General features: G+C 55.5%; 184 protein-coding genes and 4 tRNA genes (2 of these 188 cut by a window edge). 114 read left to right on the top strand and 74 right to left on the bottom strand.

Annotated elements, in window-relative coordinates:
- Window positions 1-1,141: the 3' portion of an FAD-binding domain-containing protein gene (locus ACZA91_RS04585; protein ID WP_463184936.1), read on the top strand. 278 nt of this gene lie to the left of the window's left edge; only the last 1,141 of its 1,419 coding nucleotides appear in the window; its start codon lies off the left edge, out of view; its stop codon occupies window positions 1,139-1,141.
- 49 nt (window positions 1,142-1,190) lie between these two features.
- On the opposite strand, the gene ACZA91_RS04580 is transcribed toward ACZA91_RS04585, so the two are convergent.
- The 9 genes from ACZA91_RS04580 to ACZA91_RS04540 all read right to left on the bottom strand — a co-directional run bounded on the left by ACZA91_RS04580 (window position 1,191) and on the right by ACZA91_RS04540 (window position 12,685).
- Entirely contained in the window at window positions 1,191-1,598 is a 408-nt protein-coding gene (locus tag ACZA91_RS04580; RefSeq protein WP_463184935.1) for a PIN domain-containing protein, read from the bottom strand.
- Entirely contained in the window at window positions 1,598-2,008 is a 411-nt protein-coding gene (locus ACZA91_RS04575) for a hypothetical protein (protein ID WP_463184933.1), read from the bottom strand. The genes ACZA91_RS04580 and ACZA91_RS04575 overlap by 1 nt, the downstream gene beginning before the upstream one ends.
- A gap of 27 nt (window positions 2,009-2,035) precedes the next feature.
- On the bottom strand, window positions 2,036-2,437 hold the full coding sequence (locus tag ACZA91_RS04570; RefSeq protein ID WP_463186386.1) for a PIN domain-containing protein: 402 nt from the start codon (window positions 2,435-2,437) through the stop codon (window positions 2,036-2,038).
- Between the two features lie 5 nt (window positions 2,438-2,442).
- Complete coding sequence (locus ACZA91_RS04565; protein ID WP_463184931.1) at window positions 2,443-2,853, bottom strand: hypothetical protein; 411 nt, start codon at window positions 2,851-2,853, stop codon at window positions 2,443-2,445.
- Window positions 2,854-3,011: 158 nt separating this feature from the next.
- Window positions 3,012-4,253 (bottom strand): McrC family protein, encoded by a 1,242-nt coding sequence (locus ACZA91_RS04560; RefSeq protein WP_463184930.1) that lies wholly within the window; start codon window positions 4,251-4,253, stop codon window positions 3,012-3,014.
- A gap of 9 nt (window positions 4,254-4,262) precedes the next feature.
- Window positions 4,263-7,187, bottom strand: coding sequence for an AAA family ATPase (locus tag ACZA91_RS04555; protein ID WP_463184928.1), 2,925 nt, complete (start codon window positions 7,185-7,187; stop codon window positions 4,263-4,265).
- A gap of 62 nt (window positions 7,188-7,249) precedes the next feature.
- Window positions 7,250-7,624 (bottom strand): hypothetical protein, encoded by a 375-nt coding sequence (locus ACZA91_RS04550; RefSeq protein WP_463184926.1) that lies wholly within the window; start codon window positions 7,622-7,624, stop codon window positions 7,250-7,252.
- A gap of 8 nt (window positions 7,625-7,632) precedes the next feature.
- Window positions 7,633-7,836, bottom strand: a complete 204-nt coding sequence (locus tag ACZA91_RS04545; RefSeq protein WP_190532686.1) for a hypothetical protein — start codon at window positions 7,834-7,836, stop codon at window positions 7,633-7,635.
- A gap of 133 nt (window positions 7,837-7,969) precedes the next feature.
- A complete protein-coding gene (locus tag ACZA91_RS04540) occupies window positions 7,970-12,685 on the bottom strand; it encodes a glutamate synthase-related protein (protein ID WP_463184925.1) in 4,716 nt (1,571 codons plus the stop codon).
- Between the two features lie 891 nt (window positions 12,686-13,576).
- Here ACZA91_RS04540 and ACZA91_RS04535 point away from each other — a divergent pair.
- Both ACZA91_RS04535 and ACZA91_RS04530 read left to right on the top strand, forming a co-directional pair.
- A complete protein-coding gene (locus tag ACZA91_RS04535; protein ID WP_099531705.1) occupies window positions 13,577-13,888 on the top strand; it encodes a carbon dioxide-concentrating mechanism protein CcmK in 312 nt (103 codons plus the stop codon).
- A 131-nt stretch (window positions 13,889-14,019) separates the two neighbouring features.
- Window positions 14,020-14,625: a Uma2 family endonuclease gene (locus ACZA91_RS04530; RefSeq protein WP_099531706.1), complete on the top strand. Its 606-nt coding sequence runs from the start codon at window positions 14,020-14,022 to the stop codon at window positions 14,623-14,625.
- A gap of 129 nt (window positions 14,626-14,754) precedes the next feature.
- Here the strand turns inward: ACZA91_RS04530 and ACZA91_RS04525 are convergent, their stop codons facing one another.
- From ACZA91_RS04525 to ACZA91_RS04515, 3 genes are read right to left on the bottom strand one after another with little or no spacing between them, the layout of a single operon-like run.
- Window positions 14,755-15,048, bottom strand: a complete 294-nt coding sequence (locus ACZA91_RS04525) for a putative quinol monooxygenase (protein WP_463184923.1) — start codon at window positions 15,046-15,048, stop codon at window positions 14,755-14,757.
- 60 nt (window positions 15,049-15,108) lie between these two features.
- Window positions 15,109-15,798, bottom strand: a complete 690-nt coding sequence (locus ACZA91_RS04520) for a response regulator (RefSeq protein WP_463184921.1) — start codon at window positions 15,796-15,798, stop codon at window positions 15,109-15,111.
- On the bottom strand, window positions 15,779-16,903 hold the full coding sequence (locus ACZA91_RS04515; protein WP_463184919.1) for a sensor histidine kinase: 1,125 nt from the start codon (window positions 16,901-16,903) through the stop codon (window positions 15,779-15,781). Before ACZA91_RS04515 ends, ACZA91_RS04520 begins: the two co-directional genes overlap by 20 nt.
- A 319-nt stretch (window positions 16,904-17,222) precedes the next feature.
- Here ACZA91_RS04515 and kdpA point away from each other — a divergent pair, with 319 nt between their 5' ends.
- From kdpA to ACZA91_RS04485, 6 genes are all read left to right on the top strand, one after another.
- Window positions 17,223-18,863 (top strand): potassium-transporting ATPase subunit KdpA, encoded by a 1,641-nt coding sequence (gene kdpA, locus ACZA91_RS04510; protein ID WP_463186385.1) that lies wholly within the window; start codon window positions 17,223-17,225, stop codon window positions 18,861-18,863.
- A 218-nt stretch (window positions 18,864-19,081) separates the two neighbouring features.
- Window positions 19,082-19,807 carry an FkbM family methyltransferase gene (locus ACZA91_RS04505; RefSeq protein WP_190532548.1) on the top strand — a complete coding sequence of 242 codons (726 nt, stop codon included), beginning with the start codon at window positions 19,082-19,084 and terminating at the stop codon, window positions 19,805-19,807.
- A 351-nt stretch (window positions 19,808-20,158) separates the two neighbouring features.
- Window positions 20,159-22,249: a potassium-transporting ATPase subunit KdpB gene (kdpB, locus tag ACZA91_RS04500; RefSeq protein ID WP_463184916.1), complete on the top strand. Its 2,091-nt coding sequence runs from the start codon at window positions 20,159-20,161 to the stop codon at window positions 22,247-22,249.
- 171 nt (window positions 22,250-22,420) lie between these two features.
- Window positions 22,421-22,672: a K(+)-transporting ATPase subunit F gene (gene kdpF, locus ACZA91_RS04495; protein WP_463184914.1), complete on the top strand. Its 252-nt coding sequence runs from the start codon at window positions 22,421-22,423 to the stop codon at window positions 22,670-22,672.
- A 3-nt stretch (window positions 22,673-22,675) separates the two neighbouring features.
- Window positions 22,676-23,257, top strand: coding sequence for a K(+)-transporting ATPase subunit C (gene kdpC, locus ACZA91_RS04490; RefSeq protein WP_463184913.1), 582 nt, complete (start codon window positions 22,676-22,678; stop codon window positions 23,255-23,257).
- Between the two features lie 155 nt (window positions 23,258-23,412).
- Window positions 23,413-26,262, top strand: coding sequence for a cyclic nucleotide-binding domain-containing protein (locus tag ACZA91_RS04485; RefSeq protein WP_463184911.1), 2,850 nt, complete (start codon window positions 23,413-23,415; stop codon window positions 26,260-26,262).
- Window positions 26,263-26,448: 186 nt separating this feature from the next.
- Here ACZA91_RS04485 and ACZA91_RS04480 read toward each other — a convergent pair whose 3' ends face one another.
- Window positions 26,449-27,822 (bottom strand): TldD/PmbA family protein, encoded by a 1,374-nt coding sequence (locus ACZA91_RS04480; protein ID WP_463184910.1) that lies wholly within the window; start codon window positions 27,820-27,822, stop codon window positions 26,449-26,451.
- A 415-nt stretch (window positions 27,823-28,237) separates the two neighbouring features.
- Here ACZA91_RS04480 and ACZA91_RS04475 point away from each other — a divergent pair, with 415 nt between their 5' ends.
- The 5 genes from ACZA91_RS04475 to ACZA91_RS04455 all read left to right on the top strand — a co-directional run bounded on the left by ACZA91_RS04475 (window position 28,238) and on the right by ACZA91_RS04455 (window position 34,005).
- Window positions 28,238-29,401: a GuaB3 family IMP dehydrogenase-related protein gene (locus ACZA91_RS04475; RefSeq protein WP_099531714.1), complete on the top strand. Its 1,164-nt coding sequence runs from the start codon at window positions 28,238-28,240 to the stop codon at window positions 29,399-29,401.
- Between the two features lie 300 nt (window positions 29,402-29,701).
- Window positions 29,702-30,289 (top strand): Panacea domain-containing protein, encoded by a 588-nt coding sequence (locus tag ACZA91_RS04470; protein WP_463184907.1) that lies wholly within the window; start codon window positions 29,702-29,704, stop codon window positions 30,287-30,289.
- A gap of 82 nt (window positions 30,290-30,371) precedes the next feature.
- Window positions 30,372-31,565 carry an ABC-three component system protein gene (locus tag ACZA91_RS04465; protein ID WP_463184905.1) on the top strand — a complete coding sequence of 398 codons (1,194 nt, stop codon included), beginning with the start codon at window positions 30,372-30,374 and terminating at the stop codon, window positions 31,563-31,565.
- Window positions 31,562-32,062 (top strand): three component ABC system middle component, encoded by a 501-nt coding sequence (locus ACZA91_RS04460; RefSeq protein ID WP_463184903.1) that lies wholly within the window; start codon window positions 31,562-31,564, stop codon window positions 32,060-32,062. Before ACZA91_RS04465 ends, ACZA91_RS04460 begins: the two co-directional genes overlap by 4 nt.
- On the top strand, window positions 32,059-34,005 hold the full coding sequence (locus ACZA91_RS04455; RefSeq protein WP_463184902.1) for a DUF3732 domain-containing protein: 1,947 nt from the start codon (window positions 32,059-32,061) through the stop codon (window positions 34,003-34,005). Before ACZA91_RS04460 ends, ACZA91_RS04455 begins: the two co-directional genes overlap by 4 nt.
- Window positions 34,006-34,139: 134 nt before the next feature.
- Here the strand turns inward: ACZA91_RS04455 and ACZA91_RS04450 are convergent, their stop codons facing one another.
- From ACZA91_RS04450 to ACZA91_RS04435, 4 genes are all read right to left on the bottom strand, one after another.
- Complete coding sequence (locus ACZA91_RS04450; RefSeq protein ID WP_099531717.1) at window positions 34,140-34,979, bottom strand: nitrate ABC transporter ATP-binding protein; 840 nt, start codon at window positions 34,977-34,979, stop codon at window positions 34,140-34,142.
- Between the two features lie 92 nt (window positions 34,980-35,071).
- Window positions 35,072-37,069, bottom strand: coding sequence for an ABC transporter ATP-binding/substrate-binding protein (locus ACZA91_RS04445; RefSeq protein ID WP_190529083.1), 1,998 nt, complete (start codon window positions 37,067-37,069; stop codon window positions 35,072-35,074).
- Window positions 37,070-37,149: 80 nt separating this feature from the next.
- On the bottom strand, window positions 37,150-37,986 hold the full coding sequence (gene ntrB, locus ACZA91_RS04440; RefSeq protein ID WP_463184899.1) for a nitrate ABC transporter permease: 837 nt from the start codon (window positions 37,984-37,986) through the stop codon (window positions 37,150-37,152).
- A 105-nt stretch (window positions 37,987-38,091) separates the two neighbouring features.
- Window positions 38,092-39,465: a CmpA/NrtA family ABC transporter substrate-binding protein gene (locus ACZA91_RS04435; RefSeq protein WP_463184897.1), complete on the bottom strand. Its 1,374-nt coding sequence runs from the start codon at window positions 39,463-39,465 to the stop codon at window positions 38,092-38,094.
- Between the two features lie 631 nt (window positions 39,466-40,096).
- On the opposite strand from ACZA91_RS04435, the gene ACZA91_RS04430 reads away from it, so the two are divergent.
- From ACZA91_RS04430 to murD, 4 genes are all read left to right on the top strand, one after another.
- Entirely contained in the window at window positions 40,097-40,351 is a 255-nt protein-coding gene (locus tag ACZA91_RS04430; RefSeq protein ID WP_099531721.1) for a hypothetical protein, read from the top strand.
- Window positions 40,352-40,653: 302 nt separating this feature from the next.
- A complete protein-coding gene (gene mltA / locus ACZA91_RS04425) occupies window positions 40,654-42,027 on the top strand; it encodes a murein transglycosylase A (RefSeq protein WP_463184895.1) in 1,374 nt (457 codons plus the stop codon).
- 29 nt (window positions 42,028-42,056) lie between these two features.
- Window positions 42,057-42,623, top strand: a complete 567-nt coding sequence (locus tag ACZA91_RS04420; RefSeq protein WP_463184893.1) for a hypothetical protein — start codon at window positions 42,057-42,059, stop codon at window positions 42,621-42,623.
- Window positions 42,624-42,689: 66 nt separating this feature from the next.
- On the top strand, window positions 42,690-44,060 hold the full coding sequence (gene murD / locus ACZA91_RS04415) for a UDP-N-acetylmuramoyl-L-alanine--D-glutamate ligase (protein WP_463184891.1): 1,371 nt from the start codon (window positions 42,690-42,692) through the stop codon (window positions 44,058-44,060).
- A gap of 21 nt (window positions 44,061-44,081) precedes the next feature.
- On the opposite strand, the gene ACZA91_RS04410 is transcribed toward murD, so the two are convergent.
- The gene (locus tag ACZA91_RS04410) at window positions 44,082-46,823 is read right to left on the bottom strand and encodes a DNA methyltransferase (RefSeq protein ID WP_463184890.1); all 2,742 of its coding nucleotides are present in this window, start codon (window positions 46,821-46,823) and stop codon (window positions 44,082-44,084) included.
- Between the two features lie 96 nt (window positions 46,824-46,919).
- The gene (locus ACZA91_RS04405) at window positions 46,920-47,714 is read right to left on the bottom strand and encodes a TIGR01548 family HAD-type hydrolase (protein ID WP_463184887.1); all 795 of its coding nucleotides are present in this window, start codon (window positions 47,712-47,714) and stop codon (window positions 46,920-46,922) included.
- 80 nt (window positions 47,715-47,794) lie between these two features.
- Here ACZA91_RS04405 and ACZA91_RS04400 point away from each other — a divergent pair, with 80 nt between their 5' ends.
- From ACZA91_RS04400 to aguB, 5 genes are all read left to right on the top strand, one after another.
- Complete coding sequence (locus tag ACZA91_RS04400) at window positions 47,795-47,923, top strand: hypothetical protein (RefSeq protein ID WP_463184885.1); 129 nt, start codon at window positions 47,795-47,797, stop codon at window positions 47,921-47,923.
- Window positions 47,924-48,016: 93 nt separating this feature from the next.
- On the top strand, window positions 48,017-48,316 hold the full coding sequence (locus ACZA91_RS04395; RefSeq protein ID WP_099531728.1) for a 30S ribosomal protein PSRP-3: 300 nt from the start codon (window positions 48,017-48,019) through the stop codon (window positions 48,314-48,316).
- 353 nt (window positions 48,317-48,669) lie between these two features.
- Entirely contained in the window at window positions 48,670-49,710 is a 1,041-nt protein-coding gene (locus tag ACZA91_RS04390) for an agmatine deiminase family protein (protein ID WP_463184882.1), read from the top strand.
- A gap of 23 nt (window positions 49,711-49,733) precedes the next feature.
- Entirely contained in the window at window positions 49,734-50,069 is a 336-nt protein-coding gene (locus ACZA91_RS04385) for a nucleotidyltransferase family protein (protein WP_190532508.1), read from the top strand.
- 53 nt (window positions 50,070-50,122) lie between these two features.
- Entirely contained in the window at window positions 50,123-50,983 is an 861-nt protein-coding gene (gene aguB / locus ACZA91_RS04380; RefSeq protein ID WP_099531733.1) for an N-carbamoylputrescine amidase, read from the top strand.
- 280 nt (window positions 50,984-51,263) lie between these two features.
- Here aguB and pirA read toward each other — a convergent pair whose 3' ends face one another.
- Window positions 51,264-51,425, bottom strand: coding sequence for an arginine synthesis PII-interacting regulator PirA (gene pirA, locus ACZA91_RS04375; protein WP_190354042.1), 162 nt, complete (start codon window positions 51,423-51,425; stop codon window positions 51,264-51,266).
- A 282-nt stretch (window positions 51,426-51,707) separates the two neighbouring features.
- On the opposite strand from pirA, the gene ACZA91_RS04370 reads away from it, so the two are divergent.
- Window positions 51,708-52,553: an SAM hydrolase/SAM-dependent halogenase family protein gene (locus ACZA91_RS04370; protein ID WP_463184879.1), complete on the top strand. Its 846-nt coding sequence runs from the start codon at window positions 51,708-51,710 to the stop codon at window positions 52,551-52,553.
- Here ACZA91_RS04370 and ACZA91_RS04365 read toward each other — a convergent pair.
- Entirely contained in the window at window positions 52,545-54,755 is a 2,211-nt protein-coding gene (locus tag ACZA91_RS04365) for a caspase family protein (RefSeq protein WP_463184877.1), read from the bottom strand. The two genes, ACZA91_RS04370 and ACZA91_RS04365, sit on opposite strands and share 9 nt — an antisense overlap.
- 117 nt (window positions 54,756-54,872) lie before the next feature.
- Here ACZA91_RS04365 and ACZA91_RS04360 point away from each other — a divergent pair, with 117 nt between their 5' ends.
- The gene (locus ACZA91_RS04360) at window positions 54,873-55,526 is read left to right on the top strand and encodes a class I SAM-dependent methyltransferase (protein WP_099531736.1); all 654 of its coding nucleotides are present in this window, start codon (window positions 54,873-54,875) and stop codon (window positions 55,524-55,526) included.
- Window positions 55,527-55,629: 103 nt separating this feature from the next.
- On the opposite strand, the gene ACZA91_RS04355 is transcribed toward ACZA91_RS04360, so the two are convergent.
- The 3 genes from ACZA91_RS04355 to ACZA91_RS04345 all read right to left on the bottom strand — a co-directional run bounded on the left by ACZA91_RS04355 (window position 55,630) and on the right by ACZA91_RS04345 (window position 58,588).
- Window positions 55,630-56,313: a hypothetical protein gene (locus ACZA91_RS04355; RefSeq protein ID WP_463184876.1), complete on the bottom strand. Its 684-nt coding sequence runs from the start codon at window positions 56,311-56,313 to the stop codon at window positions 55,630-55,632.
- Window positions 56,310-56,918: a DUF3318 domain-containing protein gene (locus ACZA91_RS04350; protein ID WP_347343134.1), complete on the bottom strand. Its 609-nt coding sequence runs from the start codon at window positions 56,916-56,918 to the stop codon at window positions 56,310-56,312. The genes ACZA91_RS04355 and ACZA91_RS04350 overlap by 4 nt, the downstream gene beginning before the upstream one ends.
- A 161-nt stretch (window positions 56,919-57,079) precedes the next feature.
- The gene (locus tag ACZA91_RS04345; RefSeq protein ID WP_463184875.1) at window positions 57,080-58,588 is read right to left on the bottom strand and encodes a NupC/NupG family nucleoside CNT transporter; all 1,509 of its coding nucleotides are present in this window, start codon (window positions 58,586-58,588) and stop codon (window positions 57,080-57,082) included.
- Window positions 58,589-58,784: 196 nt separating this feature from the next.
- Here ACZA91_RS04345 and ACZA91_RS04340 point away from each other — a divergent pair, with 196 nt between their 5' ends.
- The 4 genes from ACZA91_RS04340 (at window position 58,785) to ACZA91_RS04325 (ending at window position 60,926) form a co-directional block, all read left to right on the top strand.
- Window positions 58,785-59,069: a hypothetical protein gene (locus ACZA91_RS04340; protein WP_099531740.1), complete on the top strand. Its 285-nt coding sequence runs from the start codon at window positions 58,785-58,787 to the stop codon at window positions 59,067-59,069.
- On the top strand, window positions 59,066-59,410 hold the full coding sequence (locus ACZA91_RS04335) for a cupin domain-containing protein (protein WP_463184873.1): 345 nt from the start codon (window positions 59,066-59,068) through the stop codon (window positions 59,408-59,410). Before ACZA91_RS04340 ends, ACZA91_RS04335 begins: the two co-directional genes overlap by 4 nt.
- A 149-nt stretch (window positions 59,411-59,559) precedes the next feature.
- On the top strand, window positions 59,560-60,729 hold the full coding sequence (locus ACZA91_RS04330) for a CobW family GTP-binding protein (protein ID WP_463184871.1): 1,170 nt from the start codon (window positions 59,560-59,562) through the stop codon (window positions 60,727-60,729).
- 126 nt (window positions 60,730-60,855) lie between these two features.
- A tRNA-Cys gene (locus tag ACZA91_RS04325) sits at window positions 60,856-60,926 on the top strand.
- 206 nt (window positions 60,927-61,132) lie between these two features.
- On the opposite strand, the gene ACZA91_RS04320 is transcribed toward ACZA91_RS04325, so the two are convergent.
- Window positions 61,133-61,867, bottom strand: coding sequence for a TetR/AcrR family transcriptional regulator (locus ACZA91_RS04320; RefSeq protein WP_463184870.1), 735 nt, complete (start codon window positions 61,865-61,867; stop codon window positions 61,133-61,135).
- Window positions 61,868-62,087: 220 nt separating this feature from the next.
- Between ACZA91_RS04320 and ACZA91_RS04315 the strand changes: the two genes are divergently transcribed.
- Both ACZA91_RS04315 and ACZA91_RS04310 read left to right on the top strand, forming a co-directional pair.
- Entirely contained in the window at window positions 62,088-62,360 is a 273-nt protein-coding gene (locus ACZA91_RS04315; RefSeq protein ID WP_463184868.1) for a hypothetical protein, read from the top strand.
- Window positions 62,361-62,402: 42 nt separating this feature from the next.
- On the top strand, window positions 62,403-63,632 hold the full coding sequence (locus ACZA91_RS04310; RefSeq protein ID WP_463184866.1) for an MFS transporter: 1,230 nt from the start codon (window positions 62,403-62,405) through the stop codon (window positions 63,630-63,632).
- 170 nt (window positions 63,633-63,802) lie between these two features.
- Here the strand turns inward: ACZA91_RS04310 and apcB are convergent, their stop codons facing one another.
- Entirely contained in the window at window positions 63,803-64,309 is a 507-nt protein-coding gene (gene apcB, locus ACZA91_RS04305) for an allophycocyanin subunit beta (protein WP_099531842.1), read from the bottom strand.
- A 402-nt stretch (window positions 64,310-64,711) separates the two neighbouring features.
- Between apcB and glnA the strand changes: the two genes are divergently transcribed.
- The 4 genes from glnA (at window position 64,712) to ACZA91_RS04285 (ending at window position 69,065) form a co-directional block, all read left to right on the top strand.
- Window positions 64,712-66,133, top strand: a complete 1,422-nt coding sequence (gene glnA / locus ACZA91_RS04300; RefSeq protein ID WP_099531744.1) for a type I glutamate--ammonia ligase — start codon at window positions 64,712-64,714, stop codon at window positions 66,131-66,133.
- A 520-nt stretch (window positions 66,134-66,653) separates the two neighbouring features.
- A complete protein-coding gene (locus ACZA91_RS04295) occupies window positions 66,654-67,391 on the top strand; it encodes a Coq4 family protein (protein ID WP_463184864.1) in 738 nt (245 codons plus the stop codon).
- An 87-nt stretch (window positions 67,392-67,478) separates the two neighbouring features.
- On the top strand, window positions 67,479-68,807 hold the full coding sequence (locus ACZA91_RS04290) for a type IIL restriction-modification enzyme MmeI (protein ID WP_463184863.1): 1,329 nt from the start codon (window positions 67,479-67,481) through the stop codon (window positions 68,805-68,807).
- Between the two features lie 15 nt (window positions 68,808-68,822).
- A complete protein-coding gene (locus ACZA91_RS04285; RefSeq protein WP_463184861.1) occupies window positions 68,823-69,065 on the top strand; it encodes a hypothetical protein in 243 nt (80 codons plus the stop codon).
- A 189-nt stretch (window positions 69,066-69,254) separates the two neighbouring features.
- Here the strand turns inward: ACZA91_RS04285 and ACZA91_RS04280 are convergent, their stop codons facing one another.
- Window positions 69,255-71,042 (bottom strand): glycosyltransferase family 61 protein, encoded by a 1,788-nt coding sequence (locus ACZA91_RS04280; protein WP_463184859.1) that lies wholly within the window; start codon window positions 71,040-71,042, stop codon window positions 69,255-69,257.
- A 335-nt stretch (window positions 71,043-71,377) separates the two neighbouring features.
- Between ACZA91_RS04280 and ACZA91_RS04275 the strand changes: the two genes are divergently transcribed.
- The 11 genes from ACZA91_RS04275 to ACZA91_RS04225 all read left to right on the top strand — a co-directional run bounded on the left by ACZA91_RS04275 (window position 71,378) and on the right by ACZA91_RS04225 (window position 80,398).
- The gene (locus ACZA91_RS04275; RefSeq protein ID WP_463184857.1) at window positions 71,378-71,791 is read left to right on the top strand and encodes a XisH family protein; all 414 of its coding nucleotides are present in this window, start codon (window positions 71,378-71,380) and stop codon (window positions 71,789-71,791) included.
- Window positions 71,779-72,147: an element excision factor XisI family protein gene (locus ACZA91_RS04270; RefSeq protein WP_463184855.1), complete on the top strand. Its 369-nt coding sequence runs from the start codon at window positions 71,779-71,781 to the stop codon at window positions 72,145-72,147. Before ACZA91_RS04275 ends, ACZA91_RS04270 begins: the two co-directional genes overlap by 13 nt.
- Before the next feature lie 220 nt (window positions 72,148-72,367).
- Complete coding sequence (locus tag ACZA91_RS04265) at window positions 72,368-73,495, top strand: class I SAM-dependent methyltransferase (RefSeq protein ID WP_190532475.1); 1,128 nt, start codon at window positions 72,368-72,370, stop codon at window positions 73,493-73,495.
- A gap of 220 nt (window positions 73,496-73,715) precedes the next feature.
- Window positions 73,716-74,165 (top strand): YbjN domain-containing protein, encoded by a 450-nt coding sequence (locus tag ACZA91_RS04260; RefSeq protein WP_190354091.1) that lies wholly within the window; start codon window positions 73,716-73,718, stop codon window positions 74,163-74,165.
- A 74-nt stretch (window positions 74,166-74,239) separates the two neighbouring features.
- Window positions 74,240-74,995 (top strand): lipoate--protein ligase family protein, encoded by a 756-nt coding sequence (locus ACZA91_RS04255; protein WP_463184853.1) that lies wholly within the window; start codon window positions 74,240-74,242, stop codon window positions 74,993-74,995.
- Between the two features lie 157 nt (window positions 74,996-75,152).
- The gene (locus ACZA91_RS04250) at window positions 75,153-75,734 is read left to right on the top strand and encodes a hypothetical protein (RefSeq protein WP_190532467.1); all 582 of its coding nucleotides are present in this window, start codon (window positions 75,153-75,155) and stop codon (window positions 75,732-75,734) included.
- 115 nt (window positions 75,735-75,849) lie between these two features.
- The gene (locus tag ACZA91_RS04245; protein ID WP_463184852.1) at window positions 75,850-77,604 is read left to right on the top strand and encodes a glycoside hydrolase family 3 N-terminal domain-containing protein; all 1,755 of its coding nucleotides are present in this window, start codon (window positions 75,850-75,852) and stop codon (window positions 77,602-77,604) included.
- 76 nt (window positions 77,605-77,680) lie between these two features.
- Window positions 77,681-78,991, top strand: coding sequence for a carboxyl-terminal processing protease CtpC (ctpC, locus tag ACZA91_RS04240; RefSeq protein WP_190354094.1), 1,311 nt, complete (start codon window positions 77,681-77,683; stop codon window positions 78,989-78,991).
- A gap of 164 nt (window positions 78,992-79,155) precedes the next feature.
- Entirely contained in the window at window positions 79,156-79,344 is a 189-nt protein-coding gene (locus ACZA91_RS04235) for a DDE transposase family protein (RefSeq protein ID WP_099531843.1), read from the top strand.
- 108 nt (window positions 79,345-79,452) lie between these two features.
- Window positions 79,453-80,301, top strand: coding sequence for a uroporphyrinogen-III C-methyltransferase (gene cobA / locus ACZA91_RS04230; protein WP_190354095.1), 849 nt, complete (start codon window positions 79,453-79,455; stop codon window positions 80,299-80,301).
- 12 nt (window positions 80,302-80,313) lie between these two features.
- Window positions 80,314-80,398 (top strand) — tRNA-Ser (locus tag ACZA91_RS04225).
- 125 nt (window positions 80,399-80,523) lie between these two features.
- Here ACZA91_RS04225 and ACZA91_RS04220 read toward each other — a convergent pair.
- From ACZA91_RS04220 to ACZA91_RS04210, 3 genes are all read right to left on the bottom strand, one after another.
- Entirely contained in the window at window positions 80,524-80,826 is a 303-nt protein-coding gene (locus tag ACZA91_RS04220; RefSeq protein ID WP_463184849.1) for a TIGR02450 family Trp-rich protein, read from the bottom strand.
- Window positions 80,827-80,904: 78 nt separating this feature from the next.
- Window positions 80,905-81,405 (bottom strand): hypothetical protein, encoded by a 501-nt coding sequence (locus ACZA91_RS04215; protein ID WP_463184847.1) that lies wholly within the window; start codon window positions 81,403-81,405, stop codon window positions 80,905-80,907.
- A gap of 5 nt (window positions 81,406-81,410) precedes the next feature.
- Window positions 81,411-82,703 (bottom strand): S1 RNA-binding domain-containing protein, encoded by a 1,293-nt coding sequence (locus ACZA91_RS04210; protein WP_463184845.1) that lies wholly within the window; start codon window positions 82,701-82,703, stop codon window positions 81,411-81,413.
- 260 nt (window positions 82,704-82,963) lie between these two features.
- Here ACZA91_RS04210 and ACZA91_RS04205 point away from each other — a divergent pair, with 260 nt between their 5' ends.
- Complete coding sequence (locus ACZA91_RS04205; RefSeq protein WP_099531761.1) at window positions 82,964-83,932, top strand: DnaJ C-terminal domain-containing protein; 969 nt, start codon at window positions 82,964-82,966, stop codon at window positions 83,930-83,932.
- 136 nt (window positions 83,933-84,068) lie between these two features.
- Here ACZA91_RS04205 and ACZA91_RS04200 read toward each other — a convergent pair whose 3' ends face one another.
- Both ACZA91_RS04200 and ACZA91_RS04195 read right to left on the bottom strand, forming a co-directional pair.
- Window positions 84,069-86,855, bottom strand: a complete 2,787-nt coding sequence (locus ACZA91_RS04200) for a DUF3769 domain-containing protein (RefSeq protein WP_463184843.1) — start codon at window positions 86,853-86,855, stop codon at window positions 84,069-84,071.
- Window positions 86,856-87,187: 332 nt separating this feature from the next.
- On the bottom strand, window positions 87,188-87,304 hold the full coding sequence (locus ACZA91_RS04195) for a photosystem II reaction center protein I (protein ID WP_099531763.1): 117 nt from the start codon (window positions 87,302-87,304) through the stop codon (window positions 87,188-87,190).
- A 255-nt stretch (window positions 87,305-87,559) separates the two neighbouring features.
- Between ACZA91_RS04195 and dprA the strand changes: the two genes are divergently transcribed.
- Window positions 87,560-88,795 carry a DNA-processing protein DprA gene (gene dprA, locus ACZA91_RS04190; RefSeq protein ID WP_463184841.1) on the top strand — a complete coding sequence of 412 codons (1,236 nt, stop codon included), beginning with the start codon at window positions 87,560-87,562 and terminating at the stop codon, window positions 88,793-88,795.
- 71 nt (window positions 88,796-88,866) lie between these two features.
- On the opposite strand, the gene ACZA91_RS04185 is transcribed toward dprA, so the two are convergent.
- From ACZA91_RS04185 to ACZA91_RS04175, 3 genes are all read right to left on the bottom strand, one after another.
- Window positions 88,867-89,394, bottom strand: coding sequence for a hypothetical protein (locus ACZA91_RS04185; protein ID WP_463184839.1), 528 nt, complete (start codon window positions 89,392-89,394; stop codon window positions 88,867-88,869).
- 100 nt (window positions 89,395-89,494) lie between these two features.
- Window positions 89,495-90,298, bottom strand: a complete 804-nt coding sequence (locus ACZA91_RS04180) for a glutathione S-transferase family protein (RefSeq protein WP_463184838.1) — start codon at window positions 90,296-90,298, stop codon at window positions 89,495-89,497.
- 198 nt (window positions 90,299-90,496) lie between these two features.
- Window positions 90,497-91,420 (bottom strand): Rpn family recombination-promoting nuclease/putative transposase, encoded by a 924-nt coding sequence (locus tag ACZA91_RS04175; RefSeq protein ID WP_463184836.1) that lies wholly within the window; start codon window positions 91,418-91,420, stop codon window positions 90,497-90,499.
- Between the two features lie 300 nt (window positions 91,421-91,720).
- Here ACZA91_RS04175 and ACZA91_RS04170 point away from each other — a divergent pair, with 300 nt between their 5' ends.
- Window positions 91,721-93,451 carry a hypothetical protein gene (locus tag ACZA91_RS04170; RefSeq protein ID WP_463184835.1) on the top strand — a complete coding sequence of 577 codons (1,731 nt, stop codon included), beginning with the start codon at window positions 91,721-91,723 and terminating at the stop codon, window positions 93,449-93,451.
- A 262-nt stretch (window positions 93,452-93,713) separates the two neighbouring features.
- Here the strand turns inward: ACZA91_RS04170 and folE are convergent, their stop codons facing one another.
- The gene (folE, locus tag ACZA91_RS04165) at window positions 93,714-94,430 is read right to left on the bottom strand and encodes a GTP cyclohydrolase I FolE (RefSeq protein ID WP_190532440.1); all 717 of its coding nucleotides are present in this window, start codon (window positions 94,428-94,430) and stop codon (window positions 93,714-93,716) included.
- A 271-nt stretch (window positions 94,431-94,701) separates the two neighbouring features.
- On the bottom strand, window positions 94,702-95,307 hold the full coding sequence (locus tag ACZA91_RS04160; protein WP_199309201.1) for a TetR/AcrR family transcriptional regulator: 606 nt from the start codon (window positions 95,305-95,307) through the stop codon (window positions 94,702-94,704).
- Between the two features lie 500 nt (window positions 95,308-95,807).
- On the opposite strand from ACZA91_RS04160, the gene ACZA91_RS04155 reads away from it, so the two are divergent.
- From ACZA91_RS04155 to ACZA91_RS04140, 4 genes are all read left to right on the top strand, one after another.
- Complete coding sequence (locus ACZA91_RS04155; protein WP_463184833.1) at window positions 95,808-97,118, top strand: HlyD family efflux transporter periplasmic adaptor subunit; 1,311 nt, start codon at window positions 95,808-95,810, stop codon at window positions 97,116-97,118.
- Between the two features lie 137 nt (window positions 97,119-97,255).
- Window positions 97,256-98,542 (top strand): ABC transporter permease DevC, encoded by a 1,287-nt coding sequence (gene devC / locus ACZA91_RS04150; protein ID WP_463184831.1) that lies wholly within the window; start codon window positions 97,256-97,258, stop codon window positions 98,540-98,542.
- Window positions 98,543-98,611: 69 nt separating this feature from the next.
- Entirely contained in the window at window positions 98,612-99,391 is a 780-nt protein-coding gene (locus ACZA91_RS04145; RefSeq protein ID WP_463184830.1) for a DevA family ABC transporter ATP-binding protein, read from the top strand.
- A 758-nt stretch (window positions 99,392-100,149) separates the two neighbouring features.
- Window positions 100,150-101,304 (top strand): response regulator, encoded by a 1,155-nt coding sequence (locus ACZA91_RS04140; protein ID WP_158234318.1) that lies wholly within the window; start codon window positions 100,150-100,152, stop codon window positions 101,302-101,304.
- 129 nt (window positions 101,305-101,433) lie between these two features.
- On the opposite strand, the gene ACZA91_RS04135 is transcribed toward ACZA91_RS04140, so the two are convergent.
- Window positions 101,434-101,961 (bottom strand): hypothetical protein, encoded by a 528-nt coding sequence (locus tag ACZA91_RS04135; RefSeq protein ID WP_463184828.1) that lies wholly within the window; start codon window positions 101,959-101,961, stop codon window positions 101,434-101,436.
- A gap of 306 nt (window positions 101,962-102,267) precedes the next feature.
- Between ACZA91_RS04135 and ACZA91_RS04130 the strand changes: the two genes are divergently transcribed.
- Window positions 102,268-103,503 carry an NAD(P)/FAD-dependent oxidoreductase gene (locus tag ACZA91_RS04130; RefSeq protein WP_463184826.1) on the top strand — a complete coding sequence of 412 codons (1,236 nt, stop codon included), beginning with the start codon at window positions 102,268-102,270 and terminating at the stop codon, window positions 103,501-103,503.
- Between the two features lie 69 nt (window positions 103,504-103,572).
- Here the strand turns inward: ACZA91_RS04130 and ACZA91_RS04125 are convergent, their stop codons facing one another.
- Window positions 103,573-104,619, bottom strand: coding sequence for a hypothetical protein (locus ACZA91_RS04125; RefSeq protein ID WP_463184824.1), 1,047 nt, complete (start codon window positions 104,617-104,619; stop codon window positions 103,573-103,575).
- A gap of 524 nt (window positions 104,620-105,143) precedes the next feature.
- Between ACZA91_RS04125 and ACZA91_RS04120 the strand changes: the two genes are divergently transcribed.
- The 9 genes from ACZA91_RS04120 to ACZA91_RS04080 all read left to right on the top strand — a co-directional run bounded on the left by ACZA91_RS04120 (window position 105,144) and on the right by ACZA91_RS04080 (window position 113,360).
- Window positions 105,144-106,088, top strand: a complete 945-nt coding sequence (locus ACZA91_RS04120) for an alpha/beta fold hydrolase (RefSeq protein WP_190534875.1) — start codon at window positions 105,144-105,146, stop codon at window positions 106,086-106,088.
- A 735-nt stretch (window positions 106,089-106,823) separates the two neighbouring features.
- Window positions 106,824-107,480, top strand: a complete 657-nt coding sequence (locus ACZA91_RS04115; RefSeq protein ID WP_099531775.1) for a HEAT repeat domain-containing protein — start codon at window positions 106,824-106,826, stop codon at window positions 107,478-107,480.
- Between the two features lie 140 nt (window positions 107,481-107,620).
- Window positions 107,621-108,661, top strand: coding sequence for a permease (locus ACZA91_RS04110; RefSeq protein WP_099531776.1), 1,041 nt, complete (start codon window positions 107,621-107,623; stop codon window positions 108,659-108,661).
- A gap of 4 nt (window positions 108,662-108,665) precedes the next feature.
- Window positions 108,666-109,535, top strand: coding sequence for a DUF6816 family protein (locus tag ACZA91_RS04105; RefSeq protein WP_463184822.1), 870 nt, complete (start codon window positions 108,666-108,668; stop codon window positions 109,533-109,535).
- Between the two features lie 64 nt (window positions 109,536-109,599).
- A tRNA-Arg gene (locus ACZA91_RS04100) sits at window positions 109,600-109,673 on the top strand.
- 49 nt (window positions 109,674-109,722) lie between these two features.
- Window positions 109,723-110,535, top strand: a complete 813-nt coding sequence (locus ACZA91_RS04095; RefSeq protein WP_242026098.1) for an ABC transporter ATP-binding protein — start codon at window positions 109,723-109,725, stop codon at window positions 110,533-110,535.
- A complete protein-coding gene (locus ACZA91_RS04090; protein ID WP_463184820.1) occupies window positions 110,532-111,152 on the top strand; it encodes a hypothetical protein in 621 nt (206 codons plus the stop codon). Before ACZA91_RS04095 ends, ACZA91_RS04090 begins: the two co-directional genes overlap by 4 nt.
- A 366-nt stretch (window positions 111,153-111,518) precedes the next feature.
- Window positions 111,519-111,866, top strand: a complete 348-nt coding sequence (locus tag ACZA91_RS04085) for an antibiotic biosynthesis monooxygenase (RefSeq protein WP_190354108.1) — start codon at window positions 111,519-111,521, stop codon at window positions 111,864-111,866.
- A 45-nt stretch (window positions 111,867-111,911) separates the two neighbouring features.
- Window positions 111,912-113,360 carry a RecQ family ATP-dependent DNA helicase gene (locus ACZA91_RS04080; protein ID WP_463184819.1) on the top strand — a complete coding sequence of 483 codons (1,449 nt, stop codon included), beginning with the start codon at window positions 111,912-111,914 and terminating at the stop codon, window positions 113,358-113,360.
- A 196-nt stretch (window positions 113,361-113,556) separates the two neighbouring features.
- On the opposite strand, the gene ACZA91_RS04075 is transcribed toward ACZA91_RS04080, so the two are convergent.
- Complete coding sequence (locus tag ACZA91_RS04075) at window positions 113,557-116,046, bottom strand: ATP-dependent Clp protease ATP-binding subunit (RefSeq protein ID WP_199291434.1); 2,490 nt, start codon at window positions 116,044-116,046, stop codon at window positions 113,557-113,559.
- Window positions 116,047-116,501: 455 nt separating this feature from the next.
- Window positions 116,502-117,089 carry a ribosomal protein S18-alanine N-acetyltransferase gene (gene rimI / locus ACZA91_RS04070; RefSeq protein ID WP_463184816.1) on the bottom strand — a complete coding sequence of 196 codons (588 nt, stop codon included), beginning with the start codon at window positions 117,087-117,089 and terminating at the stop codon, window positions 116,502-116,504.
- Between the two features lie 57 nt (window positions 117,090-117,146).
- On the opposite strand from rimI, the gene ACZA91_RS04065 reads away from it, so the two are divergent.
- The gene (locus ACZA91_RS04065; RefSeq protein ID WP_463184815.1) at window positions 117,147-118,130 is read left to right on the top strand and encodes an endonuclease NucS domain-containing protein; all 984 of its coding nucleotides are present in this window, start codon (window positions 117,147-117,149) and stop codon (window positions 118,128-118,130) included.
- 54 nt (window positions 118,131-118,184) lie between these two features.
- A complete protein-coding gene (locus ACZA91_RS04060; protein WP_463184813.1) occupies window positions 118,185-118,781 on the top strand; it encodes a Uma2 family endonuclease in 597 nt (198 codons plus the stop codon).
- Here the strand turns inward: ACZA91_RS04060 and ACZA91_RS04055 are convergent.
- On the bottom strand, window positions 118,771-124,194 hold the full coding sequence (locus ACZA91_RS04055) for a trifunctional serine/threonine-protein kinase/ATP-binding protein/sensor histidine kinase (protein WP_463184811.1): 5,424 nt from the start codon (window positions 124,192-124,194) through the stop codon (window positions 118,771-118,773). The two genes, ACZA91_RS04060 and ACZA91_RS04055, sit on opposite strands and share 11 nt — an antisense overlap.
- Before the next feature lie 301 nt (window positions 124,195-124,495).
- Between ACZA91_RS04055 and ACZA91_RS04050 the strand changes: the two genes are divergently transcribed.
- The 5 genes from ACZA91_RS04050 (at window position 124,496) to lnt (ending at window position 131,086) form a co-directional block, all read left to right on the top strand.
- Window positions 124,496-126,421: a GTPase family protein gene (locus ACZA91_RS04050; protein ID WP_463184809.1), complete on the top strand. Its 1,926-nt coding sequence runs from the start codon at window positions 124,496-124,498 to the stop codon at window positions 126,419-126,421.
- A gap of 608 nt (window positions 126,422-127,029) precedes the next feature.
- Window positions 127,030-128,343, top strand: a complete 1,314-nt coding sequence (locus tag ACZA91_RS04045; protein ID WP_463184808.1) for a PAS domain-containing sensor histidine kinase — start codon at window positions 127,030-127,032, stop codon at window positions 128,341-128,343.
- A gap of 44 nt (window positions 128,344-128,387) precedes the next feature.
- The gene (locus ACZA91_RS04040; protein WP_463184806.1) at window positions 128,388-129,158 is read left to right on the top strand and encodes a PP2C family serine/threonine-protein phosphatase; all 771 of its coding nucleotides are present in this window, start codon (window positions 128,388-128,390) and stop codon (window positions 129,156-129,158) included.
- A gap of 86 nt (window positions 129,159-129,244) precedes the next feature.
- Window positions 129,245-129,430: a hypothetical protein gene (locus ACZA91_RS04035; RefSeq protein ID WP_099531787.1), complete on the top strand. Its 186-nt coding sequence runs from the start codon at window positions 129,245-129,247 to the stop codon at window positions 129,428-129,430.
- Between the two features lie 3 nt (window positions 129,431-129,433).
- Complete coding sequence (gene lnt / locus ACZA91_RS04030; RefSeq protein WP_463184804.1) at window positions 129,434-131,086, top strand: apolipoprotein N-acyltransferase; 1,653 nt, start codon at window positions 129,434-129,436, stop codon at window positions 131,084-131,086.
- Window positions 131,087-131,324: 238 nt separating this feature from the next.
- Here the strand turns inward: lnt and accC are convergent, their stop codons facing one another.
- Window positions 131,325-132,683, bottom strand: a complete 1,359-nt coding sequence (gene accC / locus ACZA91_RS04025) for an acetyl-CoA carboxylase biotin carboxylase subunit (protein ID WP_463184802.1) — start codon at window positions 132,681-132,683, stop codon at window positions 131,325-131,327.
- A 97-nt stretch (window positions 132,684-132,780) separates the two neighbouring features.
- Between accC and ACZA91_RS04020 the strand changes: the two genes are divergently transcribed.
- The 3 genes from ACZA91_RS04020 (at window position 132,781) to ACZA91_RS04010 (ending at window position 134,237) form a co-directional block, all read left to right on the top strand.
- A complete protein-coding gene (locus tag ACZA91_RS04020) occupies window positions 132,781-133,164 on the top strand; it encodes a hypothetical protein (RefSeq protein WP_463184801.1) in 384 nt (127 codons plus the stop codon).
- A gap of 7 nt (window positions 133,165-133,171) precedes the next feature.
- Window positions 133,172-133,252: transfer RNA gene (locus tag ACZA91_RS04015), tRNA-Leu, on the top strand.
- A gap of 397 nt (window positions 133,253-133,649) precedes the next feature.
- The gene (locus ACZA91_RS04010) at window positions 133,650-134,237 is read left to right on the top strand and encodes a chorismate lyase (RefSeq protein WP_099531852.1); all 588 of its coding nucleotides are present in this window, start codon (window positions 133,650-133,652) and stop codon (window positions 134,235-134,237) included.
- A 26-nt stretch (window positions 134,238-134,263) separates the two neighbouring features.
- Here the strand turns inward: ACZA91_RS04010 and ygfZ are convergent, their stop codons facing one another.
- On the bottom strand, window positions 134,264-135,343 hold the full coding sequence (ygfZ, locus tag ACZA91_RS04005) for a CAF17-like 4Fe-4S cluster assembly/insertion protein YgfZ (RefSeq protein ID WP_463184799.1): 1,080 nt from the start codon (window positions 135,341-135,343) through the stop codon (window positions 134,264-134,266).
- A gap of 145 nt (window positions 135,344-135,488) precedes the next feature.
- On the opposite strand from ygfZ, the gene ACZA91_RS04000 reads away from it, so the two are divergent.
- Complete coding sequence (locus ACZA91_RS04000; protein ID WP_463184797.1) at window positions 135,489-136,811, top strand: HEAT repeat domain-containing protein; 1,323 nt, start codon at window positions 135,489-135,491, stop codon at window positions 136,809-136,811.
- Window positions 136,812-136,905: 94 nt separating this feature from the next.
- Here the strand turns inward: ACZA91_RS04000 and hmpF are convergent, their stop codons facing one another.
- Window positions 136,906-138,636, bottom strand: a complete 1,731-nt coding sequence (gene hmpF / locus ACZA91_RS03995; RefSeq protein WP_190534838.1) for a pilus motility taxis protein HmpF — start codon at window positions 138,634-138,636, stop codon at window positions 136,906-136,908.
- A gap of 838 nt (window positions 138,637-139,474) precedes the next feature.
- Between hmpF and ACZA91_RS03990 the strand changes: the two genes are divergently transcribed.
- The 5 genes from ACZA91_RS03990 (at window position 139,475) to ACZA91_RS03970 (ending at window position 152,906) form a co-directional block, all read left to right on the top strand.
- Entirely contained in the window at window positions 139,475-140,701 is a 1,227-nt protein-coding gene (locus ACZA91_RS03990) for a response regulator (protein ID WP_099531793.1), read from the top strand.
- Between the two features lie 803 nt (window positions 140,702-141,504).
- A complete protein-coding gene (locus ACZA91_RS03985; protein ID WP_099531794.1) occupies window positions 141,505-141,870 on the top strand; it encodes a response regulator transcription factor in 366 nt (121 codons plus the stop codon).
- 340 nt (window positions 141,871-142,210) lie between these two features.
- The gene (locus tag ACZA91_RS03980) at window positions 142,211-142,747 is read left to right on the top strand and encodes a chemotaxis protein CheW (RefSeq protein WP_099531795.1); all 537 of its coding nucleotides are present in this window, start codon (window positions 142,211-142,213) and stop codon (window positions 142,745-142,747) included.
- 140 nt (window positions 142,748-142,887) lie between these two features.
- A complete protein-coding gene (locus tag ACZA91_RS03975) occupies window positions 142,888-146,925 on the top strand; it encodes a methyl-accepting chemotaxis protein (RefSeq protein ID WP_463184794.1) in 4,038 nt (1,345 codons plus the stop codon).
- 503 nt (window positions 146,926-147,428) lie between these two features.
- Entirely contained in the window at window positions 147,429-152,906 is a 5,478-nt protein-coding gene (locus ACZA91_RS03970) for a hybrid sensor histidine kinase/response regulator (protein ID WP_463184792.1), read from the top strand.
- A gap of 111 nt (window positions 152,907-153,017) precedes the next feature.
- On the opposite strand, the gene ACZA91_RS03965 is transcribed toward ACZA91_RS03970, so the two are convergent.
- Window positions 153,018-153,824 (bottom strand): aminotransferase class IV, encoded by an 807-nt coding sequence (locus ACZA91_RS03965; RefSeq protein ID WP_463184790.1) that lies wholly within the window; start codon window positions 153,822-153,824, stop codon window positions 153,018-153,020.
- Between the two features lie 338 nt (window positions 153,825-154,162).
- Between ACZA91_RS03965 and ACZA91_RS03960 the strand changes: the two genes are divergently transcribed.
- The gene (locus tag ACZA91_RS03960; protein ID WP_463184789.1) at window positions 154,163-155,452 is read left to right on the top strand and encodes an urease accessory protein UreH domain-containing protein; all 1,290 of its coding nucleotides are present in this window, start codon (window positions 154,163-154,165) and stop codon (window positions 155,450-155,452) included.
- Here ACZA91_RS03960 and ACZA91_RS03955 read toward each other — a convergent pair.
- Window positions 155,374-155,916, bottom strand: a complete 543-nt coding sequence (locus ACZA91_RS03955; RefSeq protein WP_463184788.1) for a GNAT family N-acetyltransferase — start codon at window positions 155,914-155,916, stop codon at window positions 155,374-155,376. The genes ACZA91_RS03960 and ACZA91_RS03955 overlap by 79 nt on opposite strands.
- A gap of 69 nt (window positions 155,917-155,985) precedes the next feature.
- Window positions 155,986-156,228, bottom strand: coding sequence for a hypothetical protein (locus ACZA91_RS03950; protein WP_099531800.1), 243 nt, complete (start codon window positions 156,226-156,228; stop codon window positions 155,986-155,988).
- A gap of 191 nt (window positions 156,229-156,419) precedes the next feature.
- On the opposite strand from ACZA91_RS03950, the gene ACZA91_RS03945 reads away from it, so the two are divergent.
- Window positions 156,420-157,193 (top strand): ATP-binding cassette domain-containing protein, encoded by a 774-nt coding sequence (locus ACZA91_RS03945; RefSeq protein WP_463184786.1) that lies wholly within the window; start codon window positions 156,420-156,422, stop codon window positions 157,191-157,193.
- Window positions 157,194-157,258: 65 nt separating this feature from the next.
- On the opposite strand, the gene truB is transcribed toward ACZA91_RS03945, so the two are convergent.
- A complete protein-coding gene (gene truB / locus ACZA91_RS03940) occupies window positions 157,259-158,197 on the bottom strand; it encodes a tRNA pseudouridine(55) synthase TruB (RefSeq protein WP_463184784.1) in 939 nt (312 codons plus the stop codon).
- A 295-nt stretch (window positions 158,198-158,492) separates the two neighbouring features.
- Window positions 158,493-158,981 carry an allophycocyanin subunit alpha-B gene (locus ACZA91_RS03935; RefSeq protein WP_099531803.1) on the bottom strand — a complete coding sequence of 163 codons (489 nt, stop codon included), beginning with the start codon at window positions 158,979-158,981 and terminating at the stop codon, window positions 158,493-158,495.
- A 441-nt stretch (window positions 158,982-159,422) separates the two neighbouring features.
- On the opposite strand from ACZA91_RS03935, the gene ACZA91_RS03930 reads away from it, so the two are divergent.
- Complete coding sequence (locus ACZA91_RS03930; protein ID WP_190534811.1) at window positions 159,423-160,262, top strand: PHP domain-containing protein; 840 nt, start codon at window positions 159,423-159,425, stop codon at window positions 160,260-160,262.
- On the opposite strand, the gene ACZA91_RS03925 is transcribed toward ACZA91_RS03930, so the two are convergent.
- Window positions 160,256-161,170 carry an undecaprenyl-diphosphate phosphatase gene (locus ACZA91_RS03925; RefSeq protein ID WP_190534883.1) on the bottom strand — a complete coding sequence of 305 codons (915 nt, stop codon included), beginning with the start codon at window positions 161,168-161,170 and terminating at the stop codon, window positions 160,256-160,258. The two genes, ACZA91_RS03930 and ACZA91_RS03925, sit on opposite strands and share 7 nt — an antisense overlap.
- Window positions 161,171-161,562: 392 nt before the next feature.
- On the opposite strand from ACZA91_RS03925, the gene ACZA91_RS03920 reads away from it, so the two are divergent.
- The 5 genes from ACZA91_RS03920 (at window position 161,563) to nadB (ending at window position 168,281) form a co-directional block, all read left to right on the top strand.
- Window positions 161,563-162,381 (top strand): DUF3120 domain-containing protein, encoded by an 819-nt coding sequence (locus tag ACZA91_RS03920; RefSeq protein WP_463184783.1) that lies wholly within the window; start codon window positions 161,563-161,565, stop codon window positions 162,379-162,381.
- A gap of 140 nt (window positions 162,382-162,521) precedes the next feature.
- On the top strand, window positions 162,522-163,520 hold the full coding sequence (locus tag ACZA91_RS03915) for an adenylate/guanylate cyclase domain-containing protein (RefSeq protein ID WP_099531807.1): 999 nt from the start codon (window positions 162,522-162,524) through the stop codon (window positions 163,518-163,520).
- Window positions 163,521-163,894: 374 nt separating this feature from the next.
- The gene (locus ACZA91_RS03910) at window positions 163,895-165,481 is read left to right on the top strand and encodes a B12-binding domain-containing radical SAM protein (RefSeq protein ID WP_463184781.1); all 1,587 of its coding nucleotides are present in this window, start codon (window positions 163,895-163,897) and stop codon (window positions 165,479-165,481) included.
- 317 nt (window positions 165,482-165,798) lie between these two features.
- Window positions 165,799-166,188 (top strand): photosystem II complex extrinsic protein PsbU, encoded by a 390-nt coding sequence (gene psbU, locus ACZA91_RS03905; protein WP_099531810.1) that lies wholly within the window; start codon window positions 165,799-165,801, stop codon window positions 166,186-166,188.
- Between the two features lie 395 nt (window positions 166,189-166,583).
- On the top strand, window positions 166,584-168,281 hold the full coding sequence (nadB, locus tag ACZA91_RS03900) for an L-aspartate oxidase (RefSeq protein WP_463186384.1): 1,698 nt from the start codon (window positions 166,584-166,586) through the stop codon (window positions 168,279-168,281).
- Between the two features lie 23 nt (window positions 168,282-168,304).
- Here the strand turns inward: nadB and trxB are convergent, their stop codons facing one another.
- A complete protein-coding gene (trxB, locus tag ACZA91_RS03895) occupies window positions 168,305-169,714 on the bottom strand; it encodes a thioredoxin-disulfide reductase (RefSeq protein WP_099531811.1) in 1,410 nt (469 codons plus the stop codon).
- 148 nt (window positions 169,715-169,862) lie between these two features.
- Here trxB and ACZA91_RS03890 point away from each other — a divergent pair, with 148 nt between their 5' ends.
- A complete protein-coding gene (locus ACZA91_RS03890; RefSeq protein WP_190525747.1) occupies window positions 169,863-171,035 on the top strand; it encodes a DegT/DnrJ/EryC1/StrS family aminotransferase in 1,173 nt (390 codons plus the stop codon).
- A 176-nt stretch (window positions 171,036-171,211) separates the two neighbouring features.
- Here ACZA91_RS03890 and ACZA91_RS03885 read toward each other — a convergent pair whose 3' ends face one another.
- Complete coding sequence (locus ACZA91_RS03885) at window positions 171,212-172,141, bottom strand: DUF4349 domain-containing protein (protein WP_463184778.1); 930 nt, start codon at window positions 172,139-172,141, stop codon at window positions 171,212-171,214.
- A 108-nt stretch (window positions 172,142-172,249) separates the two neighbouring features.
- Here ACZA91_RS03885 and ACZA91_RS03880 point away from each other — a divergent pair, with 108 nt between their 5' ends.
- The 3 genes from ACZA91_RS03880 to ACZA91_RS03870 all read left to right on the top strand — a co-directional run bounded on the left by ACZA91_RS03880 (window position 172,250) and on the right by ACZA91_RS03870 (window position 178,299).
- Window positions 172,250-173,125 carry a Tab2 family RNA-binding protein gene (locus ACZA91_RS03880; RefSeq protein ID WP_463184777.1) on the top strand — a complete coding sequence of 292 codons (876 nt, stop codon included), beginning with the start codon at window positions 172,250-172,252 and terminating at the stop codon, window positions 173,123-173,125.
- 459 nt (window positions 173,126-173,584) lie between these two features.
- Window positions 173,585-174,664: a photosystem II q(b) protein gene (gene psbA, locus ACZA91_RS03875; RefSeq protein WP_099531814.1), complete on the top strand. Its 1,080-nt coding sequence runs from the start codon at window positions 173,585-173,587 to the stop codon at window positions 174,662-174,664.
- Window positions 174,665-175,320: 656 nt separating this feature from the next.
- Entirely contained in the window at window positions 175,321-178,299 is a 2,979-nt protein-coding gene (locus ACZA91_RS03870) for a CHASE domain-containing protein (protein ID WP_463184775.1), read from the top strand.
- 158 nt (window positions 178,300-178,457) lie between these two features.
- Here the strand turns inward: ACZA91_RS03870 and ACZA91_RS03865 are convergent, their stop codons facing one another.
- Window positions 178,458-179,201 (bottom strand): J domain-containing protein, encoded by a 744-nt coding sequence (locus ACZA91_RS03865; protein WP_463184773.1) that lies wholly within the window; start codon window positions 179,199-179,201, stop codon window positions 178,458-178,460.
- Between the two features lie 140 nt (window positions 179,202-179,341).
- Here ACZA91_RS03865 and ACZA91_RS03860 point away from each other — a divergent pair, with 140 nt between their 5' ends.
- On the top strand, window positions 179,342-179,914 hold the full coding sequence (locus tag ACZA91_RS03860) for an NYN domain-containing protein (RefSeq protein WP_234406503.1): 573 nt from the start codon (window positions 179,342-179,344) through the stop codon (window positions 179,912-179,914).
- 28 nt (window positions 179,915-179,942) lie between these two features.
- On the opposite strand, the gene ACZA91_RS03855 is transcribed toward ACZA91_RS03860, so the two are convergent.
- Window positions 179,943-180,947, bottom strand: coding sequence for a hypothetical protein (locus ACZA91_RS03855; protein WP_463184772.1), 1,005 nt, complete (start codon window positions 180,945-180,947; stop codon window positions 179,943-179,945).
- Entirely contained in the window at window positions 180,947-181,810 is an 864-nt protein-coding gene (locus ACZA91_RS03850) for a hypothetical protein (RefSeq protein WP_099531819.1), read from the bottom strand. The genes ACZA91_RS03855 and ACZA91_RS03850 overlap by 1 nt, the downstream gene beginning before the upstream one ends.
- 425 nt (window positions 181,811-182,235) lie before the next feature.
- Here ACZA91_RS03850 and ACZA91_RS03845 point away from each other — a divergent pair, with 425 nt between their 5' ends.
- The gene (locus ACZA91_RS03845) at window positions 182,236-182,775 is read left to right on the top strand and encodes a glycine-rich domain-containing protein (RefSeq protein WP_463184770.1); all 540 of its coding nucleotides are present in this window, start codon (window positions 182,236-182,238) and stop codon (window positions 182,773-182,775) included.
- Window positions 182,776-182,988: 213 nt separating this feature from the next.
- On the opposite strand, the gene ACZA91_RS03840 is transcribed toward ACZA91_RS03845, so the two are convergent.
- Entirely contained in the window at window positions 182,989-183,216 is a 228-nt protein-coding gene (locus tag ACZA91_RS03840; protein WP_099531821.1) for an indolepyruvate ferredoxin oxidoreductase subunit alpha, read from the bottom strand.
- 206 nt (window positions 183,217-183,422) lie between these two features.
- Here ACZA91_RS03840 and ACZA91_RS03835 point away from each other — a divergent pair, with 206 nt between their 5' ends.
- Window positions 183,423-184,082 carry a lysophospholipid acyltransferase family protein gene (locus ACZA91_RS03835; protein ID WP_099531857.1) on the top strand — a complete coding sequence of 220 codons (660 nt, stop codon included), beginning with the start codon at window positions 183,423-183,425 and terminating at the stop codon, window positions 184,080-184,082.
- A gap of 151 nt (window positions 184,083-184,233) precedes the next feature.
- Here the strand turns inward: ACZA91_RS03835 and metK are convergent, their stop codons facing one another.
- The 3 genes from metK to ACZA91_RS03820 all read right to left on the bottom strand — a co-directional run bounded on the left by metK (window position 184,234) and on the right by ACZA91_RS03820 (window position 187,953).
- Window positions 184,234-185,490, bottom strand: coding sequence for a methionine adenosyltransferase (gene metK / locus ACZA91_RS03830; protein WP_099531858.1), 1,257 nt, complete (start codon window positions 185,488-185,490; stop codon window positions 184,234-184,236).
- Between the two features lie 347 nt (window positions 185,491-185,837).
- On the bottom strand, window positions 185,838-186,647 hold the full coding sequence (locus ACZA91_RS03825; RefSeq protein WP_463184768.1) for an HAD family hydrolase: 810 nt from the start codon (window positions 186,645-186,647) through the stop codon (window positions 185,838-185,840).
- Window positions 186,648-186,936: 289 nt separating this feature from the next.
- Complete coding sequence (locus tag ACZA91_RS03820; RefSeq protein WP_099531823.1) at window positions 186,937-187,953, bottom strand: 30S ribosomal protein S1; 1,017 nt, start codon at window positions 187,951-187,953, stop codon at window positions 186,937-186,939.
- A gap of 395 nt (window positions 187,954-188,348) precedes the next feature.
- Here ACZA91_RS03820 and ACZA91_RS03815 point away from each other — a divergent pair, with 395 nt between their 5' ends.
- From ACZA91_RS03815 to ACZA91_RS03805, 3 genes are all read left to right on the top strand, one after another.
- The gene (locus ACZA91_RS03815) at window positions 188,349-189,398 is read left to right on the top strand and encodes an alpha/beta hydrolase (RefSeq protein ID WP_463184766.1); all 1,050 of its coding nucleotides are present in this window, start codon (window positions 188,349-188,351) and stop codon (window positions 189,396-189,398) included.
- A 273-nt stretch (window positions 189,399-189,671) separates the two neighbouring features.
- Complete coding sequence (locus tag ACZA91_RS03810; protein WP_099531825.1) at window positions 189,672-191,027, top strand: TrkH family potassium uptake protein; 1,356 nt, start codon at window positions 189,672-189,674, stop codon at window positions 191,025-191,027.
- Between the two features lie 196 nt (window positions 191,028-191,223).
- Window positions 191,224-191,937 carry a potassium channel family protein gene (locus tag ACZA91_RS03805; protein WP_099531826.1) on the top strand — a complete coding sequence of 238 codons (714 nt, stop codon included), beginning with the start codon at window positions 191,224-191,226 and terminating at the stop codon, window positions 191,935-191,937.
- Between the two features lie 136 nt (window positions 191,938-192,073).
- On the opposite strand, the gene ACZA91_RS03800 is transcribed toward ACZA91_RS03805, so the two are convergent.
- Window positions 192,074-192,379 (bottom strand): hypothetical protein, encoded by a 306-nt coding sequence (locus ACZA91_RS03800; RefSeq protein WP_099531827.1) that lies wholly within the window; start codon window positions 192,377-192,379, stop codon window positions 192,074-192,076.
- Between the two features lie 510 nt (window positions 192,380-192,889).
- On the opposite strand from ACZA91_RS03800, the gene ACZA91_RS03795 reads away from it, so the two are divergent.
- Entirely contained in the window at window positions 192,890-194,116 is a 1,227-nt protein-coding gene (locus tag ACZA91_RS03795) for a DUF790 family protein (protein WP_463184765.1), read from the top strand.
- Between the two features lie 20 nt (window positions 194,117-194,136).
- On the opposite strand, the gene ACZA91_RS03790 is transcribed toward ACZA91_RS03795, so the two are convergent.
- Together ACZA91_RS03790 and ACZA91_RS03785 are read right to left on the bottom strand one after the other, a co-directional pair.
- Window positions 194,137-196,209 (bottom strand): phosphodiester glycosidase family protein, encoded by a 2,073-nt coding sequence (locus ACZA91_RS03790; RefSeq protein WP_463184763.1) that lies wholly within the window; start codon window positions 196,207-196,209, stop codon window positions 194,137-194,139.
- 106 nt (window positions 196,210-196,315) lie between these two features.
- Window positions 196,316-196,510, bottom strand: coding sequence for a heavy-metal-associated domain-containing protein (locus tag ACZA91_RS03785; protein ID WP_099531830.1), 195 nt, complete (start codon window positions 196,508-196,510; stop codon window positions 196,316-196,318).
- Between the two features lie 163 nt (window positions 196,511-196,673).
- On the opposite strand from ACZA91_RS03785, the gene ACZA91_RS03780 reads away from it, so the two are divergent.
- The 5 genes from ACZA91_RS03780 (at window position 196,674) to ACZA91_RS03760 (ending at window position 203,755) form a co-directional block, all read left to right on the top strand.
- A complete protein-coding gene (locus ACZA91_RS03780; RefSeq protein WP_190354140.1) occupies window positions 196,674-197,540 on the top strand; it encodes a branched-chain amino acid ABC transporter permease in 867 nt (288 codons plus the stop codon).
- Between the two features lie 378 nt (window positions 197,541-197,918).
- Complete coding sequence (locus ACZA91_RS03775) at window positions 197,919-199,103, top strand: helix-turn-helix domain-containing protein (RefSeq protein WP_463184761.1); 1,185 nt, start codon at window positions 197,919-197,921, stop codon at window positions 199,101-199,103.
- Between the two features lie 167 nt (window positions 199,104-199,270).
- The gene (cofH, locus tag ACZA91_RS03770) at window positions 199,271-200,509 is read left to right on the top strand and encodes a 7,8-didemethyl-8-hydroxy-5-deazariboflavin synthase subunit CofH (protein ID WP_463184760.1); all 1,239 of its coding nucleotides are present in this window, start codon (window positions 199,271-199,273) and stop codon (window positions 200,507-200,509) included.
- An 85-nt stretch (window positions 200,510-200,594) separates the two neighbouring features.
- Complete coding sequence (locus tag ACZA91_RS03765; RefSeq protein ID WP_190526176.1) at window positions 200,595-201,653, top strand: hypothetical protein; 1,059 nt, start codon at window positions 200,595-200,597, stop codon at window positions 201,651-201,653.
- A 293-nt stretch (window positions 201,654-201,946) separates the two neighbouring features.
- Window positions 201,947-203,755 carry a ShlB/FhaC/HecB family hemolysin secretion/activation protein gene (locus tag ACZA91_RS03760; protein WP_463184758.1) on the top strand — a complete coding sequence of 603 codons (1,809 nt, stop codon included), beginning with the start codon at window positions 201,947-201,949 and terminating at the stop codon, window positions 203,753-203,755.
- Window positions 203,756-203,934: 179 nt separating this feature from the next.
- Here ACZA91_RS03760 and ACZA91_RS03755 read toward each other — a convergent pair whose 3' ends face one another.
- Window positions 203,935-204,117 (bottom strand): hypothetical protein, encoded by a 183-nt coding sequence (locus ACZA91_RS03755; protein WP_099531833.1) that lies wholly within the window; start codon window positions 204,115-204,117, stop codon window positions 203,935-203,937.
- Window positions 204,118-205,123: 1,006 nt separating this feature from the next.
- Here ACZA91_RS03755 and ACZA91_RS03750 point away from each other — a divergent pair.
- Window positions 205,124-206,371: a calcium-binding protein gene (locus ACZA91_RS03750; RefSeq protein WP_190525775.1), complete on the top strand. Its 1,248-nt coding sequence runs from the start codon at window positions 205,124-205,126 to the stop codon at window positions 206,369-206,371.
- Between the two features lie 255 nt (window positions 206,372-206,626).
- On the opposite strand, the gene ACZA91_RS03745 is transcribed toward ACZA91_RS03750, so the two are convergent.
- The 4 genes from ACZA91_RS03745 to ACZA91_RS03730 all read right to left on the bottom strand — a co-directional run bounded on the left by ACZA91_RS03745 (window position 206,627) and on the right by ACZA91_RS03730 (window position 211,346).
- On the bottom strand, window positions 206,627-206,875 hold the full coding sequence (locus ACZA91_RS03745) for a hypothetical protein (RefSeq protein ID WP_190354146.1): 249 nt from the start codon (window positions 206,873-206,875) through the stop codon (window positions 206,627-206,629).
- A gap of 305 nt (window positions 206,876-207,180) precedes the next feature.
- Window positions 207,181-208,050, bottom strand: coding sequence for an ATP-dependent sacrificial sulfur transferase LarE (gene larE, locus ACZA91_RS03740; protein ID WP_463184756.1), 870 nt, complete (start codon window positions 208,048-208,050; stop codon window positions 207,181-207,183).
- A gap of 174 nt (window positions 208,051-208,224) precedes the next feature.
- A complete protein-coding gene (locus ACZA91_RS03735) occupies window positions 208,225-208,971 on the bottom strand; it encodes a hypothetical protein (RefSeq protein ID WP_463184755.1) in 747 nt (248 codons plus the stop codon).
- A 368-nt stretch (window positions 208,972-209,339) separates the two neighbouring features.
- Window positions 209,340-211,346 (bottom strand): FAD-dependent oxidoreductase, encoded by a 2,007-nt coding sequence (locus tag ACZA91_RS03730; RefSeq protein ID WP_463184754.1) that lies wholly within the window; start codon window positions 211,344-211,346, stop codon window positions 209,340-209,342.
- Between the two features lie 609 nt (window positions 211,347-211,955).
- Between ACZA91_RS03730 and ACZA91_RS03725 the strand changes: the two genes are divergently transcribed.
- The 6 genes from ACZA91_RS03725 to ACZA91_RS03700 all read left to right on the top strand — a co-directional run bounded on the left by ACZA91_RS03725 (window position 211,956) and on the right by ACZA91_RS03700 (window position 222,100).
- Window positions 211,956-212,234 carry a 4a-hydroxytetrahydrobiopterin dehydratase gene (locus ACZA91_RS03725; protein WP_190525784.1) on the top strand — a complete coding sequence of 93 codons (279 nt, stop codon included), beginning with the start codon at window positions 211,956-211,958 and terminating at the stop codon, window positions 212,232-212,234.
- Between the two features lie 685 nt (window positions 212,235-212,919).
- Entirely contained in the window at window positions 212,920-214,770 is a 1,851-nt protein-coding gene (locus ACZA91_RS03720) for an HD domain-containing phosphohydrolase (RefSeq protein WP_463184752.1), read from the top strand.
- Window positions 214,771-214,992: 222 nt separating this feature from the next.
- Window positions 214,993-216,705 carry an iron uptake porin gene (locus ACZA91_RS03715; protein ID WP_463184750.1) on the top strand — a complete coding sequence of 571 codons (1,713 nt, stop codon included), beginning with the start codon at window positions 214,993-214,995 and terminating at the stop codon, window positions 216,703-216,705.
- A gap of 338 nt (window positions 216,706-217,043) precedes the next feature.
- Window positions 217,044-218,081, top strand: a complete 1,038-nt coding sequence (glpX, locus tag ACZA91_RS03710; protein ID WP_099531459.1) for a class II fructose-bisphosphatase — start codon at window positions 217,044-217,046, stop codon at window positions 218,079-218,081.
- Between the two features lie 467 nt (window positions 218,082-218,548).
- A complete protein-coding gene (locus tag ACZA91_RS03705) occupies window positions 218,549-219,835 on the top strand; it encodes a glutamyl-tRNA reductase (RefSeq protein WP_099531458.1) in 1,287 nt (428 codons plus the stop codon).
- 1,260 nt (window positions 219,836-221,095) lie between these two features.
- Complete coding sequence (locus ACZA91_RS03700) at window positions 221,096-222,100, top strand: ABC transporter ATP-binding protein (protein ID WP_190354153.1); 1,005 nt, start codon at window positions 221,096-221,098, stop codon at window positions 222,098-222,100.
- On the opposite strand, the gene ACZA91_RS03695 is transcribed toward ACZA91_RS03700, so the two are convergent.
- Entirely contained in the window at window positions 222,042-222,578 is a 537-nt protein-coding gene (locus ACZA91_RS03695; protein ID WP_463184747.1) for an MBL fold metallo-hydrolase, read from the bottom strand. The two genes, ACZA91_RS03700 and ACZA91_RS03695, sit on opposite strands and share 59 nt — an antisense overlap.
- A 441-nt stretch (window positions 222,579-223,019) precedes the next feature.
- Here ACZA91_RS03695 and ACZA91_RS03690 point away from each other — a divergent pair, with 441 nt between their 5' ends.
- Together ACZA91_RS03690 and ACZA91_RS03685 are read left to right on the top strand one after the other, a co-directional pair.
- Window positions 223,020-224,540 (top strand): site-2 protease family protein, encoded by a 1,521-nt coding sequence (locus ACZA91_RS03690; protein ID WP_463184745.1) that lies wholly within the window; start codon window positions 223,020-223,022, stop codon window positions 224,538-224,540.
- Window positions 224,541-224,709: 169 nt separating this feature from the next.
- Entirely contained in the window at window positions 224,710-226,377 is a 1,668-nt protein-coding gene (locus tag ACZA91_RS03685; protein WP_463184744.1) for a tetratricopeptide repeat protein, read from the top strand.
- Here ACZA91_RS03685 and ACZA91_RS03680 read toward each other — a convergent pair.
- Both ACZA91_RS03680 and ACZA91_RS03675 read right to left on the bottom strand, forming a co-directional pair.
- Entirely contained in the window at window positions 226,374-227,003 is a 630-nt protein-coding gene (locus tag ACZA91_RS03680) for a precorrin-8X methylmutase (protein WP_190354258.1), read from the bottom strand. The two genes, ACZA91_RS03685 and ACZA91_RS03680, sit on opposite strands and share 4 nt — an antisense overlap.
- Window positions 227,004-227,237: 234 nt before the next feature.
- Window positions 227,238-228,068, bottom strand: a complete 831-nt coding sequence (locus tag ACZA91_RS03675) for a TPM domain-containing protein (protein WP_099534634.1) — start codon at window positions 228,066-228,068, stop codon at window positions 227,238-227,240.
- A gap of 374 nt (window positions 228,069-228,442) precedes the next feature.
- Between ACZA91_RS03675 and ACZA91_RS03670 the strand changes: the two genes are divergently transcribed.
- Together ACZA91_RS03670 and ACZA91_RS03665 are read left to right on the top strand one after the other, a co-directional pair.
- Window positions 228,443-229,114, top strand: a complete 672-nt coding sequence (locus ACZA91_RS03670; protein WP_463184742.1) for a MotA/TolQ/ExbB proton channel family protein — start codon at window positions 228,443-228,445, stop codon at window positions 229,112-229,114.
- A 145-nt stretch (window positions 229,115-229,259) separates the two neighbouring features.
- Window positions 229,260-229,448, top strand: a complete 189-nt coding sequence (locus ACZA91_RS03665) for a hypothetical protein (protein ID WP_463184741.1) — start codon at window positions 229,260-229,262, stop codon at window positions 229,446-229,448.
- A gap of 269 nt (window positions 229,449-229,717) precedes the next feature.
- Here the strand turns inward: ACZA91_RS03665 and ACZA91_RS03660 are convergent, their stop codons facing one another.
- The 3 genes in view from ACZA91_RS03660 to cysS are tightly spaced (at most 10 nt apart) and all read right to left on the bottom strand, a layout consistent with a single transcriptional unit that may run on beyond the window.
- The gene (locus ACZA91_RS03660; protein WP_190534528.1) at window positions 229,718-230,254 is read right to left on the bottom strand and encodes a pentapeptide repeat-containing protein; all 537 of its coding nucleotides are present in this window, start codon (window positions 230,252-230,254) and stop codon (window positions 229,718-229,720) included.
- 6 nt (window positions 230,255-230,260) lie between these two features.
- Entirely contained in the window at window positions 230,261-230,584 is a 324-nt protein-coding gene (locus ACZA91_RS03655) for a hypothetical protein (RefSeq protein WP_199309281.1), read from the bottom strand.
- A gap of 10 nt (window positions 230,585-230,594) precedes the next feature.
- Window positions 230,595-230,686: the end of a cysteine--tRNA ligase gene (cysS, locus tag ACZA91_RS03650; RefSeq protein WP_190534524.1), read on the bottom strand. 1,336 nt of this gene lie beyond the right edge of the window; 92 of the gene's 1,428 nt are visible here — the last part of the coding sequence; its start codon lies off the right edge, out of view — the gene reads right to left on this strand; its stop codon occupies window positions 230,595-230,597.

Here is a 230,686-nt window from a genome sequence, read left to right as displayed (position 1 = left end):
TGTGGCCGTGGCCTGGAATTGGGATGTGGAACCCTACGCCTTGCAGCGCGATCGGGTCCTGTTGGCTGCTCTGAAGGAGCGGGGCGTTGCTGCTCAAACCCAGTGGGATCAACTGCTCCATGCGCCGGACGAAATTCGCACCGGCTCCGGCACGCCCTACACGGTCTATGGGCCCTTTTGGAAAAATTGGCAGTCCCGATCGAAAGCGGCCCCCGCTCCCACGCCCGATCGCCTTTTGCCCCTCACCGAAGCTGAACGAGCCAAAACCCAGGCGATCCCGCTGCCCACCACTCGCCAATTGGGGTATCCCTGGGATGGGCCTTGGATTTTGGAACCGGGAACCGCCGCCGCCCGATCTCGCTTGGAAACCTTCTGCCAACGGGCCATTGAAGCCTACGATCCCGATCGCAACTTCCCCGCCTTGGAGGGCACATCGGGTCTGAGCGCCGCCTTGAAATTCGGGGTGATCGGGATTCGGGAAATTTGGCAAGCCAGCGCCAGCGCCCTCGACCATGCCCGCAGCGAAGAAGCCATCAACAGCATTCGCACCTGGCAACAGGAATTAGCCTGGCGCGAGTTTTATCAACATGTGATGTATCACTTTCCCGAACTTGCGGAAGGAGCCTATCGTGCGCCCCTCAAAACTTTTCCTTGGGAGAACAATGAAGCTCTCTTTGAAGCTTGGTGCAATGGCCAAACGGGTTATCCGATCGTTGATGCGGCAATGCGTCAACTGAATGAAACCGGCTGGATGCACAACCGTTGTCGGATGATTGTGGCCAGTTTCCTAACCAAAGATTTGATCATTGATTGGCGTTGGGGCGAAAAATACTTTATGCAAAATCTGGTCGATGGCGATCTTTCGGCTAACAATGGCGGTTGGCAGTGGAGCGCTTCCAGTGGCATGGATCCGAAGCCGTTACGCATTTTTAATCCCGCTAGCCAAGCCCAAAAATTTGATGCGGAGGGTGACTATATTCGCCAGTGGGTTCCTGAGTTGCGCCGGTTGGATACGGGATCATTACTCACGGGAAAAATCACCCCGATCGAGCGTCGATCATTGGGTTATCCCACCCCGATCGTTGATCACAAAATTCAGCAGGAACGCTTTAAGCAACTCTACAAAGCCCAAAAAGCCTAATTATCCAAATGAAAGGCTGAAAAGTCGATTGTGGGCAAGGGTTAGCAGTTTAGCGAATTAACCAATTCTCCAATTGCAATCCTTGCACGCGAGAGAGATCAGAATCGTTGGAAATCAAAATCCAATTTTGGGCGATCGCCGTTGCCGCAATCAAAATATCTGCATCTTGAATCAAGCAACCGCGTGATCGCAGATCTGCATAAATCTCGCTAGCAATTTCCACAATTTCCGGATGCGTCACTGGCACAATATCGACCAACTGGCAAAAATCAGTAAAGGCTTGGATTTTCTTTTGTGACTTGTTCGCCAACAACCCACGCCGACATTCAAAGTAGGTAATAGCGCTAATAGCGATGGGCATCACCACAATTACCTCAAGAAACTTAGCTTTTACTGAGGTATTGCCCTGAATGATGGCACTCACAATATTCGTATCTAGCAGATAGCCAACCAACACTATTTCCCCTCAATGATGGCTACGAGTTCTGCTTTTTCTGTGTCGGATTCTTCGGCTGCAATCTGACTAAATGTTTCCATAACTAGCCACAGGCTCACACGCTTCAGAAGCGTTTCCTCTGGTGTGGCTAAGATGGCTCGCCAACGATCGGGCGATTGCGAAAGGGAAGATGCCACCCGATCGAGTACCGGCCGCTTCAAGCCAGGATCCCAGTCGGGATGTGCTGCCAAGGCCTGGTCAATTAGTTGTTCAATCCGGTCGATCGCCCGTTCTAGGCTAGGTTCTGCGGGCGCGGCCGGCTCGATCGCCCCATTCCAGCCCAGGAGCGATCGCACTAAATCCCAAATCAGCCGCAATCGATCGCCCACTGATAATCGCAGCGCTGCCGATCGCAAGTCCCCTGGGTTCATCGCTTGATCCTCCATTGTTTTTTAGATTCAACGAATCAGCCAATTTTCCAATCGTAATCCTTGCACGCGAGAGAGATCAGAATCATTGGAAATCAAGATCCAATTTTGGGCGATCTCTGTTGCCGCAATCAAAATATCTGCATCTTGAATCAAACAACCACGCGATCGCAGATCTGCATAAATCTCGCTGGCAATATTGACAATTTCCGGATGCGTCACTGGCACAATATTAACAAACTGGCAGAATCGATCAAATAGTTCTAATCGTTTGGGTGCGGCCTTCGCTAATAGACCCCGCCGAATTTCATAGTAGGTGATGGCGCTAATGGCTACGGACTCAGTTGCCAATAACAACCGAAGCTGGGACAGCAGTTGAGAATCCCGTTTTAAAAACTCACTGACAATATTGGTATCTAGTAAATAAACTATTCGGTTTATCGCCCTTCAATCAGTTGCTGTAATTCTGCCTGATCCGCTTCAGATTCATCCTCACTGGCTGCGAGTAAGGCTTCAGTAGCTAACAGCAATGCTACTTTTTCTGATAACGCCGTCTCTGACATGGCTAATAGGGTTTGCCAATGGCTAGGGGATTGGGCAAACGTGTGGCGCAAGTTATCCAGCAAACGGGTCTTGAGTTGTGGTTGATAGTGCGGTTGGTGACTTGCCGCCTGGTCAATCAGTGGCTCAATTCGGGCGATCGCCCGTTCTAGGCTAGGTTCTGCGGGCGCGGCCGGCTCGATCGCCCCATCCCAGCCCAGGAGCGATCGCACTAAATCCCAAATTAGCCGCAACCGATCGCCCACTGATAATCGCAGCGCTGCCGATCGCAAGTCCCCTGAATTCATCGCTTGATCCTCCACTCGATCGTCTACTGCGATCTTGACACAATCGCTTCTGCAACGGGCGATCAGCTTAAATGGCTCAGGTGGTGGCGATTGCTGGTGGTGGGAAATTGAAGATCGATCGCCAATTGAACGTGATGTAGCGTCTACAAAGCTATCTGTTAAGTAGAGTAGGGGATCCGGATATTCTCTAATTGGCGAATAATATTTTTTCCTGACTGATCAGGATGCTCATTTAAAGAGAATGTTAGGGTTTGGATTTTAATGCCATTCATTTCATAATTGATCGGCTTCTTGAGCGACTCAGGATAAATCAAGATTGCATGTTTAGCCGCCTTAAAATGAGCATAGGCAATGATTTGATTGATGTCTGCATTACTTGGTTGATCAGGGACTTTATATTTCGTGTCTAAAACGGCAATTGCTTGACTCTGGCGGCTCGAAAAATTCTTATACAAAACTAAATCTATTTGATATTTAAAATACTGAGCAAATGAATTTTTTTCTTGGAATTCAAGCCGAAATTCCTGTGACGACAGCTTTCTTTCGATTGCCGCTGCAACATACTTTTCGTACAATCTAGCGACATCAATCAAAAATGGTAGTGATTGGTGATTGCCCTGTTGGTAGCCAGCGCTAGTTGCTTCTAAGAAAAATCGACAGAGCGCGTGCAATGTTTCATAATCTTGATTAAGTCGATCATAGTGGCGATCACAACAATCCTGAGCATTAAATTTTTGATACGAGATCATGCCGCGCAAGGCTCGATCGGTTTGAACCAGTTTTTCATAGGTTGCATCTTTGAGCATCAAGTTACGTTTAAGGTGGATTAACTGATGAATTGTCCAAAGCAGAATTTGATTATCAGGAATATCAACCGTGTAGTGACTGTAAATGCAGGGTAAGGCTACTTTTTCAGGCGATCGCGCAGCTTTTGGCCAATCAATACGCCCTCGAATGGTCGTGAGTCGCTGTTGTTGGGGTTGATATCGACCGACAAGACCTTGGCGAATACGCAATAGAACACCATCTGCTAATTTTCGGGCTAACAAGTCGCAAGCATCTTCAAGAGAATCACAATTAATCAGACCTGAGAAAATCTTGATATTCTGTGCTGATTCTAAATAGTCAATCATTTGCCAAATATGAGCAATTGACGTTTTTGGTTCAATATAAATCGTATAATTAGCAGTGCTAGTTTCAATTTTAAAAACACCAATCTGACCTTGAGTAGTCAGTTTCCACTTGTGATTTTTATAGGTTGGTGGTTCTAGCTTAATGGCATCTTTCGCCGGGTGATGATCCAGGATACACTCGATTTCAGGCGGAAAGAAATCGTGATCAAAATGCTTAGATTGATACTCAGTCAAACTAATTTTCTTGGATGTGATTACAGCTCCCATAAAGCAATGTCATCCCTGAAAGATTTTTGATGCGATATTGTCCCAACGAAAATCGCTGATCCGATCAATCTGTCCATAAAAAAGCTCTTCTAGGTAGGGATAGACTTCTAGTTCCCAAATATCTTTTATATGATCGTCCAAATTTTCAATTAAGAAGAAAGAAATACCAATGGCATAGTGCTGATCATTAATCAATCGATTGATTTCGCACAGCTCGTGAATCAACTGATCAAGATCTAAATTTTGGGATGATTGGTGGTGCTCATGCCACTGCTTTAGGATCTCGTAATTAGGTTGTAAATCAAAGAAAGCGAACCGCCGTCGCAGGGCATGATCCACAAGGGCGATCGAGCGGTCGGCGGTGTTCATTGTGCCGATTAGGTATAAGTTGGCGGGCACTTTAAACGGGGCATCAGAACCCGCCAGCTTGATAGACTGATCTCGGTATTCCAAGCGGGATAATAGCTCACCGAAAACGCTAGCAATATTCGCTCGGTTTAGTTCATCAATGATTAATATGCATGGATCGGGGGCGCAATGCCGAGCGCGATCGCACACTTCCAAAAAGCGACCGGGAACCAGTCGATAGCTTAGTTGTCCTTGCTGATTGGTTTCGGGTTGTAAGCCTTGGATAAAATCTTCATAGCTATAGGCAGGGTGAAACTGAACCGTCTCTGTAAATCCAGATGTGCCACTAACTAAATGTTGGGCGAGTTTCTCAGCCAGGTAGCTTTTACCGGAACCCGGCGGCCCACTGAGGATAATTTGCTTTTTACGCTTGAGAGTGTTGATTAGGCGATTAAGCCAATCTTTTTCGTGAAATGTTTCCTGAATTAGGTCGTTCAGGGAATATTCAGATTGAATGATCTGTAGCTCAAGTTCATCACTATTATCAGTTGGCACAACACAATCTGGATGATCAATGAGTTCCCATAAAATCTTTGCTTCTTCGGAGCCAACTGCAAAATTTGTGCCCTGAGTAAAACGCAGGATAGACAGATCACTAAATCGAGGATCATCCTTCAAGCCAGTTCGCAGAATCGGTTGTTCTAATACTCGATCGATGGCAACGGTGACACTCAACCGAGGCTCACGCAGCTTCTCTGGGTTTCGATGAAACTCTTGTTCGGCATCAGCTTCAGGTCTAATCTGGGGATCATCAATGATTGTCCCTGTTGCAACAATACCAGAATCAATTTTGGAGCGCCAAAACAAAACCTGATCACCCTTCTTAATTTGGTTGCGATGTTGTTTAATTTGCCATGTCAACTGACTCAGCTTTGATAAAGCCTGATCAATATCAAAAATTTCAGGATTACACTGAAAAATCCAGATTTTTGGGCAATTATCTTGACTGGTTTTGTCTTCGATATGTAAAACCTGCACTAAATATTTGCCTAATTCCGAAGAAATAGGAAATGCATAACCTTTTGTAGGTCTGCCACCTGTAAAGGCTTCTCGCTCGTTAAAACGGTAATCTTCAGGAATTTTATCAATTAAAAAAGGGTCTGAGAGCTTGCTTGGAGTGATATTAACCGAGTAGCCAACTAGCACTTTTCCTTGATGTGCTTTAGATGCATCGTTGGGCCTATATTTCCAGGTATCTTCAACATAGCTATATCCTATCAATCTCTTTCCTTCTGCATCTCTATGAAATAAGATATCTCCAATTGACATTTTTGTTAAATTTGTCCAATGCTTAGGCTCTTGACGAGAATCGTTTTTTCTCGGAACCCAGATGTATTTGCGAGCCAGTAATTCATCCCAAGAATTATCTTGCTTGACCAGCCAAAAATTCCAATCACTACGGCTCATATTAGTTTCTAAAAAAGCATTTTCGATTGCCCGAGCTTCTTCGGGCTTGATCTTGATCAATGTACTCCGCCAGCCTGGATAATTAACTGCTTGGGGTTCCACAGCATCCCATTCAACGCGCAAACGATGACCATGGCGCTCATTAGGAATAAAGAAATATTGCCCTGTAACCGTGCCAACACCCAGAATTTTTCGAGTTCCTTGGTTGGCAACGATGCGATCGCCCAGTTGAATTTGAGCAAATTGCCATACCTGATCAAGTTGTTGCTTAGTAAAATTCGGATTGGTAACGATTAATTGATCACGGAGCTGTTCAAATTCTGCCCTGCTCAGATCAGATATATCCCCTAATTTATTCCAGCCAATGGCAATAAATCCTTGATCGCGGCAATCCTCCCACTGCCATGCATTTTCTCCCGGTGCAATTTTCCAATATTGGGTTGTATTTGTAGATTCTAGATTCTCTGAACTTTGGATAATTCCCAAGGAATAGAGAAATCTCATCATGCTACATGAATCAAAGCCATCAAATTCAGGCTGTGATCGCAAAAAATTCAGCAATGCCCGGTTCATTGCAAACTGAGTCCGGGGCGATTCAATACCAAAGAAGTCAATATATTGATAGAGATGTTCTATAGCGAGGACAGGAATAAAATGTTCAGGAAAATAGAGGGAAATAATCTTGGCACGGCAAACATAGCGTTTGGCCAAAGACCCACTGTCAGCAATTTGATCCAAATTATCCCAGTCTTGAGCATCAACCGCTTTAATTAATTTCTCTAGATCATTCAGTAAAATCTTCAGAGCTTCTTCTGGATTTTTCGCATTAAGAACCTTATTAACACGCCAGTTTTGATCGCTCTCGCTCCAGTATATTCCATGCTTACTAGAGCTACCGCCAGCAATGCTGCCGAGCAGTCGAGTTTTAAATTCAATCCAATAACAAAAATTATTAAGGTAATCGGAATGACCCAACGCATAATCTTCCAGGGTCATTGCAGTGATGGTTTCTTTAGGAAACCGCGTCACGAACTCTTGGCGTAGTGCGGCCAGCTCCTGTGGAATAACCTTGGAATGCTTAGTAATCCACCTTTGGAGTGCCGAGCGCCAATCGATCATGTCTGCTTAGATCATCAAGTTTGATAGTCTTCACTTCTGATCCTACGGGAAAATTGACACGATCAAGCTGGGTTGAGTGCTGGGGACTCGATCGCGGGTAAGGGTTCGATCGGGGCGGCGATCGGAACCCACTGACAGAAGCAAATGGCGATCGCCTCAAACGCGCTGCCCATCTCCCCGGGTTCATAAAGCTCAACCCGTGTGACTTGCCAATTGCTGAGGCGGCTATGGGTGCTGGCAGCGGGAAATTGCGGATCGATCGCCGACTCAACCCGCATATAATCGCGCAGTCGATAGCCCGGTTGAGGCAAGGGGCGCTGAGACGCATCGTAATACTCAGCCAAAATATCCGTCAGGCTACCGCTGGGCATCAGTTGCCGATCGTCCCACCCTTCCGCGTCGGCCGTTTCCGTTTTGAAAATGATGTAGCGTCCCATGGTCTGCCTCAGTCTTCAGGGGTGTAATTGGGAAACTCAGTTTCACCAGCAAAAACACAATTTACCTTCAAAATACGATCGCCAGTTTTCTCAACTCTGAGCAATGTCCAATCGTATTTCTCTGCCATGTTGCGACATTTTTGTGGATCAGTGGCGGCATGTCGCGACTCTGGCATTTCCTCCGCTTCTGTGGATGTTGATGGATCAACCATGTTGGCAAAACTACGGGAAGGATAAGTTCTGTTATTTAAAGGATAACCCCAGTCGATCGCCCTAAATAAGCAATCAACTGGGGTCAGTGAACCGGGCAGCTCATCACCACCCGATCGCCCTAGGAAATTGAACCTAAACCGTCGCGGCTACCTTTTCCTCAGCGGGGTTGGCATTTGCTTCCGGCGTGTTCGCTTCCGACGGCGGAACCACTTGCCAGAACTTGGGCAAGCTGTTCGCCCAATCGGCCAGGATCGCCTTCGCCTTCGGGCTGCCGGTCTTTTCGGCGTGGGCTTCGATCAGCGTCTTCAGTTGCTCCTCGCCCGCCGGGGTGCAAACGCGCTGGATCTTGACGATTTCGCCGTTCACCTTGCCGGGGAAGCTGCCGTCCTCGTCGTAGCAGTAGGCTAAACCGCCGGTCATGCCCGCGCCCACGTTGCGACCCGTGGAACCGAGTACCACGATCGTGCCACCGGTCATGTATTCGCAGCAGTGGTCGCCTGCGCCTTCGATCACCGCTTGGCCCTTGGAGTTACGCACGCCGAACCGCTCACCGGCCCGACCGCTGGCGTAGAGCACGCCGCCCGTGGAACCGTAGAGGCAGGTGTTACCGACGATCGCATTGTGTTCCGGTGCAAAGGTGGCTTCAGCGGGCGGCCGGACGATGATTTCGCCGCCGTTCATGCCCTTGCCCACGTAGTCGTTGGACTCACCAATTAGCTCCAGGGTCATGCCGTTGATGTTGAAGGCTCCGAAGCTTTGGCCGGCGCTGCCCACGAAAGTGAGGTGCAGATGGCCTTCAAAGCCCTTGTCGCCGTAGCGCTTGGCAATGTTGCCGGAAACCCGCGTGCCCACGGAGCGATCGGTGTTGATGATCTTGATCGTTTTGCTGACCGAGCCTTGGTGACGGATCGCCCGTTGGATGTCCTCATCGCCCAGGATCGCGTTGTCCAGCACCACATCGTTGCTGTGGGGGCGGGGGTTGTGGTTCAGCCAACTGCGATTGCCCCGCGTGTCGGGCAGGTTGGTCAAGATCGACAGGTCGATCGCCTGGGTCTTGGTCAGGCTGGCATCTTCGCGCCGCTTCAGCAGGTCGGCGCGGCCAATCACCTCATCCAGGCGACGGAAGCCCAACCGAGCCAGCAACAACCGCACTTCCTGAGCCACAAAGTAGAAGAAGTTGACCACGTGATCCGGAATGCCGGGGAACCGCTTGCGCAGGTTTTCCTGTTGGCTAGTCACGCCCACGGGGCAGGTGTTCATGTGGCAGACGCGGGCCATGATGCAGCCCTCGGCGATCATGGCGATCGTCCCGAAGCCGAACTCTTCGCCACCCATCAGCGCCGCCATCAACACATCCCAGCCGGTCTTGAAGCCGCCATCGACGCGCAGGACGACGCGATCGCGCAGGCCGTTTTCCATCAGGGACTTGTGAACTTCCGCCAAGCCCAATTCCCAGGGGCTACCGGCGTGCTTAATCGAGCTGAGGGGTGAGGCTCCCGTGCCGCCGTCATGGCCGGAAATTTGGATCACGTCGGCGTTGGCCTTGGCCACCCCGGCGGCCACCGTGCCGATGCCCACTTCGGCCACCAGCTTCACGGACACCTTGGCGCGTGGGTTGATTTGGTGCAGATCAAAGATCAGTTGGGCCAAATCCTCGATCGAGTAGATGTCGTGGTGGGGCGGCGGCGAAATCAGGGTTACGCCGGGCTTCGATCGCCGCAGCATGGCAATGTAAGGGCTGACCTTCTTCCCGGGGAGCTGACCGCCCTCACCGGGTTTCGCCCCTTGGGCCACCTTGATTTCGATTTGCTCGGCGCTCATCAGGTATTCCGGGGTCACGCCAAAGCGCCCCGAAGCCACCTGTTTGATCGCGGAGCTGGCCGTGTCGCCGTTCCGCAGGCCCTTCAGGTGCGGGAAGGTGGCGGACAGGCCGTTTTCGTCCACATCGTTCAGGGTGGTGTAGCGGCGCGGATCTTCGCCGCCTTCGCCGGAGTTGGACTTGCCACCAATCCGGTTCATGGCGATCGCCAGCACCTCGTGGGCTTCCGGCGACAGCGCACCGAGGGACATGCCGCCCGTGCAGAACCGCTTCAGAATCGATTCGATCGACTCCACCTCATCCACGGAAATCGGGCTGCGGCTGGTGTCGAAGTCCAGCAAGTCCCGCAGGGCCGTGGGGGTACGCTGCTGCAAATAGCGCTTGTAGACGCTGTAGTGGTCGTAGGCTTCGGTGCTGAGGGCTTGCGCACCGGGCATCCATTCACCGTCAGGCGTTTGGGCCTTGAAGGCATCCACAGCCTTGTGCAGGGCCTTGGCCATTTCTGGCGAGTTCATGTGGTATTCGCCACCCTTGCGGTACTGGACGAAGCCCATGTTTTCCAGCTTCTTAGCCGTCAGTTCGGGGAAGGCGGTCGCATGGAAGGTCATCACTTCCTGGGCCAGTTCCGCCACGCCCAAGCCACCAACGCGAGACGGCGTGCCCACAAAGGCCAGGTCGATCAGCTCGCGGCCAATCCCGATCGCCTCGAAAATTTGTGCCCCGTGGTAGCTAGCCAGCAGCGAAATCCCCATCTTCGAGAGGATCTTCAGCAACCCGGCTTCCACGGCGGCCCGGTAGTTGGCCTGGGCCTGCTCGATCGAGCAGGCCGGCAACTTACCGCTGCCCATCAGGTTTTGGGTGCGATCGCTGTTCCACCAATGGCGGATGCTTTCCAGGGCCAGGTAGGGGCAAACGGCGCTGGCCCCGAAGCCCACCGCACAGGCAAAGTGGTGCGTGCTCCAGCATTGGGCCGTGTCCGCCACGATCGACACCTGCATCCGCATTCCTTGGCGGATCAAGTGGTGGTGCACCGAGCCGATCGCCACCAGCGGCGGAATGTAGGTGGTTTCCGGCGACAGGCCATCGGTGCGATCGCTCAGGATCAGGATTTCTGCCCCGCCTTGCACCGCCGCCACGGCCCGCTCTTGCAGGGCTGTAATCGCTGCCCGCAGACCCGCCGGGCCATCGGCCGTGCTGTAGAGCGTTGAAAGGGTGACCACTTGCATTCCGGACTCGGACAGCTTGCCCAGTTCCGTTTCATTCAGCACGGGCGAGCTAATCTTCAGCAGGCGGGCCGCTTCCGGAATGGGTTGCAGCAGGTTGCCGCGCCGTCCCAGGTGCATTTCCAGCGACATCACCAGCTTTTCGCGCAGGGGGTCGATCGGTGGGTTCGTCACCTGAGCAAACCGCTGCTTGAAGTAGTCGTAGAGCAGGTGGGGGCGAGTCGAGAGCACTGCCAAGGGGATGTCATCGCCCATGCAGTAGGTCGGCTCCTTGCCGTTGGCCGCCATGTCCACAATCACCAAATCAATGTCCTCGGCGGTGTAGCCAAAGGCCGTTTGGTGTTGCAGCAGGCGACCCTCATCCAGGGTTTTATCGGTGGCAAAGGGTTGGGCGGTCAACTGTTGTTGATGGTCGCGCACCCAGTCGCCGTAGGGATGCTGGCGAGCCACCTTCAGCTTCAGATCCCAATTCTTCAGGACTTCACCGGCTTCCAGATCCACGGCGATCGCCTGGCCGGGGCCGAGACGACCCTTTTCGAGGATGTTCTCGATCGGGATGTCCACCACACCGGCTTCCGAACCAACGATGATGTAGTCATCGCGGGTGATGCAGTAGCGGGCGGGGCGCAGACCGTTGCGATCGAGCGTTGCGCCGACGATCTTGCCATCGCCAAACACCAGCAGTGCCGGGCCATCCCAGGGTTCTTGCACCCCGCGATAGTAGTTGTAGTAATCGACGATTTCCGGGTAGTCAGCCAAATCCGGCTGATTTTCGTAGGCTTCTGGAACCAGCAGGGTGACGGCTTCCAGGATGCTGCGGCCCGATCGCACCAACAGTTCCAAGGAATTATCCAAGTTGGCCGAGTCGCTGTTTTCGTAGCTGACGATCGGCTTGAGGGCGTTCAGCTCCTCGGTTGTCCAATTTTCATGGGCCAAATCCGCCTGCTTGGCCAACATCCAATTCAGGTTGCCCAGCAGAGTATTGATTTCGCCGTTGTGGCCCAGCATTCGCATCGGTTGTGCCAGGGGCCAGCGGGGCATCGTGTTAGTGCTGAAGCGTCGGTGGTAGACCGCCCAAGCACTGGTGTAGTCCGGGTTGGTCAAGTCTTGGTAGAAGCGACCCAAAACCTCCGATCGCACCATCCCCTTGTAAATAATCGTGTGGTTCGAGAGGGAGCAAGCGTAGAATCCTACGGACTGGGATGTGACTTTTGTATCATCCTCACCGAGTGCCTTCACCACCGCATTTCCGAGCCGACGGCGCAGTTGGTAGAGTTGCCGTTCCAGGGCATCGCCGGTTAGGGTGGATTCAATAATCACCTGCTCGATCGTCGGCAGGTTCTCGCGGGCTTGGATGCCCAGCACCTCGGGGCGGGTGGGCACAACACGCCAACCCAGCAGGGTCAAACCGACCTCCGCGATCGTTGTGTCAATGGCGGCCTTGGTTTTGGCCAGCTTGTCCGCATCCAACGGCAGGAACAACATCCCCACCGCCGTGCGATCGCGATCGATGGTCTTGCCTTCGGTGGCGGCCCACTGCTCAATCAGGGGCCAGGGAATTGCCGTCATCACCCCTGCGCCGTCGCCCGAGTCGCGATCGGCACTGCAACCGCCCCGGTGCTCCATGCAACCCAGGGCGATCAGAGCTTTCTCCACCAAGTCGTGACTGGCTTGGGCCTGGCGCTGGGCAATGAAGCCTACGCCACAGGCATCGCGCTCCTCAGTCAGGTAGCGCAACCCGGATTCCGGCATTACCGGCAACGGATTGCTGGAAAACACAGGGGCTTGGCTGGTGCGGTCACTCATAGTGGATCGGGTGGACTAGGCGATCGGGGTGAATAAAAAAACAGACAGCGAGGGCGATCGAGCCACAGCGGCAATCAGGTAGCCGCTGCTGAGATCGATCAAGTTAGAGTCGATCGAATGCGATCGAAACTACAGAGTTTGCGTTATGACTGGGTTAAAAGACCGTCTGTTGAGCTTGGTCTTGAGTCCCCGGCAAAACGACCGGAATACATAGCCAGAGGGCCTTACTGATTGTCCGGTGAACGCGGTTGCACTGGTTGTATTGGCAACTACTGATTAGCACTGATCGGTAACGATCGTGTCAATCGCTGGCGGAACCGGCATCGGGAGCACGGGGTTAGCACGCGGGCGATCGACTTCAATCCCATGACCCAGTTCAATCCCATGATCCAGGGCCAAAACCGCTGGAAGCAGAACCAGTTAACCGCGATTGGGTTGGTCGGATCGGAAGATTGGTGCGCACATCCGCCAGCACAAATCGTCATTCATCGAGTCGTACAGATGACTGGGGAGTGAGGGGGTGCACCAAAATGATTCGAGCCTTCAGGATAGTCAGCAAACCCAATTCTAAAGAAACTGTAGCGCTTTAATCTAGATCGGCCCTTGGCGTTTATGCAACTGATCGGCCAACGAATGTCGATCGAAGGTTGAATCGAAGGTTGATTGGACTCGATCTGAGTTGCTGACCCAGTTGCCAAAACTGCCCGTTGGGTTGCTCATCTTTACTGCCATTTCCCCGCGAGCGAAGAGACCCGGATGGGTTTCCTAGTCCCAATCCTGCCGTTGTGCAGATCCCTGGCGGCGATTCGACCCGATCGCGCTACACTTTTGCCAGGGTTGGTTTAGCCGCCCCGCGACCTGCGCCCTTCATTTTCGCGTCCCTGCTGTCCCATGCCCATTGCCGTTGGAACGATCGAAACCCTTGGCTTTCCCTCCATCCTGGCCGCCGCCGATGCCATGGTGAAAGGCGGGCGCGTCACCCTGGTGTTCTTTGACAAGGCCGAAAAGGGCAACTTTTTCATCACCATTCGCGGCCCCGTCTCCGAGGTGGAGCGGGCCATGGAAGAAGGGATCAAAGCGGCGAAAGCGGTTTATGGCGGTCAGGTAATGAGCCACTACATCATTCCCCACCCCTACGAAAACACGGAGGGCGTGATGCCGATTGACTACACCCCCGAAAGCGAACCCCACCGCGTCACCTAAACTTTCAATTATTTTTCTGTTCAAGCGAAAACGGGAATTGGATCAAGGGATCTGAGATCGCAACGCTGAAATGATCAAGGTGGAGCTGCATCGTGATTGCTCAAATTCAGCCTCCATTTCCGTCTCAGTTCATGACCGCTGCGGAGTATTTGGCTTGGGAATCTGAGCAGCCCATTAAGCATGAATATATCCATGGGCAGGTGTATGCCATGGCTGGCGGAACCTTGCCCCATAACGATATTGCGGTGAACTTAACCAGCGCCCTGCGGTTGTTTTTGCGGGGGACAGGCTGCAAAGTGCGGATGGCTGATGCCAAGGTGCAGGTCAGCGCTGCCGGGCCATACTTTTATCCCGATTTAGTTGTGAGTTGTGACGATCGCGATCAACGGGCGATCGAGGCCATCAGTTATCCCAAATGCATTGTTGAAGTGTTATCCCCCAGTACCGCTGGGTTCGATCGCGGCGACAAATTTCGCTACTATCGCCGCATTCCAACCTTGGAAGAATACGTGCTAATCGATGCGGAAAAGGTGGGAGTTGATTGCTACCGCAAAACGAGCGCGGGGAAGTGGGAATTAACCGCATATCCTGACGATGAAGCCGATCCGAACCAGCCGATTCTTGAGCTGGTGAGTCTCGATTTTGCTTGTCCGCTGTCGTTGGTTTACGAAGAAGTAGAACTGAGCCAAGCGATCGATCCAAATCCTATAGATTCCACTCGATCGGTTGAGTCATGATCGCCTGTCTCTGTTCAGCTCAGGTGTGCTTGATCGCCCTCTGCGCCGCCGCCACTGGCACAAGATAGGCGACTTGTGCTCCTATGGATGAATTGCTGGGAGAAACGACATTCTGGCTTCGAGGAGCAATCAATCTTCAGGCTTCAAAACTCCCGCTTCCAACTGATCGAGATAGATAAATTCTGGTGCTTTCACACCGGCTTGTTTGCGGATTTCTACCAACTTCGGTGACTCAAAAAACGCCCTAGCGTCTTGAATTGAAGTCCAATGGGAGAAGTGAACAATCTTGTTAGGATCGCATTCATCCCGTAATACTTGATAAGAGCGCTCGCCTGCCTGTTGGCGAAGGTTGGCAGCGCCGTCAAAAATCGCTTTCCAAGTGGCGTAATCTTCCACTTCATGAATGATCAACACATGGGCCATAATGCAATCAACCTCTTGCGCGAATATCACGAATCTTAGGTGAAAAATCCCCAAGGACACCTAGGAGATGGCGCGATCGCCCATCGGCGCTTGGTGTTGCAAGAGGTGAACTACGGCTTGGGTGCGATCGCGCACGCCCAGTTTTTGCAAGATCGCATGGACATGCACCCGCACCGTGCCGGGAGCAATGTGTAAGGTTTGGGCAATGTCTTGGTTGCTTTGGCCTTGGGCAATCAGATGCAAAATTTCCTGTTCCCGTTGGGTGAGTTCCTCGATCGCCCCGTGGGTCAGGCGATCACCCCGACTCGTTACAGGTTTGGAAACGCTAGATTCCCCCGATTGGGCCATAGCCGCTTGGATTTGGCTGGTGGCCAGGTCATCCCACCAGGAGGCCCCGGCGGCGATCGATCGCATCGCCAGAATCAACGTTTCGGCGCTGATGCCCTTACGACAATAGCCGCGTGCTCCGGCGGCCACCAACCGGGCGATCGCGTCGGGTTCGGCACGGGAGGTAAGCACCAACACGGGCAAAGCGGGCTGAATTTGCACCAGTTGCCGACAGGTTTCCACGCCGCCTAGCCCCGGCAACCCAATATCCAGCAGTGCCATATCAAAACATTGTTGGCGCGCCAGCTCGATCGCCTGTTCACCATCGGCCGCCGCCGCCACCTGCCAATCGGTTTCCTGCTGGAGCCGGATCGTCAGCCCCAGGCGAAATAGCTCGTCGTCTTCAATCAGCAGAATTTGCATGGACTGCGGGGGTAATTGGCGGAGGACAAGCGGCCAGCTCCACCAGGAAGGTTGCGCCTTGGGGCGATCGATTCTCTGCCCAGATTCTACCGCCGTGGGCTTCGATGATTTGGCGGCTGAGATAAAGCCCCAAGCCGGAGCCGGTGAGCTGGCGATCGCTGCCCGCTTGATAGAACCGATCGAACAGCTTGGGCAGCGCCGCCGGGGGAATGCCGGGGCCCGAATCAGAAACTTCCAGCCGGTGGCAAGACCCGAACGATCGCAACTGCACCAAAATTTGTGAATTGCGCGGCGCATGGTTGAGGGCATTCAGCAGCAAATTATCGATCGCCCGTTCCAACTGCAAGGCATCGGCCTCCACCCAAAAGCTGGCCCAAAAGCCCGAGTCGCCACGCTCCAGCCGAATCGTGACGCGCCGCCCCGCCGCCAACACCCGCAACGGCGCGATCGCCCGTTCCGCCAGCTCTCCCAACTCCCAAGGCTGGCGATCGAGCAAAACCCCTTCCGCATCGTTGCGATAAATTTCCAGGACGCTTTCCAGCAGGCGCAAGCTGTTGCGATGGCTGCGTAACATCACCGCCAACACCTGTTGCTGTTGTTCGGTGGCGGGGCCCAGTTGTTGGGCTTGGAAGGCTTCCAGGGTGGCGATCGCCCCGAGTAGCGGCGTTTTCAGGTCGTGGGTCAAGGTAGCGGCAAAGTCCTCGCGCAGTTGGGCAAGCTGGCTTTGGGCGGCCAGTTGGGCCTGTTGTTGGGCCAGCCGGGTGCGATCGCGCCGGGCCCGATCGCTTAACAGGGCCGTGACCAACAGGGCCAACCCAACCAACAGCCGATTGGTGATGGCGGCCGGTGAACCCATCGCCCCGGCTGGTACCCACAGGTTGAGCAACACCAGCCCGATCGCCCCCAGGGTGACGACCATGGTGGTTTTGGGCCGACCATAGGCCCCCACCAGCCCGACCGGAACCACATATAGATACCCCAACACGTAATCGGTGGGGGTCAAAAATTCAGCGGCGATCGCCAGCACCGTCCAAAGCACCGTGGCGCTACCGATCCAAACCCGTTGCCGGGCCAAGGGAACTGATGGGGTCGATCGCCGGTTCATGTCATTGTCCTGGGGTTGGCAGTGGGAGCGATCCGGTGGCGTTTATAAAGATCATCTCGTAGGTTGGGTTGAGGCACGAAACCCAACGCCTGTAACCCTTGTAGTGATCGCGTTGGGTTTCGCACAGCTCAACTCAACCTACAGGACTAAACCGTTCTAAACGGTTGATATAGATCGACGATCGCCTAGGCCGGATGTTTAGACCGATTGATAGATGGCGGATTCGGGGCGATCGCCCGACGATTGAGAGGATCTCCTAGCGCCCGCGATCGGGTGGATGGGGGTCTGGTCTTTCGTCCGATCGAGCGATCGGGTCTTTATGCTATCGGGCTGGTTGCAAATTGCCCTGACGTTGTTGATCGTGGGGGCGATCGCCCCGTTTTTAGGGCGCTACATGGCGCGGGCATTCCAGGGGCCGGACTGGTTGCCCGAACGCTGGCTATACCGGCAAATTCGCCACCGCACCGATGAGCCGATGACCGGTGGGCAATACCTGCGGGCGGTGTTGGCGAGTAACTTGGCGATCGCTCTGGTGGGTTTTGGTGGGTTTTGGCTGCAAGACCGCTTGCCCCTGAATCCGACCGGCTTGGGTGCGCCCAGTTGGGACTTGGCGGTGCATACGATCGTCTCCTTTTTAACCAACACCGACCAGCAACATTACTCGGGCGAAACGGCGATTAGCTACGGTTCCCAAGTGGGAATTTTGGGCTACTTGATGTTTTTCTCGGCGGCCACGGGGCTGGCGGTGGGGATCGCGTTTATTCGCGGCCTGAGTGGGCAACCCTTGGGCAATTTCTATCGGGATTTGACCCGATCGATCACGCGGGTCTTGTTGCCCCTGTCGATCCCGATCGCCCTGTTGCTGTTGCTGAATGGTGTGCCGGAAACCCTAGCTGGGCCAGCAATGGCCAGCACATTGGAAGGCACAACCCAGGCGATCGCCCGCGGCCCTGTGGCCCACTTTGAAGCGATTAAGCAACTGGGGGAAAACGGCGGCGGATTCTTTGCGATTAACTCCGCTCACCCCTTTGAAAATCCCAACAATTTCACCAATAGTTTAGAAATTGTGGCGACGTTGCTAATTCCCACAAGTTTGATTTTTACCTATGGGGAAATCAGCCAAAACCGGCGACAAGCTTGGTGGTTATTTGGCTTGGTGGGCAGCATTTTTGTGGGCTTAATTGCTCTCAGTGCGATCGCGGAATGGCAAGGCAACCCGACCCTGGCTCCCGGCCCCAACTTGGAAGGCAAAGAACAGCGCTTTGGTTGGGCCCAAACAGCTCTTTGGGCAGTGACCACCACGGCCACCATGTGCGGTGCTGTGAACGGAATGCATGATTCCCTGATGCCGGGGAGCGGTTTGGCCACCTTGCTGGGATTGTTTTTGCAGATGGTTTGGGGTGGTCAAGGTACCGGCACGGCCTATCTGTATGTTTTCCTGATTTTGACGGTGTTTTTAACCGGGTTGATGGTGGGTCGCACGCCGGAATTCCTGGGCCGCAAAATCGAAAAACGGGAAATTATTTTGGCCAGTGCGATCTTGCTAGTTCACCCGGTGTTTGTGTTGATTCCGGGGGCGATCGCCCTAGCCTTTCCAGAGCAATTGGCGGGCATTTCGAACCCCGGCTTCCATGGCGTTTCCCAGGTGATTTATGAATACGCCTCGGCGGCCGCCAACAACGGCTCGGGCTTTGAGGGCCTGGGTGACGGGACGCTGTGGTGGAACCTGTCGGCAACGGTCAGCATTTTGGCGGGTCGCTACCTCCCGATCGCGGCGTTGCTGTTGCTGGCGGACGGCATGGCCCAAAAGCAACCGGCTCCGGCCACCTCGGGCACGCTCCGCACGGACACGTTTTTGTTCACGACGGTGACGGGCGTAACGATTTTGATTTTGGGCTTGTTGACCTTTTTCCCGGTGTTGGCCCTGGGGCCGATCGCCGAAGGATTCGCCCTGCGTTAGGTCGCTTCGTAATTTCCCAAGACCCTGATTCCACGATCCCGAAACCGTTGAAGACAAGGAATTTTATCTAACGGCTTTAAAGTCTTCAATTAAAACAGAACTTTTTTGCACAAACTAATTTGTCACAATAAAGTATATTTTGTGATAATAAATAATTTTGCTTTTGCCTCATGAATGCCTATTTTGCTCTCAATTCAATTTCATGACTCCTGATCATCATGAGTGCTAAAATAAAAGAAGTGTTTGAGTGTTTTTGTAGCTCACTGCTACTAATCAAAAACTTTTTCTGGATATTAAAATCAATGCAGCACTATAACAGTTACTCTCAATGTGGTGAAGATGCTGTTCTAAGGCATTTACTGTCAGTATTAAGTATTGATATTAGGTGTCCTGGTTTTTATGTAGATGTTGGAGCGTTTCACCCATCTCTCTACTCAAACACAAACTTCTTGTACAATGTCGGCTGGAAGGGAATTAACATTGATCCTAACCCCCACTCCATTGCTTTATTTGAGTCTGCAAGACCAAGAGATATTAATTTGAATTTTGGCGTAGGAAACACATGTGGCCTTGAAAAATTACATATGTTTTCTGATGGTGCAGTTAACACATTCTCCGATGCTATGGCTCAGGGATTTAAAGACTCAGGATTTCACTACCTGGGATCAAGATTAATTGAAATGCGAACACTCAACTCAATTCTTGACCAATATCTTCCCCCTAAACAATCAATAGATATCCTGGATATCGATTGTGAGGGTCTAGATGAGGAAATTTTGTGGTCATTTGATATTCAACGATTTTGCCCGAAAATTCTTCTTGTAGAAGCTCATGGATTTGATTTCTCTAAGCCCCTTCAGCATCCAGTGTTTAGATACATGGTTGGTCAAGGGTATAAGGTTGAGGCTAAGGTTGGTCCAACTTTAATTGCATCTCATAATTGAAGACCTCGACAAAATTTGTGAGATAATAATCTTTTTGATAGTTAATCACTTGGGTCACAAAATTTTACTACTTTGTCATTACTTAAGGCACTACTAAAAACTTTGGTTTTAGTAATTAAGTTTTCTTTAAGTTCGCGCTCTCAGTAAGCCTGCTTTCTCGGTAAGTCCGCTTTTCTGGTGTTGACCCTGGGGCTGATTGCCGAAGGATTTGCCCTGCGTTAGGTCGCTCCCTATTTCCCAAGACCCTGATTTCACTATCCCGAAACCGTTGAAGACAAGGGGCTTAAGCCCCTTGCCCCGGGTGGTGGAGCCGTTAATCCATTCAGCGCTTTTGTTAGGAACCGTCTGTTTATGAACAGTCTTGCAAATAAGATGCGGCGCACTCCGGGCGGCCCCCGATCGCAACGTCGCCACACGCCCAAAGTCAGTCACCAAGGGTTATATGGCCGCGCCATTCAGCAGGCCTTTTGGAAGCTCGACCCGCGCCAGGCGGTGCATAACCCGGTGATGTTCGTGGTCTGGTTGGGCACGGTGGTGACGCTGTTGGTGACGATCGCCCCGGATTTGTTTGGCCCCGTGGCCGATCCGAATGCCCGGGCCGTGAATGGCGCGATCGCCCTGATTTTGTTGGCGACGGTTTGGTTTGCCAACTTGGCCGAGGCGATCGCCGAAGGTCGCGGCAAAGCCCAGGCCGATGCCCTACGCGCCACCAAAGCAGACACGATCGCCCGGCGGCTGTTGCCCGATGGCAGCGAAGAGGCCATATCTGCATCTCGGTTGCAACGGGGCGATCGGGTGCGGGTGGCGGCGGGCGACGTGATCCCCGCCGATGGGGAAGTGTTGGACGGGGTGGCTTCGGTGGATGAGTCGGCGATTACCGGCGAGTCGGCTCCGGTGCTGAAGGAACCGGGATCGGATACGGCCAGCAGCGTCACGGGCGGCACGCGGATTGTGTCCGATGAGCTGACGATTCGCGTCACCGCCGATCCGGGGCAGGGGTTTATCGATCGAATGATTGCCCTGGTGGAAGGGGCCGAGCGCCGCAAAACCCCCAACGAAATTGCCCTGACGGTATTGTTGGCGGTGTTGACCCAGGTGTTTTTGTTGGCGATCGCCACCTTGCCGCCCGTGGCTGCCTATGTGCAAAGTCCCGCCAGCATTGCGATTTTGATTGCCCTGTTGGTGGCCTTGATCCCCACCACGATCGGGGGGCTGTTGAGTGCGATCGGGATTGCCGGGATGGATCGGGTGGCCCAGTTCAACGTAATCGCCACCTCCGGCCGGGCCGTGGAAGCTTGCGGCGACATCAACACCCTGCTGCTGGACAAAACCGGCACGATTACCCTCGGCAACCGCTTGGCAGAACAGTTCATTCCCGTGGGCGGCCACCCGATCGACACCGTGGCCCGTGTGGCCTGGGCCGCCAGTTGGTTTGACCAAACCCCCGAGGGCAAGTCGATCGTCCGGCTGGCGGAAAAACTGAGCGATCGCCCCCATCCCACCCCGGAAGCCGCTACGGGCCTGGACTTTTCCGCCCGCACCCGGATGAGCGGCACGGATTTGCCCGACGGCACGGAATATCGCAAGGGCGCGGTGGACGCGATTAAGGGATTTGCTCGATCGCGCGGTGGCTCGATTCCCGCCGATTTGGATGCGGCCTTCGAGCAGGTGTCGCGGTTGGGGGGCACACCCTTGGCGGTTTGCGAAAACAACCAAATCTACGGCGTGATCTATCTGAAAGACATGATCAAACCCGGCATTCGCGAGCGGTTTGACCAACTGCGGCGGATGGGGATTCGCACCGTCATGCTCACGGGCGACAACCGAATCACCGCCGAAGTGATTGCCCGAGAAGCGGGGGTGGATGACTTCATCGCGGAAGCCACGCCCGAGGACAAGATCAGCGCCATCCAACGGGAGCAAGCCCAAGGCAAGCTGGTGGCCATGACCGGCGACGGCACGAACGACGCACCCGCCCTAGCCCAAGCCAACGTGGGAGTGGCCATGAACTCCGGCACCCAGGCGGCCAAGGAAGCGGCGAACATGGTCGATCTTGACTCCGACCCCACGAAGCTGATCGACATCGTGACGATCGGGAAGCAACTGCTGATGACCCGGGGAGCCTTGACCACCTTCTCGATCGCCAACGATGTGGCCAAGTATTTCGCGATTATCCCGGCCCTGTTCGCCTCGATCGGGCTGGGGCCCCTGAACGTGATGGGCCTGACGAGTCCCAACTCGGCGGTGCTGTCCGCCTTGATCTACAACGCCCTGATCATCCCGGCGCTGGTGCCCTTGGCCCTGCGGGGGGTGGCGTTCCGGCCCCTGTCGGCCGATCGCCTCTTGCAGCGCAACATTCTGGTCTACGGCCTAGGTGGCACGATCGCCCCGTTCATTGCAATCAAGGCGATCGATGTGGCAATCGGCCGCTGGGTCGGTTGAGTTCTTTATTAATGCCCTCATCCCCCGGCCCCTTCTCCCAAGGAGGGCGAAGGGGAGAAAAGATTGCCCCTCTCCCGACCTGGGAGAGGGGTTGGGGTGAGGGCAATCCAAGGAACCGTCCCGTAGGTCAAGCAAGCATTTGAGCGTTTATCCAGCCGGAGTTTAATTTCGATGAAAACCCTGTTGCACCATTCAGCACCGGATCGATCGCCCGATCACCGCCTCACGCCTTGGGTGCGCTGGAGCCTGCGCTGGGGCCTGGCTTGGCTCGCCGCCCTCGCCGCGATCGCCCCGGCCACCGCCGCCACCAGCCCAGCACCTCTGAACAGCGGCCAACTGGGGGCGATCGCCCTGTTGGGATTGGCCACCATTGCCCTGTCGATTTATCTGTTCGTGGCGATTTTTCAACCGGAGCGGTTTTAGATCATGGACTTCCTACGCGAAATGGGGCGATCGCTGCGACTGTCGGCGGCCCTGTGGTTGTTGACGGCGGTGATTTACCCGGTGATTTTGTTGCTGGCGGGGGCGGCCCTGCCGTTCCAGGCCAATGGCAGCTTGCTAACCAATGATCAAGGTCAGGTAATCGGGTCAGCCCTGATTGGTCAGCCCTTCACGAGCGATCGCTACTTTTGGCCCCGCCCCAGTGCGATCGCCTACAGCACCGATCCCCAGGTGGCCAAAACCGGCATCTCTGGCGCAAGCAACCTGGCCCCCACCAACCCGGCCCTCGCGGAACGGGTCGCCACCGAAAAACAGCGCCTCCAACAGGCCGGCATCGAACCCACGGGCGATTTGCTCTACAGCTCCGGTTCGGGTTTGGATCCGCACATCAGCCCCGCCAGCGCGATCGCCCAGCTCGATCGGGTGGCCCGCGTCCGCCAAGTCACTCCCGAGCAACTGCGGAGCCTGATTGACCAATCCACCGATCGCCCGTCCCTGAATCTGTTTGGCGAGCCGGGGGTGAATGTGCTGAAGCTGAATCTCGCCCTCGATCGGCTCAATCGTTAGGAGACCAGCAGAGGAATCGTCGCTTCCCAACTTGTAATGGCGATTTTTTAAGATTGAGGTGCGGGGCTGGCCCTGCACCTCGTTCTGTGCGTTGATAGCAGGATTCATTGGCCTGATTTTGTTTTCGTTGCTCCCCTATTTCGCTCAAAAAACTCATGTTCGCTCGCTTCTCTGAACGCACCTTTCATCGGGTTCGCTGGGTGCTGACGATCGGGTGGTTACTCACGATCGCCTCCCTGTTTTACGACCCCTTTTCCTCCGCCTTGACCCGCTGGGAACAAACCTGGAGTCCGTTTCGGGTTGACCCTAATCGATGCATCACCGTTCAAGGCAACTGCTTGCCTGAGCAGCCCTACCCGATCGGGACTTCCCTGTTTTGGGGGATTGTGGTTCCGGCGGGGATTTTGATTTTGTTGGTGTTTGGCCACGAGCTGTGGCGGCGGATTTGCCCCCTGTCGTTTTTGTCGCAAATTCCCCGGGCCTTGGGTTGGCAGCGACAACGCACCAAAACCGACCCGAAAACCGGCAAGGTGAAATCGGAACTGGCCAAGGTGAAACCCAATTCCTGGCTGGGGCGTAACTATCCCTATTTGCAATTTGGCTGGCTGTTTGTGGGCCTGTGCTTGCGGATTTTGGTGATCAATTCCGATCGCCTGGCCCTGGGTCTGTGGCTGTTGGGGACGATCGCGATCGCCATTGCGGTGGGCTATTTCTACGGCGGCAAGTCCTGGTGTCAATATTTCTGCCCGATGGCTCCGGTGCAGCGGATCTATGGGGAGCCGGGTGGCCTGTTTGCCAGCAAGGCCCACACCAGCGAAACGCCGATCACCCAGTCCATGTGCCGGACGATCGACCCGGAAGGCAAGGAACGCAGCGCCTGTGTGGCCTGCCAAAATCCCTGCATTGATATTGACTCCGAGCGATCGTATTGGGATGACATCACCGATCGCACCACCCGCTGGCTCTACTACGGCTATGTGGGTTTGGTGGTGGGCTACTTTGGCTACTACTACCTCTACGCCGGGAACTGGAATTACTACATGTCCGGCTATTGGGCGCGGCAAACCGACGCGATCGGCCAATGGCTGAAGCCCGGTTTCTATCTGGCGGGCCAGGCGATCGCGATTCCCAAGTTGCTGGCCGTGCCCCTGACCTTGGGGCTGTTTACGGTGCTGGGCGTGGCGATCGGGCTGGCGGCGGAACGGGCGATTCGGCAACTGTGGGCCGGCAGCGCCAAGTTGCCCCGCGAAGTGCTGCAACACCGAATTTTCACGATTTGCACCTTTGCGGTGTTCAACTTCTTCTTTATCTTTGGCGGCCGGCCGATCATCACCCAACTGCCCTATAAGGTGCAGTGGTTGTGGGATGTGTCCCTCGTGCTGCTCAGTGCCTTTTGGTTGCAACGGGCTTGGGCCCGCAGCCCCCGGCTTTATTCGTTGGAGAACTTGGCCAACCGCTTCCGCAAACAGTTGGTGAAAATGCGGTTGGATGTGGCGCAATACTTTGAGGGCCGGTCGATCGACGATCTGAACCCCCATGAGCTGTATGTGCTGGCCAAGGTGCTGCCCGGCTTCACCCAAAACCAACGGCGGGAAGCCTACAAAGGCGTGTTGCGCGAATCCTTGGAAGAAGGTTTCACCGACACCGCCAGCAGCTTGGAAGTGTTGCGGCAACTGCGTCAAGAGTTGGATATTTCCGATGATGATCACCGGGAAATTCTGGCCCAGTTGGGCGTGGAAGATCCGGCCCTGCTCGATCCGAACCGCCAACGCAGCTTGGAAAATCTGGTGCGCTTGACGGGCTATCGGCGTGCTCTGGAGCGGACGATCGCCCTGCAAGAAAATCGGGGCGGCCCGCGCCAAAGTGCCCTGGAATCCTTGGCGGTCAACCCCGAGGAGTTGGCGGCCCTGCGGTTGGAATATGGGATTAGCGCCAGTGACGAAGAACGGGCGATCGCTCAGCTCGATCGCGTCCAGGCGGCGGAACAGCGAGGCGATCGGTTGATCGCGCGGCTGACCGTGGAGGTCGATCGGTTCCGCCGCTTGCACCAACCGCAACTGCTGGCCCAACCGGCCCTGTCGTCGTTGCTGACGGTGTTGCGATCGACCGTGCGCCATCAGCAGGAGTTGGTGATTCGCGGGCTGTTGGAAATTCTGGAGCGGTTGGGCAACGACCCGGTGGCCGAGCGGTTTGCCCAAACCCTCAGCACCTTGGCGGCCGTGACCCTGCCGGATGTGCTAGCCGATCCGGACGATCGCTGGAGCGATCGACTGACTCCCGAGATTTGGCAGCAGCTCAATGCACCGGGGGGCGGCGCTTGTGCGATCGACCTGCCCGCTTCGGACATTGCCGATGACCTGGCCCATTTGCTGGGCGAGGTGGAAATGCCGCCCACGGCCCAGGCGGTGGCCCTGTTTGGCTTAGCGCGGGTCGATCGGCCCCGGGCCGTGAGCTTGGCGCGGGATTGGCTGGCGGCTCCTGACCCGATCGTGGCGGACACGGCCCAACGGGTGGTGGATGCCGACCCCGATCGGCCCCTGCTGTTGGTGGATTGTCCGACCCTGGAAAAATTGGCGGCCTTGGCCAATACCGATTTCTTCGCGGATTTGAACGGGCAATTGCTGCTGGAGGTGGCGGCGCGATCGGAAGTCCGCAGCTACCGGGCCGGCGCTGAAATCGTCGAGGCGGGCGACACCTGCCGCGAACTGCTGGTGTTGATCGAAGGCGACGCGCAAATCACCCGACCGGGCGAGCCGGAGCCGACCGCGTTCCATCCGGGGCAAGTGCTTGATGAGCTGGAAGTGCTGGCCCATTCGGAGCAAACGGGCACGGTGGTGGCCCTGTCGGAGCCGACGCGAATTTTGGCCATGCCGGTCGATCGCTTTGATGACCTACTGGATCAGGATCGCGAGCTGTCCCGCCGGGTGCTGGAGCTAGAAAGCCGCCGTCTGCAACAGGTCTTGAGCCTGCGATCGACCCTGGCGACCGCTGGGGCCGTGGGCTAACCGTTCCGATCGCTGGGGCTGCATGGCCAAACGGCATCAGCCCAATGCCATGAACTGAATAGTTGAAAGGGGGGGCGCATTTCGGTGCGCCCTTGCTTTTGGGGCGATCGCCCTATGGCTGGTGATTGCTGGGAGCTGGCCCGTTAGCTTTCCTGTCCGTTGCCTGGCCAGAATGCGGCCGATCGCCTAATCGCCCGATCGCCCCGTAATCGACAGGCCATCCACCACGATCGAGGGTGTGTAGCAAGAGCCGTTCCATTCCGCATCTCCCCCCAGCGCCACCACCTGTTTCAAGGCGGCATAAACATTGCCCGCCACCATGGTGTCCTTGACTCGGCCGACAATTTGCCCCTGCTCCACCCAAAAGCCCAGGTCAATATTCACGGAAAAATCTCCGGAAATGCCTGCGCCGCCACCCAACATTTGGTCAATGATCAGGCCCGAGGGCAAATTGGCAATCAGTTGCTCCAAACTATCTTGGCCGGGGGTAATTACCATGTTGAACAGGCCGGGAGCCGGATAGCTGCCCAAGCCGGGCCGGAAACCGTTGCCGGTGGTGCCAATGCCCAGGCGGCGGCCGGTTTTGCGATCGGCGTAGAAACTTTGCAGCACCCCGTCTTTCACAAAATCAATGGCCCGGGTGGCCGTGCCTTCGTCATCAAAGGGGCAACTGTAGGGCCCCGCTTCGGGCTGCTGAGACAGGGTTACTCCCCCATCCAAGACCCGATCGCCCAGGCGGCTGCCTTCCAACTTGCCCGTTTGCCCACCCCAAGGCGAGGCTCCTTCGAGGGCTTGCTTGCCATTGAGGGCAGCTTGGACGGTTCCCCAAAGCATGTCGGCGGCTTTGGCTGTGAACAGGACGGGTAACCGGCCGGTGAGGGTGGCGGCGTTTTGCCGAGACCAATCGAGCCGCTGCACCACCTGTTGGGCGATCGCGATCGGGTCGAGCTGATCGCGCTGGGTTTGTCCATCGGCCACATATAAAAAGTCATCGCCCCGCACCCACTCGGCGGACAGGTAACAGCCCAAAGTGGTGTCGCTGTAGCCACAGTCGAGGCCGCGGGAGTTCACCAATCGGGTGGTTTCCATATCCGCTTCCCACTCCGCAGAACAGAGCACATCGGGATGGCGATCGCGAATATGGGCGATCGCGCTTTTGCCCCACTCAATTAACTGTTCCACGGCGATCGCCTGGCCCAAGTCTGGGTAGTGGTCGGCGGCGGCGCTGTCAGCCAGTTCAATGTCTTCCGGGTCGTTCAGCGCACTGAGGGCGATCGCCCGTTCCACCAAGGCCTGGGCATCCACGGGCCCATAGGCCACCGCCAGGCCGGGCCGACCATTTTTCCAAAGCCGCAGGGCCGTGCCCGCGGCCTGGGCGCTTTCAATTTGCTTCAGGCGGTTTGCTTCAAAGGAAACCGGCCGCGATAGGGACTGGGATTGATAAACTTCAGCGGCTTCAGCACCGGCCCGCTGGGCTAAATCGAGTAATTGCTCCGGTTCGATCGCACCTGTGGCGATTCCGTTGGTTGCAGAAACTTCCGGCCACTCAGCAGCACCCATAGGGCAATTCACAGGGGCAATTGACAACATCACTGCGGCTTTTGGGATTAGCACAGGGTCGGCCAGGGGCCGGCCAACACCAAGGGAGCCACGCGGGCAACCCCTCATTTCACCAGCGATCGTGCGCCAGCAAAACCGCGCCAGACCGCAACGCTGCCCCAAATTGTACCGTTGCGGGGGCCGTGCAACCCGCCCATTCCCGGCCCAGTCCTCCGAAAGTCAAGGGGGCGATCGCGAATCGATCGCCCAAGATTCTAGAAGCGATCGCGCCGTCTGCTAGATTTGATACCCTAGCTGGAATACATTTCGCCAACCCGCTCAATCACCCCCCGAATTCGCTCTGCAAAACGAATTCTAGGGTTATCTATATGAGCGATCGCAAACCTCGATTCGAGCCAAGGAGCAAGCAAGCGCAGTGGACATTCAATTGGGACGAGGCAAAACCGCTCGCCGGGCCTACGGTATTGATGAAATCGCCCTGGTGCCGGGGGGCCGCACCGTTGATCCAAACGTCACCGATACCCGCTGGACGATCGGCGGCATCGAACGCACGATCCCGATTATTGCCAGCGCCATGGACGGCGTGGTGGATGTCCAAACCGCCATCAAGCTGGCCCAGTTGGGGGCATTGGGCGTGTTGAATCTGGAAGGGATCCAAACCCGCTACGACGATCCCGAACCGATCCTCGATCGGATTGCCTCCGTCGGCAAAGATGAATTCGTGCCCTTGATGCAAGAACTCTACGCCGAACCGATCAAAGAAGCCTTGATTGCTAAGCGAATTCAGGAAATGAAGGCCGGCGGCGGCATCGCGGCCGTCAGCGCCACCCCGATCGCCGCCCAAAAATTCGGCAGCGTGATCGCCGAAGCCGGAGCCGACATCCTCTTTATCCAAGCCACCGTCGTTTCCACCAACCACGTCTCCCCCGAAGGCGTGACCCCGCTGGACTTGGCAAAATTCTGCAAAGAAATGCCGATGCCCGTGGCCCTGGGCAACTGCGTCACCTATGAAGTGACCCTGCAACTGTTGGAAGCCGGAGCCGCCGCCGTGTTGGTGGGCATTGGCCCCGGTGCGGCCTGTACCTCGCGCGGGGTGTTGGGCATTGGTGTGCCCCAAGCGACTGCCGTGGCCGACTGCGTGGCCGCTCGCGACGAATTCCACGCCAAGACCGGTAAATACGTGCCGATTATTGCTGACGGTGGCTTGGTGACCGGCGGCGACATCTGTAAGTGCATCGCCTGCGGAGCCGATGCGGTGATGATTGGCTCGCCGTTCGCGCGGGCGGCCGGTGCGCCGGGTCGTGGTTTCCACTGGGGCATGGCCACGCCTAGCCCCGTGCTGCCCCGGGGGACGCGGATCAAGGTGGGCACGACGGGAACCCTGGAAGAAATCTTGATCGGCCCCGCGAAGTTGGACGACGGAACCCACAACCTGTTGGGCGCACTGAAGACCAGCATGGGCACGTTGGGAGCCAGCACCCTGAAGGAAATGCAGCAAGTGGAGGTGGCCGTTGCGCCGTCGCTGTTGACCGAGGGCAAGGTGTACCAGAAGGCACAACAGTTGGGCATGGGCAAATAGTCGATCGCCTGCTGAGGTTGTCGATTCGTCTCAATTTATAGGGCGATCGGCCACAATCCTTATCGAGAGGCAAACTCAGCGTATAGAATAGAGGTATAGCGGAGACGCATGTTTCCGTTCACTCCTCACACCACACCCCGCTCGAACAAGCTTCGGGCGGTTTTTTAATGCTTTTGAATCGTTTGAAGCATGTGCGATCGCGTTTTTCCCGCATTTGGAACTGGATTTTGAACAGTCGAGAACTCTAGAATGGACTGAGAAGTGATTAGCGATCGACCAAAGCAGAGGGGAACCCAAGCCATGATTAGCTGCCTCGATGCTGCTCAATACTTCATTGCCCGAGCCTATGAAGATGGCTTGGAAGTTAATATGACGAATATGAAGGTGCAAAAGCTACTGTATTACGCCCAGAGCTTGCACCTAGCTTTATACGATCAACCGCTTTTTGCGGAAGAAATCCAAGCATGGCGCTATGGGCCCGTTTGCCCACCTGCTTATCGATTTTATAGTGACTTTGAAGCCCAGCAGCTACCATTTCCAGAGCGAAAAAAACTATCGCATCTTTCAGAAGAAATCCAATCAGTTCTGGATGAAGTTTGGGAGAATTTTGGCGGCTATCATGCTTATCGACTGAGCGAGATGAGTCACTTGGAATTTCCCTGGCGAAGAGCGCGTCAAGGACTACCGACCGCAGCCAGCTCAACACAAGCTATTTCCTTGGATGATCTCAAGGCTTTGGGGCATCAAAAATTAGAGCAAATCGAGCGATCGTCGCCAGTTTATGATGCGGCGATGACTCAGACGCTCCATGCTTCCTTAACAAATCCACCCACCGCTACGATTGAGAAAGGAGCAGTGAATGACTGGCTTAACTCCCTTCTCGATTGAGAGTTCTGAGCAATTTGAGCGCTCTTTCGAAGAATTGAGAGAGCTTAAGTTTATGATATTTTGAGGATAATAGAGGGCAGCAATGGCTTCATACTCAAATTTCTCTGCTACTGACTCTGTTCTTGGATATTTGTATCAATTTCGTTTAGCATTATGGTCATCACTTCAGAAGTGTAGAAAAAACGAATCTTTCTCAGTTTATCTGGAAACACTAGATGATGTAGTTTTTGAAACTAGTGATTCTCTTGTTGAGCTTTTACAACTAAAACATCACTGCAATCACGCAGCAAACTTATCTGATTCCAGCTCTGATCTCTGGAAGAGCTTTCGTGTGTGGATAGAGGGGCGCGCAAATAATAGTATTCCTAAAGATGCCCAGCTTTATTTGATTACTACCAGTAAGATTAGTCCTGGATCATCAGCAAGCTATCTTACACCCGAAAATCGAAATGAGGCTGAAGCTCTCAAAAAGTTGAAGGCAACAGCAAATACATCTGAGACCAAAAAAAATGAGATTTCTTATAAATTATTTAAAGATCTTTCTAGTCATGAGCAAGCAATTCTGCTCAGATCTATTACAATTCTTTCTGGCGCTCCTAATATCAAGGAAATTGATAAATCTCTGCGTGATGAAATTCGATTTATTGTGAAACGCAGTCACCTTGAATCATTCCTTTTCCGGCTTGAGGGTTGGTGGTACAGGCGAGTGGTTAAGCAACTTGTTTCTTCAGATGAATCGCCAATTTTTAGTGATGAAATTGAGGGCGTACTGGATGAACTGCGAGAGCAATTCAAAGATGAGTCACTTCCGATAGATGAAGATATTTTTGATGTAGAAGTAGAATCGGATTTATACGAAAAATGGATATTTGTTCAACAAGTGAAGCTTGCTGGCATTGGAAAACAAAGAGTTTTCTTTGCAATTCGTGACTATTACCGTGCATTTCAACAGCGTTCTCGGTGGATAAGAGAAGATCTGATTTTGACGAGTGATCTTCACAAGTATGAACGAAGCTTGCAAGAAGCATGGGAATATGAGTTTGCTTGTATTGCAGATGAACTAGGAGATGAAGCAAGTGAGCAAATCAAGAAAGAAGCGGCTCGAAAGATTTATAATTGGATGGAAAATTGCGACTATCCAATTCGACCGCAAGTTAAGGAGCAAAGTATCAAACGAGGATCATTTCACATCCTATCCGACTATTTGAGAGTGGGATGGCATCCAGAATTCAAGCAACGATTGCAAAAAATTCTTGAACCGCAAAAAACTCTATGACTTCTATACCTTGGTCTGATCGATCTATTGAACAAGCTCGACTACTTAACCCGGCATTTCTTGCAGTATTGATCTGGTCGTGTGTTAAAGGCTATAACAGTATCAGTCAGCAAGGTATGCCTTATCCTTTATTGTTTGTCATTATGCCAATCATTTTACATAAGTCTACGCGAGAAAGTTTGCCTAATAAAACCAGTAAATCTCTGGCTACATGGATTGGAGAACACCCAAATGTGCATGTTCAATTTATTGAACGAGCAACTTCATTGGTGTCTGTCACTAAAGAGGGAGTAATATTTGGAATTAATGGTCAACTACTCCAACTCTCATCGTTACAGATCCTACTTGGAGAATCACCAAGATTAATCAACCGATTTTTGAGAGAGTCTTCGAATGAAGTCCAAGATTGTATAGAAAAAGCAAATTTTGTGGGCAGATGGTTTGCGTCGTCTGGTGACTATCTGACTATTATGGCTTTCTGGGGAGTGATGCCTTGAGTATTCAGATTCTTGATATTGTTTTGTATTCTCCTCAAGGAGAGCGCCGTGTCCTATCTCTACGACCTGGAGAGGTAAATGTCATTACTGGAGAAGAGCGGACAGGAAAGTCTGCATTAATCAGCATAGTTGATTACTGTTTTGGTAGCCCTTCTTGCTCTGTCCCGTCGGGCACTATTCAAAATAATGTTGCCTGGTATGCCCTACGAATCACAGATGGAAATACAGAACACTTTATTGCCCGACGCGCACCAGAGCAGGGTCAAAGAGCTAGCTCATCTGCTTATTATATTGTAGGATCATCACTCAACATTCCCAATGCAAATGAGCTTTCCGCAAGAACTAATATTGATACTATTGTTGAGCGACTAAAAGATATCATTGGTATCCGTCTTCATATCCACGAACCACCCGAAGGACAAACCCGGCCACCTCTAACTACTACCTTTCGACATGCACTCGCATTTGTATTTCAGCCTCAAAATGAAATTAGTCAACCAGGATTTTTATTCCATAACCAAAACAGTAATTGGGTTGCACAGGCTATCAAAGATAATTTTCCCTATTTTTTAGGTGCAGTTGAAGATGACTTTGTTGCAAGCAAGGCGAGATTAAAAGAGCTGAGATCCTCTCTACGAGATCGAGAGCGTACCTTGGCCCGCCTCGAATCATTAGCAAGTGGTAGACTTAGCGAAGTGTCAGGTTTATTAACTGAAGCATATAACATTGGATTATTAGATCAGAATGTTGCACCGGAGTCTTGGGATGAAGCTATTGAAATACTGCGCATAGCTATTAGCACCTCTCCAGAGGAGCAAATAATCCGCTACGAAGAAAGCATAGATCAGGCAGAATTAATACGATTAAATGAGGTGCGTAGTTCCTTGCGTCAGCAGCTTGCTAGAGAGCAGGGTGAATTAAACGCCATGAGAGAGTTACTTGTCAATGAAAGCGGTTTTACTCAGGAATCTCATGAGCAGTTGTCTCGACTTAGAAGCTTAAATTTATTCAGAAATTTTTCTGAGCCTCATTGCCCACTTTGTGATCAACCAACTAACCAGCTTCCTTCACCTGACTTACTGCAACGAGAAATTAACCGAGTATCAGAGCAATTAGAAGGTGTGGCTAGACAAACGCCAGGCTTGGAAGCACTTATCCTTCGGCAAGAGGAACAAATTAATATAACCAAGCAACGTTTACACGAGAATCGAATAGCACGTGAGGCTTTACAGCGAATTGACGAACAACTAAACCAACTACGTGATGACTCTGTGCGAAGAGCTTATGTTATTGGGCGCATCAGCTTGTTTCTTGAAAATTTGCCACAAATTTCTGACAATTCAGAGCTGCGCTCTGAAATCACTCAGCTACAAGGTGAAATTGACCAGCTAAATACAAGCTTGAGTGATGAAAATATTCAAGAAAATCTTAACCATATTCTTTCTCTTATCTCCAGAGATCTAACTGAATGGTCGAACAGACTTCATCTTGAGTATCAAGGCAACCCATTTCGATTAGATCTTAGATATCTGCAAATTGTAACCGACACGAGTGACGAAATTGTTCCTATGCATCGTATGGGAAGCGGTTCCAACTGGCTAGGCTGTCACCTAATAGCTCATTTGGCTTTACACAAATGGTTTATACAGCAATCAAGACCTGTTCCCCATTTTTTATTCCTGGATCAACCATCGCAAGTGTATTATCCGAGGGATCGAGCAATTGTAAGCTCTCTGGAAAATCTTGAAGATGCAGAGCGAGCAGCAGTTACTCGAATGTTCGAACTGATCCGTGACGTTGTTCGTGAACTTCACCCCGGCTTTCAAGTCATTATTACTGAACATGCTGACCTGTCAGAAGATTGGTACCAAGAAGCTGTTGTGGAACGTTGGCGCAATGGCAATGCATTGATTCCTGTTGAGTGGACTGCTAATGGAAGCTAAGTGCCAACATTTTTCGTAAAAATTGCTGAATTCTCCCTTGTGAACTTAATCAGCAATAAAAATCCCCGATCGCCTGGTGGGGCAAACGGGGAAGAAGCAAAGTTGCTGAGGAGAAAACTGAAAAATTGTCGCGCCTATTCGTCGTCGTGGGCGTAACGATTGAACAGGTAATCGAGGGCGTAGTTCCGCAGATCGTAGTAGCGCGGATCTTCCATGATTAGGTCACGATCGCGCGGGCGATCGAACGGAATTTCCATCACTTCCCCGATTTTTGCGGAAGGGCCGTTGGTCATCATCACCAACTTATCGGCCAAGAAGAGTGCCTCATCAATGTCGTGGGTGATCATCAACACCGTGCAGCGGCGACCACTCCAAATTTTCAGCAATTCTTCTTGGAGTTCTTCCTTGGTGATCGCATCCAGCGCACCAAAGGGTTCATCGAGAATCAACACTTCCGGTTGAATAGAAAGGGCGCGGGCGATCGAAACCCGCTGCTTCATACCCCCGGAAATTTGCGGTGGCTTCTTTTCCATGGCTTCGCTGAGACCCACCATGGCCAGGTTGTCGCGAGCCATAGCGCGCTTTTCCCGTTCAGGTTTTTCGGGAAACACCGCATCGATCGCTAGATAGACGTTTTCAAACACCGTCAACCAGGGCAATAGGGCGTAGTTTTGGAACACCACCATTCGATCGGGCCCGGGCTTTTTGATGTCTTGACCCTTGAGGCGCACCGTGCCGTGGGTGGGCTGGGCAAACCCAGAAACCATGCTCAACAGGGTCGATTTACCGCAACCGGAGTGACCGATTACGCAAATAAATTCGCCCTCATTAACGGTGAGGTTCACCCCATCCAAAACGACATAGGGGCCTTTACCGGTGGGGTAGGTTTTGTTAACCCCTTTGAACTCTAGAAAGGGCGTGCCGGAAGACTGAAGCGGCGCAACTTTTTGAGCGCTGTTGGTGGCGATCGACATCCTAAACACCTCCGACAAATCGGTTAATTCGGATTGCAAACTGAAGCGATGTGGGTTCGTAGGGGCGCACAGCGGTGCGCCCTCTCCGGGATTTACGCAGCCAAGATTCGTGGCGGATCGAGGTGAACTTCGGCGATCGAGATATTGGCCTTAATCGCCAGGCTGTTCAGGTAGCTAATCGGGTCTTCCGCGTCGAAGGCCGAACCATCAAACAGTTCGATCGCCCCGCGCCGGAACTTCTCATCCAGCAAGCCCAGCTCCCGAGCCGCGATGCTGTAGGTGGTTGGGCGCACCACCCGCTCCAGCACTTCCAGCCAGTTGCGCGGGAAGGGCACATCGCCCCAGCGTGCCATCTGCGCCATCATCCACAGGTGCTCCGTGCGGCTGGGACGGTTGGCCCCTTCGCCATAGAACCAGTGGTGGGCATATTCGATCGGGTTGCCCAAGTCGCAGGTCAGCTCCTTCGGATCACCCAGGTGGATATATTCCTCGCGAGTGCCCACATAGGCGCGATCGCTCAGGATTTTGCGGACTTCCAAGTGGTTCGCCGGGTCGGAGCAGTAGCGGCAGGCATCCAGCAGCGCCTTCACCAGGGCCACGTGGGTGTTGGGGTAGGCGTTGGCCCAGTCTTCGCGCACGCCCAGGACTTTGCCGGGGTGTCCTTGCCAGATTTCCAGATCGGTGGCGATCGTCACGCCCACGCCTTCCATGGCGGCCCGCAGGTTCCAAGGCGAACCGACGCAATAGCCGTCAATGCTGCCCGCTTTCAAATCCACCACCATTTGGGCCGGCGGAATTGTTTCCAAATGCACATCATGATCGGGATCAATTTCGTTGGCTGCCAGCCAATAGCGCAGCAGCAAATTGTGCATGGAAGAGGGGTGAACCATCCCCAAAATGTGGGATTTACCCGGCGTTTCCCGCAGCAGCTTTTTGAAGTCGGCGGCCGTTTGAACACCTGCATCAAACAGCTTTTTGGAAAGAGTGACGGCGTTTCCGTTGCGGCTCATGGTCAGGGACGTGACCGTGGGCAAGGGGCGATCCTCATGACCACCAACGGTTAACCAAATTGGCATCCCCGAGGGCATTTGGGCTGCGTCGATGTAGCCACCGGCAATCCCGTCTACGATGCCGCGCCAACTGGTTTCCCGCACCAGGTTGACTTCATCAAGGCCGTATTTTTCAAAGAAGCCCTTTTCTTTGGCTACTGCCAAGGGAGCGCAGGCGGTGAGGGGCACAAAGCCGATTTCCAAATTGACTTTTTCCAAGCCATGTTTGGCGACCACTTCCACCTTGCGGGCACGGATTTTCTTCACCCGTTTCTGTTGGTTCAGGAAGTAGATCATTTCCGATCGCAGCTTGTAGTAGCTGGGGTGTTCCACCACTTCCATCCGCTTGCGGGGGCGGGGAATATCCACTTCCAAGATTTGCCCAATTTTGGAGCCGGGGCCGTTGGTGAGCATCACGATTCGATCGCTCAACAACACCGCCTCATCCACGTCGTGGGTCACCATCACGGCGGTGACTTGGTTTTCCTCGCAAATTTGCATCAGCTTTTCTTGCAAATTCCCGCGAGTCAAGGCATCAAGCGCACCAAAGGGTTCATCCAACAGCAACAGCTTGGGTTTGAGGGCCAAGGCGCGGGCGATCGCCACCCGTTGTTTCATCCCGCCGGACAGTTGACCAGGGCGCTTTTCGGCGGCTTGTTTCAAACCCACCATATCAATGTGGGTTTGCACCATCGCATCGCGCTCGGCCTTGGGCAAATCACCCATCACTTCATCGACAGCAAGCGCAATGTTTTCGCGGGCGGTCAACCAGGGCAGCAGTGAATAGTTTTGGAACACCACCATCCGATCGGGCCCGGGTTTTTTAATCCGTTGCCCTTCCAGGGTGACGAGGCCATCGGTCGGGAAATCCAACCCAGAAATCATGTTTAAGAGGGTGGATTTGCCGCAGCCGGAGTGACCAATCAGGGAAACGAATTCACCCTTTTTGATGGTTAGGTCAATGCCCTTGAGGGCGAGATATTCACCTTGGTTGAGGGGAAAGACTTTTTCGAGATTCTCGATCGCAACGAATGCACTCATGGGGCAATCCTCTAAAAACCAGCGGAGGGAATAGTTAGGGGCGCAACGCTTGCGCCCTTGGAAACTGGCGATTTACCGATTTATTCCGGCAGGATCAGGGTTTGGATGTAGGCAACAGCGCGATCGAGAATCAAGCCCACAGCTCCGATGTAAACCACGCCCAAAATGATTTCGCTGACGTAGTTTTGCTGATAGGCATCCCAGATGAAGAAGCCGATGCCCAACGTGCCGCCAATCACGATTTCAGCGGCGATAATTGCCAACCAAGACAGACCGATCGCAATCCGCAAACCTGTGAAAATGTAGGGCAGGGCCGAGGGGAACAGAATCTTGAAGAAGAAGGTTTTTTGCTTCAGTTGCAACACCTGTTTGACGTTGATGTAGTCCTGGGGAATTTGCTTCACACCCACCGTGGTGTTAATCAAAATCGGCCAAACAGCGGTCACAAAAATCACGAAGATTGCAGAGATTTCCGGTTGTTGGAACGTCACCAGGGCGATCGGCACCCACGCCAGCGGTGCAATCATCCGCAAGAACTGAAAAACCGGATCCAGCGCCTTATCAATGGCCGGTGAAAGCCCCACTAAAATCCCCAATGAAATGCCCACGACCGAGGCGATCGCATAGCCCTGGGCCACGCGCACCAGGCTCGCCATCGTTTGCCAAAACAGACCCTTATCCAACCCGCCGCGATCGTAGAAGGGATAGAGCAGCAGGGTGCGGGTGCGCTCGTCGGTAAACACGCTCAGGGGGCCGGGCAACCGGGTCACACCCGACCAAGCAATCAGTTGCCAAATTGCCAGGAATCCCAAAATCCCGATCGCGGGTAATAGGATTGTGCTGCCATTTTTCTTCAGCCATTGGTCAAAGGCGGAGGGCTTGGAAATGCCGTTCGATCGAGATACAGAAGGTGCCATGGTGATGTTCTCTCGAAGGTCAAAGAAAGAAGTTGAATGAAGCAGAATTCAACCAATTGGGTGTGTGAGTCGTCCTGAAGGAGTTGGTTCCTTGGAAGCGAATTCCTAAGCTTTAATGGCCAAGCTCTTGAGGTAATCTTCGGGCTTTTCAGGATCAAACTTGATGCCGTCGAAGAAGGTTTCTACCCCACGGGACGGGCTGCTGGGCACATCGGTGATCCCAGCTTCCTTAGCAGCTTCCAGCCAAATGTTGTCGCGATTGACCCGCTCAACCAAATCCTTAGCCTTGGCAACCGTGAAACCGTAATCCTTGTGGAAGCCCCAACGAATCGTTTCCGTTAGGAACCAAAGATCATGGCTCTTGTAGGGATAGGAAACACTCCCGATCGGGTCTTTCCAATAGAGCGGGCCCTTGTTGAAATCGTTGATGTCGGGTTTGCCATCTCCCATGGCATATTTGCCTGAGAAAGGCGGCTCCAGAATGTTGGCAGGAATGTTGAAATAGTTCCGACCGGAAACAATTTTCACCAATTCTGCGCGGTTTTCGGGCTTGTCGCACCATTGCTGGGCTTCCATGATTCCCTTCAGCAATGCCTTGGTGGCCTTGGGGTTGGCATCCACCCAATCTGCCCGCATCGCGAAATATTCTTCGGGATGGTAGGGCCACATTTCGGTGACCAAACAAGACATAAACCCAATCTTGTCGTTGACAATTCGATAGGGCCAGGGGTCACCGGTACTGAAGGCATCCATCGTCCCGATCCGCATCCCTTGTACGGTTTCTGGCGGGGGAACAGCCAGCAGGTCGATGTCTTTGTTGGGGTCAATTCCACCGGCTGCAAACCAGTAGCGAATCCAGAAATCTTGATTAGCAGCGGGGAAGGTGAAGGCGGCTTTGAATTTACGCCCATTTTGTGCGGCGTAGCCCTTGATGTAGGCTTGAGCACCTTTGAGATCCAAGCCCAATCCTTTGCCGGCATTTTTGCCAGAAACGGCAATCCCGTTAGCATTGGTCACCAGTTGTGCCAACACGTACATGGGGGTTTTCTTACCGTTGGTGATGATGCCCTCGGTGATCAAGTGGGGCATGGGCATTTGCCATTGGCCACCATCAACACCACCGGCCTTGGAACCGATCACAATGTTGTCGCGAGCGGCGGCCCAGTTGGCTTGCTTGGACACCTCCACTTCGGTCATGCCGTACTTGGCAAAGAAGCCTTTTTCCTTGGCAATGATCAGCGGTGCAGATTCCGCGATCGGGAGGTAGCTGAGTTTGGCTTTGGTGACTTCCGGGGTGGTTTCCGGGGTCAGGGCTGCGGGGCTACCGGTGCTGGCGGGCGATCCTCCGGCGGGACTGGCGGCGGTTCCACCGGGTTCTGGGGGATTTCCCAAACATCCTTTTAAAAGAATGGAGCCTGCGGCGGAGGCTCCAGCGGTCAATAGAAAGCGACGACGCGAAAATCCGAACTCATCAGACATGGCGCTAGCAACCTTAAGTGAAAGTTGAGCACGACAAACCGGGCGATCGGGGGGTCGCTAAATTTGTCATGAGTTGTGAAAAAGCTGATCGCTAAGAGCCAAGGAAATTTAAATCGGAGCTTGATGATAGGGGCTGAATCCCGCTTGTCAAGCGCCTTCCCGCTTTAGCAACTTCAGACATGCTAAAGGTTCTTTCATAAAAAGTCTAGATGCTTGATCAGCTTGGGGATAACAAAAACTAAATTGTCTTCATAAGCTTCTCTTTATGATTTTTTCATTGAAAACGAGTTTTGATTATCTTGATTAGCTCTCACAATCTAAGATTTCACAGATTTCACAACTTGACTAATCGATCGAGTCAGGCTGCTTTATGGATATCCCGGCCGATGCTTTGCCCGCCCCGATCGATCAGCCGCTCCACAAGGGCGGGGCTTTAAACCCATTTTTTTGGTAAAGTCTGGGCAAGCTCCATGATTAAGGTGGCCAAGATTAAGGTGGCTAATTGCGGGTCACTGGTTGTTTGGGGCGATCGCCGCTGGCAACCAAGCTGCCTTGGAACGAATGTTGATGAGTGTGTTGATGGGTAGTTTGCTGCGGCAGCAGTTGTTGTTGTTATAAGGATCCCGGGCCGATGCCGAGAACACCTGATGAGTTTGCGGTGCATATCCTGTTGGCGGGCGGTCACCGCGAGGAAGTTCGCTTCCGCACGATTCAAGACTTCCAAAAGTGGTACAGCACGGACTTGGTTCCGAAGCAGGACTCTTCGGCCTTCATTAGCGTGCCGATCCAAAATCTCCAGGGTGAATATATGGTGGTGCGGCCATCGCAGGTGTTAGGTATCCGGGTGGAACCGGTGTTTAACTCCAGCATTGATCGATCGTTTTAAGGATGCCTGGGATGCCAAAGCTGCTCCTTTGTGGGTCTCTTCGATCGACTAGGAGTTCTTAAGCAGTCGCTTCAGGGGCGATCGGGGTTGAACGGTGGTTGGCCATTGGTCTCAAAACTGGTGTGGCGATGCAATGGGGCGATCAAGGAAGCAATTCCCCGATCGGGGCTTGCGCGATCACCCGCCAGTCTGATAGCAATAGTCCGTCGATCCCCAACCCGATCGCCTCTGAGCCGATCGCTGTCGCCCCATGCTGATCGGGGATCGCGATTGCTCCTCACCGCTTCACCCCAACCACCCCCATGAGTCTGAAAGATTCCCTGAAAGATCTTCTGTGCCATCGCTTCCGCCATCGCTCCGATCAATCCGATCAATCTGAGCTAAGGGCTAAGTTCGATCACCTGGCCACTAATCGCCGTTCTGGCCATCATGCCGCTCCTAAGTTTGGTTACTGGGGGGCGGTTTTTAGTCTGAGTTCTCTTTTGGGTTCTGTGGCGTTGAGCGGCTCCACCTTCAGCGGCTCTCCGGCCTTGGCCCAGCGGTCTACTCCGCCGCCTCTGCACCAGGGAGAAACCCCCCTTTCGCCAGCGGAACAGCGGATTCCCCTGCGGCCGGTACAGGCGCGATCGATTGCGGGTCTGTTGGGTTTAGATGAGCAACTGTTCGGCCAATCAGGCGATCGCCGTAACCTGTTGCAATCGATCGACCACAGCTTGCGCTATTTGCAATCGCCAGCGGCCGCCACGGCTTACCAAAACTATCCCGTCGCTGGCATCACGCGCGATCGGGTGTTGCGGAGTGTGCGGCGGTTTCGGCAACTGGTGACCCAGGCGCGATCGGCCCGCGAGTTGGCCACCTTGGTCGATCGGGAATTTACGCTCTACCAATCGATCGGGCGGGATGGCAACGGTGATGTTTTCTTCACGGGCTATTACGAACCGATTTATCGCGCCAGCCGCACCCCCTCCGCCACCTATCGCTATCCGATTTATCGGGAGCCGGCCGACTTGGCCAGTTGGCGCACCCCCATGCCCACCCGCGAAGTCTTGGAAGGAAAAGACGGCCAAGGCACCAACAGCCCCCTGCGCGGTCAGGAAATTGCTTGGTTGAGCGATCGCCTAGAAGCCTTTTTGGTGCATATCCAAGGTTCGGCCCGACTGCAATTGCCCGATGGGAATGTGATCACCGTCGGCTATGCCAACCACAACGGCTATGGCTACACCAGCGTGGGCCGCGAGCTGGCCAAAGATGGCAAGCTGCCCTTTGAAGGGTTGACCCTGCCGGTAATGATTCGCTATTTCCGCCAAAATCCCCAGGAATTGGATAACTACTTGCCCCGCAATACGCGGTTTATCTTCTTCCGGGAAACCTTTGGCGCACCAGCCACGGGAACCTTGGGTGTGCCCGTTACGCCCGATCGCTCGATCGCCACCGATCGCTCCCTGATGCCCCCCGGAGCCTTGGCTTTGGTCAACGCAACGCTGCCCTATGCCAGCGCGGACGGGCAAGTGGTGAATCGCAACGTCAGCCGGTTTGTGTTGGATCAAGACACCGGCAGCGCCATGATTGGCCCCGGCCGAGCCGACTACTTCATGGGCACGGGCCCGATCGCCGGGAATCGAGCCGGGGTCACCGGGTCGCGCGGCCGGCTCTACTACCTGTTGCTGAGAAATTAGTTGCTGAGAAACTAGTTGCTGAAAAATTAGTGGCTAAGAAATTAGTTGCTGAAAAATTAGCAATTGTCCGCAAGCAGTTGGCAACCATTCGGAGATCGGCCATGAGCAACCAAGGGCTGAATGGGGCAGGGCCCCTGTCCCACGAACAGGTCACCCAATGGATTGGGGAAATTCAAACCCTCAAACAACAGGTGACCGACCTGAAACGCGATCGGGATGCGGCCTACCAGGCCGCCGACGCTTGGCAAGCCCGTTACACCACGGAAGCCCAACAACGCCGAGCCGATCGGGAACAGTTTCAGCAACAACAGACCCGGCTGCAAGGGGAAGTCGATCGGCTGCGGGGCAATCCCGATGCAGTGCTGGACGGGTGGGAACCGCTGGGAGAGGCCGCCAGCGCCGGGGCCGCCCTGCCCGCCAGCACTCCGGCCACCCTGGCCGAGGCTCAAATTGAATGTCGGCAACTGCGCGAGCAACTGGCACAACTGGTACGGCAGCTCCAGGCAGAACGGGAAGCCCACGATCGCACTCGACGGGATTTGACCACGGCCCTGGGCGACGCGATCGATGCCTTGGAACGGGAACGGCAGCGCTAAAAAGAGTCTGATTCAAAAACAACAGTTCAGAAACAAAAGTTCAGAGACAAAACGGGAGCCTTGAGCGTGCAAACGGCTTGGATTGTGGGATTGGGTAAATCTGGAGTGGCGGCGGCGCAACTGTTGGCGGCCCAGGGCTGGCAGGTGACCGTGAGCGATCGGGGAACGGGCGATCGCCTGGCCCCGATCGAAGCCACACTCACCCAGTTGGGCATCCAAGTCCGATTGGGCGACACCTTCAACCCCGACTCGATCGAGCCGCGACCGGATTTAGTGGTGGTCAGTCCCGGCGTACCTTGGGATAGCCCCGGCGTGGCCCGGGCCCGGGCGCTCGGCATCGACACGATCGGGGAAATGGAGTTGGCTTGGCGCAACCTGCAACAGATCCCTTGGGTGGCCATCACCGGCACTAACGGCAAAACCACCACCACCGCCCTCACGGCCGCCATCTTCCAAGCGGCCGGCCGAAAAGCGCCCGCCTGCGGCAACATTGGAGCCGCTGCCTGTGGCTTGGCCCTGCCGGAAGCCGACCCGATCGGTTGGGTGATTGCTGAAGTCAGCAGCTACCAAATTGAGTCCTCCCAAAACCTGGCCCCCAAAATCGGCATTTGGACCACCTTCACCCCCGACCATCTGGCTCGCCACTACAGCCTAGACAACTACTTCAACATCAAAGCCAGCCTGATCGATCGAGCGGCTCTGCAAATTTTGAACGGTGATGATCCGGCCCTGCGGGCCCAGGCGATCGCCCCCTATCCCAACGCCATTTGGACGAGTGTGGCCGGGCGTGACCAGTTGCCCGCCAACCCCGATCGGGGGGCTTGGGTCGAAGACGGTTGGGCCGTGGTGGCTGGCCAAGCGATCGTGCCCGTGAGCGCCCTGGCCATGACCGGCCGCCACAACCAACAAAACCTGCTGATGGCCGTGGCTGCGGCCCACTATGCGGGTATTGCCCCGGAAACCATTGCCCAGGCGGTGCGCGATTTTCCCGGCGTGCCCCATCGTCTGGAGCGGGTGGGCAGTTGGCAAGGCATCGACTTCATCAACGACAGCAAAGCCACCAATTACGATGCGGCCGAAGTGGGGCTGAAGGCGGTGGCCCAACCGGCGATCCTAATTGCGGGCGGCGAGGCCAAAGAAGGGGACGATCGCGCCTGGATTTCGGCCATTCAGTCCCGAGCCGCCGCCGTTTTGCTAATTGGCAGTGCGGCCGAAACCTTCCAAGCCAATCTGCAAGCGGCTGGTTATGGGGCCACGGAAATTGTGGAAACGCTCGATCGGGCAGTGCCCCGGGCCGCCGAGTTGGCCAAAGCACACGAGGCCCCGATCGTCTTGTTGTCGCCTGCCTGTGCCAGCTTTGACCAGTTCCCGAATTTTGAAGTTCGGGGCGATCATTTCCGCCAATGTTGTCTCGATTGGATTGCCCAACAAAGCTAAGAGACGGTTTGGCTTTGGTTGTTAATTCGACCGATCGCCTGGGGGTCGATCGAGCGCCCAGGGCCCGACGATCGCTTCACCTTGTTGTTCTTTTTCTGCTAATTCCAAATTCAGCGCCAACAGTTTTTCCAAAATGTCGTCGCTGGCTTTGAATCCGTAGGCTTTCAGCACCGCCTTATCAAGTTTGGCGTGGAGTTTGGCGAGGCCGCTGGCGGGTTCGTGGAAATAGCCGTTATAGAGTTGGGTGATGCCCCATTGGCGTTGTTCCATGATTTGGGTGCGGTAATCGTGCAAATCCTGGGCAATTTGCCGAATGTCGTTGATGATTTTTTGGCTCGGTTTTTGGGGAAATGGAAAGGTTTCAAAGCAGGTGTTGTGGGTGTAGCGCGTATCGCCTTTGAGGGTTGAAGCTTGTGCCTTGACCCACTGCCGGTGTATATCCGAAGTCAAAATTCCCAACACATAAAAATCATCTGAAGCGATAATTGTAGTGGAGTCTGCTGGCAATACATTGCTATTAATCGGAATAAAAATAAACCATTTTGAGTGTCTTGGAACTGCAAAGTAGTATGGAGTGTGAGAAATTGCTGTTCTGAGAGATTGATTCGTCCTTTTGAATCTCCACCACTTTTCTTTTAGGATTAACTCTCGATTGGTATCTCTCTCGGGTTTGACTAACTTTTTTACATGCTGAAATGGCTCCAAGTATTGACTCACGTTTTCTAGCGGAAGATCTGAGAAGTCAATAATCCAGCGCTCTGATTTTCCATTTGGACGATCAGTTAAATCCATGGCAGAAACTGAACATTTGAGAACTTCAGAATTTTTTTTAGAAGAGGTTATCCACTGACGAGCCAATTCAGGAGAGATATAAAATCCCTTTCCATTGGGTTGTACACCAACAAAGCCATAGGAAAGATTAGCTCTCAGTCTCAGAGTAGATGAAATATCCGAGTTCTCTTGAAGGGATGAATTAATAAAATTCACAGATTTTTCATCAAGCGAGCATGAACTCATCCTTTGTTTAGCCCAATTAATGATGCTGACATAAACGGCAGCTTCACCTGACCAAGGCTGACTAGAGATTGCATTGTAAATAAAGCCGCCATTCTGAGTAATATAGTCTAGAGAAACAGATCGACTTTTTCCCTGTGCAATTGAATTAGTTGCCACCAAACCGGCCCGACCACTTGACGATAGGTGATTGTGTGCAAGGCGAAACCAATAACTTGCAAAATCTACTTGGGCGCGAATATCAGAAAATTGCTTAAATACACGCTCTGCATATCGATCTCCCAGTTCCAAGCGAATGCGAGAGCCACCTAAAAAGGGTGGGTTGCCAATGATGGCATCCGCTTGGGGCCAGGAATTAAACAGCGCATCTTGGCGCACAATATTTTGATCCAATGTGTCCAAAGGCAGGGCTTCTTCCTTGATTTGGAGTCGATCGATTGCTACTTTTCGGGCGATCGTCATCGTCACCTGCGCCAACTGCACCGCAAACGAATTAATATCAATCCCAAAAAATTGCAGCGGACTCACCGACCTCAGCGGTATTTGCACCGACTGCTTCAGATCACAGATGCGATCGAGAATCACCTTCTCCAGATCCTTCATTTCCTGATAGGCCACATAGAGAAAATTTCCCGACCCACAAGCCGGATCAAGCACCCGATACTCGATTAATTCCTGGTGCAATTTCTCAAAATCGTTCACCGTTTTAGCTGCTTCAATTTTCGCTTCCCAATAGTGCGAAATCGTCGGCCGCACGATTTTCATAATGTCAATTTCTGACGTGAAATGCATTCCATGGGCACGCCGCTCATCACCATTCGCCGTGCCCTCAAAAATGCTGCCAAAAATCGCCGGTCGAATCTGGCTCCAATCCTCTTGGGCCGCAACCTTCAGAATTTCTAGCTCCTTCGAGTTCAGCTCGATCGGCAACACCTTGGCAAACAAACCACCGTTGAAATAGCCCACCCCCTGAAACCGACCCGCAGGAGCTATATGATTCCGATTCATTTCATCAAATAGCGCACCGAAAAGTTCATAAGAACTCTCACCTTCTAAACAGTCCAAAACGCAGCGCGTAAACAAATCCGACGGCAACAGCCCCCGATCTTCCGCGAACATTGCCAAAACGCACTGCAACACAAACCGCTGAATATCAATCGGTTTAAAACTTCCAGATTTTGTGCAAAGTCGCTTCTCCAAGTCTCGATAAAGCTGCCCCATTCGCATGGCAGCTTCTTGGGTAATTTCCTGTTGATTGTTGTTAAAAACCGGCTTTGTCTCACCCGGCTTCATGAACGCAAATGCACTCGATCGCTGGCTGAGATCTGCCAAAGCAATTCGATCGACCGGCTCATCAATTTGCGTATCGAAATCGTAAATCCAAAACCAATCGAAATTGCACAACACCACGTAGCGCGGCCGGTTTGGAACCAGGCGCTCCCAATAGGTGAAGGCTTGGCGGCGATGCTTTTCCAGGGATTCGCCGCGCTTTTTCATTTCAAACAGCACCCCCGGCCGGGGCGGCTTGTCGCTCGATCGCCACACCAAATCCGCAAAGCCTGTGTGGCCGCTGGCGCTGCCCTTGGCCACCCGCGTTTCAAACACCGCCCCCGCCGCGATCGCGTCCGCATAGCCAAAGGCCGCAAAAAAGCGATTCAAAAAGGTTTGGGCCTCGCCTTTTTCATCACCTCGAAAAACTTTTGCTGCTTCCGAAAAGGCCAACAACGGAGCCGGATCAATCAAAGCCATAGGGACAGAGCCATGGGAAATGTGCGATCGAACTGCTCCCTATTGTCGGGCCAAATGCTGAGTTCAAGGCCTCGTTCAAGATCGAAGCCGCCGCAGTTAATGCCAATCTCGAATTCGATCGCCCGTTAATTTCGTCACCGACGACAACACAACATCTGCGCCATTGGCCCTCAAGGTGGCAGTGTAGCGATCGCGCGTGGCCGAATCAACCAGGGCATGGGGCGGCAAAATGCCCACCGCAATCCAACGGCGATCGGGGGCGATTTTGCGCGCATTCAGCACCGTTTGCATGTCCGCCGCCGTGTCGCCCGCATAAATCACCGGCAGTTGCAACCCGGCCGGTTCCAGGCGATCGACCACCATTTGCAAGCCCGTGGGGTCAGGTTTTTCCGGCGCATCATTCATGGCCACCAACACCGGATCGATTAGCCCCACCCGCTGAGTTAAAACAAAATTGGCCGAGGCCGGTGTTGCGCCGCTAAAAAATCCCCAGCCCGTTTGGGCCGCGGTGAGCTGTTCAAAATAGGCGCGATCGACCAGCAGCGGTTCATCGCAAATGTAGCCCGTCCAACTGCTGGGATCTTCGGGATTGGGGCCGCGATATCGCTTTTGGAAAAACAAGACCAATTCGTCATAGTTCAGGGCCAATTCTGCGCGCGATCGCCCCTGACTTTCCCAAAATCGATAGACAAATTCCTGAGAGGCTAACCAATCGTTATTCCAAGATCCTTCGGCTTTAATCGCGTCAATGTCCGCCATCGTTGGGCGAAATTGGCCATCGGTGAAGGCTTCCACCGTGTCCGCCAAGGCGCGGCGGTAGGACTGGCCCACATCCCGAATTACGCCATCAATGTCAAAAACCGCGATCGCTTGGAGAGAATTGGAAGTCATGGAAAGGGTCAATCAACAGAATAATCTGCAATCCTGTTTCAACAGCCGCAACCATATCATGGCGACATTATGGCGATCTCGTGGCGACCTGGGGGCCTGTGGCGATGACCCGATCGCTGCTAATTGCGGAAAGGCGATCGTCAACCGCCTCCTTGCGGTACGATAGACTGCTGTGCTGTCGTCAGTTGCGATCGCCCTGGACGAGTTGAAGACCCGCTGGAGTCGCGTAAATTTCGTCTGAAGATCCCGACTGGCCGAACCCTTGCCAAATACCCGTAGCAGTCGATCTTGGAGGCATCAGCTTGTCGAAGTTTATTTTAAAGGTTCTCTGGCTTGAAGAAAACGTCGCTTTGGCGGTGGATCAAGTTGTGGGCAAAGGAACCAGCCCGCTGACGGCCTATTTCTTCTGGCCGCGGAACGATGCGTGGGAACAACTGAAGTCGGAGCTGGAATCCAAGCATTGGATTTCGGAGTCCGATCGGGTGGAATTGTTGAACCGCGCCACGGAAATTATCAACTACTGGCAAGAAGAAGGGCGCAAGCGTCCTTTGGCCGAAGCCCAAGACAAATTTCCCGATTTGGTGTTCACGGGCAGCAACTAGTGAGCAATGGGGGGCGATCGGGCTGCAAAGCTGTCGATCAATCCCCGTTGAATCGTTGTTTTCAATCAGCGCGGTGGCCTCGGGGCGATCGCGCTTGATTTTTGGCTAAGTTTCGTTCGATCCATTGGGCATTGATTGAGGTTGAAGACGGCGGCTTAACCGGTTGTTCACCTCGATCGGCTAGGGTGAACGCAGCATTGACCCCATCAGCCCGGTAGTAGCGCGGTTAGGCCAAAGTACGCCAAAGATGGGCGCACGGCGGTGCGCCCCTACGAAATGTGCTTGATCGCCATTTCAAACCGCCATTTCCAATCGTTTGATCATCTCCAGTCCTGCAATTCTCATCACGTCCCATGTATTTCCCTCCTGAATGGCACGAACATGCGGCGGTGTGGCTGGCTTGGCCCAGCCATCCCGATTTGTGGCTCGATGCCTATCGCGATGTGCAATCGGAGGTGTTGGGTCTGGCGCGGGCGATCGCCGATTGCGACCCCGCCACCGGCCAGCCGCGCGGGGAAGCGCTGCACGTGCTCGCCTGCGGTTCGGCCCAGGTGGCGGAAGCCCAAGCCGCCCTGGAACCCTTGGGAGCCACAATTTACGACGAACCCTTTGGGGATATTTGGTTGCGGGACACGGGGCCGCTGTTTTTGCGCGACAGCTTAGGGGAGCCGGTGGCGATCGGGTTTCGGTTCAATGGTTGGGGCGGCAAATATCTGCTCGACTATGACGACTCGGTGGCGGAACGGATCGCCCTGCAATCGGGGGTGGACTTTTTGCCCCATCCTTGGACGCTCGAAGGCGGGGCGATCGACCACGACGGTGAAGGCACGCTGCTGACCACCAGCCAATGCTTACTGAACCCCAACCGCAACCCCGATTTGTCGCAGGCGGACATCGAAGCCAAGCTGAAATCCAACTTGGGCATTGAGCAGATCATTTGGCTGGGCGACGGGCTGCAAAACGACCACACCGATGGCCATGTGGACAATTTGGCGCGGTTTGTGGCTCCGGGGACGGTGGTGTGCATGGAACCCAGCGGCCCCGATGACCCCAACCGGGAGGCGCTTCTAGAGGCGATCGCCACGTTGAAGGCGGCGCGGGATGCCAAGGGCCGGGCGATCGAGGTGCTGACGATTCCGTCGCCGGGTCGCGTGGAAGATGAGGAGGGCGAGCTGATGGCCGCCAGCTATGTCAATTTCTATATCAGCAATACGCGGGTGATTGTGCCCCAATACGGTTCGCCCTTTGATGGGGCAGCGGTGGCGGCCTTGCAGGCGATCGCCCAGGATTTGCGAGATATTTGGGGCGATCGGGAAGTAATCGGTTTGCCCGCCAAAAATATCCTGCAAGGGGGTGGCTCGTTCCACTGCATTTCCCAACAGCAACCCCGCTAGCGATCGCGATTTGGAATCGTTCTATGCTCGATCGCCCAATTACCCATCAGGTTGCTCCTAAAGCTCTCCCAATTGAAATTCCTGAACTGGCCATTCAGGATTTTTGTCAGCGTCACCACATTCAAGTGTTAGCGCTCTTTGGTTCTGTTCTGCGCGAAGATTTCCGAGATGATAGCGATGTGGATATTTTGGTGCAGTTTTTACCGGGTAAAACACCAGGGTTCCAAATTGTGACGATGCAGGATGAACTGACTCAGCTCTTTGGAAAAGTTGTTGATTTGCGAACACCGGCAGAACTCAGCCGATATTTTCGCGATCGCGTTTTATCTGAAGCCTATATTCTCTACAAACTCAGATAGCAAGTTTAGATTTAGAGTCTATTTCCATCACCAACAACCATCCCTTTCAACCCATGACAAACCATCGAACCGTCACCGTTGCCGCCCTGCAAGATGCCTTTGAAACCTGGAATTTACAGGACAATATCGATCGCGTTGTGGCCGCTGCTCGTCAAGCAGCTAGCCAAGGGGCGCAAGTAATTTTGCCGCCGGAATTATTTCAAGGGCCCTATTTTTGCAAAGAAGAACGGGCGGAGTTTTTCGCCTCGGCTTACCCCGCCACGGAACATCCGGCGGTGGTGGCCATGCAGCAGGTGGCGCGGGAAACGGGCACGGTGATTCCTACCTCGATTTTTGAGCGGGATGGCCAGCATTACTACAACAGCTTGGTAACGATCGACGCGGACGGCTCGATCCTCGGTCTCTACCGCAAGAGCCACATTCCCGACGGCCCCGGCTACGAAGAAAAGTTCTATTTCCGGGCGGGCAACACGGGCTTTAAGGTTTGGCACACCCGGTTTGGCTGTCTCGGTGTCGGCATTTGTTGGGATCAGTGGTTCCCGGAATGCGCCCGATCGATGGTGTTGATGGGGGCGGAAGTGCTGCTCTATCCCACGGCGATCGGCTCGGAACCCCAGGAGCCAAATCTGGATACGCGGCCCCTGTGGATGCGGGCGATGCTGGGCCATGCGGTTTGTAATGTCGTGCCCGTGGTGGCGGCCAACCGGATCGGCAATGAAGAGGGGCAAAAGTTCTACGGCACGAGTTTCATTTGCGATCACCGAGGCGAGCTGCTGACCCAAGGGGCGATCGATCAACCCGAGATCCTGATGGCTCAGTTGGATTTGACTCAGACGGCGCTCGATCGCGCCAGTTTTGGTTTTTTCCGCGATCGCCGGCCCGAGTTCTATGGGGCGCTGACGGAATCCGCCTAAAGCAACTATCTGCACAACCGCCTGGGTCGTCGGTTCGTGGCAGTCCCAAGGCGGATCGCAATCTTGATCGAAACTGATCGATCGAAACCTGCTGGGAAGAACTGCTGAAAGCAGCCCAAACACAAAGCTGCCCAGGTTTTGCGACCCAGGCAGCTTTGATGTGATGAATTTTCCTTGGAAGATTCAGACGGGTGGGAACTTGCGACAACGCAGAACCCAAGCGCTGATCGGCAAGCGATTCTGAACAAATTGAATCAGCTCTTAATTGACGGATTGACGGTTACTTCAGGTACTCAGCTTCGGCTTCGAGGCTACGAACCAAATCGTTGTCACCCTTGGCGCGAGCCACTTCAATGCGGTGTTCCAGCAGCTTGCGCAGATTTTCGCGGTGAACTTGCGCAACTTGGGCGGGGTTGGGGCGATTGCGGCGGATTCCAAACATGGCTAGGAAACGATCGACGAAAGGTGGATAGGGGTTGAGAGTGCCTGGGACGATCGTTGAAGTGACCAACCAGACGACAGAAGGCGCGAATGCTGCGATGATTCAGCTTGCAGAAGCCAATCATTAGCTTCGGCTGGCGACACTAGCCACTCCTGAGAGGGCCTTCCATTGCCAAGATAGCGTAATTTTGATTCAGAAAGTATCAGCTATTACAGAAAATTTATCTTTTTTCAGAATCGATTCAAGTAACTGATGTTCAAGGCCCCCATCTTCCGGTAACCCATGGATTTTTCCTCAACAGTTCCCCTCACCGCTTGGTTAGCACCGCCTCGGCCGATCGCCCTGTTGACGGACTTTGGCACGGCCGATGGCTATGCGGGGGTGCTGAAGGGGGTAATCGCCCAGGTCAATCCCGCCATTCCCACCATTGATCTGACTCACCAAATTCCCCCTCAGGATTTGTGGGCGGCGCGGTTCGTGTTGGCCAATTCGGCGGCGGCGTTTCCGTTGGGGACGGTGTTCTTGGCGGTGGTGGATCCGGGAGTGGGGGGCGAACGGCAGCCGATCGCGATCGCCTTTGATCGGGGCTGGTTGGTGGGCCCAGACAACGGCCTTTGGAGTGGCCTGTTGGCGCAATTCCCGGCGGAGTCGGCCGTGGTGCTGACCCAGCGCAACTTTTGGCGATTGCCGAACCCGAGCCACACATTCCACGGCCGCGATATTTTTGCGGCGGTGGCAGCCCACTTGGCTAATGGGGTTCCGTTGGCGGATTTGGGTAACCCGATCGACCCGGCCAGTTTAGTGAATTTGCCGTTGCCGGGTTTGGTGTCCCATCCGGCGGCCGGGGCCAATCCGGCCAGCTTGGAAGGAGTGGTGCAGCATGTGGATCACTTTGGCAATCTAATTTCCACCATTCCGGCCCAACGGGTGAGCGATCGCTCCTGGCGCGTGCGCATTGGCGAGCAACTGATTCCCTCGCAACTCACCTACAGCAGCCGATCGCTCCATGACTTTGTGGCGCTGGTGGGTAGCCACGATTGGGTGGAGGTGGCCTGTGCGGGGGGGAATGCGGCCCAGCGGTTGAATCTGAATCGGGGCGATCGAATCCTGGTGGAGTTTCTAAATTAACCGAAAGGGCAATTCCCAGGCCATCCATTGCCGACAGTCAAGGGTATAGCTATCGGGGCTGGGCGATCGACTGGGGGGCGCAGCATGATTCACGCTGATTTGCTGGAGATCTTCCAACAGTTGGCGGGCCAGGGCCAGCGGTTGGGCCAGGGGCCACAGGCGATCGCCCTCACCGGTTTGCCGACTGGGCAAGCTGGCCTGCACCCGCTCCAGGGGATCTCGACTGAGCCACACCAACAGCGACCCCAAGCCCCGACTGGGGGCAGCGGGCCAACTGAGAGTTTGGCGACTGTTGGGGGCCAACAGGGTTTGGCCCGGCTCCGTGTCCTGCCCCAGGTCTTGCACCAGGGTGGCTCGTCCCAGGGAATCCAGTTGCAACACCAAGGCCCACAGGGGAACGGTTCCGGCATTTTCCAGGGTGAGTTGGGGCCGGCTGCCGCTGGTGAAGGTGGCCGGGGCGATCGAACCGTTGGGGTCGATCACACCGCCAACATTGGGCAAAGTGCTCCATTGCAGAAGGGGGCGATCGGGTGTTTCCAAAGCCGCCAGGGTGATGCGCACGGGCCAACCGGCTCCCTGATTCAGCGTGGCCCGCCAAAGTTTCCGCGCCAACAAACTATGTAATTGTGGACCTAAGCGCTGCACGGCGGTCTTGAGCGCTTCGCCACCTTCACCCACCGTGTTGGGCCAGAGGGTTTGGCCTGGTCGCCAGAGGCCATAGGCGGTTTTGGCTTCGTCTCCGTTGGGGTCAGGATTGGCAGTGGGGCGGGCCGCCCGGGCAAACCAAGCATCGATCGCCCGGTTTTCGGGATTCACCACTGTCACATGGGACAAGGCATCAAAGGCGCTGGTGGCATCAATCCGCTCAATGCGCTCAAAGTTTGGATCGAGAGCCACCTGTAGCCCCAAGTTGCGGGACAAAATGCGCCACCGTTCCCGCACAAGTTGCCCCGATTGCCAGGCGAAGGCCTCAACCGGGCGATCGCGGCTGTCTTCGGCCACGGGTTGCCCGATCGCCCGCCAACCATTGCGGCTGGTGATGCGCAGTCCCCCAACCCAGGCTGTGTCATCCGCTGAATTCGTGGCTGCGGGTTCCAGAATGAGACCCTGGGTTGCGCCTGCCAACACCGCAGGGGCCAAACCGGCCAAGCTCACCGTCACCGTGCGATTCACCGAGTCCGTAGCCAAGACTGTGCCCGCGCTGGGCCCCGCTGCCGTGGCCAACCATTGCCCCAAGTTTTCCCCAACATTTCCCCCAATTTTTTCCCCAACATTCTCCCGAATCGCAGCGGCCCCCAGCCGTTGGGCGATCGGCTGTTGCTGGCCCCCTTGATCCGTAACCTGGGCGGCGGTGCGAGCCAGGTCAAACCACAGGGTGCTGGCGGGGAGGCTGTTCCAAAGTTGTTGCACTAAGGCCCAGGTGAAGGCCCCGGCCACAAATCCCGATTGGGGCAATTCCAGGACGGGGCGATCGGGCTGGCTGGCCCGCAACCACCACCCGCTGGCGGCGGTCGATCGCCCCGATCGGGCGCGGCGTAACTGTTGCTGCCAAGCCAGTTCTTCCGGATCCAGAGCACCGGGGGTGAGCATCGGGCGCGATCGATGGCGAACCCAAGCTTGGGCCGGAGCAGGGGCAAATCCCGCATCCACAACGCCCAGCACCCGTTCCGTGGGCAGCGATCGCAGCCAGTCTTGAATCGTGACTTCACTCCAATCGCGCAGGGGGGCGATCGGCTCTGCAGGGGTCGCCTCACGGGTTCCGACGGCCAAATGGCCATCCACCGGAACCAACAGGCCCGTTCCATCGGCCAAAACGCCCCCATAGCCGCTGAATTGCCACACCACCGCATCACCGGCCCGGAGTCCCGCCGCGCAGTCCTCTAAAGCTGCTTGCCATTGGGCCCGCCCCGCCGCCCGATCGGTCAAGGTCACCACATCCGCCGCCTGAAAGCCCAACCGCGAAGTTAGGAGTTCTTGCCAAAGGGCCACATCATTCAGGCAACCTTCCAAGGCCACCGAGACCGCGTTGGGGGCGATCGCCGTCGGTTCGTATTGATTAATGCCAATTAACAGGGCCTTGCGCCGGCCGGTTGGTTCCGCCAACACTTGCGCCACCCGTTGGGCTGCGATCGCCTCTGCCAGCCCCCATCCGGCCAGCGCCGCTCCCGATCGCCCCAAAAAGTCTCGTCGCGAAAGTGCCATAGCTTTCAACTCGCCGCCGTCCGCCTCATCCTAGCGCGGTGATTCCCCGGCTCAACCAGCAATTTTCTGTACCCTAGTATTGATTGCCCATTTCTATCGCTTTTCTGCCCGATCATGATGCTGCTCCGTCCCGACGATCGCACCAAACTCGATGACAGCAACGACAACTTTTTTTACCAAGACCCACGGTTGGTAACCCATGTGGATGAGGGGTTTATTGATCGGCTGACTCAGCTCTATGGCCAACAACTGCAACCCAACACCAAGATTCTGGATTTGATGAGCAGTTGGGTTTCCCATTTACCGGAAAATTTAACGTTTGCGGAGGTGGTGGGCCATGGGATGAATGCGGCGGAATTGGCCAAAAATCCTCGGCTCGATCGCTCCATTGTGCAGAACTTAAATGTAGATTTGAAACTTCCCTTTGAAGATGCCTATTTTGATGCGGTTTTGAATACGGTTTCCGTGCAATATTTGCAATATCCGGAAGCAATTTTCAGTGAAATTCATCGCATTCTGAAACCCGGCGGCATTGCCATTGTCAGTTTTTCCAATCGGATGTTTTATCAAAAGGCGATCGCAGCCTGGCGCGATCGCTCCGAAACCGATCGAGTGGCCCTGGTTTGTGAATATTTCAACCATGTGCCCGGCTTTGGCAAGCCGAAATACATAATCGAGCGATCGAGCGGGCCCGCCTTCCTGAGAATGTTGGGGCTAGGCGGTGGTGATCCGTTCTATGCCGTCATTGCTCAACGGGAACCGGTTGCTTAGATTGCTTGATTTGGGATTGCTTGATTTGGGATCGCTTGATTCGGGATCGCTTGATTTGAAATCAATTTCGGGGGATTAACTCACGGGAACTCAATCCTTGGGGTTAATCCACCGGGGTGGGATCAGGACGATCGGGCGAATTAGTCGGTTCAGAAGGGACGGGATCGATCGGGCGGAAGGATTGGAAAAAGGCCCGAGATTCCGGCCAACCCATCGATGACTCCGCCGCCGTGGTACCAAAAACCAGCACAAATAATTGGCTATAGGCGGGGCGAAAAATGGCGCGGGCTTCGTATTGAATGCCGCGCTTATTTTGAAAGGAAAATTTGAGAGTTGGCCATTGGCTCGATCGCACCCATTCCGATCGTTGAACCCGTTCGGCCCCAAACTGCAACGCCACCCCCGTGGCCACATGCTGAAGGTAATGTGGCAATGAACTGGAATTGGCGGAATCGATAGCCGGCCCCGCCTGATCACCCCTGGCGTAATAGAACCGCGTGCCACCGTCGTAGTGAGCGGAAACCCAGGGATCTGTTGAGCTGTCGGGTATGGCCGGAAACCAAATTTGAAAACTGCGATTGGGCGCTTGGTACTGATACCCCGCCGTGCCCGTTGGGGTGGGGCGGGTGGTCTCCGTGGCCGTCAGCTCCGCCGTTGGCTCGGGGGCCCTGTCTGGAGCTGAAACTCCCGGGTTCGATCGACCACAGGCCCCCAGGCCCCCACCGAGGCCCACCGCCAGCACCACTGGCACCAGGGCAACCCGTCGCACCAATCGCCTAGGGATCATGACTCATGCCGGAGGGGAGATAAACCGGCGATCGCGCGTAAGCGTTGACAACGAAGCAATTCCAAAAATTCCATGCCCGGTCGCCGCTCCAATTGGGCCACTGCTTCGATGCCTTCGAGCAACAACCGGGCCGCTTCCGGTTCTTCGTAGCCCCGACGCACCGCCACCGCGATCGCATCGAGATCCACTTCCAATTCCCGCTCGGTTCGCTGGTTGTTGCGCCAAATTTGCCAGCCGGCCAAGCCCGCCAGCCCACCGGAAGCCACTGCCCCCAATGCGTCCCCTTGGCTAATTTGCCAAGCGGCGCTGGCCAAGCCCACCAAGGTTGCCCCTTGATACCAGTTGGGTTCAACCCAGCGCACCCCCATTACCCAACAGGATTGGCGCAACATCAACAAATCTCGCTGGGGCCGGGGAATTCGCCGCCACAGTTCAAAATTCACATAGATTGGGCGATCGCGCTGCCAGGGCAACGGCAAGGCACTCGACAACACCTGAGGTTGCTCTGAACGACCCACAATCTTGATTGTCATCCGTGCCGAAGCCGGCAACAGATCCAGTAAGCGCAATATTTCTGGCTCAGGATTCGGCATCGATCGCCCCACAACCCACCTATCCCATCAAACTCAATACCGTAGTCGAAAAAGGGGCAGTCTGGATCTGTTGTGGCCAAGTCTGTGCCACGCTCGTCCCAATCACGGATAAAGCCAGTTTGTCGAATTCGATCATGCATCCCAAAAATGCACCCTAAATTCGATGCTCCACCCTAGCGCGGTGCGGGGGCCGGAGTTGCGGGTGGGGGGCTGGGTTTCACCAAGGTTGGCGTGGCCGGCGCAAGCTTGGTGGGCGGCATGGGCGTGCCCAAAATATGGGGGCTGCCATCGTCATAAAAACCCGCCACGCAGGCAATCATCAGGGAAGCTAGCGTGCCCACAAACAGGGCCCGCCAGCCCAAATTCAGCAACTCCCGCCGCCGCTGGGGAATCAGGGCGCTCAGACCCCCTACAAAAATGCCCAAGGCCGGCAGGTGGGCAAAGCTGGAGAGCGCATAGCTCACAATCAACAGGGTACGATCGCTGATTGCGTCGTTTCGGCGTAGTTCCGCCAGGGTTTGATAGGGCGGAATGGCAGTTTCCAAGAGCCGCCGACCAATGACCACCGCCGACTCCCAAGCATCATCCCAAGCCACCCCCGTCAGCAGTGTGAGCGGAAAGAAACAAATTCCCTCCAAGTTGGCCAGGGTAACCACTCGAAATAATTCCCCGATCGGCCCGGGAACCAGCCCTAACGCAACAAAGAAGCGATCGACCAGCGACACCAACCCCACAATCAACACCAGGGCCGCCACAATCCAGCCACAAATGCGCAACCCTTCCAGGGCCCCCGCCATGGCGATCGCCCAGGGACTACTATCCGGCTCGATCGCCCCGCCGGCCATGTCTCGATTGCCCAAGGAACTTTCAGCCGCATTAAAAGGATTGAGAGGATCGTATTCTGGTGTCCTTGGACTGGCTGGATTCAGAGGATTTTGCGATAAATTTGCCATCATTACCCCCGACAGGCGATCGCGCGTCAGGGGCACTTGGGTTTCCGGAACCAAAATTTTGGAAAGTACAAAGCAAGCCGGAATACCAATAATGGCTGCCGAAATTAAATGACCTAAAATGTTTGAAAAAACCGGCTGCAAAAAGTCCACATAGATCGCCAACGTGGAAGAGGAAGCCGTTCCAAAACAGCAAGCCAAAATAGCGCATAGCTCGCTGCGCGTCATTCGCGACAAAAACGGCCGCACCACAATCAACGCTTCAACCCCCGTCACCACATTCACCACGCCGCTCAGTGCTTCCGCTCCGCTCAGTCGGGTGGTTCGATAAAACAACCGCGAAAAACCATTCACAACCGCTTGCATGACCCCCAAGCTGTAGAGCAGGGCCATCAGTCCCGCAAAAAAGACCACCGTGGGCAAAGCGCGAACGGCAAAGATATAGCCCAAAGGTGGGTTTTCGCCAAAATCTTTAGAAACAAACTGGGAACCAAAAATGAATTCTGCCCCCGATTCGGCAGCGGCAAAAATCCCATTGAGAGCACTATTTAAAACATCAAAAATATCGCGCGTGATGGGCAGCCTGAACACCAAAAACCCCAACACAAGCTGCAGGCTCAGCCCCCAAATTAACGTGGCCCAAGGAATGAGTTTCCGATTTTCCGAAAAGAGCCAAGCCACACCGCAAAGCCCAAAGATGCCCAAAAAGGAAACGAGATTGAGATAACTCATGAGCAGGACAAGGAAATGAATTAGCCCCACGCCGCTGCTGCTTAGCCTATTTTGGGCGGCGCTATTTTGAGCGATCGAGTTCAGGAGCGCTCCCCCAAATTAAAATGCAAGGAGGGGTTAAATAACAGCCATTGCCACTCGATCGCCCTCCGATACCCCTTGGCGGAATCCTGGTCAGCCCACCTCTGAGAAACCTATGGATGCCTTTGCACCGGAAGCACCCGACTGGACAGACTCCGCCGTTCACGCCCTGGAGTTCTGTTGCCCCACCTGTGGCGCATCGGTTTTAGAAGCGGAGCGCGTGTGGATTAATCGGCGATCGCCCGTGCTCACGGAAACCTACCGCCGCAAGTGGCAGGAGTTCTATGGGTGTCATTGCGGCTGTGTGTGGTGGGCTTGGAGCGATGAACGCCCCCCGTCTGATTTGGTGGCCACGGAGCCGCCAGCACCCCCCGAAAATCGAGGAGAGGATTGGTTTTGAAACGAGTTGCGCTCTCGGAAGTCCCGATCGAGCGGGTTTCCCACAACCCCGCGATCACCAAGCAAGTGCTGTTGCGACAAGGCGACCTTCCCCACCTCACCAACTTTTCCCGAGCTTGCTTTGCGCCCGGCCAGGTCGCGCCCGGCCATGCCCACTCGGATATGCACGAAGTCTTCTTCATTGAAGCTGGCCAGGGGACAATGATCGTTGATGGCCAGCGCTTTGATCTGGTTCCGGGCGTTTGCCTGGCGATCGCCCCCCATGAGGTGCATGAAATTGCCAACACGGGCCCCGAAGAATTGGTAATTACCTACTTTGGCCTACGGGCGATCGGGGATTGAGCAATCCCACAAATCTCAGCTATCTTTGAGAATGATTCTCATCCCATCGACAATAGCCAGAACCATCCCCCGGCGCCTACTGACCTAGCGTCCACCCGCTAACAGCCCATCCACGCCCTACTTCATTTCCTTTCATCAATCCCTGTCCCATGGCCACCAGTCAAGATCTAACCGCCCCCAGCCCAGTCATGGCCGCCCCTAAATTGGGCTTGCCAGTCACCATCATCACAGGCTTTTTAGGCAGCGGCAAAACCACCCTGCTTAATCATATTCTGAGCAATCAACAGGGTCTGAAGACGGCTGTTTTGGTCAATGAGTTTGGTGAAATTGGCATTGATCAAGAGCTGATCGTTGAAGTCTCGGACGATGACAGCGTGATTGAACTCGCCAACGGTTGCATTTGCTGCAACATCAATAATGACTTGGTGGATGCGGTCTATCGCGTTTTGGAACGAGAAGAACGGATTGACTATCTGGTGGTGGAAACCACGGGCTTGGCGGATCCTTTGCCCGTTGCGTTGACCTTCCTGGGCACTGAACTGCGGGATATGACGCGGCTCGATTCGATCATTACCTTGGTCGATTGCGAAAACTTCAGCCTCGATTTGTTCAACAGTGAAGCTGCCTATAGTCAAATTGCCTATGGCGACATTATTTTGCTGAACAAAACCGATCTCGTTGCGCCCGAAAAGGTGGAAGCGCTTGAAGAACGGGTTCGGGAAATTAAGCAAGGCGCTCGCATTTTGCGCACCCAAAACTCGGAAGTGCCCTTGCCTTTGGTTTTGAGTGTTGGTCTGTTTGAATCGGATCAGTACTATCACCCGGAAGAAAGTGCTGATGCCCATGATCATGCAGATGAACAAGCGCATGATCATCACAACCATGACGCTTGCGATCATGCAGATGAACAAGCGCATGATCATCACAACCATGATGCTTGCGATCATGACCATGGCCATTGTGTCCACGACCACGATCATGACCATCATCACCACGGCCATGACCATGACCACCATCATCACTCCCACCACCTAGAAAATGATGGATTTGTGTCCGTTTCCTTTGAGAGCGATCGCCCCTTTGTGATCCGCAAGTTCCAGAGCTTTTTGGATGATCAAATGCCGGAAGCAGTCTTTCGGGCTAAGGGAATTTTGTGGTTCCAAGAAAGCGAAAACCGCCACATTTTCCACCTGTCCGGCAAGCGCTTCACCCTGGAAGATGATCTTTGGAAGGGGCAACCCAAAAACCAGCTCGTGCTGATTGGGCAAAACTTGGATCAGGCTACGTTGCTGTCGCAGTTGGAAGATTGCCTGGCCTAGGCTGAGGCGATCGGCTGCGGTGGGCGATCGCGCTGTTTCCCTCGCTGGTTCAGAATTTTGAGCCTGGGGGGTTGCCCAAATGCAAAACTGATGGCAGAATGACATCTGCCGAACAGAACGGCGCAAGGCGGCATGGCCAAGTGGTAAGGCAGAGGACTGCAAATCCTTTACCCCCAGTTCGAATCTGGGTGCCGCCTTTTAAAAGACTTCAATCAATCCCGGCAATCGGCCCCGGCAATCGGCTAACCCCGGTAATTGGCTCAAGACCCTGTTTTGCGCCTGCTGTTTGGGAATTGCTGAGCAGCGGGTGCAAATTGCACTGGAGGTGCACAACCGCGCTCGGTAATCATCAAATCAGGCGATCGCCTCCTGCTGGTGCAGCTTGAACCTCTGAACCGATCGATCAGCTTTCAAGGATCTCGGAGTCTTCAAAATAATTAGATAAATAACTCAACATTAATTTCTTCGTTTCCTGCACTAAGCGGGTTTGCGCCAAGCCCGTCTGCCCGAAAGTAAACCATAGCAATGTGCCAATTCCCTTGACGATCACAAAGGCGATCGCCTCATAGGTTTCTGCCGTTTGACCGGGATAGCGATCTTGAAAATAGTCAATGTAGCCCTGGATCAGGCGATCGTCATTTTCGGCATCAATTTCGGCCAGTTCTGGCAGTCCTTGCAAGGGCATGAGAATGGCTAAATAGCCCGGGTGGGTTTTCAGAAATTGATCGAAAGAATCAACAATCCGATCAACATAATCCTTGAGGGATAAATTTTTAGCCTCTGAGGCATGAAGTTGGAGAAATAACGCATACATCTGATCGTTATAGCGCTCCGCCAAGGCTCCGACGATGGCGTTTTTGTCGGGAAAAAACTGATAGAGCGACCCGATCGGGACTTCTGCTTGGGCCGCGATCGCCTGGGTGGTGGTGGCGTTGTAGCCTTCGGCGATCAAAAGTTTTTCCGCCACATCCAAAATTCGATTCACGCGGGCTTGGCTGCGGGCCTGGCGTGGTTTCTTGCGGGCTGCTGGTTTGGGGGGGGCTTTGGTTCCGGGAGTCATCATGCGTTGAACTGTGGCCAATAGGGGGCTTGACAAAAAACGAGGATTGCTCATATCTTGAATATGAGCAAATTTCATATTTATCTTTCCACTTCAAGGTTCCTATGTCTAGTTCCCCGCGCTGAAGCCATTTTTGATTGGGCTTAATTAAGCTTAATTGGGTTTTCTGGAGCTTTTTCTCGGAATTTCATCGCTGAATACGACGTTTCCCCGGCTTAATCGTATGTTCAACGTGGCGTTTTTATATCGAGCATTTGAAATAAAAAGTGCGCCCTCAGTCCTCAATCCCTTGAAACCGATGCTGCGGACGATTTCAAAACTCACGCTGACTCCAGCCTCGGTTCCTGCTGAGTCGGAGCCTGCTCGCAACCGGACTCGCTGGCCCTGGGTGCGTTTCTGGCGCTGGGGTCGCTTGCGACTTGCTCCTTGGATGGCGCTGCTGACGGCCGGGTGGAGCCGCGTGGCCGCCTGGGGAGATCAGGATCACCATGAGCGATCGCGCTGGTTGGTGGCCCTCAGTCGCATCAATTTTGTGGCGGTGTATGGATTGTTGAGTGAACTGCTGTGGTGAACGGTTTGAGTTGGTGATGGCAATCAGTGTGAGGTGCGTCCAATGTTGAATCTGAAACGGTTGCGATCGAGACCGGCCCGACAGTTTTTGTACCTGTGGGCGGGTCAGACTTTAATTTTCTGTGCCGCACAAATTTGGTTGGTGGCCCTGACTTGGTTGGTGTTGCAAGAAACCCAATCTGGTTGGGCGGCGGGGTCGGTGTTGATGGCAGCGGCGATTCCTCGGGGGCTGTTGATGTTGTTGGGGGGAGCCATGAGCGATCGCCTGCCCACCAATCGGGTGGCGGCGCTGGCGGGGGCGATCGCATCCCTGGCAATTATGGGGGTGGTGGCGATGCTGCTGGCCGATCGCTTCTCCCTGGAAGGGATGATCGCCATTGCGGCTCTCTTTGGTTCTCTGGAAGCCTTTCTTTATCCTGCCGTTTTGGCCCTGTTGCCGAAACTGGTTCCCGCTGATCGCCTTTCTCAGGCCAATGCTTGGATGCAAGGCAGCGAACAGATTACGAATGTGGTTGGGCCGGCGGCGGCGGGCTTGGCGATCGGGGCTGTGGGGTTGACGGCTACTTTTACCCTCAATGCCTTGTTACTGTTGCTCGGCAGTCTTTGTATTTTTCTGGTGCAACCCAAGGCTCCCGGGCGATCGGCCCATTCCCCTCAGTCAACGCCGAAACAGGCCCTGGCCGCAGAAATTGGCGAAGGGTTGCGCTATGCCTGGCAGCGATCGGACATTCGGATCGGGTTGCTGCTGATTGCGGCCATTAACTTTGCCATCCTGGGGCCGATCGTGATTGGCGTGGCCCAACTGGTAACCGTGCGCTTACAGGGCAATGCCACCACCTTTGGATCGCTTCAGGCCGCCTATGGCGTGGGGGCCCTGCTGGGTGTGGTGATTGCGGGGCAACTCAACGCGATCGCCAACCTCAAAACGCCCCTGGCTTGGCTGGCGGGAGCCTTGGGATTAGGCTTAATTTCCCTGGGCTTTGTTCACAGCACCGCCCTCGCCGCGATCGCGATCGGGGGGATGGGGATCGGTGGCGGCATTGTGGGTGTTTTGGCCATGACTTGGCTGCAACAGCAAACCGCCTTTCACATGCAGGGGCGAATGATGAGCCTGATTATGTTTGCGGCGGTGGCCTTGGATCCCTTTTCGCAGGCGGCCTCGGGTGCGTTGTTGGAAATCAGCCTCACTGGATTGTTTGTGGCGGCGGGGATCGTCATGTTGTTGACGGCAATGGGCGCGGCGATCGGGCCGGAAACTTCCCGATCGACCTAAAATCCCAAACCATCAATAACCGTTGATTAACCCCAACGCATATCCCAAAACCATTCGCCCAAAACCATTCGCCCAACATCCACAACCCTGCATCCAGCAAAAGCAATCGCCCGCAGAGGCCCCAACCTCCACGGGCGATGTCTTGCTAGACTTGCCCATCGGGCAAAATCCTAGATGTCCGACTCGCTCAGTTCGCGGGTCATGTAATCAAACGGTGCATCCACCACGCTGGCATCCACACCGGCCGCCGTCACCAGCGACTTCACAATATCCTTCATGATTTGAATGCCGCGCACCGTCGGAGCCGGAGGCACACCCAAAGAGTTGTAGGTTTCGCGCAGACCATTCAGCACGCGCTCATCCAACACATCCGCATCCGCCGCCACGATCGCGTAGCTGGCATAGCGCAGGTAGTAGTCCATATCCCGCAGACAAGCCGCATAGCGCCGAGTGGTGTAAGCATTGCCACCCGGACGAATCAGCTCGGGCACTTCCTCAAATAAAGCCAAGCCCGCTTGCTTGACAATATCTGCCGCATTGGCATTAATCACCGATGCCGCCTTGATCCGAGCTTCACCCGACGCAAAGTAGGCCTTCAGGTCGTCCATTGCGTCGCGATCGAGGTAGCGACCCGTAATGTCATAGTTTCTGATTAAAGTCGTCACAGCATCGCGCATCATGAGCGATTCTCCCAACAGTCTTTATCGAAGAGAAATATTGACAGTAGCCTACATTAAGGAAGCTGCTTGTCTTAAACTCGTCCCGGGACTCGGCTGAAATCGCTACACATCAGACGGTGCAACGGATTTCTGCGGCGACGCTCGGGCCCTCTCAATCATCGCACACCGCAGCGCCTAGCCCAAAGTCTCAGCACTAAGTTTTGTATCTCCCCTCAGCAGAGAAATAGTAGTTTCTGATACAAAAACCGCCCTAGCCTCTCTTTAGGATGTGACGAATGTAGCGCTACCCCGAGTAAGCGTCATTTATAGGTTTTGCTCTAAGCGCAACCGTGACAGAGGGGCAGTGCCTCGCATCTATTCCAAAGAGCGACTAAACAAACAGGTTCAAGGAGTTCGTTCATGACGACTGCCCAAGATGTCTTGAAAATGATTCAAGACCAAAATATCGAGATGATCGACCTGAAGTTTGTCGATCTCTTCGGGATCTGGCAGCACTGCACCTTCCATCGCAGCCTTATCGACGAAGAAGCCTTCACCGAGGGCGTGGCCTTCGATGGTTCCAGTATTCGCGGTTGGAAGGGTATCCAAGCTTCCGACATGTCCATGGTGGCTGATCCCAACACCGCCTGGATGGATCCGTTCATGGAAGTGCCCACCCTGAGCATGGTCTGCTCGATCAAGGAACCCCGTACCGGCGAGTGGTACGATCGCGACCCCCGCTCGATCGCGGCTCGCGTGTTGGGCTACCTGCAAAGCACCGGCATCGGCGACACCGTATATTGCGGCCCCGAACCGGAATTCTTCATCTTCGACGATGTTCGCTACGGCCAAAACGAGCACGAATCCTACTACCACGTGGATTCGATCGAAGCCCAGTGGAACTCGGGTCGGATTGAAGCTGGTGGCAACCTGGGCAACAAAATTGGCTACAAGCGTGGCTACTTCCCCGTTGCTCCCAGCGACACCCTGCAAGACATCCGCACCGAAATGCTACTGACCATGGGCAAGTGTGGCGTGCCCATTGAAAAGCATCACCACGAAGTGGCAACCGCCGGCCAGTGCGAGCTGGGCATGAAGTTCAGCGACCTGATCAGCGCCGCTGACAACGTACTGACCTACAAGTACGTGATCAAGAACGTGGCTAAGAAGTACGGCAAAACCGTCACCTTCATGCCCAAGCCGCTGTTTAACGACAACGGCTCCGGGATGCACACCCACATGTCGATTTGGAAGGACGGCCAGCCCCTGTTCTTCAGCCCCGATGGCTATGCCAACCTGAGCAAGATGGCGCTGAACTTCATCGGTGGTTTGCTGAAGCACGCTCCCGCTGTGTTGGCCTTCACCAACCCGACCCTCAACTCCTACAAACGCTTGGTGCCGGGCTTTGAAGCGCCGGTGAACTTGGCTTACTCGGCCGGTAACCGATCGGCTTCGATCCGGATTCCGTTGACCGGCTCGAACCCCAAGGCCAAGCGTCTGGAATTCCGTTGCCCCGACGCAACCTCGAACCCCTACCTGGCGTTCTCGGCCATGCTGCTGGCGGGTCTCGACGGGATCAAGAACGAAATCGATCCGGGCGAACCGCTGGATGTGGACATCTACGACCTCAGCCCCGAAGAACTGAGCAAGGTTCCTTCGACCCCCGGTTCGCTGGAAGGCGCACTGGAAGCGTTGGATCAAGATCGCGGTTTCTTGACCGCTTCGGGTGTGTTCACCGATGACTTCATCGACAACTGGATCACCTACAAGCTGGATGCGGAAGTGAACCCGATGCGCCTGCGTCCGCACCCCTACGAGTACCTGCTGTACTACGATGCCTAATTCCCGAATGGGTTAGGTGGCTGGGTTGCGCTGGGGCTGAATAAATCGCCCCGGCCAACCCAACCGGTAATCTCACAATCAAAGAGGCGATCGAGTCGTTTGCTGCGTTGGCAAGCCCGGCTCGATCGCCTCTTGTTTTTTGGGGTTGGAACTGTTTGGAGCGATCAATCGGGCGAAGTCAGGACTGAAATAACGCAGATCATGGTGGTTGATGACAGTTGCCAGCGTAGGACAGTGAACGAGTCAGTCGTTGCGCTTGAGACTTCAGACTACTCTCGTCTGTCGAGTTGAATTAAAAATGAAATTTATTCATGTTTTGCTTGACAGGACAAAAATTCTGCTGATATTCTAAAAACATGAGAGACACTCATTTTCTGAGTTGCCCCACCCCTGAAAGCACCGTCCCGCCAGGGTATGAGCTAACGAACGGAAGTGCTAGCTTTCTCCCGACTATTCAGCAACTTCACCCTCCCTCGAGAGGTGATTGGGTTAATTTTGCAGTCCCCTGGAGCTACTGTCTATGCAACCGCTTCATTCAGCGACATTGAACGACTCTTTGACCGGTTCCATGCAACCGCCGACCCCCAATTCTTTTTCTCAGGGTATGAAGTCGTTTTTTTCAAAGTTTTTGATTTTCAAGTCATTCACTGCCATGCTGCTTGGCAGCAGTAGCCTGAAAACGGTTGGTGAACTAGTGGATGGTTTGCTGGAAACTCCCGCCTACGCTTTGGCAGCACAGTATCTCAGTCAGAATCCGGCTTGTGCCGCCTTAATCCGTGAGCGCTATCTGCCACCGGCCCATGATTTAGAAACCCTGCTGACCCTGCCTCCTGATTCGCTGGGGTATATCTATGCAGCAGAAATGAAAAAAAAGGGCTTTGATCCCAATTTACACGCTGGCATGACTGCCCAATCTGATGCTGAATATGTTGAAATGCGTCTGAGTCAAACCCATGATCTTTGGCATATTGTGACTGGGTTTGCTCCCTCTGAAATTGGCGAAATTGGCTTGCAGGCCTTTCATTTGCCACAATTTCCCTATCCATTAGCCAGCATGTTAATTGCAAATAGTTTGATTATCAGCACTCTGATGGCACCCACAACATTGCCATTTTTGCTAGAGGCGATCGCTCAGGGATTTCAAATGGGTAAAGCTGCTCAACCTCTGTTTGCTCAAAAGTGGGAAGAGGGATGGGAAAAGCCCTTGAGCCAATGGCAAGCAGAGCTGAATATTCAACCCATTCAGTATTCATCATGAATTTCATGCAGCCATTTCAGTTAAATCTGAGCTGATGAACTAGTCGTAACTTCAGAGGCGATCGAGTCGTTTGCTCTGTTGGCAAGCTTGGCTCGATCGCTTCTCGTTTTTTGGGCGGGTCAAGGCTGCCCCGATCGCCCCACCAAGAATCAGCGCTTTAATGGGTATGGCTGTTTAGTCCTTGGCCTATTTGCTGATCCGCGATTCCTAATGCCGTCAGTGAACCGCGATCGACTGCAGGAGTTTGTCACCTTTTGCCAAACCTATATCCTGTCGCAACCCGCCGCGACGGAACGCAGCAATAGCGGGCTGTTTCTGGAGACATTCTTTCAGGCGTTTGGGTATGCCGGAACCAAGCAGGCGGGAGCCACGATCGAGCAAGTGGTGGATCAGGGCAGCCGCAAGGGCCAGACGGGTTACGCCGATTTGTATTGGCCCGATGGTTCGCTGCTGATTGAACTGAAGCGGCGATCGGAGCGACATCTCGATCGCCACTACAACCAAGCCTGGGGCTATGCCCAACGCCTCACGCCTCAACCGCAATACATCATCCTTTGCAACTTCGAGCAGTTTTGGATTTACGACCTCACCCAATCGGTCAGCATCCCCGTTGAACGGTTAGCCCTCGATGAATTGCCGTTTCATCCCGAAGCCTTCCGCTTCATGGAACGGGGAGCCGCAAAACCCAAGTTTCGCGACGGGCAAATTGTGGAGGTGACAGCGACGGCGGCCCAACGGATGGGGCTGCTGTATCGATCGCTTTGTGACCGGCGCGATCGCCTGAAAAATCCCCCCTACACCGAAGCCGATGCCCATGAATTACTATCGAGCGTGCCGCCGCAACCGCAACGCTACGTGATTGATTTTCATCCCCAATCCCTAGAGACTGCAAAAACCTATCCAGCAATTTTTAAACAGATTAAAACCGAGGTCTTACCGACCCGGCAACAGGCCGCCCAAGCAGAAGCCGATCGCAATCAAGCAGTCTTGAAGAAAAACCCAAAAGCGAAAGTTAATCATCACCATCAAAATTTTTTGAATCGTTGGTGGCTCCTGTCTTACCCGCGCCCTGAAATGATTGCAAAAATCAGCCAGGGCGATCGTTATATTGTTTGCGGACAGGTAACAAAACGCCCGATCGTTGCATTTGTTTCAGGTCGTATCCGTCCCAATGCCGCCTTGATTGTTTTTCCATTAGACGATGATTATTCCTTTGGGATTTTGCAATCCTCGTTGCATTGGCAATGGTTCACCCGCCAATGTTCAACCTTAAAAGGCGATTTTCGCTACACCTCCAACACCGTTTTTGACACCTTTCCTTGGCCGCAAACGGTGACGATCGCCCAAATCACAGCCGTGGCAGAAGCCGCCCGCGCCCTGCGCCAATTGCGCGAAACCCTGATGGCGGAAGCCTAATGGAGCCTGCGCGATTTGTATAAAACCTTGGATCAACCGGGCGATACGCCGCTGCACTTGGCCCATGCCGCACTCGATCGAGCCGTGGCCGCGGCCTACGGTTGGGACGATCGCACCGATCCCCTGGCCTTCCTGTTCGAACTCAACCAAACTGTGGCAGCGGCCGAGCGATCGGGAGAACCGGTTTTGAGGCCCGGCTTGCCCCCTTGGGTGGGCGATCGTCAGCCTTTAATCAGCGCCGATTGCATCACTAGCTAGCCCGTTGGCATTCCAGAGTTGGTCATCCTAGGCTAGGGCAAAACGGGAGGCCCGAAACCACGACGGCGTGTTAGTAGAGGTGGAGACGGAGGAGAACGAGGCGCAACAAATTCCGAAATTCTGAGGAAACAGCAGGGGTAGTTGATGCAGTGTGCTTAGACTAATAGGGTGATTTTTGTAGGAATTAAGTCAACTGGGTGAAGAGCTAAATTCTGCCAAGATCGCCTTGATTTTTTCTAAATCTATTCTCAGGTCGTACCAAGCTGGTTCCTCTTGAAACAGTCCATCTGCGCGCTGAATGGCTTCCCCAATCACATAGCGATAATTTAAGTCCACAAACTCGCTGATCACTTTGTAGCAGACTGGTCGATAGGCAATCGATAGCAATTCAAGAACCCAGGTTCCAGGCGAGGCAAACACTAAATTAGTTAGCCCAGCCCCATGGGGCGCAACCACCACTTCCGCAGTGGCAAACATGGCTACTTGTTCCAACAATGGCAGTGTTTCCAGTTCAACAATCTCAAATCCGTTGGCTATAAGAAACTCCATCACTTCTGTCTCATTGAGCAACCGCCGGTAACTTGCTTTACTGCGTGTGATATAGATTTTTTTGGCTGACTTGTCAGCGCCCAAGGGATGAATAGACAAGCTGCTTGTTGCCCTAGCCAGATGGTTCTCTGTGGGTTGAGCGTCTTGTCCATTAGTTGTGGCTTGTAATTCCACACTGCCAGTGATCGCCGTCAATTCCTTCTGCTGTAAGGCGCGGCTCAAGAACGTATTTCGCAAAAAATTACAGGCATAGCGTGTGATGCCGTTCATATAGGATGGTACTAGAACAGACTCAAAACATAATACTGCTTGGCTGCCTGTTTCTATTACTTTGCTAGCTTCGATGCCAAGCAAACTTAAGGATTCTTTGTGAAACGGGTGATTGATTTTGTCAAAAACAAAATAATCAATTTTATCCAGAGCATTCTTGTCCTGATAAAAATTTTCTTTGTATCTGCCAATCCTAGGCAAGATATCAAACATCCAGTGATAGTAATTTTCTCCGCATAAAGTAGACAGAATCAATGCTTTTCCTGGCTGAACTTCTGGCCAGTCAGGTGCAGATTTTTCCCATATCAGAGTTGATAGCTTGCCACTACAAGCTCCCACTAGAAACTTTTTCTCATGATTTAAAATCGCAACGGCTTGTGATTCAATCCAAACCATTGCTGCCTTAAGCTCAAAGCAATCACCTAATTGGGGGTTAAGTGTTAATGCTCCGTCATCTTGATTAGATGAATTTTGGGGCAATGCTGTTGACCAAACAAGGCTATCGTCACAGGAAATAATTTGACTAAAGCGATGCAAGAGCGAGGGAGTTAAGTCATGCTGAGAGCAGAAATCAAACCAATCTTGGCGCTGATGGTCAACACCCAGGCGTTTGATCGCCTGATAGGCTATATCCGAGCCAGGATTGGTTGCTAGCAGATGCAAATAGCCTTCAATGGCCGCCTCCCATCGTCCTTGTTGTTCCAAGCACTGCGATCGAAGTTGCCATAAATCACCTGCCCCAGGAGAAACCTTCAAACCGCGATCGCAAGTGGCAACCGCGTCCTCTAGCTGTGCCAAATATTTATGCAGCCGAGCCAGGCACAGATAGCTGTGATGCCAATTAGGATCTAGTAAAATCGCCTGTTCATAGGCCCGTAAGGCAGCAGCAAAGTGACTTTGAGTTAACAGCAAGGTTGCTAGATTGACATAGAGCGTGGCTTGCTCTGGAAAAACTTGAATGGCCTGCTGATAAACAGTGATTGCTTCCGGCACAGCTTCTTGTTCGGTGAGTATTTTGGCTAAGAAGTTGTAGCCATCTAACCATTCGGGACAGGCATCTAGTTTTTGGCAATAGTGAGAAACTATGGCAAATACCTGTTCTTGATCAGTCAAAGCTTTCGCTTGGGCAATTTTCTCGCCTAAACTATTGATTTTCATAATGCCACTCTACTGATTGAGTTGGACTGTATTGCTGAAGCTCGTCAACATACGATACATCTATAGCCAGCTTTTGCTCATCGATCTCACTTTGGGTTGGCTATTTTCCACGGCTCCATCACGCTACTCCTGAACAACGCACCCAGTGGCGACCCATTGGCGACGGCGTTGGGATGCACTAGGGAGCAGCCGCAACATGGCAGCGGTGCGTAGGGCGAAAAACCCACCTCGGGAACCTGCGAACCGTTGCCCTACGCACCCTACGGCAGAATTGGGGATTAAGCTAAAATCCAACTCAGCTAGCAAGCCTAACGCGATCGCCCAAGACAATTTCTATGGCCAAAGATCTATTTCATCAAGCGGTTCGGAACGCCTTAGAAAAAGAGAATTGGTCGATTACGGATGATCCCCTGAGTCTCAAACTCGGCGGCGTTGATTTATATATCGACTTGGGGGCAGAAAAGCTGCTGGCAGCAGAACGCGCCGGCCAGAAAATCGCCGTAGAAATTAAAACCTTTGGCGGCCGATCCGAAATCGCTGAGTTTCATTTAGCACTCGGTCAATTTTTAAATTATCGATTAGCCTTACAAGTCAGCGATCCTGCGCGGGAACTCTTCCTGGCTGTTCCCCAAGTCATTTATGAAAGCTTCTTTACGCTTGAATTTATTAAAATGTCGATTACGAATTACCAAGTCAAACTGTTAGTTTATGAACCCGAAACGGAGACCATTGCCCTATGGAAAAACTAGCGACCTATCGGCAATACGTCAAAGAAGTACTGAACGATTTTTGCGAATTTCGTCGCAATGCCTCCGTGCGTCCCGAAGCTAGGGCGATCGCCGTTAACCCCATCTTTGATGAAATCAACGATCGCTATGCCGTCGTTATTGATGGCTGGACAACCAAGCGACGTGACTATGGCCTGATCATGCACATCGACATCAAAAGCAGCAGCCCAGAGGATGCCAAAATTTGGGTTCAATACAACGGCACGGAAGTCGAAATCGTGCAACAACTGCTCGATCGCGGTGTGCCCAAGGAAGATTTGGTGCTGGGCTACCATCCCCCCAGCATCCGCCCCTTCACCGAATTTGCCCTAGGTTAGAGGTTGATGGGTTGATGCCTTCCGGTAGGAAACCATGCCAGAAGGCTTCCTCGCTGCCCGATCGCCCGATTGATCGTAAAGTTTTCGTTACAATAGACCCTCAAGACCGCCCCAATTGCCATCGGGGTTTGGTTTTCGCCGGGGACTTGCCCCTTAATAATCCAAGCGATCGACGCATTCCCGGTCTCGGGTCGATCGCCCTTCAAAATTTCCCATTGCCATGACTGCCACCACCGATCGCCGCCCACAGCAACCTTTTCCGCTGCCGAATCCTAATGACCTGCTGAAGCTGGCCTATCAGACGTTTCAGCAGGGCAAGGGAGCTTTTAGCTTGGCCCACAAGCAAATGAACACGCGGGTTTTGAATGCGATCAAACCCCTGCCCCAACGAAATCAAAGCCTGCCCCCGGAGGTGTTCCAGTTGTTGCAGCGCCGGATGCAAACGCTGCTGGAAACCGATTGGCAGGATGTGGAGCGGGGGGTTTATGGGCCTGAGTTGGTGTTTGAAAATGCTTGGGATGAGTTCCTGAAGTTCTATCCGTTGGTGATTTGGGATGGGTTCCAAACTTGGATGCGCCTGTCGGAAAAGCGCTTTCAGGAGTTTTCGCCCTCGATCGACACCAACGGTTATCCGAAGTATTACCTACAAAATTTCCACTACCAAACCGATGGCTATCTGAGCGATTGGTCTGCGAATTTGTACGATTTGCAGGTGGAATTGCTGTTTAACGGGACGGCGGATGCGATGCGGCGGCGGGTGTTGGCCCCGATCGCCCAGGGGGCAAGCGCTTTCCCAGAAGTGACGGGGCGCGATCTGCGGGTGTTGGATGTGGCCTGCGGGACGGGGCGCACCCTGAGATTCATTCGATCGATTCTGCCCAAGGCGGCGCTGTTTGGGCTGGATCTGTCGCCGGCCTATCTGCGCAAGGCGAATCAAATGTTGTCGCAACAGCCCGGTGAGCTGCCCCAACTCGCCCAGGGTCAAGGGGAAGCGCTGCCCTATGTGGATGATTATTTTCACGTCACCACCAGCACATTCCTGTTCCACGAGTTGCCGGGGCCGGTGCGTGCCCAGGTGATCCAAGAGCTGTTCCGGGTGACGAAGCCGGGGGGCACGGTGGTGCTGTGCGATTCAATTCAGGCGGCCGATGCGCCGGAGTTGGAGCCGGTGTTGGCAGGGTTCCCGGCGGCGTTCCATGAACCGTTCTATCGCCACTACATCACGGATGATTTGGTGGCCTATTTGGACAAGGCCGGGTTTGAGCAGGTGGAAACCTCAACCCATTTCTTGAGCAAATATTGGGTGGCCCGGAAGCCGAGCGATCGCCCTGAAAATCCTGAAAATTAAGATCCCGAATATCCAGCAATAGAGGTTCAGCAACAGACGCTCAGCAATAGACATTCAGTATCAGACATTCAGTATCAGTTGCATCGATCGAACGTTGCGACCACACTGGATGGGGTGGGCATGGGGCGATCGGGCGGCTGGCCTGTGGCCAGTTGCTCGGCTCCTGCGGGGCGAAATCCCCTCCAGCCCGCTAACCTGACTCAACACTTGACTTAGATCTATGACAACGGCGGCGGAAGAAGCTTTGTTGGACGTAGCAGAAGGGCCCACCAGCGCGATCGAGACGATCGAAACGGTGATCTCCAGCTTGGCCACAGAAAACAGCGCCATGGTTAATCGCAGCGGCGGATCGTCCCTTTGGCGGTTTCAATACGGCTCGGTGGAGGTCTATGTGCAACTGACGGGCGAAACCGACGATGACACTTTGACGGTGTGGTCATCGGTGTTGAATCTGCCGGTGAAGGATGAGGCCGGGTTGCTGAAAAAACTGATGGCGGCTAATTGGTTGAGCACCTTTGAGGCCCGCTACGCGATCGCGGAGAATTCCGTGGTGGTGACCACAACCCGCACGGTGGCGGAACTGTCGCCGGGGGAAATTTCCCGATCGATCACGCTGGTGGCTTCGATCGCCGATGACAATGACGAAGCACTGCAAGCGGAATTTGGTTAAAGCGGCTTTTGCTGGCGAGTTGCGGGGCCGCGATTGATATATCCACAAATTGAGGCTATTCACCAATTGAGGCCATGGGCGATCGCTGGCGACTGATCCCAACCTTGAACGAATCCGGCGCGGTGCAAATGGCGATCGATCGCTGGTTGTTTGAGCAGCATGTTCAAGCAGCGGGCCCGCCGGTTCTGCGGTTTTATACCTGGTCGGAACCCACCATTTCTCTGGGGTTCCATCAACGGCGTTACCCGGCCGCTTGGGAACAGTTGCAATGGGCCGATCGCCCGATTCCTCTGGTGCGGCGGCCCACGGGTGGCCGGGCCGTGCTCCATGGGGATGATCTCACCTATGCGGTCATTGGCTCCCAGTTCGGCAGCCGTCGGGATGCCTATTGCCGCATTTGTCGATTTTTGATTGCGGGTTGGCAGGCTCTGGGGGTGGAGTTGCGGTTTGGCGAGGGGCGATCGGTCGGTTTGCGTAACCAAGCCAACTGTTTTGCGCTGGCCACCGATGCGGATTTGGTGCTGGCTGACGGCGGCGAAAAGTTAATCGGCAGCGCTCAATATTTGCAAGGCGCGGCGGTGTTGCAACATGGTTCGATCGCCCTGCATCCCAACCGATCGCTCCATGGCCAGATCTTTGGCACGGAGCCGCTGGAACCCCGGTTGCCGCCCCTGTCCCGATCGCACCTGGTGGCGACCCTGACCCAGGCCGCTCGGGATACGTTCTCGATCGAGCTGGAGGAACAGCCCTTGAGCGATTGGGAATGGGCGGCCATTCGGGCCCTGGCCCAGGAACAGGAGTTGCCCGATCGTTCCCGGGCCGATCGCTAATGCCGTGGTCAATTGCCGTAATCAATCGGTATGCTCAGACAATACGCTCAATACGCTCAAACAGCATTAACAATTTCCCCAACCCAGCGCCCTCATCTCCGTCCAGCGTTATCGTGGATTTAGCAGAGAGATTGCAACGCCTGTCGTTGTCCTCGCGATGGTTTCCTCCACCCGCCTTCCGGATCTCAAGCCTGAATACGATCGCCTCTGGGAAACTTGCCAAATCCGCTCCAACTGGCAAGCCAGGGCCAAACAAGCAGCCGATCGCGCTTTGAAGTTTCGATCGCGCTATGGGGCCATTGAGACTGCGATCCAAGTGCCCTGGTGGTTTGTGGCGGCGATTCACAACCTAGAGTCCACCTGTGACTTTCGCTGCCATTTACACAACGGGCAACCCCTCAGCCAGCGCACCACGATCGAGCCGATCGGGCGGGGCCCCTTCAAAACTTGGGAAGACAGCGCGATCGATGCCCTCACCCTCAAGGAGTTTGACGGCCCGCGCGTGAAGGATCGTTCCTTGGGGGCTTGGCTGTGGCGAGCCGAACGGTTCAACGGCTTTGGCTATCGGCTCTATCGCCCCACGGTGCTCACGCCCTATCTGTGGAGCGGGAGCAATCACTATCAAGCGGGAAAATATGTGGCCGATGGCAAGTTCGATCCCCAAGCGGTGTCGGAACAAGTGGGGGTGGCGGTGTTGTGGAAGGCCCTTGAGGCTATGGGGGCGATCGACCTGCCTTGAGAGGCGGTTAAGTTGGGTTTGTTAACGATCGTGGCAATCAGGAATTTCGCCGTAGAGTCCCGTTGTTGGTTATGGTTCCACCAGGAATCGCGAGAAGTTGCCTAGAGTTGCTGCCATGACTGTTTCGGCCCCGTTCCCCTTGCCTGACCTCGATCGCCTGACCCTGCGCCAACAGATTGCCCAAATGGTTGTTGTGCGGGCTTCGGGCTTTCTGTTTGATGCCCAAATTCGCTATCCCGCTTGGGAGCCGATCGCCTCGGTGCTGGAATCTTGGATCCAGGAGTTGGGCGTGGGGGGCGTGATTCTGCTGGGTGGGGGCGCGGCCGAGGTGGCGCTGCGCACCCATGAGTTTCAACGGTTGGCCCCCGTGCCTCTGCTGATTGCGGCGGATATTGAAGAGGGCGTGGGGCAGCGGTTTGGGGGAGCCACCCAAGGGCCGCCCCTGATGGCCCTCGGCGCGTTGGCACAGCAGGACTTACCCCAAGCGCTGACCTTGGCCCACAACTTGGGAGCCATGACGGCAGCGGAAGCCCAAGCGATCGGGCTGAATTGGTTGCTGGGGCCGGTGGTGGATGTGAATAACAATCCTGCTAATCCGGTGATTAATGTGCGATCGTTTGGGGACGATCCGCAATTGGTCGGGCAACTGGCCGCGGCCTTCATCGCCGGGGCCCACCAATTCCCGATTTTGACGGCGGCCAAGCATTTTCCGGGCCATGGCGACACGGCGATCGATTCCCATTTGTCTCTGCCGGTGATTCCCCACGCTCGCCCGCGATTGAACGCGATCGAGCTGCCTCCCTTTGTGGCGGCGATCGAGGCCGGTGTGGATGCGGTGATGAGTGCCCATTTGCAAATTCCCGCCCTTGATGCCCAACTGCCCGCCACCCTGTCGCGATCGATTTTGACCCAGTTGCTGCGGCAAGACCTGGGCTTTGGGGGGCTAATTGTGACCGATGCGCTGGTGATGGGGGCGATCGCTCGGCACTATGGGGCCAACGAAGCGCCCGTGATGGCCGTGGAAGCGGGGGCCGATATTTTGTTGATGCCGGTGGATCCCCCGGGGGCGATCGAGGCCGTGGCACAGGCTGTGGAGGCGGGACGCATTTCCCCGGAGCGGATTCGGGAATCGGTGGCGCGGATTTGGCAAGCCAAGGGCAAGGTTTTTCAGGCGGCCGATCGACAGGCGGCCGACGTTCCCCCCAGCGCGATCGACCTGCGGGGACAATTGGGCCAGCCCCAGCACCAAGCCACCGTGACGGCCATTTTGGAGGGCAGTTTGGGCGGCGGTAATGGGGTGTTGGCCCTGCCCCGATCGCCCGAGACACCCGAAACGTCCGATCGCACCTTGGCCCAGGAAGCCTTGGAAAATTTGGGCACTTTGGCGGAGCTGACCCCCGAAGCGGCGATCGATTCTCCGGCCGATACTCCAACCCAGCGCCCGATCGCCCGCAATCTGATTGTGGTGGATGACGCGATCGCCAGTGACTTCCTGGGGCAATTTGTCCCGGCGATCGCCTGGCCGCGCCAGTGGGGCATCGGGCAACTGCAAATTGTGGACAGCTACAGCCCGGTGGATTTCGAGGCGATCGGTTCCCTGGCGGCCCAGCAACCCACCCTTTTGCAAATTTTTGCCCGGGGCAATCCCTTTCGAGGCAGCGCCAACCTTACCCAAGGGGCGATCGCTTGGCTGAAAGCCCTTCAAGAATCCCACCAATTAGCGGGCGTGATTTTATACGGCAGTCCTTACCTGCTAGAAACCATGCGGCCGCTGTTGGGGTCAAAAATTCCCTACCGATTCAGCTATGGCCAAATGCCCCGGGCCCAAGCGATCGCCCTGGGCAGCCTGTTCAATCAAGTGATGCCCTAATTGCCTTGCCAATCGCCATCGACCCGGCAAAACACTATGATGAGAATGAGACGCGCGAATGATGAACTAGAGCCTTATGCCGATCGCGAATAGCAAGCTCGTTTTAGGTGCGGCGGCCACAACGGTGGCTGCTGTGACTCTGACAGGCGCGGGCATTCACCTTTCGCAAGGTCATGCTTTCTTCCAAGAAAACCCGAAGGAAGTGATCGACGAGGTTTGGCAAATTGTCGATCGGCTCTATGTGGATGGCACCTTCAACCAGGTGGACTGGCAAGCGGTGCGCCAAGATTATTTGAACCGCGACTATACCCAACCCGAAGCGGCCTACAAAGCGATTCGGGAAATGCTGGAAAAACTCGGCGATCCTTACACTCGCTTCATGGATCCCGATGAATTCCGCAACATGCAAATCGACACCTCCGGTGAACTGACGGGGGTGGGATTGCAGTTGGGTGAAGACAAGAAAACCAAGGAATTGGTCGTTGTTTCCCCGATCGATGGCTCCCCGGCGGCCAAGGCGGGCATTTTGTCGAAGGATAAAATCCTGAGCATTGACGGCAAATCCACCAAGGGGATGGATATTAACCAAGCCGTGAAGCTGATTCGCGGCCCGGTGGGAACCACGGTGGTGTTGACCCTGCAACGGGGCGATCGCACCATGACTTACACGATCGAGCGGGCCCGTATTGAGCTGCATCCGGTGAGTTTCAGCGAGCGGCCCAAGGACGGCACAGCCCCGATCGGCTACATTCGCCTGACCCAATTCAGCGCCAACGCCGCCACGGAAATGCGAGAAGCCATCCAAAAGCTAGAATCCCAAAACGTTTCTGGCTATGTGTTGGATTTACGCTCCAATCCCGGTGGCTTGCTGTATGCCAGCATTGACATCGCGCGGATGTGGATGAATGAGGGGGCGATCGTGTCCACGGTCGATCGCAACGGCGAGACCGATCGCCAACAGGCCAACCGCACCGCCCTCACGAACAAACCCCTCGTGGTTTTGGTGGATGGGGGATCTGCCAGCGCCAGCGAAATTCTGTCTGGAGCTTTGCAGGACAATCAACGCGCCGTTTTGATTGGTACGAAAACCTTTGGGAAAGGGTTGGTGCAGTCAGTTCGGAACCTGGGCGATGGTTCCGGGATGGCGGTGACGGTGGCTAAATATTTGACTCCCAGCGGTCGCGACATCAACAAACACGGGATCGATCCCGATATCAAGGTGGAATTGACCGATCAACAACGGGAGTTCCTGAGTGAAAACCGCGACAAAATTGGCACGCTAGAAGATGCCCAATACGCGAAGGCTTTGGAAGTGTTGCAAGGGGAAATTGCCAAGCTGAAGGACGGTGAAAATGCTGGAGCCAGCGCCGCTACTGCTCCCCGATAGCTGATTAGATCTTTGAGGAAGCAAGCTGCTGTTCATCAACGGGCGATCGGCTCGGTGATTGCTCAATTGGGTAATTGATTAATTAATTGGTTGATTGATTAATTAATTGGTTGATCGGCAATTTCGGTAATTAGGGTTAATCAACAGACAGATTGAAGGCGTTGATGGAAGTCCCGGGATTCTATATTGTGCGCTGTGCAGACGATCGCTGCGAAATTGTCCCGAGCGATCGCCTGGCCGATTTGCCCAATCCCCATCCAACGGGCGATCGGTGGGGCCCCTATGGCGAGCTGGCGGAGGCGATCGCCAAGCGCGTGGGGTTGATTCGTGCGGGTAAATGCAAACCCCAGTAGGCACAGTTGGGCGATGTCGGTCACCCATGACCCCAAACATTGCTCCCCGAAATACTGCTCAGGCATCCTTTAAGATCAATATCTCGAACGTTCCGGTAGTTCTCATTCATGACCGACTTTGCGACTCCCCAGCCGATCGGAAAGGTTTATTTGGTGGGGGCGGGGCCTGGCGATCCGGGCTTGCTGACCCTGAAGGGAAAGACATTGCTCGAATTGGCCGATGTGGTGGTTTACGATGCGTTGGTGAGTGCCCCGATTCTGGCCATGATTAATCCCCAGGCGGAACGAATTGACGCGGGAAAACGCCGGGGCCGTCACTCAAAGTTGCAAGCAGAAACCACCCAATTACTGATTGAAAAAGCCCAGACAGCGGCGATCGTGGTGCGGCTGAAAGGGGGCGATCCCTTTGTGTTTGGCCGAGGGGGCGAGGAAATGCAAGATCTGTTGCGATCGGGTGTGCCGGTGGAGGTGGTGCCGGGCGTGACGGCTGGCATCGCTGCGCCGGCCTATGCGGGCATTCCCTTAACCCATCGCGACTACAGCTCATCGGTGGTGTTTGTGACGGGGCACGAGTCGGCGGGGAAATATCGCCCCCAGGTGAATTGGTCGGCGATCGCCCAAAGTGCTGAAACGATCGTGATCTATATGGGTGTGCATAACCTGAACCAGATTGTGCCCGCCTTGATTTCAGCGGGGCGATCGCCCACCGATCCCGTGGCGCTGATTCGGTGGGGAACCCGTCCTGAACAGGCGGAATTGGTGGCCACCTTAGAAACGGTGTGCGATCGAGTGACCGAAACGGGATTTTCTGCCCCGGCGATCGCCATCATTGGCCCCGTGGTGCAGTTCCGGGCAGATTTGGCCGCGATCGCAGCCCCGCAGCAGTTTCAAATTCCGCTGACTGGGTGGGAAATCTCAGAATCAGGGGTCGATTTTGCGCCGACAGGGGTAAAATAACAGGGCTTACCGGGAGAGGTGGCAGAGTGGTCGAATGCGCTCGACTTGAAATCGAGTGAGCCGCAAGGTTCCGTGGGTTCGAATCCCACCCTCTCCGTTGATCTTTATTCCCACCACCCTAATTCCACCGTTGATCGATCAACGGCGGAATCAGGGTTTCAGGCAATTTGACGACACGCTCTAGCCCCATGGCCCTTCCAAGTGGCGGCTGGGGGCTGGGCATCACAGCGCGTCCGGGTGCAGCACTTCCACTTCTTCGCTCAGGTCATCGCCCCGATCAACCGCTGCCAGAATTTCAATTTCTTCGAGGGTTTGCCAGCCCGCTGCCCACAGATCACGGTTTTTGAGATTGCGCGCATCAATCCAAAACCGCGCATTGGGATCGCAGGAGGACACCAGTTCCGCATAGACTCGATCGCCCTCGTTTTTGCGATTGTTCACCTGGAAATGTCGCCAGCCGAAGGTGCGCTGGCGGGCCGTCCACTTGGAACCCAACAGATGCGGAAATTTTTGCTTTTTAGCCATGGTTGCTCATGGGTGCTGAATCATGAATTGGGCAACCAATTTAAACATTGGGCAATCAACTTAAATTGGGCAGCCAACTTAATCGGGCAGCCAACCGCAGAGAATTTCCACGATCTGATCGCCCCGTAGGCGCAAGGTCAAAAAAGCCCCGTCATCGGTTAGGTAGCCCCAGCGATCGGAATCGCGCCAATTGGGTTCTCCGTAAACGGCCAGGATGCGGCTGGAGCGATCGCCCACCCGTACCCCTTCAGCCGTTCCCCAGTTAGGTCGCGTCGTCGTGATCATGGCCAACGCTCCATCACCAAAGCCCAAAATCAGGTTCGGGTAATACCAAGCCTCGTAGCGGTCATAGTTGCCAGGGGGCTGGTTTTGGGTGCGTTGGGGCCGGCCCAGTCGGGCCCGCACCCGCTGGGGATTGTCGCCCAAGCGCAGGCCATTGAACCCCAGCCGATCGCTCCGGATCCCTGCCGGTTGGTTCGGGGTGGCTTGGGCGAGTGGGCTAGGAGGCAAACCCGCGATCGCCGCCGGGGCGATCGCCCATTCCAGGCAAAGGGCCAAGACCAGGGCGATCGGGATCATAGGGGCTATGCGTCCGATTCAGGAGCGCGGCTAGGTTTCGGTTTCAAATCCACCAGCCGGATCGGAGCCTTGGGCGCAGGGGCCGGTTCTGGCTTGGTGGCGGGTTCCGCTGCTGCCGGGTTGTCTGGTGTTTCCGGGGCGATCGCCTCGGGGCTGGCCTGGGCTGCGGTTGATTCGCTTGATTCGCTTGACTCGCTTGGGTCAGTCGGTGCGATCGATTCTGCGGCTTCCGGGGCGGTGGGCTGCTCGGTTGGCTCCGGGCTGGACTCCGCGATCGGCTCTGGTTCTGCGTCCCAGTGGGGATAAAGCTGGGCATGACGGGCGATCGCCTCGGTCATCACCGTGGCCTTGTTTTCCAACATTTCGCCCCGATGATTTTCCAGCACCGCTGTCGAAAGGGCGATCCGTCCCTTCCACTCATCAATTTCCATAATCACGGCCCGGATCCTTTCGCCCTGGCTGAACAGATCCTCGATCGAGGCCACATGGGCTTGGCTCATTTGCTTGACATGCAGCAGCCCTGTGTTGCCCTCAAAGCTCACAAACACGCCAAAGGGGCGAATCCCGGTGATTTTACCTTCAATGAGTTGGTTCACCTTCAGGCGTGCCATCAGGCCCACCTTGGCCGCTTCCCGGTTCGAGAGCACCAGTTTTTTGGCATTGCGGTTCACCTCGATCGGCACGACGGTCAAGGTTTGACCCACCAACGAGTCCAAATCCTCCCGCTCCACCAGGTGCGATCGGGGAATGAACCCCCGCAAGCCCATCACGGCCGCCGTCACGCCGCCTTTGTTGACCCCATTCACACGCGCGGCGATCGCCTGTTTTTCCTCTTGGGCCTTGGCCAACTCTTTCCAGGCCTGATCCAACACCATTTGTCGAATCGAAATGGTCACCTGACCATCTGCGTTGGCTTCCTTGAGCACAATGAACTCGCGCTCCACATTGGGCGGCAACAGGTTTTGCAGTTCCTCAGCGCCCGAGGGTTCGCGCATGGCGGCTTCGCGCACCGGCAAAAACGCAGCGGATTTGCCGCCAATGTCTACATAAACCCCGTCGTTGGCGTACTCAAAGGGTTTGCCCTTGACCCGTTGCCCCGCCTCAAAAGAGACGGTTTTTTCGTCGAGGGCAGCCATGAAGTCCTCCATGGAAAAGGAGGGAGCAGCGGGTTTTGCGGCCATGATGGGTTTAATCAGCAAATAACAAGTCAAAAATCCGAGCCGGACGGGCGATCGCGCCGTGATTGGCTCCATCCCCTCACTATAGCTGAGGGGCGATCTCCCGGGGTCAGCGGGCATCCCTAGATCAAGACATGGATTAAGACATGCGGGTTGATCCAGGATGCTCCCGATCCGGCTCTGGTCACCTGCTGCCGATCGCGCTTGGAATGGTTGGGCGATCACAATCTGCGGCCGGTCGTTAGATGGCCGCAGATTGCCGATCACGCTGCCAATCGACCGGATCGGTTAGCCGATCGAACGCCTAAGGGCCCATCGCGGTAAGCTGGAAAGCCGAAGCGCCGATCGCGATCGCAGCCGTTTGAACTTGACCTCCCCGAATGCAAAACTTCCGCAACTACTACGCAATTCTCGGTGTTGCCAAAGAGGCCAGCGGCGACGAAATTAAACGGGCCTTCCGGCGACTGGCTCGGCAATATCACCCCGACCTGAACCCCGGAAACAAGGAAGCCGAAGAGCGATTCAAGGACATTGGCGAAGCCTACGAGGTACTTTCGGACACAACCAAGCGGGCCCAATACGACGAATACAGCAAATTTTGGAAACAGAAGGGATTCCAAAATGCCCGGCGGGCAGCGGCAGGACGCACCTGGGGCGATCGCTCCGAATCCCGGGTGGCCGACAACCTGGACTACAGCGAGTTTATTGACTTCAATAGCTTTGTTGATCGGCTGTTGAATCGACGCGGCGAACCGACGGCCCCACCCCAGCCCGGCAATCGAGATTACTACCGGCCCGGCACAACCCGCACGGCCTATACCGTGAAGCCACCGGTTGCCCGGGATGCGGAAGCGCGGTTAACCATTCCCCTAGAAAAGGCTTTTAGCGGTGGCCGGGAACGAATTCGACTAGAAGACGGCCGATCGCTGGAGGTGAACATGCCGCCAGGGTTGGTGACTGGCCAGCGGATCCGCCTCAAAAATCAGGGGATTAATGGCGGTGATTTGTTCTTGAAAATCACCGTCGCCCCCCACGACTTTTTCCGGCTGGAGGGGGTCGATCTCTATTGCGAAGTGCCAGTCACCCCCAGCGAGGCGGTGTTGGGCAGCGCGATCGAAGTACCGACCTTGGATGGGATGGTGAAGATGAACCTGCCGCGCGGGGTGCGCCACGGCCAGCGGCTGCGTCTGTCGAATAAGGGCTATCCGATCAACCGCGATCGCCGGGGCGATCAAATTGTGGAAATCCAAATCGCTACGCCAACCCAATTGAGCACCGATGAGTTGGCGTTGTATGAGCAATTACGGGCGATCGAGTCGTTTGACCCCAGGGCCAACCTGCCCATTTAAGAGCAAGGTTTGAGCGGCCGGTGGGATGGGCAATGCCCACCTGTTAATCGCTTTATGGCATCTGTTTCATGACTTGCCGATCGTTTTAGATCAAGGCTGGAGGTGAAGGCGATCAGGCCATATCGATCGATCGGGCCTAGATATCACCAAATTCCTGACCGCTGCCCGTCCAGTTGAAATCCGTGATCCGCAGTTGCAGAGAGCCGGATTGGCGCTCTGGATCAACGCGCAACAGCAGACCGTAGGTGCGGCGGCTATATTCCAGGGTGTAGTTACTGTCGATCCGTTCGCCCGTATCAACGTTGTAGACCTGCTGGAAGCCAACCCGGAAGGGGCCATAAATTTGCTGAGTGAGGCCAACGACCACCACCCGCGCATCCCCGACGCGATCGAACAGGAACGGTGAGGAACCATGCCGCCAGTTTTCGATGTAGCCCAAGGTGAAGGCCGTGTAGTCTAGCCAAGGACGGGAAAAATGGCCCAACTGTCCCTGGAGGACGATCGAGCCGGTGAGCACGTTTTGATAGTCGCCGCTGCTGTAGTTTTGCCAAACCATTTGCAAGCGAGGAACCAGCACGATGCTCGGCCGCAGGGCCACGGGACTGTAGCGCAGGCCGGCTTCGGGTGTGGCCGGCAAGGCTTCGCCACGCCACAGGACGATCGGGCGGGCCACTGCAATGGCCATTTGGGTGCGATCGAGGGTGATTCGATCGTCCGTGTTGCGGCTGGGTTCATCAATCAAATTACCAAAGTCCGATTGGGCATTGATGTTTTGGTAGCCCAATTGGTAGTTGGCAATGAAGCCGGTGTTGCCAATTCGGATTTGGGGCGAGGCAAAAACGGCCCCGATGCTGCGCTGCACGGTGCGGAACCCAAAGGAACCGTTAAACAACCGATCGCGATAGCTATATTCCAGGGTGAGGGAGTGGGGCCCCCAACCGGTGGGGATGATTTGATTAAGCCGAACGCTGCCTCGGAAGTCATCTTCAAAGCGATCGGGATCGAGCGTCACGGCCCGCACCACACCCAGCAGAGAAGTGGTGGGGGACAGTTGCGCCGTCAGTCGAGCCTGCAAACCCAACACATCCAGCCCGATCGGCCCGTTGGCTTGTTCGTCAAATAGGGCCCGCTGGATCAGGTATTGAGGCGTGACCCGCAAACGAACTCGGGGCGTGCGAATTACATCGAATTGCCGTTGAATGTATAGCCCGCCTCGATCTTCACCGTCGTAGCGAATTTCAAAGGGCTGGGGCGGCCGTTCCCGGCGATCGATCACCGTTCGGCGCACCAACAGGGGCAGGGTGAAGCGATTGTCAAACACCACCCGGGGGCGATCGGCAATTAGCTCATCCCGCAAGGGTGACAAGCGCCGCAGCCGGGCCCGATCGGCCCGAATTTCCGTTTCCGGGGGCGAGAAGGGATCATTGGTGATCCGCACGTTTTGGGCCACCCAGCCATTGGGGTCAAAATCGACCCGATCGGCCTGGAAGCGGAAGTTTTGCACCTCGCCCACCTGGCCCGGCGGCGGATCCAATAGCCCAAAATTGCCCGTGCCCACTTGCAGCCCAAATTGACCCGTTTGGCGCACATCCCGCAGCGGCTCATTGGCCGAAATGCGATCGCTCAAGGGGCGATCGAGGGCGGGATTATAGGGCCCGGCGGTGATCACCTCTGCCGGGGCAAAGTCTTCACCAGTGGTGGGCTGGAAAATTTCGCCGTAGCTCTCAAACAGGGAACCATCCCCCTGCACCAGGTTGTATTCCATCCTTGCACCCCGAATCACCTGCTGGCCACGGGTGAGGGCTACGTTGCCTTCTGCGAGGGCAATTCGATTGTCAAGGCTGACCTGGAGTCGATCGGCATTGATCACGGCTCCTTGGTAACGCATGGTGACGTTGCCGATCGCGATAAAAATTTGTCGAACCGAGTCAAATTCCTGCCGATCGGCCGTTACCTCAATCGCCCCGATCGCGCCGGGGGGCAAATTGGGCAACTCTGGCCGCGGGGGCCGACCGCCACCGGGGCGATCGGTTCGGTTCGGTGAATTGTTGGGGTCGCCCGCATTCACCGGTTGGGGCGGTCGATCGGGGTCGATCGGTCGCTCCGTCGGCTGCGGATCCGTGGGGGATGGGGGTTGATCGCTCGATCGCGGCGGGAATGGTGGATCGCCCGTGGCTGGCTCGGGAGGCGGTATCTCCGGCCCCTCGGTTCCATTGGGTGGTTCGGTCACCGACCCTGGCCCTTCCCGAGGAAACAGGGGTGGCACATTCCGCAGGGGATCCTCATCGGGATTGTCTGCCCGGAGTTGTTGCCCAGCGCCTTGAGCATTGGGTTGGTTCGTTGGATCCTGAGCGGCGTAGACCGTTGCTCCCTCAGTTGTAGATCCCTCAGTTGTAGCTCCGACTGCTGTGGATCCGACTGCTGTGGATCCCCCGAGTCGGCCAGGATTGGCGGCTGACGGTCGATCGGTGGACTGGGTTAATTGGGGGGGCGTTGTTTGATCGCGAGTGGGTCTTGCCCAGCGACGCAGCGGCGGCAATCCAGCCGGCGGGTTCTTCCCGTTACTGGTGGCAGTTGTCCGCTCTTCGGTCTGCGGGCGGGGTGGGTTTTGTCGGTTGGGCGGATCCACTTGCCGATCGATTTGCCGATCGATATGAATCAAGGCCCGATTCGGCCCCAATTGGTCGGCTGCCCGTCGGTCTTGGCGGTGCTGTTGCCGAAAATCTCGCAAGGATCCGGGCCGCAAGCTGCGAGCCGGCCGAGGCGGCAGAGATCCTAACCGGCGCAGGGGAACCGACGCGGGGGCGGTTGAATTTGGCTTAGGGGGGCGATCGCCCTCGGCGGCCGTCGGCTCAGTTTCCCGCGTTACAGCCACGTCCTGGACTAGCGGCGGCATCTCGGGCGGTAGCACCGGGTAGGGCATAAATCAGTCGTCCAATGGGCAAAAAATCACGACAATCAACCACACCATCGAGCCGGATCTCGATCGCAAGTAAACCATCCAGCCGGCCACTGCTCAGCCCCAAACAATCCCTTGGGTGAGCGTGCTTGCGTGGTCATTGTACTGGGGATATGGCAAGAGATGCCGCCATTGGGATCCTTGCTGCCACACACAAAAACTCAGCGTAGCAAACTGGTCGCTATCGCTGAGTTTCATCATCAACACAAGGAGCAGGATTGAAGCTCGGAATTGCGATCGCGCCGATGGACAACCCATCGATGGCTAGCGATGGCATTCCAAAATCCAGCCCAGGTTTATTCAAAATCGCGACGGTTGGGGTTCCGGGCCGGGTCGTTGGACAGAAAACCAAACACAAACAGGCCAATGAAGAACGAGACAACAACGTATACAGTGATTTTAAGCGCCAGCATTTGTATTGCTCCGAACGAGGAAAGAGGCTTGGGCAGCCAAGTTGTGGGGCAAGCCGGGGCAAAGGCCAACGCGATAGCGAAGTTGCCAACGGTGACTCAGTGCCGACGGGGGCCCACAGGGGCACTGTCGAATCGCGATCGAACGCTTGGCTAAGGCAGCCCCGATCGAACACGACGCGATAGCCCCCCTATGATACCAATCGGTTGATACCAAATCTGTTCACTGTTAATTAGCCCTCCTAATTTGAATCTGTTTTGAATCTGTCCCGATCGCACCCCACTGCACCTTCCACGGAGCGAGCTGCCTGGTTGGCCTGGTCGCGGGTTCCGGATGTGGGCCCTGTGCTCTTGCAGCGGCTCCAGCGGGCCTTTGGTTCCTTGGCCGCCGCTTGGCAGGCAGCGCCCGGGGACTTAACCCCCATCGAAGGCATCGGCCCCCAACGGCTGGCGAAAATCCTGGCCGGGCGATCGGCGATCGACCCTGAGCAGCTCTTGGCCGATTGGACTCAAAAAAATCCCCAGTTTTGGACTCCCGCCGATCCAGACTATCCCCAACTGCTGCGGGAGTTGCCAGATTTCCCAGCTCTGTTGTATTACCGAGGTCAACCCCACCCGGCGGAACTTCAGGGAACGCAACCTCTGGTGGCGATTGTGGGCACGCGCCAACCGTCGGACTATGGCCAGCGATGGACTAATCGGCTCACCACCTGTCTCACCAAAGCGGGGTTTGGCATTGTTTCTGGGTTGGCGGAGGGCGTAGATGCGGAAAGCCATCGTGCTTGTTTGGCGGCGGGTGGGCGCACCATTGCTGTTTTGGGAACCGGGGTCGATCGGGTCTATCCCACGGGCAACCGCGATCTCTATGGTCGAATTGTGGGTACGTTTGACTATCCCGGCTCCGGGTTTGCCCTCAGTGAATATCCCAGCGGCACGGGGCCCGATCGCGCGCACTTTCCGCGCCGTAACCGAATTGTGGCGGGGCTGGCGCGGGCAACCATCGTGATTGAAGGCGGCGAGCGATCGGGAGCATTGATCACTGCGAATCAAGCGGCCGACTATGGCCGAGATGTTTATGTGTTGCCCGGGTCATTGGACATGCCCCTTTCGGCCGGTTGCCTGAAGCTGATTAACAGCGGTGCGCAGGTCATTTTGAGCGAAAATCATCTGTTGGATTGTTTGGGGGCCCTGCCCCAGCTCGATCGGGCGGAGTCCGCCACTGTCAGTGAAACCGCCCGATCGCCCGTTCCTGGGCCCGCTGCTCCTGGACCAACCCCAACGGCCAAGCCAGCCGTCGCCCCAATGCCGCCACCACCAAACCTGGCTCCGGCTCCGGCTGCCGTTTTGCGGGCGATCGACCCAACTCCCACGGCCCTGGATGCGATCGTGGCGGCCAGCGGCCTCAGTCCCGGAAACGTGATGGCGGCCCTTACGGAATTAGAGCTATTGGGCCTGGTGGAAAACTTGCCGGGAATGCGCTACCGCCGAGCTTAAGCCCGAGTGGCGGTTCAATGGCTCAAGGGGCGATCCATAACCATCGCAGGATTGAGAATCGTAACCGGGAATCAGTAGCCGATCGGTTTGGGTTCGGTGGGTTGTTGCCCCTCACCCGTGGCCGGTGGCAACGCTGCGGGCATGTTGGGTGATCGGCCAGTGGCTTCCGTCGTGTTGGCGGGCTTCAGGAAAATCAGTTGTTTCGGTGGGGGGGGTTGCAAGGTGGAGTCGGTCGCCGCCGCTTGGCGGGCCACCTTGTCTTTCAACACCTCCAGGGCCACGCGCAAATCTCGTTCTTGGCGCTGAAGACTTTGGAGTTTGCGATAGTCCATTGTCCAAGCCTGTTGCAACTGCACCGTTTGGGCATAAACCAATACGGCCAGGGCGATCGAAACCATTGCCACAATGGCCGACCAACGCTGAATTCGCTTCAGGCGCTGAATGGGCCGCGGTAGTGGCGGCTTGGGCGGCAGGGGAGACACCTTGCGACTGCGGGCCGCCCGCCGCGATTGCCACAGCGACAGCAGCGTCACCCGCGATCGGGAGGATCGAGGCGATCGGGCAGGGCGATCGGGGCGGGCCCGGTGAGCAGTCGGCATAGGGGTGGAGATGAGGTTGATCGGGTTCGATCGGGGCTTAGTGGGTTCGATCGAGCTGTTTCAGGCAGAATCATGCTCGATCGAACCACGCTTTTAAACCCTAGTCGATCGAGATAGTCGTGGGCCCGGCATTGCTGCTGGAGCTGGCACTGGCCGCACCGGTCAAGGGCGTGCGAAAGTCACGATAGAACTGATCGCGCCAGTCAAAGAAGCGAGCATAGGCCGGGTTGTCAGCAATGCCCGGAATGCCGCGCCCACGCAGCCCGATCGGCACGTCAAAATAGGGCGTGCTGGGAATTTTCACCAACACACTCACCGCCGCCACCGCCACATCGGCCAGGGTGGGTTGACTGCCGGTCAGGTAGGGATTTGCTTCCAAAAGGCTGCATAGACTTTCGATCGCGTGGCTGAGGTTGTCCTTAGCCTTTTTCAGCACCTCTGGCGTGAGACCCACACCGGCTCCCATCACCCCAAAAACCTCGCCGGGAATGAAGCCCACCAGGGTCTTCAACGGATCCGGCGTTTCATCCGGCAACAGGGCTGTGCGGTAGCCCGGATCTTGCCCCAGGGTGGCCAGAAAAACCTTGCGGGCATCGGCATAGAACGAATCATCGGCCCAAGCTTCCAGCACCGTCGCCAAGGCCCGCTCGGCAGGATTGGGGGGCAACAGGGGGCGATCGGGATAGGCGCGATCGAGATAGTTCAAAATCGCGGTTGAGTCGGCAATCACCTCGTTGCCATCCTTCAGCAGGGGCACTTGGCGCTGGCCCGACAACCGAAAAACATCAATTTGCCCGACTCCGGGAGTCACTTCAACTTTGCGGTAGTCCAGGCTCTTGTAGTCCAGCGCAAGGCGCACCTTCTCGCAGTAAGCCGACAACTCAAATTGGTACAGTTCCAGCATGGTAGTTTGCGGCGTGGGTTCAAAGAGCCGATCGAATCGTTGCTCCCGTTAGCTCTTGGGCGATCGGGGAGCGTTTGATCGCAGTATAAGGCAAGGGTTTCGCCCTTTGGGGATTTGTCCTTGGTTTGCTGGGGGCGACATGACCCGTTGGGGTTGGTGTTGTGGTCTTAATGAACCCGGCGCAATTTTGGCGCAATTTTAAGGATCATCAGCTTGGGCCAGATCCTGCACTTGCTCGATCGACAAGCCCGTCACCCGGCTGACTGTTTCCGGATCCAGCGTTTTCAGCAGCTCGCGGGCAATTTCCAGTTCTCGCTGCTTTGCACCTAAGGTGATCCCCTCAGCACGCCCTGCCGCTAGCCCTTCGGCCCGTCCTTCAGCTAGTCCTTCCGCAAGACCCTCGTCCCGAGCGCTGAAAATTTGCCCTTGCATGACGCGCAGTCGATCGAGTTCCGCCTCAAAAAAGCGCAACTCCGCCGGAGACAGTTGACTTTCGTTGGCAATGTCCAGGGCTGACTGTAAATCATGATCGCTGGTCAATTCTGGAGGAGCCTGTTGTAACTCCCCAGCCCGTTGCAGGAAAAATAACCAGCGATCGACCAGCCCTTCTAAGTCCACCAAATCCTTACCAAATTTCGGTAATTCCACAAAAATCCAGCGCAATTGCGAGGTGCAAAGGGCGTGGGTTTCTTCATTCAGAATGCTGAACCGGGAAATGGGCAAGGACTGATCCACATCTGGATCGTCGAATAAGATAAAGTCCGTGATGGTGACGGCAATCACGGGCCTCAAATCCCAATAATACTTACCCCGTCCCAGTTGGCTGGCATAGGCTTTGGTGGTGTTATACAAAATTCGCTGTATAAAGGCTTCCACCTTGGCCACCTGCATTTCAATAATCACGGTGGAGCCATCATCAAGCTGAGCTTTCACATCCAAAATGCTCAACTTAAAATCGGGAATTTCCGGTTGCTGATAGGGATCTAAAATTTCCAGATCCTGAATCCGGAGTTGCCCATCATAAATGAGGGCATTGAGCAGGCTTTTCAAGATGGGCCTGCTGTTAGGAGAAGCGAAGATTCGCTTAAAGCCAAAATCCGTTTTTGGGTCAATGAAGCCCATGGTTCACAGGGTGTTTTGCGATCGCTCATTACCAGCCTAAACCAGATGTCTGGGATCTGAATGACCGCTGGGGCAGTAGGTGCTAGGGGGAAACGCAGGATCCCGAGGGGGCGATCGCCTGGCAAGATGGGCTAATCAACAGAACCACCCGCACAGAACCGTTGATTAACCCTCTGTTTCGTTGCACTGAAGTTGGCGCTAGGGTTGCTCTCGGTTGTTGTTCATGGGTTCATCGATGAACCCATGACTGATGGCGATCGACATTCGGTTCAACACCCTGGCCCCCTTTTCCAAACCTCCATGATGTCTGCGATCGCCCGGCTTCGACAGCTTTTGATTGACCCCGAGCCAGCCCGTTGGGTCGATCGGCTCTGGTGGATTGCCAGTATTCTGTTCGGCTTGGGCTATGGCTTGGCTATCTTGCCGGAAGCCTTTGCGGATCCCTATGTGGTGGCCGATGACGGTCGGCAACATTTGTTCTGGATGCTGCGGCTCAGTCACCCGGATGCGTTTCCGGGCGATTGGATTGCGGATTATTTTGAGTCCGTTGCCCCCTGGGGATTTCGAGCCATCTACTGGTTCCCGGAAGTGATGGATTGGGGAGCGGTGACGGCGGCCAAGGGGTGGCCGTTAATTCTCAGTGGCGCGATCGGGGGATTGGCTTGGGCCGTCACGCGAGCCATTTTGCCGGTTCCTTTTGCCGGTTTTGTGGCGGCGCTGCTGTTTCTCCAAAACCTTTGGCTGAAGGACGATTTGGCTTCGGGCACGGCGCGGGCTTTTTTGAATCCCCTGTTTTTGATGGTGCTGTGGGCTTGGGTGAAGCGATCGCCCTGGGGGCTGTGTTTGGCGATCGGGCTGTTGGGGGGTTTTTATCCCCACTATGTTTTGGTGACGGCGGCCATGTTGACCCTGCGTTTAGCGATCGGGGTCTGGCGGCGGGAGGCCCATTGGCGCATTTGGGCGATCGGGTTGGGGGTTTGTGTGGCGGTGTTGCTGCCCTTTGCGGCCAATGCTTCTACCTTTGGCCCCACCATCACCGTTGATCAAGCGCGTCAGTTGCCAGAATTTTTACCCAATGGGCGATCGCGCTTTTTCTATCAAGATTTTGGGCGTTTTTGGCTGTCGGCGGGTCGCAGCGGCATTCAACCGCCCCTGGAGCCGCCTTTGCTGGTTTTGGGGTTGGGCTTGCCCCTGATTTGGCGCTGGCGCGATCGGTTTCCCCTCTGGTCTCAAGTGCGATCGGGCATTGAAGTTCTGCCGTTGTTGACCCTGGCCAGTTTCGGTTGCTTTGGGTTAGCCCATCTGTTGCTGTTTCGGTTGCACTTGCCCAGTCGCTACACCCAACATGGCCTGCGAGCTGTTTTGGCGATCGCCACAGCAATTGTGCTGGTGTTGCTGCTCGATCGGCTTTGGACTTGGGCCCAAGGACAGCGGCGACTCCTGGCTTGGGGTCTCACGCTCGGGGCGATCGGGCTGTTAGTTGCCTATCCGTTGGCCGTGCGCGGGTTCCCGAAAGCGAACTACGTGATCGGCCAGGCACCGGATCTCTATGAAATTTTGTCTGACTATCCAAACAACACGCGCATTGCCACCCTTTCCGGCGAAGCCAGCAACATCCCCACCTTTGCCGGTAAATCCGTTTTGGTGGGGGCCGAATTTGCAATTCCCTACCACTGGGGCTATTACCGCGAGTTTCGATCGCGCGTGGAAACCTTGCTGCTGGCCCAATACAGCCCTGATCTCAACCTATTGCGAGCCGCGATCGCCCAATATCAACCCACTCACTGGTTACTGGATCCGGGCGCGTTCGATCGCGACTATTTGGAAAATAATGACTGGTTACGGCAATACCAACCCGCCTACGGAGAAGCCCGGCGCTGGTTAGCCCGTGGCCAGCGATCGGCGCTGGCTCAACGGGTCGATCGATGCTTGGCAGCTCAATCCCAAGAGGGACTCTTGCTCTTAGATGCCAACTGCTTGGCCCAAACGCTCCCCCCAACGGCCCCAGAATTACCCCCGATCGGGCAATGATGCAGATCTCAGCTCATTGGGCGCAGCAGCCGAGAGACCAAGACGCTAGTAAATTCGCCCCAGAAACCTGTTGCAGAAAGCTTCTAGACAGGTCATAGAAAGCTTCTAGACAAGTTGCAGACAAGGGGCTTAAGCCCCTTGTTCCTCACGATTTCGCAACGGGTAAACAGGGATTTAACCCCCGGCTCCTCACGACTTCGCACCAGCAGGATTGAGACGATCGAGGATCTGTCATCAGATCCTCAGTGCCCTGCCTTAAAACCTAGAACGACGGCTGATGCCGAATCAGGTTCAGAAACTCTTCGCGGGTTTTTTGGTCTTCTTGGAACACACCCACCATGGCACTGGTCACCGTCCAAGAACCCGGCTTTTGTACCCCACGCATCGACATGCACATGTGGGTTCCCTCCATCACCACAGCCACCCCCCGAGGCTCCAGGACTTCTTGGATCGCTTCCGCCACTTGACGGGTCAGGCGTTCTTGCACCTGCAAACGACGGGCATACATTTCCACAATCCGAGCCAACTTGCTCAAGCCCACCACCTTTTGGTTGGGAATGTAAGCCACATGGGCCCGGCCCATGAAGGGCAGCATATGGTGTTCGCAAAGACTGAAGAAGTTGATGTCGCGAACGAGAACCATTTCATTGTGGCCCTCATCAAAAATGGCCCCATTGACCAATGTTTCCAACGACATGTCATAGCCGCTGGTGAGGAAACGCATGGCCTCCGCCACCCGGTGCGGGGTTTTCAGCAGCCCTTCGCGCTCGGGATCTTCACCAACCCCTAACAGAATCGTCCGTACCGCGTCCATCATGTCATCCTTGCTGACTGCTGGAGGCTGGTGCACTTGCGCAGGTTGTCCGTCATGGGTGTTGCGATCGGGACGGGTTAAAAGCCCTTTGCCCTCGTCTTCCGTGGCTGAACTACTGGGATTAACCATCCCATTTGAGATCGCATTAGAGGCGGCGATAGTCATGATTGAAATAATGAGGGAAATCCTTCCAAGAAGAACGCGCAGTGCTCCAAACACTGAGTCTCTGTTAAAAAATGGTAATACTTTTTGGCGGCTGGCGGCGAAACCCGGCCAATTCACGATCCCCGGCGTTTGGATAGCTCAAGGCGATCGATCTGCACGAGTGGGGCGATCGAGTTGATGGATTTCTGAACCAATGGGGCCTGATGAAATCTATAAAAAAAATCTATCAATCCTGTCGATGGATCCAGCGCGGGGAATGGAGAGCCACCGGCTAGGGATTGCGCAAAATCATGGCCAGCAATGTATCAATGACGCGCTGGGGATCCATGGGAACCAAGTGCTTACCGCCCAGCATCTCTTGCGTAATGTTGAAGTGGGCCAAAGCACCAATAAAAACGCGGGCGGTTGCTTCTGGATCGTCAATCTTTAGCTCCGGATGGGCTGCTAAGTAGCTGGTGAGGGCTTCGCAACCGCGCTGGCAAAAATTCCGAATAAACAGTTCGGATAGCTCCGGGAACCGCTCCGACTCGGCCATGATCAGGCGAATGAAGGCCATATGGCCTTCGTCCTGGCCCACCTTGAAAATGAAGAGATTGGCCAAATGCCGCAAAAAGTGGTGTGGGTCAGCCCCCAAGAGGGTTTCGTCAAACATTTCCGGAAACTTGCTGCGGGCCAGCTCTTCCACCAGCGCCCCAAAGAGACTTTCCTTGCTTTGGAAGTGGCTGTAAACCGTTGCTTTGGAAACGCCTGCGGTGGCCGCCACGCGATCCATGCTCGTGCCTGCATAACCTTTGGCCAGGAAGGTTTTCATGGCTCCGTCCAGGATCTGGCGTTTTTTGCTGAGGGGGGCGATTGGGTGCGCAGCCGGAACGAACATGGTCATTACCTACAAAATAGCAACGGAATTGAACAAGGGGGCTGGGCTGCCCTGGTCTCTGCCCAGGATCTTCCTGCCCAGAATTGACAGGATTAATGATTGACGGAACTGATTGACAGAATGGATGCGGTGTAACCGTTAATTCACGGGTGATTCACGGGTAATTCACGGCTGATGTGCGTTGATTTTTGACGGGTTCCAACCCATGGCACTTGCGCAAGGTTTCAACCTTAACTCTCTCCTGGGCAGTCATTAAAGGTTAATGGGCGATCTTCTTGGATTGCATCAGGTGGTCTTGAGCAGCAAAAGACCTCTGTGGTTAAGGGTTTGGAGGGTTTGAGTCAGCAAATCACGACTGGGGATGAATTTCTCATTAATTCCTATTGTACTAAACGGTTTAGTCTAGCTATACTCAAAATTGAACTAGACAGTTCAGTTTGATTACCTGCTATACCTCTCTCACTCCACAGCTCGCTGCACAAGATTCGGAGGGCGACATCGTGACCAGTCCGGTTCCTTGGAAATTGCTCAATCCCCGTCAATGGACTCAAGCGACGATTCCGATCGCCCTGGGAGCGGTGGTCTTGGTGGGTGGGGGAGCGGTGTTGTTGCGCAGCCGGGCAGCGGAAACTCCGGCCCCGGTGGTTACGCCCTTGCCGTCGCCAACGGTGGTGACGGCCCTGGGGCAACTGGAGCCAGCGGGGGAGGTGATTACGCTGGCGGCTCCGCCCTCAAGCACTGATTCGCGAATTGCCCGCCTGTTGGTGGAAGAGGGCGATCGGGTGCGGGCGGGCCAGGTGGTGGCGGTTTTGGATGAGGCGGAACGGTTGGCGGCGGCGGTGGAACGGGCCGATCGCCAGGTGGATTCGGCGGAAGCGGCCCTCGATCGGGTGCGAGCCGGGGCCAAACGGGGCGAACTGAATGCCCAGTCGGCAGAGATTGATCGGGTGCGGGCCCAGCGGGATGGCGATTGGCGCTCCCAACGGGCCACGCTCGATCGACTGCTGGCGGAACGGGATACTCAACTGGCCGCCCAACGGGCCACGATCGCCCGTTTGGAAGCGGAGTTAGCCAACGCCCAGGTGGAAGCCGATCGCTACGCCAGCCTCTATGGCACGGGGGCGATTTCTGCCTCCCAACGGGACAGCAAAACCACCACCTTGGATACGGCCCGTGCTCGGTTGGTGGAAGCGCGGGCTAATTTGGCCCAAATCGACGCTTCCTATCGAGAAAAAGTGGTAGAAGCCCAGGCCAGCCTCGATCGAATCCGGACAACGGGCGTGGCTCAGCTCACCGCCGCTCGGGCCACCCTCGATCGCATTGCGGAGGTGCGCCCCACGGATTTGCGGGTGGCCGAAGCAGACCTGGCCGCTGCGATCGCCGCCGCCAAGCAGGCCCGGGCGGATCTCAACCGCGCCGTCATTCGCGCTCCCCGAGATAGCCAGGTGCTGAAAATCTATGCTCGGCCCGGCGAATTGGTCGGTAGCCAAGGTATTGCCGATTTGGGTCAAACCCAATTCATGGAAGTGGTGGCGGAAGTGTATGACACCGATGCACCGAAGGTTCGCGTGGGGCAAACGGCCACCATCACGAGTGATGCATTTTCCGGTGAACTGCGAGGAGCGGTGGTGCGATCGGGGTTGCAGGTGCGCAAACAAACCACCCGCGATGTTGATCCCTCTGCCAATTTGGATGAGCGTGTGGTGGAAGTGCGAATTCGGCTGGAGCCAACCGACGGCCAGCGGGTGGCCAATCTGACCAATTTGCAAGTGAAAGCCACCATCGACCTGAAATCTCTGCCCCAGCCTTAGCCCCAGTTTTGGCCTCAGTCTTGATCGATCGGGCTGCCTAGCACGCCCTGATCTGCAATTTTCGCTCGCCGTTGGCAGCCGGGTTGCCCCAATCGCTGCCCGCGCTGCCTGAGAACCCTTCGGGATGGATGCCCATCATGCTCGATCGCCTCACTCGCTCTGCCGACTCAGCCCCTGAATCCCTGGCTCCCGGCACGGCTGACTTGGGAGCTGCCCCCCAACCTCGCCCCAATCCCGAAACCAAGACGACCCCCGCTTGGGTTGCGGCCCTGCAACGTCGCATTCCCCTCGGTTGGCTACAGCTTCGGCACGATCGGGGACGGCTACTGACGGCCTTGGCGGGCATTGCCTTTGCGGACTTGGCGATTTTTATGCAACTGGGGTTCCAAAATGCCCTTTATGACAGCAACACCCGGCTGAACCGGGCCATCACCGCCGATGTGGTGTTGATCAGCGCCCAGGCCCGCAACCTGATTGGCCTATCCAGCTTTGCCCGTCGTCGTCTGTTTCAAGCGGAAGCGATCCCCGGCGTGGCCAATGCGGATCCCCTCTATGCCACGATTAGCAACTGGAAAAATCCCGAAACCCGCAAGGAAAAACAAATCCTGATTTTGGGAACCAATCCCGATCGCCCGGCCTTTGATTTCCCGGAAATTCAACAGCATCAAAATGATCTGAAGTTGCAAGATCGCTATCTGTTCGATCGGGCAGCCCGGGGGGAATATCAAAAAACCATTGCCCAGCTCGATCAGGGCCAACCCGTGCAGACCGACCTCGATCGCAAACGAATTGAGGTCATTGGTACTTACAAAGTGGGCGCGTCCTTCGCCGCCGACGGCAGCATTCTCACCAGCGATCGCAACTTTTTGCGGGCCTTTCCCCGGCGGGATCCTGGCAGCGTCAGCATCGGCCTAATTTACCTGGAACCGGGAGCCGATCCCGTCACCGTGCGCACCCAACTGCAAGCCGCCTTGCCGAACGATGTGAACGTGCTGACCAAAGCGGAATTTGTGCAATTTGAAAAGGACTACTGGGCCAAAAACACCGCCATTGGGTTCATCTTCAGCTTTGGTGTGGCCCTGGGGTTTGGCATTGGCGTAATCATCGTTTACCAAGTGCTTTCCACCGATGTCAACGACCACATTCGGGAATATGCCACCCTCAAGGCCATGGGCTATCGCCACCGCTATTTCATTGGCGTGATTTTGGAAGAAGCGCTGATCTTGGCCATTGTTGGGTTTGTGCCCAGCTTGGCCGTGTCCGCTGGTTTATATGCCCTGACCCGTAATGCTACCAACTTGCCCATGTTCATGACCTTGGGGCGGGCGCTGTTGGTGTTGATGGTCACCTTCGTAATGTGCTGTTTGTCGGGGGCGATCGCCTCGCGGCGTTTGCAATCGGCGGATCCGGCAGACATGTTCTAGGTGCGGCAACCCGTGCGGCAACCGGCACGGCAACCCGTGTGGCAATTTCAGACAGGCAAACCAACCACCATGACTCACCCCATCCTCAACCAAGCCGCCACGGGACAGCCAAACGGAGCGATCGGCAGGCTGAACACAGCGATCGACAGCGTGCCCGAAGCCGACTGGGCCATTGAAATTGCCAATCTCAATCACTGGTTTGGTCACGGAGACCTGAAAAAACAAGTCCTCTTTGAGATTAATTTGCAAATTCGGCGCGGGGAAATTGTGTTGGTGACGGGCCCTTCCGGTTCCGGCAAAACCACGCTGCTGACGCTGATTGGCGGTTTGCGTTCCGTCCAGGAAGGACACCTGAGCGTGTTGGGGCGAGAACTCCACGGGGCCAGCTCCGAAGAATTGGTCTTGGCGCGACGATACAATGGCTATATCTTCCAAGCACACAACTTGCACCGCAGTCTGACCGCTGCCCAAAACGTGCAAATGAGTTTGGCCCTGCATGTGGGTTGGAGTGTTCAGGAGATGCGATCGCGCGCGATCGAGATGCTAGGACTTGTGGGTTTGGGTCATCGCACGGATTACTATCCCGATGATTTATCCGGTGGGCAAAAGCAACGGGTGGCGATCGCCCGCGCCCTTGCCAGCCATCCCAAAATTGTGTTGGCCGACGAGCCAACCGCCGCCCTCGACAGTCAATCTGGCCGGGAAGTGGTTAACCTCATGCAAGGTCTCGCCAAGCAGCAGGGTTGCACAATTTTGATGGTGACCCATGACAATCGCATTCTTGATATTGCCGATCGCCTCGTTTCCGTTGAAGATGGACGGCTTGTTTCCACGCCCCGATCTGCCTAGCTCGATCCGAACTAGCCTGCTCTGACCTAGCTCGATCTGAACTAGCCCGATCTCCATGAGCCTGATTGGCATGAGCCTGATTGGCACGAGTCTGATCGATTCGCCCAGCCGTTATCCACCCTCACCGGCCATTCAGCCATTCGCCCCGATCGCCAGTTGCTCCGATCAGTGGAATCGATGATCTCGATCGTTGCACCCAAGTTGGGTTGATGCAACTATCACCCCACCATCGTCTGAACCATCTTCTATGGTCAAAGTCGGCCAAACTTCGTGATCCATCTGCTGTGCCGCGAGTCAACCGGGTTTCCAACCCCTCCAAGGCTCGCCCACTCGGCATTATTGAGGTTGTCTCCGCCTAGGCGCAAAATTGGTGGCTTAAAGTCCGGCTTTTGCGGATTTCGAACGAAAAAGCAATTATTCGACCCGTGACCCCCCGGATCGGGTCGGCCGAATAAGCCTACGATCACGGATACCCATTCACCAGTAACCGATTTACCAGTAACCGACCACCGATCGCTAACAACTGGTCACAGGTCCACCGAGCACGCGCCAGTGATCGTTGACAATCGCTAACAGACAATCGCTAACAACTGATCACAGACAACCGATCGCCCGCAGTGATCGATTTATGCTTGGGGTAAGTCAAAGATCGAGGGCGATCGTCACCCACCTGAATCAGCCATTGCCAATTATTGAGGGTACGAGGATACGCAGAGTTGATGTTGAGGCAAACATCAGGGATTTCTAGACTGAGGGCGTTGCTGACAACGATCAATGCCAAGCAGCTCTCGGGTGTTCTGTCGCTTACCGACACCAAGCACACCTGGTTGCTCCCGTTTTACCGTGGCAAACTCGGTTATCCCACCTGCGAAATTCACCGCGTTCGTCGCTGGAGCCGCGCCATCAAACGCAGTTGCCCGCAATTTCGCCCCAGCCGAATTCGGATTGAATTTGCCAGCCCTTCAGAATTGCGTTTTTGGGAACAGCTCACCCTGGCCCGTGGCCTGAAAGCCGAAGAAATTAACCCAGAGCAAGCTCGCGATATTGTTTGCACGGCGGCCAAGGAAATGCTCTTTACGGCGGCCAGCATGATGGAGCCGCAGTTTAATTGGCAGCCCTTTCCCCTGTTGGATCATGACACTGGATCCCAGGTGACTTTGGAACAATGCGAAGTCCAGTCTTTGATGCAGGTGGCAGAGCAACTTTGGCAGCGCTGGCAACTGCTGGGTTTGGATTTGGACTATAGCAATCGTGCGCCGATGTTGAAAGATTCGTCGGCTTTGAATACCAAAATTCAAGAACAAACGGAAAGCACATCTTTTTATAGTTTGCAGCCGCTGTTTAATGGTCAGCGAACCTTTTGGGATATTGATGTTAAGCTGCAACAATCTTCGATGGTGGCCATTCGCATTTTGCGCTATTTCTTGCAACAAAATGCGGTGGAATTTCGGAGCTTGCCAGATTTACCCAATCCCCTTTCGGGCTTGCTGGAACCAACGGCGGGAGCGCTGGTGGCCTGCATTGATGACAGTATGGTGATTTGTCGGTCTTTAGAAAATATTGTGACCCATGCGGGTTATCGGTTTGTGTCAACGCAGGATCCGGTGCAGGCGATTCCGTTGTTGCGCAAACACCGGCCGGATTTCATCTTTTTGGATTTGAATATGCCGGTGGTGAATGGGTATGAGATTTGTACTCAGATTCGCCGTTTGGAAGGGTTTCGCGATACGCCGGTCACAATTTTGACGGGCCAAGATGGGCTGGTCGATCGCGTGCGGGCCAAGTTGGTTGGTTCTACGGACTTTTTGCCCAAACCGCCTCGCAAGGAAAAGATTGTGGCTCTGTTGGAAAAATATTTGGGCGATCGCGGTGGCGCGGGAACTGCGAAGTCCCCGTCTCCATTGAGAAACTAGACCTCTTGCCCCAATCAAAACCCTCACCCTAAATCCCTCTCCCAAGTCGGGAGAGGGACTTGACGACTGATAACGAAATCGCTGTTATTCCTTAAAACCCAGATCACCCAACCAGGCCACCAGAGAAGGCTATTGGGCGGGAATTCCCAAGCATTCGCGGACAGTAACCACTGGCATGTCCAGCAGGTATTCAGCGGGCCAGTTGTCAGGATCGAAGGTGTCGGCGGCCGCTTGGCCGCGACGATAGGCGGCCTGGACTCGATCGCGCCATGGGCCGGTCAATTGTCCCGATCGCCCCAATCGCCGTAACAGACCCGCCACGATCGGCAGATGGAGATGGCGGAATTTGCAGCCCAACAGAAACGCTTGCACTTCCAATTCTCCCCAATCGTCGGTGTCATAGCCGGTCAGCACATGGATCGCATCATGCAATTGCTTGCGACGGGGGCCGCTGGTGAGCAAGGGATAGCCATTGCGGGTGACTAACTCAATCCATTCCCGGCCGAGGCTCTGGGGCGGGCAGGCTTGCAACTGTTCGCGGGTGACCACGGGCGGCTGGCTCAGCCCCAGGCGATCGGACAGGCGATCGATCCACTGAAACAGGGCTTCCGCCGAAAACAGTTGACCCGAAAATTGGAGAGAAGGGAGTTTCTGCATGGTGTTGGAGCGCTGATGGTGTTGAGGTGCTGAACTCCTTCAGGATGGCAACTCCGTTTGACGATGCTGTGGCGATCGGCTGGCGTTGGCTTGGCGAATGGGCTACGAACGCACTACGAATGCGCTGTGAATAATCTGTGAATGCACGGTGAGTAATTTGCGAATGCACGGCGAATGATCTGCGAACCGCCCAAAAAGACCACAGCTTTTCTACACTGAAGGGGTTGGGGGCTGTGGATGGCCCGGCTCGATCGCGCCCTTGGGCTGATCGATTATTTGCTTTCAAGTTCTATTTCTCGCCAGCCTATGACCGCTCACAGCACTAGCCCACGGATTGTGATTTTGGGAGGGGGCTTTGGGGGTTTGTATGCGGCCCTCCGCCTTGATCGCTTGGATTGGGGGGATCATCGCCCGGAAATTCTGTTGGTTGATCGGGGCGATCGATTCGTGTTTTTGCCCTTGCTGTATGAGCTGATGACCGGCGAGCTGCAATCTTGGGAGGTGGCCCCGCCCTTTGCAGAGTTGCTGGCCGGAACCCAAGTGCGGTTTGTGCAAGGAACCGTGGAGGCGATCGACCTTCAACAGCGGCAAGTGAGCCTCAGCCCTGTCTTCGGCCAACCACAAACCTTGACCTACGATCGGTTGGTGTTGGCCCTGGGCTGCGAAACGCCGATGGACTGGATTCCCGGCGCGGCGGAACATGCCCTGCCCTTCCGGTCGATCGCCGATGCCTATCGGTTGGAAGATCGGCTGCGGGCCCTGGAAGCAACCGATCGCGACAAAATTCGAGTGGCGGTCGTTGGTGGCGGCTACAGCGGTGTGGAACTGGCTTGCAAACTTGCCGATCGGCTTCAGGATCGAGGGCGGTTGCGGCTGATCGAACAAAGCGATCAAATTCTGCGCAATTCGCCCAACTTTAACCGCCAAGCGGCTGACAAGGCCTTAGAACAGCGCGGTATTTGGATTGATTGGGAAACCAGCGTGCGCGACATCGGCCCCAATCGCATCATGCTCGACTATCGCGGCCGCCTAGAAGATATTCCCGTGGAGCTGACCATTTGGACGGTGGGGAACCGAGTGCCTGAGCTGATTCGAGGGTTGCCCCTGCCCAAAAATGGTCGTGATCAACTGCTGGTGGAACCCACCCTCCAGGCGATCGACCATCCCGAAATTTTCGCCCTCGGGGACATTGCCGAAATGCGCGATGCCAACGATCCCCAAGGCAGTCCCGTGCCCAGCACCGGCCAAGCGGCCTTGCAAGCGGGGGACTATGTGGGCTGGAATCTTTGGGCTTCCTTGTGCGATCGGCCCCTGCTGCCGTTCCGATATCAGCATTTGGGCGAAATGTTGGCCCTCGGCAACACCAGCGCCACCCTCACCGGCCTGGGGGTGCAATTGGATGGGCCCCTGGCCTATGCCCTGCGGCGACTAGTGTATTTGTACCGAATGCCCACCCTAGAACATCAAATTAAGGTGGGCTTGAACTGGATGACTAAGCCCCTGCTTGATCGCCTGGCCGAACTCAATCCCGATCAGCGCTGAGGAACCAGTGACCAAAAGAAACAAGGAAATTGCAAGGATAGTGGTAGCCCAAACTAGCCGCTCTCCAAACTAGCTACCCAAGAAAGTTGTGCTGACCAACACATCGCTAGCATCCAGATCAACCCCTGCCACGATCGCCATCAGGTCAGCCCCACCCGTCAGAAACGGAGACCGGGCATAAACATAAACACCATCCGGAGCGCTGACAAATTCAGTGCCTGACACATTAAAGCCAGGATCTCCCTGCTTAGTTCCTAAAATTAAGCGATCCTTGCCCGGTTCAAAATTCTGAATGCGCACAAAATCTGAATTGCCAGCAGCGGTGTAAAAGGGGCTGTAGTTGATGCCAAATCGGGTGGTGAGTTGGCGGCCCACTTCAAAGGAATCCACACCGGGCCCGCCCGTCAATGTATCCAGTTCATTGGCTCCCAAGGAGAGATATTCTCGGCATTGTCCACCGGTTAACGTGCCACCTGCAAAGCATCGTCCCGCATCCATTTCGACCCCCGTGAGCGTATCGAGGGCCCCATTGCCCACCACCAAATCATTACCTTTGGTTCCCGAAAATGTGGCCACTCGCCCTTCAACGCGGCCCGATTGATTGAAGTGATCCCAGCCGGATAAAAACGCCGCGCCGTTGTCCCTGGCCGCTTTCACATCGGGATAGGCTTGAAAATAGTCAAAGTCAAAAAAGGTTGAGGGGGCACGCTGTTCGCTACGCCCAAACCGCACGTAATGTTCTAATCCGGAAGTAAAGGTTTTTTGGGCGACAGCGTTGTTTACATCCGAGAACCGTTTGCGATACCACTGCTCATCAAATGCGCGGGGAAACAGGCTGCGACCTTCCGATTCTCCTGACTGGAAATAGTGCTGCAAACCGGAGGCCAAACCACCCGATCGAATGGCTGCATCCACGTCGGGATAGGCTTGACGATAGGCCAATTCCCGATCGGGTTGGCTATAGAACCGGCTGATGGCTGTGCGCCCTTCCCGCATCCCTGAATTCAGGAAATGTTGCAAACCGCTGACCTGTTGACGATTGCGAACGGCCGCTGCCACGTCGGGATAGGCTGCCAGATAAAAGGATTCATCAAACAAGCTATTCAAGGCTGTCATTGAGTTGAGTCCTGACTAGGGTTAATGGGCAAGCGAAACTGGCTCCCGACCAATGGGGGGAGCAGTTTCAAATTTCAAAGAACAGACAAATCGATCGCGCAAGCTAATCGCGCAATCTTTTGACTATTCAAGATCAAGGTCACAAGTTTGTGTTCACAAGCTTTTGCTCACAAGTTTTTATTTACAAACAAGATCGAAAGACGCTGTGTGTAAATAAAAACCGGCTGTGAACAGGGGCCAGAATTTCGTGATTCGATATTTCGCTCAGAACAAGCTTGTCCAAACTTGTCCAAAAAACGCTCTCTATCCAGATCCCAAGAGAAACTCTGTTTTAGCATCTGCCATAGAGCCAATCCTTATTTCAGCCAAATCTTTTAATCTATTTTGACCTGGTGAACATTGCGATTGAATTCATAACACCCTGACTGGTGTGAGGCTTGTAGAAGTTCCATGATCGCGACAAGATTTGAGCTTGGCGCTAGAATATTTACATAAATTTACAATCGCTCCCTAAATCTAGCCCCATGACTGCCGTGAATCTCCCGATCGCCCCGAATCTTGACCGCCGTGCTCAGTTGGCGGCGGCCGATGCACCCCCCAGCCAGTTTTGGCAGTGGCGCGATCAAGCGATTCACTACGTGCGATCGGGAACGGGCCATCCCCAGCAACCGCCCATTCTGTTGGTGCATGGGTTTGGAGCTTCGACGGATCATTGGCGCAAAAACCTTGCGGATCTTCAGCAAGACTTTGAAGTCTGGGCGATCGACCTGTTGGGCTTTGGGCGATCGGCTAAGCCCGATTGGGTTTACAGCGGTCAACTGTGGCAAGCGCAGCTACAGGAATTCATTCAGCAGGTGATTGGTCAGCCGGTTGTGATCGCCGGGAATTCCTTGGGGGGCTATGCATCCCTTTGCGTGGCTGCCAATCATCCCGAATCGGTTTGTGGGGTTGCCCTCTTGAACAGTGCGGGCCCTTTCACGGAAACCACAACCCAAACTCAGCCCAATGGGTTCCAAAAACTGGTTCGATCGCTGGTGCGGAATGTGCTGTTGCAGCCGTTGCCCAGCTATTTACTATTCCAAAATGCCAGACGCAAATCCACCATTCGCAAAACCCTGCAAAAGGTGTATTTAGATCAAACCGCCGTGACCGATCGCCTGGTGGAAGAAATTTATCGCCCTTCTTGCGATCCGGGAGCCGTGAAAGTGTTCGCTTCGGTGTTTAAATCCCCTCGGGGTGAAAACGTTGATCAACTCCTGGGCAAGTTGCAATCTCCCTTGCTGTTGCTGTGGGGCGAAGGAGATCCTTGGATGCAAACCAGGGCGCGATCGGCTCAGTTTCATCAATACTTCGATCAGATCACGGAGCACTTTTTAAATGCGGGCCATTGTCCCCATGATGAAGTGCCGGATCTGGTGGATGATTATTTGCGTAATTGGATTCAATCCCAAGTCCAAAAACGAGAATAGCACCCAGGCGATGGACTGCTTCTGTTCTCCTCTCATACGTTGATCCTTAGCGGATTCGGTCTCAACACTGCCATGATTCACACAGGATTCATGAAGGTTGAAAATTGCTGTTTCAGCAACTTAAACCGAAATTCCCTGGATAATTAAGCTGGGGAGAAATGAGCGTCTCAGCAGGGTGCTATTGCTCGATCTTGAACGAAAAACAGCGTTTTGCAATCAAATTATTTGCAATTGACTCTTCAACAGGAGTCGTTAGGAGGCTGTTTCGGAGCTGAAGCTCTCTCGCTTCATGTTGTTAATCTACCATCGAGTTTTTGAGGATAGTCTCTGTTGCAATCAATGTTTACTCATTCGTTGAGTAATGGCTGATGAATATAACAGCCTTGTATCAGAAATGCGGCGAGCTGCTATTTCAGGTAACGGCTCTTGAATTTATGTTTTAAATTTATGCGACCACTTGCCTGGGGATCTGTCAGTATGTTTAAGAAATGGCGATCCCAACGCTGAAAGCCCTGCTACGTCCTTGGACGGGGATCGCAGGGCCGTGAAGCGTCTCCGGTTTTTCCGTATAGTTGCTGAAAGCGCCACCCCATCTTTGGGCCCAAGGGCGATCGCCTGTTTCGCCCATTGTTCGGCCGGGATTGGGGCCGGGTTGATGGTTGGTTCGTTGGTTTGTTGGTTTGTTGGTTGATTGAATGAATTTCTGTTTGACTACGTTCTTTAAATGACGCTGTTATGACTGCCACGCCTGACCAAATTCGCGAGTTGCTGCATTCTGAGAATTTGAGCGATCGCCTGCGGGCGGTGAATGATATTCGTGCCCTACCGCCGGATCAAGGATTTGCGCTGATTCAACTGGCGATCGGGGATGCCAACACCCGAGTTCGCTATGCGGCGGTGAGCCAGTTTGACAGCCTGGGCGGGCAAGATCCCGATCGATCGCTGGAGCTGTTGCGGGGGTTGCTGTCGGATCCGGAACCGGACGTGCAGGCCGCGGCGGCCGACTGCCTCGGTGGCTTGAAGCTGACGGCGGCCTACGAAGACTTGGTGGCCTTGTATCAATCCAGCGGGGAATGGCTGGTGCGCTTCAGCATCCTTTCGGCCCTGGGAGAATTGGGCGACCTGCGGGCGGTGGATGTGCTGCTGTCGGCCTTGGCTTCGGACAACGAGTTGGAGCGGCTGGCGGCCATTGGGGCCCTGGGCGAGTTGGCGGACGATCGCGCCTTGCCCCATCTGTTACCGTTTATGGACAGCAGCGATTGGCAGGTGCGCCACCGGCTAGCCCTCACCTTGGGGCAATTCGATGCACCCCAGGCCCGGGCAGCGTTGGAGACCCTCAGCCAAGATGCGATCGCCCAGGTATCCGAAGCGGCGGCGGCCCAACTGGGTTGATGGGCGGCCGGGCGGCGGCGAATGGGCGGCTGACTGGCGGTCAGTTCTTTAGTATCGGTGCGGTACAATCGCCCCGTAGCATCGCCGGTCGATGGGGCCCTGGGCCTCGTTAGTTTCCGACTTTGAGCTTGGAGATTTGAATGCCGCTCGATCGCGCTTTCAACGCTGGTTTTACGCTGTTCCTGAGCCTAATTGTGGAGGCACTGCCCTTCCTGCTCATGGGAGTGGTGTTTTCGAGCGCGCTGTTATTGTTCATTGACGAAGGGCGCTTAATTTCCCTGCTGCCGCGCCATCCCGTTTTGGGGGCCTTGGCGGGCAGCGTGATGGGATTCTGCTTTCCGGTCTGTGAATGTGGCAATGTGCCCGTGGCGCGGCGGCTGTTGTTGCAGGGAATTCCGGCCCCGGTGGCGGTGGGGTTCTTGCTGGCTGCGCCCACGGCCAATCCGGTGGCCATTTGGGCCACTTGGACGGCCTTTCGCGATCGACCCGAATTGGTGGTGTTTCGGGTTTTGGCGGCCTTGCTGATTGCGGTGATTGTGGGCTGTGTGTTTGGGGCCCAAAAGGATTTACGACCTTTTCTGAATCCGGGTTTGGCCCGTTCCATGCTGCGATCGCGCGAGCTAACGGGCATTGAGCGAGTGGCCCAGGAGCGGGGCTTGCTCACCTCGGGAACCTACTGGCCAGGGGTGACCACGGGCAAACCGCTGGAGTCTTCGTTGGCCACGATGCAGTCCTTAGCGGTGGATCGATCGCGCGAGCGCATGAGTGGAGCCGAGCGCTGGCGATTGTTTTTGGAGAACGTGGTGCGGGAGCTGCGAGAATTGGGCGGCGTGTTGATTTTGGGCAGTGCGATCGCGGCGGTGGTGCAGGTGGCCGTGCCGCGCGAGGTGGTGCTCAGTTTGGGACAAGGGCCCGTCACCTCAATCATCGCCATGATGGTGTTGGCGGCGGTGATCTCCATTTGTTCCACTGTGGATTCCTTCTTTGCCCTTTCCTTTTCGGGTGCGTTCACCAGCGGTTCTTTGCTGTCCTTTTTGGTATTTGGCCCCATCATTGACCTGAAGGCAATCGGGCTGCTGCTGTCCATTTTTCGGCCCCGCGCGGTGCTGTATATGTTCGTGCTGGCGGCCCAGTTGGCGTTTTTTGTGGGGCTGTTTATGAATTTCCAAACGGGGTGGTAGTGGGGTGACGCGGCGATCGAAGCGATCGGCAAGCCGAGGGTTCAGCCGTTGGTTTGCCCCGGGGATTGCCCTGGGTTTGGCCCTTTTTTTGGGGTTCATGGCTTGGTTAGGTTGGCCGTCCATGGCCCAGGCGGGCCCCCTGCTGGATCGGGTCAATGCTTTTCCCTATTGGGTCACCAAGCCCCCTACCAAACCCGCCGCCGGAGACTTGATCTATCCCCCGTGGATGGCGGGTGATTGGCAGGTCACCAGTACGTTGCTGGAGTTGTCGGCTCCGTTCGCGCCGGAAATTGTGACTCCCGGTTTTGAGAGCAATCGATCGCTCCTGGGACAGCCCGTGAGCTTTGCGGTGCGATTTGGCCCCCAAACCATTGCGCCGGCCCTGAGTGCCTTTCCCCTACGGAAATATCAACCGCCCGATCGGGCCCCGATTGTGGCCGATCGCGCCTTGAACGGTTTGAATATTGCCGCTGCTTACCTGGGACGAGGGGCTATTGCTGGGGTGGTGGCGGATCCGGGCAATCCCAACGAGCAGATTTTGAAGTTGGCTAATCAGCGGGCCTTGGTTTCCACCGTGACCGATCGAGCCAGCGAAACACTGAGTGATCGGCGGTTTCTGGCCACGGAAGTGATTGTGCAGTCCTTTCAAAACGAGGGGACTCAGCAAGGGCGATCGGTCTATGCCAACGCGGTGGAAACCACCACGGATTATCGCCGCACTGCCCCGGACGCGATCGAAGCCGATCAGTTCACGGCCGTTTATCTGGCCCCGCGCGATCGCTATGCCTCCGTGACCCGCAACCGCCCCGTGGCCCTCTACCATTACCGATTGACCCTCCAGGCGATCGCCCCTGAGGTGAATCCACCACCGTAACCGTCGCCGCCTTAACTAAAGGAACGCAAAAAATTCGCCTATAATCGGTCTGAAATTTGGATTTGGGGCTGTGGCTCAGATGGATAGAGCAAGCGCCTCCTAAGCGCTAGGTCGCGGGTTCGAATCCCGCCAGTCCCGTGTTTGTGGGGCCCCGTGGGGCCCGTTGCCCCTTGAGTCGCCCGTTGCCATGACCCCTTCCACCAGCGATCGGCCCCAAATGACCGAAACCCTGCCTGCTCGGCCCCTGCTGCAAGCCAAGCAACTTTGCAAAAGCTTCGGGGGCCTGAAAGCCGTGAAGGGAGCCAACATTGAGGTGCGATCGGGCAGTATTACCGGCCTGATTGGCCCCAACGGCGCGGGCAAAACCACCCTCTTTAACCTGCTCTCTAACTTCATTCCCTCCGATAGTGGTGAAGTGTTTTTGGATGGGCAACCCATTCACAATCTGTCGCCCCACCAAATCGCCCGCCAGGGGATGGTGCGAACCTTTCAGGTGGCGCGGGTGCTTTCCCGGTTGTCGGTGCTGGAGAACATGATTTTGGCAGCCCAAGACCAACGGGGCGAACGGTTTTGGGAAGTTTGGACCCAAAGCAGCCGCATCCGTCGCCAGCAGCGGGACTTGGAATTGCGAGCCATGGAACTGTTGGAGGCGATCGGCCTGGCCCACATGGCGCGGGAATATGCCGGTTCCCTGTCCGGTGGGCAGCGCAAACTGCTGGAAATGGGACGGGCCCTGATGGTGCAACCCAAGTTGGTGTTGCTGGATGAGCCAGCGGCCGGCGTGAATCCAGCCCTGATTGAGCAAATCTGCGATCGAATCCAAACCTGGAATCGGGAAGGACTGACCTTCCTGATTGTGGAACACAACATGGATGTGATTATGTCCCTGTGCGATCGGGTGTGGGTTTTGGCGGATGGTCAAAATTTAGCGGATGGCTCCCCGGACATGATCCAAGCGGATCCAAGGGTTTTGGAAGCCTATTTGGGGCAAGCCGCATGAGCCGGGCAGCTCGCTGGATGAGCGTTGGCTTGGGGGCGATCGGGCTGGGGTTTGGCCTGGCCTGGCCCTCGGGGGCCCACCAGGTGAAGACGGGAGCCGACGTGGCGGCCCTGTTTCACTTGGAACCCGACCACAATCCCCGATCGGGCGAGCCGGCCACCGTTTGGTTTAGCCTCACTCGCAAAGGCGGCGCAACGATCCCCCTCGATCGCTGCAACTGCCAACTCACCATCAGCCCTCGCTTGCAAAGTCCGACAGCCCCCCAACCCTGGCAACCGCCCCTCACACCCAAGGCCGCCGAAGGGTTTCAAAACATGCCCGGCGCAACCACCGTGTTTCCGGCAGCGGGGGCCTATGATTTGGTGTTGAAAGGTCAGCCGAAACAACCGGGCGACTTCCAACCCTTTGAGTTTCGATACGAAACCACCGTGCTGGCCGGAGCTGCCCCCACGGACAGTCCCGCTCCCGTGGCCGCTGCGATCGCCTCACCAGTGGCCGCCACCGCTGAAACGACCACCGAGACCCCATGGCATTCTGGGGAACTGGTGTGGTTGGGTGTGGGTGGCGTGGGTTTGGGATTTTTGGGACTTTGGGCAATCACCCGATCGCGCCGTTAGCCGAGTTAATCGAGTGAACCGAGTGAACCAAGTTACAGCCTTTACCTAAAATAATTGGCACGCCATATCGCAGATGCTTATGAAGCAACGGTGAAGCAACGGTTTAGTGGGCATTGCCCACCCTACAGGCTACTGAGTTAGCCAAGTTAACTAAAAAAAATTTGCTCGAAAGTCGATTCGTTCAACTGGCTTATTGTGACCTTTAGTATCGCTTTGATTATGGCTTCGTAAAGTTAGCAAACCGAGAGGTTGCAAAGCATTTCAATTCGCTACAAGTTAGTGATGTTTGACCGGCTTTTTCTAGTTGCGTCAAGGGATCGAGTTAGGCTGGCCTTAAGCAAGCACCGTTAGGACTCAACGAGCGTTATGAGCGAATTTCTAGACTTCCTGAAGCATCAGTATGCCTACGTGGCGATCGGGGAATTTCGGCCGGGCAAATTTGCCGAAGCTCAACAACTGTTTGAAGCGGCAGTTTCCACCTACAAACAGGGTTTTGAAGGGGCTTATTTGCTGCAAGAGACCAACAGCGATCGCGGCATTGCGGTGATCTTTTGGGACAATATTGATGATATGGATGCCAATCGCAATGAAGCTTGCGAGGCAATTTTTGCCAAAATGGCTCACCTTTTCCTGAAACCGCCGGTCACGAATTTCTACGAAGTGTGCAGCAAAGTTGATCCCAAACCGGCTGATCGCCCCCTGGCTTCGGTTTAGGTCACTGATAAACGGTGCAGCATTCGGGGCAGAGGCGCGATCGGGATGGATGAATGGCAACGGGCGCGATCACTCTTTCAAACCCTGTGGGGCTACGATGGATTTCGCGGACCCCAGGGCGACATCATCCAAACCATTTTGCAAGGACGGGATCTGTGGGCCCTGTTGCCAACGGGAACCGGTAAATCCTTGTGCTTTCAATTGCCGGCCCTGTTGCGATCGGGCTTGACTGTGGTGGTGTCGCCCCTGGTGTCGCTGATGGATCGGCAAGTGGCAGACCTGCGGGCCAAGGGATTGCCGGCCGCCACCCTGCATAGTGAAGTGCCTCGATCGCAACAAAAAGAGGTGCTCGATCGCTTGGAGCGGGGCCAGTTGCGATTGCTGTATCTGTCGCCCGAAACCCTGTTCAGCCAGCGAGTTTGGTCAAGGTTGTTGCGGTTAGCTCCCCAAATTCAGGGCCTGGCGATCGATGAGGCCCATTGCTTGGCCCAGTGGGGCGAAACCTTTCGGCCCGCCTACCGCCGTTTAGGGATCGCCCGCCAAACCCTGGAAGCAGCGGCCCAAAAGCCAATCCCGATCGCCGCGTTCACGGCCACCGCCACCCCCACCGATCGGGCCATCATTGCCCAAGTGCTGGGGTTGCGGAACCCAGCCTGGTTTGAGCAATCCCCCTATCGAGCCAACCTGCGATTACAGGTGCAGCGCTGTTGGGTTCCCGCCCAGCGTCAGTGGCGTTTGCGGCGGTGGTTACGCGATCGCCCCGGCCAAGGGGGCTTGATTTTTGCCCGCAGCCGCCAAACCTGCGAAGACCTGGCCCGGAATTTGCGCGATCGGGGCTACCAGACAGCCGCGTATCATGCCGGGTTGCCACCGCCTGATCGCCGCCGGTTGGAAGCTCAGTGGGTGGGGGGTAAGTTGCCCTTTTTGGTCTGCACCAGCGCCTTTGGCATGGGGATCGATCGCCCCGATGTGCGCTGGATTGTTCATTGGCATCGACCGCTGATCCCGGCGGAATATGTGCAGGAAATTGGTCGCGCCGGTCGGGATGGGCAACCGGCCGATATTTTGCTGTTGGTCAGTGAACCTACCGGCTGGCTGGACAGCACCGATCGACGGCTCGATCGCCACTTTCAGCAACAAACCCGCCAACAAATTCAAAATTTGGGACTTGTGGCCCGACGGTTGCCCCAGGAAGGCGCGATCGCTGAAATTGCCGATCAGTTTACTGAAGGGGCGATCGCCCTCAGTTGGCTCCATGCCCTCGGTCAACTGGACTGGCTCGACCCGTTCCACTACCAATTGTCGGGGCAATGGTCAGCGGCGATCGCCCGCCAAGCTCGCATGGGTCGATCGGTTGAGCTTTCGATGCGTCGCTACGGAGGCGATCGGGGTTGTCGATGGCGTTTTCTGTTGCAAGCGTTGGGGTTACCGCCCAAGTCGGCTAACTGGCGCTGTGGTCAGTGCGATCGATGCCGCCACACCGGTCAGCGGTGATCCCTGGGTGGTATTCAGCCAATCTGGATCAAGAACTGGCCCCAGCAAATGCCAGCAAAAACCGTAAAAGGGCGGCCCCAACGGGTCGCCCTTTTACAAATGAGCACTAGTGCATTCCCATCAAGGGCTGGAACTGAGCTGAACTAAACCCGATCGCGATCAAGCCGATCTCGTCTTGATCGCGTTCGACTCAGAGTTACTCAGCCCCTTGACCCACCAGCTCGCGGGTTTCAGCGGGTGGCGCACCGGCCGTCACGTCCACCTTCACGTTGCGGTCTTCGTCGAGGTCGATCGTGGCCGTGTCGCCGTCCTTGATCCGGCCGGAGAGGATTTCCTCCGCCAGCACGTCTTCCAGCAGGCGCATAATTGCCCGACGCAGTGGCCGCGCCCCGTAGCTGGGGTTGAAGCCCTCTTCGATCAACCGTTCGCGGAACTTGTCGGTTACCGCCAGGGTGATGCCGCGCTCGGTCAAGCGGGCAAACACTTCCTTGAGCAGGATTTCGGCGATTTCCTTCACCTCGTCCTTGCTCAGTTGGCGGAAGACGATGATTTCGTCCAGGCGGTTCAGGAACTCGGGGCGGAAGTAGTTCTTCAGCTCCTCGTTCACCAGGGACTTGATCCGGTTGTACTGCGACTCGGCTTGGTCTTCGCCAAACTCGAAGCCCAGACCGCCGCCACCCTTTTCAATCACCTTGGAACCGATGTTCGAGGTGAGGATGATCAAAGTGTTCTTGAAGTCCACCGTGCGGCCCTTGGCATCGGTCAAGCGACCATCTTCCAGGATTTGCAGCAGCATGTTGAACACATCGGGGTGGGCCTTTTCGATTTCGTCGAACAGCACCACGGTGTAGGGGCGACGACGCACGGCTTCCGTCAGTTGACCGCCTTCGTTGTAGCCCACATAGCCCGGAGGCGAACCGATCAGTTTCGAGACCGTGTGCCGCTCCATGTATTCCGACATGTCGAGGCGGATCATCGCTTCCTCGGAGCCGAAGAAGTAGGCCGCCAAGGCCTTGGTCAGCTCGGTTTTCCCAACCCCGGTGGGGCCAGAGAAGATGAAGCTGGCGATCGGGCGGTTGGGGTTCTTCAGACCCACGCGGGCCCGGCGGATGGCGCGAGACACGGCCTTCACCGCTTCGTCTTGGCCGATCAGCCGCTGGTGCAACACGTCTTCCATGTGCAGCAGCTTTTCGGATTCGGACTCGGTGAGCTTGTTCACCGGCACACCCGTCCAGGAGGCGACGATTTGGGCGATGTCCTCCTCGTCCACCACCGGTTGCAGCGGATCATCGGCCCGCTCTTCCGATTTCTTGGTTTGGGCGATGTTGCGGATTTGCTGCTTAATTTCCATTTCCTTGTCGCGCAGCTCGCCGGCCTTGTCAAAGTCCTGCGATCGCACGGCTTCGTCCTTTTGCTTGAGGACTTCCCGCAGCTCCTTGTCCAACTCCTTGGCAGCCGGAGGCAGTTGGGAATTCAGCAAGCGCACCCGCGATCCCGCTTCGTCGATCAAGTCGATCGCCTTGTCGGGCAAGTAACGATCGCTGATGTAGCGATCGGAAAGCTTGGCCGCCGCCTCTAGCGCTTCATCGGAAATCTTCAGCTTGTGGTGTTGCTCGTAGCGCTCCCGCAGACCGCGCAGAATCTCGATCGTTTCGTCCACGGTCGGCTCACCCACCATCACCGGCTGGAAGCGCCGCTCCAGGGCCGCATCCCGCTCGATGTGCTTGCGGTACTCATCCAGGGTCGTGGCTCCGATGCACTGCAATTCGCCCCGTGCGAGGGCTGGCTTCAGTATGTTGGCGGCATCGATCGCCCCTTCCGCAGCACCCGCGCCAATCAGGGTATGGACTTCATCGATCACCAGGATCACGTTACCGGCCTGGCGAATCTCATCCATGATCTTCTTCAGGCGCTCTTCAAACTCCCCGCGATACTTGGTACCGGCCACCAACAGACCGATATCCAGCGTCACGACCCGTTTGTCTTCCAGGATGTCCGGCACATCGCCATTGGCAATCCGTTGGGCCAATCCTTCGGCGATCGCGGTTTTACCCACGCCCGGCTCCCCGATCAACACCGGGTTATTTTTGGTGCGGCGACCCAAAATCTGAATCACCCGCTCAATTTCCTTCTGGCGACCCACCACCGGATCCAACTTGCCTTCAGCAGCCTGTTGGGTCAGGTTAGCCCCAAACTCATCCAGGGTTGGGGTCTTGGTGCGGCCTTGGGAGCCACCGGCAGTCACTTCCGCCGTTTCGCCCAACATCCGAATCACTTGGGTGCGCACCTTCGACAGGTCAACGCCCAGATTTTCCAGCACTCGGGCCGCGACCCCTTCTCCTTCGCGGATCAGGCCCAGCAGCAGGTGCTCTGTGCCGATGTAGTTGTGACCCAGTTGGCGGGCCTCTTCGAGCGACAGTTCCAGAACCCGCTTGGCCCGGGGCGTGAAGGGAATTTCCACAGCCACGAAGCCGGAGCCGCGACCGATAATTTTTTCGACCTCAATCCGAGCGTCCTTGAGGTTGACACCCATGGATTTCAGGACTTTGGCGGCTACACCAGTGCCTTCGCCAATGAGTCCGAGAAGGATTTGCTCAGTGCCCACGAAGTTATGACCCAGGCGGCGGGCCTCTTCTTGGGCGAGCATGATCACCTTAATGGCTTTCTCAGTGAAGCGTTCAAACATTGGCGGTTCCCTATCACCTGCGAAGTGCTGGCAAATCTGATTTTAACACGCGCGGTTTGGGCAGTTTGGGGCTGACCTGGCCGGCAATTGGGGGGCGATCGGGCGGTTTCCCCAACTCGATCGGCTTCCCCTTGGCAAGCTCAAGAACTCGAGAAATTGCCATGAACTTTCGGGGGATTTTGTTCCCCGATGGGGTAGGGGGGGATCAAGCCTTTTGGGCGATCCTGGGGGATGGATTGATGAATGCTTTTAGGATTTTTAAAGAACGTTTGGGTTGAAAATCGGGTCTTGGGATTGCTGATGGCAAGGGCCAGCGGCAAAACGGCCCGATCGGGAGTGAAACATGGGCCAGCTCAAGGGTTAGCCAGAATTTGGCAGACCCCCATTGAGCCAGTGGACTGGGGTGAATCCCAAAAATTGGGTGAACCTGTTGGGCAGGATTGAAAGATAGGTTTTTAATCTAGCGCATGGCTTGGGGGGCTGCCGACCCCGGCGGTTGGGGGCACAATCTCTCCCCACCACTGCCATTGATGTTGCGCCAGTCGATCGCTCAGGTCAGCAGCGGTGCGATCGAGCTGTTGAGCAAACTGGGGCCAATCCAACTTGCCTAACCACAGGATCGCCGCATCTTCGCCATCGGCGTAGTAGCGTTTGCGACGGCCGGCCTCCTGGAAGCCAAATTTTTCGTAAAGCGAGAGGGCGGCTTGGTTGCTGGGTCGCACTTCAAGGGTGGCGCGTTTCATTTCCCGTTGCCGCGCCAAGCTCAACAGGCCCCACAGCAGGGTTTGGCCCAAGCTCTGTCGCTGCCACTCGGGCCGCAGGGCGATCGCCGTGATGTGGCACTCGTCAACGATCGCCCAGGCGCAACCAAACCCGATCAGTTGTCCTTGCGGATCGATCGCCCCGAGCAAATCACTATTCGGGCTATCCAGTTCCCGGCGATAGGTGTCGGCGCTCCACAGACCACCCAAGGCTATCTGGTCGATCGCCACCAATTGATCGAGATAGTCATGATCCAACAACTGCAAACGGAGCGATCGCATAAATCCAAAACCCTATAATCCAGCAAGAATAAATGAATTTTGGTTGGTGATAGGCAAATGATTCGTTATCAACTTATACAGGCAAATGGGCAGTGGTGTTTTGTCAATGAATCTGAATTAGAAAACTTTGTTTGGGAAAATCTCCAGACAGCCTTAGGACTAACACCCATCAAGCGGCAATTTTCATTAGGAGGACAATTCATCGATATCTTGGCAGTTGATGAAGAACGGAACTTAGCTATTATTGAACTCAAAAACACAGAAGATCGACACATCATTCAACAACTAACTCGCTATTACGACTTGATTATCAGTTCTGATGAAGTGCTGCCTGAGTTTTCTGGAGACAAGAAAATTCGCCTGATTGGTATCTTGCCCAATATTCATCCATTCAATGAATTAGATTGTAAGTACCACAGATTGGAATTTGAATTGCTTGAATTCTCTATCATTGCAGAAAATGAAAAATTTTATTGGAATTTGGAAGCATTGGATAAGAAGATTCTAATTGCTGCCTGGACTAAAGAGACAGAATTAACCATTGAACCGCCTTCGCAGTCACTAATTAAGTTAATGAATAAAAATTGCCAAGAAAATAAGATTGCACAATTGCTCCACATCAGAGAATTTTTACTCTCATTTGATCCCAGAATGAAAGAAATTCAAGAAAAGGGGAGCTTAATGTATGGCAATACCAAATCGAAAGTATGTGCCGAGTTGCATATTAAGTCTAAAAGAGGTTCTGGAGGCTTATTACTCCTTAAATTGCCAGACCGTACCTGCTTTTCCAGGGATCGGCTAAGACTATTTATTGTTTTTGAAGATGGGACGAAATTTACGAATATATATTGGGTAGGAACAATGAATTTCAGTGGTGGCTTATCCTTTGAGCAAATGGTTCAATGGCTTGGAGACATTGCAGAATCAGGAAATACAGAAGCTCAAGTTGCCTATAATCGTTATCAAGAAGTGATTGCTGCTGGAAAAACCTTGAAATCCTTAATTCAGGTAGCGATTACCTACTGGCAAGAACGCTTATAAAATTAATGGTCGTGAAATCAACTTAAAATGCTGTGATGCTGAGGACTAGAGATAATGCTTCAAGCTCAGTTGTTAGAGGTTCAGGATTATTCCAGTTTGTACCGGTTCAGTGTGGCTGACTATCAGCGCCTCTATGAAGCGGGAATTTTGGCGGACGATCGACGGACGGAATTGATTGCAGGAAATATTGTTGAAATGTCGCCTATTGGAAAGCGCCATGCTGCTTGTGTGAATCGGTTAGTGCATTTGTTGACGGCGCAACTTCAGGGACAGGCGATCGTCAGTGTGCAAAATTCGGTGCAGATGACCGACTCATTTCCCCAACCGGATATTGCAGTGCTGCGATGGCGATCGAACTTCTATGAAGATGGCTATCCAACTCCCGCTGATGTTCAGTTGCTAATTGAAGTTGCTGACAGCACCGCTCGATACGATCGCCAGGTCAAAGGCGCACTCTATGCCCGCGAGGCGATCGGGGACTATTGGTTAGTAGACTTGGAGCAGCGCCACTTAGAAGTTTATCGATCGCCCCGTGCTGATGGCTATGGCGATCGGCTGATCTTGCAACCTGGTGAGACGATCACCCCAATCTCCTTTCCCGATCGAATTATTGCCGTTGAGCAATGTTTTGCAGCCTTGTCTAGCCCTTGATTGGCAGTTGAATCAAAAACTCAGTTCCCTGTCCTAATTCTGACTGAACTGTCAAACTGCCGCCATGTTTTTTCTCGACAATTTGGCGGGCGATCGTTAGCCCTAATCCCGTCCCCTTGCCCACGCCCTTTGTGGTAAACAAATGGTCAAAGATCTTGGCTTGCACCTCTTCGCTAATGCCCTTGCCATTATCCCGAATTGAAATCTGCACTTGATCACCAACAACAGTTGTACTGATTGTGATGATTTGGGGATGTGCTTCTAATTCCTTGAACGATCGACCCTGCACCATTTCATCAAACACATCGATCGCATTGGCCAGGATATTCATAAATACCTGGTTGATTTGTCCTGGGAAACAATCAACTTCTGGTATGTCTCCGTAGTCAGTTTTGACTTCGATGGCAGGCCGAAACTGATTTGCCTTGAGTCGATATTTCAAAATCAACACCGTGCTGTTAATGCCCTCATGCAAATTGGCACTGACCTTATATTCTGTGTCGGCACGAGAGAAAATGCGAAGGCTGGTGCTGATTGATTTGATTCGATCGGTTGCTCCCTGCATTGAGTTCAGCAACTGGGGTAAATCTTCGCAGATATATTCCAAGTCAATGTCTTCAGCGTGATCTTGAATGGGAATAACTGGATTGGGATAATGTTGCTGATAAAGCGCCAAATGTGCCAATAGGTCTTTAACGTGATCCTTGCCATTGTTAATGCTGCCATTGAGAAAGCCGATCGGGTTGTTAACTTCGTGAGCTACCCCTGCCACGAGGTTGCCAAGAGAAGCCATTTTCTCGCTCTGCACCATTTGCAATTGGGACTGCTCCAATTGTTGCGCATAGGTTTGAGATTGTTGGTAAAGTCGAGCATTTTCCAAAGAAATGGCGGCTTGGCTGCAAAGAAATTTCAAAATAGTGATTCGATCGCTGGTAAACACGCCACTGGTTGATCGATTTTCCAGGTATAAAATAGACCGCACATTTCCTTGGTTAAGAATTGGCAAACACAAGACACTCTTGGGTTGATAGCAGTTTAGATAATCACCAATGACGGGTAAATCAGTATCAAGATCATTGACAACAACCGTCACTGCCCTGTTTTTGACATATTGAATCAGCTTGATCGGAATGTCGGGGTTATCGTCTAAGGGAGTCGATTGCAATGTCACCTGCTCTGGGTTGGCCATCACTCTCACCTGCCATCGATCGCCCTCCCAAAGGATTAAGGCACATCGATCGGCTCCCGAGTTTTTCAACATCGTCTGAGCTAGGGTTTGCAGCAATTCATCTAGGGCGATCGTGCTGACCAGATTTTGAGAGACCTGTAGCAGGGCAGTAAAATCAAGCATTTGGTTAATGCTGCCGCTAGAACTTCCATGCGGAGTGGCGCGTGGTGAATCAGCAGGATTTGTGATCGTCGCTAAGGTTTCTAAAAGGGCGAAGGGTTGATTAGCTGCTTGCAGAATCGGTTGTAGTAATTGGGCGTAGCGTTGCTCTAAATCAATCACTTTGGCTTTCGCTCCCCAGCGAGCATAGCCATAGTAGGCTTCCTGCATATAGCTGGCGGCGATTTTCTCCTTACCCCAATCGAGATAAAATTGCGCGGCCAGTTCATATGCTAAAGCTTCTTCTTGAATGAAACCATTAACCTTAGCACCCGAAATCGCCCGCTCATAGCCATTAATTGCCTCCAAGAAATTGCCCAAAAATCGATGTTTTTCTGCTGTCAGCAGATCCAGTTTATGCTGGTAATTCATCGGGGCATTCTCTGCCCAAGTTGATAGGCTGCTGTGGTGCTGTTCCACCAAGGCGAGTAGCTCTAATCGCTCATTTTCGGGCTTGCCGATCGCGACTGCCAAACAGGTTAACCCTCCATAAAAATGGATGGCGGGAATATGCAACATTCCGACGATGTTATCTAGATACTGCTTGACTTCATTGAGATATTCAAGAGCAAGCCCATAATCACCAAACAAATAGGCCAAGATCAATTTGTAGGTGTAAGCAATCCCAAGATCAGTTAGTTGCTGATTTTGAAGATGTTTCGGAAAAATTTTCGTCTCGTCATAACGATCGCCAATCAAGAGAGCGGGCTGGCGGTGTGTGACCAACAATCGTTCAAGAAACTCACTCGTCATCTGCAAGTATGCTAGAGCGTTATCTTGCTTTGACGAAGCAATAGCAGAACAGAATTGATCAACCTCGGCTTGCAGTCCAGATAATTCCTTGCCGCCATAGAAATAAGCATAAAAATAATGGGCTAAACAATAGCCTAAATATAAAAAGTCACCGGCTTCTATACCAGTTAAATATCCCTGCTTGAGCAAAGCAGCCATGGAAGTCATTGATTCTTTCTGGTGCTGAACACAGGCAGCAAAGAAAAGAATGCTCAGGCACTTGTATGCTTTTGTATTGAGCCGATCAATTAGGGTTAAGGACATTTTTCCCAAGCGATAGCCCCGATCGACCTGACCTAAGCCCGTGGCTAAAACTAAGCCGTAAGTCGTATAACCAACACTTGAGACAGGCGTGTTACCAAACTGGAGCGACAAACTCACAATTTTTGCACAAACAAAGGGCAAAAATGTGGGCTTCGCAATAAATACCATGGGCATAATCATGCCCAGCAATTCCATGGCGGCAATGGTCTTTGGGTCAGTCATCACCGGCAAATTGACCAAATCCTCAATGACCGTTCCCTCTAGCTCGGTTTCCACAGTTTGCAAGGTTTGGGCGATGAGGCTTGGTGTGATGTCGTCGGGAAACTGAACTCCCAATTCAGTGATAGCTTGGGCAGCAATGGCGATCGCCTCTGCCAATTGATTTTGAGCCGTCAACACCCTGACTTGCACCATATAAACAGGCACTTTATCCAAGACGGTTTGAGCTTGCTCTAAAACCTGTTGAACTTGGGCGATCGCCCCCTCAAAATCAGCCTTTAAACAGGCCACATCCGCCGCCATTTGATGGAGTTTTAAGCTCAATTCATACTGGTTTTGCCAAGGCTCTTCTGAAAGTAGCTCCAGCCCGATCGTCACGAGGTCTTGAGCCGCACCGTAAGCCGTTGCCTTTTTCGCCTTGTCGATGGCAGCAAGATTCAGTCGAATCAATGCCTCTCGTTCCTTTTGCTGACTTAATAGCCCATGCCCCAAATTCAAATGCCCAACAATATCAAATAGCTTCTCCTCGCGCTCTGCTGCCGACAAGCGGTTTTGGAGTAACTGACCCATCTTCAGGTGAGTCACCTGTTTTTGATCTTCAGGAATCAGGGAATAAGCAGCCTGTTGCACTCGGTCATGGAAAAAACGGTATTGAATTTGCCCAGAAATCTCTTCGCTCCAGGCTTGATCGACCTGGGACGAATCACGATCCGCATAAAACTTATAAATCTTGCCCTCTGGCAAAATTAGCCCCTCTTGCAGTGCTGGCCATAGGGCTGAAGCCGCTTGAATTTCGCTTTGTTCTGAAACAATCGCCAAGGTCTTGAGGTCAAACTTAGCCCCAACACAAGCGGCAAACTTCAGTTGTTCTTGGGTGACCATGGGCAACTTTTGGAGCTGCAAGGCCATGAACTCCACCACATCATCCGTTAAGGCTGCGTCCTGTACTGGTACTAAGTCGCATTGCCAGTGACCCGCCTCCCGATCGAAGGTAATGAGACTGTCTTGGTGTAGTGCTTTGAGGAATTGGGTCGCAAAGAATGGGTTGCCCTGGGTTTTTTGCATCACCAGATGGGTCAAGGGCTGCACTTTGCTGTTTGAGGTTCGGAAAGTATCAGCAATTAACTGGTTGAGACTCTCCGCACTTAAGGGGCCGAGGATGAGGGTTGCTAGGGAAACATGGGCCTCTTCTAAGGCTTTTACTGTGATTAAAAAGGGATGGCCGGGCAACACTTCATTATCTCGATAGGCTCCCAAAACCAAGAGACATTGAGCATGGGAGCGAGCCTCTGTTAACAGATTTTGCATCAACCCCAAAGAAGTTGAATCAGCCCATTGCAGATCATCGATAAAAATGACGAGGGGGTGATCTGATTTTGCAAAAACTTGAATGAAATTTTGAAATAAGTGGTTAAAACGATTTTGGGCAGCTTCACCAGAAAGCTCTGGAGCGGGTGGCTGCGGCCCAATAACTTGTTCCAGCTCAGGAATGAGATCGATCAGAATTTGACCATTGCTGCCCACGGCTTCCAGGATATGGGTCTTCCATTGGGCTAATTGCGCATCAGATTCTGACAAAAGCTGTCCCATCAGGTCGCGCAATGCTTGTACAAACGCAAAGAGGGGAATACTGCGATTGAATTGATCAAATTTGCCCTTAATGAAATAGCCTTTTTTCTGAGTAATGGGCTTGTGAACTTCATTAACAACAGCGGTTTTGCCAATTCCAGAGAATCCCGCCACTAGCATCAATTCTGAACGGCCTTGAGCAACCCGATCAAAGGCTTTCAGGAGTGCTTGAACTTCCGTTTCGCGGCCATAGAGTTTTTCAGGAATCAGGAAGCGATCGCTTAAATCCCGTTGACCCAATTCAAAATCAGCAACAGTGCCTGTGTCCTGCCACTGGTTCAAGCATTGTTGTAAATCATGTTTGAGTCCCAGGGCACTTTGATATCGATCCTCAGCATTTTTGGCAATCAATTTAGCAACGATCGCCCCCACGATGGCTGGAATAGCTGGATTGATTTGCTCAACGGGTGTGGGTACTTTGGCAATATGACAATGCACCAGCTCCATTGGATCCTCTGACTCAAAGGGCAACTGGCCACTGAATAATTGATATAAGGTCACACCCAAGGCATAAAAATCAGCGCGATAGTCAATCCCCCGGTTCATGCGTCCGGTTTGCTCCGGTGCAAGATAAGTCAGGGTTCCTTCAAGAACATTCGGATTTTGAATTTCCTGTGTCTCTTTGGGCAATAGGGACGCGATGCTAAAGTCAATGAGTTTGACTTGCTTGGATTCTGGATGAATTAGAATATTGGCCGGCTTAATATCTTTATGAATGACTCGTTGCTGATGCAGGCTATGCAGAATGGTGGTTAGTTGCAGGGCAATGTTGAGCACATCACCTAAGCTGAGTTGTTGTTGCTGACAATATTGCTGAAGAGAAATGCTGCCACAGTCTTCCATGATCAGGGCATAGCTATTGCCGATCGGCTCCAAATCTAAAGGCTGCACAATGCCTGGAACATCAAGATTTTGAGTGATGGCGTATTGATTTCGGAATTGAATTAATTCGCTAAAGGTGGGATAGCTTGAATGCAGCGCTTTTAGAATTACTAGTCGCTGACTATCGTGCTGGATGGCGCGATAAACGGATGTGCGTGACCCACGGTGAATTTGTTCAACAATTCTATAGCCAGGAACTTCAGGAAAAGAATTGATTGAAGAAGCATTCAGTGGAGACATCTAAATTAATCCGTGATGAAGCGTTGATAGAGTTGAAATTGATCGTGTTTTCATCAACTCAGACATCTAGCTTAGCAATTTCTTTTGGTCAGGTGTCAATCTTAATGTTTGTGCTGAGGGTGATGACGATCACCTGATTTTGTAACCTAGTGAACCGATCGCCTTTTTTGATCGCCTTTTTTTGATCGTATGGTTGCTGTTACGCATGGTTTTGCTGCCCATTCTCACGCATTAAAAAAGCTTGGGCGATCGCCCCTGATGGTTTCTAGAATGGGAACCGTAGCCTTGGGAGTTGGCGGCAATGGTGCGATTGGCGCGGTGGCAGTGGGTGGTGTTGGCGCTGCCGTTGGTGACGATAGTGGGGGTGGTGCTGTGGGCGGCCGGCTCCCAGTTGCACGCTTGGGGCTTGAGTTGGATTTGGGGACTGTTTACCCTGATGCTGGTGGGCTGGCGCTGGTTGCTGGTGCGCTGGACAAAATCCATGGTGGGGCAAGTGGAAGCGGCGATCGCCTCGGCGGGGCTGGCGGACTGGGAACAGCGGGGCGATCACGTTGCTGTGCCGGTGAATGAAGGTGCGTTGGCGCGGGCGGAAGTGGCCTTAACGGAACTGTTGCAAGCTGCCCAAAACGACCCGGCCCCTTGGGAAAATTGGGATCAGTTTTGGCAGCGTTGTTTGAGCTTAACGACGGCGGTGGCTCGGGCCTATTACCCGGAGGCTAGCTATCCCTTACTCAGTATTTATGTGCCCCAAGCCTATCGATTGATGCGGGGGACGGTGGATGATTTGGATCGCTGGATGCAGCAACTGGAGCCGGTTTTGGGCCAGGTGACCGTGGGCCAAGCCTACGAGACCTATACGCTGTATCAAAAGCTGGAGCCTTCCATGCGCAAGGCATTTCGGGCTTGGCAGTGGGCCCAGTGGTTTTTGAATCCGGTGGCGGCGGCGGCTCGAACGATCACCCAAGGCTCCAGCACTCGGGCCGATCGCGCCCTGTTGGCGAATTTGGGGCAAGTGTTGCGGGAAACGGCTTTGCGGAATTTGGCGCGCCAGGCGATCGCCCTGTACGGTGGGGCCGGGTTGCCGCCGGAAAATTTTGCCCCGATCGCCTCACCCATTCCCCAGGCCCAAACCGAAACCCTGCAAGCCTTGATTGCCCAAGCGGAACCGGAAGAGGCGATCGCCACCGCCGTGGTGAATGTGTTGTTGCTGGGGCGAACGGGGGCCGGCAAAAGCAGCCTGGTGAATGGGCTGTTTGCGGCGGAGTTGGCGGAAACGGATGTGTTGCCCAACACCGATCGGGTGGTGAGCTATGAGTGGGTGGCCGCCACGGGCGATCGGTTGCGGCTGTGGGACTCACCGGGCTATGAACAGGCGGGTAACCCAACGGCCGGAGAGCGGGCCCGGGCGGCCGCTCGGGCCGCAGACGTGATCCTGTTGGTGACTCCAGCGCTGGATCCGGCGCTACAGATGGATTTGGACTGCTTGCGAGATTTGCAGGCTGCTGGGGTAACAGCCCCGGTGATTGGGGTCATTTCCCAGGTGGATCGCTTGCGGCCCCTGCGGGAGTGGCAACCGCCCTACGACTGGTTGGGGGGCGATCGACCCAAGGAGCAATCGATGCGGGAAGCGGTGCAATATCGCGCCGAGCTGCTGGGGGCCCATTGCGATCAATTCTTGCCTGTGGTGTTGGGAGAGCGGGGGCCTTGGGGGCTGGAAACCCTTTCCCTGGCATTACTAGAGGCGATCGGCCCAGCCCAGGAACTTCGCTTGGCCCGCTTCCTGCGCGATCGGGAAGCCCGCGCCACGGCCGCCGCTCGCATCATCGATCAATATGTGTTCCAAATGTCCACCGCCCAAGGGCTGGCCCTGTTTCTCAAAAGCCCCGTTCTGCAACTCATTTCGCGGGTGATGACCGGCTCTCCAACCTTGGCCTATCTGTTGGCCGAGCGCATCCCAATCGAGCAATTGCCCCTGGTGGTTGGTAAATTGCAATTGGCCTACGACCTGTTTAGCCTACTGCAACCAACAGCCAGCTTGGACGGCGAAGCGCGATCGCGCAACTTAGATTGGCTGTCCCTGTGGCCGCTGGTGACCGACAACGGTCAGCCACCGGAGCGGGAAGCCTGGGCCTTGGGCCATGCCTTGGTGGAACATTGGAGCCAAGAAACCCCGGCTAATACCCTGCGCGATCGGGTGCAGTTCTATCGCCAAGCGCGATTGGTCTAGGCAAAATCAGTTTAGAACCGCTGGAACGGGCGATCGCCGCCGATGAATCTCCATGGCGAAGGAACGCGCCTTGACCCGAACGGAGTTGAAATTTCGCGCTAATCGCATCTCTGCTGATTTTTGGCGAAAAATTGAGCAAAATCATTCCAGAACTTTAACGCACCACTGATCGGCAGCTAAGGTGGGGAATTAATTTGTGATGATGCATTATCGAAACTTTAACTACAAATATCACAAATTTACGGCGGCCATTCGGATCATCCGTTAACATTGGAGAAGACCTGGTGCTATTTGCACATTTTTCAACTCAAATTTAAAGTTCTAATACGTTGGTACTCTTTATAAATATTCAATCCAATGCAGATATTCATAATTATGGTCTGTCTTGGGCTGATTGTTTGATGTTTAGTGTTTGGATAGCTTGCTAAGAGTTATCCCTAAGTAGATGTCTGAAAAGCCATAGCTACTCCTTTCAGGTGTCATCGCAGATAAGGGGCTTAAGCTCCTTGCCTTCGTGATGATTCATGCTTGGCAAATAATCCAAGACGCTTTTCAGACATCGACTCAGCAAGATTGCTAATTTTCCTTCCATTCAACAACTGACTGTTATGTCAAACCAGTTTCTTGGCATCACTGAAAAACTCAGTTTCCTGATTCAGCAAACCCCCTTAGCGCTGATTGAATGGAACCAAGATTTCTGTGTCATTAGTTGGAACCCGGCTGCCGAAAAAATCTTTGGCTATTCTGCGGAAGAAATTTATCTACAACCGGTTAGCCGTATCGTGTCGCCAACCGTGCAAACCGAAATTAAGCCGCTGATGGTAGCCCTCTTACAGGAGCGAAAAACGGTTGTTTGTCAAAATGAGAATATCTGCAAAGACGGCAGTGTCATTATTTGTGAATGGATTAACACGCCGGTTTTTGATGACCAAGATCAGATGCTATCCATTTACTCGATCGCCCAGAATGTGACCGATCGAGTGATGGCCGAACGACGCTTGCAAGAATCCGAGGCTCAGCTCTTAGAAAAGTCCACGACCCTCGAGCAGGTGGTGGAACAGCTTCAGCAAGCGCAAATTCAACTGGTACAAAGTGAAAAAATGTCGGCCCTGGGGAATTTGGTCGCCGGGGTGGCCCATGAAATTAATAATCCTTTGGGGTTTTTAAAGGGCAATATTCGCCCTGCATTGGAGCACCTGGAGGATCTGTTTGCCCTGTTGGATACCTATGCGGAACATCACCCCGATCCCCATCAGCAGGTGCAACAACTCATTGAAGAAGTGGATTTAGAATTCATTCGCCAGGACTTGCCCAAGCTTTTGGAGTCGATGAATCAGGGAATTGATCGCATTAAAACGATTAGTGATAGCTTAAGAACCTTCTCGCGCTTAGATAGTGAATATCCAGTTAGTTTTGATTTGCAAGATGGATTGGACAGCACAATTTTATTGTTAAAACATCGCCTGAAGTCCCATGATCATCGGCCCGCCATTCAGGTCATTAAAAACTATGGTGATGTGCCTGAAGTGGAATGCTTTGCCGGTCAACTGAATCAGGTGTTTATGAATTTGCTGGCTAACGCGATCGATGAACTGGATGAAGCTTGCCGCGATCGCCCTGTCCAGGCGCTCAGCGAAAATCCCCCCCAAATCATCATCACCACTGCCCTCTCGGCGGATCAAAAATCGGTTCACCTATCCATCCAGGACAATGGGCGCGGCATTGCTGAGGAGCTACAAAGCCAAATTTTTGAGCATTTATTTACAACTAAATTGGTGGGCAAAGGAACCGGCTTGGGCTTAACCCTGTCTCGACAAGTAATTGAAGAAAAGCATGGCGGTCGATTGTGGTTGGAGTCCCAGTTAGGGGCGGGTACAACCTTTATGATTGAGTTGCCGCTGGTTTGTGTAGACAGGAGTTAGGATTGAGCGTCACGGGTCAGGAAGTTGCATCGCTGCAACTTGGGATGCAACTGGAATCGATGCGGATGGCATCGATCGCCCTGTCGGTGGCGGGGAGTCGGCATCGGCGGGCGGCGGAACCTTGCCAAGATGCTAGTGGTTGGGCCTTGGGCGATCGGGCAGGATTTGCGGTGGTGGCCGACGGAGCTGGATCGGCCAGTGCCTCCGATCTGGGGGCCCAGGTGGCGGTGGAAACGGTTTTAACGTTGTTGCCTCGTTGGCAGCGGCGGCGATCGCCCCGATCGTTGGCGGATTGGTTGCCGTTGTTGCGGGCGGTGGTGCGGGCGGCTCGGTGGGCGGTCGATCGGGCCGCACGCGATCGGGATTTGGCCTTGCGAGAGTTGGCTTGCACCTTGGTGGTGACGGTGGCCTTACCAACGGGATTGGCGATCGGCCAAATTGGCGATGGGGCGGTGGTGATTCAAGATGCCCAGGGCAACTGGCAAACGCTCACGCAGCCGGAACAGGGAGAATTTGCCAACGAAACCCGATTTTTGCAGGAGCCAGGGGCCGCCCGATCGCCTCAGTTGGTCACTTGGCTTGGTGATTGGCAATCTCTCGCGCTCTTTTCCGATGGTTTGCAGCGCTTGGCCTTACAGGAACCCGATCAATCGCCTTTTCAGCCCTTTTTTCAGCCGTTGTTTCAGTTTTTAGCCCAAAGCCAAGATCTGACCGTCGTGATCGATCGGCTGCGGGCGTTTTTAGAGTCCGATCGAATCGCCCAGCGCACCGATGATGATGTCACACTAATTTTGGTTCAGCGTTTGGCTGATTGAACCGAAGCCTCATTCCAAAAACAATCCCAAAAGCAATCCCAAAAGCAATCCCAACAACACTCTCAACAACACTCTTAAAACTAGCTATGCAACCGGATTTGCCCCCCAACTCCAATCCTCCAACGGCTCCCCGATCGCCCGATCAGCTCCTGCAAGCAACCCAGTGGATCGTGCTGGGGGCCATTGCCCTGGCTTGGGTTGGCCCGGCCTTCAGCCCCAGCGCTGAACCCGTCCCCGAAACCCCCAAACCGGCGATCGAACAGGGGCGTTAGGGCGTGTTTGGTCGCAAAACCGGGGGGCAAGGCACGGATTTTCTGAGTCGTTGGGTCAGCGGCGTTGCGCCCACCGCTGGCGAGCCAGGGCCAAGGCGATCGCTGTGGAGTCGTTGGCAGCGATCGGCTCTGGCCTTGGGGGCTGGGGTGGTGATGGGGCTGGGGCCGGAGCCGGTGGGCTGGTGGCCGCTCCCCTGGGTGGCGATCGCCCCGCTGTGGTGGTTGCTGGCAAACCCAACGCTCAATTGGCGCGATCGACTCGGGTTGGGCTGGCTTTGGGGTTTGGGCTACAACCTCGTGGCGGTGTTTTGGCTCACGGGCCTACATCCCATGATGTGGCTGGGAGTGTCCTGGGCCACCAGCCTCACCATTGCCCTGGTGTGCTGGTTGGTGGCGGCCGGTTGGGCCGGGTCACAGGTCGCCTGCTGGGCGGTGGGGTTTGGGCTGCTACACCGCAAATTGGCGGGGCGATCGGCCGGCGGACGCTGGGCGCTGGGCCTGGCCCTGTGGTTGGTGACGGAATGGCTCTGGAACCAATCCCCCTTGGCTTGGACGGGATTGGGCCTGACCCAAGCGCCTCATAACTTAGCGATTTTGCACTTGGGCCAATTGTCGGGCCCCGCCCTGGTAACGGCGATGATTGTGGGGGTGAATGGAGCCTGGGCAGAAGCTTGGCTGACCCATCGGCGGCGTTGGTGGGCCGGGGCGATCGCGCTGTTGCTGTTGGGCCATGGCTTGGGGGCCGCCTTGGCTGCCCAACCCTTAGCCGATCGCCCCGCTGCGGCCCTGACGATCGGGGTAATCCAAGGCAACATTCCCAACGATCTGAAATTTGGCTCCGAAGGTTGGCGCAGGGCCCTCACGGGCTATCAACGGGGCTATGAAACTCTTGCAGAGGCGGGCGTTGACGGCGTGTTGATTCCCGAAACGGCCTTGCCAATGGTCTGGACAGCGGAGGCCACTCGCGATCGACGCAATGAATTCCTGTCGGCAGTGCTCGATCGCGCTGTGCCTGTGTGGTTGGGCCTGTTTGCGCCCGATCGCCAGCAACCCGATCGCCTCACCAACAGCCTCATTTCCCTCGATCGCACCGGAAAAGCCGTGGGTCGCTATGACAAAGTGCGCCTTGTGCCCCTGGGGGAATATATTCCCTTCGAGTCTTTGATTGGCGGCTTGATCGATCGCCTATCGCCGCTGGACACCAAGTTGGCCCTCGGCCAGCCCAACCAGCGCCTCAATACTCCCTTTGGCCAGGCGATCGCCTTGATTTGCTATGACTCGGCCCATGCGGAATTGGCGCGATCGCAGGCGGCCAGCGGCGGGCAATTCATCCTCTCAGCAGCCAACAACGCCCATTACCGGCCCACGATGTTTGCCCAACACCACGCCCAAGACGTGATGCGGGCGATCGAAACCGATCGATGGGTGGCCCGCGCTGCCAACACCGGCTATTCCGCCTTCATCGATCCCCACGGAGTCACCCACTGGCGATCGCGCCCCAACGTCTACGAACTCCACGCCACCGAAATCTATCGCCGCACCCAGCAAACACCCTACGTCCGTTGGGGCGATTGGCTCACACCCCTGGCTGTTCCCTTGGCCTTGGCGGTGAGCTGGGGATTGCGGCGTGCTGGTTCATCCTTGCCCGATCGCTAGGGACAATTCGCCCAGCGGAGCCAGCAATTTCCCCTGTCCCAATCCTCTGTTCCAACCCCACAATCAGCGGGTTCATTGGGATCGGCTAAAAATTTGCCACATGATGAATAGTGTGAATCCCACATAGCCAATCACCGTGGCCCAATCCATCCAATGGTCGCCCATGGTTGACTCCGAAACAGGTTAGGAAGGTGGTCAGCAATTCAGGGGTTAGGATTAGCGCTTGATTAGCGCTTGACTAGCGCTTTTTATTTTTGCTCATCCACTCTTCAACAAAATTGGTATAAACTTCGCCGCCAATAAACTCTGGCGATTCCATGATTTTTTGGTGAAAACCAATCGTGGTGTTCACCCCGGTGATGGCACATTCGCGCAGGGCCCGCTTCATCCGGGCGATCGCACTGGAGCGATCAGGGCCCCAAACAATCAATTTGCCAATCAAAGAATCGTAGTAGACCGGAATTTCATAATCGGGATAAACGTGGGAATCGATCCGCACCCCCGGGCCACCCGGCGGCAAATAGGCCCCAATCCGACCGGGGCAAGGGCGGAAATTTTGATCGGGATCTTCCGCATTAATTCGACATTCGATCGCATGGCCGCGCAACTGTACCTGATCTTGGGTGAGGCGCAGTTTTTCCCCTTGGGCAATCCGCAACTGTTCAGCGATCAAATCCAGGCCGCAAACCATTTCCGTGACTGGATGTTCAACCTGAATGCGGGTGTTCATTTCCATAAAATAGAAATTGCTCGATCGATCCACCAGAAACTCCACCGTTCCTGCGCCCACATAGTCGATCGACTTGGCCGCTGCCACGGCCGCACTGCCCATCTTTTTTCGCAACTCCGGATTCAACACAGGGCTGGGCGCTTCTTCCAGGAGCTTTTGGTGGCGGCGCTGAATGGAACAATCCCGCTCACCCAGGTGGATCACGTTGCCATGGCTGTCGGCCAAAATTTGGAACTCAATGTGCCGCGGCCGTTCAATGAATTTCTCAATGTAGAGGCCCGGGTTGCCAAAGGCCGCTTCCGCTTCCCCTTGGGCCGCTTGGAATAGCTTGGGCAACTCTTCCGCACTGCGCACCAAACGCATTCCGCGACCGCCACCACCCGCCGTGGCCTTAATCATCACGGGATAGCCAATCTCATTGGCCAGCTCCAGGGCCGATTCTTCGTTTTGCACCAGTCCTTCGCTACCGGGAACCGTGGGCACGCCGGCCCGTTGCATGGTTTCCTTGGCGGTGGACTTGTCGCCCATGGCCCGAATCGCGGCCGGCGAGGGGCCAATGAAGGCAATTTGGTGATCGTTACAAATCTCGACAAATTTTGCGTTTTCTGCCAAAAAACCGTAACCCGGGTGAATGGCCGTGGCGTTGTGGGTCAGAGCGGCAGCGATGATGTTGGGAATGTTCAGATAGCTTTTGCTGCTGGCTGCGTCGCCGATGCAAACGGCTTCGTCGGCAAGCTGCACGTGCAGGGCTTGTCGATCGGCAGTGGAGTGAACAGCCACAGTGGAAATTCCCAGTTCTTCGCAGGCTCGGATTACCCGAACGGCGATTTCTCCACGGTTGGCAATCAGGACTTTTGAAAAGCGCATTGTCGTACGATCGCAGGTGGGGCGCGGTAGCCAATCCTATCATCGTGGGTGGCCTGCGGGCGATCGGGCGGCGGAGTCTGGGGAAATCGGGCCGAGGGTGGTGCTTGTGCTGGATCCTTTGGGATCTCGTCCAATCTCGGCTCAAGATTTGGCTCAATCAATATTTGGATTTGGCTCAGTATTTGGTGTTTGGCTCAAGATTTGGCTCGATGCTCGATACCGATTGAATTTGACACTGATTGAATTTGATTCAGTATCTAGCCCAATTCTTCGATCTTGGCTCCAGCACCATCCCAATCTGCATCCCGATGTGTATCCCGATCTGCATGAATCTGTTGATGAACCTCAGCCAAGGCTCAACAAAACGATCGAAGAATGCTATACTGCTACGGCTGGTTTGACGGGTAACAATAATTTGCCCCCAACATCCTCAGTTGGGTTCAGCAATACCCCCAAAAACTCACACCAGCATCATCAGTGAATCACCTGCGGATGTGGCGGAATTGGTATACGCGCACGTTTGAGGGGCGTGTGGCTTTGCCTTGCGGGTTCGAGTCCCGCCATCCGCATCGAATTCCAGATTGGACTTCATCCAGAGCACTTTGAAATCTGGCTTGAGCGTCCTCAGCTCATAACCTGCGACCGGATCATTGATTTTCAGTGATCCGGTTTTTCATGATCTCCGGCTCAGAGCTGTGGCTCAAGATTGCGACTCAGGCTCTCAACTCAGGCTCTCGATAGGATGAACGGGACTCTTCAATCGATCGAGACTCGCCGCGTCCTTAAATTCCAGAAATTCCAGGGGAGATGCTGAAAGCCGCATCACGAGGGCGGCGCTTCAGCCCCTTTTCTTTAGGTGAGTGTTAGGATCGAGAAAAGTTAAGAAATGCAAAGACCTTGACTGCTAGCGTTACTGATCGACAAGCGGATTTATCTGCACCTCAGCCCCCCGTCGATCGCCCCTCGATCGAGCTGGGATCCCATGGGGATTGGCATCGGCTGAAACCCACCTGGCAAGGGGATGAAACCGTTGTGCAGCAGGGCTTACCTCACCATTTTTTGGCTCCCCCTTGGCAAATGTTGTTGTTGGGAGATGGGTCACCCACTCGCCACCTGCAATTGCTGACGGGAGAACCAACCGAGGTGGATGTGATTGATATGTCGGTGGTGGGGCCGGCGGGGGATGGGGCCCCGGAGGCGATCGAAATGGTTCCGGGGCCGCGATTACGTCGCCAGGTTTGGTTACGGACGGCTTCCGGCCAGCGGTTGGCCTATGCCACGTCTTGGTGGGAAGCCAGCCATGTGGATGAGTATTTGCAAAATCGATCGCTACCCATCTGGGCCAGTCTGGCTCGGTTGCGCACGGAGCTTTACCGCGATGTGCGGGGAATTTGTTACGGACGATCGGCGGCCCTAGAGGCAGCGTTTGGAGAGTCGGGGCCGCTCTGGGGGCGACATTACCTGTTTTGGCATCGAAATCAGCCCCTCACGCTGATTTTTGAGGTCTTTTCCCCACATCTCCAGCGCTACTTGGGGCCGATCGCCCGCCAGTAGTGGCAATGATTGCAATGTAACGATCTCTAATGATCGATGGTGTTGGCCAGCTCGCGTGTGATGAAGGGCAGGTCGATCGCGTCGGTGGGGCAATGGTCAATCATGACGCTTAAGCCCGCGCCGCCCACTTTGGTGCGCAAATAGCCCAGCCCGATCGCCCCGCTCTCGGTGGCCACACAACTAGTGAGGGTTCCCACTTTCTGATCCGCTTGCAAAATCGGACAGGGGGTGGCGATCACCCGAGGCAGTCGAAATCCCCAAAGGTTTAGCTTCACGCCGTTGTAGGTGTTCAGGCGGGCGATCGTTTCTTGGCCGATGTAGCAGCCTTTGTTAAAGGAAACGGCTGTCCATAGCCCTGCTTCTAGAGGGTTGTAATCTTCCGTCAACTCATGGCCCACCGCCGGTCGCCCTTCGGTGATCCGCAACTGTTCCCAGGCCTGTTCGCCCAGGGGAACGGCTCCCGCTTGGGCGATCGCCTGCCACAGGTCACCGGCTCGATCGTCGCTCACCCACAGGGTATAGCCATCGGTGGCCAGACCGCTGCTCCGTTGCACCCGCACAGACACATCCTGAGCCAGGATCATGGTTTGGTGGGCAAAGGGTTCCAGAGCTGAAATGTCGTCAAGGGTCGCCCCCAACTGTTGCAAACAAAGGGCACTTTGGGGCCCCAAAAGGCTGAAAATCGCGAATTGACCGCTGATATCCGCGAGGGCGACCCGATCGGCGGGGAAGATGTAGCGATCGAGCCAGCGAAACAGGGTTTGCCCCATCCCCGGCGACACCAATAAATCCAGCGCTTCCGCCGTCACGGCCACCATGGCCAAGTCCAGGGTGCGAGCGGTGGAGGTCACCAACACGGTTTGGCAACCCTGGCCCGGTTGCAGAGTTTTGATGTTGGCGGTGCTTTGGTTATGTAAAAACAAGGCTCGATCGTCCCCCGTTAATTGCAACAGGGCCCAGTGCGATCGATCCACCAGGGCCACCCCCGTCGTGACCGCCGCGATCGCCGCCGGATCGTTGCCGAAATGGGCGGGCACTTGCCCCTCGGCCACGGCGGGATCCCATACTGCTCCCATCTGCTGTTGTGCGTCTTGCAGGGTTACCATCGTTCAGAACTGCTCTTGCTACGGTTTCAAAATTATGGCTGCCAGAGAGTTCAGTGGAGAGATAGGTCAATAGGGGCGGTTAAGCTGAGAAGCGATTAGGTTCCAAGAGCTTAATCCAGACATTTCAATCCAGAAACGGTTGGCTATGCCATTGAATCACCATCAAGAGCAGGAGTTGGGGCAACTGCCCGGTCAACCGCTGGATCAGGTGCTGGAGCCAGTGGGCAATCCAGCGTTAAATCAGGCGCTGGCGACTTTGGCGGATGGGGATTTTTATGAGCGCTGGCAGGCGATCGGGCAGCTCAAAACCATTGGCAAGTCTGCGATTCCGGCTCTGGTGGCGTTGCTGACTGATGAAGCGCTGGATTTAGAGCAATGCTGGTTTGTGGCCAGGGCCTTGGGAGAGTTTGACGACCCGGCGGCAGTGCAATCGCTGGTGAATCTGCTGTCGATCGCGCCGGATCCCTCCGTGCAGGCAGCGGCGATCGAGGCCTTGGGTAAATTGGCAGAGCGATCGCCCCAACTGCGAACGGCGGCGCTGGATTGTCTAAACCCTTACCTCACGGATCCAAATTGGGGGCCCTTGGTGATCAAGGCGATCGGGCAAATTGACCACCCCGACGCAATTAATGGCCTCCTGATTGGGGCCGCTTCTCCTCAGCCTCCCCTGCGGCGGGCCGCCTTGGAAGCCCTGGGCAGCTTGCCCCATCCCGCCTTGTTGCCCCACCTGCTGCAAGGAACTCAAGACTCGGAGGCCACAGTGCGGTTGGTGGCGGTGACGGCCTTGGGGGCCAAGCGTTGGGGCCACAGCCCAGTGGCCCAAGAAACCATCGCCCAAACCCTCACCCAACTGTTGAGCGATCCGGCGGCCTCGGTGGCGGAGGCGGCCGCCTTGGCCCTCAGCCACTGGGGCCATGAATCAGCGCGGGCCGCTTTGGTGGCGGCCTGGGAGCGGCGACAGTTACCACCAGCGTTGGTGGTGCGGCTGTTGGCCCAAATGGGATTGCCCTCGGCCTTAGCGGCCTTGGGAGAGCGGTTGCCCCAAGGTGAAACAGAGCTGTTGTTGGGGGGGATTGTGGCGATCGCCCAGCATCACAGTTCCGATCAAACCTATCAACGCCGGGTGGCTCATCTGCTGCTCGATTGGCTCGATCGGCCCCTGGCTCCCTTCACCGACGGGGCAGTTCAGGGGGCCTTAATTGAAGCCCTGGGTAATTTGCAAGTGGCGGCCGCGTTCGATCGACTGCTGCCCCGGTTGTGCGATCGGCCCGACCAGTCCCCGACCCTGGCCTTGCAAGTGTTGGCGGCACTGCGGCAAATCGACCCCCAACAGGGAGCCGATCGGCTCGCGGCTTGGATTGATCAGGCGGCGGCCCAGCAGGCAACCGTCACCGCCCGCCAAGGCCTTCAGGAATGGCAGGCGATCGCCCAAGCGGCCCAGGACGGAGCAACCATGCCGTTTGCTTAAAGCGTCGTTTGCTTAAAGCGTCGTTGGCTTAAAGCGTCGTTGGCTTAAAGCGTCGTTGGCTGAAGGCTACTTGCTGACAGCTACTCACTGAAAGCTACTTGCTGAGGGAAGCAACAATTTGCTGCATTTGCCCGATCGTTGCCTGCTGGGCTTGGGTGGTGTCCGTTGCCTGGGTGAGGTTGGTCAATAGGGCTTCCAGGTGTTGCCGCAGGCCGGAAACCTGCTCAGACATGGGCTGAGTTAGGGTGTCGCCCCCTTGGCTGCCCTGGGTGATGGCCTCAATTTGCTTACTTTGCAATTCACGTTCCCGATCTTGCAGGATTTGCAATTGGGCCTGCACGTCCCCATGGCGCTGGTTCACGGTCATTTCCGCCTCTTGCACGGTGGATTCCAATGTGGAAATCCGATCGCGCAATTGGGCTTGCAATTCCTCCAGGGCTTGCAGATCTTGCGTCACCCGATCGAGCAGCGGCGACAGATCCACGCCGCCCTCCGTTCGGGGAGCAGTCAGCCCCTGGCGCTTGTTCAGCACCGTTTTGTGGGCATGGAGCACCTCTTCCCGCTCTTGCAGGTTGCGCCGTTGCCCCACCAGGGTTTCTTCCAGCATCTGGCAACCGTCGCGCTCATCGGCCAGGTTTGCCTCTAGCTGAATGCGATCGTACTCATTGGCACTGTTGATTTGGCCTTGCAGTTCCTCGATTGCCTGGCGCTTGGCACTCAGCTCCTCTTCCTCGTCACTCACCAGCCGCGATAGCTTTTCCAAGTCCCGCTGCAACTGGGCCGTCAGCTCTTGCAACTCCCCGATCGGCATGGCTTCCAAGGCTGCTCGATCGACCCGCTGGGCTGCATCGCTGTGGCCGTCCCCATTGGCCGCTTGCTCCAACAGGGTCTGCAAGCTGCGTTGGGTGGCCAGTTGCCCTTCAACGGCCGAAAGCTGCTGTTGATGAAGTTCGAGCGCCGTTTGTTGGGCCCGCCATTCGGCCCGGGCCCGATCCAGATCATCCCGCTGGGCATACCAATCTTGCCAAGCTGCTGCCAGGGTCTGAGTTTCTGACGTAATCCAATCCCGCACCTCTGGGGAAAGGGTTGGTTCCGCCGCTGGGGCGTGGTTGAGCAGGCTTTCCTGGGCCGCCGTAATTTGCAGGCAAGTTTCCACCGCCGACTGCAAATAGTCCATGGCCACCACGGAAGAAGCGGCCTGTTGCAGCAAATGTTGCAATTGAGCCGCCTGTTGGGCATCGAGACCCGCCGACTGCGCTAACTGCTGCTGCATTGCCAGGCGCTCTTGATTGAGTTGCTCCTGTTGGGCCCGCAGGGCATGTTGAGCTTGCTCAATTTCCTGGCGCTTGTGTTGCACTTCCTGATTGAGGCGATCGGCCGATTCCCGGGCCTGTTGCACCTCTTGGCGCTGGCGATCGAGCTGCCGCAACTCCTGTTCCAGTTGCTCCAGTTTTTCGCGCCGCTCATCGAGTTCCTGTTCCCGCCGGTTCAGCTCCTGGCTTTGGTAAGTCAGGGACTCCATCCATTGCTGAATTTCTTCTTCCTGGCTCTTATTCTTTTCCTGTTGACGGGAATAGCTTTGCAGCAGGCTGACAATCTGCCGGGCCCCTTCTTGAATATTCTTGACTTTGCGATCGGCCCCTGACCCGATCGCATCCACCAGCACTAATGCCCCGTCTTTGTAATTGCTGGCATCGTCTGAAGCGATGGGATCCTCATTGGTAATTGCGCTCCACTGCTCTCCCTTTTGACAGGCCAGCAGCTTCAATTCTGACTTTGATCCCATCAAGCCGCGTTTTTGGACGACTTCTGCAAGATACAGCACGCTGCCCTTCCCCTCGTTCGTTCAGTGAGATCTTCGCGCTACGGATGATGGCGTTGGCCATCGTCTTTCAAGATGCAGCTTTTTTAAGGACGCAACTTATAAAGACGTGACTTGGCTGCCACTGTGAGATTGACACTTTTCCCTGCCCAGGGGCAAGGGGATTTTGGCCCCAGCCGAGCAACCCTATTTGCTCGATTAGACCACGGGTTGACGCTGCGTTGATCGTGACCAGTCATTGACCGTAACCGGCAAAAAAACTGGGGCGATCGGCACGTCAGCTTGACCCATTGGATTTCAAATCACCGATTCGCGATCGCGAGCCGGGCGTTTTACTCTCCGGTGCTGCAAAAGGGGCCTGTTTTTCGGTCAGACTGCCCATGGATTGCTGATTTTTCCCGCTCTTGGCCTTTAGACTCGGTTTCACAGCGCTAGGGCTGAGAGATCGCTGCAAGATGAGCAGAGTGGTTAAACCATGCTGATTTTATCAAACGCAGCCAGAGGCCACCTGAGAGGGACAATCTTCTATTTTCCGGCCAGCAGCCCGCTGGGGGCGAAGTTCTGCCAGCTCCCTGCGGTTGCTTAGGGTGGGTTGGCTGGAGTTGTTGAGATTCAAAACTAGCTCGGGGTTGAATCGCTGCTGAATTGAATCGCTGCTGGAGTAGATGCGCCGGGTTGCTTGGGCAACCGCCCTACTATACAAAATGTATTAGACAAAATGTATTTAAAAATCGAGCTTGAAAAAGTTGCGATCGAGCCATTCGGGATTGATCAATCGCGATAGCATGGAGCCAGGACTGGGTAACCCCACTCCCCCCTATCCCCGTGCCAGGACAGCCCTATGCAAGGACAGCTCAGCGAGATTGATATCCGCAGCCTCCTGCACCTGATTGAGTTAGGCCAGCGCACGGGTGAACTGTATTTAGAAGTGGAAGGCGCTCACCCGGGCGATCGCCGCAGTTGGTTCGTCTTCTTTCGCCAAGGGGCGATCGTTTACTGCACCTCCGGGGAAGGGGGCACAACCCGCCTTCGGGACTATCTCCATCGCTATGCCTTGGAAACCGCCATTGATGAGCTGTCGGTTTCCAAAATGGCTTCCATCAGCGAGCCGGAATATGGATATCTTTGGGCATTGCTGGAAACCCATCAACTGGAGCCGGTGCAGGGCCGCAACATCCTCCAGGCAATGGTGCATGAGGCCCTGTTTGATTTGCTGACGGTGCATGAGGGGCGGTTCATTTTCAATATGGGCGAGGCGATCGCGCCCCACTTAACCAGCTTGGCCGTTAGCCCGCTGATTTCCCAAGTGGCCCAGGAATTGCAGGACTGGAAACAACTCTATCCCTACGTGCAATCGCCAGATTTGTGCCCCGTGTTGACGGATGTTCAGCGATTGCGAGAAGTGTTGCCGGCCCAAACCCTCCAAACCTTTAGCGAGTGGGCCACCGGGTCAATCACCCTGCGCCAAATTGCTCGCTACCGCCAGCGGCCGCTCCTGGCCGTGGCCCAGGCGCTTTATCCCTACATCCAGGAGGGGTTGGTGCAACTGATCGAGCCGCCTTTGGAGCATTCGGCCGCCCGATCGCGCTGGCATCAGGTCATGACCGTTCAGGATCCCAACCCGCGAGCACCGAGAATTGTTTGCATTGAAGACAGCCCCGCCGTTTGCCGCGCGATCGAGCAGGGGTTGCAGTTGTTGGGCTATGACGTGGTGGGCTTTCTCAGTGCCCTAGAAGCGATTAGCCAGGTGTTTGAGCTGCGGCCAGATTTGATCCTCTGCGATATTGCCATGCCCCATTTGGATGGCTATGAGCTATGCGCCATGTTGCGACAAACTCGATTGTTTCGGCATGTGCCCATCATCATGATCACGGGGCGGGAGGGGTTTCTCGATCGCACCCAAGCCCGCTTGGCCGGCGCAACTGATTACCTAACCAAGCCCTTTAAACGCCAGGAATTAAAAGCCTTAATTGAGCGATATATCGGCTCTGGTCGCCTGGAACCAGCCCCTGAGGAGGAAATAAGCGATCTAGCGCTGTCTACGGCAGAATCTCTCCCTGTACCCTAACAAAAGCGCCCAATTCGACTCAAATTAGCACCGGGTTAGGGCCTTTCGCGGAGAAACCCAAACGGGCGATCGCCCAGCCCCAACGGGATGTCAAATGGCCAGCGCGTTGCCTAAAGATTGCCCAAAGATGGCCAGAAAAGTTGAAAAACAACCCAACCATCGTTTACGCTTGCGCAACCGGGTTAGCCCCAACTCGGGCCAAGAATCGGGTGCGCGAGCTGTCAGTTCCTGCTAGCATTCAGGCGCAGGTCTGCGATTTCCGTGGGTGACAACCACCCGCAAAAAGACGTGGCCCGCCCATCACGACGCTATAATCATTGCCAGCCATCGCACTTGCATAGCGGCATTTTGCCAGGGTCTGAGTGTTCTTAGTCAACACCAGCCGTGATTGCTTGACATGGGTGAGGTTTATGCCCGCCCATAGGCCAGCACCACAGCTCTATCAGCCGATCTTGTCAACGGCAATCCTGCCGAAAACAGAGCAATTGCCCCCAGGCCATTGATCGCCGGTAATAACCTGATTGCTGGTTCGCACCCACTCCCTATCTCCTAGTCGTTAAATTCTCGCGTGCCTCAATTCACCGGTAGCCATGTCCGTTGGCTGCCAGGGATTTGGGAACCCTAAAGCTGGCAGGATCAGGATGGTTCAAGTAAGAGCAGCACCGATCGCGTCTGGGATAAATCATTGCCCGTTCCGATGACCGGTAATGCAAGAGTTTGGGTGACGAGCCACCGCTGCGTCATGAACCCCATGCGCCCCGATTGACCCCCTTGGCAGGCAGAGTGAAACGAGAAAGATAGCCATGAGTGTAGTGTTAGTTGTCGAAGACAGCGTCGCCCAGCGAGAGATGATCGGCGAGCTCTTGCAGGGCAGTGGGCTGACCGTCAACATGGCATCCGATGGTGTTGAGGCGCTAGAAAGTTTGCAAAAGCAGCGTCCAGATCTGGTCGTTTTGGATATTGTGATGCCCCGCATGAATGGCTACGAAGTTTGTCGTCGCTTGAAGTCGGATCCCACAACGCAGGATGTGCCAGTGGTGATGTGTTCCTCAAAAGGGGAAGAGTTCGATCGCTACTGGGGACTGAGACAAGGCGCAGATGCCTATATTGCTAAGCCCTTTCAGCCTCAAGAGTTGGTGGGAACAGTGAAGCAATTATTGCGCGGCTGATTGGCAAAGGTTGGAATCTGGTGATCTGAGTTCGGTGATCTAAAGTTTGGTGATCTGAGTCCAGTGATCTGAATCTGGTGATCTGGAGTTGAGAAAATTGGCTTCTAATTGAGGAAACTTGCGCCGATCTGGCAGGATGGGTGTGGTTTCGCGAAATTAGCAACAATTGAACGGTGATTTAACGGCAATTGCGCAGTTTGGCTAGATCAAAATCTGGCTCTTTGCCCCCAGCGGGGTGATGACTGCCTGAAAGATCGGGTGCGATCGCGAATGCATGGCGTAACGTAATTGTGGGGTAGCAGTTGCCCTTCAGTCTGTTACGGAGCCAGAGGAAAGCGCTGTGGTCGGAAGTCCAGATTTTTTGGCCGGCGGAGGTGTGGATGATCAGTCGCCGGAACTTCAGGAGCTAGAAAATCCTGAAGGTGAGATGCACCTGCGGTTTTACCTACCCTCGGGACGGGAATTGGCGTTGCCAGCGGTCATTATCCGCGAGGTGAGTGAACCCTCTCCCGATCGGATCACGCCTGTGCCGAACGTGTCTCCCCTGTTGTTAGGAACCTTGAATATTCGGGGGCAGGTGATTTGGGTGGTGGATCTGGGGCAATTCTTGGGGGAAACCATCCCGCTGAATACCGATCGGGCGGAGGTGCCGGTGATTGCGATCGAGGAAGGGGATATGATGCTTGGCTTGGCGGTGGCCCGGGTGGCGGGTATGTATTGGCTCAAGCCGGACAATGTGGAAGCCTTGAGTAGCGTGAATGATCCGATCGGGGAATTTTTGCGCGGAGAGTGGCGATTGAGTAACAATCGAATTCTGCAATTACTGGATCATGTGGCCATTTTGCGGTCTAACCGCCTGGGTCAATCCGCAGGATAGGAGTAGCATCGAAGTACGATGGGCGGCTATGCTCGTACCTGACTTGCCCAATTGTTTGCCCAATTGTTACAAGCGGCCCCACGCGCCCCCAGCCGCAATTTTCTAAACGCGCCAGAGTTCGATCGTCCCGGAGAAGGTCAATGGCATCCAGCACGGATTACAACCAGGATTACCAGCGGGCCAATGATGCCTACACCAGCGGTAATTACCCCGAAGCTGCCGCCGCGATCGATCGGCTTGCCCAGGCCTATCCCGATGATCCCAGCGTTCGCTTACTCCGAGGCCACATCTACTGCTATGGCCTAAACCAATACGACACGGCCCAGGTGGAATACCAGTCCGTGCTCAGCCTGACCAGCGACCCCACCTTTGTGGAATACGCCCATTCAGGGTTAGCCGCCACCAGCCAGGCCCTGAGCGCCGGTAATGGTTATGACGAAACTCCCAACTTTGACCAATTCGACTTTGGCGATCAGGAAACCACTACCAACGGTGGCAACACCCATCTAGCCGATCAACCGTTGATTGATGATGGGGACTTCAATTTTGATGAATTGATGAGTGACCCCCAGGGCACGGAAACGGGACTACTGGCCGGCAACAGCACCATGGCCGAAGCCCTGGGCGACCTGGAAAGTGACGCGGACTTTGCCAATGCTGACCTAGAGAGCGGTGAGCTTGGCAGCGCGGACTTTGGCAGTGCAGACTTCGGTAGTGTCAACTTTGAAGATGCGGATTTTGAGAGCGCCGATTTAGGCAATTTGGGCGCGCTGGATCTCGGGGATGGATCCCCGGGCAGCGATCCCAATGACCTCAACAGTTTTGATAACTTTGACTTTGGCACGGACTCGGGCATGGACTTGGGAGCCGACCCCGGGGCGATCGCCCTAGGCGCTGACCTAGGGGGGAGCGACGATCCCTTCGCCGCCTTGGGGTCTCCGGAACCAGCCACCCCCTCAGATCCGGCAGCGGATCCCTTCCTGATCGATCCCTTTGGGGGGAGCGAAGGATCCACACCCTCACCAGCACCAGATTTGGGGCTGCTCGATCGCTTCGAGGCGGATCCCTTTGCGGCATCGGCATCGCCCACCAGCGATGATGCTTTTGGGGCCAGCATGGATTTTGGTGATCAGTCTTTCGACTTAGATCAAGCTGATTTTGGGGCAACCAGTGGGGCGGATCCCCTGGCCGCATCAGCCTTTGGAGCCGATGACTTCGCGAGCGATTTGCCCGGCGACACGGCCGATGGTGATCAGTTTGGCGCAGGGCAATTTGGTGCAGATCAATTTGGAGCCGCGTTGGCTGACCTCGACTTCGGCGAATCGGCCGGCTTTGATGAGGCGGTGGGCTTTGGAGCGGCTGGCTCAGAAGACTTTGCCGCGTCCACCTCTGAAGCTCCGGTGTTTGGGGACTTGGATGCTGATCCCATTGAAGATTTTGGTGATCTTGGAGGTGACTTTGGGGCGACATCTCCCGCAGCGCCCTTTGAAGCCAGCTTTGAGCCGCCTAATTTTGCCGATTCGACGGAGACCAATGACTTGGCGGCCGATGGCTTCGGTGACTTTGAGGGCTTTGACCTCGAAACCCCGGCCGATCCGGCCGCGGCGGCCTTTGCAGAAGACTGGGCAGCACCGGCAGGCTCTGAATCATCCGCCCCTGAAGATTTTGGATTTGGCGTGTTTGACGCGGATGGGCTAGCGAGTCAACCCCTGGCCGATGAGGCTGATTTTGATTTTGGTGGCACTGATTTTGGTGGCGCTGAGGTTGCCGCAGGGGCCGAAAATCCCTTTGGCTCCGAGACGTTTGGGGACGGCTTTGGCGATTTCTCAGAGCCAGCGGCTCCGGCTGCGGCCGGGCCGCTGGCGGGCGCGAATGCTTTTGATGAACCCTTTGGCGTGTTTGTGGGGGACAGTGCCGACGACGATCGCACCCTCTTCATGCCGCCGCCAGCCGGCACGCAAGAACCAGCGGTTAAGGAGCCAGCGGCCAGAATCGAGTTGCCTTTTGCGGCCCCGATCGAGGGATCTTTCCCGATCGATGATGAGGTGGAAGAAACCCTGTTCATGATGGCGGGGCCCAGCACCCTTCAGGGAGCCACAGCCCAAGACTTGGCGGAATTTGGCAGCGGGAACTTCAACGGGGCAGAGTTCAACCCGGATGAGTTCAACGAGTTCAACCCTGAAGACTTGAGTGCCACAGCCTTTGGGGGCGGCTCCTGGGATGCACAGCCGGAGCCGGCCTTGGGGGCGATCGAGCCGGAAGACAACGAGGCTGGCGATTTTGGCATTTTCAATGAGCCGCCGGTCATGGAGCCGGAGTCCGATGATGATGCGTTCCCCCTCGACATGATCAACGGGGCCCCGGGCATGGCTTTCACCAGCCCTGCTCGATCGGTGGATGATCCGGCCTCCGGGGCCCTGTCCGCGATCGCGGATGACGGAGCCGCCGCCGCCAGCGACTTCATGGATGACTTCGATGAATTCGACGACCTCGGCAGCCTACCGGACTTCAGCTTGACCAACACCTCCTCGGAATTCGTGCCGCGATCGGACGGTGGCGACGAATTTTCCCTTGGGGAACCCTCCCTGGGCGTGATGGGAGAACCTCTCTCTAACTTTGTTGGGGGAGACAACGAGGTTTTCAACATCGCCACCAGTTCCAACAACGAAGAACTGCTGAGCTTTGACCAGCCCGAAAGCCGCGCCGCCGAACCGGTCACCCCATCCGAAGATGGTTGGCTGGCTTCCTTCGACAATGCCCGCCTGACCACCAAGCAAACCGTCACGGCGGTGATGGCTGGGATTGTGTCATTCCTGGCCGTGGCGGGCACCACGCACTTAACCATGACCCATGTGCGCGATCGGGGCATCAGTCCGCAACTAATGGGCGACATTCGCACCATCGGTCTGGTTTCCTCCCTGTTGGCGGGAGCCACCGGAGGCGGGGTGGCCCTGTTCCTGGGCCGTCGCACTGCCCAGCATGTGGAGCGGGCCACGGGCGATTTGCAAGCCCAGTTGGATTCCGTTTGCCAAGGCAGTCTCCATGCCACAGCTCGGGTTTTTGGGGATGACGAGTTTGGGGAACTGGCCAACTCCTTTAACCAAATGACCCGGGTGATTTTGAGCACCATGGGCGAGGCCCAGCGCAAAGCCCAAGAACAGGAGCAGGCTCGCGAAGACCTCCAGCGACAAGTGATTCGGCTGCTGGACGACGTGGAAGGGGCTGCCCGAGGCGACCTAACCGTACAGGCGGAAGTGACCGCCGACGTGCTGGGCGCAGTGGCCGACTCGTTCAACCTGACCATTCAAAACCTGCGAGAAATTGTGCAGCAGGTGAAAACGGCCGCTTTGCAGGTGAATAAGCGCTCCTCGGAAAACGAGTCTTTTGCCCGATCGCTCTCCTCCGATGCACTTCGGCAGGCGGAAGAGTTGGCCGTGACCCTCAATTCTGTGCAGGTGATGACCGACTCGATTCAGCGGGTGGCCGAAAGTGCCCGCGAAGCCGAGGAAGTGGCTCGTTCCGCCTCCGCGACCGCTTTGAAGGGAGGCGAAGCGGTGGAGCGCACCGTGGCCGGGATTTTGCAAATTCGGGAAACGGTGGCGGAAACCGCCCGCAAGGTGAAACGACTGGCGGAATCCACCCAAGAAATTTCCAAGATTGTGGCCTTGATTGCCACGATCGCCTCCCGTACCAACCTGCTCGCCCTCAACGCCAGTATCGAAGCGGCCAGGGCTGGCGAAGCGGGCAAGGGCTTTGCAATCGTGGCGGATGAAGTGCGACAGTTGGCCGATCGCGCCGCCAAGGCTTCCAAGGAAATTGAAAAGATCGTGATGCAAATCCAAAGTGAAACCAACTTGGTGATGCGAGCGATGGAAGACGGCACACAACAGGTGTTGGAAGGAACCAAGCTGGCGGAACAGGCCAAGCGCGCGCTCGATGACATCATCCAAGTGTCGAACCGGATTGATGTGCTGGTGCGATCGATTACGGCGGACACCGTGGAGCAAACGGACACCTCCCGCTCCGTGGCTCAAGTGGTGCGATCGGTTGAAAAGACCGCCCAAGACACCTCCCAAGAATCGCAGCGGGTGTCCGAGTCCCTGCAAATTCTGGTGCGCGTGGCGGGCGATCTGCTCTCCTCCGTGGAGCGTTTCCGTGTTGACAGCAGCAATCAGTAGCCCTGAGTGATTCTGAGTCACCATGAGCGGGGGCATCAGGGGCGATCGTGGCCAATTGCGAACGGATTAGCGGCCCATTGCCCAATCACGGCTCAAAATTTTGGAGGGTGAATGCTACGGTTTCCTGGGTTGTCTTGAGTCCTCGCCCTCTGGGGTTGGGATCAATTAGATTCGGGTCGATTTAGACCAGCCCAATTTGGGTCAGTCCCATATGGCACAAGTCCAATTTGAACGAATCAAACCCAAGTGGATCAGACGGTTCAAGATGTATCCATGGAAGCTGATCTGAAATGGATCGAGTACAGTAGATTCCAAGCTGGAGATTCCATGCTGAATTCTGAAGTCATTGTCACGGCTTGGAAGGTTCAGCGGCTCGCCCCGTGAGCGAGTTTGAGTCGCCAGCAACCCTTTGTCGATCCATCTTTTGATTCGCCCCAAATCCGCATCGAGTTGGCTGGCAGTGCCCTTGATCATGCGGGCAAACGCTTCGGAGGCTATGTTCCATGCAAGATCAACAGCAACGCATCGTCGGTTATTTCATTGAGGAAGCCAAGGACTACCTCACAACCATCGAGCAAGGCCTCATGAACTTGCAGGGGACGATCGAAGACCCGGAGCTGATGGATGAGGTCTTTCGGGCGGCCCACTCGATCAAGGGGGGCGCGGGCATGTTGGAATTCGAGAGCATCCAACAGGCCGCCCACCGGATTGAAGACTTTTTCAAAGTCCTGAAAGAACATCCGATTCATATCGATCGGGAGTTGGAAAGCCTGTTCTTGCGGGCCTTTGACACCCTGGTGGAACTGCTCGACCATCTCCAGGGCCCCTTTGGCCTCACCACCGAAGTGGGCAACCGCGTGCTACAGGATTCGGAGCCGGCGTTTAACGCCCTGGCAGAACGTTTGGGCCTCGCCGTCCATGAAGTGGACATGCCCAGCGTGCTGCATCGTACCCTCTCATCCCAAAGTGAGGATGCTTGGGCGGCCGATCGCACCCATCAGGTTTTTCAGCAACAGGTGCCCCAACTGTTGCGGGAAATGTTGGATCTGTTTCGCCAAGGGGACAGTCCTCAGCAACGCGCGCAGCTCCAATGGATGTGTCAGCGCTTGTCTGACTTGGGCAAAAGCAGCCGCATTACCGGCTGGGTGGAGCTACTGGATGCGGCCAGCCAGGCGATCGGTTGCCCCACCAACTCCTACAAAACCCTAGCGCCCACCATTATTCGCGACCTGAAGCAGGCTCAAGATCTGGTTCTGGACGATCGCAGCCAGGAGATCTGCTTGGGCAGTGAGTTACGGGCCTTGGTTCCCCAGCCGGTTGCCCCCAGCCCCAGCAGCCTAGATGTAGATCTATTTGACTTCGACGACTTACTCAACGACGAATTAGCGCCCGAAATTACCGACATCACCCACAGCCAGGGCGATGAGTTTGAGCAAGATTGGTTTACAGAAACCAGCAACACCGTCGTAACCCGGATGGATGAGCTGGATTTAAGCCCCACTCCATCACCCACCCAAACCAGTCGGGTGGAACGGCCAAGGGCAGAACCGGGCACGGGGCCGGAAGTGGGCGTGGCTGAATTGGACGTGTTGGCGGACTTGTTTCGCCAAAGCTCCCAGGATTTGGAGGCTGATCTGCCGGGGCAAAGTTCGGAGTCAGGGGCTGGGTTACCCCTAAATCAGGCCGCGGACTATGACCTGTCAGATCTAATCTTTACCCATGAGGAATCGTCGGCGGATGCTGATGCCTTGACCAGTTCTCTGGATGCACTGGGCTACGATCTGCTGGATGAGATGGATACCACCGATTCGGTGGCGGATATGGGCTTAGAGTCCATCGATGACCTGTTGTCCTTTGGGGACGAGCCATCGAGTGGCAATGGACTGCTGGTGAATGCGGGTCAAAGCACGGGGGCGATCGATCTCATTGGTGATGATGATCTGGATGCGCTGCTGGATGCGGTGGAAACGGCCACGGAAGTCAACCCGATCGCCTCGGATGACCTGTTCGATCTGGGCTTGGATGCGGAAGAGGAACCCACCGATCTGCGGGTGGTGCCCAGCGGCGACCTGACCTTCTCCACGGAGCTGATCAGCAATCCCACGGCGATCGAACCGATCCCCAATGAACTCCAAAAGTTGGGAGATGATGACCCGGATTTGACGACGGTGATTGATCCGGCGCTGGGGAATCTGGATGATCTTGATGGCAATTTCGGCTCAGACCTGGGGTTGGATCTGATTGATGGCCTGACGGGTGAGATTGCGCCTCCAGAGCTGACCCTCGATCCGTTACCAGAGACTGGGGCGATCGATGACATGGCTGGTCTGGATGCTTGGGCCGCAGATTTGGCCAACGTAGATCTGGCCCATGCAGACCTAGACTTTGGCAATGCAGGACTGGCTGATCTAGCCGATCTAGATGTGGCGGCCGCAGCGACCCCGGAAGCAACCGCAGATCGTTGGGGGGATGGGTTGGATCTCGGGGATATGTCGCCAGGGGAGTTGCCTGACTTGGCCGCGATCGACCTGGACGATAATTGGTCGGACTCCGCCCCTGATTTGGACTTCAACGATTTCAATAATCTGAGTGACTTCAGCGCCGTTGACCTGACCGATGATTTCAATAATCTGAGCGACTTCAGCGCCGTTGATCTGACCGATGAGGATCTCGCGCCGACTACCGCCATGCCGGCCCTGGTGGATCCGTCCCTAGACGACTTACCCGCCCTTGATCAGTTCGACTTGGATGGCATCTTGAATGCCAATCCCTTGGAGGAGGTGGATCCCTTCGCGAATCTGTTGGTGGAATCGCCCGATGTGATGTTGCCGGACGCGGAAACCTCAACCGCTGAGAACTTTATCCAAGACATCGATACCCTGCTGGACGATCCGCTTTCTGCGGAGCCGGCCGAGCCGGTCTATGAGGCGGCTGACCTCAGTTACGACGTGAATGGGGCCAAAGCCATTCGGATCGATCGCTCCACCCTCAGTTCCGAAGGTCTGGAAGATCTGTTCTCCGATCGGCGAACGACCGATCTGAGCGGTCTAGAAGAAGATCTAGACCTGGCCGAGGCCGAAGCAGATCTCGCAGGGGCCAACGATGATGCAGCCGCCCTCTGGACTCCGGAAAACTTCACGGAGCCGCCCATTCTCTCGGATTTGGATGCCCTGTTGGCCCCCGCTGCCGCGTCGGCCCCTGCTCCTGCGCTGGATGATGATTGGGCAGCCTTGGACGATTTGGATTTTGGGGAAGCGACCAGCCTGGAAGCCACCGCTGATGGCGAAGCCCCTGACTTCTTGATGGGAACGGCCGACTGGAGCAGCCCCTTGGATCTCAGTGAGCCACAGGAGGTAGCCAGTGCCGATCGCGCCGATGACTTTGACTTCGGGGGCCTGGGTGATCTAAACGACTTGAGTGGCTTAGGAGACTTGGGGACTTTGGGTGATTTTGGTAATTTGGGTGACCTAGGATTACCCGTTGATGCGGTTGATCCGCTGGCCGGTTCGGACTTGGAAGATTTGGATGCGCTCTTGGGTGCGCCCCCCACCAGTGAGCCGATGATGGACGGTCTCAGCGGTTTGGGTGATTTGGGCGATCTGGATCAACTGCTGAATCAGGAGCCGGGATCTGCGCCGGCCGGTGACAGCACCCTTGATGACCTGCTCAATGCCCTAGAGGGTTCCGCTGCACCGGCTCCGGCGAGCCAGGCGGCCAGCGATGCCGATGAGCTGGATAATCTGCTGAAGAATCTGAATCTGTCAACGACGGCCGCCACCAACAGCCCCGATCGCTTTGAGGATCTATTTGGCGATGTGGCGGCCCCAGCCACAACCCCCGCGCCCGCTGGCAGCACCGGTGGCCTCGATCTAGACTTTGACGCTTTGGTGGAGATACTCGAGACCCCGGCCAAGGCTGCCCCAGCGACCGGCCCCAGTCCTGCGGTGTCTCCAGCTCGATCGGCCCCGACTCCCGTGGCGAACGGTCAGCGCGAAATGGAAGCGGCCGCCAACCGCAATTTACGGGCCGAGCAAATCATCAAAGTGCCGGTGCGGAACTTGGACAACCTCAACAACCTGGTTGGGGAAATGGTGGTGAACCGCAACAGCATGGAACAGGGCCAAGAGCGCCTGCGCCAGTCCTTGGAAAACTTGACCCAACGGGTGCAGCAGTTGGGGGATGTGGGGCAACGGATGCAGGACTTTTACGAGCGATCGCTCCTGGAAATGTCCCTGCTGTCGGGGCGGCGCGGCGGCAGTGGCGGCGGACATTCCGACACCCATCACAGCGGTGAGTCTGACACCCACGGCGGCCGGATGGGATTGGGAGAACTAGAGCTGGATCGCTTCACCCCCTTCCACACCCAATCTCAAGAAATCATTGAGTTGATTGTGCGGGTGCGGGAGTCTGCCTCCGACATTGACTTCGTGGTGGAACAAACCGATCAACTGGTGCGGAACCTGCGGCAAATCACCACCCAGATTCAAGAGAACTTGAATAAGTCGCGCATGGTGACCTTTGCGCGCACGGTGGAACGGTTGCCCCGGGCAGTGCGATCGGTGTCTGAGCGCTGTGGCAAGGACGTGGATCTGATCATTGAGGGCAAAGAAACGGCGATCGATGAGTTCCTATCCCAGGAGCTATCGAGTCCAATTACCCACATGATCAATAACGCCCTGGTGCATGGCATTGAAACGCCTGAAGCGCGGGTGGCGGCAGGCAAACCCCCCACCGGCAAGCTCACCATTCGGGCGTTTTATCAAGGGAACCAAACGGTGATTTCCCTGTCCGATGATGGGGCGGGAATTAATACGGAGCGGGTGAAACAAAAGGCGATCGAGAAGGGCTTGATTGACCCCAACCAGGCCCGCAATATGGTGCGCCAAGAAATCTATGAAATGCTCTTTCTGCCGGGCTTCAGCACCAAAGACCAGGCCGATGAGTTTGGCGGGCGCGGCGTGGGTATGGATGTGGTGATGCGCAAAATTCAGGAACTGCGCGGCAGCATCAGCATTGATTCAGAATTGGGACGGGGAACGACCTTCACCATCCGGTTGCCCCTGAACCTGAGTATTTGCAAGGCGCTGCGGTGCTTGAGCGATCACGCCACGATCGCGTTTCCGATGGATGGGGTGGAAGACACGCCGCCCGATATTCACCCGGAGGATGTGCAGACCGATAAGGAAGGTCGCCGCTGCATTGCCTGGCGTGATCGAATCTTGACGCTGCATCCCCTCACTGAGCTGCTGAAATACAACCGCCACCTGAGTCGCGGCAACATCTATGGCGGCAACCAGGAAGATGACTCCTTGGCGATCGTGGTGTTGCGCAGTGCCGGTGAGTTCATTGCGATCGAGGTCGATCGGGTACTGGGCGAGCAAGAAATCGTAATTAAGCAACCGGAAGGCCCCGTGCCCAAGCCCCTGGGCATTGCTGGGATGACGGTGTTGGGTGATGGGCGCGTCATGCCGATCGCCGATGTGCTGGAGCTAATTGACCTGGCGAAGGGTCGCATCCGACGCGATACCGTCAGCGGCCGTTGGGAATCCGACAACATCCACATCGTGGAGCCACCGACGGAGCAAAAGGATCCGATGGTGTTGATTGTGGACGACTCGATCACGGTGCGCGAGCTGCTGAAGATGACCTTCCAGAAAGCGGGTTATCAGGTGGAGCAGGCCCGCGACGGTCAAGAGGCTTGGGAAAAACTGCGATCGGGCTTGCCCTGTGACTTGGTGTTCTGTGATATTGAAATGCCGCGCATGGACGGCTTGCAGCTCTTGCAGCGATTGCAGACGGAAGAAACCCTCTGTGAACTGCCTGTGGCCATGCTCACCTCTCGGGGAGCCGACAAGCACCGGAAAATGGCCGTTGACTTGGGCGCAAAGGGTTACTTCACCAAGCCCTACCTGGAAGAAGCCCTCCTGGATGCGGCGCGGCGAATGCTGCGGGGTGAAGTGCTGATCACGGCCAATGCCTAACGCCTAGCGCCTAAATTCCCGACCAGCGCCTAACCAGTACCTAAGCTGCTCGGCCGAGCAATGCTCAATGGATCCTGAACCAACGGATCCTGCGCGAACGGCTTGATTGCCCTATTGGTAGAGAGCCTGGAGTTCGGCCACCGGTTCGATCGCCAATCGATGTACCCGGTGGCCGTCTAGCACCGCATGGAAGGGAACCACCTCCACCACGCTGTTGGAATAGGCGATCGCCTCGAATCCTTCCACCCAATCGGCAGTCCAGGGTTGGTCAACGCCGATCGGTTGCCCGTGACGTTGGAGCTGGCGAATCAGGTGCGATCGAGCAATGCCCGGTAAGCAATCCCCCAGGGGCGGAGTCCACCAACGCCCATCCCGAAATCCCCAAAGATTGCCCGTGCTGGTTTCCAGCCAGCGCCCATCCTCATCAACCAAAATGGCTTCGGATGCCGGTTCGGGGCCCAAAAACTGTCGCTGGGCCGTTTGCAATGCCAGCCAACAGGGAAGATAATTGCCCGTTTTGTGAACGGCGATCGAACGGCGGTAGTGGGCTGCCTGGGCCACCCAAGCCACAATGCCCTGTGTTTGTTTTTGGGTCAAATTGGAGGGCAATTCTCGCCCCACAATCCACTCCCGCCCATCGGAAAAAAGAGTGACCCGCACCACCGGATATTCAGCCGCCAACAGGGTTGCTCCCTGTTCCACCTGTTCCCAATCCGGCTGGGGCAGTCCCAACTGACTGCGAGTGTTGTAGAGCCGATCGCGGTGGGCCAGCCATTGGGTCATGGGTCCGTGGAGATCGCGATCGTAAATGCGCAAGGTTGTGAAGGTTGTGGCCCCAAATATCAACCCCGGATCCGTGACATCCAGAGTAATGGTGCGCTGATCGAGGGGTTGACCGTGATACCACTGGGCAGGCATGAAACCAATTGCGGGTAAGCTCAAAAATACTGACGGGATCATTGCCCCGCTTGTTTACCGTAATCGTTGTGCTGAATTTTGTCCCCTTGCTGAAACCTTGATTGGGTTAACCAACCGTTTGCACCGATCGAGTTCAGTGCCAAGCCGGTTGAGCTAATCCAGTTGAGCTAATCCAGTTGAGCCGATCCGGTTGAGCTAATCAGCATGATGGCGATCGAGTTCAGAACTCAACCAAAACAGCGCCATTGCGGAGAACTAGAACTACCTCAGGTTTTCGGTTGCCAGGAGCGATCGACCGGGGGCCATTGGGAAACTACAGGAAAACGGGATCTGGGGAGATGCTTGACTGGGGCTTGATTTGGGCGCTGGGTTTTTTGGGTAGTTTTGGTCACTGTGCGGGTATGTGTGGGCCTTTGGCGGTGGCCTTTGCCCTGTCGGGAGACCCTCGATCCTTGCCGCAAGCGGGAGCCAAAACCTGGTGGCAGTTGGGCCGCTTCCATTTGTTGCTGAATTTGGGGCGAATTTTCAGCTATGCCGTGGCGGGCGGGGCGATCGGGAGTTTGGGATCTTTGCTGGTGGCGGGCGGACAACTGACGGGGATTGATAGCCCCCTGCGCCAAAGCCTGAGCGTCCTGACGGGGTTGATGTTGATTTGGTTTGGCCTTGCCCAAGTGCGACCCCAATGGTTGCCCCGCTTGCCGCTCTGGCATCCCCTGGCCCGGGGGCCCCAACGCGATCGCCTCGAAAAAACCATGCTCACCATTGCTGGCCAAACCCGTTGGTGGATGCCGTTGGCCGTGGGGCTGGTTTGGGGGCTAATTCCCTGTGGATTTTTGTATGCGGCCCAAATTAAGGCGGCGGAAACGGGCAGCGCGATCGGGGGCAGCCTGACCATGCTGGTCTTTGGGCTGGGAACCTTGCCCACCATGGTTTTAACGGGCGCTTGGGCTGGCTCCATTGGCCAAGATCGACGCAGCCAACTCTTTCGGATGGCCGGTTGGGTGACGATCGCGATCGGGCTGTTAACCCTGGGTCGCACCAGCGCCATGCAGGATCTGACGGGCTATGGTTCCTTGGTGCTGCTGAGTTTATCCCTGATCGCTCGGCCCATCAGTCGGTTGTGGGCGGCCCCCCTGCGCTATCGCCGGGTGATCGGGGTGGGCACTTGGTTGTTGGCCCTGGCCCATACGGGCCATATGCTCGATCACTCCCTGGATTGGGACTGGGGGGCGGTGGGCTTTTTGCACCCTCGCCAGCAGGTGGGGATTTGGGCCGGTGTGGGGGCGATCGGGTTGCTGACGTTGTTGGCTCTCACCAGTTTCGATCGAGCCATGCGCTGGTTAGGCTCCCACTGGCGCACCTTACACCTGGCGGCCATTCCCGCCCTGGTGGTGATCGGGATGCACATGACCCTGGCGGGCGGGCCAACCACGATCGGGGATGGGGGATCGGTTTGGCGGCGGGCAATGGGGGTTGGCTGTGGGCTAACCCTGGTTTTGTTGGCGCGGGTGCGTTGGTTTTGGCAACTGTGGGGCCTGGGTGCGCTCTATCACGGCGTGGCCGGTGCGTCTGCGTCCCTGACCGCCGCCCCATCCCAGGATTTCACTAGTTCCAGCGATCGGGTCTGATAGCCCAAGGATTGATAAAGGGCGATCGCCGCTTGGTTGCTGGCTCCCACTTGCAGCCCCAGGCGATCGCAACCGGCCTGTTTGGCCTGCTGTTCCGCTTGATGCAGCAGGGCCCGAGCCAAACCGCGCCGCCGTTCCGCCGGTTGCACATAGAGCCAAAGCAGTTGGGCCCGTCGCTGGCCGGTTTCCGGGTCGATCGCCCAGCCCAACCACAGACCCGCAACCCAAGATTGACCGTTCGATTGACCGTCACTAGCCTGAGCCGTGGCCGCTTCCACCCACCACAGTTGCCCATCGGCCGTCCAGAGTCGATCGACCAACAGGGCGATCGCCGTTGGGTCTGGACTCAGGGGCATTAGCTCTCGGTAGGTGGCCGCCAAGCCCGCCAACAATTGGGGGCGATCGGCCCGGCTCCCTCGCCGTAATCGATAGCCTGTGGGTAACTGATTGGATTGTTGCCCCATCCCAGGCTCCGGCCCTGGGTCGGATGGCTGATTCATGGCGGCATCAGTCCGCAGACTCCAACCCGCAGGCTACAAACTGGCAGAGAGATCCAAATCGGGCGCAGACCCTTGCACCAACGCAGACAGGGAAGGCGGCAACGGTGCAGAGGGCGTAGTTTGTTGAGCAATGGGGGAAGGGAAGTCGATCGCCCCGATCGGTGCGGGCGCGGCCAAATCATTGGGCAAGAAGATCCGTGCACTCACGGCGATCAATGCCACCGCGAAGATCAACACCACCAGGAAGGGAGCCACATACTGCCGGAAAAACGCCATCACCGACCTCTCTAATTTTGATAACGTTCTGTAATATTTCTTGGCACTTATTTTGACAGAAAACCCGCCCAATCCCGCATTGGGTTTCTCAGAATTTCTCGCGGAAATTTTTCGTCGGCATTTCCCGTGAACATTTCCCGCAGATATTTCTACCACCGACAATCCAAAACCAACGATCCAACCCAATTGCTATGGATGCAGCCATTCCTCGATCGCCCCTGTTAGCTTGCCAAGGCGCAACCCAAGGCGGTCGATCGCCCTTGGGGCCGATTACGGGGGCGATCGAACCCGGAGAGCGGCTGTTGATTGTGGGGGCACAGGCCCCGGAGATTTTGCGCTGGTGGGTGCGGCTGTCGGAGCCAACGGCTGGCGATGTGCTGGTTCAGGGACAGCGGGTGCAAACGCTGGATCCCGTTGCCCTGCGGCGGCGGGTGGCTTGGGTGGCTCCTCGATCGACCTTGCTGGCTCCGACGGTGGCGGCAACCCTCGCCTATCCTCTGGCATTGCTGGGCCAAGACTCCCAGGCGATCGAGGCGGCCATTCAGGAAACCTGCGATCGCTTTGGGATTCCCGCCAGTTGGTTAACCCGCCAAGCCTTTCAACTGACCGCCGCCGAGCAACATTGGGTGGCGATCGCGCGGGCTAGTTTGTTGCAACCGTTGGTGTTGCTGTTGGGCGATGGGTTTGAGGGCTTAACCAAGGAACAGAGCGATCGCCTGCAAAACCTATTGCAAAATCAAGCATTCAGCTCCCAAACCGCCGCAGTTGTTTGCACCGCCACCACAATCGCCGGCCTGAGGGCTGCCCCGATCGCCACCCGCTGTTGGGTGCTAACGCAGGGGCAACTGACGACCGATCGGCCGGCTTCCGAAATGGACTGGGCTGCCCTGGAAAAACAATTCCCCTTGGTTAATCAGGCCGGAATTAAGGCCGGCCTTCCCGATCCCGACGCTGATTGGTTTTGAAGTGGTTTGGCTGTGCTCTGCCAGTGGCCCTGCATGGCCTGTGTCGCCATCGGGCCCGTGGCATTTCAATCGGCTGGCAAGACGACACGCGGAGCCAATAGCGGCCCCGCCTCTTCTGTCGTTAGGGCCCCAACTCCCAACAACCGACCGGACTGATCCAAAACACGGGCGATCGGGTCGGTTTGCTCCTGCTTGAGGGATTCGCCGCACTGCGGTGTTGGGGGCCATTCCGCGAGGGCGATCGCTTGGCCAAAAAACCAGCGCTTCACGGCCTCTTCCGCCAAGGTCACCGTGGGCAGATGGGTTAAGCCCAAGGCTGGGTCGATCGGTTGCCACCCTTGCCCGATCGCCGCTTCCAATTGCTCCAGCGTCAGGCTGTCTTCCAAGGTGAAGCCACCGCTGGCCGTTCGTTTCAAATGGGCCAACGTGCCCCCCACGCCCAAGGCCGCGCCCAGATCTCGGGCGATCGAGCGGATATAGGTTCCGGGGCCACAGTCGATGGTTAAGTCCAACTCCGGCTCGGTTCCCGGTCGCCAAGCCTCGATCGTGATTCGATCGACCTGCACTTGTCGCTCCGGCACTTCCACGGTCTTACCTTGTCGCGCTAAATCGTAAAGCCGCTGCCCATCTACCTGAATGGCGCTGTATTGGGGGGGAATCTGTCGAATTGGGCCAATGAATTGCGATATTTGGCTGGAAATGGCTTCTAAGGTGAGGCTGGCTAAGGCCTCGGGCGATCGCGCCGTCAGCACTTCCCCTTCCAGGTCATCGGTGGTGGTGGTGATGCCAAGGCGCACCGTGGCTGCGTAGGATTTGGCTCCCGGCAGAAATTGCAACAGACGGGTGGCGGGCCCCAGGGCGATCGGCAACACCCCGATCGCGGCCGGATCCAACGTGCCCCCATGGCCCGTCCGTTTGCACCGCGTCAGCCGCCGTACTTTGGCCACGCAATCGTGGGACGTGAAGCCCGCCGGTTTGCACAAGTTCAAAAATCCACAAACCATCGCCTAATTGCACCTACAGGGGACAAACACCTGATTTTTGATTTCCAATTTTTGATTTCTAATTTCTGAATTCTTGGTTCTAATTCTTGCTCAAGCCGGATTGCTGCTAGCGTTCTGTTTGGTCAGATGTGGGCCAAGAGCAGCCGTTTCAGCCAGCCTCAGACACGCAAAGGGGTAGAGATGCAGCCCACATCTCCACCCCCTGTGATTGCAGCCTGCGCCCACCGCGATCGCCCGAAAACGACCTTGAACGCAAACCAAATTTCATGGGTTTTTGGTCTCTGAAGGAACGGCCCTAGGCCGCCATTCCCTGAATGATGTAGTCGAAGTAAGGCTCGGTGGCGGCGGCATCTTCGGTGCTCAGAAGGCCCAAAGTGGCCTCCTTGAGACAACGCACGGCTTCCACCATCCCCGGCAGCGGGACACCCAAGGAGTTGTACATTTCGCGTGCGCCCACCAGACCAATGGTTTCGATCGGTTCTTTGTCGCCCGCCAACACGCCGTAGGTCACCAGTCGCAGATACCAGCCATAGTCCCGAAGGCACTGGTTCCGCTCCCGTTGGCCATAGGCATTGCCGCCGGGAGCAATAAAGTCCGGACGACGTTGCCACAGCTTGCGGCTGGCTTCTTGCACAATCTTTTTCTCACTGTCGGCCAGCGTTTGGGCAATCCGAATACGCTGCTCGCCGGTTTTTAAAAATTCCGAGATGCTCTTAAGCTCGCCACTGCTAGGGTAGCGAAGCTCATCGTCGGCTTTCAGAATGACTTGGCTAACTACGCTCATAATATCGAGAGTATCGGAATATCGTTTCCACTCTACCAAAGTTTTTTCGCGGCAAAACCTTCGGGCGAATTGACCCCTGATTGGGGCGATCGCCCGGGGCTGGAATGGGCCGAGACCCCTTAGCAAACATGGGGTCAAACCATTGCCCAGTCGGTTTTCGTCGATCGGGAAATCGTTGGCTTGGGTTTACTTAGGGGCGATCGATTCAGAGGGCTGTTGCTGATCCCAGATCCTCCACAAAAGGCCTTGGTCGGGGGTGTCGATCGGTGGCAGCTTTGGTGAAGATTTGTAACAGATACCCCGAAGCCTGTCTCAGGTTTGGCGACAACCGCCGGGGACTGGGCCAGGAGTAGCCAAGATTCAGAAAGATTCGGATTCTGACCTGGATCAGATCTGGATCAGAATCTAGACAGGAATGGGCAAAAGGGGCAGGAGGAAATTTTGCTGGAATTGCATTGTCATACGACGTTTTCCGATGGCACGCTGACTCCGACGGAGTTGGTGGCGGCGGCGATCGAGGCGGGGGTGCGGGCCCTGGCCATTACGGATCACGATACCTGCGCTGGTTTGGATGAGGCGATCGAGGCGGCGGGCGATCGGCTCGAAATTGTGCCGGGATTGGAACTGAGCGTGGTTCACAACGGGCGATCGCTCCATATTTTGGGGTTTTATCCCGATCGCGATCGAATTCATGAACCGCTAGCCGTGCGCTTGGCCGGCCGTCGCCAGCGGGCCCAACGCATGGCGGAAAAGCTGGCGGAGTTGGGCTACCCGATCGAGCTGCCGGAATTACCAGGCAACATGGCTCCCGGCCGACCGCACATCGCCCAAGCGCTGGTGGCGGCGGGCCATGTCACGTCGGCCCAGGAAGCGTTTACCCGATTTTTAGGGGATGATCGCCCGGCCCATGTGCAGTACGACAAATTTTCGATCGTGGAGGGCATGAACCTGCTCCGATCGGCTGGGGCCGTGCCCGTTTGGGCCCATCCTTACCTGTTTCGTGGGGGCAATGTGGAAGACACCTTGCCGGAACTGGTGGCGGCGGGGCTGTTGGGCTTGGAGGTTTATCATCCCAACCACAGCCTGACGGAGCAAAAGCGCCTTTTGGAACTGTGCGATCGCTATGGATTGTTGGCCACGGGCGGCAGTGACTACCATGGCCCCGCCCCGAGTACCAGGGCTGAACGCCGCGACAGCTTAAATCAATTTCAATTGCCCCTAGCCCTGCTCGATCGCCTAAAACAGGTCAAGGCCACCTTGGCAATGGAAACTGGTTATTGATTGGGCAGCCACCCAAACCCGATCGACCCCAAAATCGCCACCCCAAAGATCAACCGATAGATCACGAAAATCCAAGTGTTTTGGGTCTGCAAAAACTTCAGCAACCAAGCGATCGCCGCATAGGACGACACCGCCGCCACCACAACGCCCACCGTTAGCGACAACCCCGCACCGGCCGGCAACCCTTCTTTCAAAACACCCACCAGTTCCACCAACCCCGCCAGGGTAATGGCGGGAATGCCCAGCAGAAAGGAGAAACGCGCCGCCGCTGCCCGATCGATGCCTGACAACAGGCCTGCCGTCAGGGTTGATCCCGATCGCGAGACCCCGGGAATCAGGGCCAGGGCCTGGGCCGCCCCTAAAATTAATCCATCGTTCAACCCCAGGGAGTTGTAGTGGCGGTGGCGGCTGCCGGTCACTTCCGCTAAGCCCAGCAGCAGGGCCATGACGATCGAGGCGATCGCGATCGCCCCCAAGCTCCGGAGCGGGGAATTGTCAAAATCGGGGATGAATTTCTTAATTGCTAAGCCGCCAGCCACAATGGGCAACGTTCCTAGACCAATGCCAAGGGCAATCCGAAACTGCCGATCGCCCCAATCCTTGCGGGAAATGGCTTGGGCCGACCCGATCGCCAGGGCCGTTAAATCTGCCCAAAAATAAGTCAGCACCGCCGCGATGCTCCCCAGTTGGATCACCGCCGTGTAGGCCACGCCCGGATCGCCCCAACCGAGCACCACGGGCACAACCTTCAGGTGGGCCGTGCTGCTGATCGGTAAAAACTCCGTCAGCCCTTGCACCAGCCCCAGGCCGATCGCCTCCAGCCAGCTCACGCCATCACTCACCGGAACCGTTGGGTCAGCCGCTTGGGCCGCAGCCCCCAAGCCCACCAGCCAAACCCCCAGCCCCATCCCGGCCCACCAGCGGTAAACCCGCTTGATTTGACTCTGCCCTTTGCTGCTCGATCGCCCTTGCTGTGAATTACCCATCGTTAAACCTGATTGGCCCCAACCATGCCTGAAAATGCTCAGCACCTTCAACCACTGTTCTGAATTTCTGCTGAATTTCTAAGGACTGATGCTAAGGACTGAATACGATGTCCTTGATTCGCAATCCGCCTTCCTTGCCATGCTACCCAACGGCGTTCCTCCGCCATCATTCCAATCGCGGCTGATATTGTGGCTGATTTTGCCGCATCTCGAAAACCAACTGCTATCGGTGATGCACCGTGGGGGCTATGGTATGTTAAGAAAACTAAAGATAAAAATTAATAAACCTAACCAAAGTCGCAGGTTTTCTCATTTTGGTTGCCTATCCCTCCTCTGCCAGCGCCATTACGCCGTTTCGTCGATCGGCTGGCCCCGGTCGTTTGATGTCCGCGAGTTTGGCGGCGGATGCCTCGGCTAGTGATTGCCCTGATGAGACAACCCTGATTCCCCCTGCCCCGCCGATCGCCACCCGATCGCCCTTGGCCTTGGGCTGGATGTTTGTGGCGGGGTTGTTCCTGGTGTCAGGCCCCGTGTTTGTGGAAGCCCCCTTGGTGCGATCGTTCCCCATCCTTTGCACCGCCCTCACCCTGCTTTGGAGCCTGTTGGGGGCCCGGTGGCTGGAGTCGCCCAAGTGGCGGGTTTGGGGCGACCTATTGGTGGGGTTTAGCTGGAGCTGGCTGGCGGGTTCGCTCTATTGGGGCTGGTTGCGTTGGGAACCCACAGTTCACCTGCCCATGGAGGCGATCGCCCTGCCCCTGGCGCTAATCTCCGTGCGATCGAGCTGGGGACGCATTGGCAGCCTGTTCTATCTCGGCTCCCTGTTGGGAACCGCCATCACCGATAGCTATTTCTATTGCGTAGATTTGATGCCCGCCTGGCGCGAGGCGATCGCCGCCGAAAGTGCCGATCTTCACACCGTTGCCCCGATCCTGCACGGAGCCTTAGCCAAAATGCACACCCCCTTTGGCCTGGGCTGGGCCGCGTTGCTGGCGGGTACGTTGCTGTTTGCTGGCCTGGGCGCGGGTTGGTGGGCCAAGCGATCCCAGGATGCTGGCTGGATGGTGTTTAGTGCGGCCCTGTTGGGCACTCTCTTTGTCGATGGCCTATTCTGGCTGAGTGCCCTGTTTGCCTAATTTGCCTAATCGGCCCCGTTGGCCCCAACCGTGGCGTAGCCCAAAATCTGCACAGGCTGTACGGAGGAGCTGTCAATGGCGGTGTATATTGTGCCGGACTAAAACAACACCTAGTCTCCAGGACTTTCACTTGTGCGCGCGTGGTTACGCTCCAGCCCTGTCCGCATTTAATTCTGAGAACCGAATCCGGCAGCCGGTACTTACCCCTTGTCGGTAGCGCTTGCTGGACGATCGGTCGCAGCCCAGACAATGATTTTGTGCTGGGCGACCCTTGGATCTCGCGCAACCATGCCATGCTCCAGTGCATGGAGGATGGCGCGTTCTATTTGATTGATCTGGGAAGTCGCAATGGTTCCTTCGTGAATGGCCGCCGGGTGAGCATTCCCGTCACCCTGCAAAGCGGCGATCGCCTGACCTTTGGCCAAACGGAACTGGATTTTTATGCGCCCGCCCACGATCGGGACTACAGCACCAGCGATAGTTTTGAATTTTCTGTGACTGCAACGCTCCATGTGCGACGGCTGATCACGATTTTGGTGGCTGACATTCGGAATTTCACGGGGCTGACCCGACAGACAGACGAAAAAGTCCTCTCGGAGGCGATCGGGACTTGGTTTCGCCAAGCGGGCAACATCATCCGTGAATCCGGCAGTTGGGTGGATAAATATATCGGCGATGCTGTGATGGCCGTGTGGATTCACGGGGAACAGGAAGTGAGTCCCCGAGAAGTGCTGCAAATTTTTGAGGCGGTCAATGCACTGCAAAAAATGACCCGCGACTTGCATTTGCACTATCCTTTGCCCTTTCCGTTGCGAATTGGCACCGGGGCCAACACGGGCTATGCCATGGTTGGCAACACCGGCAGCAATGATCGCCCTGATTACACCGCCCTGGGCGACACGGTGAACGCCGCCTTTCGGTTAGAGTCTTGCACCAAGGAATTGCAACTGGACGTGGCGATCGGGAAAACCACCTACCAGTATCTCTGTGCCTTGAATGGCTCTGCCTGCGAGATTTTTCAGGAATATCGCGTGAACCTCAAGGGCTATGACACCGAAAGCGTCACCTATGCCGCCACCTACGACAATCTCGATCGGTTTTTAACCGCCCATCATCGATCCCTGGAACTGGATTTTTAAAATTCAACTTGATTAAAATTCAAATTAAAGTCCAATCAATTGCCTCCCTTGACCCAAGTTTGGCCAAACTGGTGAATTGAGATGAAGACAAAGTCCGCGTGGAAAATCCTGGGGCCGATCGTCGGGCAATTGTTCTCGATCGAGATTCAAAACTTTGATCAATCCCATGGGCGCAAACGGTATTACTCAACACGACCCTAACCATGATTTTGGGCTTCTGTTGCTATAGTGGAATGAAATTTTGTTGGGTTTTGCATCCAAGCAATGGGACAAAGAATCGACTATTGGCAACTTTTACTGACTTGAGTCACTGATTTCTTTCAAACAGCGATCCAAAAAACAACCATAAGGAATGATCATTCCTGGAGTTTTTGATGAACGTCCTGCTGCTATATCCTCTTTTTCCGAAAAGCTTTTGGTCCTTTGAGAAAACCCTAGCCTTGCTCGATCGCAAGGCAATGCTCCCACCCTTGGGATTGGTGACGGTGGCGGCGCTTTTGCCCCAAAGTTGGAATTTTAAGTTGGTGGATTGTAATGTCCGTGACATCACCGAAGCGGAGTGGGATTGGGCTGATTTGGTGATTTTGTCGGCGATGATTGTGCAAAAAGATGATTTGCTCGATCGCATCAGAGCCGCAAAACAACGGGGCAAACGGGTTGCCGTGGGCGGCCCCTATGCCACGGCCCTGCCGCAGGAAGTGAGCGATGTGGGGGCTGATTATCTGATTTTGGATGAAGGGGAAATTACCCTGCCCCTGTTTGTGGAGGCGATCGAACGAGGCGAGCTAGCGGGCACTTTCCGCGCCAACGGGGTGAAGCCCGACGTAACCGAAACGCCCATTCCGCGCTTCGACCTGCTGGAATTTGATGCTTATGCGGAAATGTCGGTGCAATTTTCGCGGGGCTGCCCATTCCAGTGCGAATTCTGCGACATTATTGTGCTCTATGGTCGCAAGCCGCGCACCAAAACGCCTCAACAACTCTTGCGAGAATTGGACTACCTGTATGAGTTGGGATGGCGGCGCAGCATCTTCATGGTGGATGACAACTTCATTGGCAACAAACGCAATGTGAAGCTGTTCCTAAAAGAGCTGTTGCCTTGGATGGTGGAGCATCAATATCCCTTCTCCTTTGCCACGGAAGCTTCGGTGGACTTGGCTCAGGATCAAGAACTGATGGATATGATGGTGCAGTGCAATTTTGGGGCTGTGTTTTTGGGCATTGAAACGCCCGATGAGGAGAGCCTGACCCTGACCCAAAAGCATCAAAATACCCGAGATTCCTTGAGTGAGGCGGTGATCGCCATTGCCCGATCGGGCCTGCGGGTGATGGCCGGTTTTATCATCGGTTTTGATGGGGAAAAAGCCGGTGCGGGCGCAAGAATTGTGCAATTTGTGGAAAAAACGGCAATTCCCACCGCCCTGTTCAGTATGTTGCAGGCCCTGCCGGATACGGCCCTTTGGCATCGATTGGAGCGGGAAGGGCGGCTGCGCAGCAAGTCGGCCAACATCAACCAAACCACATTGATGAACTTTGTGCCCACGCGCCCCCTCGAAGACATTGCGCGGGAATACGTGGCGGCTTTCTATGAACTCTACGATCCGGAACGGTTTTTAGATCGGGTTTATCGCCACTTCCGCTTGCTGGGGGAAGCGACCTATCCCAAGAAGGGCAAGGGATCGCGCAAGCCCATTAACTGGGTGACGGTTCGGGCGTTGCTGACCATTTGTTGGCGGCAGGGGACGTTGCGGAAAACGCGCTGGCAGTTCTGGCGCAACCTTTGGAATATGTGGCGGCATAACCCCGGTGGCATCAGCAGCTATCTATCGGTTTGCGCCCAAATTGAACATTTCATGGAATATCGCGAAATTGTGCGATCGGAAATTGAAGAGCAAGTGCAGCAGTTCTTGGCGGAAGAATTGCGCCTGAAGAATAGTCAACGGGCGGAAGCGATGGTTTAAGGATCGGGAGCCTGTTGGGCCTAAGGGTGGCAGCCAAGAATGGGCGATCGCACGCCCAAAATCTATGCAACAATTAGCTCTCGACTGGCTCTCGCCCGTTTGTCTGTTTGCGAGCAATAGCGAAAAAGGTTGGTGGGGCTTCCATCAGCCCGGTCGCAGGTGGCTCGAAACTTGAGATACTGGTGATATTATTCGACTTTTTCACCAGCGAAGGCCGTTGCCCAGTCTCGTTGCCCATGGGTAACTGAGAGCGAAGCGCGATCGCGTTGGTGGTTCCGCCATGATTTGCTGTGTCTTGTAAGGAGGTACCGGTTCTCATGAAACGGTTTGTTCGCCTGGTATTTGCGATCGCCCTGGTCGCGCTCACGTGGATTGGCGCGGGCTATCCTCAGGCTGCATGGGCTGAAGCATCTTTAAACAATGCCGATGCCAAGTTGGCGACGGAATTTGGCAAAAAAATTGATTTGAACAATACCAATATCAGCAACTTCAAGGCTTACCGGGGTCTGTACCCGACGTTGGCGCAAAAGATTATTGCGAATGCGCCCTACAGTGCGCCGGAAGAAGTGCTGAAGATTGGCGGCCTGAGCGATCGGCAACAGAGCCTTTTAAAGGATTACTTGGATGCGGGCACCTTCACGGTGACGGAACAGGATCCGATCTTCAATGAAGGGGATCACCGCATTAACGATGGCGTTTACAAATAACGTTAGGTTGCCCCTGATTGGTTTCCAGGACTAATCAAAGGACTAATCAAGGGTTCCGGTCATCGCAATATTGCCACTGGAACCGAAGATAGTGATTCACCCCGCCCGATGATCGGCTTGGCCGGTTTGATTGCTCCATCGGGTTTGGGGCCCCGCACTCGGAATTCCCGTATCCGGAATCCGTGAACTAGATTATTAAAGGCGATTGCGCAGCGGTAGTTTAGCTCCCGGCGCGATCGCCTTTTGCTTAAATCTGGTTGAATCTCGTTAGGTCTCGGGCAGTGATCCGAGAAATTCAGCGTCTGTTGCGGTTTGGCGGCGGTGATCGCTGGCTGTGGCGCTTTTGCTTGGCAATTCCACGATTTTTAGCTTTTTTTAGCTTTCTGTGCCCAATGATGAGTGATCCTTTGCCGGCTGTGGAAATTGAGCGCCCAACGGTCGATCGCTTTGATGTGATCGTGGTGGGTTGTGGGGCGGCGGGGTTATATTCAGCCCTCTGTTTACCGGCTGAGCTGTCGGTGGCGGTGGTGACCAAGGCCACGGTGTCGCGATCGGCGAGTGATTGGGCCCAAGGGGGGCTGGCGGCGGTGACGGCTCCCGATGATTCGGTGGCGTTGCATGTGGCCGACACGCTGGCGGCGGGGGCGGGCCTGTGCGATCGGGTGGCGGTGGAATTTTTGGTGGCGGAAGCGCCGGCCTGCGTGGCGCAGTTGGTGGAACTGGGGGTGGCGTTCGATCGCGATCAGGGACAGTTGGCCGTCACCCTGGAGGCGGCTCACTCCCGACGGCGGGTGCTCCATGCGGCGGATGCAACGGGGCGAGCGGTGGTGAGTGCCTTGGTGGCGCGGGTGTTGGAGCGATCGAACATTACGGTGCTGTCGGAAACCCTGGCGATTGACCTGTGGCTGACCCCCGATCGACAAAGTTGCCAAGGAATTGCCTGTTTGCAGGAAGGGCAACTGCGGTGGCTGGCGGCTGGAGCCACGATCTTGGCCACGGGCGGCGGCGGCCAGGTTTTTGCCCACACCACCAATCCCAGCGTTAGCACGGGCGACGGCGTGGCCATGGCCTATCGCGCTGGGGCCGTGCTGCGCGATTTGGAATTTGTGCAGTTTCACCCCACGGCCTTGGATATTCCCGGCGCACCGCACTTTCTAATCAGTGAGGCGGTGCGGGGTGAGGGGGCCCACTTGGTGGATGACCAAGGGCGGCGATTTGCTTTTGATTTTCATGAAGCGGGAGAGTTGGCCCCGCGTGATGCGGTCAGTCGGGCCGTCTATTCCCACTTGCAACGGCATGGGGGCGATCGGGTGTGGTTGGACTTACAACCCATTCCCGAGGCGCAAATTTTGCACCGGTTTCCCAATATCTTGAAGGCCTGTCGGGATTGGGGCATCGATCCGCTGCGGGAACCAATTCCCGTGTCGCCCGCGGCCCACTATTGGATGGGGGGCATTGCGACCGATCGAGCCAATTGCACCTCCTTAGGGGGGCTATATGCCGTGGGTGAAACCGCCAGCACCGGGGTGCATGGGGCCAATCGCTTGGCCAGTAATTCCTTGTTGGAATGTATTGTGTTTGGGGCCCAGTTCCGAAACTTGACCGTGGCCCAAGGGTCGGTGCTGCCGATCGAGCGGTGCTTGTCGCTGCCGACCATCGCCTTTGAGCCATCGCCGGACTTGGCGCACTGGCGAAATTATTTGCCCAAGCTGGTTTGGAGTGCAGCGGGCATTTGTCGCAAATCATCGACCCTGATCGACGCGATCGCCCAGTTGCAAGCGGCCCAATCCACCCTGCGCAACTTGCCGATTCAACAATTGTTGACCCAATTGCAGCCGGGTGAAACCTGCCAAATTTTGGACGATCGCGCAATCTCGGCGGTACATCAGTGGGTGGAAACACGCAACTTGCTGGATGTGGCCACCTCGCTGCTGGAGAGTGCCCTGTTCCGAACGGAAAGTCGCGGCGGCCACTATCGAGTGGATCACCCCAATACGGATCCAGCTTGGGCTTGTCACACCCTGTTGCAGGGGAACAAGCGCTGGATTTCCCAATCGGGTTTGGGCGATCGCACCAGTCTCCCTTGGGTCTGATCGTTCGATCGCCTTATGGCAACTTAGCTCAGGAGTTGGGCGATCGCCTGGCGATACTCACTCTTTTGCTTCACGCCGCGAAACTCCGCTGCCTTGGCCTTGTTGTGGAAAATCATTACCGTTGGCGTTCCGGTTACCCCCGCCCCTTCGGCAATTTGCGGCTCATCCTTCACATCCACCTCCACAAAGTGGATTTGCCCCTCAAATTCATCCACCACCTTATCCAGCATCGGTTTCAGGATGTGGCAAGGGCCGCAATCGGGGGCAACGAACTTCACCACCAAGGGGCGATCGGTCTCGTGGTAGAGCTTGCGAACCGCGTAGCCGCCAAAGTGGCGTGTGGCTTGTGGATTGAAAGTTTCTTCCGTATCCGCCACGATCGGCTTGTCTTCGGTCACGGAGGCCGCCGTTGGCTCGGTGCTGTCGCGCTTCACCTCCTGGGCCAAGCCCTGAGCCGAAAGCCACCGTTCCGCCAACAGGGCCGCTGCGCAACCGGTTCCGGCCGCCGTGATCGCTTGCCGATATTCATGATCTTGCACATCACCGGCCGCAAACACCCCTTCCACGCTGGTTTCCACGCTGTGGGGACGGGTTTTGATATAGCCCACCTCGTCTAGGTCAAGCTGCCCCACAAACAAATCGGTGTTGGGTTTGTGCCCGATCGCGTAGAACAAACCACGGGCGGCGATCGTTGATTCTTCGCCGGTTTGCTGGTGCTGGACCCGTAGGCCGGTCATGCCCGTTTCGTCCCCCACCACATCGATCGCGGTGGTGTGCCAATGAACCGTGATCTTCGCATTGGCCAACACCCGGTCTTGCATGGCCTTGCTGGCCCGCATTTTGTCCGATCGCACCAACAAATGCACCCGTGAGCCATATTTCGTCAGGTACATCGCTTCTTCGGCGGCCGAGTCGCCTCCACCAATCACCACCAGCTCGGCGTTTTGGAACATGGGCATGGCTCCATCACAAATGGCGCAGGCGGAAATGCCCCGATTCCAAAATTCCGTTTCGCTGGGCAGCCCCAGCCGCTTGGCCGTGGCTCCGGTGGCGATGATGACGCTGTGGGCCCGCAATTCCCGATCGGTCGATCGCACCACAAAGGGCCGCTGGCTCAAGTCCACAAAGGTGACATCTTCCGTCACCACCTCCGTGCCCCACCGTTCCGCCTGGGCGCGCATCCGATCCATCAATTGCGGGCCCGTGATGCCCTCCGGGAAGCCGGGGAAATTTTCCACTTCCGTGGTGGTCATCAGTTGGCCACCGGGCAGACCACCGGCCTGGAAGCCCGCAAACATAAAAGGTTTCAAGTTGGCACGAGCGGCATAGATGGCAGCCGTGTAACCGGCGGGGCCGGAACCGATGATCACGACATTTTCAACGGTGTTGGGTGCAGAAGCGGCGCTGGTCATGGATGCTTTATCTAAACTCATACCGACTATGAATAAAATAGCATAGTCAGAATTCCGTTGCCATCCCAGCAATTGATTCAGCAGTTCAGGCATTCGTTCAGGTATTGATTAACCCTTGCCCCGTTGCTTCAAGGCAGGAAGGATGTCACCCTAAAATCAATGTGATGGTGTGGTGTGCGTGGTGAGTAACGTTCCTGCGTTTAATCTAACGGAGCAATTTCCGCAAATTCGCGACGAAGTGAATGCGGCGGTCTTGGAGGTTTTGGCTTCCGGTAAATACATTGGCGGCGCGGCGATCGAGTCCTTTGAGCAGGATTTTGCCCGCTATGTGGGTACGGAATTCTGTGTGGCCTGTAATTCCGGAACCGATGCTCTGTATTTGGCGTTGCGGGCCCTGGGCGTTGGCCCGGGGGATGAGGTGATTGTGCCGCCTTTCACCTTCATTGCCACCACGGAAACCGTGAGCGCAGTGGGTGCGGTTCCGGTGTTTGTGGATGTGGATGCGGAGACCTTTAACCTGGATCTGGACGCGGTGGAACGGGCGATCGGGCCGCGCACCAAAGCGATTATTCCCGTACACCTGTTTGGCCAGCCGGTGAATATGGAGCGGCTGATGACGATCGCCCGGGCCAGCAACCTGTGGGTGATTGAAGATTGTGCCCAAGCCACGGGAGCAAAGTGGGGCGATCGACGGGTGGGCAGCATTGGCCACGTGGGTTGCTTTAGTTTCTATCCCACCAAAAATTTGGGCGCTTGCGGTGATGGCGGGGCCATGACGGTGAACGATCCTCAACTGGCGGCGGATTTGCGGATGTTGCGGGAGCATGGCCAGCGCCAACGCTACTACCACGAGGCGATCGGGGTGAATAGTCGCCTCGATGCCATTCAGGCGGTGATTCTGCAAATTAAATTGCGATCGCTCGATCAGTGGAACCAACAGCGCACCGCGATCGCCCAGCGCTATCAACAGGGTCTCGCCGGTTTGCCGGGCCTGCGTTTGCCCCAGGCGATCGCTGGCGGAACCAGCGTTTGGAATCAATACACAATCCAAGTGGGTGAGGGCAGCGCCGGCCCAGAACTGCGCGATCGGTTGCGGCAAGCCCTGCAAGATCGCGGTGTGGGGACAGCGGTTTACTATCCTCTGCCGCTGCACCTACAAGCGGTCTACGCCAACTTGGGCTATCAGCCGGGATCTTTGCCCGTTTCCGAGCAATTGGGCCATTGTGTCTTGTCCTTGCCCATGTTCCCCGAGTTGACCCCAGAGCAACAGGATCGCGTCATCAACAACCTGCGAGAGGTGTTGGCCGCTGTTCCTTTGCCGACGAACTGTGTTGGGGTTTAGGGCAAGCGATTAACCAATGCATTGATTGACAAATGCATTGATTGACAAACCCATTGATTGACAAATGCATTGATTGACAAACCCATTGATTGGCCAATAAATCAAGGAATGGGTGAGTGAATAATCGATGAATTGATGAATGAAGGACTGTGAATGAGTCGTGAATTGGTCGTGAATTAATGGTTGGCGGATTGATTTTGGGCCCGCCGAAGGGCCCAGCGGCGCATTGCCCAAATGCCCAGCCCAAACAGTAACCAATAGGGGGTGTAGGCCAACAGCCATAGGGTGATTTGCAAGAGGCCGATCGTGACTTGGCCCACCGATTGCGTCGCCTTACCCCAGGTTTCCGCCAACTGGGCCGTAATGGGGTTGGCATCGGCTAAACCAGCCACGCTCTGTTCGATTGTTAAGTTCACGGTGGAGTAGGCCACGCGGGTGCGCAGATTTTTCAGTTGGGCTTCAATTTGCTCAATCTGTTGGCGAGTTTGGCTGACCTGTTGATTCACCGCCAAAATGTCGCGCACGGAGCCAGATTTTTGCAGCAAGGCGAGCAAGCTGTCTTCGGTGCGGCGCAGGTTGCGTAACCGAGCATCGGCATCCACCAGTTGATCGGTCACGTCTTCCGCTTGCATGGCTCGGTTTTGCAGGTAACCCAATTGGGTGACGGCGGCCACGGCGCGATCGAGTTGGTTGGCGGGAACCCGAAACTGTAATTCTGCGATCCGGCTGGTGTCGGTGCGGCGATCGTTGAGACTAATCACATCGCCCTGATTTTCCTTGACGATCGCTTGGGTGGCTTCAAGGGCTTTGGTAACCGAATCTGCCTTCAGGGCTAGGGTGACGGTTTTGATCAGTTGCGGTTGGGCGATCGGGCTGGGGGGCGACTGCGCATTGGCCGCCAAATCGCTATCGTTGGGGGCTAATGCCTGGCGCTCTTGGCCGCCCGCTGCGGGAGCCATGGCCTCGGGCATGGGTGCTGCGGCTTTGTTGGCCATGCTGCCCCCGCCACAGCCGGTTAACGCAACACCCAACAGGAGGGCCCACAGGGGCGATCGACTGTTACGGGTCACTTGGGGAGGATTCACCAGCACCAACGATCGAGCCATGGAAGTTGCCTGCTCTGTGTGTTTCAGACTTGGGAGTTCAAACTTGTTGTGCTTCCGACGGTTTCAGCGATTAATCAACCAATTAATCAACCAATTACAGATTAACCAGTGACCAATCAACCGGTGACCAATCAACCCATCAATCAACAAATTTGGGAAGTCGATTTTTATCGTCGGCCCATGACCGACACCGCAGGGCAACCCCTTTGGGAATTAGTCCTGTGCGATCGGGCCCAAACGTTTGTGTTTCGAGATGTTTGCCCCCAAAGCTCGATCGACACCAATTGGTTAACGGAGCGGCTGGTGGCGGCTATGGGTGACAATGCTACCCCGCCCGATCGGCTCTGTGTGTTTCGGCCCCAATCCCTGAGTTTGGTGGAAGCGGCGGCTGCGCGGTTGGGTTGGCCCGTGACCGCCACACGCCGCACCCAGGCGCTGAAGGATTGGTTGCAAAAACGAGCGATCGAGTCCCCCCTGCTCGACCCGGCCACCGGTCAGCCCTACGATCCCTTGGCGATCGATTCGCCGCCACCTTTGCCCCTGGCGGACTCGCTATGGGGGGATTCTTGGGGGTTTGCCAGTTTGTCGGCGGAGGTGTTGGCTCGGCAGTTAGCCCAGCGGCCAATCCCCTACGGCGATCGCCCTTCGGAATTATTTCCCGATCGCCTGGGTCTGTCTGCTAAGGCTCCTATTCCCGGGGTTGTGGTGAACGGTGGGCGGCGATCGCGTGCGTTGGCCCAATGGCTCAATGGTGTGCAGCCCGTTGCCCTCAGCTTCGTGCCCGGTGAGCCGGATGGGGTAATCTTGGAAGCCGGCCTGTGCGATCGATGGATTTTAGCCACCAGCCAAGATTCGGAATTGCGCCAAGCTGGCCTTGCGTTTGAGTCTCGAAAGTCCACCGTGCGCCACCTGCACTTCTTGCTCATTCAACCGGATAATTCCGGCATGACCTATACGGGGCTTTGGTTTTTGCAACCTGCCTGAGCTGATCACTGCTCGGTGACGGCAAGGGATTGACCTGCCGGATCGTTCGGTTTTGTTCAATTTCAATCTTGTTCAATCGTGTTTGATCAAACACGCCTAATCAAACACGTCTAATCAAACGTACTTAATTAAAAAACTTGTTCAAACGCGCTCGATCGCCGTTGATCACGCGCGATCGGCTTAGTATCACGAGCTGCGTTCGATCGACTCTCTCCGTTGTGCGGCATTGCTTTGTAACATTTTCTTTAGATTCATTTACATTGCTTATTATTAATTTTACGAAACTCAATCGTTGTTTGTTTTGCTTTAAATTTAATCAAGCTTTTTCATAAAAATATATTCAACTTCGTGGACGTTACGGAAGGTAAGTCTCTAGGATCTAAAAAGCAATTTGGATTGACATAATTCATCAATTTCCAATTGCCTCATTTCCATTCTTCAACACGGATTCATTTACAAATGACTGCAACGATCACCCGTCAAGGTGGTAGCAGTTGGGATCGCTTCTGCGATTGGATCACCAGCACCAACAACCGGATCTATGTCGGTTGGTTTGGTGTGTTGATGATCCCCAACCTGCTGACCGCAACCATCTGCTACATCATCGCCTTCATCGGCGCTCCCCCGGTTGACATCGACGGCATCCGCGAACCCGTGGCTGGTTCGCTGCTGTACGGAAACAACATCATCTCTGGTGCTGTGATCCCCTCGTCGAACGCCATCGGTTTGCACTTCTACCCCATCTGGGAAGCTGCTTCCTTGGATGAGTGGCTGTACAACGGCGGCCCCTATCAGTTGGTGGTTTTCCACTTCCTGATTGGCATCTTCTGCTACATGGGTCGTCAGTGGGAACTGAGCTACCGCCTCGGTATGCGTCCTTGGATCTGCGTGGCTTACAGCGCTCCTGTGGCTGCTGCAACCTCCGTGTTCCTGATCTACCCGATCGGTCAAGGTTCGTTCTCTGACGGTATGCCTTTGGGCATCTCGGGCACCTTCAACTTCATGTTGGTGTTCCAAGCTGAGCACAACATTCTGATGCACCCCTTCCACATGTTGGGCGTTGCTGGTGTGTTTGGTGGCTCGCTGTTCTCGGCAATGCACGGCTCCTTGGTGACCAGCTCGCTGGTGCGTGAAACCTCGGAAGTGGAAAGCCAAAACTACGGCTACAAGTTCGGTCAAGAGGAAGAAACCTACAACATCGTTGCAGCCCACGGCTACTTCGGTCGTTTGATCTTCCAATACGCTTCGTTCAACAACAGTCGCTCGCTGCACTTCTTCTTGGGTGCTTGGCCGGTTGTGGGTATCTGGTTCACTGCACTCGGTATCTCGACGATGGCGTTCAACCTGAACGGCTTCAACTTCAACCAATCGGTTGTTGATTCGCAAGGTCACGTGATCAACACCTGGGCTGACGTGATCAACCGCGCCAACCTGGGTATGGAAGTGATGCACGAGCGTAATGCTCACAACTTCCCGCTGGATCTGGCTGCTGGCGCTGAAGCTCCGGTTGCCCTGCAAGCTCCGGCAATCAACGGCTAAACCTGCCTTGGCTCGATCGCTCGATCGAGCCAACAACACAACTGAATCTTGCTGGAAAGGGGAGTGGTTTTGCTGCTCCCCTTTTGATTGGTTTGGGGGGTGTTTTGGGAATGTTGGGTTTGGTTGGATGATTGCGGATTGCAGCCCTGAGTCTGTGTGGATGCATCGGCGAATCCGAGCGTCTTAATCGAGGACTGAAAACCGTTGGCAGATGGTTCAACTGGGCGATCGCTCCTTAGAAGCCCTTTGGAAAAAGTTGGGATGGCCCCGACAATTGAGCTAAAAAGTGCCTCAAATCGAAGATAGGAGCCTGAATTGCGCACATTAACCGCAAATATGGATCCTGAGTGCGCCAACAGCTTCTGAACCAGTCTGATAAGATCGTGGCAGTTGGAACCATCGTCATTCAATCTCGCTCCCCGTTCGATCAGATAGCACTAGTGCCTAGTTAGCGAACCGATCGGGTGAATGCTGAAGGGGAAGCAGCATCTTATAAACGTCTGAACGTCTGAACGTCTAAACGTCAAAATTCTAAACGTCGAGATTCAGCCTGCGGCTATCAACACTACCAACGCTATCAATAGTTATCGAAAGCATTAGAGTTTTTAGCCATCAGGAAGAGGGGATATCGATCAACACTGAACTGTTCATCTCCCATGAAACTTTCTGATGTTATTAGACGATGTGTTAGAGACTTCTGGAAAAAGACAGCCGTAGTTGCGGTTGCCTATTGTGGAACCGGCTTATTGTCGGGCTATTTTGCCATTCCACCGGGCTATGCTTCGCCGGTTTGGCCAGCAGCGGGGATCGCCTTGCTGGCTGCCTTGTATTGGAAAAAATATTCCTATTTAGGCATTTGGCTAGGGTCTTTTGTCCTGAATGTGTTGATCGGCACAAGGGCGATCGGCACGATTAATCTCAGCATTGTTTTGGTGGGAGCTGGCATTGCTCTGGGCGCAATTTTGCAAGCCTATGTTGGCAATGTTTTATTACAAAAACTGTTTAAGCATCCCATTTGGCGAGAAGAATTTTTAGGAATTTTGGCGCTACTGGTGTTGGCGGGGCCCATCAGTTGCATGGTGGGAGCAACGGTGGGCAATGGTGTGTTGCTCGCCAGCCATTCCATCACTGGGTCTCAGTTTTTGGAGTCTTGGTGGAATTGGTGGATTGGTGATTCGTTGGGAGTTTTGGCGGTTTTGCCCGTTGGCATCGTGTATATGCTCAAGCGCCAACGCATTGTCTTGAAACTACACCGCGAGTCTAACCGTGATCGACAATTTGCATCCTATGTTCTGCCAGCTTTGTTGGTTTTAAGCTCAACTATTTTGGCTTTTCAAATCACAAAAAATGCGGAACGACAGCGCCTCTATGCTGTGTTTGAAAATGACACGGAAATTATTACTCAACGGCTACACGAGAATTTGGACAAGGCCACACAAATTCTCTTTAGTTTGCAAGGGCTGTTTGATACGGCTGACCGCGATCGGGGTTTGATTCCGGTGAGTCGGCAACAGTTCAAAATCTTTACGGATCCCTATTTTGAGCGAGTTCGAGGCATCCAAGCCGTTGGTTGGAATCCGGTGGTGAAACGGGGCGATCGGGCAAAATATGAAGCCTACATTCGCGAAGAAGGCTTTGTGAACTTTCAATTTCAACAACGAGATGAAAATAATCGGCTGATTCCCGATCGCGATCGAGAAACCTATTACCCCGTGTTGTATATCGAGCCGCTGAATGGAAATCAGCGTGCTTTTGGGTTCAACTTAGGGTCAGAAAGTCGCCGTCTGCGGACTCTAGAGCTGGCTCGGGACTCTGGCGGCTTAACGGCCACACCGCCAATTAAACTGGCCCAAGAAACGGGTCAGCAGCAGGGCGTAATTCTCTATTTACCGGTTTATGAATTGCCGCTGCCAACCACCACAGCCGATCGGCAAAAATCTCTGTCTGGCTATTTATCTGTTGTTTTCCGAGTGGGGGATTTGCTGGAAACTTCTTTTCGGAATTTAGTTTCCAAGGGAATTGAATTTACCCTGTATGATCAGCCGCTTTCGGAAATGCTGTACCAGTCCAACCTTCAGGAGACTCAACAGAATAAAAATGCCTACATGGCCCGAGAGCAAATGATTCGCTTTGGGGGACGAGCTTGGGAAATTCGGTTTTGGGCGACGGAAGCTTATATTCGTGAATTAAGCACCAATGAGCCTATGGTGGTGTTGCTTTCTGGGTTTTTCATTACGGGGTTAACGGGGGCTTTTTCGATCGCCCAAATTCGCAACTCCATTTTGGTGAACCTGTTGGTAGAAAAGCGAACCCGTGAATTAGCAAGAAGCCAAGAAGCGGCTCTGCAAGCGGCCAGCAATGCTGAAAAGGCGAATCGGGCAAAAAGTAATTTTCTGGCGATCATGAGCCATGAATTGCGCACGCCCCTCAACTCTGTTCTGGGTTTTACGGAATGCTTGAAAGAGGATATGTTTGGCCCTGTGACGGAGGAGCAACGCAATGCTCTGGAGACCGTTGAGCGGAATGGTCGCCATTTGCTGGCTCTGATCACAGATATTTTGGATCTATCGAAAATCGAAGAAGGCAAGTTTGAAATTGAGCTGGCTCCAGTGGATATTGAGCTGCTTTGTCGGTTTTGCCTAACGTTAGTCAAACAACAGGCGATCGCGAAAAGCATTACGGTCAATCTTGATCTGCCGTTGGTGATACCAACCCATGGAAATTTGCAATTGATGGCAGATGAACGACGGCTGCAACAATCGATCGTGAACTTGCTGAGCAATGCGGTGAAATTCACCTCTGAAGGTGGCTCAATTACGCTGCAAGTGTCGCTACCAGACCCTGATCATCCATTCATCCGCTTTGCTGTCATTGACACTGGAATTGGAATTGCAGAAGCAGATTTTCACCGGTTGTTTCACCCCTTCACGCAACTGGATGAAGCGCTTAATCGTCAATACGAAGGAACAGGCTTGGGCTTGTCCTTAGTGAAGCGCTTGGTTGAATTGCATGGTGGACGAGTTGGCGTTACAAGTCGGGTGGGCTTCGGCAGTTGTTTCACGATCGACCTTCCCAGCGCATTGTTGATTTCCGTGTCGGATGATGTTGAGAGTCCTGTTGAGTTGGATGATGAAACTGAGCTAGATTCAGGATCAACATCAGAATCAAGATCGGATTGCGATCGAGCGGATCATCTTGATCCACTAAGGGGAGAAGATTTGGTGAATTTGTGGGCCCCAACGCTGAAAATTTCTCCCCACTTGCCAATTGTTCCGCCGCTCATTTTGCTGGCCGATGATAATTTTGAAAATGCCCAAACCATTGCTCGATATTTAACTAATCGAGGTTATCGATTCTTGCGAGCTGGCAATGGCCGAGAAGCCGTTGAAATGGCAATTGACTATCAGCCTGATTTGATTTTGATGGATATCCAAATGCCGGAAATGAACGGGTTGGAGGCTATGGAACTCATTCGCGAAAATCCCCAAACGGCTCATATCCCAATGATTGCTTTGACGGCTTTCGCCATGGCTGGCGATCGGGCCCGTTGTTTGGCTGCTGGGGCTAATGAATATCTTTCCAAACCTGTGGAATTGGCCCATTTAAACAAGGTCATTCGTGGCTTTTTTGAATAGTGTTTTTGAATAGATGGGTGTTTTAAAGTGTCTTTGAATAAATTTTTAAAGTGTTTTTTAAATAAATGAGGTGTATGCAAAATACCTACACGAAATGCACACACGAAATGTGCATACGAAATGCGCATACCAAACGCTCAAACCCTAACGCCCCAACCCTAACGCCCCAACTGATTAACAGCGGCCTTAGCTTCTCGGCGTAACCCTTCGGCATTGCGGAAAAACTCCTGGCCGTCGTGGAGCCGGGTTTCGTCATAATTCAGCGGGAAGTAGGCTAACTCTTCCAACCCATCGCCCAGGTGGTTCAAGCTGTAGTACAAATTGGCGGCAATGCCAGCGGTGCTGCGGGGATTGGGCATGGATTGCAAAGTGGCCTTGGCCCGATCGAGCGCCGTGGTCATCCGTTCCAAATAGGCTTCAAAGTTTGCCATCAATTCGTCATCGTAGGGATCGGCGGCGAGGGCGTTCACGGCTCCCTTGAGCGATCGGGCAATTTCGCGAATGGCGCGATCGACCGGTGTATGAACCCGCCGTAACCATTGTTCCAAGTCTTCATCAGCAGCTCGACCCGTTTGGCGCGATCGCCGCTGTTGGCGATGCTGTTCCGTGGCGGTGGTGCTGCGTTGTTCCCGTTGCCGATCGGCTGCATAGGGCTGGTGGTTCCAATTGTCGGGGCGATCGAATTGCCCATAGCGCAATGCCACGTCATAGTCAGCACGCCGTTGGTCATCGCTGAGCACTTCGTAGGCGACGTTAATGGCGGCAATGAGGTCATTGTTGGGCAAATCAGGATTGCAGTCCGGGTGAAATTGCTTCACCAAACGCCGATAGGCCTGCTTAATTTGAGCGGCGGTGGCAGTGTGATCGACCTGAAGGGTTTCGTAGTGGTTGGAAGCGGCCATGGGTGGAAAACAAAAGGCAAGCGGGCAATGATCCACCCATCATCGACATCTGACAAGCATTGGCCGATACGGTTGAAGGGGAATCTGCGTATTAAGATAGTTTGCGAACCACCCTTGTAAGCAAAGTGTAGGCAACGCTTGTGACTGCCCGATCGCATGAAGCGACTCTCTTCGTCGATGGCTACAACGCCATTGGTCAGTGGTCGCAAATGCGAAAACGCTCCATGCACCGACACCTCGAACGGGACGACTTGGAGGCAGCCCGTTGGGAGTTGATTCAGCAACTTTGCAACTATAGTGCCTATCGGGCGTTTGCAACTTATCTGGTCTTTGATGCCCAATACCGCGCAGAACGAGCTTCTGCGGAGACCATCACAGATCACCTAACGGTGCATTACACGGAATTTGGGCAAACGGCTGACACTTACATTGAACGGGCCTGTGCGCTCTACAGCCGTGAAGTGAATCGAGCCAGTCGGCGCGTGATTGTGGCCACATCCGATCGCGCCCAACAGATGACCACGATCGGCTATGGCGCTGAGTGGATGTCTGTTCAGCAATTGCTCCACGACATTGAATTAGCGGAACAACAGGTGCGTCGTCGGCAGCGATCGACCCAAACCAGCAGCGGCCGCTTCCTGAGCAGTCGCCTGGATGATGCGGTGCGTCAGCAGCTTGAACGATTGCGCTATGGCGATTCCGCTTCCTCTTGATTTTTGCTTGATGGCCTTAATTTCCATTTCACCCTTCAAAAGTCTGCTCATCCCATAACTGTCGCAGCCGATCGAGCAAGCGTAGAGGCAAGGTTTCCCAGTCTGCCGCCGTTTCCGACTCCCCAGTCGTAGGCTGCGATCCATAGGAACTCCGGCGATCGCGCACTTGGGGCGTTAAGGATGATGACTTTTGCCCATAGGTCATTGGGGGGCGCGATGTGCCTCCTGGTAGCTCTCTGGCGGCATCGGCATCGGCTCCCGGCCCCTCCGTGCGATCGGGCTTCAGGTTAGGGGGTAAGTTCGTTGAAAACCATTCAGTTAATCGATCGGGCAGTCGATCGTTGAAATTCCCGGGAATTTGCGACTCTGAAGGTGATGGGTTGCGTGTGGATTGGTAAAGCCGCTCCAGGTACATCACAACAGCAGCCCGTTGCTTTGGAGCGATCGCCTGGCGAGTTTGACGGGCGATCGGATCCGTCGCTTCCGCAATCCAAACCAAGCCCGATCGAACCCGCGCCAAATAGGTTTCCAAGGCCTCCCAATCCTGAAGCGATGTCACTGGTAATCGTTCTGGCGCATGGGGTGGCAAGGGCAAATCACCCACGGCCAACCAGCCCCACAGCCAAGCCTCCGTCAGTTGCGCATGAATTCCCACGGGCACAAAGGCCACCACATGATCGGGCCAATCCAGCGGCATGGCCAACGGCTCAAGGATGCTGGAGTCTTGCACCTTCGGGATTTGTGCCGCCCCTGATGCCTCGGTCTGGGACTCCATCACAAAGGGCAACAGGGCGATCGACCCCACTTGCGGCACGGCCAAACAAGCCACCTCGCCGGGCAGCCTGGAAACCGGCCGTAACTCACCCGACGGTTCAAGGGCCAACCACTGCCAAAGATGCCCCAACGCATCCATCGCCAAACTTTCCAAAAATACCGCTCGTCCTTGATGGGGGTTCGCCGCCTGACCCGCTTGGGCCAAGGCCCTTTGCCGATCGGCCTGATCCAAAGACAGGATAAGTGGATCCCAGTCCATTACGGCGCTCCTGTTTTGGGGGTGATCAAGCCTAGTAATTCCATAAATTGGGTTGGCTGGGTGCAAATCTCCTGGGCGATCGCCTGCAACATGGGATAGCACCGTCGCTTCCAGTGACTATGAATTGTTTGTTCATTCATTTGCAACTGCTGAGCTAAAGAACGCCAAGTCACCTTTTTCTCGGGCGGTTGTCGCTCCACCCGATCGCCCCGAGTCTGCAACAAAATCGACTGAGCCAAGAACTGACAATTAAGCTGTGGATCCTTCATGCCACAACAACCACTGAGGCGGCCTTCTGGATCTCGCTCAATATAAAGCTCCACCAGCAACCCTTGGCGCTGCACAGTTTGACGTTGTTGCTGTTCAATCAGGGTTTCAATGCCATCTAAGCGCAACCCGGCCGGCACGCAGTCTCCCAATGTGGAACTAGCGCGATCGCCCCGATCAGTTCCCACCGGAGCATCCAAGCTGAGGGCATTGAGCGGCATTTTGGCGCGGCGATAGAGATCAATAATTCGATACTTCAACTGACCATTCACCCAGGTCACAAATCGTCGGCGCACCAACTCCGGGCTGCTGTGGTCTAAGTCGCACCGAAAGGCAGCGATGTTCTTTTGGACATATTCCAACGCCAGGTTCAGCGCTTCCAAATAGTCTGGGTGTGAATCTTTCCGCAGACCCGGCAGCTTGGGAATTAGGGCCAATAACTGCTCAAGGGCCCGTTTGCGGTTCCGGGACTTGGGGGGCTGAAGTTGGCGCAGCAGCCGGATCAGCGCCAGGTCAGGATCCGCCGGCTCCGCTGGGTCGGGGGAATTTGGGGAGTCTGGGGAATCTATTGAGTTTGAGTTGATCGATCGAGCCACGTTTGCCGCTCCTAGGAACGAGAGGGAATCGGTGGAATAAGAGGGCTAATTAACAATTGACGATGGAATCAAGATTGCAGCCGCTTTGGTAATCCCCCCTAACGGGTCTGCATAAGTTTCTGGGACTTAGCCGATTAATAGAAGCCACAGTTGCATGTTTCCTGGCTGATTACTGCCGGTGAATGACTCCCGGTGAATGACTCCCGGTGAATGACCCTCGGTGAATAACTCCCGGTGCATTCTGCCTGGGCTGATTACTGCCGGTGAGCAACTTCCGGTTCATTTTCTTCAGCTTATTTTTCCTGGCCCATTGGCTCATTATTACGGGAGGCTAACCCATGACAACGCAGGGGATTGCTAGTGATTATTCTGTTGCCCAGCCGCAGTTCACCTCAGATCCAGCCACCGCTCCATCTGATCAAACCATGAGCACCCAGCCTCTGGCTAACAATTCCCACGGGGGCAGCTCGATTCACGGACGCTTGCGACAAATTGACTGGCGACCGATTTTGTTCAAACTCACGGATGCAACCCATGGGTTGGGTTGGTCGATGGAGCGTGCAATCCCAGCGTTGCAAGGCTATTTGCAATTTTTACGAGCCATCGATCGCTATCCTCACATGGCCCTTGTACCCAGCGAGGACGTGGATGAAGTGTGGCACTGCCATTTGCTGGACACGCAAAAATATGCGGCCGATTGCCAGTGGCTCTTTGGTCGTTTTATTCACCACAATCCCTATTTGGGCACGCCAACCACGGGGGGCAAGGAGGCTTTGGCTCAGGCTTGGCAAGAAACTCGCCGGTTGCTCCAAACCTCGGCGGATGAACTGGCGGGCGGGTCTTGGGGCTGGTTGAGCGATGGCCCTTCCACTTGTGTGTTGTCCTTTCAAGATTTGGGCGATCGCCCTGGTTTGCCTCTCCGAATTCGGGCGGATCTGTCGGTGGAATTGCTGCCCTGTGCTTAGGGGATGTCTGGCAAGGATTGGGGGGTACTGGCCAATTGGGACACTAGCAAAGCACCAATCGTCGTGGGGGCAAGATTGCGAGGGCAAGATTATGGGGGCAAGGGGCTTAAGCCCCTTGTCTTTGGCGGTTGGTGAGACCCGCAAGGTAGCAATTTGGGCTGTTCAGACACCCTCTGAGGAGTTGAGTCTAATGCTCTGCTGCCCGATACGGTGCTACTGGGGAGTGCGCTGCAAGTCCGATCGCTCTTCGGGGACGATCGCCCCTTCCACCGGACAAACTTGGAGGCAAATGCCGCAATCAATACAGGTGGCAAAATCAATCCAGAACCAATCGGTTCCCTTGTTGTTTTTGCCGGGGCCGGGGTGAATGCAAGCGACGGGACAAGCTTCCACGCAGTCGCCCACGCCTTCACAGGTGTGGGTCACAATTGAATGAGCCATAGGACAATTAGGGACGGTTCTTCAGGTGTGTTCTTCTCAGGCCATGAGGCGCTCTTCAGTGTATCGCGACGTTAAGTAATGTAACGAGCGGCAGAATCGTGCAAAAGCATGGCGAGAACTCTCGGGAATCTGCTGACTGGTGGGCCGGGAGGGGATGTCCATGAAACAATGTCCAGAAAGCAACTGTTGTGGAAGGATGATTGGCGTTGGTTTCTGAGAACCTACAACTCGTAAAGCGCGATCGGGAGCCTGTCAGTAGTTGGGCGCTTTACCATCTCCTGAAGTGGTCGGTGATTAGCCCGGTGTTGCATTCCTATTTTCGGGTGCGCATCTACGGAGCCGAGCGGGTGCCGAAGACTGGGCCGCTGATTGTGGCCAGCAACCACGCAAGCGATTTTGACCCCCCGATCGTGGCTAATTGCACGGGCCGGCCGGTGGCTTTTATGGCCAAGGAAGAGCTGTTTAATGTGCCACTGTTGGCTCCCGCGATTCGGCTCTATGGGGCCTATCCGGTCAAGCGCGGTACGGGCGATCGGGGAGCCATCCGAGCCGCCATGGATTATTTAGATGCGGGCTGGGCTGCGGGTGTATTCATTGACGGTACGCGCCGGCCCGATGGCCGCATTCACAACCCCAAGCTGGGGGCAGCGCTGATTGCGGCTAAAACTCAAACGCCTTTGTTACCCATGAGCTTGTGGGGGACGGAGCAGATTTTTGCGAAGGGGAACGTTCCCTGCCCGGTGTCGGTGACGGTGCGCATTGGCGAGCTGATTGACCCACCCCGATCGAGCAATCGTGCTGAACTGGAAGCCGTCACCCAGCGCTGTACGGATGCGATCCATGCTCTCCATGCTCTGGGTCGTTAGGGGCCAAACGGTTACGCCGTAGGAAGCATAAAGGGGTAGGGGCATACGGTTGCATGCCCCTACTGGAAACTGTGTTGGGGGGTGAAGCCGCAAGGACACCCCCCATTTGTTGTCAAAAATCGTTGCTTGGTAACGATCGCCTAGTGCGGGTCTAGGACACGCTCGACAACTGCGCCAAGTTGGCTTTGAGGGCCTCCACCTTGTCCAGGGCTTCCCAGGGCAAATCCAAGTCTGAGCGGCCCAAGTGCCCGTAGGCCGCCACCTCTTGATAGAACCGGCCACCCCGATCGCCCGGTAACCGTTGCAGATCGTAGGTTTGGATGATGCCAGCGGGCCGCAGCTCAAAGCAATTGCGAATGGCTGTGAGCAGTTGGTCTTCGTCTACCTTGGCAGTGCCAAAGGTTTCGATCGAGATACTGACCGGACGGGCCACCCCGATCGCGTAGCTGACCTGCACTTCGCACTTTTCTGCCAAGCCAGCGGCCACCACGTTTTTGGCCACATGGCGACAGGCATAGGCCGCGCTGCGATCGACCTTGGTGGGATCCTTGCCCGAGAAAGCGCCGCCCCCGTGGCGAGCATAACCACCGTAAGTGTCCACAATGATCTTGCGGCCCGTTAAGCCCGAGTCTCCTTGGGGCCCACCGATCACAAACTTACCCGTTGGGTTCACCAGAAAACGGGTTTCGCTCGAAGGCTTCACGCTCAAGTCCGTGAACACCGGCTCCACCACCGCCGACCAAAGATCCTCCCGGATTTTGGCTTGCACGGCCGCTTCTTCGGAAATATCCCCGATCGAAGCGGTGTGTTGCGTCGAAATCAGAATCGTATCGATCGCCACCGGCCGGCCGTCTTCATAGACCACCGATACTTGAGTTTTGCCGTCGGGCCGCAGGTAAGCCAATTGACCCGTTTTGCGAACCGCCGCCAACCGTCGCGCCAACCGGTGAGCAATGCTAATCGGCAGGGGCATCAATTCCGGCGTTTCGTTACAGGCATAGCCAAACATCAAGCCCTGATCGCCTGCCCCGATCGCATCCAGGGCCTCATCACTCATCGCCTCCCGAGTTTCCTGGGCTGCATTCACCCCTTGGGCAATGTCCGGCGACTGTTCATCCAACGCCACAATCACAGAGCAGCTCTCGGCCGCGAACCCATTGCTGGAATCGGTGTAGCCAATTTCGGCAATTTTGCGCCGAGCAATCTCAACAAAGTTCACATGGGCCTTGGAGGAAATTTCCCCTGTAATCAACACTAAGCCCGTGTTAACCACCACTTCAGCCGCCACCCGCGCCTTCGGGTCAACGGTGAGCAGCGCATCCAAAATGGCATCGGAAATTTGGTCACAAATTTTGTCGGGGTGACCTTCCGTGACCGACTCAGACGTAAATAGGGAGCGACGAGACAAGGACACTGGCCCTCCAACAGCGAGACAGACTGATTGCTGATAAGCGAAGCGATTATATCACTGGTCTCTATTTGCCTTAGGTGACCATTCGTACTTGCGCTTTTCCATGAAAACTCTGAGAGCTATGATTCACGAATGAGTTCAATCAATTGTTTGGGTTAATTCATGGAACTCATGTGGGCTTAATTGATGAAACCCATTCTTGAACGGGTTAATTAACGGTTGAATCAATGGGGCGATGTATTGCTCGGCTTGGCAGTTAATTGAGAAATGAATCTGAAAAATTAGTTTATTAATAAATTTGAAATCGGTTTGAGAACTGATTTGTTAATTTATGCGATCGAAACCTAGGCGATCGAAACCTGAAGTGCATCCAAACTCTGAATCAGAAAATCAGCCTGCAGTTCCGATCGAGCCTGGTTGCGCATCTCTTGAACATCAATCGCCTTGGGGGGAATGGTGCGCGAAACGATCGTGTTGGGGATTGCGTAGGTGCGGTCGATCCCGATCGCTGCGGCCAGCCCCGCAGCCCTCGCTGCCTGCATGTCAATTGCAGAGTCACCCACGAGCAAGACCCGATCGGGCGCAACCCCCAATTGCTCACACAAGCGCCAAACACTAGCCGGGTCTGGCTTGGCGGGCCCCGTGTTCGCCGCGCCAATCACCTGAATCCATTGGGCCAGGTCATACCGCGTTAGAAATGCTTGGGTATGTTCCAGCGTATCCCCCGTCAAAATCCCTAATTCCAAGCCCGATCGCGCCAATCGCTCCAGGCAAAATTCCGTATCCTCGTAGGGCCAAGTTTGCAACGCCTTGTCCCCACAGATTCGATCGGCTTCGGCAAAGGCCTGTTGCACCAGGGCGATCGCCGTGGACCAGCTACAGCCGGTTTCCGCCACGTAGGCCGCTGCCGCCACACAGTTTTGCTCACGAGTTCCCACCGCCATCAGCCCGGCCGGATTCCAGCGATCGGCACCGGCCCCCATGGCCAACAGCAGGCGATCGTCCACCTCAGGAATGCGGGACTGAATAGCCTTGACCCTCGCTTGGGCCAACAGCCGCAAAAAACTGCTTGTGTCGGCCAGCGTTCCATCCTTGTCGAACAGAACTGCCTCAATTCCCTCTAGGGGGTGACCATCTACCCAAACTGTTAACACGAGTGGTTTTCCCAAGGGCGATCGCCCATAAAGACTACCCCCCCAAATGTTGATCTGGCCTGAATTTTGGATTCAGCCACCCAATTCCCACACCAAGGGCAAGCAAGATTTCAAACAGAATTCAAAAATGCAGCAAAAATGCAACCCAAAGACGCGATCGAAAAACGCCGTTTAATTCCCTGATCTCTAATCCAGAAACCCTAATCCGATAACCCTAATCCAAAAAAACTAACCCCAAAACACAACAGGCAAGGGTTTTTCGCTCCTTGCCTGTCGGGTCTCGTCAATCTTACTCGTCTGCTGCGGTGGCGTAAGCGGCTTCGTCTGCGCTTTCTTCCACCTCTTCCGGAGCTGCTTCTGCAACCGGCTCAGCGGCAGCACTAGCACTGCCCCCTTGCTGTTGCAGCTTCATTTGCTCGCGGTACTTCGCTGCCATTTCTTCCGCCTTGTCATAGACCAATTGGCGGTTCTTGAGCATGTCACCGGGTTCCGGCTCAAGCTGCTTGGTCGAAAGCGAGATCCGGCCGCGCTCGGCATCCAAATCGATAATCATCACCTTCACTTCGTCGTTGACGTTGAAGATGCTGTGGGGCGTATCGATGTGCTCGTGCGAAATTTCGGAGATGTGCAGCAGACCGCTCACGCCGCCGATGTCGATAAACGCACCGTAGGGCTTGATGCCACGGACGGTACCGATCACCACTTCGCCCACTTCCAGGCGGTTCATCTTGCGCTCCACCAACGCACGGCGGTGGCTCAAGACCAGGCGGTTGCGATCTTCGTCCACTTCCAAGAACTTGAGGGGCAGCTCTTCGCCCACCAGTTCTTCCTTGGGCTTGCGGGTGCTGATGTGGGAACCGGGGATGAAGCCGCGCAGGCCTTCGATCCGTACCAGCGCACCACCCCGGTTGGTGGCAAACACGGCCGATCGCACGGTGGCATCTTCCGCTTGCAGTTGGCGCACCCGTTCCCAGGCCCGCATGTACTCAATGCGGCGGATTGAAAGGGTTAATTGCCCATCCTCATTCTCATCAGCCAAGATGAAGAATTCGCGCGTTTCGTTGGGCTGCAATACCTCATCCGGATTTTCGATCCGGTTGATGGACATCTCCTGGATGGGGATATAAGCAGAGGTCTTGGCACCGATGTCAATCAATGCGCCGCGCGGTTCGATGCTGAACACCGTCCCTGCCACGATGTCACCAGGGCTAAAGTGATAGTCGTACTTATCAAGCAGGGCGGCAAAATCGTCGTGGCCGAAGCCAACGTCAATGCTGTTGATGGCTGAGATTTCTTGGGTGGGCATGCTAACGTGATGGTTTGAGTGCAGTCCGCTCACAGGTTCGCCGGTTACTCGAATGCTAGGCCGTCTACTAGCGAACACGACGATGGGCTATGGCAAGCTGCGAATGCTAGTCACTGGTCTAGATTCGCCTACAGAGACGGCGTGGGGCGAACTCCAGCAACCAGGGTTGACCGACTTAATATACTAGCACGATGGGTTGGTTCCGGTGGCTTGGTTGCACGGATTGGCCGGACAAGCTTCCCCAGTGTTGTTGGTCATGGCCGAAATGCCGTTGAATGGGGTTCCCAAAAGACGGACTCAGCCCCTATAGAGCATGACCCATAGAGCATTCTCGATCGCCTAGCTAGAATCGGGGGCATCAGGTGGCCCCGTGTGGGCCCAGGAGGGGGGAAATCTTGAGTACGAATCTTCCAAGCAGCAACTATCGGCAAGCGATCGGCAGCATGACCCAACAGGTACAAACCCTGGAGGCCAAGCTACCCCTGAAGCATCCGGACTGTCGATCGCGCTTTTGGTTACACGATCGCCCAGTGCAGCGCGTCTGTCTGCTATTTCACGGGTTTACCGCTGCGCCCTATCAATTTGTCCCGATCGGGGAAGCGCTCTATCGGGCCGGTTACAACGTGCTGGCTCCCCTGATGCCGGGCCATGGGCAAGCGGGCAAATGGAACAGCCAAACCCCGCCTCCTCTCCCGATCGACCCCAAGGTTTATCAGGACTTTGGGTTGGAGTGGGTAGCCAAAGCACGCACCTTTGGCCAACAAGTGTCGATCGGGGGGCTGTCCGGCGGCGGCACATTGGCTGCTTGGTTAGCGCAAGAACGCCCCCAGGAGATCTACCGCGCCCTTCTGTTTGCGCCCTACCTCAGCAGCAGCAGCAAAGTGGTTGACTTGTTCGTTTCCAAAACCCAAGGCTACTTTTCTTGGGGCAAAGGGGCCGAAAGCAACAGTTTCGATCGCCCCGGCTATCCGGGTTTTGCCGTGCCTGCCCTGGCCACCATGCTGAAAATGGGGCAACAGGTGCTCGATCGGGCCCGTCGCCAGCCCAGCGCCCCCCTATTTGTGATCTCCAGCCAAAGCGACCAAGCCGTCGGCATTTGGGATCACCGTGCCCTTTGGGAAGACACCCGCAAACGCCAACCCATTACCTGGCAACTGGTGTTTAACCGTGTGCTCGATATTCCGCACACGATGATGACCCAAGAGGAAGGCAACCGCTACGCCTCCCTGTTGATTACCCTCACCCAGGCCTTCATTGAAAGCAGTCTCACCTGGTCAGATGTGGAGGCGATCGCCCGGCGGATGATGAACAGCGAAACCTTCATGGATGCCGCCACCAAACTGCGACTCACCGATCGCGTTTCCGTTCACATGCCTGCTGCCATGACCTTGTTCGACAAGCGGGCCTTTGCGATGGATGACTTACTCGGAGAAAATCGCGACTGATTGTGGCGTGACTGACTTGGCGTGACTGACTTGGAAAAATCGCGATCGATCCTGAGCACTGCGGTTTTTTTGCGGTGAACGCTTGGATTAACACCTGAATTGACCCCTGAATCGGCCCTTGGATTCCTGAGCCTTGCGGGGCTGGGTTTTGATGCGATCGCATTCAGACTCGGCCGGTTCTTTCGCAACTGATTTTTTCGCAACTGATCCAACAATCCCAAACCTCAGGTATTCTGCAAAAACTAAAAACTCGCTGATGGCAATGCCCAATTTATGACCCCAGCCAGAACCATTTGCCTGGGCTTTTTAATGGTGATTACGGTAGGCGCAATTCTCCTCATGCTGCCTATTTCTCTGACTAATCATCAGTGGAGCGATCCGATTACCGCGCTTTTTATCTCCACTTCGGCTGTTTGTGTGACCGGACTTTCAGTGGTTGATGTGGGGAAATATTACTCATTCTTTGGTGAGTTTGTAGTTGCTCTCCTAGCCCAAATTGGTGGATTGGGCTATATGACCGCCACGACTTTCCTGTTGCTGATTTTGGGTCGTCGTTTTGGCTTAAAGGATAAACTCGCCCTGCAACAATCGCTAGATATGCCCGGCATTTCAGGCGTTTTGCAACTGGTGAAATCCATTATTGGCGCAACCCTCCTGTTTGAGCTAACCGGTGCATTTTTATTGCTGGGGGCGTTTGTTCCTCAATTAGGTTGGAATTTGCAGGCAATTTGGTTCTCGGTATTCCACAGCGTCAGCGCCTTTAATAATGCTGGCTTTGGGTTATATACCGATAACTTCATGCAGTTTGTGGAATCGCCTGTGCTGAATTTCACCATCACAGGTTTGATCATCTTTGGAGGAATTGGCTACCAAGCGATTATGGAGGTATTTTTTTGGGGGCGATCGCGCTTAGGTCGTAATCACGCCGCTAGCCTGCGTCCCGATCGCTTCATGTTTTCGCTTAACTTCAAAATTGTCACCACCACAACCCTGGCCCTCCTGCTAATTGGAACGGTTGCCATTTTGGTGACCGAATTTAACAACCCAGCCACACTCGGCAACCTCAGTTGGAATGGCAAACTCTTAGCCGCTTGGTTCCAATCGGTAACCACCCGCACGGCTGGCTTCAACACAATTGATAATGGAAAATTGGGATCGGCTGCGCTGTTTGTGACCATCGCCCTGATGTTTGTGGGGGCCAGCCCTGGCAGTACCGGCGGCGGCATCAAAACCACCACCATTCGGATTTTAACCGGCGTGACCCGAGCGGTTTTGCAAGGTCAAAGCTCCGTCATTTTGTTTAATCGCCAAATTCCCATGGCGTTAATTATGAAGGCGATCGCGGTTTTCTTGGGTTCCCTCAGTGTGGTTGTGGTGTCCACCATTCTGTTAACGCTATTTGACCCGGCGATTCCGTTTGTTCAGTTGTTTTTTGAAGTGGTTTCTGCCTTTGCAACCGTTGGTCTATCCACAGGAATTACAGCGCAGCTCTCCGTTGGCGGCAAATTAGTTCTCATTGGCACAATGTACATTGGCCGGGTGGGCATTCTGCTGCTCATGAGTACTTTAATTAGTGAAAATGCTCGCAGTGTGATTCGCTATCCCGAAGAGGAATTGCTGGTGGGATAATTTGGCTCTGGTGCAATTCTTTTTCTCGATTAGCCCATTTTTTCGATCAACTGGCTTGACGCAATCGCCCTGACTAACTCACCGAATGGATGAAATTGATCGGTCAGCTCGATCGACTGGATCAAATCAGTTTGCTTAATTCGCCTCATAGGTTTGCTTTAAATCATCTTGACCCTGTGATTGATGGAGATTTCAAATGCAGTTTGGTTCCCTTAGTTTTTGGCGCAATTTTCGCAGCACGAACAAACAATATGTGGTGCTGGGCTTGGGTCGTTTTGGGCGTGCTGTTTGCTCCACGCTGCACCAAATGGGCTATGAGGTGATGGGAATTGACTCGGGTGAGAAGCAGGTCACCCAAGCCCTGAACGATAATATTGTGTCCCATGCATTGCAACTAGACACGACCGATCGCCAGGCCCTGGCAGAAGCTGGAGTCTTTGAATTTGAAACAGCCATTGTGGCGATCGGGAATTACATTGAAGCCAGCACTATCACCACTCTGAACCTCAAAGATGGCGGCGTGAATTACGTGGTTGCTAAGGCATCCACCGAAATTCATGGGCAATTGCTGGATAAGGTGGGAGCAAATTTGGTCATTTTTCCCGAGCGTGAGATGGGCTGCCAAGTGGCACGAATGCTCACCCGGCCCAACGTGCTGGAACGACTAGATTTGGATGCCAACAATAGCGTGGTTGAGCTGGTGATTCCTGAGGAATTTGAAGGAAAAACGCTGCAAGAACTGCAACTGCGATCGCGCTATGGTGTGAATGTTTTGGCTGTGGCTCAACAATGCACAAAGGGCGGCGTGGAGAATATCCAAGTTAACCCCAATCCCTACGATCGACTGCACAAGGGAATGGTGCTCATTGTGATTGGTTCCAATGAAGGAATCGAACGGTTGCCGATGTAGATGATCTAGGTCAATTGCTGATTCAACTTGGCAATTCAATTTAGCAACTCAACTTGATGACCTAGATCAGCGATTGAGATGGGTGCTCTAAACTGCTAAGGCAATTGCCCCTGAATCTTGTGAATCTTGTGCCCGCCTAAATAGCTTCTTGCCAGGGAAAACCACTACCGTTGCCATCACCCAAAGGCAACGTCATGAAGGGAATGCCATTGGCAAAAACTGAAAGATGGCGGGCCACATTCAAAGCTGTGATTGGCTCCACCAAAGCCCCATAAAGACCCAACAATTTTTCAGCAACCGATCGATTGGGACAGTGAATTTCCAAGGTGCGCCACCGCCGCCGAATTCGACATTGGCGCAAAATTTGTAAGCGGCGGTTCAGGTCAGGATCTTCGCGGTAAAAATCCAAAATGACGCGCCCAAAGTCGAGGTTGAAATTCATAGTCTATCCTCCCGCGATCGAAACGGGCGATCGCCCTCATCACACTAATGATGGTCGGTGGCGATTCCCATGGGCATCACCTTTGGTGGCTGGGGATTAGGAGCCAATAACCGTATTTCGATTGAAACGCGCTTTCGGAAAGGCGGCCAGGAACTGACAAAAGAGTTCACGACCGGTTGCACCTCGTTACGAAAATCGTTAAAGTCCGCAATTTTCCGTTTCAATTGACATGGATGAACCCAAATTGACGGGATCCACTGATCAGTGGCCGATTCAAAGCTGATCAGATTCTAATCAAGGTGATCAAAAGGTGATCAAAAGGTGATCAAGCTGATCAATTTGCTCAATCTGATCAAAACTTGAGCGATTGGTGGTCAAATGCCGGTCGATCGCTGGTTAAAATTTGGGCCGCTGGCGGTCTAGAGGATGGCCAGTTCAAAGGCGCACAAAATTGCATCAAATCGCACAAATTGACGAAAAATTACAGTCGATCGGGGTGAATCGAGACGGATGCTGCCATCGGAGCTATTAATTCATCGACGACGCGGCGAACAAATTATCCCGAAGCGCTTGCCTTTGGGCCCAGAGCACCTCAGCCAAGCCCAGGCCACAATCGCCCAATTTCAAGCGGCCGTGGGTCAGCCTAAATTGCAACTCGATCGCACCTTGGCTGAACTAGAAGGCACTAGCCCAGATTTCAAAGTGCAGCGAGGATTTGCGCATTTGTTGGAATCGGGATTTTCGACCTTTGAAGTGGTCAGCCCGATCGAGCCGCTTGCCCTCCGTCAGCGGGTCTTTGCCTTAGCCAATGCTCAGCCTCCCAGCCGCGATCGCGCTGGGTCCGTTTGGGAACAGGTGGCCCGGGAGTTGTCCACGGAGGGCGATCGGGAAGTTTTGCCCTCGGAATTACAGCAATCTTTATATGCTGATTTGCCCCAAAACCGAATTTTGACGCAGTTTGATCCTCCCACCCCCGAAGCCCTGATTCATCGCTATAACCTGTCCCAAGTTCAGGGAATTTTCTATCGCGCAAGTCACCTAAAAATTGATGCCTATCGCAATGATCCCGGTGAGTATAAATTGCTCTTTCGCTATTTAAAACTCTTTCAATTAATGACCTATATTGAAGGTGATGAAGACACAGGATTTACAATTAGTGTGGATGGGCCCGCCAGTTTGTTCAAAGCCAGCACGCGCTATGGTTTATCGCTGGCAAAGGCGATCCCAGCCCTGTTGCATGTGACGAAATGGCGGGCAACGGCCACCTTGCAGGATCCCGATCCCCTCACCCGATCGCCCCAAGAACGGTTCTATGAACTGACGGCAGATTGCGGCTTAGTCAGTCATTACCCAGCCGGTAAACCCTTTGACAGCTTAATTGAAGAATCTTTTGCCAAGCGCTGGAAAAGCACCAAAACCGATTGGAAGCTGGAACGCGAAGTGAACCTGATTCCCATTCCTGGCAGCGTGGCCATTCCGGATTTTCGGTTGGTGCATCCCGATGGGCGATCGTGGATCTTAGAAATTGTGGGCTATTGGCGACCGGACTATCTGCGCAAAAAGTTCGCCCAGGTGATCAAGGCCGATCGCCCCGATTGGGTTTTGGCCATTTCCGAGCGCTTAAACCTAGAAAAGGCGGGTCTCGATGCACGCCAACTACCCGCCAAGGTGATTTGGTTCAAGGATCGGTTGGCTCCCAAGGCGGTTTTGGAAGCGATCGGGGAAACCGATCCCTAGGGGCAAAAAACGCTGATCGCCTAGGGGCTGTTGAGGAAAATGCCCAGCGCACCATGCACTCGGGCCGCGCTGCGGGACGGGCGATCGACAATCCGCCCACCCACAACCAACGTGGTGGAACTGCCGCCATCGAGGTTCACCCCGTTCACAATCCCCATTTGCCGCATTAATTGCGCCATTTCCGAGAGCGACGGGCCGCGACCGCCCACGCGATTTTGCACAGCCACCACCAACAACCGACCATCAGCCGTTTGTCCAAAGCCACTGCGTGCCGCCAACTCCACAATGAAGGCATCGCTGAAGCCTTCGCGTTTGGCATCCAAGACAATTTGCCCGTTTTGCAGCATCAGAGGGCCAGCGGCAACAATCTGGGGTAAGCCGTCAAAGCCGCTAGGGTTGCTGCTGCTTTGCAACCGCACAGTGGTTCCCACAGGCAAGGCCGCCGCCACGCTGGAGAGCGATCGCGCCACGAGCAGATAACCATTGGCCGGAATCGGAAAATTGCTGCTGCCGGCTGTGCCCCCCGTGAGCTGTTGCGCCACCCGATCGCCCTGCACCAAAATGCCTAATTCCCCATCGCTGAGGGTTTTGTAGCTGCTGCCCCAATCGCTGGTGTAGCGAGCAATGCCCCCTTGGATGTAGCCACTGTTGAGGGTGGTGAGCGTCCAATTTTGGCTGCCAGCGCTGATTTGCTCCCGCAGTTGCAGGCGATCGAACAAAAATTGCCCCGCATCATTCCAACCCACGGCCCCACGACCCAGGATCGGCCCCGACAGCCACCGGCCATCGCGCCGCAGGGCCCCCAAGGGCAGTTGGGTGTTGCGGTTGAAGTAACCGCCATTGATACCAGCAGGCGCTTCCCACTGGCGGATGGTTTGCACAAGGGGGGCAATGCCCGTTTGGCCGGCCGCGTTGGGCGGCAGGGGCCGCAGCCGCAGACCCGGTTGGCGCGGGTTCAGCTCCAGCCATTGCACCGGAAACCGGGCAGACCCAAGGCTGAGGTATTGTTGCCGCCAGGTGAGGCCGTTGGCCCAGGCGATCGAGCGGCTGGGGAGCCAATCGGGCCGCAGATCAATCACCAGTCGATCGGGCTGCACCAGGGTGAACGCCCTGGGCCGCGATCCGCTGGGAATGGGAATCCGGATGATGGTGCGGTTTCCGGCGGCGGTGATGTCGAGGGTGCTGCTGTTGGGCGGCAGGGCCGATCGGGCATCGAGGGCCACGATCAGGGTGCTGCCGTCTTCTTCCAGTTGCACCGCCGTGGGCCGATCGAAGTCCAACACATAGCGCGGGCCCCAAGCCTGATTGCCTTGGCGCAAGGTTCGGAGGGTGGAAACGGCGGCGGTGATGTCCAGGGTGCTGCCGTTGGGCCGCAACTGCCACCCCCGATCGCGGGCCCAATCGGTAATGTCCAAATAGCGAAAAGCACCAATTTGCCGAGCCGCCAGGGTCACGGGCATGGGCGAAAACCACTGAATTGGCTGGCGATCGGGCGCATTGGTATCCAGCAAATCAGCCCCCACCAACTGGGCGATCGCCCCGTCGGATAGGCCAATGCGGGTTTGGCCGTTCTCGCTCCAGCGGGCCCAACTGGCCCAACTGTTGGGAATCGATCGGCCATTTACCGTGATTTGGGTGCTGGTTTCTGCCCCGGCCGCCACTTGGGCAATCACCGACAGCGGCAACAGGGAATCGGCTTCGCTCAAGGACTCGGAACCGGTGAATTCAGAACCGTTTGACACAGAACCCATCGATCCAAAATTTGCGGATTTTTCAGATGCTTTTGCTAATTCAGCGGCTAATTCAGAATTGTCAGAATTGGCGGACTCAGAACCCATGGGCCCGGATGCTGCACTGGGTAAGGCGATCGGTGCAACGGACTTCAGGCTAGCGGCTTGCATTCGGGGTTGGGGAGCCGTTTGGGCCAGGCCAGGCATTGCCCCCCACCCCAGGACGATCACCCCACCCACGCCCAGCCACCAGCGGCCCGAGCCTGTTGAGTCGAATTGCTGACCCGATCGCCCATAGCCACGTCGGCTCGATCGACTGTGTGCTTGCTTGCTCTGCACCGTTGTCACCCCAATTCTTGCCATGACTGCAAATTACCGATCGCCAGTCCACTGATTGCCAATGATTGCTAATCGATCAATCCCGATCGCCCCGCACTGCTCGCCACATCCGTCAGCAATAAGTCATTGATTAGCCCACTGGAAAGCCCGCCGCCTCGATCGCCTCGCGGATCGTGCCTTCTGCCGACTGGGTTTCCACAATCACCTGCTTGGTGGCCGGATCGCCCTGCACCGTCGCTTGGGGATCCACTTCTTGCACCGCGCGGGTAATGGCCGCCGCACAGGAAGCACAGGCCATGCTAGGAACCGTAAATTGCAGTGTCATAGACTCTTGAAAATCTTAAAAATGACGTTCAAATGGCCTTGAAACCACATTGAATAATCACGCTCCAAGAGCGCGGCCGGGGCGCAAGCTAATTTCCAGACGCTTGGCCAAGCGGTACACTGGCAACCGTCGCCCAGCCTAGCATTATCGCCCTCGATCGCTCATGGATCTGCAACTGGTTCAGTTTCTAATTAACGGGGTCGCCGTCGGCTGCATCATTGCCCTTGCCTCCGTGGGTTTAACCCTCACCTACGGCATTTTGCGCTTGTCAAACTTCGCCCATGGGGACTTGATGACCCTCGGAGCCTATCTGGCTTGGGTCGCCAACAGCGCGGGGGTAAATATTTGGCTGGCGATCGCCCTCGGAGCCGTGGGAACCATTGGCGTGTCCCTGCTGAGCGAAGTGGCGATTTGGCAACCCATGCGCCAACGCCGGGCCAACTCCACCACCTTGATCATCATCTCGATCGGGGTGGCCTTGTTCCTTCGTAACGCGATCGTCCTGATTTGGGGCGGCAACAACCAAAACTATGACCTGCCCGTGGCTGCTGCCTTTGACCTGTGGGGGCTGAAGGTCAAGTTTTACAACATTGTGGTGGTAGGTTTGGCGGCCCTGGCGATCGCCGGTTTGCATTACCTCCTGCAAAACACCAAGGTCGGCAAGGCCATGCGGGCTGTGGCCGATGACGTGGACTTGGCACGGGTGACCGGCATCAACGTGGATTGGGTGGTGCTGTGGACTTGGATCATTGCCGCTGGCCTGACGGCTTTGGGCGGCGGCATGTATGGGCTGCTAACGGCCGTGCGCCCCAACATGGGCTGGTTTTTGATTGTGCCGATGTTTGCCTCGGTAATTTTGGGCGGCATTGGCAATCCCTACGGGGCGATCGTGGGTGGCCTGGCGATCGGGATTGCCCAGGAAGTCAGCACCTATTGGCTGCCCACGGAATACAAGATGGCTGTGGCCTTGGTGATGATGGTTTTGGTGCTGCTGGTGCGGCCGCAAGGTCTGTTTCGGGGCACAACTTAAAAGTGGCAGCCTGAGAAATCAAGACAAACTCGAAAAAACCAACTCAAAACGACCAGCTCAAAACCACAAACTCAAAACCACAAACTCGAAAAACAAGATCCACAGGCCACTATTGCGAATCGATCGGCCAGCTTGCGAGGCATCGGTAACCGTTGAATAACCCCGATCCGGTTGATCAACCCCCACCCGCTGACGGCCGTTTCGGCGGTTTGAAGCATCACAGCGGCGCAGGGATACGGAAAAACAGTAGCGGTTACTACATCAACCTTGACGAACTCCGTTCGCAATTGCCGTTATTTAACCTGCTCGCCTGGAAATTCTCCTGAAACTGGCCCCACTGACTGGAAGCAGTAGATCAGCCAGCCAGGAGGGGATTTCATGCTTGCTCAAGCCACACCGCCAGGGTTACCAGATACCCAACCAACGGATGTTTTGTTGGGGCAAATTGAAGCGGAACTAACGCGCAGTTTGGTTTATCAGCAGGCGATCGCCTCCTTGCAGGATTTGTTGGGTGAATCGGCGGAGGCGGCGCGGCGAGCGTTGGTGACGGTGGGCCGAGAGGCGGCGCAGCTTGCGTTGCGCCGTAGCCAGTCGATGGCTGTGCCGATCGCCCTGCAAGAGCCAATGACCCCGGCCGCCGGTTTAGCGATCGCCCGCCAACAGGCCGGGGCGATTGGTCTTTGGCCGGATCCCGCTATGGTTCCGGCTCCCACTGACAACCCTTTTGATTTGCCTGAGTTGTTGATGAACGTGTTTGAAGGAACTTGGGCCACGCCGGATTACCAGAACACCGCTACCCAGCAGCCGATCATTGATGCCACACCCCAGGGCAAAGCGCCCCGGAAGGCAGGGTTAAACGGGTCAAGGCTAAATGATGCAGATTTGAGCGATTCAGGGCTGAATCATTCAGGGCCGAATCACTCGGGACTGAATCATTCACCGCTCAACGATGCAGCGCCCAGACCCTTGAGCAGTCCCCTGAGCAATCCCCGATCGGTCGTCGCCATTACCCTACCGGAGATGGATCCAATGGATTGGGATGAGAGTTTGCGGGCCATGGGTCGCACCTTGGCCGAGGTTCGGCAACAGTTGGGCTTCAACTTGGAACAAATCCATGTGCGCACCCACATTCCTTTGCGCCATTTACAGGCGATCGAGTCCGGCGACCTGAGCCGCTTACCGGAGCAGATTTATGTGCGTGGTTTTGTGCAGCGGATGGCGGAAGCGTTGGGCCTGGATGGCAAGGCATTGGCGGCCGCGTTGCCCCGCACGGAATCGGTGGCGGTGGTTCCCGATTGGTCGCAGCGCGATCGCAGCACCAACCCTGCTTTGGAACTGAAGCCTTGGCATCTCTACGCGGGCTATGGGGTGATGGTGGCTAGTGGGTTGGCTTGGGTTTCCCATGCGGCTCCTGGTGCCAGCTCGCAACCGCTCAAGCCGGTGATTCTCGATCGTGAAGCGGTGGTGTCTCCGCCCACCAAGGCCGACCAGCCCCAATCGGCTCCCGCCACCGAGGCCGAAACCCTGGATTCTTTCATTGCTCCGCCGGAAGCCACGCGCTAGGGTCAAGGCCGCTTGATGGGGCGAAATTTTGGGTGCAATCTTGGGCGAGTTCGACATGGTGGAGCGGTTGCGCTGCTCTGGCCCTGGCCGATCGCCTTGAAATTAGCCATCTTTAGCCATCCGTTGATTAGCCCTTAAACTGGCGATCGTTGCGTTTGGCTTCCCCTATGATGGCTTCGATCGCCCCATCCCCCGCCCAGTTGGCAGCATTTGACCAGGCCTTGGAACGGGCTTTGGCCGGTGCGTTGCTGTCGCCCTCTGAAGGGTTGGTGTTGCTGGAAACGGCCTATCAATCCAAGGATTCGGCCCCGCGCGATCGACTGCGATCGGTGGCGGATCAGCTTCGGCAACGGCAAGCGGGCGAAACGGTCACTTACGTGATTAACCGAAATATTAATTTCACCAATATCTGCGAACAGCATTGCAATTTCTGTGCGTTTCGGCGGGATGCGGATCAGGCGGGGGCCTATTGGCTCGATCGGGCGCAAATTTTGGAAAAAGCCGCCGACGCGGTGGCCCGGGGAGCCACAGAAATTTGTATGCAAGGGGGACTGAACCCCGAGGCGAAATATCAGGGGCGATCGCTGGATTACTACTTGCAACTGGTGCGATCGATTAAAGACACCTTTCCCCAACTGCATCTGCACGCCTTTTCGCCCCAAGAAGTGCAGTTCATTGCCCGAGAAGATGGCCTGACCTTTGCGGCTGTGATTGGGGCCCTGCGCGATGCGGGAGTGGGGTCAATGCCCGGCACGGCGGCGGAGGTGTTGGTGGATTCGGTGCGGCGGATTTTGTGCCCGGAAAAAATCAACAGTGCCACTTGGTTGGAGATTGTGGAAACGGCCCATCGCCTGGGATTGCCCACCACCAGCACCCTGCTCTCGGGTCACATTGAAACCCCCGCTGAACAAATCGCCCACTTGGAACACCTGCGATTGCTCCAGCAACGATCGCGCGATCGGGGCGATCGGGGCATCACGGAGTTTATTCTGCTGCCCTTTGTGGGCCAGGATGCACCACCGGCCTTGCGACGACGAGTGGGCCGCGATCAACCAATTCTGATCGATGCCCTGATTTTGATGGCCGTGGCGCGGCTATACCTCGGCCCGGTGATTGCTAACCACCAGCCCAGTTGGGTGAAGTTGGGTCTGGCGGGAGCCACCGAAGCCTTGCGTTGGGGTTGCAATGATTTGGGCGGAACCCTGATGGAAGAGCACATCACCACCATGGCCGGAGCCACGGGCGGGACTTGCCAAAGCCCGGAGGATTTGCGTGGGGCGATCGCTGCCTTGGGCCGACCGGCTCGCCAACGGGACACCCTCTATGAGGCGATCGACGGCCCAATCAATGGGACAACTGATCCAGCCATCGACAGGGCGATCGATCCTTCCCGATCGGCCGCATAATGATCCGGCTGTTGCGATCGCCCGCACCCCCATGGACTATCCCGATGCAATGCCCGCCGACTTGGCCCCCGACGCGATCGAGCCGGTGGCCCGCCCGCCCCTAACCACCGAGGATTTGGAGCCACCCACGGATCTGAGTTTGCAGTTGCCAGATCCGGAAGACGACAAAATCAGCTTCAGCGATTTCCAAATCCAAATTGACAATGCCTGGCGCGTTTGCGATCGCTTCGACCTGCAAACGGATATTTGGCGGGGACGGATTTTGCGGATTGTGCGCGATCGGGAAAAACGCAGCGGTGATGGCCGGGGCACGGGCTTCCTGAACTGGCTGAAGGATCGTGAAATCAGCAAAAGTCAAGCCTATAGCCTGATTGAGCTGGCCGACAGCGCCGATCGACTGATGGATCAAGACGCACTGGAACCGGAAACCCTTCGCCACTTCAGCAAGCGTGCCTTTGTGGCCACGGCCAAAGCCCCCGCCGAAGTGCAACACATGGTGGTGGCCGCGGCTCATCAGGGCGATCGAATCGCCACCAACACCGTTCGTCGCCTCACCGATGAGTGGCAGGCCGCCACCTCTGAGCTGCTGCCCGAAAACATTCGCATCAAAGCCGCCGAGCATTCCCTGCCGGCCCGCTACCTTGCGCCCCTGGTGCGGGAAATGGAAAAGCTACCCGAGGTGCATCAGGTGGCCCTGCGTGAGGAAATTGAAGACCAACCGGATAAGGAAACGGTGAAACAGGCCACGGCCCAAGCGAAATTTTTGGCGCGATATTTGGATGCGGCCACGCGAGTTGCGGCACTCGATCGCCCGGAACTGGATCTAGAACAGGCCCTGGAAGAAGCCCTGCGGCTCGGTAGCTTGAATTTGGCGGCGGACTTGGTGAACCAAGCGGCCCAACTGGAACAGGCGATCGCCAAAACCTACAGCAGTTGGAAACGGGTGCGCGACCTGGCCGATCGGCTCTGGGTAGATAGCGGAGCCAGCACCCCCCACCTCCGCAACCTGATTAGTTGTCTGGGAACTCTTTCCAGCGAGCAAGTCAGCGTTCCCCTGGCCGGTGGGGGCGATCGGGTCGTGCGCTTGCAAGTGCTAGAAGAAGCCGAAGTTGGAGCCGAAGTCGAACCATTCCCAGCGCCATAAACCAGTCCCCAAGGGATATCAAAAGCCAGGGCAAGATGATTGGGTTTTTGAATTAAATTCGCCAATTTGATGGATCAGGTAAATTTTTAGAATCGATCCAGAAATTTGGAGAAAATCACCCCTCCTATTGTCGAAAAACGCCCAAAAACCGACAAAAATGCCCATCACCGTCAATCGTTAGAATCACGCAGGATCCGTGAGGATCCATCGCTAGGCAATTACTAAGCCGCATGTCAAAATCGCGATGATGGTTGACGGCGGCACAGTACTTAGCGCAGACGGTGACACGGGCTATGGCAACAAAACGGACGAACGTGAAGACGGCGTTAGGGCGAATTGCGATCGCCCAGGGCCTGGGATCTCTGCTCTGGTCGGGGGGGCTGTGGGGGCCGATCGCGCCGGGCTGGGCGATCGAGCCGGAAGCCACCCAAACGCCCCAACGACTGGCCCAACTCCCCCCCGACACCCGCCCGGTTCCCGACCTCAACCGCGATCGGTTTCCCCAAACGGGCCCAGACCCGCTGCAACCCCTGCCGGACGATCGCCCCGCGATCGACTCGCCCAACCCGATTACGCCACCCCAGCCCTTGGATCCCAATGCGCCCCGCTTTTTGGTGAAGCGAATTGTGGTGGAAGGCAGCACCTGGCTCTCGGCCGCCGAACTGGCCGCCCTAACCCAACCCAGCGAGGGCCGCGAACTCACCCTCAGTGAACTGCAATCCCTGGCCGACCGCATCACCCAGCGGTATTTGGACGCGGGCTATCTCACCTCCCGTGCCTACGTGCCCGAACAGACGATCGGCCCCGATGGGATTGCCAAAATCGCCGTTATTGAGGGCTACCTCTCAGATATTCGGATCGAAGGAACCCAGCGCCTGAGCCAAAACTACCTGCGATCGCGCATTCAACTGGGAGCCGGTCGCCCCCTCAACGCCGCCCACCTGGAAGACCAACTGCGGCTGCTGAAAGCGAATCCACTGCTAGAGACGATCGAGGCCAGCTTGCGAGCCGGTAATGATCCTGGCGAAAGCGTCCTCACCGTCCGAGTCACCGAAGCCAAAGCCTTGCGCGGCAGCATCAGCACCGACAACTACTCACCCCCCAGTATTGGCTCCGAACGCGGCATCCTTGCCCTGCAATATCGCAACTTGACGGGCATTGGCGATGAAGCCAGCTTCAGCTACAGCCACACCTGGCAAGACGGAGCCGACGTGTTGGATTTTGGCTATCGTCTGCCCGTGAACCCCATGGAAGGCACGATCCAGTTTCGGTTCTCGCCCAACTGGAACGAAATTGTGCAGCCCCAGTTTGCGGAATTGGGAATTCGCGGCAAATCCCAGCTTTATGAAGTGACTTACCGCCAGCCCCTCGTGCGATCGCCCCGCGAAGAATTTGCCCTTTCCCTAGGATTCAGTCACCAGCGCGGTCAAACCTTCCTGTTTGATGACGTGGGCTTTCCCTTTGGCATTGGCCCCGACGAAGACGGCCGCAGCATCACCAGCGTGTTGCGGTTTGGGCAAGATTACCTGCGCCGCGACCCCAATGGGGCCTGGTTGTTGCGATCGCAGTTCAACCTAGGAACCGGCCTGTTTGATGCCACCACCAACGACGGCGACGACCCCGACGGGCAGTTTTTTAGCTGGAATGGCACGGTTCAGCGAATTCAGCGTCTGAATCCCACCCATCTGTTGATTCTGCAAGCGGATGTGCAATTGGCCTTTGATGAACTATTAGCCTCACAGCAGTTTGTGATCGGTGGGGGGCAGTCCGTGCGCGGGTTCCGCCAAAACGTGCGATCGGGCGATAGCGGCTTTCGACTGTCCGTGGAAGATCGCATTACCCTGCTGCGCGACTCCTCTGGCGCACCCACCCTCACCCTGGCTCCCTTCATTGATGCGGGATATGTTTGGAACCATGGCAACAACCCCAACTCCATCCCAGATCAGCGGTTTCTGGTCGGTGCGGGAGCAGGACTGTTGTGGGAACCCTTCACGGATTTTCTGGTGCGTTTAGATTACGGTCTGCCGTTGGTGGATTTGGACGATCGCGGCTCCAATGCTCAAGATTCCGGAGTCTATTTCAGCGTCACCTACCGGTTCTAAATCGTGTTTGTGCCATTTTTCCTGTGAGTTTGATGGGGTTTGCTGCTGAAAACAATTCCCCGCCCGATCGACCGATCGGGCGGGGAAGCAATAAGCTGGAAACTTGAAAAAAAGGGACAGGCAAAACCAACGACCAGCACCCTGCAAAAGGGTTGCGCAATATTACAGGTCGATCGGGATTACAGGTCGATCGGGGCCACCACTTCCACCAACTCCGCTTCTAACCGCAGGGATCCCGAGGGCATCTCTTCCACCTCAGCCCGCTGCTGGCGAGCACTCCAGGCAATCAACCCCGGCAAAACCAAGCACAGCGCGCCGCTACCAATGCCGCACAGCGTAGCAATCGTCACTCCGCTATCCATAGCAACCCCTCCTGGCTTTGTATTGAGATTTGTATTGAAAACGAATTGGCGATGTTCGGTTCTGTTGTCAGGGAACCGATGCCCAAAAGTCGGGTCAAGCGGGGTCAAGTTGAGCGCTTCAACCCGCATTTCATTGTCGCTAAATTTCTGATCAAAACAGAAGGCTTTGGCGATTCAAAAAAGCTGTTTTGTGTATAAATTCCGCTAATGCTTGATGCCGATTGACTCCAATTGTTAATTAATAAATTCATAATTCTTTAAGATTCGAGACCCATTTCAGAGCCAAAATTCTCAGATCTTTTTAAGACATTCCAAAAGAAAGAAAATTATGCCATCAGTCTTTGGGGGAATTGCTGGGCGGAGGGCGATCGACTCTGCCGAAGGGGCAAGGGGGCGATCGATCCGGGCGATCGGCAAAAAATTCCCGTTCATCACCTCAAAAATCGTCATAACACTTATTCCTAGCTGCAAAACTGCCCCAGGCGAGAGGCTGCCCCCCCTTGCCCGCAAGATTTTGCAACGGTAAAACCAGAGTTTGGAGGATCCGAGAACAGGCTCTCCGCCCCAGATCGCAGGCCCAAAAGCAGCCCCAGATCGACGACTGAAACAAACCCTAGGACAGTTGCGTCATTGGCTTCAGCAGTTACCGAGCAAAACCGCTCAAAAAGCCGGTTTTTGCCCGCTAAACGTTGGGTCAGGCTGTGGCGTTCATGGAAGCGGCTAATCGTCCGCATCATGCCCAACTCAACTCGCGACAATCATCATTAGCTTTCATCACTCGCTCATTACTCACTTTGATGCCTTGCTTCCGCGCTTCCGCTGGCTGTCCTGGGGTCGCTTGGCCCTTGGACGACAGCCAGCGGGTAGCGGCGCTTGGGTGACGATCTTTGGGTGACGATCTGTAGATGTCAGGTGCGATCAGTCCTCGATCGACTTCCCGATCGGGTGTTTGCCCCCGCCTGTTGCCGTCCTTCGTTTAGTTTTCCCTATCACCAGGAGTTGAATCATGCCTACCGTCACTGTTGCCGGGACGATCAATGCCGTTGATGCCAATAACAGCGGTCTCTATCCGTTACGCACTGTGCCCTTTGGGGAATACACGATCACGGGATTAACGGCAGGCAGCACCCAAATTGTCGCCTCAGCCAATGCCAGCACCCTCGATCCCTACCTGCAAGTTTTTAAGAAGAGCGGCACAACCTTGACCCTGGTGGCCGATAACTACGACTCTTCGCCCACCAACAAAAATTCCTTGGTGCAATTTGCCGCCGAAGCGGGAACTCAGTACGTAGTGCGCATTGCCCGCAGCAGCGCCGATGCTGGAGGGTTTAACCTACAAGTGACCAATGATGCCAGCGCCGTGATTGCGGGGCCCACGGCCGCCGGGACGGCTGATCTGTCGGTGGGTGACATCACGAGTCAATCTTTCGCGTTCCCTTCCTTCCCCACGGTGGCGGAACTGGCCTCGCCCAACGGCATTCCTAGCGGCCCTTCCACAGGGCGCGATGGTCTGTCGGGGTTGCCCCTGTTTTACCTGTCTGACGATGCGGACAACACCAACTTGGGTGTGCGGGTCGAAACTAAGGGCTTTTTCGTGGTGGGTCTGAATGGCAACGACACCATTACTGGCTCCTCGGAGAATGATTTCTTCAACGGCAACCGGGGTAATGATGTGTTGCTGGGTGGGGATGGCATTGATCAAATTCGGGGCGGCAAAGACTCCGACAGCATTGATGGCGGCGCTGGCAACGAAATTATTCTCAATGGCAACGATGGCAACGATTTAGTGCGGGGCGGCGAAGGCAATGACACGGTGAATGGTGGCCGCAACTCCGATTTACTGTTTGGGGACAATGGGGACGATCAACTGTCGGGCGATTTTGGCCAGGATATTTTGACCGGGGGCGCGGGGGCTGATTCCTTTGTGCTGCGGGCCGATCGCGACACCACGGCGGGCTTGTCCAACACGGCAACCAGTGCCAACAGCGCCGATATTGTGGCGGATTTTGTGCTGGGAACAGACAAGATTCGGCTGAACACGAGCGATAGCCTGACGCTGGAGAAGCTGAGTTTTGAGTTTGTGGCGATTAATGTGTCCACGGAGATCACCGGGGCCCTCACAACGGGGGTGAAAACGGGCACAGCCATCAAGGTGAATGACCCAACTTCGGCGGTGAATGGTCAGTATTTGGGTGTGGTGTTGGGAGTGTTGCCGGGGGCGCTGAATCAGTCGGCTAACTTTACGGTTGGTTAGGGGTTGGGGTGCTGGGTTGATGGGTTTCCCTCTGACCCGCTGCACCTGACCCGCTGCATCTGATCCTTTGTGCCTCGGCCTTAAAAAGGGGATGAACCTGTGATCAGTTCATCCCCAATTACGTTTGGATTGGTCAAGTTTGTTCAGTCAAACTTGCACCATTTCGGTTGTGTTGATTCGGCCGCGCTTGCTCATCACCCACGATTGATCTGTGATCCGGCGAAGAGCAGCGGTCGATCGCCAACCCTAGCCAGACTAAGGAGTCGTGGTGGGGCTGGGGCTAGCAGCGGGGCTAGCGGCGGGGCTGGCAGCAGGGCTAGCTTCGGGGCTAGCAGCGGGGCTAGCAGCGGGGCTGGCTTCGGGGCTAGCAGCGGGGCTGGCTTCGGGGCTAGCAGGGGCTTCACCGCCGCCACCACCGCAAGCGGTTGCCAGACCGGCAACCAAGCTTGCAGCCACAACACCACGGGCAACGCGGGAAACCAAAGTCTTCAGGGTAGATTTCATGTTTGTTGTCACTCCTCAACAGCACAAAATGGGGTAGTCAAATGAACCCGACTGTCATCTTAAACGATGCGATCGGGAATCCGGGTAATTTGGCGGAGATCAGATTCCTGAGGATTCTATGACAACCGCCGCAATGGAGGTCGTGACCGCTCTCCATTGGGTTTTGGTCACGTTAACCCATCGTTAACCAAGAAACCTAACGCTGATTCTAGATCGACCTGTCGCTTTTGGTACGACAAGCGGGGCATTCTCGTGCAATGGTAGTTCGATTTTGCACTTTTCCTCAGCAATCGGTTGTAATTCGCCTAGTGCTGTGAGCCTGCGCTGGCGGAAACGCCTGACGTGGCAACCGATGCAGCCCCTCGGGGCCAGTTCAAGACGCGGTTGAGCTTGCCGCTCACGAGTCCTTCCAGGTCCAGGCAAACATACAAAAACCCCAGTTCTTGGAAATCTTGGACTAGTTTGGGCAGGTCGATCGCCCCCACAAAGTCCTTAATCAGCGCTGGCGGCAGTTCAATGCGGGCCGTGTCGCCCTCCGAGCGCACCCGCAAATCGCGATAGCCCAACTGTCGGAGATAGCGTTCGGCTCGACCCACCCGCTGCAATTTTTCGAGGGTGATGGTTTCGCCGTAGGGAAAGCGGGAACTCAGGCAGGGTTGGGCCGGTTTGTCCCACCAGGGCAAGGCCAATTGCTTCGAGAGTTCGCGCACTTCGAGCTTGCTGATCCCCAGCTCGGCCAGGGGCGATCGCGCACCTCGTTCCTTGGCGGCCTGGATCCCCGGTCGGTAGTCCCGGAGATCATCCCCATTCACCCCATCCACCACGTAGGGATAACCCCGGGCGATCGCGATCGGCTTCAAGGTGTCGTGTAGTTCGCTCTTGCAGAAATAGCAGCGATTGGTGGGGTTAGCGGCGTAGTTGGGGTTATTTAGTTCATGGGTTTGCACAATTTCATGGGCAATGCCGATGGCCGCCGCTTGGGCTTGGGCCTCCAGCAAGTCATCGGGCAACAGGGAAGGGGACTCGGCAGTGATGGCCACTGCGCGATCGCCCAGCACATCAAAAGCCACCTTTGCGACGAGAGTGCTGTCAATGCCACCGGAGTAGGCAATGAGGGCGCGATCCATCTCTTGAAACAACGATCGAAGGCGATCCAGTTTGGCGGTGATCGTCATTTACCCATGCTCCATGGAACTTGCGAGAGAACTAGTTTAAAAGTTCCGTCGCGGCCTTTCCCAGCTATGCACACCCAATCTTGGATGTTTTGGGGTGATAGGGGCCTGGGTGGGTTCAGGATGGTTTCAGCCACAGGGCATCATCAGCCACGGGGCACTATCAGCCACGGGGCGTTATTTGAAAAAGCCCGTGAACGTGTAGCCCACACCCAACAGGAGGGCCACATCGGTGTTGTCGTCTAAGAAGGCGGCGGCCACTCGTCCGGTGGCTGTCCAGCGGTAACTGAGGGGGACATCAATGCCGCCTGTGAGCGCGAAGCCCACGTCTGTGTCATCGCCGAATAGGTCACTGATGGCCAAGCCGCCACCCACGAAGGGCACGATCGAGATGTCGCCCGTTTCCTGATTGCGAATGGGAAAATCAGCGGTTAGGGCAATCACCGAAGTGCCACCATTGCCCAAAATGCTGGCGTTGTGTAGGGAAAGGTTTTCGCTGAAAGCCGTTTTGCTCAGAAGGGCAAAGCCGCCTTCACCCAGGGCGCTGGAATCGTCATCGCCGCTCAGGCCGATCGCCCCACCAATACCGATGTAGCTAAATTTGCTGCTGGTGCGGCGGCCATTGGCGGCGCGATCGGGCTGTTGAGCAAGCTGACCATCGAAATGCGAGTCGGCTTCCAAAGCAGCAGGGGCAACGGCGAGGGTGGGCACTGCTTCCTGCAACCGATTGGCCTGAGTGGAGGGCGCACCGAATTGATCAAGGGCGATCGGCTGGCGGCTGTCTTGCTCGGTGGCGGGCAAGTCTGCCGCCAATTCCGTCAGCTCAGCAGCGGGGGTTGCTTGGGCCGGTTGGCCAACGGCTCCTAACCCGATCGTGAACGCCAGGGCCAAGCCAGCCCGTAGGGGATCGAACATCAAAGGCATGGTCTACACTCCTCCACAATCAACGGCAACAGACGACAAGGCAAGCAACTCAAGATCAGCAACTCAAGATCAGCAACTGTTGAGCAGCCCATCATGGAGACTTGTTGGGCGATAGGTTGAGCCGCTTGCCCGATCGTGATGGGTTGAACCGTGGGCGATGGGTTGCCAGCGGCCAAAACCGGGTTCCCCAGGTCTCAACAGGTCTCCATGGATGTGGGCTGAGGGGTCAGTCCCTCCAGTTGCCGCGATTATAGGAATTGCCCTTGAGCGCACCATGGGGTGAGTGCCAGCCCCCCATCTGGGCTAAGGGGGTTGGGCCAGTTGCCCGGCAGACTATGCCACCCATGAAAGGTTCTGAACTGAGGACTCTAAATTTGCAGCACCCCCTCAGGCCGAACAGTCAACAGGGTGCGGCGTTGTAATCCTTCCTCATGACAAATTTCATTGGCTGCTAGCAGGCCACTGCTGATAGCCCGTTCCATCAGACCGCAAGGGAAGGGCATTTTCACCCAATCGCCCGCAAACATGAGGTTGGTTGCGCCCGATCGCGTGGCAGGGCGTTGGGAATAACTGCCGGGGGGGAAGCCAGAGAAATTCTTTTGGTTCACCAGCTCGCGATGCAAAATTGTGGCTCCCTTGAGGGCCGGCACCAACTCGTATAGCTCCTGCTCAAAGGTGGTGAGCAGGGCTTCTTGGGTGGGGAATTCGGCTTCTTTGTAGCAGTAAGCATGGAGTTCAATCACGCTGCCCCCTGTGCGATCGGCCCAGGCTTTGTAGTCCTCTTGGATTTTGTGATAGCGGGTGATGCTGTCCGTTAGGCGGTAACCCGAGAGGGAGGTGAACTCGCTTTGATCCCAATCAAAGTCGCGATCGAACCAGATGCGAGCCACCGCAAAGGGATCCGCCACGGTGAGCTGGGCCACTTGCGATCGGGTGGGTTCAGCCACGTCTCCTTCGGCAATGTCAAACAGATGGCGAATGCCTTTCACATCCGCTGCAAACACGAAATAGTCCGCTTCCACCACCTGGCTCGGAGTCCGATCGACCGCTGCGGCCGCCAATTGCACCCGATCGCCCGATCGCTGCTCCACGTTGTAGCGAGCTAGGGGCTTGGTGGCGGGCCCCTGAAGCACCTTGCCCTCGCGATCGAACCGGGCCCCATGGCAAGGACATTGGAACGTGCCGTCTGCCTGGGGAGCCACCGTACAGCCCTGGTGCGTGCAGGTTAACGACAGCGCCGATCCCTCCGCCACCGCATAGACCTCATCGCCGCCCCCAAAATATTCCGGGTGATTCGCCAGCGGTTGAGCTGTGACCGGCTGCTCGGTGGCCGCAACCTTCTGGGTTTCTGGGCGCTGGGACGTGGCTTGGGCACTGGCTTCGTTCAGCGAACTGTGGCGATCGACCCAGAACGGAACTGGAATGGCGGATCCTGTTTGGCGATAGCTCAGGGATGTGATTTGTTGATCCTGCCACGCCACCTGATCGACCTGAGCATTGGCGATGACTTTGCCCCCGTTGGCCTCGATCGCCCGCATCATCGGCTCCACCAACGTGCGGCCCATGTCCTGCTTTGTGCCGTTAAAGGCCAGCCCCTCCGGATTGCCAAAGAAATAGAAATGGAAAAACTGCATTAACTCGCCCGCACTCAGCACATCCGGCGAGTTGAGCGTGGATTTGCCAAAGGGTAGGAAATACAGGTCATATAGTCCCTTGGGGAAGTCATTGGCCGCCCAGTCTGTCACGGCGATCGCATCGAGTTCCTCGTAGGTCTTCGTGGGTTCAAATCCCGTAATGGCCCGAAACACGGCCCAATGGGCAGGGCTGGTGAGATTTAAGCCCCAACGAAACCGATTCGGCGAAGAAATGGCCAAATCGACAATATTCCAAGGGAAGGATGAATGGGTGGGGCGAAACACTTCCGGCGCGTAGGTTTCATCCTTGTAGAGCACTGAGTAGCGCTCCAGGGACAGAAAATCCTGACGGATATTCATTTCTTCCGTCAGGGCCCACAGGTTGTAGTACTGCGGGAAAAAGCCATGGAACCCATGCTCCATCATCAGCGATTCACCATTGACCGTGATGGGCCAACTGGCGATTTTGCCGCCCAAGTGGGGCGATCGCTCCAGTAATGTCACCGCAAATCCGCGTCGGCTCAATTCATAGGCCGCTGCCAAGCCCGCCAAGCCACCACCGACCACAGCCACCCGCTTAGGGCGATCGTCCGGTAACCGCGTTGGCAATGTCAGGCGATCGGGTTGATATTGACTAGGCTCCGGCTTCATGAACCGCGAGTAGCCGAGGGCGCTGCCCACCGCACCCACACCAAGCAACTGCAAAGCTGTGCGACGCGAAAACGTTGATGCAGGATCCATTGATGCCGAGTCCGTTGATCCAGAATCCGCAGAATTCGGCTGGGGAAAAAGAGTCATGGGGAAAGGAAGACAGTAAACGGCACAAGTTACGGCACAAATTCCTGAACTTGCTCTTGAACTTGTTCAGGAACCGGTTTCCGAGTTGCCAACAGGGCCAAGTGGTGCAGCGGGCGCTTGGTGCTCCCTCTTTGCAGCCACTCGCGAATCCTAGCCTACGATTGTGCCGAATTCCCTGAGGTTCTGCCACCTACATCAGGTCTTGGGATCATGTGGTGGCCGTCCCTGGGCGATCGCCCCAGCCCCGAGCAATGATCAATCAATGACCAATTAATGACCAATCCAGGATCAGCACCGATTCAGCACCGATGTGAATCTGCTGTGGATCTGCCAATTTCAGCGCTCTTGATCCTGCACCACAGCGAGATTCCACAAATTGCCAAAAATTGCCAAAATCGACGCTTATTCAGTGTTTTTGCTGAAAATCTTGAATTCTGCGCCAAGTGATCGATCTTCCTTCCCCAAGACAGACCCGGTAACTTTAATTGAAGACCTCAACTCAACCTTGGGTTCGAGATCACTTCAAAACCACTACGGGGTGAAATCAAAAATATGGCGCTTCTGACTGCATCCGAAATTCAAGACCGTTTGACCGCTCTGCCCAACTGGACGCTAGAGGGAAGCACCATCGTTTGTCGTCGTCGGTTTGCGGACTTCATCACAGCGATCGCCTTTGTTAATCAGCTTGTGGAACCCGCCGAAGCAGCCAACCACCATCCGGATTTGGAAATCAGCTATAACAAAGTGACGATCACCCTCAGCACCCATGACGAAGGGGGCTTGACGGCCAAGGATTTTGATCTGGCTGCCAAGATTGATCAGTTAGGCTAATCAGTTAGGCTAAGAGGATGTTTGAAAAGTATTTCTTGGCACAGGTCAAATAAGAATCGTCGTCGTAAACAAGGGGCTTAAGCCCCTTGTCCCCTACGATTCACCAACGGTGAAATCAGGGTTTCAGGCGATTTGACGACAGGCCCTAAGCCCCTTGTCCCCCACGATCCACCAACGGTGAAATCAGGGTTTCAGGCGATTTGACGACAGGCCCCAAGTACCTTGTCGTTGTCGGTTGGTAAGACCCACAAGGTAGCCATTTAAGCTTTTCAGCCATCCTCTTAAGGATCAACGGAGCAAGGACAAATTGCCGAGGCTAACCCGGCGAGAGGCTGAAGACAGGAGAATTGGGAAAAAATTGTCTGAAATTGCCTATTTCTCCAATTCATCGAATCCTGTTTTGCTGCAATTCTCATGTTTTACTGCAATTCTCATTCTCATGTTTTACTGCAATTCTCATATTGATGATCTGCTGATGATCTGCACTTCACTTCAGACTTGATTGCCAAATCGTTGAGCAGTGCCAGTCCTGTCATTCGTCATTCTTTGATGCATTATTCCTACGATCTTGGTAAGTGTGTTTAACTGCAAGGCTTGACTGCAAGGTTGGATTGCAGATTGATGACCAGTCTCTGAGGGGGTTTTGCATCGTTTTCAACAACTAAGCTTCCCTTCCCACCCTGTTATGCTATCGAGCGAATCGGTGAATTCAGTTTCTATCTGGGGCGAACGGGATTTCTTACAGGAAGCAGCCAGCCAAGCTTCTTTGGTGGAAGAGTTGCTGGCGATCGCCACGGCCCTGTCGGCGGTTAGCGACCTGGATGAATTGTTGGCGCTGATTCTCACCACTTGCCGAGAGCTGACTTGGAGTGATGCGGGCAGTGTCTATTTGATCGATCGCAGTGATGACACGCCCAAGCTGATTTTCAAAGTTGCCCAAAATGCCTCGCAGCCCAATGCCTCGTTTCGGGAATTCGCCATGCCCCTGGCCCGCCGCAGCTTGGCGGGCTATGTGGCGCTCACAGGGAAAAGCCTGAGCATTCCCGATGCTTACTGTTTGCCAGCGGAGGTTCCCTACCAGTTCAATCACAACTTCGATAGCGGCTTTTCCTACCGAACCCGATCAGTGATTGTGGTGCCCATGCAAAACCTCAATGGTGAAACGATCGGGGTGTTGCAGTTGATTAATCGCAAAATCGATCCCCGCGCGATCGTGGATCCCTGGAATGCGATGGAGGTGACCCGTCCCTATACGGAATGGGAAGAGCGCGTGGTGCAGGCCCTGGCTAGTTTGGCGGCCATTTCGATCGAGCGCAGCAATCTACAGGAAAGTATCGAAGCTCTTTTTGAGGGGTTTGTGCGGGCGGCGGTTCAGGCGATCGAGTCTCGAGATCCTTGCACCTCCGGCCATTCGGAGCGGGTGGCCACCTTGGCAGTGCGCCTGTGCGAAGTGGTGAACGAAATCCACACGGGGCCCTTGGCGGCCACCTACTTCACTCCTCGGCAAATTCAAGAAATTCGCTACGCCAGTCTGTTGCACGACTTCGGTAAGGTCTGTGTGCCCGAAGCGGTGTTGGTGAAACAGAAAAAGCTTTATCCCGATCAGCTTGAGGTGATTCGCCACCGGTTTGCCCTGGCTCGGCGGACGCTGGAGCTGGATTGTTTGCAGGTGAAGTACCGCTATTGGGTTGAGCACCCGGAATTGTTAACGGCTTATCAAAGCCGATCGTTGGTTCCTGAGTCTCCGAATGGGGTTTCTAGTCCTGGGGTTTCTAGTCCTGGGGGTTCTAAGCTGGCGGAGTCGAACGGCCATGGGCTAGCGGCCGCCAAGGTACCCCCAGCCATGGCCCCCCAGACCCCTCATAAAACGATGGCCAATGCGGTGGCGGTGAACCCGCTCGATCGTCTGGACTCGGAGTTAACGGCGGCCTTGGATGAGTTGGATCAATATTGGACATTACTCCTAGAAGCCAATGAGCCGCAGGTGCTGGAAGCGGAACCGCTGGCCCAGCTTCAGGAATTGGCGAGTTACACCTATCGCGATGTGGATGGGCAACAAAAACCCCTGGTGACGGCGGCGGAAATTGAGCAGCTCACCGTTCCCCGAGGCACGTTGACCAGTGCGGAACGAAACGCGATTCAGTCCCATGTGACCCACACGTACCAATTTCTGAAGCGCATTCCCTGGACGAGCTATCTGCGTCAAGTGCCAGAAATTGCCTATGGCCACCACGAAAAGCTGGACGGCTCGGGCTACCCCCGGGGACTGCAAGCGGGTGAAATTCCGATTCAAACGCGCATTATGTCGATCGCGGATGTTTACGATGCGTTGACGGCGGCCGATCGCCCCTACAAGCGGGCAATTTCCACCAGTTCTGCCCTCACGATCCTGCGGCAAGAGGCCCAAATTAATCGGCTGGATTCGGTGCTGGTGAGCCTGTTTGAGGAAAAAGCGGTTTACCAGGCGATCGGCCATGCACTTGACCATCAATTGCTCCGGCCCCAGTCGGCGCTAGACGGCCCGTTCTGGAGCTGAAAGTGCAAGTAAACCCGCCCAGCCTGCTCAAAAGATTTTTTAAAACTTTAAAAACTTCGGAAAATCTTGCGATCGCCCGCCTACAAACCGATTGGGATTTTCGGCAGCGGTCACTAATTTTCAGTGGTACTCTATAAAGGTGATATGGAAAAATCGGCCCGAGTCGCCTTGCTGCGATTTTTCAGACCATCTTCCAGACAGGTGTGAGGATAGGAGAGCGTAATGTCAAAGTTGATTTGGAAAGCCCTGCTGGCTAGCCCGGCGATCCTGGGCGCTGCGGTTGTGGCAGCCTCGCCGGCTTCAGCCCAACAAGTTTCTTCAACCACCGTGCCGTCGGTGAGCGCTCTGGAAGCGACTGGCGACGGTTCGACCCTGAGCAACCTCGACCAGCTCAACCAGTATGGCCGCGAGGGCCGTGCTCGCCGCACCAACAGCGCCGAGCAAGTGACCTCCGTGTCGCAACTGTCGGACGTGCAACCCACCGATTGGGCCTTCCAAGCTCTGCAATCGCTGGTTGAGCGCTACGGTTGCATCGCCGGTTATCCCGACGGAACCTACAAGGGCAACCGGGCCATGACTCGCTACGAGTTTGCGGCTGGTTTGAATGCTTGCCTCGATCGAATCCAAGAACTGCTCGTGACCAACGTGGCTGACTACGCCACCAAGGCCGATCTGGAAGTCCTGAAGAAATTGCAGGACATGTTCAAGACCGAGCTGGCTGCCCTGCGCGGTCGCGTAGACACCTTGGAAGGTCGGATTTCTTACCTGGAGAAAACCCAATTCTCCACCACCACCAAGCTGACCGGCGAAGCCATCATGATGCTGGCCGGTGCTACTTCGGCCAACCTGGATGATCTGGGTGATGCCTTCAGTGGCAACAACGGTGACGACAACCAAGTGGTGTTCCAAAACCGTGTTCGCCTGAACTTCAACACCAGCTTCAGCGGCAAAGACCTGTTGATCACCCGCTTGCAAGTGGGTAACTCCAAGGGCTTCAACGGCGTGGCTGGCGAAACCGTGTTGACCAACCAAGTGTTTGGCGACACCGGTAACCAGTTCACCTTGGATACGCTGCAATACCAATTCCCGATCGGGGAAAAGGGCCGCGGCTACCTGATGGCCAACGCAGGCGTGTGGGATGACATCTCCAACACCCTGAACCCCTACTTCGAAGACTACGACGGTGGTCGTGGTTCCCTGTCCACCTTCTCCCAACGCAGCCCCATCTACCGTCTGGGCGGTGGTGCTGGGATCGGCGTGAAGTACGACTTCAGCGAAAACTGGCAACTGTCGGCTGGTTACCTGGCCGGTGAAGCGGCTAACCCCCGCAGTGGCGACGGTGTGGGCGAAGGTGGTCTGTTCGACGGTCAATTCTCGGCCATGGCCCAGTTGACCTACACGAACGATGCCAAAACCTTTGGCTTGGGTCTGACCTATAACTACTCCTACTTTGGCGAAGGCGAGTTCGGCTTTGATAACGCCGGTTTCGTCAGCGGCTTCACGGGCACTCTGGCGGCCAACGTGTTGCCCCAACAGGATGCTGTAACCTCCAACTCGGTTGGTCTGCAAGGTTACTACCAATTCAGCCCCAAGGTGGCTCTGACCGGCTTCGTAGGCTACACGGGTGTTGACTCGAAGGGCGGCCGCTTCGATGATGCCGACATCTGGTACTACGCTTTGGGCTTGGCCCTGCCTGACCTCGGTAAGGAAGGGAACCTGGGTGGCATCTTCGTGGGTGCTCAACCCTACCTGACCAACATCGATGGCGATGATGTGGATACCGATATCCCGCTGCAAGTGGAAGTGTTCTACAAGTACGCGGTTAACGACTGGATCTCGATCACCCCGGGTGTGATCTGGCAGATGAACCCGAACCAAGACAACGACAACGATGATGTCGTGATTGGTACGCTGCGGACGACCTTCGTGTTCTAGAACGCTTTGCGCTGGCGCAACCGCTAGCGCTGTTGAGGCTGATGGTGAGTTTCCCTAAATCTACAATTCTTGATTGGATTTAGGGCGGCTCCCCGGACTATGACGGTGGCTCAGCCTTCTGTTGAATCAGTCATTTCAGCCCCCTTTTAGCCTCACCTGTCACGGGTGGGGCTTTTGCTTTGTCAGCAGGCCGCGGGGAGCGATCCCAGTTCCCACAAATCTTTACAGCCGGGTTCTGGTAGAAGAGTTCGGCGCGATCGCCCCCCTTTGATAGACTAACTGAGCAAGCCCGAACGACTCTGGGGTTTCGTTGGCCAGCACTTGGGAAGGAGATTTTTGTGGAAACTACCCTCGGTTTAGAAATTATTGAGGTCGTCGAACAAGCAGCAATTGCGTCTGCTCGTTGGATGGGCAAAGGTGAAAAGAACACCGCTGACGAAGTGGCTGTGGAAGCCATGCGGGAGCGGATGAATAAGATTCATATGCGCGGCCGCATTGTGATTGGTGAGGGCGAGCGCGATGATGCGCCTATGCTCTACATCGGTGAAGAAGTGGGGATCTGCGCAACGCCCGACGGTGCCCAGAGCTGCAACCCTGACGAGTTGGTAGAAATTGACATTGCTGTTGACCCCTGCGAGGGTACGAACTTGGTGGCCTATGGCCAAAACGGTTCGATGGCGGTGTTGGCGATCGCCGATAAGGGCGGTCTGTTTGCGGCTCCCGACTTCTACATGAAGAAGTTGGCAGCGCCTCCGGCAGCCAAGGGCAAGGTGGACATTAACAAGTCGGCCACCGAAAACCTGAAGATTCTGTCGGAATGTTTGCACCGCTCGATCGAGGAGTTGGTGGTGATCGTGATGGATCGCCCCCGGCACAAGGATCTGATTGCTGAAATCCGGGAAGCCGGTGCGCGCGTTCGGTTGATCAGCGATGGCGACGTGTCGGCCGCTATCTGCTGTGCCTTCTCCGGGACGAACGTCCATGCCCTGATGGGGATTGGGGCAGCTCCTGAGGGTGTGATTTCCGCCGCCGCCATGCGCTGCGTTGATGGTCACTTCCAAGGCCAACTGATTTACGATCCCGAAATCGTGAAGACCGGCCTAATTGGCGAAAGCAAGGAGAAAAACCTGGAGCGCCTGGCCAGCATGGGCATCACCGATCCCGATCGGGTGTACAACGCTGACGAGTTGGCTTCGGGCGAAAACGTCCTCTTCGCCGCCTGCGGGATCACCCCCGGTGTGCTGATGGAAGGCGTGCGCTTCTTTGGCGGTGGTGCGCGGACTCAAAGCTTGGTTATTTCCAGCCAGTCCCGCACGGTGCGCTTTGTGGACACCATTCACCAATTCGGTAAGCCCTCGGTTCTGCAACTGAAGTAAGGGCTGACGGTTTGTAGTGGCTTGCTGAGGTCGCTTTGGCGATCGCGGCAAGCCATTGCCATGTCTACAGGTCTCGCCCTGTCTATGGGTCGATCGCGCCTCAGACTGCCAACAGCAAGTTTTGGTCAGATGCCAATGGCCAAGAGATGGTTAACCGAAAACCAGAAATTGACGTTTTGTTGCATTCACGAAGTCGATCGCCGTTTCGGTAGCCTTAGCCTCAGACCAAACTCCCCCAGCAATCGTTTGATCATGACTCAACCAGGGGGTATAGCTAACCAGCGGTTGGCGATCGCTCCCCCCTTTTCTTAAAATCCCTGGCATAAAATCCCTGAAATTTGGCTAATCCAAACCCAGCTTGGCCCAATCAAGTGTCAAAGTTTCTATAGACCGATCGCCCGACGATTGGTAAATCCGTTAAAGTCGAACTTTCAACGCCGTTTGAGTACGTTTTAGCAAGAGGCCATATGAATATTGCTGTGATCGGACTGAGCCACAAGACGGCTCCGGTTGAAGTGCGCGAAAAATTGAGCATTCCCGAACCACAGGTCGAGGCAGCAATCGCCAGCTTAAGGAGTTGCTCCCATGTGGAAGAAGTGGCGATCCTCAGCACCTGCAACCGACTAGAACTCTATTGCGTTCTGAGTGAGGTCGATCGCGGCGTGCAGGAAGTGGTTGAAATTTTGGCAGAGCGCAGTAAGCTGCCCTTGGAAGCCTTGCGCCACCACCTGTTTGTTCTGTTGCGCCAGGATGCGGTGATGCACCTGATGCGGGTGGCGGCCGGCTTGGATAGCTTGGTGCTTGGTGAAGGTCAGATCCTCTCGCAGGTGAAAAACGCCTATAAACTCGGCCAAGATTACAAGGGAATTGCCCGCATCTTGAATCGGTTGCTGAAACAGGCAATCACCGCCGGTAAGCGCGTCCGCACTGAAACCAGCATCGGCACGGGAGCCGTGTCCATCAGTTCCGCCGCCGTGGAATTGGCGCAACTGAAAGTGCCGGATTTGTCGCCCTGTCGCGTGGCCATTGTTGGGGCCGGCAAAATGTCTCGCCTGCTGGTGCAACATTTGCTGTCCAAGGGCGCAACCCAAATTTCGATCGTCAACCGATCGCTCGAACGGGCAGAAGAACTGGCTCGCCGTTTTCCGGATGCGAAGTTAAATCTGCACCCCCTGCCAAGCATGATGAGCACGATCGCCGCTTCAGACCTCGTGTTCACCAGCACCTCCGCCACGGAACCCATTCTCGATCGCGCCAAGCTGGAAGCCATCTTGCCCGAGCATCGATCGCTGATGCTCTTTGATATTTCCGTGCCCCGAAACATTGCCAGCGATGTGAATGAATTGCCCGGCGTGCAAGCCTTTGACGTGGACGACTTGAAAGAAGTGGTGGCCCAAAACCACGAAAGCCGCCGCAAAATGGCGATCGAAGCCGAAGCCCTGCTTGACGAAGAAGCCGAAGCCTTCGAAGCCTGGTTGCAATCCCTAGACACCGTTTCCACCATCGACAGCCTGCGCCGCAAAGTCGAAACCATCCGCACCCAAGAACTCGAAAAAGCCCTATCTCGCCTGGGGTCAGAATTTGCCGAAAAGCACCAGGAAACGATCGAAGCCCTCACCCGTGGCATCGTCAACAAAATTCTGCACGATCCCATGGTGCAACTGCGGGCCCAGCAAGACATTGAAGCCCGCCAGCAGGCCATGCAAACCCTGCAAGTGCTGTTCAATCTAGAAACCGCCGACAGTGCCGCCTAGGCTGCCGCAGTCGCTGCCAGACCCTTAGAAATGACGGGTGGCTTGAGCAACCGCCCGTCATTCTGAATCGATGGTTTTTGAGACGATTCTTTTTGAGACGATTCAATAACAACGATCACGCTTGCTGCGGTGCGATCGTTGTTATTGAATTGGTTATTGAATTGCTTAGCTCAAGACATTGCTTGGCTAAAGCATTTCGCAACAAGGATACGGGTTGAGGTATTTTTCAAGAACGGCCGTAAGCTGAGGGATGGCGCGATCGCGATGCCTCGCCCAAGTCTTATGTCTATTGAGATCGCTTGAGATGAGGTTGCTTGGGATCGCTAATACAGCCGCCGATGAAATTACCAACAACGATCGCCCACAACTATTTCAATTGCATTGGGTCAGAATTGATCAAATCACTACCCACAAGGTGATAACCCTTTTGGGAAGCCAACTCAACAATTTGTTGAATATTCAAGCTCCGTACCCAACTCATTTCCTCGTGGGTTAGGGTTTGGGATTGCAGGTAATGGATCATAGAAATAAGATCAATACCCAGATCGCTCATAAAGTGCATGATTTTGAAGCTCCTGCAAGATGGCTAGACATAACCTTCGTGTCAGTTATGTTGAGGTGCTTTGAAACGTCAAAAGCGGGTGGCTTGATGGGGTTCCAGGTCGCTCAACAGGGGTTAGAAAATGGCCCGGAGAAAGTTTGGGCAAGGGGTCGCCAAGGGAGATCAAGTCTTGGCGTTGGCATGAGTGGTTGTTAAGAAAAGTAATGCGATTAATTTCAAAGATTGAAAAATTCTAACAAACAACAGCGCCTAAACGCGGAATTTTAGCACCCCCAAAGCAACCGCGACTGATATATTGCGAGTCTTTGAGCATTGCGGTTAATTTCTTTGGAAAAGTTTTGTACTGCTCTTAGGAAAACTTCATCAAGAGTCTGTAAACATATTGTAATTGCCTCGTAAATATTTTGGAAATGCTCAGGCAGTATTCAGAGATTTATTCTCTGGCTGGATACTCAGATCGTGGCTGATTGTGATGGCTAATGGTCTGGATTACCTCAATCTCTGAAGTGCGTGGTTACATGTTCAATTGGGCCACGAGTCGTTTTCGTCATCGGCTGTAATCGCGAGTTGTGACCGATGAACGCTAGGAGCGCCGATCGCTCAGGGGTTTCGCTGGGTGCAGCTTGGTTTAGCCTCTTTGAGCTTTGTGCTGGTTTTTGCGAGTTGAATCGGGTTTGTGCGAATGCGGGAGAGCAATCATGGGGATGTTGGTAGCAGAGGGGCTGCAAAAGTCCTATCAAGTGGCCCTGAAAGCGCCGGGGCTGCAAGGGACGATCGCCCACTTTTGGCGACGACGCTACCGAACGATCGAGGCGGTGAAGTCCGTGTCGTTTTCGATCGCCCCCGGCGAGGTGGTGGGTTTTTTGGGGGCCAATGGGGCCGGCAAAACCACCACATTGAAAATGCTGGCGGGTTTGATTTATCCCTCCGGCGGTCGGGTGCGGGTGGCGGGCCATGAACCCTTTGCCAGAGAGTCGGCGTTCTTACATCAAATTGCCCTGGTCATGGGGCAAAAGCAACAATTAATTTGGGATTTGCCCGCCTGGGATTCGTTGCGGATTAATGGGGCGGTGTATGGCCTGAGCGATCGGGAACTGACCCAGCGGGTGGGCGAGCTGAGCGAACTGTTGGCACTGGAGTCCAAACTGACGCAGCCGGTGCGTAAGCTGTCTTTGGGCGAGCGGATGAAGGCGGAGTTGCTGGCGGCGCTTCTCCATCGGCCGGCGGTGTTGTTTTTGGATGAGCCGACCTTGGGGCTGGATGTGAATGCCCAGGCCAACTTGCGGGATTTCTTGCGGGAATATAACGAGCGCTATGGGGCGACGATTTTGCTTACGTCCCACTACATGGGCGACATCACGGCCCTGTGCGATCGGGTGTTGTTGATCCATGAGGGGTCGTCAATCTATGACGGCAGCCTCTCGGGGTTGGTCGATCGATTCGCGCCCTATCGGGAAGTGCGGTTAGAGTTGGCCCAACCGATGACAACGGCCCAACTTCAGGATTTTGGGGAGGTGGTGGCGATCGAGGGGCGATCGGTGCAACTGCTGGTGCGACGAGAGGTGCTGACCCCAACGATCGCTCGCCTGCTGGAGCAGTTGCCGGTGCAAGACCTGAGCGTGACGGAACCCCCGATCGAAGACATCATTGGTCAGGTGTTTCGCTCAGGCTCGGCGACTGAAGCGCAACCGGATCCAGCTTAGCGGCCGCCAAGTTCAAGGTCGTCAGCCGCTCATAGGCGCGATCAACCGACAGGGCCCCGCGCAAAAATCCCACACTGGCCCCCGGGCAGCAATGGGCCAGGTTGACCGGCGAAAAGCGATCGATCAAGGCCTGAACCGATCGCAATTGGCGGAACCAATGGAAGGTTTTGGCGGTTTTGAGGGGCATCAACTCCCCCTGGGGCGTGGGCAACAGATGACGACCACTAAACAAAATGCCCCCCGCCCGATCGAGCCAAACGCAGGCCGAGCCGGGCGTGTGGCCCGGAGTCCAAATCACGCGCAGTTCTGGACTCAGGGTCACTTCTTCCCGAAACGTGGTTACCGGCAAATTAGGCAGCAGATAGGCCTCCTGTTCTTGCACCACCAATTCGCAGCGGGCGGCCGCGGACTGGGCGGCCGGCTCGCCCTCCTCAAGGGTTGTGGCCGGATTGCTGAAGGCCCGATGCAAGGCCCGCACGGTTTGCAGCGGGCCAAAGGAACTGCGGTGGGTAAAAATCCACCAACGTACTCCCCCATGCTGGGTTAAAAAATCTGCCGTTTCCTCGTGCCAAGGTGGACAATCGATCAGAATATTGCCTGGCAGTTGATGGGCTGGTTGATGAGCTGAAGAATGATCTGAATGATTTGAGTGATCTGATGAATCCGTTGGATCCGTTGGATTCGTCAGATTATGAACCGATTGAGTAGGATCATCAGTCGGTTGCTTGAACCCAGTCGGCTGATGAGCGGATGGAACTGATGAATTTGATGAATTGGCCGGTAGGCCATTATGGTCGGCCGAGTCAGCAGGGTTGATCGAGTTTCCTACAATGAAATAAGCAGTCCCGCCTAACGTGTCGCGGTTGGGCGGAAAGGCATAGATCGAATCGAAAACAGCCTGCGGTGGCTTGGGCATCAGATGATTGTTTGGCTAGTGTTGATCGGCATCGTCGCATATTTTATTGTCCGCCAGAGCGTTAGCGGCATCACACGCGCCTCCGTGTGGGTGTTGTGGTTGGTGATGATGGCTCCGGCCTTGATTTGGACGGCTTGGACGCTGGCCAATGGCCCCGGCCAGCCCGTGCCGCCCTGGTTGGCCCTGCCGCCGTTTATTGCCTGTCCGTTGATTTATGTGTGGTTGGTGCAACAGGGGCGATCGGCCCGGCCCCAACAGCCCACCAATGGGGATTTGGAATCCCCCATTTCGGTGCTCGCGGATCCGAGCAGTCCCGCCGAAGCCCTGGCCCTGGCCCAAGCCCTTGGCTCTGCTAAAATTTCGCCCCGCCTGCTCGATCGCACCGAAGAAGCCAGCCTGCAAGATTGCTTTCCCTGGTCGGTGTTTTACCTCAGCAGCGTGGAACATCGTCCCCAAGCGGCCCTCTGCTATGGGCAATTGCGAGCGGAACCGGCCCTGGCTTACCGGACGGTTTGCGACAAAATTCGCCAAAAGTTTAGCGATCGATTCCTGGTGATTTTCCAAGAAGGGCAAAACGGTAAGCCCTTCTTTGCCCTGGTTCCGAATCCTCAGCGCACGCCCTTGGGCCAGGCCCTGAGCAAAGAACCGCCCCTCTGGAAACAGGTGGTTTGGTCGGTGGGGTTGCTGGGGTTATCGCTGCTGTCCATGACCCTGATGGGGGCGGAGATGCTGCGGAACCCGAAGCTAGATTTGGTGCGAGATTGGGCCTTTATTCAGTCCGGTGCGCCCTACGCGATCGGGTTGTTGTTGGTTTTGGGGGCCCATGAACTGGGGCACTACTGGGCCGCTAAGCACCATCGGGTGTCCGTTTCGTTGCCGCTGTTTATTCCGATTCCGGCCCTGCTGGGAACCTTGGGCGCGTTCACGCCCCTGCGATCGCCCATGCCCCACCGCCGCGCCATGTTTGATGTGGGCTTTTGGGGGGCGATCGGGGGGCTGTTGGTGGCCCTGCCCCTGTTGGTTTGGGGGTTGGCCCACTCCACGGTGGTGAATCCTTTGCCCGGCTCGGGGTTGCTGAATTGGCGCTCGATCGACCCTAGCTACTCCATCGCCCTGACCCTAATTAGCAAAGCCACCCTCGGCGCGGCCCTCACGCCCGGCAAGGCGATCGCCCTCCACCCGATCGCCCTGGCGGGCTACATCGGCCTTTGGTTAGGAGCCTTTCACCTGTTGCCCCTCGGTTCCTTGGATGGGGGGCGCATTGTTCGCGCCATGTTGGGAACCCAAGGAGCCATGCTGGTGGGACACATCACCCGATTTGCTGTGTTGGCCCTGGCCTTGGCTCGCAGCGAATTCCTGGCGCTGGCCCTGTTGGTCTTCTTTTTGCCTGCCATTAGCCAACCGGCCTTGGACGATGTGACCCCGTTGGATGATCGGCGGGATGGATTGGGCTTTTTGGCCTTGGCATTGTTGGTATTGGTGGTGCTGCCTGCGCCGCGTTTGTTGCTGAGTTGGTTGAGCTAAGGGGTTGAGCTAAGGGGTGGCCAGGGTGCTGGATTGGCCACGGGCTGCCACACCCAAGGACTCCCGGATTTAGGACGATCGCCTCCGAAACAATAGCTAGTCACTCGGTCAGAGCCGGGGATCAACATCGACTCGCAATTGACTCGCAACGGGTTCGGAGGCTGTCTACATGAGTTCTTCCCGCAGCAATTTTGGTGAAACGGGCGATCGGGGCCGGGCAGCGGTCTGGGTTCCGGCCCTGGCGGTTCCCTTGGTGGCTCCTCTGGCCTTGGCGGCCAGCCCCGCCCAAGCCGTGACCCGCGCCACAACCCCGGTTCCTTGCCCTGTGACCGAAGCGGGCCAACCCCAGGCCACCTGTGCCAGCTTGGCGGAACCCGAAGCCCCGATCGCCGCCGCCGAGGCCACCGACCGCGCCGATCTGACCTTTGCCACCGCCAACGTCAGCACCGGAGAAGCGATCGGCCTGGAGCGCACCCTTGGGGGCCTCAGTTGGTTGCTGATTGCTTTGGGAACGGCTCCCTTGGCCATGACGGCGGCCCTCTGGTTGGGGCGACGCAAGGTGGTGAATCATTTGGTGCAATCAGTGCGCCACAGCCTGAAGGATTTGGGCGATTTGGAAGCCCGGGTGAAGGTGGCTCGCCATCGGGCCGATCGCAGCCTGCAAGACCTGCAAGACCAGGTGGAACGCACCAAAATCTCGGCCGCCGCGTTGATTCATGAGCTGGAAACCCATGTGGCCGCCGTCAAGGGAACTGCCAACCAGGAACTAACCCAGTTTCAAGAACGGTTGGCCAGCGATCGCCGGGTTTCGCGTCACCAAATTGCGGAACTGGAGAAGGAATTTATTTCAAATATGCAAATTTTGGCGGGTCAAGCCGATCGCCAAAAGGCCTACATCATCCAAGAATTTACGCAAAAAGCGCCTCAAGAATTGCTGGCTTTGATTCAGCCGCAAATTCAGCAGGAATTGCGCACTTTGGTGGAGCAGTTGGTGTCTTTGCAGATGCAACAGATGCCGATGTTGGCTCCCACGGCGTTGCCCGCGAATGCCGATAATATTGCCGATCGGGCTGAACAACTGTTCCGTAACGGTGATCCGGAAGGGGCCTTGGCGGAATATGACAAGGCGATCGAGCAACAGCCGGACTGCTACGCCGCTTGGTGGGGAAAAGGGGTGGTTTTGGAAGCATTGCAGCGCTATCCAGCCGCGATCGCTGCCTACGATCGAGCCGTGCGCCTGAAGCCCGACAGCTACGAAAGTTGGCACAATCGCGGGCTGGTGCTGATGCGGCTGGGCAAATTTGAAGAAGCCGCCACCTCCTACCATCAGGCGATCGCCCTGAATCCCAATCACCCGGAACTGTGGCTGCATCAGGGATTAATCCTCAGTAAGTTGCAGCAAACCGATCAAGCCCTCAAGTCCTATAACCAAGCGATTTCCCTGAATCCCGATAGTCACGAAGCTTGGTATAACCGGGCCAATGCCCTGGCGCGGCTGCAACGGCCCCAAGAGGCCCTGCAAGCCTATGATCGAGCGATCGAGCTAAACGGTCAAAACGCCAGCGCCTGGCACAATCGCGGCATTGTGCTCACCCAGTTGGGCCAGTTTGCCGCCGCCCTCAGCAGCTATGACCAGGCGATCGACCTCGATCGCGCCGACCCGGAAACTTGGTACAGCCGGGGTAATGTGCTGGTGCGGTTAGACTGCTACCCCGAGGCGATCGAGTCCTATAACCAGGCGATCGCCCTCAATCCGCAGCATGAGCGGGCCCAGCGGAACCACAGCCTGCTGAGCGATCGCTTGGCCCAAGAGGCCGCCGCCCTGCAAACTGGTTAGCGCCCCTTTGCCCTGGGCCCGTAAGCCTGCCAAGCCAAATCCACCAGCCCGCCCATGGCCGCGATCGCCACGATCGGGCTGCCCTTGCGACCTTCCACGCAAATGTGGGACACCTGGGCATCGCGCAATCGGGCCTTGGTGGTGTCCACTTCCACAAACCCGGCCGGGGTGGCAATCACCAGGGCCGGGTTAATTTCTTCCGCCTCAATTAGTTCAATCAGTGCCAGCAGGGCCGTTTGCGACTCGCCCACCAAAAAGATGGCCTCCGGGTAACGCCGGGCCAGGGTTTGAATTCCCCAAGCGGCCTTGGTCAGGGCCTGTTGCGGCCGGACGATCGCCTCCGTTGCACAAAACACCGGATTGGCAAAGGTTGCCTGAATGGCAGGGGCAATTCCCACCTGCACCATCGGCACATCCACAATCACCGTTGTCCGCGCCGCCAGGGCCGCCGCGCCTGCACTGAGCGATCGCTCGGAAAAGCTCAGGCAACTGGCATAGTCAAAATCTGCGGTGGCATAGATCACCCGACGCACCATCTCGTATTCTGCTGGTGAACGATCGCCCCGATCGCCCAACTCCCGATCGATCAGAGCCAGGCTCTGTGCGTCCGTGATATGCCACTCCATCATCAACAACTCGTGCCAACTCAGCTTGGGCGGGCCATGGCCCCAACCCTGCTCTAATTTCACCCACCAAAGGCACGGTGGCAACGATCGCGATCGCCCCGATGCTGAATTGGAGCACCGATCGCTAGAAAACTACCGCTAAAAAACGATTGCTAGAAAACTATCGCCAGAAAACGACTGCTAGAAAACGGTTGATTAACCTGTAGCCCCAAAACTGGGTTTCGTTGCCTGATCCTAAGTTTCGGCCTCTGAAGGGGGGCGACCAAAGACCGGCGACAGGAAGGCCACCAACGCCCCGATCGCGAATCCGGCAATGTTGCGCACCAGGGGCAGCCAGTCCGCCGTGCGGGTCACCACCGGGCCAATGCCAAAGGCAATGAACAAAATGCCCCACAGCGGCGACAAAATCAGCGCCCATTGCCAGGAAATCCATTCGCCGGCCTTGCGCGGGTGGGCCGCAAAACCACAAATCACACCGCCCAGCACCGAAGTCACCAGGGTTAGGATCCATTGCTCCTGGGGCAAACCGGGCACAAACTGACAGCCCCCTTGGCGCAGGCAACCCATCACCGATTCCAGGGATTGGACGATCGCCTGATTTTCCCCGTTTTCGCGCACAAAGAACTGGTTACCGTAGCGGGTTTGCAGCTCAATCCAAAAGGTGCGCGGAAAGACGCTATAAAAATCGCCACCCACATTGAAGTTCAGCAAGTTGCCCCCCCGGGAGTCGGCCACCACCAGCAGGGTCTTGTTGTCCACATCCCAAAACCGCTTCACGGCCAGGCCGGGCGTTTGGTCAAATTGGGTCAAAACACGCAATTTCCAGCCGGTTTCCGCCTCGAAGTCCGCCAGGGTTTGGGCGAGTTTTTGCTCTTGGCCACTGGGCAACTGGTTGGCCAAGTCCACAACGGTGGTGAACTCCTTGGGCAGCAGGTCGGGGTTGTCGAAGGCTTGGGCGGGGGCCGGTGCGGCGATCCAAGCGATCGCACAAAGCACCAACGATCCCAGCGTGGCCATCAACCACTGCGACCAGCGGCGGGAAACCAGTTGTGTTGCCTGTTGCATAGGGACGCGCTCCAAAAGCCAGGGCGGAAGGATGGGGGACAAAATCGAATGGGGAAAAGAACTGAAAACCCTTGGTCTGTGGGGCAATCAAGGGGCCGGAGGATGGAAACCGTTGATTAATCGCAACAGTTCTTTACAGTCCATTAATGTAACTCAATGGTAAGGATCAATCCCCACTACAGTCAATTGCCTGGGGCCGATCGCCCCGATCGGGACGGGGCACAGCAACTTCCGGCCATCGCCAATCGGGCATCATAGGGCCAGGCTTGTTCTTGATTGGGTTTGGGTTTGGGTTTGGCTAAATTTCGGCTGGCCCACGGGCCGCGATTGGCCGCTAGATCAACCCGCTGTGTTGCAAGGGGAGTAGGTGCTCGATGTCGTCGGTATGGCAATGGTTTGTGGCCGGTGGGGCGGTGATGGTTCCTTTGGCGGGTTGTGCGATCGCCACGATCGCCCTGGCGGTGGAGCGGGGCCGGTTTTGGTGGCGCTTGGCCCAGGAACAACCGCTCCTAATTCGGGAGGTGCTCGTGTTGTATGGGCGGGAACCCGATACCGATCGCACCCTGCGTTTGTTGCGATCGGCTCCAGAGGATTGGCCGATCGTGCAGATTTTCCTGGCGGCGCTCACGCTCGATCGCCCCACCCCCGAGGAGTTTCGATTAGCCCTTGACAGCGCCGCCCAAGCCCAACTGCCTCAACTCAAGCGGTTTGGTACGGCTTTCGACACGATCGTTGGCATTGCGCCCCTCTTGGGCCTGTTGGGCACGGTGTTGGGCTTGATGGGATCCTTTGCGGCCCTCCGCTGGGACAGCATCGGCTCCACGGGCGGCCCCAATGGCGCGGGTATCGGTTCGGGTCTGAGCGAGGCGTTGGTGTCCACGGCCACGGGCCTGGTGGTGGCGATCGGGGCGTTGCTGGTGGCGAATGTGTTTCGGAGTTTGTATCGGCGGCAGGTGGCGGCGATCGCCCAGCATTGCGGCCAGCTTGAATTGCTCTATCGTCATCATTGGGAAACCAATGGCGGGGTTCCCTTCGATTTAAGTTGACTGAAATGATTTAAGTTGACTGAAATGATTTGAGTTGATTGAAATTGTCTTGAATCGCCGTTGATTGCTGCTGATTTGAGTTGGTTGAAATTGTCTTGAATCGCCGTTGATAGCTGCTGATTACTGTTAATTTCTATTAATTCTCATGCCGCGTCGTCGCACAGCCAATCTCCAACCACGACCCTGTGAACTCTGCCAGGCTCTGTCATTGGTGCGCTATCGAATTCAGGTCGATCGCACCGATCAATGGGTTTTGGCCTGTCCCCGTTGCCAAAAACAGCAAAGCGCCACCAATCCGCACTATCGCTATGGTGGCACTTGGAAGGCTCGTTAATTAGACCTCTTGCGCGGATCAATGTATTAAGCCTGTCGTGCTAGTAGTAGCGTGGCTGCCTTAATCCGTTGGGTTGAATTACATGGCTGTTACCGTCACCTGATCGTTAAGCAGCAAGATGCTCAAGCCCCTTGTTACCACGACTGGCTCCGCAACTTTGACCCAATGCATTAAGCCTGTCGCGCTAGTAAGTTGGGTTGAGGTACAAAACCCAACAACAATAAGGTTCATGCTGATCTGCTGTTCAGAGATTCCAAGCGCAATGGGCACTAATCACAACCTAAACTTTCGCGGGTGCTGACACCGGTTTTTTGATTGATGCCGCTGGCGACTTTGCAAAGTTGGGCCACGTCGTACCGATCGATCAATGCATCGGTGAAGTCGGCTCCCTCGATCGCGGTGTCGGCCAAAATTGAGCGCGTAAAAATTGCCTCACGGGCGATCGCTTGGGTTAAATCCGCCCGTTCCAACACCGCGCGATCGATCAAAGCGCCCGTTAAATCCGCACCTTGCAGGTTGGCTCGCAGCAAGGTGGCTTGGGTGAGGGTGGCATTGCTCAAGTTGGCTCCCGCCAGATTGGCATCGCGCAAATCGGTGGCCAAAAAAGCTGCGCCCACCAAGTTTTCACCGGCAAAATTCTGCCCTTCCTGGTTGGTTTTGCTGTAGTTGCCCATCGCTTGGGCGGGCAAGGCTCCCAACAAAACCCACAACAGGGCCAGCCCCAGCACCAGGATTAATCGTTTGCTGATGTTTTTACCAATGTTTTGACCGATGCTTTGGATTCCCAGGTTTCGGAGATTGATCATGGCCAATTACCGGTTGAGGTCGTCGGAGGTCGCAGTGGAAAATTCCGGTTCGATCGCCCCGCGCCAATCGGGACAAGGATCGGTTCCTGACCAACCAAAGGGGTGAATGCCGCAAATCAGCCTTGCCCGTCGATCGCGGCTGTAACCGTAGGCGATGCCGTGATAGTTTTCGCAGCCCCGACAGACGGCCGGTTGATGGGGGGTGCTGGCTTGGCTAAACCCCAGTTGCGATCGCAGCAAGTAGCGTTGGTTCTGGGCCCGATGCCAACCTTCACAAAATCGCTTCATGCCCTGCGCATTGGCCCGCTGAAACAAATCGCGATCGGCCATGGTCGTCCTCCTATTCTCGATGCCAGGCGGTTTCACCGGGGCGATCGATCAACACAATGCCCTGAGCTTTCAGCTCGTCGCGGATCCGATCGGACTCGGCAA

Source organism: Limnothrix sp. CMB-01, from assembly GCF_055193175.1.
The sequence above is the reverse complement of the archived record's forward strand: the minus strand, read 5'-3'. Positions and strand labels throughout refer to the sequence as shown.

Excerpts from the sequence above, each read along its gene's own strand:
- ACZA91_RS04575 (WP_463184933.1), bottom strand. The coding sequence starts at position 2,008 with ATGAACCCAGGGGACTTGCGATCGGCAGCGCTGCGATTATCAGTGGGC.
- ACZA91_RS04565 (WP_463184931.1), bottom strand. The coding sequence starts at position 2,853 with ATGAATTCAGGGGACTTGCGATCGGCAGCGCTGCGATTATCAGTGGGC.
- ACZA91_RS04560 (WP_463184930.1), bottom strand. The coding sequence starts at position 4,253 with ATGGGAGCTGTAATCACATCCAAGAAAATTAGTTTGACTGAGTATCAA.
- ACZA91_RS04555 (WP_463184928.1), bottom strand. The coding sequence starts at position 7,187 with ATGATCGATTGGCGCTCGGCACTCCAAAGGTGGATTACTAAGCATTCC.
- ACZA91_RS04550 (WP_463184926.1), bottom strand. The coding sequence starts at position 7,624 with ATGGGACGCTACATCATTTTCAAAACGGAAACGGCCGACGCGGAAGGG.
- ACZA91_RS04545 (WP_190532686.1), bottom strand. The coding sequence starts at position 7,836 with ATGGTTGATCCATCAACATCCACAGAAGCGGAGGAAATGCCAGAGTCG.
- ACZA91_RS04540 (WP_463184925.1), bottom strand. The coding sequence starts at position 12,685 with ATGAGTGACCGCACCAGCCAAGCCCCTGTGTTTTCCAGCAATCCGTTG.
- ACZA91_RS04535 (WP_099531705.1), top strand. The coding sequence starts at position 13,577 with ATGCCCATTGCCGTTGGAACGATCGAAACCCTTGGCTTTCCCTCCATC.
- ACZA91_RS04530 (WP_099531706.1), top strand. The coding sequence starts at position 14,020 with ATGACCGCTGCGGAGTATTTGGCTTGGGAATCTGAGCAGCCCATTAAG.
- ACZA91_RS04525 (WP_463184923.1), bottom strand. The coding sequence starts at position 15,048 with ATGGCCCATGTGTTGATCATTCATGAAGTGGAAGATTACGCCACTTGG.
- ACZA91_RS04520 (WP_463184921.1), bottom strand. The coding sequence starts at position 15,798 with ATGCAAATTCTGCTGATTGAAGACGACGAGCTATTTCGCCTGGGGCTG.
- ACZA91_RS04515 (WP_463184919.1), bottom strand. The coding sequence starts at position 16,903 with ATGAACCGGCGATCGACCCCATCAGTTCCCTTGGCCCGGCAACGGGTT.
- kdpA (WP_463186385.1), top strand. The coding sequence starts at position 17,223 with ATGCTATCGGGCTGGTTGCAAATTGCCCTGACGTTGTTGATCGTGGGG.
- ACZA91_RS04505 (WP_190532548.1), top strand. The coding sequence starts at position 19,082 with ATGAGTGCTAAAATAAAAGAAGTGTTTGAGTGTTTTTGTAGCTCACTG.
- kdpB (WP_463184916.1), top strand. The coding sequence starts at position 20,159 with ATGAACAGTCTTGCAAATAAGATGCGGCGCACTCCGGGCGGCCCCCGA.
- kdpF (WP_463184914.1), top strand. The coding sequence starts at position 22,421 with ATGAAAACCCTGTTGCACCATTCAGCACCGGATCGATCGCCCGATCAC.
- kdpC (WP_463184913.1), top strand. The coding sequence starts at position 22,676 with ATGGACTTCCTACGCGAAATGGGGCGATCGCTGCGACTGTCGGCGGCC.
- ACZA91_RS04485 (WP_463184911.1), top strand. The coding sequence starts at position 23,413 with ATGTTCGCTCGCTTCTCTGAACGCACCTTTCATCGGGTTCGCTGGGTG.
- ACZA91_RS04480 (WP_463184910.1), bottom strand. The coding sequence starts at position 27,822 with ATGGGTGCTGCTGAGTGGCCGGAAGTTTCTGCAACCAACGGAATCGCC.
- ACZA91_RS04470 (WP_463184907.1), top strand. The coding sequence starts at position 29,702 with ATGATTAGCTGCCTCGATGCTGCTCAATACTTCATTGCCCGAGCCTAT.
- ACZA91_RS04465 (WP_463184905.1), top strand. The coding sequence starts at position 30,372 with ATGGCTTCATACTCAAATTTCTCTGCTACTGACTCTGTTCTTGGATAT.
- ACZA91_RS04460 (WP_463184903.1), top strand. The coding sequence starts at position 31,562 with ATGACTTCTATACCTTGGTCTGATCGATCTATTGAACAAGCTCGACTA.
- ACZA91_RS04450 (WP_099531717.1), bottom strand. The coding sequence starts at position 34,979 with ATGTCGATCGCCACCAACAGCGCTCAAAAAGTTGCGCCGCTTCAGTCT.
- ACZA91_RS04445 (WP_190529083.1), bottom strand. The coding sequence starts at position 37,069 with ATGAGTGCATTCGTTGCGATCGAGAATCTCGAAAAAGTCTTTCCCCTC.
- ntrB (WP_463184899.1), bottom strand. The coding sequence starts at position 37,986 with ATGGCACCTTCTGTATCTCGATCGAACGGCATTTCCAAGCCCTCCGCC.
- ACZA91_RS04435 (WP_463184897.1), bottom strand. The coding sequence starts at position 39,465 with ATGTCTGATGAGTTCGGATTTTCGCGTCGTCGCTTTCTATTGACCGCT.
- ACZA91_RS04430 (WP_099531721.1), top strand. The coding sequence starts at position 40,097 with ATGCCGAGAACACCTGATGAGTTTGCGGTGCATATCCTGTTGGCGGGC.
- mltA (WP_463184895.1), top strand. The coding sequence starts at position 40,654 with ATGAGTCTGAAAGATTCCCTGAAAGATCTTCTGTGCCATCGCTTCCGC.
- ACZA91_RS04410 (WP_463184890.1), bottom strand. The coding sequence starts at position 46,823 with ATGGCTTTGATTGATCCGGCTCCGTTGTTGGCCTTTTCGGAAGCAGCA.
- ACZA91_RS04405 (WP_463184887.1), bottom strand. The coding sequence starts at position 47,714 with ATGACTTCCAATTCTCTCCAAGCGATCGCGGTTTTTGACATTGATGGC.
- ACZA91_RS04390 (WP_463184882.1), top strand. The coding sequence starts at position 48,670 with ATGTATTTCCCTCCTGAATGGCACGAACATGCGGCGGTGTGGCTGGCT.
- ACZA91_RS04385 (WP_190532508.1), top strand. The coding sequence starts at position 49,734 with ATGCTCGATCGCCCAATTACCCATCAGGTTGCTCCTAAAGCTCTCCCA.
- aguB (WP_099531733.1), top strand. The coding sequence starts at position 50,123 with ATGACAAACCATCGAACCGTCACCGTTGCCGCCCTGCAAGATGCCTTT.
- pirA (WP_190354042.1), bottom strand. The coding sequence starts at position 51,425 with ATGTTTGGAATCCGCCGCAATCGCCCCAACCCCGCCCAAGTTGCGCAA.
- ACZA91_RS04370 (WP_463184879.1), top strand. The coding sequence starts at position 51,708 with ATGGATTTTTCCTCAACAGTTCCCCTCACCGCTTGGTTAGCACCGCCT.
- ACZA91_RS04365 (WP_463184877.1), bottom strand. The coding sequence starts at position 54,755 with ATGGCACTTTCGCGACGAGACTTTTTGGGGCGATCGGGAGCGGCGCTG.
- ACZA91_RS04360 (WP_099531736.1), top strand. The coding sequence starts at position 54,873 with ATGCTGCTCCGTCCCGACGATCGCACCAAACTCGATGACAGCAACGAC.
- ACZA91_RS04355 (WP_463184876.1), bottom strand. The coding sequence starts at position 56,313 with ATGATCCCTAGGCGATTGGTGCGACGGGTTGCCCTGGTGCCAGTGGTG.
- ACZA91_RS04345 (WP_463184875.1), bottom strand. The coding sequence starts at position 58,588 with ATGAGTTATCTCAATCTCGTTTCCTTTTTGGGCATCTTTGGGCTTTGC.
- ACZA91_RS04340 (WP_099531740.1), top strand. The coding sequence starts at position 58,785 with ATGGATGCCTTTGCACCGGAAGCACCCGACTGGACAGACTCCGCCGTT.
- ACZA91_RS04330 (WP_463184871.1), top strand. The coding sequence starts at position 59,560 with ATGGCCACCAGTCAAGATCTAACCGCCCCCAGCCCAGTCATGGCCGCC.
- ACZA91_RS04320 (WP_463184870.1), bottom strand. The coding sequence starts at position 61,867 with ATGAAATTTGCTCATATTCAAGATATGAGCAATCCTCGTTTTTTGTCA.
- ACZA91_RS04315 (WP_463184868.1), top strand. The coding sequence starts at position 62,088 with ATGCTGCGGACGATTTCAAAACTCACGCTGACTCCAGCCTCGGTTCCT.
- ACZA91_RS04310 (WP_463184866.1), top strand. The coding sequence starts at position 62,403 with ATGTTGAATCTGAAACGGTTGCGATCGAGACCGGCCCGACAGTTTTTG.
- apcB (WP_099531842.1), bottom strand. The coding sequence starts at position 64,309 with ATGCGCGATGCTGTGACGACTTTAATCAGAAACTATGACATTACGGGT.
- glnA (WP_099531744.1), top strand. The coding sequence starts at position 64,712 with ATGACGACTGCCCAAGATGTCTTGAAAATGATTCAAGACCAAAATATC.
- ACZA91_RS04295 (WP_463184864.1), top strand. The coding sequence starts at position 66,654 with ATGCAACCGCTTCATTCAGCGACATTGAACGACTCTTTGACCGGTTCC.
- ACZA91_RS04280 (WP_463184859.1), bottom strand. The coding sequence starts at position 71,042 with ATGAAAATCAATAGTTTAGGCGAGAAAATTGCCCAAGCGAAAGCTTTG.
- ACZA91_RS04275 (WP_463184857.1), top strand. The coding sequence starts at position 71,378 with ATGGCCAAAGATCTATTTCATCAAGCGGTTCGGAACGCCTTAGAAAAA.
- ACZA91_RS04270 (WP_463184855.1), top strand. The coding sequence starts at position 71,779 with ATGGAAAAACTAGCGACCTATCGGCAATACGTCAAAGAAGTACTGAAC.
- ACZA91_RS04265 (WP_190532475.1), top strand. The coding sequence starts at position 72,368 with ATGACTGCCACCACCGATCGCCGCCCACAGCAACCTTTTCCGCTGCCG.
- ACZA91_RS04260 (WP_190354091.1), top strand. The coding sequence starts at position 73,716 with ATGACAACGGCGGCGGAAGAAGCTTTGTTGGACGTAGCAGAAGGGCCC.
- ACZA91_RS04255 (WP_463184853.1), top strand. The coding sequence starts at position 74,240 with ATGGGCGATCGCTGGCGACTGATCCCAACCTTGAACGAATCCGGCGCG.
- ACZA91_RS04250 (WP_190532467.1), top strand. The coding sequence starts at position 75,153 with ATGGTTTCCTCCACCCGCCTTCCGGATCTCAAGCCTGAATACGATCGC.
- ACZA91_RS04245 (WP_463184852.1), top strand. The coding sequence starts at position 75,850 with ATGACTGTTTCGGCCCCGTTCCCCTTGCCTGACCTCGATCGCCTGACC.
- ctpC (WP_190354094.1), top strand. The coding sequence starts at position 77,681 with ATGCCGATCGCGAATAGCAAGCTCGTTTTAGGTGCGGCGGCCACAACG.
- ACZA91_RS04235 (WP_099531843.1), top strand. The coding sequence starts at position 79,156 with ATGGAAGTCCCGGGATTCTATATTGTGCGCTGTGCAGACGATCGCTGC.
- cobA (WP_190354095.1), top strand. The coding sequence starts at position 79,453 with ATGACCGACTTTGCGACTCCCCAGCCGATCGGAAAGGTTTATTTGGTG.
- ACZA91_RS04220 (WP_463184849.1), bottom strand. The coding sequence starts at position 80,826 with ATGGCTAAAAAGCAAAAATTTCCGCATCTGTTGGGTTCCAAGTGGACG.
- ACZA91_RS04215 (WP_463184847.1), bottom strand. The coding sequence starts at position 81,405 with ATGATCCCGATCGCCCTGGTCTTGGCCCTTTGCCTGGAATGGGCGATC.
- ACZA91_RS04210 (WP_463184845.1), bottom strand. The coding sequence starts at position 82,703 with ATGCCCGCTGACCCCGGGAGATCGCCCCTCAGCTATAGTGAGGGGATG.
- ACZA91_RS04205 (WP_099531761.1), top strand. The coding sequence starts at position 82,964 with ATGCAAAACTTCCGCAACTACTACGCAATTCTCGGTGTTGCCAAAGAG.
- ACZA91_RS04200 (WP_463184843.1), bottom strand. The coding sequence starts at position 86,855 with ATGCCCTACCCGGTGCTACCGCCCGAGATGCCGCCGCTAGTCCAGGAC.
- ACZA91_RS04195 (WP_099531763.1), bottom strand. The coding sequence starts at position 87,304 with ATGCTGGCGCTTAAAATCACTGTATACGTTGTTGTCTCGTTCTTCATT.
- ACZA91_RS04185 (WP_463184839.1), bottom strand. The coding sequence starts at position 89,394 with ATGCCGACTGCTCACCGGGCCCGCCCCGATCGCCCTGCCCGATCGCCT.
- ACZA91_RS04180 (WP_463184838.1), bottom strand. The coding sequence starts at position 90,298 with ATGCTGGAACTGTACCAATTTGAGTTGTCGGCTTACTGCGAGAAGGTG.
- ACZA91_RS04175 (WP_463184836.1), bottom strand. The coding sequence starts at position 91,420 with ATGGGCTTCATTGACCCAAAAACGGATTTTGGCTTTAAGCGAATCTTC.
- ACZA91_RS04170 (WP_463184835.1), top strand. The coding sequence starts at position 91,721 with ATGATGTCTGCGATCGCCCGGCTTCGACAGCTTTTGATTGACCCCGAG.
- folE (WP_190532440.1), bottom strand. The coding sequence starts at position 94,430 with ATGACTATCGCCGCCTCTAATGCGATCTCAAATGGGATGGTTAATCCC.
- ACZA91_RS04160 (WP_199309201.1), bottom strand. The coding sequence starts at position 95,307 with ATGTTCGTTCCGGCTGCGCACCCAATCGCCCCCCTCAGCAAAAAACGC.
- devC (WP_463184831.1), top strand. The coding sequence starts at position 97,256 with ATGCTCGATCGCCTCACTCGCTCTGCCGACTCAGCCCCTGAATCCCTG.
- ACZA91_RS04145 (WP_463184830.1), top strand. The coding sequence starts at position 98,612 with ATGACTCACCCCATCCTCAACCAAGCCGCCACGGGACAGCCAAACGGA.
- ACZA91_RS04135 (WP_463184828.1), bottom strand. The coding sequence starts at position 101,961 with ATGCAGAAACTCCCTTCTCTCCAATTTTCGGGTCAACTGTTTTCGGCG.
- ACZA91_RS04130 (WP_463184826.1), top strand. The coding sequence starts at position 102,268 with ATGACCGCTCACAGCACTAGCCCACGGATTGTGATTTTGGGAGGGGGC.
- ACZA91_RS04125 (WP_463184824.1), bottom strand. The coding sequence starts at position 104,619 with ATGACAGCCTTGAATAGCTTGTTTGATGAATCCTTTTATCTGGCAGCC.
- ACZA91_RS04120 (WP_190534875.1), top strand. The coding sequence starts at position 105,144 with ATGACTGCCGTGAATCTCCCGATCGCCCCGAATCTTGACCGCCGTGCT.
- ACZA91_RS04115 (WP_099531775.1), top strand. The coding sequence starts at position 106,824 with ATGACTGCCACGCCTGACCAAATTCGCGAGTTGCTGCATTCTGAGAAT.
- ACZA91_RS04110 (WP_099531776.1), top strand. The coding sequence starts at position 107,621 with ATGCCGCTCGATCGCGCTTTCAACGCTGGTTTTACGCTGTTCCTGAGC.
- ACZA91_RS04095 (WP_242026098.1), top strand. The coding sequence starts at position 109,723 with ATGACCCCTTCCACCAGCGATCGGCCCCAAATGACCGAAACCCTGCCT.
- ACZA91_RS04090 (WP_463184820.1), top strand. The coding sequence starts at position 110,532 with ATGAGCCGGGCAGCTCGCTGGATGAGCGTTGGCTTGGGGGCGATCGGG.
- ACZA91_RS04085 (WP_190354108.1), top strand. The coding sequence starts at position 111,519 with ATGAGCGAATTTCTAGACTTCCTGAAGCATCAGTATGCCTACGTGGCG.
- ACZA91_RS04080 (WP_463184819.1), top strand. The coding sequence starts at position 111,912 with ATGGATGAATGGCAACGGGCGCGATCACTCTTTCAAACCCTGTGGGGC.
- ACZA91_RS04075 (WP_199291434.1), bottom strand. The coding sequence starts at position 116,046 with ATGTTTGAACGCTTCACTGAGAAAGCCATTAAGGTGATCATGCTCGCC.
- rimI (WP_463184816.1), bottom strand. The coding sequence starts at position 117,089 with ATGCGATCGCTCCGTTTGCAGTTGTTGGATCATGACTATCTCGATCAA.
- ACZA91_RS04065 (WP_463184815.1), top strand. The coding sequence starts at position 117,147 with ATGATTCGTTATCAACTTATACAGGCAAATGGGCAGTGGTGTTTTGTC.
- ACZA91_RS04060 (WP_463184813.1), top strand. The coding sequence starts at position 118,185 with ATGCTTCAAGCTCAGTTGTTAGAGGTTCAGGATTATTCCAGTTTGTAC.
- ACZA91_RS04055 (WP_463184811.1), bottom strand. The coding sequence starts at position 124,194 with ATGTCTCCACTGAATGCTTCTTCAATCAATTCTTTTCCTGAAGTTCCT.
- ACZA91_RS04050 (WP_463184809.1), top strand. The coding sequence starts at position 124,496 with ATGGTGCGATTGGCGCGGTGGCAGTGGGTGGTGTTGGCGCTGCCGTTG.
- ACZA91_RS04045 (WP_463184808.1), top strand. The coding sequence starts at position 127,030 with ATGTCAAACCAGTTTCTTGGCATCACTGAAAAACTCAGTTTCCTGATT.
- ACZA91_RS04040 (WP_463184806.1), top strand. The coding sequence starts at position 128,388 with ATGCAACTGGAATCGATGCGGATGGCATCGATCGCCCTGTCGGTGGCG.
- ACZA91_RS04035 (WP_099531787.1), top strand. The coding sequence starts at position 129,245 with ATGCAACCGGATTTGCCCCCCAACTCCAATCCTCCAACGGCTCCCCGA.
- accC (WP_463184802.1), bottom strand. The coding sequence starts at position 132,683 with ATGCGCTTTTCAAAAGTCCTGATTGCCAACCGTGGAGAAATCGCCGTT.
- ygfZ (WP_463184799.1), bottom strand. The coding sequence starts at position 135,343 with ATGGTAACCCTGCAAGACGCACAACAGCAGATGGGAGCAGTATGGGAT.
- ACZA91_RS04000 (WP_463184797.1), top strand. The coding sequence starts at position 135,489 with ATGCCATTGAATCACCATCAAGAGCAGGAGTTGGGGCAACTGCCCGGT.
- ACZA91_RS03990 (WP_099531793.1), top strand. The coding sequence starts at position 139,475 with ATGCAAGGACAGCTCAGCGAGATTGATATCCGCAGCCTCCTGCACCTG.
- ACZA91_RS03985 (WP_099531794.1), top strand. The coding sequence starts at position 141,505 with ATGAGTGTAGTGTTAGTTGTCGAAGACAGCGTCGCCCAGCGAGAGATG.
- ACZA91_RS03975 (WP_463184794.1), top strand. The coding sequence starts at position 142,888 with ATGGCATCCAGCACGGATTACAACCAGGATTACCAGCGGGCCAATGAT.
- ACZA91_RS03970 (WP_463184792.1), top strand. The coding sequence starts at position 147,429 with ATGCAAGATCAACAGCAACGCATCGTCGGTTATTTCATTGAGGAAGCC.
- ACZA91_RS03965 (WP_463184790.1), bottom strand. The coding sequence starts at position 153,824 with ATGCCTGCCCAGTGGTATCACGGTCAACCCCTCGATCAGCGCACCATT.
- ACZA91_RS03960 (WP_463184789.1), top strand. The coding sequence starts at position 154,163 with ATGCTTGACTGGGGCTTGATTTGGGCGCTGGGTTTTTTGGGTAGTTTT.
- ACZA91_RS03955 (WP_463184788.1), bottom strand. The coding sequence starts at position 155,916 with ATGGGGCAACAATCCAATCAGTTACCCACAGGCTATCGATTACGGCGA.
- ACZA91_RS03950 (WP_099531800.1), bottom strand. The coding sequence starts at position 156,228 with ATGGCGTTTTTCCGGCAGTATGTGGCTCCCTTCCTGGTGGTGTTGATC.
- ACZA91_RS03945 (WP_463184786.1), top strand. The coding sequence starts at position 156,420 with ATGGATGCAGCCATTCCTCGATCGCCCCTGTTAGCTTGCCAAGGCGCA.
- truB (WP_463184784.1), bottom strand. The coding sequence starts at position 158,197 with ATGGTTTGTGGATTTTTGAACTTGTGCAAACCGGCGGGCTTCACGTCC.
- ACZA91_RS03935 (WP_099531803.1), bottom strand. The coding sequence starts at position 158,981 with ATGAGCGTAGTTAGCCAAGTCATTCTGAAAGCCGACGATGAGCTTCGC.
- ACZA91_RS03925 (WP_190534883.1), bottom strand. The coding sequence starts at position 161,170 with ATGGGGCTGGGGGTTTGGCTGGTGGGCTTGGGGGCTGCGGCCCAAGCG.
- ACZA91_RS03910 (WP_463184781.1), top strand. The coding sequence starts at position 163,895 with ATGAACGTCCTGCTGCTATATCCTCTTTTTCCGAAAAGCTTTTGGTCC.
- psbU (WP_099531810.1), top strand. The coding sequence starts at position 165,799 with ATGAAACGGTTTGTTCGCCTGGTATTTGCGATCGCCCTGGTCGCGCTC.
- nadB (WP_463186384.1), top strand. The coding sequence starts at position 166,584 with ATGAGTGATCCTTTGCCGGCTGTGGAAATTGAGCGCCCAACGGTCGAT.
- trxB (WP_099531811.1), bottom strand. The coding sequence starts at position 169,714 with ATGAGTTTAGATAAAGCATCCATGACCAGCGCCGCTTCTGCACCCAAC.
- ACZA91_RS03885 (WP_463184778.1), bottom strand. The coding sequence starts at position 172,141 with ATGGCTCGATCGTTGGTGCTGGTGAATCCTCCCCAAGTGACCCGTAAC.
- psbA (WP_099531814.1), top strand. The coding sequence starts at position 173,585 with ATGACTGCAACGATCACCCGTCAAGGTGGTAGCAGTTGGGATCGCTTC.
- ACZA91_RS03870 (WP_463184775.1), top strand. The coding sequence starts at position 175,321 with ATGAAACTTTCTGATGTTATTAGACGATGTGTTAGAGACTTCTGGAAA.
- ACZA91_RS03865 (WP_463184773.1), bottom strand. The coding sequence starts at position 179,201 with ATGGCCGCTTCCAACCACTACGAAACCCTTCAGGTCGATCACACTGCC.
- ACZA91_RS03855 (WP_463184772.1), bottom strand. The coding sequence starts at position 180,947 with ATGGACTGGGATCCACTTATCCTGTCTTTGGATCAGGCCGATCGGCAA.
- ACZA91_RS03845 (WP_463184770.1), top strand. The coding sequence starts at position 182,236 with ATGAGCACCCAGCCTCTGGCTAACAATTCCCACGGGGGCAGCTCGATT.
- ACZA91_RS03840 (WP_099531821.1), bottom strand. The coding sequence starts at position 183,216 with ATGGCTCATTCAATTGTGACCCACACCTGTGAAGGCGTGGGCGACTGC.
- ACZA91_RS03820 (WP_099531823.1), bottom strand. The coding sequence starts at position 187,953 with ATGCCCACCCAAGAAATCTCAGCCATCAACAGCATTGACGTTGGCTTC.
- ACZA91_RS03810 (WP_099531825.1), top strand. The coding sequence starts at position 189,672 with ATGACCCCAGCCAGAACCATTTGCCTGGGCTTTTTAATGGTGATTACG.
- ACZA91_RS03805 (WP_099531826.1), top strand. The coding sequence starts at position 191,224 with ATGCAGTTTGGTTCCCTTAGTTTTTGGCGCAATTTTCGCAGCACGAAC.
- ACZA91_RS03800 (WP_099531827.1), bottom strand. The coding sequence starts at position 192,379 with ATGAATTTCAACCTCGACTTTGGGCGCGTCATTTTGGATTTTTACCGC.
- ACZA91_RS03795 (WP_463184765.1), top strand. The coding sequence starts at position 192,890 with ATGCTGCCATCGGAGCTATTAATTCATCGACGACGCGGCGAACAAATT.
- ACZA91_RS03790 (WP_463184763.1), bottom strand. The coding sequence starts at position 196,209 with ATGGCAAGAATTGGGGTGACAACGGTGCAGAGCAAGCAAGCACACAGT.
- ACZA91_RS03785 (WP_099531830.1), bottom strand. The coding sequence starts at position 196,510 with ATGACACTGCAATTTACGGTTCCTAGCATGGCCTGTGCTTCCTGTGCG.
- ACZA91_RS03780 (WP_190354140.1), top strand. The coding sequence starts at position 196,674 with ATGGATCTGCAACTGGTTCAGTTTCTAATTAACGGGGTCGCCGTCGGC.
- ACZA91_RS03775 (WP_463184761.1), top strand. The coding sequence starts at position 197,919 with ATGCTTGCTCAAGCCACACCGCCAGGGTTACCAGATACCCAACCAACG.
- cofH (WP_463184760.1), top strand. The coding sequence starts at position 199,271 with ATGATGGCTTCGATCGCCCCATCCCCCGCCCAGTTGGCAGCATTTGAC.
- ACZA91_RS03760 (WP_463184758.1), top strand. The coding sequence starts at position 201,947 with ATGGCAACAAAACGGACGAACGTGAAGACGGCGTTAGGGCGAATTGCG.
- ACZA91_RS03755 (WP_099531833.1), bottom strand. The coding sequence starts at position 204,117 with ATGGATAGCGGAGTGACGATTGCTACGCTGTGCGGCATTGGTAGCGGC.
- ACZA91_RS03750 (WP_190525775.1), top strand. The coding sequence starts at position 205,124 with ATGCCTACCGTCACTGTTGCCGGGACGATCAATGCCGTTGATGCCAAT.
- ACZA91_RS03745 (WP_190354146.1), bottom strand. The coding sequence starts at position 206,875 with ATGAAATCTACCCTGAAGACTTTGGTTTCCCGCGTTGCCCGTGGTGTT.
- larE (WP_463184756.1), bottom strand. The coding sequence starts at position 208,050 with ATGACGATCACCGCCAAACTGGATCGCCTTCGATCGTTGTTTCAAGAG.
- ACZA91_RS03735 (WP_463184755.1), bottom strand. The coding sequence starts at position 208,971 with ATGCCTTTGATGTTCGATCCCCTACGGGCTGGCTTGGCCCTGGCGTTC.
- ACZA91_RS03730 (WP_463184754.1), bottom strand. The coding sequence starts at position 211,346 with ATGGATCCTGCATCAACGTTTTCGCGTCGCACAGCTTTGCAGTTGCTT.
- ACZA91_RS03725 (WP_190525784.1), top strand. The coding sequence starts at position 211,956 with ATGGCGCTTCTGACTGCATCCGAAATTCAAGACCGTTTGACCGCTCTG.
- ACZA91_RS03720 (WP_463184752.1), top strand. The coding sequence starts at position 212,920 with ATGCTATCGAGCGAATCGGTGAATTCAGTTTCTATCTGGGGCGAACGG.
- ACZA91_RS03715 (WP_463184750.1), top strand. The coding sequence starts at position 214,993 with ATGTCAAAGTTGATTTGGAAAGCCCTGCTGGCTAGCCCGGCGATCCTG.
- ACZA91_RS03705 (WP_099531458.1), top strand. The coding sequence starts at position 218,549 with ATGAATATTGCTGTGATCGGACTGAGCCACAAGACGGCTCCGGTTGAA.
- ACZA91_RS03700 (WP_190354153.1), top strand. The coding sequence starts at position 221,096 with ATGGGGATGTTGGTAGCAGAGGGGCTGCAAAAGTCCTATCAAGTGGCC.
- ACZA91_RS03690 (WP_463184745.1), top strand. The coding sequence starts at position 223,020 with ATGATTGTTTGGCTAGTGTTGATCGGCATCGTCGCATATTTTATTGTC.
- ACZA91_RS03685 (WP_463184744.1), top strand. The coding sequence starts at position 224,710 with ATGAGTTCTTCCCGCAGCAATTTTGGTGAAACGGGCGATCGGGGCCGG.
- ACZA91_RS03680 (WP_190354258.1), bottom strand. The coding sequence starts at position 227,003 with ATGGAGTGGCATATCACGGACGCACAGAGCCTGGCTCTGATCGATCGG.
- ACZA91_RS03675 (WP_099534634.1), bottom strand. The coding sequence starts at position 228,068 with ATGCAACAGGCAACACAACTGGTTTCCCGCCGCTGGTCGCAGTGGTTG.
- ACZA91_RS03670 (WP_463184742.1), top strand. The coding sequence starts at position 228,443 with ATGTCGTCGGTATGGCAATGGTTTGTGGCCGGTGGGGCGGTGATGGTT.
- ACZA91_RS03665 (WP_463184741.1), top strand. The coding sequence starts at position 229,260 with ATGCCGCGTCGTCGCACAGCCAATCTCCAACCACGACCCTGTGAACTC.
- ACZA91_RS03660 (WP_190534528.1), bottom strand. The coding sequence starts at position 230,254 with ATGATCAATCTCCGAAACCTGGGAATCCAAAGCATCGGTCAAAACATT.
- ACZA91_RS03655 (WP_199309281.1), bottom strand. The coding sequence starts at position 230,584 with ATGGCCGATCGCGATTTGTTTCAGCGGGCCAATGCGCAGGGCATGAAG.